The organism is Kribbella sp. NPDC050459 (assembly GCF_040655315.1).
In the GTDB taxonomy this organism is placed as follows: domain Bacteria; phylum Actinomycetota; class Actinomycetes; order Propionibacteriales; family Kribbellaceae; genus Kribbella.
This window is the reverse complement of sequence record NZ_JBFAJQ010000002.1, coordinates 168420-392198: the sequence shown is the minus strand read 5'-3', so window position 1 is coordinate 392198 and position 223779 is coordinate 168420. Positions and strand designations below refer to the sequence as shown.

General features: G+C 69.4%; 216 protein-coding genes and 1 tRNA gene (2 of these 217 running past the window's edge). 116 read left to right on the top strand and 101 right to left on the bottom strand.

What is annotated here, in order from left to right; translation table 11 throughout:
* Positions 1-868, top strand: partial view of a DUF4185 domain-containing protein gene (locus AB0I12_RS07730; protein WP_359926095.1) — the 3' portion only. The gene continues 1166 nt to the left of window position 1, outside the view; only the last 868 of its 2034 coding nucleotides appear in the window; the start codon falls outside the window, past its left edge; the stop codon is at positions 866-868.
* On the opposite strand, the gene AB0I12_RS07725 is transcribed toward AB0I12_RS07730, so the two are convergent.
* Positions 865-1530, bottom strand: coding sequence for a maleylpyruvate isomerase family mycothiol-dependent enzyme (locus AB0I12_RS07725; protein ID WP_359926092.1), 666 nt, complete (start codon positions 1528-1530; stop codon positions 865-867). The two genes, AB0I12_RS07730 and AB0I12_RS07725, sit on opposite strands and share 4 nt — an antisense overlap.
* 62 nt (positions 1531-1592) lie before the next feature.
* Here AB0I12_RS07725 and AB0I12_RS07720 point away from each other — a divergent pair, with 62 nt between their 5' ends.
* From AB0I12_RS07720 to AB0I12_RS07695, 6 genes are all read left to right on the top strand, one after another.
* A complete protein-coding gene (locus AB0I12_RS07720; RefSeq protein WP_359926090.1) occupies positions 1593-2180 on the top strand; it encodes an ABATE domain-containing protein in 588 nt (195 codons plus the stop codon).
* A gap of 10 nt (positions 2181-2190) precedes the next feature.
* Positions 2191-2874 carry a VOC family protein gene (locus AB0I12_RS07715; RefSeq protein ID WP_359926087.1) on the top strand — a complete coding sequence of 228 codons (684 nt, stop codon included), beginning with the start codon at positions 2191-2193 and terminating at the stop codon, positions 2872-2874.
* The gene (gene dapE, locus AB0I12_RS07710; RefSeq protein WP_359926085.1) at positions 2871-3935 is read left to right on the top strand and encodes a succinyl-diaminopimelate desuccinylase; all 1065 of its coding nucleotides are present in this window, start codon (positions 2871-2873) and stop codon (positions 3933-3935) included. Before AB0I12_RS07715 ends, dapE begins: the two co-directional genes overlap by 4 nt.
* 37 nt (positions 3936-3972) lie before the next feature.
* Positions 3973-4830 carry a TIGR00730 family Rossman fold protein gene (locus tag AB0I12_RS07705; RefSeq protein ID WP_355700324.1) on the top strand — a complete coding sequence of 286 codons (858 nt, stop codon included), beginning with the start codon at positions 3973-3975 and terminating at the stop codon, positions 4828-4830.
* Positions 4831-4884: 54 nt separating this feature from the next.
* Positions 4885-6249, top strand: coding sequence for a DivIVA domain-containing protein (locus AB0I12_RS07700; RefSeq protein ID WP_359927735.1), 1365 nt, complete (start codon positions 4885-4887; stop codon positions 6247-6249).
* Between the two features lie 146 nt (positions 6250-6395).
* Complete coding sequence (locus AB0I12_RS07695; RefSeq protein WP_359926081.1) at positions 6396-6956, top strand: DNA-3-methyladenine glycosylase I; 561 nt, start codon at positions 6396-6398, stop codon at positions 6954-6956.
* 225 nt (positions 6957-7181) lie between these two features.
* On the opposite strand, the gene AB0I12_RS07690 is transcribed toward AB0I12_RS07695, so the two are convergent.
* The 3 genes from AB0I12_RS07690 to AB0I12_RS07680 are packed head-to-tail and all read right to left on the bottom strand — an operon-like array spanning position 7182 to position 11000.
* The gene (locus AB0I12_RS07690) at positions 7182-9299 is read right to left on the bottom strand and encodes an alpha/beta hydrolase-fold protein (protein ID WP_359926078.1); all 2118 of its coding nucleotides are present in this window, start codon (positions 9297-9299) and stop codon (positions 7182-7184) included.
* A 47-nt stretch (positions 9300-9346) separates the two neighbouring features.
* On the bottom strand, positions 9347-10138 hold the full coding sequence (locus AB0I12_RS07685) for an enoyl-CoA hydratase-related protein (RefSeq protein WP_359926076.1): 792 nt from the start codon (positions 10136-10138) through the stop codon (positions 9347-9349).
* Positions 10139-10181: 43 nt separating this feature from the next.
* Entirely contained in the window at positions 10182-11000 is an 819-nt protein-coding gene (locus tag AB0I12_RS07680; protein ID WP_359926073.1) for a PaaX family transcriptional regulator C-terminal domain-containing protein, read from the bottom strand.
* 177 nt (positions 11001-11177) lie between these two features.
* Between AB0I12_RS07680 and AB0I12_RS07675 the strand changes: the two genes are divergently transcribed.
* Positions 11178-11345, top strand: a complete 168-nt coding sequence (locus AB0I12_RS07675; RefSeq protein WP_355476735.1) for a DUF3117 domain-containing protein — start codon at positions 11178-11180, stop codon at positions 11343-11345.
* 130 nt (positions 11346-11475) lie between these two features.
* Positions 11476-12996 (top strand): leucyl aminopeptidase family protein, encoded by a 1521-nt coding sequence (locus AB0I12_RS07670; protein WP_359926069.1) that lies wholly within the window; start codon positions 11476-11478, stop codon positions 12994-12996.
* A gap of 16 nt (positions 12997-13012) precedes the next feature.
* Here the strand turns inward: AB0I12_RS07670 and AB0I12_RS07665 are convergent, their stop codons facing one another.
* Positions 13013-13993: an alpha/beta hydrolase gene (locus AB0I12_RS07665; protein ID WP_359926066.1), complete on the bottom strand. Its 981-nt coding sequence runs from the start codon at positions 13991-13993 to the stop codon at positions 13013-13015.
* Between the two features lie 73 nt (positions 13994-14066).
* On the opposite strand from AB0I12_RS07665, the gene AB0I12_RS07660 reads away from it, so the two are divergent.
* Positions 14067-14630 carry a TetR/AcrR family transcriptional regulator gene (locus tag AB0I12_RS07660; RefSeq protein ID WP_359926063.1) on the top strand — a complete coding sequence of 188 codons (564 nt, stop codon included), beginning with the start codon at positions 14067-14069 and terminating at the stop codon, positions 14628-14630.
* A 5-nt stretch (positions 14631-14635) separates the two neighbouring features.
* Positions 14636-15496 carry a helix-turn-helix transcriptional regulator gene (locus tag AB0I12_RS07655; protein WP_359926061.1) on the top strand — a complete coding sequence of 287 codons (861 nt, stop codon included), beginning with the start codon at positions 14636-14638 and terminating at the stop codon, positions 15494-15496.
* Here the strand turns inward: AB0I12_RS07655 and AB0I12_RS07650 are convergent.
* The 3 genes from AB0I12_RS07650 to AB0I12_RS07640 form a co-directional block, all read right to left on the bottom strand.
* Positions 15468-16706: a hypothetical protein gene (locus AB0I12_RS07650; RefSeq protein WP_359926058.1), complete on the bottom strand. Its 1239-nt coding sequence runs from the start codon at positions 16704-16706 to the stop codon at positions 15468-15470. The genes AB0I12_RS07655 and AB0I12_RS07650 overlap by 29 nt on opposite strands.
* A gap of 69 nt (positions 16707-16775) precedes the next feature.
* Positions 16776-17933, bottom strand: coding sequence for a glycogen synthase (gene glgA / locus AB0I12_RS07645; protein WP_359926055.1), 1158 nt, complete (start codon positions 17931-17933; stop codon positions 16776-16778).
* 184 nt (positions 17934-18117) lie between these two features.
* Positions 18118-18660, bottom strand: coding sequence for a GNAT family N-acetyltransferase (locus AB0I12_RS07640; protein ID WP_359926052.1), 543 nt, complete (start codon positions 18658-18660; stop codon positions 18118-18120).
* 64 nt (positions 18661-18724) lie between these two features.
* Between AB0I12_RS07640 and glgC the strand changes: the two genes are divergently transcribed.
* The 8 genes from glgC (at position 18725) to AB0I12_RS07600 (ending at position 26819) form a co-directional block, all read left to right on the top strand.
* A complete protein-coding gene (gene glgC, locus AB0I12_RS07635; RefSeq protein WP_359926049.1) occupies positions 18725-20002 on the top strand; it encodes a glucose-1-phosphate adenylyltransferase in 1278 nt (425 codons plus the stop codon).
* Positions 19999-21231 (top strand): kynureninase, encoded by a 1233-nt coding sequence (gene kynU, locus AB0I12_RS07630; RefSeq protein ID WP_359926046.1) that lies wholly within the window; start codon positions 19999-20001, stop codon positions 21229-21231. Before glgC ends, kynU begins: the two co-directional genes overlap by 4 nt.
* Positions 21228-22529: an NAD(P)/FAD-dependent oxidoreductase gene (locus AB0I12_RS07625; RefSeq protein ID WP_359926044.1), complete on the top strand. Its 1302-nt coding sequence runs from the start codon at positions 21228-21230 to the stop codon at positions 22527-22529. Before kynU ends, AB0I12_RS07625 begins: the two co-directional genes overlap by 4 nt.
* A 147-nt stretch (positions 22530-22676) precedes the next feature.
* Entirely contained in the window at positions 22677-24179 is a 1503-nt protein-coding gene (locus tag AB0I12_RS07620; RefSeq protein ID WP_359926042.1) for a 2-hydroxymuconic semialdehyde dehydrogenase, read from the top strand.
* On the top strand, positions 24176-24589 hold the full coding sequence (locus AB0I12_RS07615; protein ID WP_359926039.1) for a RidA family protein: 414 nt from the start codon (positions 24176-24178) through the stop codon (positions 24587-24589). The genes AB0I12_RS07620 and AB0I12_RS07615 overlap by 4 nt, the downstream gene beginning before the upstream one ends.
* Positions 24590-24592: 3 nt before the next feature.
* The gene (locus AB0I12_RS07610; RefSeq protein WP_359926037.1) at positions 24593-25108 is read left to right on the top strand and encodes a 3-hydroxyanthranilate 3,4-dioxygenase; all 516 of its coding nucleotides are present in this window, start codon (positions 24593-24595) and stop codon (positions 25106-25108) included.
* Positions 25105-26100 (top strand): amidohydrolase family protein, encoded by a 996-nt coding sequence (locus AB0I12_RS07605; RefSeq protein ID WP_359926034.1) that lies wholly within the window; start codon positions 25105-25107, stop codon positions 26098-26100. Before AB0I12_RS07610 ends, AB0I12_RS07605 begins: the two co-directional genes overlap by 4 nt.
* Positions 26097-26819, top strand: a complete 723-nt coding sequence (locus AB0I12_RS07600; RefSeq protein WP_359926032.1) for an alpha/beta hydrolase — start codon at positions 26097-26099, stop codon at positions 26817-26819. Before AB0I12_RS07605 ends, AB0I12_RS07600 begins: the two co-directional genes overlap by 4 nt.
* Positions 26820-26822: 3 nt before the next feature.
* On the opposite strand, the gene AB0I12_RS07595 is transcribed toward AB0I12_RS07600, so the two are convergent.
* Together AB0I12_RS07595 and AB0I12_RS07590 are read right to left on the bottom strand one after the other, a co-directional pair.
* Positions 26823-27512, bottom strand: coding sequence for an O-methyltransferase (locus AB0I12_RS07595; protein WP_359926030.1), 690 nt, complete (start codon positions 27510-27512; stop codon positions 26823-26825).
* A gap of 148 nt (positions 27513-27660) precedes the next feature.
* Positions 27661-28443, bottom strand: a complete 783-nt coding sequence (locus AB0I12_RS07590) for a DeoR/GlpR family DNA-binding transcription regulator (RefSeq protein ID WP_355700302.1) — start codon at positions 28441-28443, stop codon at positions 27661-27663.
* Between the two features lie 119 nt (positions 28444-28562).
* On the opposite strand from AB0I12_RS07590, the gene AB0I12_RS07585 reads away from it, so the two are divergent.
* The gene (locus tag AB0I12_RS07585) at positions 28563-29426 is read left to right on the top strand and encodes an SIS domain-containing protein (RefSeq protein WP_359926027.1); all 864 of its coding nucleotides are present in this window, start codon (positions 28563-28565) and stop codon (positions 29424-29426) included.
* On the opposite strand, the gene AB0I12_RS07580 is transcribed toward AB0I12_RS07585, so the two are convergent.
* Both AB0I12_RS07580 and AB0I12_RS07575 read right to left on the bottom strand, forming a co-directional pair.
* Complete coding sequence (locus AB0I12_RS07580) at positions 29413-30000, bottom strand: GNAT family N-acetyltransferase (protein WP_359926024.1); 588 nt, start codon at positions 29998-30000, stop codon at positions 29413-29415. The genes AB0I12_RS07585 and AB0I12_RS07580 overlap by 14 nt on opposite strands.
* On the bottom strand, positions 29993-31162 hold the full coding sequence (locus AB0I12_RS07575) for an MFS transporter (RefSeq protein ID WP_359926021.1): 1170 nt from the start codon (positions 31160-31162) through the stop codon (positions 29993-29995). The genes AB0I12_RS07580 and AB0I12_RS07575 overlap by 8 nt, the downstream gene beginning before the upstream one ends.
* Positions 31163-31236: 74 nt before the next feature.
* On the opposite strand from AB0I12_RS07575, the gene AB0I12_RS07570 reads away from it, so the two are divergent.
* From AB0I12_RS07570 to AB0I12_RS07550, 5 genes are all read left to right on the top strand, one after another.
* Complete coding sequence (locus tag AB0I12_RS07570) at positions 31237-31767, top strand: CGNR zinc finger domain-containing protein (RefSeq protein WP_359926018.1); 531 nt, start codon at positions 31237-31239, stop codon at positions 31765-31767.
* A 112-nt stretch (positions 31768-31879) separates the two neighbouring features.
* Positions 31880-33241, top strand: a complete 1362-nt coding sequence (locus AB0I12_RS07565; protein WP_359926016.1) for an extracellular solute-binding protein — start codon at positions 31880-31882, stop codon at positions 33239-33241.
* A 34-nt stretch (positions 33242-33275) separates the two neighbouring features.
* The gene (locus AB0I12_RS07560; protein WP_359926013.1) at positions 33276-34118 is read left to right on the top strand and encodes a sugar ABC transporter permease; all 843 of its coding nucleotides are present in this window, start codon (positions 33276-33278) and stop codon (positions 34116-34118) included.
* On the top strand, positions 34115-34987 hold the full coding sequence (locus tag AB0I12_RS07555) for a carbohydrate ABC transporter permease (protein ID WP_355700295.1): 873 nt from the start codon (positions 34115-34117) through the stop codon (positions 34985-34987). The genes AB0I12_RS07560 and AB0I12_RS07555 overlap by 4 nt, the downstream gene beginning before the upstream one ends.
* Positions 34984-35853 (top strand): NAD(P)-dependent oxidoreductase, encoded by an 870-nt coding sequence (locus tag AB0I12_RS07550; RefSeq protein ID WP_359926010.1) that lies wholly within the window; start codon positions 34984-34986, stop codon positions 35851-35853. Before AB0I12_RS07555 ends, AB0I12_RS07550 begins: the two co-directional genes overlap by 4 nt.
* Here the strand turns inward: AB0I12_RS07550 and AB0I12_RS07545 are convergent.
* Positions 35826-36821, bottom strand: a complete 996-nt coding sequence (locus AB0I12_RS07545; protein ID WP_359926007.1) for a LacI family DNA-binding transcriptional regulator — start codon at positions 36819-36821, stop codon at positions 35826-35828. The genes AB0I12_RS07550 and AB0I12_RS07545 overlap by 28 nt on opposite strands.
* Positions 36822-36923: 102 nt before the next feature.
* Between AB0I12_RS07545 and AB0I12_RS07540 the strand changes: the two genes are divergently transcribed.
* The 7 genes from AB0I12_RS07540 (at position 36924) to AB0I12_RS07510 (ending at position 44443) form a co-directional block, all read left to right on the top strand.
* On the top strand, positions 36924-39683 hold the full coding sequence (locus AB0I12_RS07540; protein ID WP_359926004.1) for a sugar-binding protein: 2760 nt from the start codon (positions 36924-36926) through the stop codon (positions 39681-39683).
* A gap of 63 nt (positions 39684-39746) precedes the next feature.
* A complete protein-coding gene (locus AB0I12_RS07535; protein WP_359926001.1) occupies positions 39747-39968 on the top strand; it encodes a biotin/lipoyl-binding carrier protein in 222 nt (73 codons plus the stop codon).
* A gap of 159 nt (positions 39969-40127) precedes the next feature.
* On the top strand, positions 40128-40817 hold the full coding sequence (gene sigE, locus AB0I12_RS07530) for an RNA polymerase sigma factor SigE (protein WP_359925998.1): 690 nt from the start codon (positions 40128-40130) through the stop codon (positions 40815-40817).
* Positions 40814-41419 carry a zf-HC2 domain-containing protein gene (locus AB0I12_RS07525; protein WP_359925995.1) on the top strand — a complete coding sequence of 202 codons (606 nt, stop codon included), beginning with the start codon at positions 40814-40816 and terminating at the stop codon, positions 41417-41419. Before sigE ends, AB0I12_RS07525 begins: the two co-directional genes overlap by 4 nt.
* 3 nt (positions 41420-41422) lie before the next feature.
* Complete coding sequence (locus AB0I12_RS07520; RefSeq protein ID WP_359925993.1) at positions 41423-42475, top strand: transcriptional regulator; 1053 nt, start codon at positions 41423-41425, stop codon at positions 42473-42475.
* A 73-nt stretch (positions 42476-42548) separates the two neighbouring features.
* Positions 42549-44036: a trypsin-like peptidase domain-containing protein gene (locus AB0I12_RS07515; RefSeq protein ID WP_359925990.1), complete on the top strand. Its 1488-nt coding sequence runs from the start codon at positions 42549-42551 to the stop codon at positions 44034-44036.
* Between the two features lie 68 nt (positions 44037-44104).
* On the top strand, positions 44105-44443 hold the full coding sequence (locus tag AB0I12_RS07510) for a sec-independent translocase (RefSeq protein WP_359925987.1): 339 nt from the start codon (positions 44105-44107) through the stop codon (positions 44441-44443).
* Between the two features lies 1 nt (position 44444).
* On the opposite strand, the gene AB0I12_RS07505 is transcribed toward AB0I12_RS07510, so the two are convergent.
* On the bottom strand, positions 44445-44855 hold the full coding sequence (locus tag AB0I12_RS07505; RefSeq protein ID WP_359925984.1) for a hypothetical protein: 411 nt from the start codon (positions 44853-44855) through the stop codon (positions 44445-44447).
* A 90-nt stretch (positions 44856-44945) separates the two neighbouring features.
* Here AB0I12_RS07505 and AB0I12_RS07500 point away from each other — a divergent pair, with 90 nt between their 5' ends.
* Positions 44946-45524: a helix-turn-helix domain-containing protein gene (locus AB0I12_RS07500; protein WP_359925982.1), complete on the top strand. Its 579-nt coding sequence runs from the start codon at positions 44946-44948 to the stop codon at positions 45522-45524.
* Here AB0I12_RS07500 and AB0I12_RS07495 read toward each other — a convergent pair.
* From AB0I12_RS07495 to AB0I12_RS07470, 6 genes are read right to left on the bottom strand one after another with little or no spacing between them, the layout of a single operon-like run.
* Complete coding sequence (locus AB0I12_RS07495; RefSeq protein ID WP_359925979.1) at positions 45507-46052, bottom strand: GNAT family N-acetyltransferase; 546 nt, start codon at positions 46050-46052, stop codon at positions 45507-45509. The genes AB0I12_RS07500 and AB0I12_RS07495 overlap by 18 nt on opposite strands.
* A 26-nt stretch (positions 46053-46078) precedes the next feature.
* Positions 46079-47224 carry an Mrp/NBP35 family ATP-binding protein gene (locus AB0I12_RS07490; protein ID WP_359925977.1) on the bottom strand — a complete coding sequence of 382 codons (1146 nt, stop codon included), beginning with the start codon at positions 47222-47224 and terminating at the stop codon, positions 46079-46081.
* Positions 47225-47282: 58 nt separating this feature from the next.
* A complete protein-coding gene (locus AB0I12_RS07485) occupies positions 47283-47846 on the bottom strand; it encodes a hypothetical protein (protein ID WP_355700280.1) in 564 nt (187 codons plus the stop codon).
* 4 nt (positions 47847-47850) lie between these two features.
* A complete protein-coding gene (htpX, locus tag AB0I12_RS07480) occupies positions 47851-48744 on the bottom strand; it encodes a zinc metalloprotease HtpX (protein ID WP_359925973.1) in 894 nt (297 codons plus the stop codon).
* A 46-nt stretch (positions 48745-48790) separates the two neighbouring features.
* Positions 48791-49318, bottom strand: coding sequence for a DUF1003 domain-containing protein (locus AB0I12_RS07475; protein WP_359925970.1), 528 nt, complete (start codon positions 49316-49318; stop codon positions 48791-48793).
* Positions 49308-50597 (bottom strand): CBS domain-containing protein, encoded by a 1290-nt coding sequence (locus AB0I12_RS07470; protein WP_359925967.1) that lies wholly within the window; start codon positions 50595-50597, stop codon positions 49308-49310. Before AB0I12_RS07470 ends, AB0I12_RS07475 begins: the two co-directional genes overlap by 11 nt.
* Positions 50598-50686: 89 nt before the next feature.
* Between AB0I12_RS07470 and AB0I12_RS07465 the strand changes: the two genes are divergently transcribed.
* Both AB0I12_RS07465 and AB0I12_RS07460 read left to right on the top strand, forming a co-directional pair.
* Entirely contained in the window at positions 50687-51655 is a 969-nt protein-coding gene (locus AB0I12_RS07465) for a helix-turn-helix domain-containing protein (protein WP_359925964.1), read from the top strand.
* A gap of 105 nt (positions 51656-51760) precedes the next feature.
* Positions 51761-55420 carry a S8 family serine peptidase gene (locus AB0I12_RS07460; protein ID WP_359925961.1) on the top strand — a complete coding sequence of 1220 codons (3660 nt, stop codon included), beginning with the start codon at positions 51761-51763 and terminating at the stop codon, positions 55418-55420.
* Here the strand turns inward: AB0I12_RS07460 and AB0I12_RS07455 are convergent.
* The 3 genes from AB0I12_RS07455 to AB0I12_RS07445 are packed head-to-tail and all read right to left on the bottom strand — an operon-like array spanning position 55417 to position 57700.
* A complete protein-coding gene (locus AB0I12_RS07455) occupies positions 55417-55932 on the bottom strand; it encodes a hypothetical protein (RefSeq protein WP_359925958.1) in 516 nt (171 codons plus the stop codon). The genes AB0I12_RS07460 and AB0I12_RS07455 overlap by 4 nt on opposite strands.
* 18 nt (positions 55933-55950) lie before the next feature.
* The gene (locus AB0I12_RS07450; RefSeq protein WP_359925955.1) at positions 55951-56751 is read right to left on the bottom strand and encodes a LuxR C-terminal-related transcriptional regulator; all 801 of its coding nucleotides are present in this window, start codon (positions 56749-56751) and stop codon (positions 55951-55953) included.
* Positions 56744-57700, bottom strand: a complete 957-nt coding sequence (locus tag AB0I12_RS07445) for a LuxR C-terminal-related transcriptional regulator (protein WP_359925952.1) — start codon at positions 57698-57700, stop codon at positions 56744-56746. The genes AB0I12_RS07450 and AB0I12_RS07445 overlap by 8 nt, the downstream gene beginning before the upstream one ends.
* 89 nt (positions 57701-57789) lie before the next feature.
* Here AB0I12_RS07445 and AB0I12_RS07440 point away from each other — a divergent pair, with 89 nt between their 5' ends.
* Together AB0I12_RS07440 and AB0I12_RS07435 are read left to right on the top strand one after the other, a co-directional pair.
* The gene (locus tag AB0I12_RS07440) at positions 57790-61635 is read left to right on the top strand and encodes a S8 family serine peptidase (RefSeq protein WP_359925949.1); all 3846 of its coding nucleotides are present in this window, start codon (positions 57790-57792) and stop codon (positions 61633-61635) included.
* Between the two features lie 103 nt (positions 61636-61738).
* On the top strand, positions 61739-62701 hold the full coding sequence (locus tag AB0I12_RS07435) for a CoA ester lyase (RefSeq protein ID WP_359925947.1): 963 nt from the start codon (positions 61739-61741) through the stop codon (positions 62699-62701).
* On the opposite strand, the gene AB0I12_RS07430 is transcribed toward AB0I12_RS07435, so the two are convergent.
* Complete coding sequence (locus AB0I12_RS07430; protein ID WP_359925944.1) at positions 62698-63297, bottom strand: LuxR C-terminal-related transcriptional regulator; 600 nt, start codon at positions 63295-63297, stop codon at positions 62698-62700. The genes AB0I12_RS07435 and AB0I12_RS07430 overlap by 4 nt on opposite strands.
* Positions 63298-63338: 41 nt before the next feature.
* Positions 63339-63989: a peptidylprolyl isomerase gene (locus AB0I12_RS07425; protein WP_359925941.1), complete on the bottom strand. Its 651-nt coding sequence runs from the start codon at positions 63987-63989 to the stop codon at positions 63339-63341.
* 132 nt (positions 63990-64121) lie between these two features.
* Here AB0I12_RS07425 and AB0I12_RS07420 point away from each other — a divergent pair, with 132 nt between their 5' ends.
* On the top strand, positions 64122-65555 hold the full coding sequence (locus AB0I12_RS07420) for a serine/threonine-protein kinase (protein ID WP_359925939.1): 1434 nt from the start codon (positions 64122-64124) through the stop codon (positions 65553-65555).
* Positions 65556-65662: 107 nt separating this feature from the next.
* Positions 65663-66853 (top strand): acyl-CoA dehydrogenase family protein, encoded by a 1191-nt coding sequence (locus AB0I12_RS07415; RefSeq protein ID WP_359925936.1) that lies wholly within the window; start codon positions 65663-65665, stop codon positions 66851-66853.
* Positions 66854-66923: 70 nt separating this feature from the next.
* Here the strand turns inward: AB0I12_RS07415 and AB0I12_RS07410 are convergent, their stop codons facing one another.
* Both AB0I12_RS07410 and AB0I12_RS07405 read right to left on the bottom strand, forming a co-directional pair.
* Positions 66924-67961 (bottom strand): winged helix-turn-helix domain-containing protein, encoded by a 1038-nt coding sequence (locus tag AB0I12_RS07410; protein ID WP_359925933.1) that lies wholly within the window; start codon positions 67959-67961, stop codon positions 66924-66926.
* 168 nt (positions 67962-68129) lie between these two features.
* Positions 68130-69236 carry a magnesium and cobalt transport protein CorA gene (locus tag AB0I12_RS07405; RefSeq protein ID WP_359925930.1) on the bottom strand — a complete coding sequence of 369 codons (1107 nt, stop codon included), beginning with the start codon at positions 69234-69236 and terminating at the stop codon, positions 68130-68132.
* Positions 69237-69313: 77 nt separating this feature from the next.
* Between AB0I12_RS07405 and AB0I12_RS07400 the strand changes: the two genes are divergently transcribed.
* Complete coding sequence (locus AB0I12_RS07400; RefSeq protein ID WP_359925927.1) at positions 69314-69862, top strand: general stress protein; 549 nt, start codon at positions 69314-69316, stop codon at positions 69860-69862.
* A 95-nt stretch (positions 69863-69957) separates the two neighbouring features.
* Complete coding sequence (locus tag AB0I12_RS07395; RefSeq protein ID WP_359925924.1) at positions 69958-70461, top strand: MaoC family dehydratase; 504 nt, start codon at positions 69958-69960, stop codon at positions 70459-70461.
* A 72-nt stretch (positions 70462-70533) separates the two neighbouring features.
* On the opposite strand, the gene AB0I12_RS07390 is transcribed toward AB0I12_RS07395, so the two are convergent.
* Genes AB0I12_RS07390 through AB0I12_RS07375 form a run of 4 tightly spaced genes read right to left on the bottom strand, consistent with a single transcriptional unit; the run spans position 70534 to position 74906 of the window.
* Positions 70534-71844, bottom strand: coding sequence for an alpha-L-fucosidase (locus AB0I12_RS07390; protein ID WP_359925921.1), 1311 nt, complete (start codon positions 71842-71844; stop codon positions 70534-70536).
* Between the two features lie 17 nt (positions 71845-71861).
* Entirely contained in the window at positions 71862-72707 is an 846-nt protein-coding gene (locus AB0I12_RS07385; protein ID WP_359925919.1) for a carbohydrate ABC transporter permease, read from the bottom strand.
* The gene (locus AB0I12_RS07380; RefSeq protein ID WP_359925917.1) at positions 72700-73632 is read right to left on the bottom strand and encodes a sugar ABC transporter permease; all 933 of its coding nucleotides are present in this window, start codon (positions 73630-73632) and stop codon (positions 72700-72702) included. Before AB0I12_RS07380 ends, AB0I12_RS07385 begins: the two co-directional genes overlap by 8 nt.
* Positions 73632-74906 carry a sugar ABC transporter substrate-binding protein gene (locus AB0I12_RS07375; RefSeq protein WP_359925914.1) on the bottom strand — a complete coding sequence of 425 codons (1275 nt, stop codon included), beginning with the start codon at positions 74904-74906 and terminating at the stop codon, positions 73632-73634. Before AB0I12_RS07375 ends, AB0I12_RS07380 begins: the two co-directional genes overlap by 1 nt.
* 180 nt (positions 74907-75086) lie before the next feature.
* On the opposite strand from AB0I12_RS07375, the gene AB0I12_RS07370 reads away from it, so the two are divergent.
* Positions 75087-75848 (top strand): FadR/GntR family transcriptional regulator, encoded by a 762-nt coding sequence (locus AB0I12_RS07370; protein WP_359925911.1) that lies wholly within the window; start codon positions 75087-75089, stop codon positions 75846-75848.
* Here the strand turns inward: AB0I12_RS07370 and AB0I12_RS07365 are convergent.
* The 6 genes from AB0I12_RS07365 to AB0I12_RS07340 are packed head-to-tail and all read right to left on the bottom strand — an operon-like array spanning position 75754 to position 83271.
* The gene (locus AB0I12_RS07365) at positions 75754-77553 is read right to left on the bottom strand and encodes a xylan 1,4-beta-xylosidase (protein ID WP_359925908.1); all 1800 of its coding nucleotides are present in this window, start codon (positions 77551-77553) and stop codon (positions 75754-75756) included. The genes AB0I12_RS07370 and AB0I12_RS07365 overlap by 95 nt on opposite strands.
* Complete coding sequence (locus AB0I12_RS07360; protein WP_359925905.1) at positions 77554-79131, bottom strand: glucoamylase family protein; 1578 nt, start codon at positions 79129-79131, stop codon at positions 77554-77556. It lies immediately after the preceding gene.
* 10 nt (positions 79132-79141) lie between these two features.
* Positions 79142-79954 carry a carbohydrate ABC transporter permease gene (locus AB0I12_RS07355; protein ID WP_359925902.1) on the bottom strand — a complete coding sequence of 271 codons (813 nt, stop codon included), beginning with the start codon at positions 79952-79954 and terminating at the stop codon, positions 79142-79144.
* Positions 79954-80901, bottom strand: coding sequence for a sugar ABC transporter permease (locus tag AB0I12_RS07350; RefSeq protein WP_359925899.1), 948 nt, complete (start codon positions 80899-80901; stop codon positions 79954-79956). The genes AB0I12_RS07355 and AB0I12_RS07350 overlap by 1 nt, the downstream gene beginning before the upstream one ends.
* A complete protein-coding gene (locus AB0I12_RS07345) occupies positions 80901-82196 on the bottom strand; it encodes a sugar ABC transporter substrate-binding protein (RefSeq protein ID WP_359925897.1) in 1296 nt (431 codons plus the stop codon). Before AB0I12_RS07345 ends, AB0I12_RS07350 begins: the two co-directional genes overlap by 1 nt.
* A 10-nt stretch (positions 82197-82206) precedes the next feature.
* Entirely contained in the window at positions 82207-83271 is a 1065-nt protein-coding gene (locus AB0I12_RS07340; protein WP_359925895.1) for a LacI family DNA-binding transcriptional regulator, read from the bottom strand.
* A gap of 107 nt (positions 83272-83378) precedes the next feature.
* Here AB0I12_RS07340 and AB0I12_RS07335 point away from each other — a divergent pair, with 107 nt between their 5' ends.
* Positions 83379-83954 carry a histidine phosphatase family protein gene (locus AB0I12_RS07335; protein ID WP_359925892.1) on the top strand — a complete coding sequence of 192 codons (576 nt, stop codon included), beginning with the start codon at positions 83379-83381 and terminating at the stop codon, positions 83952-83954.
* Positions 83955-83979: 25 nt separating this feature from the next.
* On the opposite strand, the gene AB0I12_RS07330 is transcribed toward AB0I12_RS07335, so the two are convergent.
* On the bottom strand, positions 83980-84960 hold the full coding sequence (locus tag AB0I12_RS07330) for a hypothetical protein (protein WP_359925889.1): 981 nt from the start codon (positions 84958-84960) through the stop codon (positions 83980-83982).
* Positions 84961-85038: 78 nt separating this feature from the next.
* Positions 85039-85632 carry a TetR/AcrR family transcriptional regulator gene (locus AB0I12_RS07325; protein WP_359925887.1) on the bottom strand — a complete coding sequence of 198 codons (594 nt, stop codon included), beginning with the start codon at positions 85630-85632 and terminating at the stop codon, positions 85039-85041.
* A gap of 90 nt (positions 85633-85722) precedes the next feature.
* Between AB0I12_RS07325 and AB0I12_RS07320 the strand changes: the two genes are divergently transcribed.
* Complete coding sequence (locus AB0I12_RS07320; protein WP_359925884.1) at positions 85723-86139, top strand: DUF4267 domain-containing protein; 417 nt, start codon at positions 85723-85725, stop codon at positions 86137-86139.
* On the opposite strand, the gene AB0I12_RS07315 is transcribed toward AB0I12_RS07320, so the two are convergent.
* Together AB0I12_RS07315 and AB0I12_RS07310 are read right to left on the bottom strand one after the other, a co-directional pair.
* Positions 86121-86864 carry a GNAT family N-acetyltransferase gene (locus AB0I12_RS07315; protein ID WP_359925881.1) on the bottom strand — a complete coding sequence of 248 codons (744 nt, stop codon included), beginning with the start codon at positions 86862-86864 and terminating at the stop codon, positions 86121-86123. The genes AB0I12_RS07320 and AB0I12_RS07315 overlap by 19 nt on opposite strands.
* An 85-nt stretch (positions 86865-86949) precedes the next feature.
* Positions 86950-87348 carry an NUDIX domain-containing protein gene (locus tag AB0I12_RS07310; RefSeq protein WP_359925879.1) on the bottom strand — a complete coding sequence of 133 codons (399 nt, stop codon included), beginning with the start codon at positions 87346-87348 and terminating at the stop codon, positions 86950-86952.
* A gap of 104 nt (positions 87349-87452) precedes the next feature.
* On the opposite strand from AB0I12_RS07310, the gene AB0I12_RS07305 reads away from it, so the two are divergent.
* The 7 genes from AB0I12_RS07305 to AB0I12_RS07275 all read left to right on the top strand — a co-directional run bounded on the left by AB0I12_RS07305 (position 87453) and on the right by AB0I12_RS07275 (position 93585).
* Positions 87453-88334, top strand: a complete 882-nt coding sequence (locus tag AB0I12_RS07305) for a PHP domain-containing protein (protein ID WP_359925876.1) — start codon at positions 87453-87455, stop codon at positions 88332-88334.
* A 14-nt stretch (positions 88335-88348) separates the two neighbouring features.
* The gene (locus AB0I12_RS07300) at positions 88349-88948 is read left to right on the top strand and encodes a MarC family protein (RefSeq protein WP_359925873.1); all 600 of its coding nucleotides are present in this window, start codon (positions 88349-88351) and stop codon (positions 88946-88948) included.
* A gap of 22 nt (positions 88949-88970) precedes the next feature.
* The gene (locus AB0I12_RS07295) at positions 88971-89840 is read left to right on the top strand and encodes a PD-(D/E)XK nuclease family protein (RefSeq protein ID WP_359925870.1); all 870 of its coding nucleotides are present in this window, start codon (positions 88971-88973) and stop codon (positions 89838-89840) included.
* Positions 89841-89930: 90 nt separating this feature from the next.
* Positions 89931-90770, top strand: coding sequence for an alpha/beta hydrolase (locus AB0I12_RS07290; RefSeq protein ID WP_359925867.1), 840 nt, complete (start codon positions 89931-89933; stop codon positions 90768-90770).
* A gap of 245 nt (positions 90771-91015) precedes the next feature.
* Positions 91016-91813 carry an ABC-2 family transporter protein gene (locus AB0I12_RS07285; protein WP_359925865.1) on the top strand — a complete coding sequence of 266 codons (798 nt, stop codon included), beginning with the start codon at positions 91016-91018 and terminating at the stop codon, positions 91811-91813.
* Entirely contained in the window at positions 91806-92621 is an 816-nt protein-coding gene (locus tag AB0I12_RS07280; protein ID WP_359925862.1) for an ABC-2 family transporter protein, read from the top strand. Before AB0I12_RS07285 ends, AB0I12_RS07280 begins: the two co-directional genes overlap by 8 nt.
* A 1-nt stretch (position 92622) precedes the next feature.
* Positions 92623-93585: an ATP-binding cassette domain-containing protein gene (locus AB0I12_RS07275; protein ID WP_359925860.1), complete on the top strand. Its 963-nt coding sequence runs from the start codon at positions 92623-92625 to the stop codon at positions 93583-93585.
* Here AB0I12_RS07275 and AB0I12_RS07270 read toward each other — a convergent pair.
* The 4 genes from AB0I12_RS07270 to AB0I12_RS07255 all read right to left on the bottom strand — a co-directional run bounded on the left by AB0I12_RS07270 (position 93575) and on the right by AB0I12_RS07255 (position 96042).
* Positions 93575-94432 (bottom strand): hypothetical protein, encoded by an 858-nt coding sequence (locus AB0I12_RS07270; protein ID WP_359925858.1) that lies wholly within the window; start codon positions 94430-94432, stop codon positions 93575-93577. The two genes, AB0I12_RS07275 and AB0I12_RS07270, sit on opposite strands and share 11 nt — an antisense overlap.
* Before the next feature lie 159 nt (positions 94433-94591).
* A complete protein-coding gene (locus AB0I12_RS07265; RefSeq protein WP_359925856.1) occupies positions 94592-94906 on the bottom strand; it encodes a hypothetical protein in 315 nt (104 codons plus the stop codon).
* A 9-nt stretch (positions 94907-94915) separates the two neighbouring features.
* Positions 94916-95227, bottom strand: coding sequence for a hypothetical protein (locus AB0I12_RS07260; RefSeq protein ID WP_359925853.1), 312 nt, complete (start codon positions 95225-95227; stop codon positions 94916-94918).
* Entirely contained in the window at positions 95224-96042 is an 819-nt protein-coding gene (locus AB0I12_RS07255; protein ID WP_359925851.1) for a hypothetical protein, read from the bottom strand. The genes AB0I12_RS07260 and AB0I12_RS07255 overlap by 4 nt, the downstream gene beginning before the upstream one ends.
* 191 nt (positions 96043-96233) lie before the next feature.
* Between AB0I12_RS07255 and AB0I12_RS07250 the strand changes: the two genes are divergently transcribed.
* Entirely contained in the window at positions 96234-96761 is a 528-nt protein-coding gene (locus AB0I12_RS07250; protein WP_359925848.1) for an RNA polymerase sigma factor, read from the top strand.
* A complete protein-coding gene (locus AB0I12_RS07245; protein WP_359925845.1) occupies positions 96758-97801 on the top strand; it encodes a hypothetical protein in 1044 nt (347 codons plus the stop codon). The genes AB0I12_RS07250 and AB0I12_RS07245 overlap by 4 nt, the downstream gene beginning before the upstream one ends.
* Here the strand turns inward: AB0I12_RS07245 and AB0I12_RS07240 are convergent.
* Both AB0I12_RS07240 and AB0I12_RS07235 read right to left on the bottom strand, forming a co-directional pair.
* Positions 97794-98675 carry an alpha/beta hydrolase gene (locus AB0I12_RS07240; protein WP_359925842.1) on the bottom strand — a complete coding sequence of 294 codons (882 nt, stop codon included), beginning with the start codon at positions 98673-98675 and terminating at the stop codon, positions 97794-97796. The two genes, AB0I12_RS07245 and AB0I12_RS07240, sit on opposite strands and share 8 nt — an antisense overlap.
* A gap of 19 nt (positions 98676-98694) precedes the next feature.
* On the bottom strand, positions 98695-100230 hold the full coding sequence (locus AB0I12_RS07235) for an MFS transporter (protein ID WP_359925839.1): 1536 nt from the start codon (positions 100228-100230) through the stop codon (positions 98695-98697).
* Positions 100231-100317: 87 nt separating this feature from the next.
* On the opposite strand from AB0I12_RS07235, the gene AB0I12_RS07230 reads away from it, so the two are divergent.
* Positions 100318-101070 carry an AAA family ATPase gene (locus AB0I12_RS07230; protein ID WP_359925837.1) on the top strand — a complete coding sequence of 251 codons (753 nt, stop codon included), beginning with the start codon at positions 100318-100320 and terminating at the stop codon, positions 101068-101070.
* On the opposite strand, the gene AB0I12_RS07225 is transcribed toward AB0I12_RS07230, so the two are convergent.
* Both AB0I12_RS07225 and AB0I12_RS07220 read right to left on the bottom strand, forming a co-directional pair.
* The gene (locus AB0I12_RS07225) at positions 101064-101999 is read right to left on the bottom strand and encodes a DUF4349 domain-containing protein (RefSeq protein ID WP_359925834.1); all 936 of its coding nucleotides are present in this window, start codon (positions 101997-101999) and stop codon (positions 101064-101066) included. The genes AB0I12_RS07230 and AB0I12_RS07225 overlap by 7 nt on opposite strands.
* Positions 102000-102085: 86 nt before the next feature.
* Positions 102086-104254, bottom strand: coding sequence for a DEAD/DEAH box helicase (locus tag AB0I12_RS07220; RefSeq protein ID WP_359925831.1), 2169 nt, complete (start codon positions 104252-104254; stop codon positions 102086-102088).
* Between the two features lie 319 nt (positions 104255-104573).
* Here AB0I12_RS07220 and AB0I12_RS07215 point away from each other — a divergent pair, with 319 nt between their 5' ends.
* The gene (locus tag AB0I12_RS07215; protein ID WP_167207264.1) at positions 104574-105254 is read left to right on the top strand and encodes a ferritin-like fold-containing protein; all 681 of its coding nucleotides are present in this window, start codon (positions 104574-104576) and stop codon (positions 105252-105254) included.
* 145 nt (positions 105255-105399) lie between these two features.
* Here AB0I12_RS07215 and AB0I12_RS07210 read toward each other — a convergent pair whose 3' ends face one another.
* From AB0I12_RS07210 to ligD (AB0I12_RS07190), 5 genes are all read right to left on the bottom strand, one after another.
* Positions 105400-105675, bottom strand: a complete 276-nt coding sequence (locus AB0I12_RS07210; RefSeq protein ID WP_359925828.1) for a GlsB/YeaQ/YmgE family stress response membrane protein — start codon at positions 105673-105675, stop codon at positions 105400-105402.
* 146 nt (positions 105676-105821) lie between these two features.
* Positions 105822-106049: a DUF3107 domain-containing protein gene (locus AB0I12_RS07205; RefSeq protein ID WP_359925825.1), complete on the bottom strand. Its 228-nt coding sequence runs from the start codon at positions 106047-106049 to the stop codon at positions 105822-105824.
* Between the two features lie 102 nt (positions 106050-106151).
* Positions 106152-106781: a TetR/AcrR family transcriptional regulator gene (locus AB0I12_RS07200; RefSeq protein ID WP_359925822.1), complete on the bottom strand. Its 630-nt coding sequence runs from the start codon at positions 106779-106781 to the stop codon at positions 106152-106154.
* A 161-nt stretch (positions 106782-106942) separates the two neighbouring features.
* A complete protein-coding gene (locus AB0I12_RS07195; protein WP_359925819.1) occupies positions 106943-107149 on the bottom strand; it encodes a hypothetical protein in 207 nt (68 codons plus the stop codon).
* A gap of 20 nt (positions 107150-107169) precedes the next feature.
* Positions 107170-108096, bottom strand: coding sequence for a non-homologous end-joining DNA ligase (gene ligD / locus AB0I12_RS07190; RefSeq protein WP_359925816.1), 927 nt, complete (start codon positions 108094-108096; stop codon positions 107170-107172).
* Between the two features lie 42 nt (positions 108097-108138).
* Between ligD (AB0I12_RS07190) and AB0I12_RS07185 the strand changes: the two genes are divergently transcribed.
* The 3 genes from AB0I12_RS07185 (at position 108139) to moeZ (ending at position 113179) form a co-directional block, all read left to right on the top strand.
* The gene (locus tag AB0I12_RS07185; RefSeq protein WP_359925813.1) at positions 108139-109053 is read left to right on the top strand and encodes an alpha/beta fold hydrolase; all 915 of its coding nucleotides are present in this window, start codon (positions 108139-108141) and stop codon (positions 109051-109053) included.
* Positions 109054-109116: 63 nt separating this feature from the next.
* Positions 109117-111867, top strand: coding sequence for a Calx-beta domain-containing protein (locus AB0I12_RS07180; protein ID WP_359925810.1), 2751 nt, complete (start codon positions 109117-109119; stop codon positions 111865-111867).
* A gap of 121 nt (positions 111868-111988) precedes the next feature.
* Positions 111989-113179 carry an adenylyltransferase/sulfurtransferase MoeZ gene (gene moeZ, locus AB0I12_RS07175; protein WP_359925808.1) on the top strand — a complete coding sequence of 397 codons (1191 nt, stop codon included), beginning with the start codon at positions 111989-111991 and terminating at the stop codon, positions 113177-113179.
* An 8-nt stretch (positions 113180-113187) separates the two neighbouring features.
* Here the strand turns inward: moeZ and AB0I12_RS07170 are convergent, their stop codons facing one another.
* Both AB0I12_RS07170 and AB0I12_RS07165 read right to left on the bottom strand, forming a co-directional pair.
* Positions 113188-113976, bottom strand: coding sequence for a maleylpyruvate isomerase family mycothiol-dependent enzyme (locus tag AB0I12_RS07170; RefSeq protein ID WP_359925805.1), 789 nt, complete (start codon positions 113974-113976; stop codon positions 113188-113190).
* The gene (locus tag AB0I12_RS07165) at positions 113973-114614 is read right to left on the bottom strand and encodes a TetR/AcrR family transcriptional regulator (RefSeq protein ID WP_359925802.1); all 642 of its coding nucleotides are present in this window, start codon (positions 114612-114614) and stop codon (positions 113973-113975) included. Before AB0I12_RS07165 ends, AB0I12_RS07170 begins: the two co-directional genes overlap by 4 nt.
* A gap of 76 nt (positions 114615-114690) precedes the next feature.
* On the opposite strand from AB0I12_RS07165, the gene AB0I12_RS07160 reads away from it, so the two are divergent.
* From AB0I12_RS07160 to AB0I12_RS07150, 3 genes are all read left to right on the top strand, one after another.
* Positions 114691-114957, top strand: a complete 267-nt coding sequence (locus tag AB0I12_RS07160; protein WP_130439916.1) for a DUF2277 domain-containing protein — start codon at positions 114691-114693, stop codon at positions 114955-114957.
* 69 nt (positions 114958-115026) lie between these two features.
* Entirely contained in the window at positions 115027-115866 is an 840-nt protein-coding gene (locus AB0I12_RS07155) for a TIGR03560 family F420-dependent LLM class oxidoreductase (protein ID WP_359925799.1), read from the top strand.
* A 9-nt stretch (positions 115867-115875) separates the two neighbouring features.
* Positions 115876-116172, top strand: coding sequence for an MGMT family protein (locus AB0I12_RS07150; RefSeq protein ID WP_355700220.1), 297 nt, complete (start codon positions 115876-115878; stop codon positions 116170-116172).
* A 5-nt stretch (positions 116173-116177) separates the two neighbouring features.
* Here the strand turns inward: AB0I12_RS07150 and AB0I12_RS07145 are convergent, their stop codons facing one another.
* Complete coding sequence (locus AB0I12_RS07145) at positions 116178-117080, bottom strand: hypothetical protein (protein WP_359925796.1); 903 nt, start codon at positions 117078-117080, stop codon at positions 116178-116180.
* A gap of 160 nt (positions 117081-117240) precedes the next feature.
* Between AB0I12_RS07145 and AB0I12_RS07140 the strand changes: the two genes are divergently transcribed.
* Positions 117241-120459, top strand: coding sequence for an ATP-dependent DNA helicase (locus AB0I12_RS07140; protein WP_359925793.1), 3219 nt, complete (start codon positions 117241-117243; stop codon positions 120457-120459).
* Entirely contained in the window at positions 120459-123689 is a 3231-nt protein-coding gene (locus tag AB0I12_RS07135) for an ATP-dependent DNA helicase (RefSeq protein WP_359925791.1), read from the top strand. Before AB0I12_RS07140 ends, AB0I12_RS07135 begins: the two co-directional genes overlap by 1 nt.
* A gap of 213 nt (positions 123690-123902) precedes the next feature.
* Here AB0I12_RS07135 and AB0I12_RS07130 read toward each other — a convergent pair whose 3' ends face one another.
* The 4 genes from AB0I12_RS07130 to AB0I12_RS07115 are packed head-to-tail and all read right to left on the bottom strand — an operon-like array spanning position 123903 to position 127416.
* Entirely contained in the window at positions 123903-124559 is a 657-nt protein-coding gene (locus tag AB0I12_RS07130) for a Uma2 family endonuclease (protein WP_359925788.1), read from the bottom strand.
* A gap of 10 nt (positions 124560-124569) precedes the next feature.
* Positions 124570-125073 carry a Uma2 family endonuclease gene (locus AB0I12_RS07125; protein WP_359925785.1) on the bottom strand — a complete coding sequence of 168 codons (504 nt, stop codon included), beginning with the start codon at positions 125071-125073 and terminating at the stop codon, positions 124570-124572.
* Between the two features lie 58 nt (positions 125074-125131).
* Positions 125132-126829 (bottom strand): IucA/IucC family siderophore biosynthesis protein, encoded by a 1698-nt coding sequence (locus tag AB0I12_RS07120; protein ID WP_359925782.1) that lies wholly within the window; start codon positions 126827-126829, stop codon positions 125132-125134.
* Positions 126829-127416: a GNAT family N-acetyltransferase gene (locus tag AB0I12_RS07115; protein ID WP_359925779.1), complete on the bottom strand. Its 588-nt coding sequence runs from the start codon at positions 127414-127416 to the stop codon at positions 126829-126831. The genes AB0I12_RS07120 and AB0I12_RS07115 overlap by 1 nt, the downstream gene beginning before the upstream one ends.
* A 138-nt stretch (positions 127417-127554) precedes the next feature.
* Here AB0I12_RS07115 and AB0I12_RS07110 point away from each other — a divergent pair, with 138 nt between their 5' ends.
* Complete coding sequence (locus AB0I12_RS07110) at positions 127555-128229, top strand: GPP34 family phosphoprotein (protein WP_359925776.1); 675 nt, start codon at positions 127555-127557, stop codon at positions 128227-128229.
* Here the strand turns inward: AB0I12_RS07110 and AB0I12_RS07105 are convergent.
* The 3 genes from AB0I12_RS07105 to AB0I12_RS07095 are packed head-to-tail and all read right to left on the bottom strand — an operon-like array spanning position 128212 to position 131718.
* Positions 128212-129777, bottom strand: a complete 1566-nt coding sequence (locus AB0I12_RS07105) for an AMP-binding protein (protein ID WP_359925773.1) — start codon at positions 129775-129777, stop codon at positions 128212-128214. The genes AB0I12_RS07110 and AB0I12_RS07105 overlap by 18 nt on opposite strands.
* 10 nt (positions 129778-129787) lie before the next feature.
* Positions 129788-130912 (bottom strand): DUF5938 domain-containing protein, encoded by a 1125-nt coding sequence (locus tag AB0I12_RS07100; RefSeq protein WP_359925770.1) that lies wholly within the window; start codon positions 130910-130912, stop codon positions 129788-129790.
* Positions 130912-131718 carry an SDR family oxidoreductase gene (locus AB0I12_RS07095; RefSeq protein WP_359925768.1) on the bottom strand — a complete coding sequence of 269 codons (807 nt, stop codon included), beginning with the start codon at positions 131716-131718 and terminating at the stop codon, positions 130912-130914. The genes AB0I12_RS07100 and AB0I12_RS07095 overlap by 1 nt, the downstream gene beginning before the upstream one ends.
* Positions 131719-131877: 159 nt before the next feature.
* On the opposite strand from AB0I12_RS07095, the gene AB0I12_RS07090 reads away from it, so the two are divergent.
* The gene (locus AB0I12_RS07090) at positions 131878-132513 is read left to right on the top strand and encodes a TetR/AcrR family transcriptional regulator (protein ID WP_359925765.1); all 636 of its coding nucleotides are present in this window, start codon (positions 131878-131880) and stop codon (positions 132511-132513) included.
* Between the two features lie 9 nt (positions 132514-132522).
* Here AB0I12_RS07090 and AB0I12_RS07085 read toward each other — a convergent pair whose 3' ends face one another.
* Positions 132523-132927 carry a hypothetical protein gene (locus AB0I12_RS07085; RefSeq protein WP_359925764.1) on the bottom strand — a complete coding sequence of 135 codons (405 nt, stop codon included), beginning with the start codon at positions 132925-132927 and terminating at the stop codon, positions 132523-132525.
* Positions 132928-133076: 149 nt separating this feature from the next.
* A complete protein-coding gene (gene deoD, locus AB0I12_RS07080; RefSeq protein ID WP_359925762.1) occupies positions 133077-133790 on the bottom strand; it encodes a purine-nucleoside phosphorylase in 714 nt (237 codons plus the stop codon).
* A gap of 39 nt (positions 133791-133829) precedes the next feature.
* On the opposite strand from deoD, the gene nudC reads away from it, so the two are divergent.
* Entirely contained in the window at positions 133830-134753 is a 924-nt protein-coding gene (nudC, locus tag AB0I12_RS07075; RefSeq protein ID WP_359925759.1) for an NAD(+) diphosphatase, read from the top strand.
* On the opposite strand, the gene AB0I12_RS07070 is transcribed toward nudC, so the two are convergent.
* Together AB0I12_RS07070 and AB0I12_RS07065 are read right to left on the bottom strand one after the other, a co-directional pair.
* Complete coding sequence (locus AB0I12_RS07070) at positions 134754-137123, bottom strand: hypothetical protein (protein ID WP_359925756.1); 2370 nt, start codon at positions 137121-137123, stop codon at positions 134754-134756.
* A gap of 90 nt (positions 137124-137213) precedes the next feature.
* Positions 137214-137453, bottom strand: a complete 240-nt coding sequence (locus AB0I12_RS07065) for a mycoredoxin (protein WP_355700203.1) — start codon at positions 137451-137453, stop codon at positions 137214-137216.
* A 100-nt stretch (positions 137454-137553) separates the two neighbouring features.
* Here AB0I12_RS07065 and AB0I12_RS07060 point away from each other — a divergent pair, with 100 nt between their 5' ends.
* A complete protein-coding gene (locus AB0I12_RS07060; RefSeq protein ID WP_359925753.1) occupies positions 137554-139671 on the top strand; it encodes an ATP-dependent DNA helicase UvrD2 in 2118 nt (705 codons plus the stop codon).
* On the opposite strand, the gene AB0I12_RS07055 is transcribed toward AB0I12_RS07060, so the two are convergent.
* Complete coding sequence (locus tag AB0I12_RS07055) at positions 139672-140628, bottom strand: YihY/virulence factor BrkB family protein (RefSeq protein WP_359925750.1); 957 nt, start codon at positions 140626-140628, stop codon at positions 139672-139674. It abuts the gene before it with no gap.
* 388 nt (positions 140629-141016) lie between these two features.
* On the opposite strand from AB0I12_RS07055, the gene AB0I12_RS07050 reads away from it, so the two are divergent.
* The 3 genes from AB0I12_RS07050 (at position 141017) to AB0I12_RS07040 (ending at position 141900) form a co-directional block, all read left to right on the top strand.
* Positions 141017-141214, top strand: a complete 198-nt coding sequence (locus AB0I12_RS07050; protein WP_359925748.1) for a hypothetical protein — start codon at positions 141017-141019, stop codon at positions 141212-141214.
* A 148-nt stretch (positions 141215-141362) separates the two neighbouring features.
* Positions 141363-141650 carry a WhiB family transcriptional regulator gene (locus AB0I12_RS07045; protein WP_131285495.1) on the top strand — a complete coding sequence of 96 codons (288 nt, stop codon included), beginning with the start codon at positions 141363-141365 and terminating at the stop codon, positions 141648-141650.
* A gap of 31 nt (positions 141651-141681) precedes the next feature.
* Complete coding sequence (locus tag AB0I12_RS07040) at positions 141682-141900, top strand: hypothetical protein (protein WP_359925745.1); 219 nt, start codon at positions 141682-141684, stop codon at positions 141898-141900.
* Between the two features lie 66 nt (positions 141901-141966).
* Here the strand turns inward: AB0I12_RS07040 and AB0I12_RS07035 are convergent, their stop codons facing one another.
* Positions 141967-142494 carry an NUDIX hydrolase gene (locus AB0I12_RS07035; RefSeq protein ID WP_359925742.1) on the bottom strand — a complete coding sequence of 176 codons (528 nt, stop codon included), beginning with the start codon at positions 142492-142494 and terminating at the stop codon, positions 141967-141969.
* A 34-nt stretch (positions 142495-142528) separates the two neighbouring features.
* Between AB0I12_RS07035 and AB0I12_RS07030 the strand changes: the two genes are divergently transcribed.
* Positions 142529-143503: an alpha/beta hydrolase gene (locus tag AB0I12_RS07030; protein ID WP_359925739.1), complete on the top strand. Its 975-nt coding sequence runs from the start codon at positions 142529-142531 to the stop codon at positions 143501-143503.
* 1 nt (position 143504) lies between these two features.
* Here AB0I12_RS07030 and AB0I12_RS07025 read toward each other — a convergent pair whose 3' ends face one another.
* The gene (locus tag AB0I12_RS07025) at positions 143505-144296 is read right to left on the bottom strand and encodes a DUF899 domain-containing protein (protein WP_359925737.1); all 792 of its coding nucleotides are present in this window, start codon (positions 144294-144296) and stop codon (positions 143505-143507) included.
* 133 nt (positions 144297-144429) lie between these two features.
* Between AB0I12_RS07025 and AB0I12_RS07020 the strand changes: the two genes are divergently transcribed.
* Positions 144430-145896 carry an MFS transporter gene (locus AB0I12_RS07020; protein WP_359925734.1) on the top strand — a complete coding sequence of 489 codons (1467 nt, stop codon included), beginning with the start codon at positions 144430-144432 and terminating at the stop codon, positions 145894-145896.
* Here the strand turns inward: AB0I12_RS07020 and AB0I12_RS07015 are convergent.
* Both AB0I12_RS07015 and AB0I12_RS07010 read right to left on the bottom strand, forming a co-directional pair.
* On the bottom strand, positions 145883-147196 hold the full coding sequence (locus tag AB0I12_RS07015) for an AarF/ABC1/UbiB kinase family protein (protein WP_359925732.1): 1314 nt from the start codon (positions 147194-147196) through the stop codon (positions 145883-145885). The genes AB0I12_RS07020 and AB0I12_RS07015 overlap by 14 nt on opposite strands.
* Positions 147197-147322: 126 nt before the next feature.
* Positions 147323-147481, bottom strand: coding sequence for a DUF5679 domain-containing protein (locus AB0I12_RS07010; protein WP_012922897.1), 159 nt, complete (start codon positions 147479-147481; stop codon positions 147323-147325).
* Positions 147482-148005: 524 nt separating this feature from the next.
* Here AB0I12_RS07010 and AB0I12_RS07005 point away from each other — a divergent pair.
* Together AB0I12_RS07005 and AB0I12_RS07000 are read left to right on the top strand one after the other, a co-directional pair.
* Complete coding sequence (locus AB0I12_RS07005) at positions 148006-148542, top strand: YgjP-like metallopeptidase domain-containing protein (protein ID WP_359925727.1); 537 nt, start codon at positions 148006-148008, stop codon at positions 148540-148542.
* Positions 148543-148910: 368 nt separating this feature from the next.
* Complete coding sequence (locus AB0I12_RS07000; RefSeq protein WP_359925724.1) at positions 148911-151112, top strand: MMPL family transporter; 2202 nt, start codon at positions 148911-148913, stop codon at positions 151110-151112.
* An 83-nt stretch (positions 151113-151195) separates the two neighbouring features.
* Here AB0I12_RS07000 and AB0I12_RS06995 read toward each other — a convergent pair whose 3' ends face one another.
* Positions 151196-151720 carry a CGNR zinc finger domain-containing protein gene (locus AB0I12_RS06995; protein WP_359925721.1) on the bottom strand — a complete coding sequence of 175 codons (525 nt, stop codon included), beginning with the start codon at positions 151718-151720 and terminating at the stop codon, positions 151196-151198.
* Between the two features lie 131 nt (positions 151721-151851).
* On the opposite strand from AB0I12_RS06995, the gene AB0I12_RS06990 reads away from it, so the two are divergent.
* Both AB0I12_RS06990 and AB0I12_RS06985 read left to right on the top strand, forming a co-directional pair.
* Positions 151852-153054: an MFS transporter gene (locus AB0I12_RS06990; protein WP_359925718.1), complete on the top strand. Its 1203-nt coding sequence runs from the start codon at positions 151852-151854 to the stop codon at positions 153052-153054.
* Entirely contained in the window at positions 153026-153289 is a 264-nt protein-coding gene (locus AB0I12_RS06985; RefSeq protein ID WP_359925716.1) for a hypothetical protein, read from the top strand. The genes AB0I12_RS06990 and AB0I12_RS06985 overlap by 29 nt, the downstream gene beginning before the upstream one ends.
* Positions 153290-153294: 5 nt before the next feature.
* Here the strand turns inward: AB0I12_RS06985 and AB0I12_RS06980 are convergent, their stop codons facing one another.
* On the bottom strand, positions 153295-155553 hold the full coding sequence (locus tag AB0I12_RS06980; protein ID WP_359925714.1) for an FdhF/YdeP family oxidoreductase: 2259 nt from the start codon (positions 155551-155553) through the stop codon (positions 153295-153297).
* Positions 155554-155699: 146 nt separating this feature from the next.
* On the opposite strand from AB0I12_RS06980, the gene AB0I12_RS06975 reads away from it, so the two are divergent.
* The 14 genes from AB0I12_RS06975 (at position 155700) to AB0I12_RS06910 (ending at position 170327) form a co-directional block, all read left to right on the top strand.
* Complete coding sequence (locus AB0I12_RS06975) at positions 155700-156428, top strand: 3-hydroxybutyrate dehydrogenase (protein ID WP_359925711.1); 729 nt, start codon at positions 155700-155702, stop codon at positions 156426-156428.
* A gap of 18 nt (positions 156429-156446) precedes the next feature.
* A complete protein-coding gene (locus tag AB0I12_RS06970; protein ID WP_359925708.1) occupies positions 156447-157754 on the top strand; it encodes an MFS transporter in 1308 nt (435 codons plus the stop codon).
* A gap of 4 nt (positions 157755-157758) precedes the next feature.
* The gene (locus AB0I12_RS06965) at positions 157759-159525 is read left to right on the top strand and encodes a helix-turn-helix domain-containing protein (RefSeq protein ID WP_359925706.1); all 1767 of its coding nucleotides are present in this window, start codon (positions 157759-157761) and stop codon (positions 159523-159525) included.
* Positions 159526-159696: 171 nt separating this feature from the next.
* Complete coding sequence (locus AB0I12_RS06960; protein ID WP_359925703.1) at positions 159697-160458, top strand: AAA family ATPase; 762 nt, start codon at positions 159697-159699, stop codon at positions 160456-160458.
* A 49-nt stretch (positions 160459-160507) separates the two neighbouring features.
* A complete protein-coding gene (locus tag AB0I12_RS06955; RefSeq protein ID WP_359925700.1) occupies positions 160508-160852 on the top strand; it encodes a prepilin-type N-terminal cleavage/methylation domain-containing protein in 345 nt (114 codons plus the stop codon).
* Positions 160853-160941: 89 nt separating this feature from the next.
* The gene (locus AB0I12_RS06950; protein ID WP_359925697.1) at positions 160942-162036 is read left to right on the top strand and encodes a type IV pilus twitching motility protein PilT; all 1095 of its coding nucleotides are present in this window, start codon (positions 160942-160944) and stop codon (positions 162034-162036) included.
* Entirely contained in the window at positions 162033-163670 is a 1638-nt protein-coding gene (locus tag AB0I12_RS06945; RefSeq protein ID WP_359925695.1) for a GspE/PulE family protein, read from the top strand. The genes AB0I12_RS06950 and AB0I12_RS06945 overlap by 4 nt, the downstream gene beginning before the upstream one ends.
* A gap of 3 nt (positions 163671-163673) precedes the next feature.
* Positions 163674-164879 carry a type II secretion system F family protein gene (locus AB0I12_RS06940; protein WP_359925693.1) on the top strand — a complete coding sequence of 402 codons (1206 nt, stop codon included), beginning with the start codon at positions 163674-163676 and terminating at the stop codon, positions 164877-164879.
* Positions 164876-165334, top strand: a complete 459-nt coding sequence (locus tag AB0I12_RS06935) for a type II secretion system protein (protein WP_359925690.1) — start codon at positions 164876-164878, stop codon at positions 165332-165334. Before AB0I12_RS06940 ends, AB0I12_RS06935 begins: the two co-directional genes overlap by 4 nt.
* Positions 165310-165951 (top strand): prepilin-type N-terminal cleavage/methylation domain-containing protein, encoded by a 642-nt coding sequence (locus tag AB0I12_RS06930; protein WP_359925687.1) that lies wholly within the window; start codon positions 165310-165312, stop codon positions 165949-165951. The genes AB0I12_RS06935 and AB0I12_RS06930 overlap by 25 nt, the downstream gene beginning before the upstream one ends.
* Positions 165948-168017 (top strand): hypothetical protein, encoded by a 2070-nt coding sequence (locus AB0I12_RS06925; RefSeq protein ID WP_359925684.1) that lies wholly within the window; start codon positions 165948-165950, stop codon positions 168015-168017. Before AB0I12_RS06930 ends, AB0I12_RS06925 begins: the two co-directional genes overlap by 4 nt.
* Positions 167999-168793 (top strand): prepilin peptidase, encoded by a 795-nt coding sequence (locus tag AB0I12_RS06920; protein WP_359925682.1) that lies wholly within the window; start codon positions 167999-168001, stop codon positions 168791-168793. The genes AB0I12_RS06925 and AB0I12_RS06920 overlap by 19 nt, the downstream gene beginning before the upstream one ends.
* 67 nt (positions 168794-168860) lie before the next feature.
* Positions 168861-169535, top strand: coding sequence for a response regulator transcription factor (locus AB0I12_RS06915; protein WP_359925679.1), 675 nt, complete (start codon positions 168861-168863; stop codon positions 169533-169535).
* A gap of 129 nt (positions 169536-169664) precedes the next feature.
* A complete protein-coding gene (locus AB0I12_RS06910) occupies positions 169665-170327 on the top strand; it encodes a response regulator transcription factor (RefSeq protein ID WP_359925676.1) in 663 nt (220 codons plus the stop codon).
* On the opposite strand, the gene AB0I12_RS06905 is transcribed toward AB0I12_RS06910, so the two are convergent.
* Positions 170324-171238: an NADP-dependent oxidoreductase gene (locus AB0I12_RS06905; RefSeq protein WP_359925673.1), complete on the bottom strand. Its 915-nt coding sequence runs from the start codon at positions 171236-171238 to the stop codon at positions 170324-170326. The two genes, AB0I12_RS06910 and AB0I12_RS06905, sit on opposite strands and share 4 nt — an antisense overlap.
* Positions 171239-171339: 101 nt before the next feature.
* Between AB0I12_RS06905 and AB0I12_RS06900 the strand changes: the two genes are divergently transcribed.
* The 3 genes from AB0I12_RS06900 to AB0I12_RS06890 all read left to right on the top strand — a co-directional run bounded on the left by AB0I12_RS06900 (position 171340) and on the right by AB0I12_RS06890 (position 174035).
* Positions 171340-171747 carry a helix-turn-helix domain-containing protein gene (locus AB0I12_RS06900; RefSeq protein ID WP_359925670.1) on the top strand — a complete coding sequence of 136 codons (408 nt, stop codon included), beginning with the start codon at positions 171340-171342 and terminating at the stop codon, positions 171745-171747.
* Positions 171744-172385, top strand: a complete 642-nt coding sequence (locus AB0I12_RS06895; RefSeq protein WP_359925668.1) for a DUF2064 domain-containing protein — start codon at positions 171744-171746, stop codon at positions 172383-172385. Before AB0I12_RS06900 ends, AB0I12_RS06895 begins: the two co-directional genes overlap by 4 nt.
* Before the next feature lie 1164 nt (positions 172386-173549).
* Positions 173550-174035, top strand: coding sequence for a hypothetical protein (locus tag AB0I12_RS06890; RefSeq protein WP_359925665.1), 486 nt, complete (start codon positions 173550-173552; stop codon positions 174033-174035).
* 298 nt (positions 174036-174333) lie between these two features.
* On the opposite strand, the gene AB0I12_RS06885 is transcribed toward AB0I12_RS06890, so the two are convergent.
* Both AB0I12_RS06885 and AB0I12_RS06880 read right to left on the bottom strand, forming a co-directional pair.
* Positions 174334-174876, bottom strand: coding sequence for an NUDIX domain-containing protein (locus tag AB0I12_RS06885; RefSeq protein ID WP_359925662.1), 543 nt, complete (start codon positions 174874-174876; stop codon positions 174334-174336).
* 61 nt (positions 174877-174937) lie between these two features.
* Positions 174938-176239 (bottom strand): zinc-dependent metalloprotease, encoded by a 1302-nt coding sequence (locus AB0I12_RS06880; RefSeq protein ID WP_359925660.1) that lies wholly within the window; start codon positions 176237-176239, stop codon positions 174938-174940.
* Positions 176240-176541: 302 nt separating this feature from the next.
* Between AB0I12_RS06880 and AB0I12_RS06875 the strand changes: the two genes are divergently transcribed.
* From AB0I12_RS06875 to AB0I12_RS06855, 5 genes are read left to right on the top strand one after another with little or no spacing between them, the layout of a single operon-like run.
* On the top strand, positions 176542-176967 hold the full coding sequence (locus tag AB0I12_RS06875; protein WP_359925657.1) for a molybdenum cofactor biosynthesis protein MoaE: 426 nt from the start codon (positions 176542-176544) through the stop codon (positions 176965-176967).
* A 30-nt stretch (positions 176968-176997) separates the two neighbouring features.
* Positions 176998-177270 carry a hypothetical protein gene (locus tag AB0I12_RS06870; RefSeq protein WP_359925655.1) on the top strand — a complete coding sequence of 91 codons (273 nt, stop codon included), beginning with the start codon at positions 176998-177000 and terminating at the stop codon, positions 177268-177270.
* Positions 177267-178304, top strand: coding sequence for a PDZ domain-containing protein (locus AB0I12_RS06865; protein WP_359925653.1), 1038 nt, complete (start codon positions 177267-177269; stop codon positions 178302-178304). Before AB0I12_RS06870 ends, AB0I12_RS06865 begins: the two co-directional genes overlap by 4 nt.
* Positions 178305-178347: 43 nt before the next feature.
* Entirely contained in the window at positions 178348-178962 is a 615-nt protein-coding gene (locus AB0I12_RS06860) for a PPA1309 family protein (RefSeq protein WP_359925651.1), read from the top strand.
* A complete protein-coding gene (locus tag AB0I12_RS06855) occupies positions 178959-181946 on the top strand; it encodes a UPF0182 family protein (RefSeq protein ID WP_359925648.1) in 2988 nt (995 codons plus the stop codon). Before AB0I12_RS06860 ends, AB0I12_RS06855 begins: the two co-directional genes overlap by 4 nt.
* An 84-nt stretch (positions 181947-182030) precedes the next feature.
* Here the strand turns inward: AB0I12_RS06855 and AB0I12_RS06850 are convergent, their stop codons facing one another.
* Positions 182031-182564, bottom strand: coding sequence for a hypothetical protein (locus AB0I12_RS06850; RefSeq protein ID WP_359925646.1), 534 nt, complete (start codon positions 182562-182564; stop codon positions 182031-182033).
* 170 nt (positions 182565-182734) lie between these two features.
* Complete coding sequence (locus AB0I12_RS06845; protein WP_359925643.1) at positions 182735-183700, bottom strand: GNAT family N-acetyltransferase; 966 nt, start codon at positions 183698-183700, stop codon at positions 182735-182737.
* Between the two features lie 115 nt (positions 183701-183815).
* Here AB0I12_RS06845 and AB0I12_RS06840 point away from each other — a divergent pair.
* Positions 183816-183889 (top strand) — tRNA-Met (locus AB0I12_RS06840).
* 134 nt (positions 183890-184023) lie between these two features.
* Here the strand turns inward: AB0I12_RS06840 and AB0I12_RS06835 are convergent.
* The 3 genes from AB0I12_RS06835 to AB0I12_RS06825 all read right to left on the bottom strand — a co-directional run bounded on the left by AB0I12_RS06835 (position 184024) and on the right by AB0I12_RS06825 (position 185318).
* Positions 184024-184416 carry a hypothetical protein gene (locus AB0I12_RS06835; RefSeq protein ID WP_359925640.1) on the bottom strand — a complete coding sequence of 131 codons (393 nt, stop codon included), beginning with the start codon at positions 184414-184416 and terminating at the stop codon, positions 184024-184026.
* Positions 184417-184667: 251 nt separating this feature from the next.
* On the bottom strand, positions 184668-185069 hold the full coding sequence (locus AB0I12_RS06830; RefSeq protein ID WP_359925638.1) for an SHOCT domain-containing protein: 402 nt from the start codon (positions 185067-185069) through the stop codon (positions 184668-184670).
* Between the two features lie 117 nt (positions 185070-185186).
* Positions 185187-185318: a hypothetical protein gene (locus tag AB0I12_RS06825; RefSeq protein ID WP_359925636.1), complete on the bottom strand. Its 132-nt coding sequence runs from the start codon at positions 185316-185318 to the stop codon at positions 185187-185189.
* A gap of 270 nt (positions 185319-185588) precedes the next feature.
* On the opposite strand from AB0I12_RS06825, the gene AB0I12_RS06820 reads away from it, so the two are divergent.
* The 4 genes from AB0I12_RS06820 to AB0I12_RS06805 are packed head-to-tail and all read left to right on the top strand — an operon-like array spanning position 185589 to position 189138.
* Positions 185589-186254, top strand: a complete 666-nt coding sequence (locus AB0I12_RS06820; RefSeq protein ID WP_359925634.1) for a hypothetical protein — start codon at positions 185589-185591, stop codon at positions 186252-186254.
* A gap of 57 nt (positions 186255-186311) precedes the next feature.
* Complete coding sequence (locus AB0I12_RS06815) at positions 186312-186983, top strand: response regulator transcription factor (protein ID WP_359925632.1); 672 nt, start codon at positions 186312-186314, stop codon at positions 186981-186983.
* A complete protein-coding gene (locus tag AB0I12_RS06810; protein WP_359925630.1) occupies positions 186980-188338 on the top strand; it encodes a HAMP domain-containing sensor histidine kinase in 1359 nt (452 codons plus the stop codon). Before AB0I12_RS06815 ends, AB0I12_RS06810 begins: the two co-directional genes overlap by 4 nt.
* Before the next feature lie 17 nt (positions 188339-188355).
* Positions 188356-189138, top strand: a complete 783-nt coding sequence (locus AB0I12_RS06805) for an alpha/beta hydrolase (RefSeq protein ID WP_359925627.1) — start codon at positions 188356-188358, stop codon at positions 189136-189138.
* 1 nt (position 189139) lies between these two features.
* Here the strand turns inward: AB0I12_RS06805 and AB0I12_RS06800 are convergent, their stop codons facing one another.
* The 5 genes from AB0I12_RS06800 to AB0I12_RS06780 all read right to left on the bottom strand — a co-directional run bounded on the left by AB0I12_RS06800 (position 189140) and on the right by AB0I12_RS06780 (position 192665).
* Positions 189140-189463 (bottom strand): putative quinol monooxygenase, encoded by a 324-nt coding sequence (locus AB0I12_RS06800; RefSeq protein ID WP_359925624.1) that lies wholly within the window; start codon positions 189461-189463, stop codon positions 189140-189142.
* Between the two features lie 49 nt (positions 189464-189512).
* Positions 189513-190469, bottom strand: coding sequence for a proline racemase family protein (locus AB0I12_RS06795; protein ID WP_359925622.1), 957 nt, complete (start codon positions 190467-190469; stop codon positions 189513-189515).
* Positions 190470-190546: 77 nt separating this feature from the next.
* A complete protein-coding gene (locus AB0I12_RS06790) occupies positions 190547-190744 on the bottom strand; it encodes a hypothetical protein (protein ID WP_355698571.1) in 198 nt (65 codons plus the stop codon).
* Positions 190745-190980: 236 nt separating this feature from the next.
* The gene (locus AB0I12_RS06785) at positions 190981-191754 is read right to left on the bottom strand and encodes an ABC transporter permease (protein ID WP_359925619.1); all 774 of its coding nucleotides are present in this window, start codon (positions 191752-191754) and stop codon (positions 190981-190983) included.
* 11 nt (positions 191755-191765) lie between these two features.
* On the bottom strand, positions 191766-192665 hold the full coding sequence (locus tag AB0I12_RS06780) for an ATP-binding cassette domain-containing protein (protein ID WP_359925616.1): 900 nt from the start codon (positions 192663-192665) through the stop codon (positions 191766-191768).
* Positions 192666-192747: 82 nt separating this feature from the next.
* Between AB0I12_RS06780 and AB0I12_RS06775 the strand changes: the two genes are divergently transcribed.
* Positions 192748-193485 (top strand): TetR/AcrR family transcriptional regulator, encoded by a 738-nt coding sequence (locus tag AB0I12_RS06775; RefSeq protein ID WP_355698577.1) that lies wholly within the window; start codon positions 192748-192750, stop codon positions 193483-193485.
* Here AB0I12_RS06775 and AB0I12_RS06770 read toward each other — a convergent pair.
* The 4 genes from AB0I12_RS06770 to AB0I12_RS06755 all read right to left on the bottom strand — a co-directional run bounded on the left by AB0I12_RS06770 (position 193466) and on the right by AB0I12_RS06755 (position 197528).
* Complete coding sequence (locus AB0I12_RS06770; RefSeq protein WP_359925613.1) at positions 193466-194101, bottom strand: nucleoside/nucleotide kinase family protein; 636 nt, start codon at positions 194099-194101, stop codon at positions 193466-193468. The genes AB0I12_RS06775 and AB0I12_RS06770 overlap by 20 nt on opposite strands.
* 110 nt (positions 194102-194211) lie before the next feature.
* Positions 194212-195177 (bottom strand): non-homologous end-joining DNA ligase, encoded by a 966-nt coding sequence (gene ligD, locus AB0I12_RS06765; RefSeq protein ID WP_359925610.1) that lies wholly within the window; start codon positions 195175-195177, stop codon positions 194212-194214.
* A gap of 34 nt (positions 195178-195211) precedes the next feature.
* Positions 195212-196321 carry a branched-chain amino acid aminotransferase gene (locus AB0I12_RS06760; RefSeq protein WP_359925608.1) on the bottom strand — a complete coding sequence of 370 codons (1110 nt, stop codon included), beginning with the start codon at positions 196319-196321 and terminating at the stop codon, positions 195212-195214.
* Positions 196322-196370: 49 nt separating this feature from the next.
* On the bottom strand, positions 196371-197528 hold the full coding sequence (locus AB0I12_RS06755; RefSeq protein ID WP_359925605.1) for a helix-turn-helix transcriptional regulator: 1158 nt from the start codon (positions 197526-197528) through the stop codon (positions 196371-196373).
* Between the two features lie 166 nt (positions 197529-197694).
* Between AB0I12_RS06755 and AB0I12_RS06750 the strand changes: the two genes are divergently transcribed.
* Together AB0I12_RS06750 and AB0I12_RS06745 are read left to right on the top strand one after the other, a co-directional pair.
* Positions 197695-198039: a hypothetical protein gene (locus tag AB0I12_RS06750; protein ID WP_359925602.1), complete on the top strand. Its 345-nt coding sequence runs from the start codon at positions 197695-197697 to the stop codon at positions 198037-198039.
* Between the two features lie 74 nt (positions 198040-198113).
* Positions 198114-198869 carry a hypothetical protein gene (locus tag AB0I12_RS06745; protein ID WP_359925599.1) on the top strand — a complete coding sequence of 252 codons (756 nt, stop codon included), beginning with the start codon at positions 198114-198116 and terminating at the stop codon, positions 198867-198869.
* A 10-nt stretch (positions 198870-198879) separates the two neighbouring features.
* On the opposite strand, the gene AB0I12_RS06740 is transcribed toward AB0I12_RS06745, so the two are convergent.
* A complete protein-coding gene (locus AB0I12_RS06740; protein ID WP_359925596.1) occupies positions 198880-201870 on the bottom strand; it encodes a S8 family serine peptidase in 2991 nt (996 codons plus the stop codon).
* A 143-nt stretch (positions 201871-202013) separates the two neighbouring features.
* The gene (locus tag AB0I12_RS06735) at positions 202014-202790 is read right to left on the bottom strand and encodes a class I SAM-dependent methyltransferase (protein WP_359925593.1); all 777 of its coding nucleotides are present in this window, start codon (positions 202788-202790) and stop codon (positions 202014-202016) included.
* A gap of 91 nt (positions 202791-202881) precedes the next feature.
* Here AB0I12_RS06735 and AB0I12_RS06730 point away from each other — a divergent pair, with 91 nt between their 5' ends.
* The 3 genes from AB0I12_RS06730 to AB0I12_RS06720 all read left to right on the top strand — a co-directional run bounded on the left by AB0I12_RS06730 (position 202882) and on the right by AB0I12_RS06720 (position 207855).
* Positions 202882-204630, top strand: coding sequence for a glycoside hydrolase family 18 protein (locus tag AB0I12_RS06730; RefSeq protein WP_359925591.1), 1749 nt, complete (start codon positions 202882-202884; stop codon positions 204628-204630).
* 103 nt (positions 204631-204733) lie between these two features.
* Positions 204734-206395 (top strand): FAD-dependent oxidoreductase, encoded by a 1662-nt coding sequence (locus AB0I12_RS06725; RefSeq protein WP_359925588.1) that lies wholly within the window; start codon positions 204734-204736, stop codon positions 206393-206395.
* Complete coding sequence (locus AB0I12_RS06720; RefSeq protein WP_359925585.1) at positions 206395-207855, top strand: ATP-binding protein; 1461 nt, start codon at positions 206395-206397, stop codon at positions 207853-207855. Before AB0I12_RS06725 ends, AB0I12_RS06720 begins: the two co-directional genes overlap by 1 nt.
* A gap of 43 nt (positions 207856-207898) precedes the next feature.
* On the opposite strand, the gene AB0I12_RS06715 is transcribed toward AB0I12_RS06720, so the two are convergent.
* Positions 207899-208789, bottom strand: coding sequence for an alpha/beta fold hydrolase (locus AB0I12_RS06715; protein WP_359925583.1), 891 nt, complete (start codon positions 208787-208789; stop codon positions 207899-207901).
* A gap of 55 nt (positions 208790-208844) precedes the next feature.
* Here AB0I12_RS06715 and AB0I12_RS06710 point away from each other — a divergent pair, with 55 nt between their 5' ends.
* A complete protein-coding gene (locus AB0I12_RS06710; protein WP_359925581.1) occupies positions 208845-209378 on the top strand; it encodes a helix-turn-helix domain-containing protein in 534 nt (177 codons plus the stop codon).
* 123 nt (positions 209379-209501) lie between these two features.
* Here the strand turns inward: AB0I12_RS06710 and AB0I12_RS06705 are convergent, their stop codons facing one another.
* Positions 209502-210485: a sugar kinase gene (locus AB0I12_RS06705; RefSeq protein ID WP_359925578.1), complete on the bottom strand. Its 984-nt coding sequence runs from the start codon at positions 210483-210485 to the stop codon at positions 209502-209504.
* Positions 210486-210667: 182 nt separating this feature from the next.
* Complete coding sequence (locus tag AB0I12_RS06700; protein ID WP_359925576.1) at positions 210668-211288, bottom strand: bifunctional 4-hydroxy-2-oxoglutarate aldolase/2-dehydro-3-deoxy-phosphogluconate aldolase; 621 nt, start codon at positions 211286-211288, stop codon at positions 210668-210670.
* Between the two features lie 127 nt (positions 211289-211415).
* Between AB0I12_RS06700 and AB0I12_RS06695 the strand changes: the two genes are divergently transcribed.
* Positions 211416-213209 (top strand): sialidase family protein, encoded by a 1794-nt coding sequence (locus AB0I12_RS06695; RefSeq protein WP_359925573.1) that lies wholly within the window; start codon positions 211416-211418, stop codon positions 213207-213209.
* A 2-nt stretch (positions 213210-213211) separates the two neighbouring features.
* Here the strand turns inward: AB0I12_RS06695 and AB0I12_RS06690 are convergent, their stop codons facing one another.
* The 4 genes from AB0I12_RS06690 to AB0I12_RS06675 are packed head-to-tail and all read right to left on the bottom strand — an operon-like array spanning position 213212 to position 216616.
* Positions 213212-214018: a hypothetical protein gene (locus AB0I12_RS06690; RefSeq protein ID WP_359925571.1), complete on the bottom strand. Its 807-nt coding sequence runs from the start codon at positions 214016-214018 to the stop codon at positions 213212-213214.
* Complete coding sequence (gene dgoD, locus AB0I12_RS06685; protein ID WP_359925568.1) at positions 214012-215157, bottom strand: galactonate dehydratase; 1146 nt, start codon at positions 215155-215157, stop codon at positions 214012-214014. The genes AB0I12_RS06690 and dgoD overlap by 7 nt, the downstream gene beginning before the upstream one ends.
* Complete coding sequence (locus tag AB0I12_RS06680; RefSeq protein ID WP_359925566.1) at positions 215154-215897, bottom strand: FadR/GntR family transcriptional regulator; 744 nt, start codon at positions 215895-215897, stop codon at positions 215154-215156. Before AB0I12_RS06680 ends, dgoD begins: the two co-directional genes overlap by 4 nt.
* Positions 215894-216616, bottom strand: a complete 723-nt coding sequence (locus tag AB0I12_RS06675; protein ID WP_359925564.1) for an SDR family NAD(P)-dependent oxidoreductase — start codon at positions 216614-216616, stop codon at positions 215894-215896. The genes AB0I12_RS06680 and AB0I12_RS06675 overlap by 4 nt, the downstream gene beginning before the upstream one ends.
* Positions 216617-216835: 219 nt before the next feature.
* On the opposite strand from AB0I12_RS06675, the gene AB0I12_RS06670 reads away from it, so the two are divergent.
* The 5 genes in view from AB0I12_RS06670 to AB0I12_RS06650 are tightly spaced (at most 33 nt apart) and all read left to right on the top strand, a layout consistent with a single transcriptional unit that may run on beyond the window.
* Positions 216836-218119: a substrate-binding domain-containing protein gene (locus tag AB0I12_RS06670; RefSeq protein ID WP_359925562.1), complete on the top strand. Its 1284-nt coding sequence runs from the start codon at positions 216836-216838 to the stop codon at positions 218117-218119.
* Complete coding sequence (locus AB0I12_RS06665; RefSeq protein ID WP_359925559.1) at positions 218116-219045, top strand: sugar ABC transporter permease; 930 nt, start codon at positions 218116-218118, stop codon at positions 219043-219045. The genes AB0I12_RS06670 and AB0I12_RS06665 overlap by 4 nt, the downstream gene beginning before the upstream one ends.
* Positions 219042-219857, top strand: coding sequence for a carbohydrate ABC transporter permease (locus AB0I12_RS06660; RefSeq protein WP_359925556.1), 816 nt, complete (start codon positions 219042-219044; stop codon positions 219855-219857). The genes AB0I12_RS06665 and AB0I12_RS06660 overlap by 4 nt, the downstream gene beginning before the upstream one ends.
* The gene (locus AB0I12_RS06655; protein WP_359925554.1) at positions 219854-221836 is read left to right on the top strand and encodes an alpha-galactosidase; all 1983 of its coding nucleotides are present in this window, start codon (positions 219854-219856) and stop codon (positions 221834-221836) included. The genes AB0I12_RS06660 and AB0I12_RS06655 overlap by 4 nt, the downstream gene beginning before the upstream one ends.
* 33 nt (positions 221837-221869) lie before the next feature.
* Positions 221870-223779, top strand: the 5' portion of a protein-coding gene (locus tag AB0I12_RS06650; RefSeq protein WP_359925552.1) for an NPCBM/NEW2 domain-containing protein. 154 nt of this gene lie beyond the right edge of the window; only the first 1910 of its 2064 coding nucleotides appear in the window; the start codon lies at positions 221870-221872; the stop codon falls past the right edge of the window.

Genomic DNA, 223779 nt, shown 5'->3' with positions numbered 1-223779 from the left:
GAACCTCGCGACGACCGGCGCTGTGGCGATCTCCAAGTCGACGCAGTCGGGCAGTCTCGCGCTGATGAACGACGGCGCTCGTACCGGGAGCGAGTCGGACTTCGACGACGAGGTCAAGGGCGCGTCGTGGTGGGGCTACGAATGGCCCGCGAAGTACAAGGTGAACACCGTCGAGTTCACCTCCGGCGCGGTCTCGGCGGAGGGCGGCTACTTCACCGGCCGGCCGCGGGTGCAGGTGCGCCACAACGGGCAGTGGATCGAGGTCGGGTCGCAGACCGTGTCCCCGGCGTACCCGGGTGACGCGTCGGCCGGCGCGAACACGACGTACACGATCACGTTCCCCGTGCAGGAGACGGACGGGGTCCGGGTGATCGGTCTGCCCGGCGGAACGCGGTCGTACTCGACTGTTTCCGAGCTGGCGGTCCGTTACGTCTCGCAGCTCGCCGACGGCGGATTCGAGGGCACCGGCGGCGGCAAGCCGGCCTGGCTCTTCGAAGGCACCGCGGCCAACGGCGTCGACCGCGGCCTCGGCTTCGCACACTCAGGAGCCAACAACGGCTGGATCCGGTGCACGTGTACAGGCTGGAGCGCGCTCTACCAGACCGTCCCTGTGGTCCCGGGCGCGACGTACACCTTCGGCGCCTGGGTCAACGCGTCGGCGAACCTCCCCGCCGATCAGGGCCGCTTCGGCATCCGCGCCGGGACACAGGACCTGGCCAGCAAGACCTTCGGCGCCGGCACCGGTTACGTGCACCACGAGGTCACCGTGAAGGTTCCGCCCGACGTCCACGAGTTGACCGTCTACGCAGGTTTCAACGCGCCGAACAAGGACACCTGGATCCAGGTGGACGACTTCACGGTCAGCTAAGGCCAGGGGAGGAGCTCCGGTGCCGGGCCTGTGATCGGGCCCGGTGCCGGCCGGCCGGCGTACCAGGCGGTGAGGTCGGTGAGTGCGCCTTCGAGGGTGACGGTCTCGCCGGCGCCGTTGTCCCAGGTGACGGTGGGGGACTTCAGGACCAGGTGGACGTCGTCCGGGGTGCGCGGGCGGAGGAAGTCGAGCAGGTGCAGACAGAAGTCCTCGGACCACGCGGTCGGCGTGATGCCGAGGTTCAGGTCCGCGGTGTGGATCGTGAGTTCCCGCCAGGTGGCCTGCAGGCCGGCCGAGAGATTGCTGTTGCGGTGCAGGATCGGGAGCGGCCAGTCGGTCGGGCCGACCTTGTCCCACGCGTCGAGCAACGCGGTCACGGCCTGGTTCAGGTGCGCTTCGAGCTCCGCCGCGGAGCGGTCCGCGCCGGCCTCGATCGCGGCGTCGCGCGCGGGGCGGCCGCCGTCGTACACCTCGACGAGCCGGCCCTGGAGCGCCTCCTCGACCTGCCGCGTCATCGCCTCGGAGAAGTTCGCGATGTGCGTGATCACGTGCCCGCGGGACCAGCCGGGCAGCACCGAGTCGCCGCGCGCGGCGGCGTCGTCGAGATCTGCCGTCAGCGCGAGCAGTTGCTGGGCGGTCGCACGTACTTCGTTCAGGGCCACAGCCGCGACCCTAAGCGATGGATTCACATGGCAGCAAGCGACTTTCCCATTAGAATCCCCGGATGAACAACCTGGCCTTCGCCCTGGCCGCCACGATCAAGCACGACGGGCACGGCGGAATCGATGACCTGTTGTCCACTCCGGAAGAGGCGGCCGTCTGGCTGGCTGACCACGCGGAGCTCGTCGCTGAGGTGCTCGGGCGGCGGGTCGGGCCGGCGGCCGTGGAGGCCTGGCCGGAGCTGGTGGGGATCAGGCGGGCGGTGCGGGCGCTGTTCGCCCGAGCGGTGGCGCCGGGAGCGCCGAGCAAGGCCGACGCGGACCGTTTGATGGATGCCGACGCGGCGGTCCGGATGGTGAACCGCGCGGCAGACCGGTTGGGGAGCCAGCGGCTCGAGTGGCCCGCGGACGGCGAACCCGTCGTACGGCGGGTCGCGCGCACCGAGGATCCCGTCGCGCTGGTGACCGGCGCCGTCGGGCGGTCGGCGATCGACTTCCTGGCGGGTCCGGACCGGGCCCGGCTGCGGGCGTGCCCGGCGGCGCGGTGCGTGAAGTACTTCCTGCAGGACGATCCGCGGCAGACCTGGTGCTCGCCCGCCTGCGGAAACCGGGAACGCGTCAATCGCCACTACCGCAGGCGCACCGCCGGATAGCCTGGTCGTCATGACCATCGCGCGTTTCAAGGACCTCTGCGTCGACGTGTCGTCGCCGAGCGAGATGGCCGCGTTCTGGGGCCGGGTGATCGGCCTCGCGACCCCCGCCGACAACCCGAACGTCCTGGTCGGCGACGCCCCCGAGAAGACCGTCTGGATGTGCACGGTCCCGGAGAAGAAGACCGTCAAGAACCGGGTCCACCTGGACGTCGTCACCGGCGCGGTCGCGGACCTGGAGCGGACGGGTGCGGAGGTGCTGACCCCGGCGAGCGAGCAGCAGCGGTGGACGGTGCTGACCGATCCGGAGGGCGGTGAGTTCTGCGGGTTCGTGCGCGAGACCGTCCCGGCGTACCGGCTGATGGAGCTCATCGTCGACTCGGCCGACCCGCAGGCACAGGCCCGGTGGTGGGCGGGCGTGGTCGGCGGCGAGTTCTCGACCCGCCCGGGCCGGCCGTACTACTGGATCGAGAACGTGCCCGGGATGCCGTTCAAGTACTGGGTCTTCGTGCCGGTCCCGGAGCCGAAGACAGTGAAGAACCGCGTGCACTGGGACGTCACCGCCCCCGCCCTGCAGCCGGTCCTCGACGCGGGTGCGACACTGCTGCGGCCCAAGGACGACGAGATCGGCTGGCACGTCTGCGCCGACCCCGAGGGCAACGAATTCTGCGTGTTCCTGCCCCCGGAGGCCTCATGAAGCTGGATCTGTCCGCGTCCGCGTCCGACCTGACCGAGGCGCTGGTCAACATCTCCTCGGTCAGCGGCACCGAGGAGAAGCTCGCGGACAAGGTCGAGAAGGCGCTCTCGGCGTACCCGCACCTGAAGGTGTTCCGGCACGGCAACACCGTCGTCGCCCGCACCGACATCGGCCGCGCCGAGCGCGTCGTCCTGGCCGGCCACCTCGACACGGTGCCGCTCAACGACAACCTGCCCGCGCGCCGCGCCGACGGCCTGATCCACGGCCTCGGCGCCTGCGACATGAAGGGCGGTGTCGCGGTCGCGCTCCGGCTCGCCGCGACCGTCGACGCGCCGAACCGCGACGTCACCTACGTGTTCTACGACTGCGAGGAGATCGAGGCCGAGCGGAACGGCCTGCTCAAGCTGACCCGCTCCAACCCCGAGCTGCTCGAGGGCGTGTTCGCGGTCGTGATGGAGCCGTCCAACGCGGTCGTCGAGGCCGGCTGCCAGGGCACCATGCGGATCGAGGTCAGCACCCTCGGCGAGCGCGCGCACTCGGCCCGCTCGTGGATGGGGTCGAACGCGATCCATGCCGCGGGCGAGGTGCTCGCCCGGCTCTCGGCGTACGAGCCGCGGCGGGTGCCGATCGACGGCCTGGAGTACCGCGAGGGGCTGAGCGCGGTCGCGATCGCGGGCGGCGTCGCGGGCAACGTCGTACCGGACCTGTGCACGGTCACGATCAACTACCGGTTCGCGCCGAACCGGTCCGAGGCGGAGGCCGAGGAACACCTGCGCGAGGTGTTCGAGGGGTACGACGTGGTCGTCACGGACTCCGCGCCGGGCGGACTCCCGGGGCTCGAGCGGCCCGCGGCGGCGGCGTTCCTGCAGGTGGTGGGCGGCGAGCCGCAGCCGAAGTTCGGGTGGACGGACGTGGCGCGGTTCACGCTGCTCGGCGTACCGGCGGTGAACTACGGCCCCGGCGACCCGCTGTACGCGCACAAGCAGGACGAGTTCGTGCCCGAGGCGGAGATCGAGCTGTGTGAACAGCGGCTGAGGAGTTGGTTGACAGACCGCGCGTAGCCGGGCCGGGCTACCGCCCAGGCAATAACCTGGAAGCATGTCAGAACCATCGATCCACCCCGACCGTCCGGTCGGCCAGCAGCAGCGCGGGCCGATCGTGATGCGGCGCAAGCAGGTGCAGCACTCCACCTCCGAGCAGCGGCTGCTGGACAGCCGCGGCCCGTCGGACTGGGTGCACACCGATCCCTGGCGGGTGCTGCGGATCCAGTCGGAGTTCATCGAGGGGTTCGGCATGCTCGCCGAGCTCGGCGCCGCGATCAGCGTGTTCGGCTCGGCGCGCACCAAGGTCGAGGACCCGATGTACGCCGCCGCCGAGGAGTTCGGGCGGAAACTGGTCGGTGCCGGGTACGCCGTGATCACCGGCGGCGGGCCGGGCGTGATGGAGGCCGCGAACAAGGGCGCCTCCGAGGCCGGCGGCGTGTCCGTCGGGCTCGGCATCGAGCTGCCGTTCGAGAACGGCCTCAACGAGTGGGTCGACATCGGTATGAACTTCCGGTACTTCTTCACCCGGAAGACGATGTTCGTGAAGTACGCCCAGGGGTTCGTGGTGATGCCGGGCGGGTTCGGCACGCTCGACGAGATGTTCGAGGCGCTCACGCTGGCGCAGACCCGGAAGGTCACGTCGTTCCCGGTCGTGCTGTTCGGCACGTCGTACTGGGGCGGCCTGGTCGACTGGCTGCGCACCACGATGCTCGAGGACGGCAAGATCTCGGCCGCCGACCTGGACATGTTCATCGTCACCGACGACGTCGACGAGGCGATCAGCTACATCGTCAAGGCCGGCGAACTGGCCGACGAGGCCGCCGAGGAGGCCGCCGAAGCCGCTGCCCGCGAGGTGGACGCCGCCAACGATCCGGCCCGCCGAGCCCACCGCCTGGGCTCCGACGGGAGCTGAAATCCTGGGTGTTTTCGCGGTTGACTCGCCCGGCATGGCACGATCGGTCCCGTGATGTGGTTCTTCGGGCTGATCGTGGTGCTGTTGATCGGGGCTGTCGCGGTAGTCGCCTCGGGTCGTTGGGGTGCCATGAACACGGCGTACGACGACCGGCCCGACATGACCGTGCCTGCCCGGCAGGCACTCACGTCCACCGACATCGAGTCGGCCCGCTTCGCGGTCGGCGTCCGCGGCTACCGGATGGACGAGGTCGACACCCTGCTCGAACGCGTCGCCAAGGAGGTCGCCGAGCGCGACCGCCGCATCGCCGACCTCGAACGCGCCGTGGCCCCCATCGTCGAGGCCCCCGACGGCCACGGCTTCACGTCCCGCCCCTACGACCCCGCCGAATTCGAAGACACCGGCACCCAGCCCCCCATCCTCGTCGGCGGCGACTTCCCGGCCGACGACCCCGCGGACGCCCCTGGCAGCACCAGCGGCACGGCAGGCGCGGATGGACCGGGTGGAACGGCGCACGAGGCGGGCAGCGCTGACGACGCGGATGAAGCCAGCGGTCCGGCAGGCGCGGCTGGATCGGGCGGGTCGGCGCACACGCCGGGTGGCGCGGATGAAGCCAGTGGTACGCCGTCGTCGGCGGCAGGCGCGGCTGACGGCGCGGACGGACCTGGCGGTACGGCGCAGGCGGCGGGTGGCGCTGCCGGCCCAGGCGGTGCGGCGCACGCGGCGGGTGGCGAGGACGAAGCCGGCGGTACGGCGGGCGCGGGCGGCAGTGAGGATGGACCGGCCGGGTCGGCGTACGCCGCGGCCGGAGACGACGGCCCGAGTGGAACCGGCGGTACGCCGTACGCGGCGGGCACAGCTGGTCCCGGCGGGTCGGCGTATGCGGAGGCAGGGGACGCCGACGAGCCGGAGACGAGCGAGCTGCCGCGGGCGAGCCGTGCGGCTGCCGATGAGTACGAGCGCCTGCAGGCCGAGGCCCGCGCCGTACTGGAGGCCCAGTCCCAGCCCGTCAGCCCCCGCCGCACCCCAGCCCCGCAACAGCCGGCTGGGGAGTCGGCTTCGTTGACGCCCGCGCAACGGTACGACCAGCTGGTGCAGAACCAGCGGCCGGCACCCAGCCAGTCCGCACCCGCCGAGCCGGAGCCCGACAGCCAGACCGCAACGCACTGGACGTCACAGCCCCGGCAGCAGGAGCAGGCCCGCGACACCCAGGCGACGGAGCAGGCGCCGGACCAACAGAGCCCGCAGCAGCAGGAGCAGGGCGGCGAGACTCAGGCGACCGAGCAGGCGAAGCAGCAGACCCCGCAGCAGCAGGGTGGGGTGGAGGCGGCTAACGGTGCGGCTGGGGATGAGGAAGGGTGGCGGTTCTGGCCGCCGGCCGATCAGGCCGGCGAAGGTGCTTATCACCGGCCTAGCTGATCGGCAGGACGGCTAGCTGTCACGCAGCCGTTTGTAGTTCTGTCGGTGGGGTCGGGTTGACTGGGGGCATGGTCTTCACACATCGGGAGCGCACGGTGCGACACCTGGGGCGCGTTGGCGTCGGTCGGGGTTTGTGGGGTGCGGGTATGACGGTGGTCGGGCCGGACGGGCTGGCGCGGTGTGGGTGGGCGACTTCCGCGCCGGAGTACGTCGAGTATCACGACACCGAGTGGGGCAAGCAGATCCGCGACGACCTCGGGCTGTTCGAGCGGATGACGCTCGAGGGGTTCCAGTCGGGCCTGTCGTGGATCACGATCCTGCGCAAGCGGGAGAACTTCCGGGCCGCGTTCGCGCGGTTCGATCCGGAGACGATCGCGAAGTACGACGATGCGGACTTCGAGCGGCTGATGGCCGACCCCGGGATCGTCCGCAACCGGCTGAAGATCAACGCGACGATCTCGAACGCCCGCGCGCTGCTCGACCTGGCCGACGGCGAGTTCACCGAGCTGCTCTGGTCGTTCCGTCCGGCGAAGCACAAGGCGCCGAAGACGCTCGCCGACGTGCCGGCCACGACGCCGGAGTCCGTGGCCATGTCGAAGGCGCTGAAGAAGAAGGGTTTCGTGTTCGTCGGACCCACCACGGCGTACGCGTTGATGCAGGCCACCGGCATCGTCAACGACCACTTGACGACCTGTATAGCCCGGTAAATCTCGTGCACGTGCATCTGCAAAAGGCAGCTGCATAAGGCTCTTTGGGGAAATCAAAAGACAAACGGCTGAATGAGTTGTGCTCCGGCCACTGAACGTGATGAAGTGTCGGCGGGCTCCCCGGCTGTCAGGTGGTTGTCCGGCCGTGACTCGCCCTGCCGGAACGTGGTCGTGGGGCCCACCAAACGTTCAGAAGGGGGTCCGGGCTGTGGCCCGGACCCCCTTCTACGGAAGCTTGTTCGTGCCGTCCGCGGTGAAGGCGGTCCGGAACACGTCGGTTCCGGTCAGCCCGGTCAACTGGGTGCCGGCGGACGTCGTGGTGAGGTAGAGATTCGCTTCGGCGTAAGCGTCTGCCGCATCGTCGTCCGCCGTGCCGAACTGTCGCGTCCAGGTCCGCGTCCGGTCGGGCGCGTACTTCGCCAGCACACCGTCGAACTTGCCCAGTGGTGCGACCAACGATCCGTCGGTGAACCCGCCGACGTGGACAGCGCCGCCCGGATCGACAGCGATCGCGGCCGCCTTGTCGTTCCCGGTGGTTCCGAACTGGTCCCGCCACGTCATTACGCCGTCCGCGTCGGCACGAGCAACCAGGATGTCCTTGTCGCCGTTCAGCGTTCCCGCGAAATCGCCCGCGGTGTAGCCCGCCAGATATACGCCGCCCACCGGATCGGCCGCCATACCCCACACCTCGTCGGACGCCGCCGTGCCGAACTGCTTCGTCCACACCGCATCGCCCCCGGCCGAGTAGCGCGCCAGGAACCCGTCGATCCCGCCGGCCGACGTGCCGAGCTCGCCGGCTGTCATGCCCGCCAGGTAGACCGCGCCGCCCGACACCGCGACCGCCATCCCCTTGTCCTCGCCCGCGCTGCCGGTCTGCCGCAACCACACCTGCTTCCCGTCGGCGTCGAGCCGCGCGACGAACACGTCCTTGTCGCCCTGGTTCGCGCCGCCGAGCGCGCCCTTCGTGTAGCCGCCGACGTACACCGTGGTCCCGTCGACCGCCAGCGAGTAGCTCCGATCCGCCACGCCCGGTACGCCGAACTGCGTCAGCCACCGCCGGTTCCCGTCGGCGTCGTACTGCGCCACGAAGGCGTCGTCCGTGGCGTTCCCCGGATGCGCACCGTCCAGGTCGCCATTCGTGTACCCGGTCACCACGACGCGTCCGTCCGCGTCCACCGAGACGCCGTACGCGCGCTCCGTCCCGCCGGTGCCCAGCGATCGCGTCCACTCCCGCGACCCGTCGGGGCGGAACTTGACCAGCGCCACGTCCGTCCCGCCGGCGTACGGCTGCCCGTCCAGCGCGCCCGCCGCCGCGACCGCCTGATAAACGTTGCCTGCGGCATCTGTCGCGATCCCGCCGGCGCGGTCCTCGCCCGGCGTACCGGTGATCGCCGCCTGCATCGGCGTTGCCGGCGGCTTCCCGAGGTACTGGAAGACGTACTTCGCGCCTTCGGCGAACGTCGGGCCCCACACGTCCCAGTCGTGGCCGCCGTCGACGACGCGGAACTCCGATGTCAGGGTCGGCACCCGGGACGCCTGGTTGAACACGACATGTGCCTCGAAGTCGAGGTCATGGGTCGCGTCGACCGCTCGGGGGTTCTTGTACTCGTCGTCGCCGACCGCGATGAACAGGTGCGAGCGCAGCCCGGTGGCGGCGAACGACTTCAGCGCGGCCGGCCAGTTCAGCTTCAGGTACGTCGCCTCCACGAACGGGTCCTTGCCCTTGCCGAAGGCACCGAATTCACGGGTGCTCGAATCGCCCGGCGGCAGCGGGAAGTACACCGCCGGGCTGAGCGCGATCGCGGCGCCGAACAGGTCCGGGTGCGCGAGCGCGTACCGCAGCGCGCCGGCGCCGCCCATCGAGTACCCGGCGATCGCCCGGCCGCTGCGATCCGCGACCGTGCGGTACGTCGCGTCGACGTGCGGCACGAGGTCCTCGAGGAACGCGGTCTCGACCGGCCGTCCCGGATCGGTTCCGGTGTAGGCCGAGTCGACGTACCAGCTCGCCCGGCTGCTCCACGGCGCGTCCGGCATGATCGCGATCGTCGGCGGGATCTCACCGCCGCCGATCAGCTCGTCCAGCCGGCTCTTCACCTGCGTCCAGGCGCTCATCGAGTCGCCGCGCCCGTGCAGCAGGTAGATCACCGGGTAGCGCTGCGCCGACGCGTCGTACCCCGCCGGCAGGTAGACGTTGTAGTTGATGTTCTCGCCGAGCGTCGCCGACCGCACGGCGGCCGGCGCGATGGTGCCCGGGGGGACGGCCGGCGTCGCGGGGGACCCGGGCACGACAAAGCTTCCGACCAGCGTGGCGGCGGTCAGAACAGGCAGCAGCAGTTTCCTCACAGGTCAGGTTGTAATCGCTTACGTAAACGATTACAAGACCTGGCCGCTCAGCGGCCGCGGAAGGTGGGCTTCTGCTTGGCGACGAAGGCGTCGACGGCGTTGCGGTGGTCCTCGGTGCCGCCGGTGAGCTGCATCTTGGTCGCCTCGAACGCGATCGACTCGGCGAGTGTGTGGCTGGCCGAGTAGCCGATGGACTGCCGGACGGCCCCGTATGCGACGGTCGGGCCGGCCGCGAGTTTCCCGGCCAGTTCGGCGACCGCGCCCTCCAGGCCGTCGGCCGGGACGACCGAACTCGCCAGGCCGAGGTCGAGGGCCTCGGCGGCCGGGATGGTGCGCGGGAAGTACAGGAGCTCGAGCGCCTTCGCCTGGCCGATCAGGCGCGGGAGGGTCCAGGAGATGCCGGTGTCGCAGGACAGCGCGATCCCCGCGAACGCGACGTTGAAGCCCGCGGTGTCGGCCACGATCCGGAAGTCGCACGCGAACGCCATCGACGCGCCGGCCCCGGCCGCGACGCCGTTCACCGCCGCGATCACCGGCTTCGGCATCTCGGCGAGCGCCAGGGCGATCGGCGCGTAGTGGTCCGGCACGGTGCTCCACAGCGCGGCCTGGTCGTTGGCCTGCAGCAGCCCGATGTGCTCCTTCAGGTCCTGCCCGACGCAGAACGCCCGTCCGGTTCCGGTCAGGACGACGACCCGTACGGCAGGGTCGTCGGCGGCGGCCTGGATCGTGTCGCGGAGCAGGACCTTGGTCGGCGTGTCGAGCGCGTTCATCGCCTCCGGCCGGTTGAGGGTGACGGTCGCGACACCTTCGGCGACGGCGTACGTGACGAGATCACTCATCGTGGTCAGCTCCTTGACTGTCAGTGAGATTCAGGCGGGATTTTCAGTGCTGGGTCAGGCAGTTGTCGACGAAACGCCCGGCCGCGGGGCTCAGTCGTTCGGCGTGGAAATCGAAGAACGCGGCGGCCTTCGTCCCGGCCCAGCCGGCCGGCAGCAGCTCGTCCGGAAGCCCCGGATCGCGGAACAGGAACTTGCGCCACTCGTGCACCAGCTCGGACCGGACCGCGAACGCCTGCTCGTCGCCCGTCTCGGCGCCGGCGGCGTCCACCACGGCCTTCGCCTCGATCAGCCAGGCCTCGTACGACGCGCCGAGCTCGTCGAGTTTCCAGACCCGCCGGGCGAACGCCGGAGCGCCGCTGTCGACCGGGGCGCGGAACCGGTCCGCGGCGATGCCCTCCGCCGCGAGGATCTGGTCGACCTCGGCGTCGTTGCGCAGCCCGACCCAGGCGCCGTCGGACAGCGGAGCCCAACCCAGGAAGGAAAGTTGGCCAACCAGCTGGTCGCGGCGGCGGGCGTTCGGGACCTCGCGCAGGATGCCCAGGTGCCAGTGCCGGTCCCAGTCGCCCGGGCCCTCGGAACCGGCCGCCACCGGTGTGCCGTCGGGCGCGGTGCGGTAGATCCGGACGGCCGCGTCGTCGAGGCGGCGACGCGCCCGGGCGGTCAGCGCGTATCCGGGCTGGCCGTCGATCCGGACCGGCTCCAGCCAGCCCTGCCGGACCATCCGGGAGACAGCTGTCCGGACCGCGGGCGGATGGACGCCGAGCGGCGCCAGCAGCCGGACGAGAGCGGCGACCGGAGCCTGCGCACCTCGCGCGCGCAGGTGATCGCCGTACAGGTCGAAGAGGGCTGAACGGGCGTGCACAAGACTCGAGTCTGCCGTATGGTGCACGCCTCTGGCCCGGGATCGGGAATAATGGGGCCTGACACACACAGATACACACTGCGATACGCGCCGACGGCGCATCACCGCAACGGCGCCGGCGACGGAACGTCTGCGCGGTGTCGTCGCTCAACACCGACACTGGGAAGGGGTGCGCGCATGGCGGCGATGAAGCCGCGGACGGGCGATGGTCCGCTCGAGGTCACCAAGGAGGGCCGCGGGATCGTGATGCGGGTTCCGCTCGAGGGCGGCGGCCGGCTCGTCGTCGAGCTCAACGCCGAAGAGGCGACCGAGCTCGGGAACGCACTGAAGGCCGTCGTCGGCTGATCACATCCTCCGGGGGTGACCTTCGCCCCTGCCTTTCACCGGCCCCGGTGGGTGCCGCTCTTTTCGGCACCGGCCGGGGTCGTTACGGTTTGCTTTGCCCTGTCTGATCAAACAGTGAGGTTCGACCCAAGTGGCTCGCCGCAGCAGCACGTCTGTTTTTCCCAGTCTTCCGGTCGTTGCCTGGCAGCCCGGTCTGCCGGTGCACGGGTCGTCGACGTGGGTGATCGTCGTCGGTGCCGAGGACGGTCTTCCGGCGGCCGCGAAGGAAGCGGGGAAGCGACTCGGCGTCGACCTCGACCGGTTGTACGAGGCGCAGTGCGGCACCGGGTTCAGTCCGTCCGCGGGCGCCACGGCGGCGTACCCGCTGCTGACCGGTGACGTCGCCGAGATCCTGCTCGTCGGGGCCGGCGACCTGAGCGCCAAGGACCTGCGACACGCCGGGGCGGCGGTCGCGCGGTTCGGTCGCGGCAAGGACGAACTCACCACTGTCGTTGCCGAAGGCATCGACGATGCGAGGCTGCAGGCGTTCGCCGAGGGCGTGGTGCTCGGCTCGTTCTCGTACACGCAGAAGACGGTCGACCCGGGCAAGCCCGCGGTCGGCACGGTGACGCTGACCGACGGGTCGGCCGCGGTGCGGCAGCCGGCGATCGACCGCGGTGTGGTGATCGGGCGCACCGGCTGGCTGGCCCGGCAACTCGCGATCACCCCGTCGAACGAGAAGGACCCGGCCTGGCTGGCGGCGCGCGCGACCGAGGTCGCCGCCGCGACCGGCCTCGAGGTGACGGTCTGGGACGAGAAGAAGCTCGCCGCGGACGGCTTCGGCGGCATCCTCGCGGTCGGCCAGGGCTCGACCCGGCCGCCGCGGTTCGTCCGGCTCGACTACACGCCCGCGGGCGCGACCAAGAAGACGCCGTACGTCGTACTGGTCGGCAAGGGCATCACCTACGACACCGGCGGCCTGTCGCTGAAACCGCGCGAGGGCATGGTGTCGATGAAGCGCGACATGACCGGCGGCGGCTCGGTGATCGCCACGATGTCCGCGCTGCGCGACCTCGGCGCGAACGTCCGGGTCACCGGCCTGGTCTGCGCCGCGGAGAACATGCCGTCCGGTTCGGCGTACCGTCCGGACGACGTGATCCGGCACTTCGGCGGCCGCACCACCGAGGTGAAGAACACCGACGCCGAGGGCCGCTTGGTGCTCGCCGACGGGCTCGCGTACGCCGTGCAGGAGCTGAAGCCCGACGTGCTCGTCGACATCGCCACGCTGACCGGTGCGATCAAGGTGTCGCTCGGCGCGATGCTGTACGGCGGGATGTTCGCGACCGACGACGCGCTGGCGGACAACCTCGCGGATGCCGGCCGGGTGTCCGGTGAGGAGCTGTGGCGGATGCCGCTGCCGGCCGAGTACGAGGAGCTGATCTCGACGCCGATCGCCGACTCGGTGAACAGCTCGAAGGGCCCCGGCTCGATCACGGCGGCACTGTTCCTGAAGGCGTTCGCCGGCGACGTCCCGTGGGCCCACCTCGACCTGTCGTCGATCGCCGAGTCCCCGGCCGACCGCTTCGAGTACTCCGTCGGCGCGACCGGCGCCGGCGCCCGCCTGCTCAGCACCTGGCTGTCCTCCGACACGCCGACCTCCGGCATCGGCTGATCGGGGCTCGTGGCAACTACCTGAAGCGGTCGCGGAGGAAATCGACGATGCGGTCGCGGGCCGGGCGGGCCTGCGGTACCAGGCCGGGCATGCTGATGAACGCGTGTCCGGCCTTGGGGTACTCGCTGACGGCGACTGTGGTGCCCGCCTCCCGCAGCCGCTCGGCGTACACGCGCCCGTGGTCCGCGACCGGGTCGAGCACCGGGATCACCAACAGCGTCGGCGGCAGCCCGCCGAGGTGGTCGGCGTACAGCGGTGACACCGGGCGCGGATCCGTCCCCTCCGGTACGGCGAGGCGGCGGAAGAATGTGAGCGACTCGCGGGTGAGCGTCGGCGTGTCCGGGTACTGCCGCACCGAGTCGTAGTCGAGCGCGGTCGAGGTCACGTCGACGCAGGCATTGACCAGCACCTGCGCCCGCAAGGACAGTCCCGCGTCGCGGGCCCTCAGTGCGGAGAGTGCGGCCACCATCGAGCCTGCGCTCTCGCCGGCCACAGCGACCCGGGTCGGGTCGATGCCCCACTCGGACGCGTGCTGGAACACGTGCCGCAGGACGTCCCAGCCGTCGTCGACCATCGCCGCGAGCGGAGTCTGGTGGTCCATCAGCCGGTGCTCGACGGAGATGACGACCGCGGACGCCCGCGCGGCGACGTGGCTGTTGATCCAGTCGCACTGCACCGCGGTGCCCACGTAGCCGCCCCCGTGCACATGCAGGACCAGCGGCAGTGTGCCCGAGTTCTTCGGGCGGTGCACCCGAACCCGGATCGTGCGGTCGGCGAGCCGGACCTGCTGCCAGCTGATGGTCACGCCGCTGTGCGGGATGCCGGTGAGCAGGCGGGCGAAGCGGGAGTTGACGATCCGGTTCGCGACTTCGCCGAAGGCGGCGAGATCGGCCGGCGTCATCGACCGGTAGTCGGGCTCCTTGCGCACGGAGTAGACCAGGCGGACGCCCAGAGGGGCCCGCTGTGCGGGCGGGGCCAGGGTGGCGGATCTGTTCATCGAGCACCGTCCTTGCGGTTTCGCTACGACTGGTATCGATACCGAAGGTAGCATAACTCGGTAAGGTGGGCTCATGGCTCCCAGCACACGGCCGCCCGGCCGGCCCCGGTCGAGTGTCGACGCGGAGGTGTTCGCCGCAACGCTGGCGACGATCCACGAGCTCGGCTACACCCGGGCCACGGTCGACCGGATCGCGGCGGCGACCGGGATCGCGAAGACGACGATCTACCGGCGGTGGCCGTCCAAGGGCGCGCTCGTGACCGCGTGCCTGGTCGACACCTTCGGCCCGCTGCCCCCGGCCGGCCGCGACCGTGCGCAGGACCTGGCCGCGGCGATCCGCTTCGGGGCGCGCCGGATCGCCGAGCCCGGGGTCGCGGCCGCGTTCTCCGGCGTTTTCACGGACGCGATCGGTGATCCGGAGCTGCGCGAGATCCTGTCCACGCAACTGCAGGACCCGTACCGGAAGGTGCTCATCGAGTCGCTCGGGTTGTCCGAGCAACGCGTCCTGTTCTTCATCGACGTCGTCATCGGCACGCTGCTGCACCGCATGGGCATGACCGGTGAACCGATGGTCGAGTCGGATGTCGAGGCCCTGATCGTGATGCTCCAACGCGAACTGGAGGGTTGGTTACCGTAGATCGCATGGACGGTACGAACGCCTTGGGCGACTACCTCCGGGCCCGGCGTGAGCAGGTGCGGCCCGAGGACGTCGGCATCCGGAGTATCGGCGTGCGCCGCGTCCCCGGGCTGCGGCGCGAGGAGGTCGCACTGCTCGCGGGCATCAGCTCCGACTACTACCTCCGCCTGGAGCAAGGCAGGGACCGCAACCCGTCGGTGCAGGTGCTCGAGGCGCTCGCCGGCGTACTGCGGCTGGATGCCGACGCCACGGCGTACCTGCTCGGGCTTGCGCAGGAGCGCTCCGTCCCGAGACAGCAGCCGCGGGGCGAGCAGGCTCCGGAGAGCATCGTCGAGCTGATCACCGGGTGGCCGAACAATCCGGCGTACGTGCAGAACAAGTACACCGACGTCCTCGCGGTCAACGCGCTCTGTGCGGCGCTCTCACCGAACTACGCCGTCGGCGTCAACCTGCTGACCGCCGTCCTGCTCGACCCCCGCGAGCAGGACCTGCGCCGGGACTGGGACGAGCTCACCGAGGAAGGCGTCGCCGTGCTGCGCTCCGAGCTCGGCCCGAACGTCGACGACGCGCGGCTGAAGGACCTGGTGGGCGACCTGTCGGTCCGTAGCGAACGGTTCCGGCAGTTGTGGGCGCGCCACGAGGTGCGGCCCCGGCGCGGCCGGCTGAGCAAGCTCACTCATCCGGAGGTCGGGGACCTCGACCTCCGGTCGGACAAGCTGACGATCGGCGGCACCGACAACGTGACGCTGGTCGTCTTCCATGCCGTGCCGGGATCGCGCGACGAGGAGTCGCTCGCCCTGCTCGGCAGCCTGGTCGCCCCTCAGGACGCACCCCGCGTCAGGCCCAGCGAGCATAGGCCCGAATGATCTCCGGGAACGCCGCGAACGCCGTTCCCACATGGTCGACGGCGCCCATCGAATGCACCGTCACGCTCGCTCCACGGGAGCGCAGGGACGCAGCGCACGAGTCGGCGTTGGAGGCGACCACGTCGGTGTCCTTCGTTCCGTTGTAGAGGTGCACCGGGACGCGCGGCGTCCAGTCCTGGCAGATCCGGTCGGCCTGCCGGAGTGCCTGCAGGAACCGGCCGGCGGGGTACTGCAGCCGCTCGGCGAACTCCGGCGTGAACAGCTTCTCGGGCGAGTCCGGCAGGCCGGCGACGATCTCCTCGAAGGTGTGTGAGCCGTCGAACAGTCCCTCGACGGTCGCCGCGTACGGCGCCTGGAACGCCTCGCGCGGATCGTCGTACAACCCGACGGTCCGGTTCCACGCGGTCACGAAGTAGCCGAGGTAGAACGTGGCGGTCGGCGGGATCACCCGCCCGTCGAAGGCGGCCGGGAACTCCTGCCCGAGCAGGTCGTACGGTCCCGCGACTGCGCGGATCGCGCCCAGCCGGAACGGCCCGGCCTCGCCGCGGCTCAACGCGCGCCCGAACGCCAGCGAGGCGCGACCGCCCTGCGAGAACCCGGTGACGAGCACGTCCCGCTTCAGCGCCACCCCGTGCCGGGCCGCGAACGTCCGCGCGGCCGTCAGCAGATCCACCGACGCGGAGGTCTCGGTCTTCGTGTCGATGTACGGATGCAGGCCCGGCCCCGCGCCCAGCCCGAGGTAGTCGGGCGCCACGCCCACCAGCCCCTGACCCGCGAACAGCGCCGTGACCAGGCGATCCGTCGACGTGTCGTCGACCGAGGCGGCGTCCTTCTTGGTGGCGCTGGTGCCGTGCAGGTACTCCACCACGGTCAGCGCGCCGCGGCGGCCGTCCGGGAGTACGACGATGCCGCTCGCCGTTGTCGGACGGCCGTGAGTGTCGACCGTCCGGTAGATCAGCCGGTGCGCCGTGACGCCGTACGACGAGCGCGGCGCATTGGGGAAGTCGGCTGCCGCCGCGTCGAGCTGGGCCGCTGTCAGGTGGGCGATCGGCGTTGCCGAGACGACTGCGCCGCGCAGACCCAGGACCGTTGCGGCGGCGGGGTTGAAGGCTGCCGGTTGGTTTGTTGCCGCGAAGGCGGCCGCCGGGTAGGCGAGCAGGGCGGCAGTGGCGAGAGTGGCGGCGACCGTCTTGGTCAGGCGAGAAGTCATACCTCAACCCAACCGCCGCTGGCCCCCGCGGAGAATGGTGCGAACTCCCGGACGCAGGTGGGGTTTTGCCTACCCGAGCAGGCTGGTGTACAGCTCGACGGTGCGTTGCGCGACGGCGTCCCACCCGAACTGCGAGACCGCGCGTTCGCGCCCTGCCTTGCCCATCGCCGACGCCTTGGCCGGGTCGTCGACGAGCGCGTTGATCCCGTCCGCCAGACCGCGCTCGAAGGTGTCCGTGTCGTGCTCGTCGTACGGCACCAGGATGCCGGTCACGCCGTCGTCGACGACCTCGGGGATGCCGCCGACCGCGCTCGCGACGACCGCGGTCTCGCAGGCCGTCGCCTCCAGGTTGACGATGCCGAGCGGCTCGTAGATCGACGGGCAGCAGAACGCCAGCGCGTGCGTCAGCACCTGCCGGACCTCTTCGCGCGGCAGCATCTCGGAGACCACGAACACGCCGTCCCGGGCCAGCCGCAGGTCGTCGATCAGCGCGTCGGTCTCGGCCTTCAGCTCGGCCGTGTCGGCCGCGCCCGCGAGCAGTACGAGCTGCACCGAGGGGTCCAGCCGCAGCCCGGCCCGGAGCAGGTGCGGCACGCCCTTCTGCCGGGTGATCCGGCCGACGAACGTCACGTACGGACGGCTCAGGTCGACGCCGAGCCGCTCGAGCACGTGCGTCGACGGATCCGGCCGGTAGAAGTCCGCGTCGATGCCGTTGGAGATCACGTGCACGCGCGCCGGGTCGATCGACGGGTAGCAGTCGAGGACGTCGGTCCGCATCCCGCGGCTGACCGCGACCACGGCGTCGGCGGCCTCGTACGCGGTCCGCTCGGCCCAGCTCGACAGCCGGTAGCCGCCGCCCAGCTGCTCGGCCTTCCACGGCCGGCGCGGCTCCAGCGAGTGCGCGGTCACCACGTGCGGTACGTCGTACAGCAGCTTGGCCCAGTGCCCCGCCATGTTCGCGTACCAGGTGTGCGAGTGCACGAGCTGCGAGCCGCCGACCGCCGCGGTCATCGTCAGGTCGGTGGACAGGATCCGCAGCGCGGCGTTCGCGTTCGGGATCCGCGGGTCGTCCTCGGAGTGTGCGGTCGCGCCCTGCCGGGGCTCGCCCATGCAGTGCACGTCGACGTCGATCAGCCGGCGCAGCTCGCGGACCAGGAAGTCCACATGCACCCCCGCCCCGCCGTACACGTCCGGAGGAAACTCACGCGTCAGAATGGCGACCTTCATAAGCTCCGACCATAGGGCATATCGCCCGATCCCGCGCCTACTGCGCGGCACTCGGCACGGCACCTCGCCGCACGGGAGCAAAGGCCACGATGCTCCGCATCGAGACCTTCGCTCCCGCGCGCCGATGCACCGCACCGAGCACCTGCTCGCGACGGCGCGGGATCGGGCGACATGCCCTCGGTCATCAAACGACGTGTGTCGGCACCCAGAAGCGCAGCTTTCCGTGTCGTTCGTCTTCCAGTTCGCCGCCGGCTGCCTCGATCACCTTGCGCGACGCGGTGTTGTCCAGGTCGCACGTCACCAGGGCGGGGTCGATGCCGAGCCCGGCGGCGATCGGCAGCGACTGGACGAGCATCTGGGTCGCGTACCCGTTGCGGCGGGCCGACGGGCGGACGAAGTACCCGATGTGCCCGCCGACCTCGGTCAGCGCCGGCGTCAGCTCGTGCCGGATCGAGAGCCGGCCGAGGAACTCGACGCCGTCGACGAACCACAGCACGGTCTGGTGCACGAACCCGGCCGGCAGCACCGTCGCCGGCTCGGCCTCGCTCCTGATCGCCTCGACCAGCCGGTGGAACTCGCCCGGGTCGGCGGCCTGCTCCCGGGTCCACTCGGTGTCGTCGGCGAGTGACCGGGTGCCCATCCAGCGCTCATGATCCGGACCGAGCTCGTCCCAGGCCGCGAGAAACGAACGGTGAACGGCGACGGACGGAACGATGAGGATCGGCATCCTCACAGTGTCGCGACACGAGCAACCGCTTATGCAAGAGGGCTCCCGGCGTTAAGGTGCGGACATGGCAAAGGCGCCCAGAGTTCTCGGAATCGTGTTGGCCGGTGGCGAGGGGAAGCGGTTGATGCCGCTGACGGCGGACCGGGCCAAACCGGCCGTGCCGTTCGGCGGCAGTTATCGCCTGATCGACTTCGTACTGTCGAATTTGGTCAACGCCGGTTATCGAAATCTCTGTGTGCTGACGCAGTACAAATCGCATTCGCTCGACCGGCACGTCACGCTGACCTGGCGGATGTCGACGTTCCTCGGCAACTACGTGACGTGCGTCCCGGCGCAGCAGCGGCTCGGCCCGCAGTGGTACCAGGGCAGCGCGGACGCGATCTACCAGTCGATGAACCTGATCAACGACGCGGACCCGGAGTACATCGTGGTCTTCGGCGCCGACCACGTGTACCGGATGGACGCCTCGCAGATGGTCGCCGCGCACATCGAGCGCGGCAACGGGGTCACCGTGGCCGGCATCCGGGTGCCGCGCGTCGAGGCGACCGAGTTCGGCGTCATCAAGACCGGCGCCGACGGCCAGGTGATCGAGGAGTTCCTGGAGAAGCCGGCCGACCCGCCGGGGCTGCCGGACTCCCCGGACGAGACGTTCGCGTCGATGGGCAACTACGTGTTCACCCGGGACGTGCTGGTCGAGGCGCTGCGCAAGGACGCCGCGAACCCGGCGTCGCGGCACGACATGGGCGGTGACATCGTCCCGATGCTCGTTGCCGAGGGCAAGGCGGGCGTCTACGACTTCAAGGACAACGACGTACCGGGCGCCCTGGACCGGGACCGCTCGTACTGGCGGGACGTGGGGTCGCTGGACTCCTACCACGAGGCGCACATGGACCTGGTGTCGATCCAGCCGGTGTTCAACCTGTACAACCACGACTGGCCGATCTTCACCTCGCACCCGCAGCTGCCGGGCGCGAAGTTCACCGACGACGCGACGGTCGGCGAGTCGATCGTCTGCCAGGGCTCGATCGTGTCCGGCGCGCACGTGGACCACTCGGTGCTCGGGTCGAACGTGATCGTCAGCGCCGGCGCCGACATCCAGCGCTCGGTGATCATGGACAACTGCCGGATCGGCAAGAACGTCGTGCTGAAGAACGTGATCCTGGACAAGAACGTCGTCGTCCCGGACGGCACCGAGATCGGCGTCGACCAGGACTACGACCGCGAACGCGGCTTCACCGTCTCCAAGGGCGGCGTCACGGTGCTCGGCAAGGGACAGGTGATCGAGCCGCCGAAGGCCGCGATGTCCGACCAGGCCGGCGCCGACGAGGTCACCGAGGCGTGAGCACGCAAGCCGACGCGCTGCAGCTCGATGCCGCGGATCCCGGGCACCGGGAGCTGTTCGACGTACCGCCGGCGCAGGGCGGCGACCACCCCGAGGTGGCGTACTTCGCCGGCAACTCGCTGGGGCTCCGGCCGAAGGCGACCCGGGCCGAGCTGCTCCAGGACCTGGACTCGTGGGCCGCACTCGGCGTCGAAGGCCATCTCGACGCCGAGCGGCCCTGGCTGCCGTACCACGAGCTGCTCACCGGTCCCGCGGCGCGGCTGGTCGGCGCGTTGCCGAGCGAGACGGTCGTGATGAACACGCTCACCGTCAACCTGCACCTGTTGATGGTGTCGTTCTACCGGCCGACGCGGTCGCGGCACCGGATCGTGATCGAGGACTCGGCGTTTCCTTCGGACAGCTACGCCGTCCGGTCGCAGGTCCGCTTCCACGGGTACGACCCGGAGGACGCGGTCGTCCGGTTGCGCCCGCGGCCGGGGGAGAACAGCCTGCGGACGGCGGACGTCGTCGAGCAGCTCGGTGGCGACGTGGCGCTCGTCCTCCTCGGCGGCGTGAACTACCTGACCGGCGAGCTGATGGACATCCCGACGATCACCAAGGCCGGTCACGCGGCCGGCGCGGTCGTCGGATGGGACCTCGCGCACGCGGCCGGCAACGTCCCGCTGGCGTTGCACGACTGGAACGTGGATTTCGCGGCGTGGTGTTCGTACAAGTACCTGAACTCCGGTCCGGGCGCGATCGCCGGTGCGTTCGTGCACGAACGGCATCTCGGCGGGGACCTGCCGCGGTTCGAGGGCTGGTGGAGCACGGAGGCGAAGACGCGGTTCGAGATGACGCCCGAGTCGCGGCCGCCGGCGAGCGCGGACGCGTGGCAGGTGTCCAACCCGCCGATCTTCTCGATGAGCCCGGTGCGGACCTCGCTGGAGATCTTCGACCGGATCGGCATCGACGTCCTGCGGGAGCGGAGCGTGCGGCTGACGGCGTACCTGTCGGAGCTGCTCGCGGGCTTCGACGTCATCACGCCGAGCGACCCGGCGCGGCGCGGGGCGCAGCTGTCGTTGCGGGTCCGCGGCGGGGCGGGGGAGCTGTCGCGACGGTTGCGCTTCGAGTACGGCGTGATCGCGGACTCCCGGGAGCCTGACGTATTGCGGCTCGCGCCGGTGCCGCTGTACTCGACGTACCACGACTGCTGGCGGGCCGCATCGGCGTTGGCCGGGGTGATGGCATGAAGGTCGCGATCGTCGGCGCCGGCCTGACCGGCTCGCTGCTCGCGTGTTTCCTCGCCCGGCGCGGGTTGTCCGTGACGCTGTACGAGCGCCGCCCGGATCCGCGGGTCGCCCAGGTCGAGCGGGGCCGATCGATCAACCTGGCCATCTCCGAACGCGGACTGCACGCGCTGCGGCGGATCGGCCTGGTCGACGAGGTGATGGCGGACGCGCTGCCGATGAAGGGCCGGATGATCCATCCGGTCGCGGGGCCGCTGGACTTCCAGGCGTACTCGGCGTCGGGGGACCGGGCGATCAACTCGATCAGCCGCGGCGCGCTGAACAACGCCTTGCTGTCGGCCGCGGCGGCCGCCGACGGCGTGACGGTCGAGTTCGAGCACCGGCTGGTGGAGCTCGATTCGGCCGCCGGGCAACTGGTGTTCGCGACCCCGTCCGGGAAGGTCTCGGCGACGGCCGACGTGGTGCTCGGCGCCGACGGCGCGGGGTCCGCGGTCCGTGAGCAACTGCTTGCCGAGGGCATCGTCGCGGAGGACGTGGACTTCCTCGACTACGGGTACAAGGAGCTGTCGATCCCGGCCGACGACGGCGAGTTCGCGCTGGATCCGGGCGCGCTGCACATCTGGCCGCGCGGTACGTCGATGATGATCGCGCTGCCCAACCCGGACCGCTCGTTCACCTGCACGCTGTTCTGGCCGGCCGGGTCGTTCGACGCGCTGACCACGGCGGACGCGATCTCGGCGCACTTCCGCGAGCACTATCCCGATCTGTTGCCGCTGGCCCCTGATCTGGTCGACGACTACCTGAACAACCCGGTCGGCGTGCTCGGGACCGTGCACACGCTGCCGTGGCAGGCGCACGGACGGACGGCGCTGCTCGGCGACGCGGCGCACGCGATCGTCCCGTTCTACGGCCAGGGCGCGAACTGCGCGTTCGAGGACGTGGTCGAGCTGGACCGCTGTCTCGACGACACCGGCGGCTCGTGGGCGCGGGCCCTGCCGCTGTTCGAGACGCGCCGGCGGGAGAACACCGAGGCGATCGCGGAGATGGCGCTGGCCAACTTCGTCGAGATGCGCGACAAGGTCGCCTCCCCGGTCTTCCGGCTGCAGAAACAGGTGGAGCACGCGCTCGAACGCCTGCTCCCGGGCCGGTACGTCTCCCGCTACGAGCTGGTCTCCTTCTCCACCACGCCGTACGCCGAGGTCCAACGCCGCGTCCGCCGCCAGCAGCAGGTGCTGGGCGCGGCGGCGGTCGCCGTTGCCGGAGCCCTCCTCACCCTCGCCCGCCGAAGGCTCCGCCGATGACCGCGCGAACCCCCGCGCCGCGCCCGCCGCTCCGCGCGCGAGGGGATAACCCCGCGCGTTGGGGGTTCTTCGCTGGTATGCCGACGAAGAACCCCTCACACCAGCGGATAACCCCGCGACTGTCACCGCCCGGGGAGGTGGGATCGGATGAGCTTGTGGTCGCCTGAGTTGCTGACGGGGCAGCCCGCGGCGGTTGGGTTGTTGCGACACTTTGTCGGTGGATCGTTCGTGGAGAGTTCCTCGCGGTTCGCCAAGGTTTCGCCGGTGACGGGGGAGCAGATCTTTGATGTCTGTGAGGCCGATGAGGCGACTGTCGATGCGGCTGTGGGGGCGGCTCGTGCTGCGCTGAAAGGCCCGTGGGGGCGGATGAGCGAGCAGGAGCGCGCCGTCGTACTACGGCGGGTCGCGGACGGGCTCGAGCGGCGCTTCGAGGACCTGGTGGCGGCCGAGGTCGGCGACACCGGGAAGTCGATCAGCCAGGCGCGCACGCTGGACATCCCGCGCGGCGCGGCGAACTTCCGCGCGTTCGCCGACTTCGCGACGACGCTGCCGACCGAGTCGTACGCGACCACGCTGCCCGACGGGCGACGGGCGCTGAACTACGCCGTCCGTAAACCGGTCGGTGTGGTCGCCATCGTCGTCCCGTGGAACCTGCCGCTGCTGCTGCTCACCTGGAAGGTCGCCCCAGCTCTCGCCTGCGGGAACGCTGTCGTGGTGAAGCCGTCCGAGGAGACGCCCGCGTCGGCGACCGTGCTCGCGGAGGTGATGGCGGAGGCCGGCGTACCGGACGGTGTCTTCAACCTGGTGCACGGCTTCGGCCCGTCGTCGGCGGGGGAGTACCTGACCCGGCACCCGGGCGTGGACGCGATCACGTTCACCGGCGAGTCGGCGACCGGGACGGCGATCGCGAAGGTCGCGGCGGACCGGGTCAAGGCGGTGTCGTTCGAACTCGGCGGCAAGAACGCCGGCCTGGTCTTCGCCGACGCCTCGCTCGACGACGCCGTCGAAGGCTCGGTCCGCTCGACCTTCACCAACGGTGGCCAGGTCTGCCTTTGCACCGAACGCCTCTATGTGCAGCGACCGGTGTTCGACGAGTTCTGTACGCGCCTGGCCGCGCGCGCCGCCGAGCTCACGTACGGCTGGCCCGCCGACGAGGCCACCACGAACATGCCGCTGATCTCGAAACAACACCGCGACAAGGTCCTGTCGTACTACGACCTCGCTCGGGCCGAAGGCGCCGAGGTGGTGACCGGCGGCGGCGTACCCACCTTCGGGGACGCCCGCGACGGCGGCTGCTACATCCAGCCGACCGTGGTCACCGGTCTGCCCGAAGACGCTCGGACGAATCGCGAAGAGATCTTCGGCCCGATCTGTCATGTCGCCCCGTTCGACACCGAAGAGGAAGCCTTCGCCCTGGCCAACGACAGCGACTACGGCCTCGCGGCGACGGTCTGGACCCGGGACGTGGGCCGGGCCCACCGTGCCGGCGCCGCTCTCGACGTCGGTCTGTGCTGGGTGAACACCTGGTTCCTCCGCGACCTGCGCACGCCGTTCGGTGGCGTGAAGCTGTCGGGCGTCGGGCGTGAGGGCGGGCGGCATTCGGTGGACTTCTACACCGAAACGACGAACGTCTGCGTGGAGCTGTCATGACCGTCGTGCCCGGGAAGGCCACGCCGCGCGGCCGGTTCCCGCATGTGAAGGTCAGCGGCGGCTTCGCCTTCGTGTCGGGTACGTCGAGCCGGCGGCCGGACAACTCGATCGCCGGGGCCTCGGTGGACTCGATGGGCACGGTGTCACTGGACATCCGCGAGCAGACGCGGGCGGTGCTGGAGAACATCCGTGACATCCTGGCGGCGGTGGGCGCGGGACTCGAGGATCTCGTCAGCGTCACGACGTACCTGGTGTCGATGAACGACTTCGGGGGGTACAACGAGGTGTACGCCGAATTCTTCGACGAGTCCGGGCCGGCCCGGACGACCGTCGCAGTGCATCAGCTGCCGCATCCCCAGCTGCTGATCGAAATCCAGGCCGTAGCGGCGATCCCGCACGAGGAGGAGTGAGTGATGGTCAACCTGGAGTCGACGAACTTCCCGCAGTGGATCGAGGAGAACAAGCACCTGCTGAAGCCGCCGGTCGGCAACAAGCAGATGTTCCCGACCGGGGACGACTTCATCACGATGGTGGTCGGCGGCCCGAACCAGCGCACCGACTTCCACGTCGACCCGTACGAGGAGTTCTTCTACCAGATCTCCGGCGAGCTCAAGGTCAACGTGATGACCGACGACGGCCCGGCGACCGTCGCGGTCAACGCCGGCGAGATGTGGGTGCTGCCACGGAACATGCCGCACTCGCCGCAGCGCGGCCCGAACTCGATCGGCCTGGTGATCGAGCGCGTCCGGGAGCCAGGCGTGCTGGAGAAGTTCCGCTGGTACTGCGCGAGCTGCGACGGGATCGTCCACGAGGTCGAGCTCCAGGTCAGTGACATCGTCGCCGACCTGCCGCCGGTCTTCAAAGCGTTCTACGACAGCGAGGAAGCCCGCACCTGCCCGAACTGCGGCACGGTGCACCCGGGTAAATGACCGTCGACGTCCACACCCACCTGGTACCCCACGGCTGGCCGGACCTCGCGGCGGCGTGCGGTGGGGACGGGTGGCCGTGGCTGCGGATCGACTCCGAGCGGGCCGCGATGATCATGGTCGGCTCGACGGAGTTCCGCCCGATCGGACCGCAGGCCTGGGATCCGGCCGTCCGGCGCGCCGATATGGATGCCGACGGCATCGATCTTCAGGTGGTGTCGCCGACCCCGGTGTTCTTCGGGTACGAGCGTCCCGCGGCGCAGGCCGTGAAGCTGGCCGAGATCTTCAACGACCTCACTCTGCAGACGCTGGCCGGCGACGACCGGTTCGTGCCGTTCTGCCAGGTGCCGCTGCAGGATCCGGACCTGGCGTGCGCCGAGCTGGACCGGTGCCGCGCGGCCGGCCATGTGGGGGTGGAGATCGGCAACCACGTCGGCGACAAAGACCTGGACGACGCCGGGATCGTTGCCTTCCTCAACCATTGCGCCGCGACCGGTACGCCGGTGCTGGTGCACCCGTGGGACATGCCGGGCGGCCCGCGGCTGGATCGCTGGATGGCGCGCTGGCTGACCGGGATGCCCGCCGAGACCCATCTGTCGGTGCTGGCGATGATCCTCGGCGGCGCGTTCGACCGGTTGCCGCCGTCGCTGCGGATCTGTTTCGCCCACGGCGGCGGGAGTTTCGCGTTCTGGCTGGGGCGGCTGGAGAACGCCTGGCACCGGCGCGGCGACATCGTCCGTGGTTGCTCCGAGCATCCACCGTCGGCGTACCTGGACCGGATCCTGGTCGACACGGTCGTGTTCGAATCAGCGCCTTTGCGGCTCCTTGTCGATACCTTGGGGGAAGACCGCGTTCTGGTCGGCAGTGACTATCCCTATCCACTGGGTGAGCGGCCGGTCGGGGAGGTGGTACGGAAGGCCGGCTTCCTGACCGCGGAGCAGCAGCACAAGTTGCTGACGTCGAACGCCCTGCGTTATCTCGGGAGGTCTGAATGAGTGAGGACCGATCGGTACTGTCGCGCAAGGCGCCGGAACCGGACCAGGAACTGCGGTACGGCGCCCACGCGGACCAGGTGATCGACTACTGGCCCGCGAAGGAGTACCGGCCGCTGATCGTCTTCCTGCACGGCGGCTTCTGGCGGCCGGAGTACGACCGGGTGCATGCCCGCTCACTGGGCGCGGCACTGTCCGACCTCGGCTGGCCGGTCCTCTCCGTCGAGTACCGCCGCGAGCCCGGCAACCCGGACACCACCACCGCTGACATCCGTACGGCGCTGGACGCGCTACCCGACCTCGTGGACGTCCACGCGGGCTACGTGCTGATGGGGCACTCCGCAGGCGGCCAGCTGGCGCTGTGGGCCGCCTCCACCCTCAACCCGGTCCGGCTACGCGCTGTCCTCGCCCTCGCCCCGGTGGCTGACCTGTTGATGGCCGACCAGCGCATGATCGGCGACAGCGCCGTCCAGGCCTTCATCGGCGGCGGCGTCCGCAACGACCTGGACCCGGTCCACCTCCCGGCCTCCATCGCCCCCGTCACTCTCATCCACGGCGCGAACGACACCGTCGTCCCCATCGCCGTCACCGAGTCCTACTTCTCCGCCCACCCCACAGCCCACCTCCACCGCGTCCCCCACTGCGGCCACTACGAACTGATAGACCCCCAGTCCGACCCCTGGCACGACGTAACCACCGAACTAACCCGCCTGACGAGCTAGCGGCTACTTCAGGCGCTTGGCGGCGGTGAGGAGGCCGTCGGAGGTGGGGAGGAGGGCGGAGACCAGGTTGTCGTCGTCGCGGACGGCGCGGATCAGGTCTCGGAGGGCCATCGTGTCGGGGTCGCGGTGGGCGGGGTCGGCGACGCGGCCGCCGGTGAGGATGCCGGCGAAGGCGACGATGCCGCCGGGGCGGAGCAGCCGGAGCGCCTCGTGCAGGTACGCCGTGTTCTCGCGCCGGTCCGCGTCGCAGAAGACCAGGTCGTAGTGACCGTCGGTGAGCCGGGTGACGACGTCCAGCCCGGCGCCGGCGATCAGGCGGAACCGGTTCGACGCGACGCCCGCGTCCAGGAACGTCTTGCGCGCCAGCCGCTGGTTCTCCGCGTCGATGTCGACCGTGGTGAGGGTGCCGTCGGGCCGCATCCCGCGCAGCAGCGCGAGCCCGGAGACGCCGGTCCCGGTGCCGATCTCGACGACCGCCTTCGCGCCCACGCCGGCGGCGAGCAGGCTCAGCGCGGCGGCCGCACCCGGGCCGATCGGGGCGACACCGCTGTCCGCGGCGCTCGCCCGCGCACCGGTGACGACCTCGTCCTCACCAGTGTAGTCCTCGGCGTACGCCCAGGACGTCGGGTCGATGCCGGTGGCGATGGCGTCCTCCCAGTGGTCAGCGAAGTGATGTGCGGCTGCGGTACCCATGCTGAACCGAAGCCTAGCGGTTGGAGGTCCGCTTTCCGTGACGCACGCGCGGACGCTGCGCAGTCTTGCTCATAACAACCTTGCCCTGATCAGATATGATCGTCTCAACGAGACGCGACTCACCTGGTGAGGGAGGTGTGGAGTGAGATCAGGCGCGGATGACGTCGATACCGGCTTCCTTGAAGACGGCGAGCTGGGTCTCGTCGGCCTGGGCGTCGGTGACGAGGGTGTCGATCTCGCTCAGCTCGCAGATCCGGGCGAAGGCGCGCTGCCCGAGCTTGGAGGAGTCGGCGACCACGACCACCTTCGCGGCCCGGCTGACGATCAGCTGGTTGATGTTCGCCTCGCCCTCGTGGTGGGCGGTGGCGCCGGTCTCGTCGATCCCGTCGACGCCGATGAAGGCGATGTCCAGGGACAGGTCCGACAGGATCCGGTGCGACAGCGGACCGATCATCTCGTAGGACTGCGGCCGCGCCACGCCGCCGGTCAGCACCATCTTCACGTGCGGCCGGACGATCAGCTCGTTGGCGATGTTCAGGGCGTTCGTGACGAGCGTGAAGGCCGGCTCGCCGTGCTCCGCGGACAGCTCCGGCCGGGTGGCCAGCGTCCGCGCCACCTCGGAGATCGTGGTGCCGCCGTTCATGCCGATCACCATGCCGCGCCGGACCAGCGTGGCCGCGGCCTGCGCGATCCGCTGCTTCTCGGACGCGAAACGCGCAGTCTTGTAGCGCAGCGGCAGGTCGTACGACACCGCGTTGGCGACCGCGCCGCCGCGGGTCCGGGTGAGGAGCTGCTGCTTGCCGAGATGGTCCAGGTCACGCCTGATCGTGGCCGCGGACACGTGCAGCTGCTCGGCGAGCTCGTCGACGTCGATGGCGCCCTTCTCGGCGAGCGACTCGAGCAAGGTGTTGAGGCGTTCATAACGCTTCACCCGGGGCTCCTCCTTCACACAATCGGTCAGCCGGATGGCGGCTGGTTGGCACCATTCGATCACGTTCGAGCAGTTTCGACCATGACAAGTGCGGAGACGACATGACCCAGACGCCTTTTGTGAGCACTGAGATCGCCAGTCAACCAGACCTCTGGCGACAGGTCTCGGACGGTTTCGCGCAGTACGGCGGTGCGCTTCCGAAGGCCGGCCAGCGCGTCGCGGCCGTCGGGTGCGGCACGTCCTGGTTCATGGCGATGGCCTACGCCGCGCTCCGCGAGGACCTCGGCCAGGGTGAGACCGACGCGTTCGCCGGCTCGGAGTTCCCGGCCGGCCGGTCGTACGACGCGATCGTGGTGATCAGCCGCTCCGGGACGACGACCGAGGTGCTCGACCTGATCCGGGCCACCGACCTGCCGACCGTGGCGATCACCGCGACCGCGGGCTCGCCGATCTTCGACCTGGCCGACCGGACCATCCTGCTGGACTTCGCCGACGAGCAGTCCGTCGTACAGACCCGGTTCGCGACCACGACGCTGGCGCTGCTGCGCGCGTCGCTCGGTGAGGACCTGTCGAAGGCCGCTGCGGACGCTCAGACCGCACTGACCGTCGATGTCGACGACCTGGCCAAGCTCGAGCAGGTCACGTACGTCGGCACGCGCTGGACCGTCGGCCTGGCGCACGAGGCCGCGCTCAAGCAGCGTGAGGCCGCGTCGGCGTGGACCGAGGCCTACCCGGCGATGGACTACCGGCACGGTCCGATCGCCATCGCCCAGCCCGGCCGCGGTGTCTGGATCTTCGGCGAGGCGCCGGCTGGTCTGCTGGACGACGTCGCCGCTACCGGCGCGACGGTCGTGCACCACCGCGACCTGGACCCGATGGCGTCCCTCGTCGTCGCTCAGCGCGTCGCCGTCGCCAAGTCCCTGGCTCTCGGTCTCAACCCGGACCAGCCGCGCAGCCTGTCCCGCTCGGTCATCCTCGGCTGACCGCAGCGGTCATGGGCGCGTCGAGCGTCCATCCCAAGGCGCTGTAGAGCGCCCGTCCGTCCTCCGTTGCCACCAGTACGCCGGCCGTCGCGCCGGCGTACTGCGCAGCGCTCGCCAAGGCGGTCATGACGCTGCGGCCAAGTCCACGCCGGCGATGCTCCGGTGACGTCTCGATCTGGTCGAACATGGCAGCGTCCCGGGCGAGCGCCGCCTTTCCGCGCGCGGCGACCGAGCCGTCAGCAGCCGTCACGGTCACATCGAGGATGGCGCCTCGCTGCGTGTGCGTCAGCTCGTACGACGGCGGGACCACGGCCCGCGTGGCGCTCAACTGTGTCGTCATGAGGTACTCCCGCGGCTGCACCTCCCAGCGAGCATCCAGGGCGACCTCGCCGCGGATCTTGAGCCAGGTGTCAGGACTGCGCAGCCCGTCGACCAACCCAGCGTCGTACGCGTGCAACACGTAGCGGACCGCGTGGCCAGGGAGGCCTACGTCGACGCGAGAGCCACTTGGCAGCGGCACTGGCGCCGGGGTGTTGCGGGAGATGGTCCAGCCATGGACCCAGGCGTCAAGCATGCGCAGGAACCTTCGCGTTGAGGACGGACAGACGACCGATGCCTGCGGCGACCAGGAGCCCGCCGCCTACGACCAGCAGGGTTGCCCTGGCACCGAGGCTCGGTACGAGCAGGCCGGCGGTCGCCTGGCCCAGTGCAGAGGCGCCGACGCGCAGACTGGCCGCCGTGGTGCTGACCCGGCCCTGCAGGGACTCCGGGCTGTACCGCTGCCGCGCGGCGAACATCGCGGGCAACGTGGGACCTTCGAGGAGCCCGGCAAGAAGCGCGAGCACGAGCAGTACGGCGAGCGACGGCGCGAGCGGCCACGTGATGAGAGCCAGGCCGTAAGCGCTGACGGACAGCATCACGACGTACTCCGGTGGCCAGCGCGACTGCAGCCGGCCGAGGAGGAGGGCTGTGGTGACGCTGCCGAGCTCGACCGCTGTCCACAGGTAGCCGGCCGCAGACTCCGGCCGGCCGAGCTCCACCATGTGCAGGGGCAGTGCGATCAGCAGCATTCCGGTGAAGCCCATGAGCAGGGTCGTCGTGATCGTCGAGGCACGCAGGCGCGGGGTGTGTGCGAGGTGGCGGAGACCGCCGACGACAGACACCAGGAACGGCTCGCCACCGGCCCCGCTCGGTGGCAGCGCGGGCAGCCGGCCGATCGCGACGATGCTGAGTCCGGCGGTGACGACGATCACCACGACGGCCGCGTCGACCGAGACCGCGGCGGTAATCGTGGCAGCGGTGGCCGGTCCCGCGATCGCGGCAGCGCTGAAGCTCACCGACTCGAACGAGTTGGCGCGGGCCAGGCGATCCGGACGGAACAGGCTGGGCAGCATGCTCGTGAATCCGCCGCTCACCATTGGCAGCGTGGCGCCGGCGACCGCTGCGAGGGCCGGCGCGATCCAGTGCGGGCTGTTCCCGACGACCAGCAACAGCGCGATCATGACGGCGCCCAGCGTTGCCTGGTTGGCTGCGAGTGCGCTCCGGCGGTGCGGCGTCCGGTCGAGCCAGGCGCCGAGCAGCGGGCCGGTGACGATCGCCGGGAGGGCGTACGCCGCGCCGGTGAGGCCGGCGAGTGCGGGACTGCCGGTGCGGTCCAGCACGAGGAGGACGAGCGTGAAGGCGACCATCTCGTCGGCGAGCCGGGCGAGGGTCGCGGCCAGGTAGTAGCTGAACACGCCGCGGCCCTCCTGTTACGTGAAGATCAGTGTTACGCGTTACGCTAGCAAATACGTTACGACGAGGAGAAGCCGTGGACATTCCGGCCCCCGACCGCTTGGTGCGGCTCGCGGTCGACCTGGTGAACACCCGCACGCTCTCGCCGGAGCGCCTGACGTCGCCGGCCGCGGTGCGCGAGTTCCTCCTCGACCACGGCGAGTCCGACCCGATCACGCTCGACGACGCGGATCTGGTGGCGGTCCGGGCTGTCCGGGAGCGGATCCGGCCGGTGTTCCACGCCGAGCCCGCGACGGCGGCCCGGGTGCTCAACGAGCTGCTCGAGGAGTACGCCGTACGCCCGTATCTGTCCGACCATGACGGATCGCCGTGGCACCTGCACGTGGCCAAACCCGGGGCCACGTGGGCGGAGTGGCTGGCCGCGACGACCGCTCTCGGGCTGGCGAGCTTCGTCGCCGGGCACGGTTTCAAGGCGCTCGCGGTCTGCGCGGCGGCCGACTGTGAGCAGGTCTTCGCCAATGCGGCGGAGAAGCGGCCGCGCCGGTTCTGCACGCCGCGGTGCTCGAGCCGCACGCGCGTGGCGTCGTACCGGGCCCGCCAGGGCTGACTTCCAGGCTGAGCGAAACCAGTTTCGCCTGAGGTCTGGTATTTGCGAAAGCGCTTGCGCTACTCTGCGGAACGGTCGGCTTGCCGATCGCCATCCCCGCAGAGGAGTTCCGATGAACAGGTTTGCCATCCGTTGTGCTGCAGGGCTTTCCGTGCCGTTCCTGCTCGTGGCCTGCTCCAGCGCGCCGTCGTCCGGCGGCGGTTCCAGTTCCCCGGGGCAGGTGACGCTCACGGTCGGTGACCGCCCGAGCAGTTCCGATCCCGCCAACCGGGCGTCCTTCGACAAGAAGGTCGCCGACTTCCAGCAGGCCAACCCGGACATCAAGCTGAACCCGGTGGAGACCATCTGGGACGCGACCACGTTCCAGGCGCAGGCGGCCGGCGGGCAGCTGCCGGACGTGCTCAACGTGCCGTTCACCGAGCCGCAGGGCCTGATCGCCCGCAAGCAGGTCGCCGACCTGACCAAGGTGCTCAAGGACGACGGCCTGCTGGACGAGCTGAATCCGAACGTGCTCAAGATCGGCCAGGACCAGTCCGGCAACGTGTACGCCGTGCCGACCGCCGCCTACTCGGTCGGTCTGGTCTACAACCGCGAGCTGTTCACGAAGGCCGGGCTGGACCCGGACAAGCCGCCGGCCACCTGGGACGAGCTGCGGGCGGACGCCAAGCAGATCGCACAGAAGACCGGGCAGGCCGGCTACGCGCAGATGACCACGAACAACACCGGCGGCTGGATGTTCACCACCCAGACGTACGCGTTCGGCGGCTCGATCGAGAACGAGGACGGCAGCAAGGCGACGTTCGACGACGCGCCGTCCAAGGCCGCGCTGCAGTTGCTGCACGAGATGAAGTGGACCGACAAGTCGATGGGCCAGGCCGTGCTCTACGACATCGACGGCATCTCCAAGGCGTTCGCGGCCGGCAAGATCGGCATGTTCATGTCGGCGCCGGACGCCTACCGCACGCTGGTCCAGACGAACGGCCTGAAGGCGTCGGCGTTCGGCATCGGCCCGATGCCGCAGCAGGGCGGCGGCCACGGCACGCTCAGCGGCGGCAGCGTCCAGATCGTCAGCCCGAACGCGACGGACGCCGAGAAGGCGGCGGCGATCAAGTGGATCAAGTTCGCCTACCTGAACAAGTACGTGAACCAGGACGCGGCCGTGACGAGCGCCAAGAACGGCGTGGCGGCGAAGCTGCCGGTCGGCACTCCGGGTCTTCCGGTGGTCAACGCGGACCAGTGGTCGACGTACCAGTCCTGGATCAAGCCGTACGTCAACGTGCCGCTGGAGAACTTCGCGCCGTACACGAAGGTGGCGGCCGATCAGAAGATCATCCCTGAGCCGCCGGTGAAGGCTCAGGAGGTGTACGCCGCGCTCGATCCGGTCGTGCAGACCGTCCTGGGGAACGCGAAGGCCGACATCCCGGCCCTGCTGACCAAGGCGGCCGGCACGGTGAACGCCAAGCTCGGGCGCTGAGTTGCTCCGCCGCCTGCGCAACGGGGTGCCGGCAGTGCTGTTCGCGCTGCCGGTGCTCCTGGTCTTCCTGGTGTTCTCCTGGGGCCCGATCGTCAAGGGCCTGGTGATGAGCGTCCAGCAGACCAATCTCGTCGATCCGGTGAAGTGGGTCGGGCTGGAGAACTTCCGGTACGTGCTGACCGACCCCGCGGTCGGGCAGGCGTCCCTCAACACGCTCTGGTTCACCCTGCTGGCGTTGCTGTTCGGCTTCCCGGTCCCGGTGCTGCTGGCGATGTTCTTGTCCGAGCTGCGCGGCCGGTCCTGGCTCTACACGACGCTGGCCTACCTGCCGGTGATCACGCCGCCGGTGGTCGCCATCCTGCTCTGGCGGTTCTTCTACGACCCGTCGCCCAACGGGATGTTCAACTCGATCCTCGGCGCTGTCGGACTCGGACCGTTCCTCTGGCTGGACAGCCCGGGCTCGGCGATGCCGTCGATCGTGCTGGAAGCGACCTGGGCCGGTGCCGGCAACGCGGTGATCATCTACCTGGCAGCACTGACCTCTGTGCGCACGGACCTGTACGAGGCGGCCGAGCTGGACGGTGCCGGAGTGGTACGCCGGGTGTGGCACGTCATGTTGCCGCACTTGCGCAGCGTCCTGTTGCTGATGCTGCTCCTGCAGGTGCTCGGAACGATGCAACTGTTCACCGAGCCACTGCTCTTCACCGGCGGTGGACCACAGGGGTCGACGATGACGATTCTGCTGCTCATCTACAACTACGCCTTCGTCAACGGCGACTACGGTGCAGCCACTGCGCTGAGCGTCCTCCTGGCGCTGGCTCTCGCCGTCCTGTCGGCGGTCTTCCAGCTGGCCACGCGTGGCTGGAGTACCGCATGAGTGTGCTGTCGGACTCGGACCGCAAGCTGACCCGGATCCGCGTGCCGTTCGTCATCGGCCAGGTGGTCGTCCTGCTCGGACTGCTGGTGGCCGGGCTCGGACCGCTGCTGTGGTTGCTGAAGGCAGCGATCTCGCCGACGCAGGACAGCATCCGGTCGCCGCTCGCGTGGTTCCCGTCCGGTCAAGTGCAGTGGGGGAACCTCGCCACCGCCTGGCAACAGGGCCACATCGGGTACTACCTCGGCAACACCGCCATGATCGCGGCGGGTACGGCGCTGGCGTCGCTGATCGTCTGTACGACGGCCGGCTACGTGCTAAGCGTGCTGCGGCCGCGCTGGGGCGCACTGCTCTCGGCAGCGATCCTGGCCACGCTCTTCGTACCCCACATCGTCTCGCTCGTACCGCTGTACCTGACCGTGCTGAAAGTACCTGTGGTGCACACCAACCTGACCAACACGTTCTGGGCGGTCTGGCTGCCGCCCGCGGCCAGTGCGTTCAACGTCCTGATCGTGAAGCGGTTCTTCGACGGCATCCCCCGGGAGTACTTCGAAGCCGCCCGGATCGACGGCGCCGGTTCGGTGCGCGTGTTCACCTCGCTGGTGCTCCCACTGTCCCGGCCGATCCTCGGTGTGGTCGTGCTGCTCAGCATCATCTCTTCCTGGAAGGACTACCTGTGGCCCCTGCTGGTGCTGACCAATCCGGATCTGCAGCCGGTCTCGGTGGCGTTGCCGAAGATCGCCAAGGTGACGGAGCTCAACATCCAGTTGGCAGGCCTGTTCCTGGCGCTGCTGATCCCCGTCCTGCTGTTCCTGGTCTTCCAGCGAGCATTTCTGCGTGGCGTGGGCCTGTCTGGGGGGATCAAGGCGTGAAACGCGTTCTCGTCACCGGGGCGGACGGCTCGATCGGCCGCGCCGCGGTGGACGGCCTGCACGCCGCCGGGTACGACGTCACCGGTCTGTCGCTGCGCTACGACCACAGCAGTACGGCGGACCGCGCACTGGTCGGCGACGCGCGGTCGGCGAGTGACGTAGCCGCGGCGCTCGACGGTGTGGACGCCGTACTGCATCTGGCCGCGATCCCGCATCCCAGCCTGGGTACGCCGGAGGAGGTGTTCGAGAACAACGTCGCCGCGACCTTCAACGTCCTGGCGCAGGCGGGGCAGGCCGGTGTCGGCCGGGTGGTGATCGCGAGCAGCATCAACGCGTTCGGCGTACCGATGAACGTGAACGACGTGGAGCCGGCGTACTACCCGCTCGACGAGGAGGTGGAGGCCGACATCGCCGACGCGTACTCGCTGTCCAAGAGCGTCGACGAGCAGAGCGCCCGGATGGCGTGGCGACGCTGGGGGACCAACGTGATCGCGTTGCGCTTCCCGCTCGTGAAGAGCCGCGAGGAGCTGTTCAGGTTTCGCACGATGGTCGAGCGCGATCCGTCCGGAATGGCCCGGGAGGGCTGGGCGTACCTGGACCTGCGGGACGGCATCCGGGCGGTCGTCGCCGCGCTGGAGTCAGCGGCCGCCGGCGCCCAGGTGGTCGGCCTGGCGGCGGACGACATCCTCATCGACCGGCCGACCGGCGAGCTGCTGCGCGAGTACGCCCCGAACGTGCCGCTGCGACGGCCGGTGCGGGGACGTGCGGGCCTGGTCGACACCACGCGAGCCCGGGAGCTGCTCGGGTTCGTGCCGCAGTACTCGATCCACGACGAGGATCAGGTGGTCTTCGCGGTCACGACCTGAGGGGTGACGTAGCGGACGCCGGGCTGCGGGTCCGGGTCGAGCAGATGGGCCGCCACCTGCCGGCCGATCTCCTCGAGGCCGACGTCGATCGTGGTGAGGTGCCGGGAGACCCGCTGGTCGTGCATCAGCTGCTCCCAGTTGTCGACGCCGATCAGTGCGACGTCGCCCGGCACGTCCCGGCCGGACGCCCGGACCGCACGCTCGGCGCCCCGGCCGATCGCGTCGCTGCCGCAGAAGATCGCGTCCACCTCCGGCGCCTCGGCCAGCAGCTCGGCGACGGCCTCCTCGCCCCAGTCCTCGCGCCAGCGCCCGAAGCGCACCGGGCTCGCCCACTGCAGTCCGGCCTCCGCCAGGACCTCCGCGGCGCCGGCCGCGCGGCGCTGGGCGGCGTTGTCGTGCGGCTCCGCGGTGATGTGGGCGATCCGCCGGCGGCCCTTCGACAACAGGTGCCGGACGGCGAGCCGGCCGATCTCCTCGTCGTCGGCGGTGATCGTGACGTCGTCCGGGTCCTCGGTGAAGGTGAACGCGTAGATCACCGGGACGTCGAAGCGGCTGGTCAGCGACGGGCTCGGGAACGACGTGCCGGTGCCGATCACGATCACGCCGTCGATCCGGCGGGCCCGCAGTTGCAGGATCGACTCGGTGACGTCGCGGTCGCCGATCCGCGCGTCGTACAGCAGGATGGCCTGCTCCTTGGCGCCGAGCTCGGTCGCGGCGGTGGCCAGCACCACGCGGGTGAACGGGTTCGAGGCGCGATGGGTGAGCACGCCGATCGTCTGGCTGCGGCCGCGGGCGAACGAGCGGGCCAGGGCGTTGTGCCGGAAGCCGAGCCGGTCCGCGGTCGTGCGGACGTGCTCCCGGGTGGCTTCCGAGATCCGGTCGGTGCCGTTCAGCGCCTTGGAGGCCGTCGACAGCGACACCCCGGCCGCGGCGGCGACGTCGGACAGCGTGATCACCTGATCGGCCATGTGCTCATCGTAGTCAGCTTCGAGCCGTTGACACGGGCTCGCCGGGGCATCAGGGTGTGATTTGCGAAACCGCTTTCGCTTCCTCTGGGAGGAGAAAACTCCATGACCCGTCGCCGCTCCGGCGCAGTCAGTCTTCTCACGGCCGGCTTGCTCCTCGCCGCCGTACTGCAGTCACCCGCCCGCGCGGCCACGACGGCCGCGCCGACTCTGACGATCACGCCGACCACGGTGGGCAACACGTTCACCGTCGGGCAGCAGGTACAGCTGGGCTTCAGTACCGACGCCACCACCGTCAGCTGGACTGTCCGCGACGCGGGTGGCACCGAAGTGGCCAAGGGCTCCGCGCCGGCCGCCACGCTCAACGGACAGCTCACCCTGCCGATCAGTACGCCCGGCTGGTACCAGACCGACCTGACAGCTGTCGGGGCCGACGGTACGACGACGCTCGGCGGCACCGACTTCGCCGTACTGACGCCGCACGACTTCTCGACGTCCACCGACACGCGGATCGGTGTCGCCGGCGCGCTGGCGTTCGGAGGTGCGGCCAACCCAGGGCTGGAAGCCGTCCCATTGATGGCCAAGGGCGGGATCTCCACCGACCGCGACGAGGCTTTCTGGTCGGCCGCGGAGACCACCAAGGGAGTCATCCAGTTCCCGCAGCGGTACAAGGACTACAAGGCCGCGCTGGACGCCAACAACATCGACTTCCTGAACATCCTCGACTACGGGAACACGCTGTACTACCCGGACGAGGCGCCCGCCACGGACGAGCAGCGCGAAGCCTTCACCCGGTACGCCGTCGCGGCCGTCGACCAGTGGGGGACCGAGCACACGACGTACGAGCTGTGGAACGAGTGGAACCTGCGGGACCCGAACGGCGCTGCCAAGGGCAGCCCGGAGAACTACGTCGCACTGCTGAAGATGGTGAGTCCCGCGGTGCGGGCGAAGCACCCGGACGTGAAGCTGACCGGTCCGTCGCTGGCGGTCATCAACGACTGGCAGGGCTGGTTCACCAAGTTCGCCGACCTCGGCGGGCTGGACTACGTGGACGCGGTGACCATCCACCCGTACGTGCAGCCTCTCGACCCCGAGGCCTCGGTCACCTACGTCAACACCATCCGCAACATCATGGCGGCGCACGACTCGACCAAGCCGATCTACATCAGCGAACAGGGCTGGGCGACGGGCACGAACCCCAGCGCGGTCTCCGAGCCGGCCCAGGCGCGTGACCTGGTGCGCGGCAACCTGCTGGCGTACGGCAACGGTGTGGCGCGCTACAGCTCCTACAACTTCATGGACTCGGGCACCGACCCGTCCAACGTCGAGCACCGGTTCGGCCTGGTGCGCAACCGGCTCGACGCGCGCGGTGCGCTGGTACCCAAGCCGTCGTACGTCGCGACCGCCGTGCTCGCCCGTCAGATCGACGAGCTCCCGTTGATCGGCCAGACCCGTTTCGGCTCCAACGGGTACGACGTGGCGTTCAACGCGGGCGGTGGACAGAGCGTCCACGCAGTCTGGTCCACCACGCCAGGGGTGGTCGCTGCCACGGCACCCGCCGGCTCGACCGTCCAGGTGACCAATCTGTACGGCGTCGAGACGACACTGACAGCGGATGCGGGTGGGCACGTCTGGGTGACCGCCGGCCCGGACCCGGTCTACCTGAAGGGTGCGATCACCGGACCGATGCTGCCGTCCGGCCGCTTCGCGATGTCGGTCGGCCCGGAGATCGCCGGTGACCCGGCCGCCGGCACACTGACGTTCACCAACCCGGACTCGGTCACCCACGCGTTCACGGTCTCCGCGGGCGGCGCCGAAACCAGCGGCTCGGTCGCGCCGGGCGCCACGGCCACTGCACCGGTGACCTACCCGGCACAGGAGTCCACGGGGCCGCGGACGTACTCGGCCACGGTGACGGTCGACGGCCGTGCGGTCGCGGTCATCTCCGCCGCGGGCACGGCCACCCCGCCGCTGTCCGTCACGGGCTCACACGTGCTCAACGGCAGCGGGCAGGGCCTGCTCCGCTTCCGTGTCACCAACGCTTCGTCACACGACCTGCCGATCGCTGGTCTGGACTGGGTGTCCGGTACGGCGTCCGGAACGCTGCTGGCCGACACCACGGTGGCCGCTCACGCCACTGTGCAGGCCGACGTCCCGCTCCCGGACGTGTCGACCTGGTCTGCGAACCTCAGGCGCACCGGTCTGGCCGACATCAAGGCCTCCGGCAAGCTCGTACCGGTCGCTGCGCCGACGGTCGCGAAACGCCATACGGTCACGCTCGACGGGGCCATCGACCCAGCGGTGGCCAGGCAGCCCGCCATCGCGCTGGAAGGCACGGGCACGCCACCGGTGACGGGATGGGGCGGGCCGAGCGACCTGTCCGGGTCGTTGTGGCTCACGCACGACGACCAGAACCTGTACCTGTCCGCCAAGGTCACCGACGACGTGTTCTCCCAGCCGAACCGCGCCGGCAACATCTGGGGCGGAGACGGGATCCAGCTCGGTATGACAGCGGGTGCGCCCGGTGAGGCCACAAGCACCCAGGAGATCGGTGTGGCGCTCACTGACGCCGGTCCGGTGGACACCTGGCGCTGGACGCCGACCTCCCGGACCGGTACGCCGCCCGGGGTCCAGGCCAAGGTCGTGCGGGACGAGGCCGCGCACACCACGACGTACGAGATCGCCGTGCCGTGGAGCACGCTCGGGTTCGCCGCCGAGGACCGGCTGCTGTCGGCCACCGTGGTCCTCAACGAGAACGACGGCACCGGGCGGCGCGGCTGGCTGACCTGGGGCAAGGGCGTCGCCGAGACCAAGAACCCGGCGCTGTTCAACGCCGTCCGGCTGGACCCGGCTGCCGCCCCGTGACCGGCGCCCTGGCCCGGTCCGCCTAGGATCGGGCCAGGGATTCCGGACCGCGAGGAGTGCGAGTTGAGTCACACCGTGCTGGCCGAGCTGGTGGCCAACGTGCTGAAGGTCACCGCCAAGGCCGGGGACACGGTGGGCCCGGACGACACACTGGTCATCCTGGAGTCGATGAAGATGGAGATCCCGGTGCTGGCCGAGGTGGCCGGCACGATCTCCGAACTGAAGGTCGCCGAGGGCGAGGTCGTCCGCGACGGCGACCCGATCGCTGTGATCGAGGAGACATAGTTCAACCGAAATGACCTCTCAAGCGTCTTGGGTAGTGAGGGCACCGGCCGGGAACTTCCGGCCGGGGCGCCGCGTTGAGCCGACGTACAGCGAACCCACGGAACTCAGGGTCGAACCCGGGTTCTCCCGACGTGCGCAGAGGACGGTGACCGCGGCACCATGGCCTTCACGCTCATTGCCGAGAGGACCCAGGGAGGCGTCGCGGTGAAGCCGTTCGACACGTCGACCGTGCGGTCGGTCCCCGCACCCCAGCAGGTGCCGGAGGTACCGGATGCGCTGCCGTCGTGGGACGAGATCGTCCGCACCCACTCGGCGCGCGTCTACCGCCTGGCGTACCGGCTGACCGGGAACAAGCACGACGCCGAGGACCTGACCCAGGAAGTGTTCGTCCGGGTCTTCCGCTCGCTGTCGTCGTACACGCCGGGCACGTTCGAGGGCTGGCTCTACCGCATCACCACGAACCTGTTCCTGGACGGCGCCCGCCGCAAGCAGCGGATCCGGTTCGACGGCCTGCCCGAGGACGCCCACGACCGGCTGCCGGCCAAGGGCGAGGGCCCGGCCGAGAAGCTGGACTCCGACCTGTTCGACCACGACGTCCAGGACGCGCTCGACGCGCTGCCCGAGGACTTCCGCGCCGCCGTCGTACTGTGCGACATCGAGGGCATGACGTACGACGAGATCGCGGACGTCCTGGACGTGAAGCTCGGCACCGTCCGCAGCCGCATCCACCGCGGCCGGTCGATGCTGCGCAAACACCTCGAGCACCGCGCCCCGCGCTCCGGCCAGACCCGGGTCGGTGGCCCGCCCGTCGACGGCGGCCTGTTCGGCGACGGGGGTGACCTCGCATGACGCACCCGCTGGACAAGCTGAGCGCCGTGGTCGACGGCCAGCTCGACCACGACTCGCGTGACAGGGTCCTGAGCCACCTGGTCGGCTGCGACACCTGCCGTGCCGAGGTGGACGCTCAGCGCCGGGTCAAGGCACGGATGGCCGCGCTGGAGTCGCCGGATCCGTCCACCGACCTGATGCAGCGCCTGATGGGTGTCTCGTCGTTCTCGACCGAGCCGCGCGAAGAGGTCCGCCCGGTGATGACGCCGGTCAGCCTGTTCCCGCAGCGGTCCGCGTTCCCGGCCGGGCGCAGCACCGGCGGCACCCGGCCCGGAACCGCCCGCGGCACCCGGTCCCGCCGCCGCGCCGGCGTCCTCGGTGCGGCCGGCTCGGCCGCCGCGGTCGCCTCCCTGCTCGGTACGGCGTTCGTCGTCGGCGACCCGGCCCGCTCGGAGCAGCCCCCGACGCTGCAGCCCCCGGTTGCGAGCTTCTCGTCCGACCACGCGAGCACCAGCAGCGGTGCGCCGTTCGCGGACCCGGTCGCGCTGCTGAACTCCTACAACGGCGCGGGGTACGCCGGGCTGAATTCGACGCTGCGGCCGGTGGCCCTGACAGGACGCTGACCGGTGAGCCTGTCCCGGCTCGCTGTGCTGGTCAGCACCGCCCTGATCGGCTTCGGCCTGCCCACCTCCGCGGCCGCCGTGCCGGCGCTGACCAAGGCGGACTCGCCGACGGCGGTCAGCTGGCTGCAGCGCGCGGCCGCCGCACCGAACCACGTCTCGTACCACGGCACGCAGATCATCACGTCCTGGGGACCGCAGGGCTCGAGCTCCGCGATGCTGGACGTCGTGCACGCCGCGTCGCAGGGCTCCGAGATCAGCGTGCTCGGCTCGTCCGCTCCGGGCGCCAAGGCGTTCGTGCAGCGCGCCACCACCACGGACGCGGCGGTCGACGGCGGACCGCTGGCGTTGCTGCAAGCGACGTACCAGCTGGTCGACAAGTGCTGCACAGACTTGATCGGTCGCAGCGCCGTGCTCGTCGAGGCGCTGCGGAGTGACCAGACGCTGGCGGCGAAGTTCTGGATCGACAAGGCCTCCGGGCTGCTCCTGCAGCGTCAGCTGTTCAGTGCGGACGGCAAGACGATGGTGCGAGCCACTGTCTTCACCGAGCTGGAGATCGAGAGCTCGGAGTTCCTCGGCCACCTGCCGCCGACGGTGCCCAGCGGCGTCGAGGCGGTCGGCATGGGCAAGGTCGGCCACCTGCGCTCCGAGGGCTGGGTCTGCGCGCCGGAGCTGCCTGCCGCCCTCAAGCTCTACGACGTCCACCGGGACACCACCAACGGCTCCCTGCAGTTCTCGTACTCGGACGGCCTGTTCAACGTCTCGCTGTTCGAGCAGCGCGGCGCACTGGACCCGGCCGCCGTGGAGGGCTTCGGCGCCACCGACAGCCCGGGTGTCTACGTGCGCTACGGCATGCCGTCGTACGTCGTCTGGTCTTCCGGGGGCATCGTCTACACGCTGATCGGCGACCTGCCGCCCGACCAGCTCGGACAGGTCGTCCGATCGTTCCCGCACGAGCGGCCGGTCAAGGTGAGCGCGATCCAGCGGCTGGGCACCGGGCTGGCCAAAATCGCGACCTGGCTGACTCCGATGGGTGCACTTTCGCCGAAGCTGGGATAATCGAAGATGGAACCTCCTCCGGTTACCGCCGGGGGGCTCCACCGACGACCACGACGATGTGAGGCGGGGCACCGTGACCAGCGACGACGCCGAGCCGACAGTTCCGAACCCGGCGACCGCGGATCCCACCGCGGAGCTGCCCGCCGCGCCTGCCGCGAACGGGCCCGCCGAGGCCGCGCCGAGCGCGAACGGGAACGGGCCGTCGGCTGGTCCGCCGGTGACCGCACTGGCCCCGCCGGCGCCCGGCGCGGGCGCGATGCCGCTGCGCACGCCAGGGTCGGACGCGGCCTACCGGCAGACCAACGGTGGCCGCTCCACCACGCAGCGCAGCTTCGGGCGTCCTGAGCCGCAGCAGAGCTTCCGTCCGGTCTACCCGGGACAGGCCTGGCCGACCGAGCAGCCGCAGTACCGGCCGGCGTACGTGCCGCCGCCACCCGCCGACTGGCACCAGCAGCAGGCCCGTTCGTACGCGTCGGAGCCGCAGAAGGTGAACCGGGTCGTCACGATCGCTGCCCTGGTCGCTCTCGTCATCGGTGTCCTCGCCGGAGCCGGTGCCGCGACGGCCGTGGTCGCTCTGAGCGGCAACGGCACCCCGATCGCGCAGCAGCCCGATCCGCCCGTCGGCACCGGGGCCGACCCCAAGATCCGCACCGGCTCGGTGTCCGCGGTCGCCTCGACCCTGCTGCCGAGCGTCGTGCAGCTGAAGGTCCAGGGCTCGGACAACTCCGACGCCACCGGGTCCGGGTTCGTGATCGACAACGTCGGCCACATCTTGACCAACAACCACGTCGTCGCGGCCGCGGCCACCGGCGGCTCGATCCAGGTCGTCACGAACGACAACAAGACCGCGACCGCGCGGCTCGTCGGCCGCTCCCCGGCGTACGACCTGGCGGTCGTCCAGGTGGCCGGCCTGACCGCGCCGTCGGTGAAGTTCGGCCGGTCGGACCAGGCGGTCGTCGGGCAGGACGTGGTGGCGATCGGCTCGCCGCTCGGGCTGGCCGGCACCGTCACGTCCGGCATCATCTCGGCGAAGAACCGCCCGGTGACCACCGGCGACGACACCGGACAGGCCTCGTCGTACATCAGTGCGCTGCAGACCGACGCCGCGATCAACCCGGGCAACTCCGGCGGCCCGCTGGTCGACATGAACGCGCGGGTGATCGGGGTGAACTCCGCGATCGCCACCGTGCGCGGCTCCGAGGAGGGGCAGAGCGGGAGCATCGGGCTCGGGTTCGCGATCCCGATCGACCAGGCCCGGCGGACGGCCCAGCAGCTGATCGCGACCGGCAAGGCGTCGTACCCGGTGATCGGGGCCAGCGTCGACATGACGTTCGAGGGCGGCGGCCGGGTCAGCGCGGTCAGCCCGAGTTCGCCGGCCGCGCGGGCCGGTCTGCGGGTCGGTGACGTGATCACCGCGGTCAACAACGACCCGGTGGACAGCGCCGAGGTGCTGATCGTCGCGATTCGTACCCACCAGCCGGGAGAGGCCGTGCGGCTCGCGTACGAACGCGGCGGACGGTCCCGGACGGTTACGCTCACTCTCGCCCAGCAGATCGGCTGAAGTCCCGTGACCGGAGTCGGGTTACCCTTGTCGGCGTCCGAAGCGATGTACAGAAGTGAGGTGCGGGCATGTTCGGCATCGGGCCACTCGAACTGGTCGTGATCGCGATCGTCGCCGTGCTCGTCTTCGGACCGGATCGGCTGCCGGAGTTCGCGCGGACGGCGGGACGGCTGCTGCGGCAGGTCCGTCAGATGGTCACCAACGCGCAGAACGACCTGCGCAGCGAGCTCGGCCCGGAGTACGCCGACCTCGAACTGCAGGACCTGAACCCGAAGAACTTCGTCCGCAAGCACCTCCTCGACCCGATCGAGGACGAGGTGAAGTCCGTGAGCACCGACTTCACCGACACCACGCCGCCGCGCCTCCCGGCCGGGGCCAAGCCGCCGTTCGACCCCGAGTCGACCTGACCTACCTGCGCCGGAGCAACACAACGGCTCCGGCGAGCACGGGCAGGAGTGCCAGGACTCCCCACAGTGGTGGGAACGGGTGTACGCCGTACTCGGTGACGAACAGCAGGGTCAGCCCGGCGCCGAGCGTGAGCAGGACCGCGAGCACGGCGACCCCGATCACGACCGGTCGCGGCCTGCGCGCGACGGCGACCACCGCCAGCCAGATCAGCGCGTTGACGACGGCTACGGCGTACACCACGCCGTAGACCGTCCCGGACGTGATCGTCTTGCCGTACGGCGCATAGACGGACGCGGCGTGGTCGAACAGGCTGCGACCGCCTGACTGATCCACGATCGCGACGACGGCGAGCACCAGCGAGAGCCCGACGGCGAGCAGCGCTGTGCGACTTTCTGAAAGTGACTGTCTCATGCAAGTGACTGTACGAACGGCGGTTCGTGGCGGTCAAGAGTTTTAGACAGTGACTTGCTGAAGCGTGAGACTGTCTCTTAGGGTCGAGGTATGACCGGTCTACGGGCGCGCTGGCGCGAGAAGGCGCGGCGGACGATCCAGGAGCGTGCGCTCGACCTGTTCGACGAGCGCGGCTTCGGCGCCGTGACGATCGAGGAGATCGCCGCCGCGGCCGAGGTGTCGCCGTCGTCGGTCTACCGCTACTTCGGCACCAAGGAGGGCCTGCTCGTCGCCGACGAGTTCGACACGATGAGCGAGGAGGCACTGGCCGAGCTGTTCGACCCCAGGGACCCGGTGGGCACGATGACCCGGATCGTCCGCGACTACGAGGCGGTCCCGGCCGACGGCGAGCCGGCCCCGTGGCGGCGGATCCGCTACTTCTTCAAGGAGCCGTCGGTGCGGACGGCGTTCTGCGCGTCGCTGGACCGCGCGAGCCAGCGCATCGCCCCGCTGATGGCCGGCGGCCGCTTCACCGAGACCCAGGCCCGGGTCGCCGCCAACGCCCTTGTTTTCGGGTACTTCTCGGCGTTGGAGCAGTGGTATCTCGACGGCGGCGTGCGCTCCGTCGCGGAGTACGTCGAGGAAGGTCTGGCGCCGTTGCGCCCGATCTGGTCAGTCGGTGATCAGTAGGTCGTAGGTGACCTTGTCGTCGACGCGGGTGGCGATCTGGAACGCGGCCCGCTCGGTGCCGACGTGCCGGAATCCGGCCTTCTCGGCGGTACGCCGGGCCGCCGCGTTCGTGGCCGCCGTACGGATGAACAGCCGCCGGCCGCCGAAGCCGCCGTCGTTCGCGGGGGCGAAGTACCACCGGGCGACGGCCTGGACCGCCTCGCTCATCACGCCGCGACCCTGCGCCTCGGGGTGCATCCAGAACCCCACCTCGGCGTCGCGGACCTCGCCGCGGGTGTGGATGCCGAACAGCGTGAGGTTGCCGAGCCCCTGATCGGTGCCCGCGTCTGCCACGCACCAGTTGAACCGCGTCCCGGCGGACGCCTGCTCGGCCATGTCCTTCAGCCAGAAGCGCGCGTCCTCGACAGTGAAGGGCTGCGGGATGAACGGCAGGAACAGCGCGGTCGCGGCGTTGGTGCGGGCAGTGGCGACCCGTTCGAGCTCGTCGTCACGCCACCTGCGCAACCGCAGCCGTGCCGTCTCCAGCACCGGGTGGAACACAGTGCCGGTTGCTGTCAGCGGCCGGCGGGGGACAGGCCCAGCTGGCGCCCGAGGAGACCGCGCGGCTTGCCGCCGAGCGTCTGCGCGATCTTGTCGAGCATCTGCGCGGCAGGGGTGTCCGGGTCCGCGGCCGTGAGCGGCTGACCGAGGTCGCCGCCGGAGCGGAGCCGCTCGTCCAGCGGGATCTCGCCGAGCAGCGGGATCTGGTAGCCGAGACGCGCGGACAGCGTCTCCGCGACCCGCGTACCGCCGCCGGTGCCGAAGATCTCGATGCGGTGCTCCGGGCCGCAGTGCGGGCACGGCAGGTACGACATGTTCTCGACCACGCCGGCCACCCGCTGGTGCACCATCTGCGCCATCGTGCCGGCCCGCTCGGCCACCTCCGCGGCGGCCTCCTGCGGGGTCGTCACGACGATCACCTCGGCGCTGGTGAGCCGCTGGCCGACCGAGATCGCGATGTCGCCGGTGCCCGGCGGCAGGTCGAGGAGCAGGACGTCGAGGTCGCCCCAGTACACGTCCGCGAGCATCTGCACCAGCGCGCGGTCCAGGATCGGGCCGCGCCAGGCGACCACCTGGTCGCGCTTCGGCTTCAGCATGCCGATCGAGATCACCTTCACGCCGTGCGCGGGCACCGGCATGATCATGTCGTCGACAGCGGTCGGCCGCTCGTCCGCGACGCCGAACATGGCCGGCACCGAGTGGCCGTAGATGTCCGCGTCGAGCACACCGACCGACAGGCCCTGCCGTGCCATCGCGACCGCCAGGTTCACCGTCACCGACGACTTGCCCACGCCGCCCTTGCCGGACGCGATCGCGAACACCTTGGTCAGCGAGTCGGGCCGGGAGAACGGGATCTCCTTCTCGGCCACGCCGCCGCGCAACTGGGTCTGCAGGGCCGCACGCTGCTCGGCCGACATCACGCCGAGGTCGATCTCGACGCCGGTGACGCCGTCGAGTTTGCGCACCGCGGCGGTCACGTCGCGGCGCAGCGTGTCCTTCATCGGACAGCCGGCGACGGTCAGCAGGATGCGGACCGCGACCACGCCGTCCTCACGCACGACGACGGACTCGACCATGCCCAGATCCGTGATCGGTTTCTTGATCTCCGGGTCCAGCACACCACCGAGCGCCGTGGTCACCTGATCAGCAGTGGGAGCCATGCCCCAAGGCTACGTGCTCGCCCCACTCCACCCGACCGCGGTCCGTGTGATGCTCACTTCACAGCCCTGGTGCCCCGTAGATCGGGAACCAGCGGGAAAGGTCCTGCTCGAAGTTGAGGTCCGCGCCGACCACCGACTTGATCTGGAGTTCCTGGGCGTTGTCGCGGCGGTCGGCGCCGACGGGGACGAACGGGTACCAGGAGCCGCGTTTGTAGAGGTAGACGAGGCCCAGCGACTGGCTGCCGTTGGTGAACGCGACGAGCGTGCACAACAGAGCGTTGCCGAAGCCCGCGTCGACGAGGGAGCTGTTGACCGCGTGCAGGTCGGTGACCAGCGTCTCCAGGTCGTCGGGAGCCGTCTGCCGGACCAGCCAGGTGAAGCCGTACGAGTCCGTCGTACTGGAGAACTTGGCGTTGTCCAGCGCGAGCAGCTTGTCGACCTCCTCGCGCAGCGCGGTGAACCCGCCGCCCTCGGCCGCCTTGAAGCAGACCGACCCGCTGCCCGTCGGACGGTAGCCGGCCGCGGTCTCCAGGGTGATCGCGGCCGACGGAAGTGAGAACAGCTGGTCGAGATTCGGCGGCACAGCCTTGCTGCGCCCGAGCAAGATGTCGAGAAGGCCCATAGGTCTAAGCTTGCTCGCCCAGCTCGCGGGAGAGGGCGCCGAGGCGGTCGAGGCGTGTCTCGAGCGGCGGGTGCGTCGAGAACAGCGACGAGACGCTCTTGCCGGACAGCGCCGGCGCGAAGAAGAACGCGTTGAACGCCTGCGCCTGGCGCAGGTCGCGGGACGGGATCCGGGCGATGTCCCCGCTGATCTTCGTCAGCGCCGATGCCAGCGTCGACGGTCTGCCGGTGAGCATCGCCCCGGCCCGGTCCGCGGCCAGTTCGCGGTACCGCGACAGCGCCCGGGTGAGCAGGAACGAGATCGCGTAGACGACGACCGACACCGCGATGATGGTCAGGACGACGAGGGCCGCGTTCTGGTCCCGGTTCCGCCCGAGGCCGCCGTACAGGCCGAAGCGGGTGATGAGGCCGGCCAGGACGCCGAGGAACGACGCGATCGTCATCACCGCGACGTCACGGTGCGCGACGTGCGAGAGCTCGTGCGACAGCACGCCCTCGAGCTCGTCGTCGTCCAGCCGGCGCATGATGCCGGTGGTCACGCAGACCACCGCGTTCTTCGGGTTGCGGCCGGTGGCGAACGCGTTCGGCAGGTCGACGTCGGCGATCGCGACCCGCGGTTTCGGCATGTCGGCGAGCGCGCACAGCCGGTCGATCGCACCGTGCAGCTGCGGCGCCTCCTCGGGCGTCACGATCCGGCCGTGCATCGCGTACAGCGCGACCCGGTCGGAGAACCAGTACTGCGCGAACAGCGCGCCGCCCGCGATCACCACCGCCAGCACCGCGCTCTTGGTCAGCGCGATCAGCAGCCCCACGAAGCCGACGTACAGCAGTCCGAGCAGGAAGGCCGTGATCAGCATCCGGCTGGACAGCCCACGATCAGGAGCGAATCGAGTCTTCATCCCCATGTCCTTCTTCTTCTCACCTGATAGTGAGCGTAGCTCGGGGTCAAACCCGGTCGTCCTCGCGAGTGTCCAGGTCGGCGAGCAGCGAGCGCAGCTCGGAGCGCAGGAAGTCCCGGGTGGCGACCTCGCCGACCGCCATCCGCAGCGACGCCATCTCGCGGGCCAGGAACTCCATGTCCGCCCGGGTCCGGGCGTCCACGTCCCGGTCCCGCTCGTACTGCACCCGGTCGCGGGCCTCCTGCCGGTTCTGCGCGAGCAGGATCAGCGGGGCGGCGTACGACGCCTGCAGGCTGAGCGCCAGCGTGAGGAAGATGAACGGGTACTCGTCGAAGCGCAGGCTCGCCGGGGCGAAGATGTTCCAGCCGACCCAGAACAGGATGGTCGCGGTCATGTAGACCAGGAACTGCCCGGTGCCGAGGAACCGCGCGATCCGCTCGGACAGCCGCCCGAACGCGTCGGCGTCGTACGCCGGGCGCGGGACGAAGGTGCGCCGCCAGTCCCGGGGCACGTCGAGCCGGGTGCTCCCGCGGAACATCCGGCGCTCGTCCATGCTGCGGTCGTCACGGGGCATCGTGGTCCACCTCCTGCGGCTCGGGCCGGTCGGGCTCGTCGGGATGGTCGTGCTCACGCCAGTCCTCGGGCAGCAGGTGGTCGAGGACGTCGTCGACCGTGACCGCGCCGATCAGCCGGCCCTCGTCGTCGAGCACCGGCGCGGCGACCAGGTTGTACGTCGCGAGGTACTTGCTGACCGTGTTCAGGCTGTCGTCGGGCCGCAGCCCGTCCAGGTCGGTGTCCAGGACGGCCGACACCAGCTCCGACGGCGGCTCGCGCAGCAGCCGTTGGATGTGGCCGATCCCGATGAACCGTCCGGTCGGTGTCTCGAGCGGCGGTCGGCAGACGTAGATCATCGCGGCGAGCGCGGGGCTCAGCTCCGCGTTGCGGACCCGGGCGAGCGCATCGGCGACAGTGGCGTCCACGGGCAGGATGACCGGCTCCGACGTCATCAGACCGCCGGCGGTGTGCTCCTCGTAGGTCAGCAGCCGCCGGACGTCCTCGGCCTCGTCCGGCTCCATCAGCGTCAGCAGGCGCTCGGCCGTCTCGGTCGGCAGCTCGGCGATCAGGTCGGCCGCGTCGTCCGGCGACATCTCCTCCAGCACGTCGGCCGCCCGTTCGGTGTCCAGGCCGTCGAGGATCTCGACCTGGATGTCCTCGGGCAGCTCCTCGAGTACGTCGGCCAGCCGCTCGTCGTCCAGCGCGACCGCGATCTCCTTGCGCCGCTTGGGGGACAGGTCGTGCAGTACGCCGGCCAGGTCCGCGGGCCGCATCGACTCGAAGGCGGCCAGGATGTGCGTCGCGCCCTGCCCCTCCTCGATGCGCGTGAACCCGCTGACGTCGCCCCAGTCGAGCACATGGGTCTGCCCGCGGCGCCGGAACCGTTTGGAACCCTCCCGGACCGCCACCTTGGTCAGCATCCAGTCCCGGGCCCGCCGCTGCTCCATGGCCATGTCGAACACCACCGCGGTGGCGCCGGTGTCGGCGATGGTGACGGTCCGGTCGAGCAGCTCGCCGAGCACGAGCACCTCGGTCGCGCGCTGCTCGAAGCGGCGCATGTTGAGCAGTCCGGTGGTGATCACGTGGCCGACGTCGACCGAGGTGACCCGGGTCATCGGCAGGAAGATCCGGCGCCGGGTGAACACCTCGACGACCAGGCCCAGCACACGCGGCGGCTGGTCGCCCTGACGCATCATGGCCACCATGTCCCGGACCTTGCCGACCTGGTCCCCGTTGGGGTCGTACACCGGCAGCCCCGCCAGCCGAGCGACGTAGACCCGCGACGGTGATCCGCTCATGTCCGAAGGCTAACCCGCAGAGGCCGGGTCCCGGCTGAGGACGCTTCGTAGACTTTGTTTCTCGGGCAAACAATCGAAGTGGGGGCGGCATGCTGGGATCCACCGGGCTCGGCTCCGATGACGAGGCGACGTACCTGGATCTGATCCGGCGGGGGGCGGCGTCCTTGGTGGACCTGGCCGCACGTATCGGGCGGCCGCTGCAGGAGGTCCAGCGCGCCGTCGACGTACTGCTCAGCGAGGGTTTCGTGCACCGGACGCCGCCGCCGGCCGAGCTGATCGTGCCGGTGCCTCCGGAGCTCGCCGTGGAGCAGCTCATCCTGCGGCAGGAGGAGGAGTTCGACCGGATCCGCAAGGCGGCGTACCGGCTGGCGGCCGAGGCGACCAGGCAGAGCGGCGCGCGGCGGACCGAGGAGCTGATCGAGATCGTCAGCGGGGAGACGGCGGTCGGCCTGGCGTTCGACCGGGTGCAGCGGACCGCACGGAACGAGATGCGCGAGCTGGTCGCGCCGCCGTACGTCGCCTCGGCGGAGGTGAACAGTACGCAGCTGGCGCGGCAGGGCGCCGGTGTGACCTACCGGGTGGTCTACGACAGCTCGGCGTTGGGCGACGCGGTGCTGGCGGCCAGTGCGGTCAGCCACGTGCGGGCGGGGGAGCAGGCCCGGATCGCGGACGAGCTGCCGACCAAGCTGGCGATCGCGGACCGGGAGCTGGCATTGCTGCCGCTGGACTGGGCAACACCGGCTCAGGACGCGGCGCTGCTGGTGCATCCGTGCAGCCTCCTGGACGCGTTGGTCGCGCTGTTCGAGACCGTGTGGAATCGGGCCAGTCCGTTGTCGGTGACGGAGTCGGACAAGCTGGAGGCCGAGGAGGCGATGTCGGCCGAGGACCGGCATCTGCTGTCGCTGCTAGTCGCCGGCCTGACCGACGACGCGGCCGGTGCGCGCCTCGGCATCAGTCGCCGCACTGTTGCCCGACGGGTTCAGCAGCTGATGGAGCAGACCCACTCCCGCTCCCGGTTGCAGCTGGGCTGGCATGCACGCGATCGCGGGTGGCTCTAGGGCCCTGGCCGGATTGGTCGTGACCGCTTTGCGCCATGCAGATCCGTAGCAGCAGGACTGGGGCGCCGCATGTAATGCGGAGAATCCCCTGAGCTTGGAGTTTCTGTGTCCCTCCCAACGTCCTTCCGCCGTGGGTTGACCGCCCTCGGCGCGGCCGTGCTGGCGCTGACCGCCGTCACGACGCCGCAGGCCGGCGCAGCCCAACCGGCAGCTCAGCCGGCAGCGCAGCCTGCAACCGGTTCGCAACCGGGCAGTACGCCGCCGCGCACCGTCACGCTGATCACCGGTGACAAGGTCAGTGTGACCACCGTCGCCGGCCGTCCGACCGCGACCGTGCGCAAGCCGAACGGCGGCCCGGCCGGTGCGCACATCATGGCCGTCGGCAACGACCTGTACGTCTACCCGGACGCCGCCCTGCCGTATCTCGCGTCCGGTGTCCTCGACGAGCGCCTCTTCAACGTCACCGAGCTCCTCGCCGACGGGTACGACGACGCGCACAGCGACGGCACGCCGCTGATCGTGTCCTACGCCCCGGGACGCAAGCAGGTCCCGCCGGCAGGTGCGCGCCAGACCCGCGCGCTGACCAGCATCAAGGGCGCCGCCATCACCGCCGACCACGACCAGGCGGCGTCGTTCTGGTCGTCGTTCACCGGCGGGAGCGCGACGGCGCGGACCGGTTTCGCGAAGGTCTGGCTGGACGGCAAGTCCAGGGCGAGCCTGTCCGACACGACCGCGCAGATCGGTGCGCCGGAGGTTTGGCAGGGCGGCAACACCGGGCAGGGCGTGGACGTCGCCGTCCTCGACACCGGTATCGACGCCGCGCATCCGGACTTCGGCGGGCGGATCGTCGCCTCGCAGAGCTTCGTGCCCGGCAAGGACGTCACCGACCGGAACGGTCACGGGACCCATGTCGCCTCGACGATCGCCGGAACGGGTGCGGCGTCCGGCGGCAAGGAGCAGGGCGTTGCGCCCGGCGCCGGGCTGCACATCGGCAAGGTCCTGGACGACGACGGCGGCGGCCAGGACTCCTGGATCCTCGCCGGCATGGAGTGGGCCGCGCGCGACCAGCATGCCAAGGTGATCAGCATGAGCCTCGGCTCCGGGCCGACCGACGGCACCGACCCGATGAGCCAGGCGGTCAACACGTTGAGCGCCGAGACCGGTGCCTTGTTCGTGATTGCCGCGGGCAACTCGGGACCGGACCCGTTCAGCGTCTCGGCACCGGGTGCCGCGGACGCGGCTCTGACCGTTGGTGCGGTCGACGGCTCCGACCGGCTGGCACCGTTCTCCAGCCGCGGTCCGCGCCTCGGCGACAGCGGCCTCAAGCCGGACCTGACCGCGCCGGGCGTCGACGTACTCGCTGCGCGATCGCAGTACTCGCCGGAAGGTGAGGGTTCGTACGTCGCGATGAGCGGCACGTCGATGGCCACGCCGCACGTTGCCGGCGCGGCTGCGTTGCTGGCGCAGGCACACCCTGACTGGACCGCGCAGCAGTTGAAGGACGCGCTGGTCAGTACGACCAAGACCACGGTGCAGTACAGCCCCTTCGCTGCAGGCACGGGCCGGCTGGACGTGGCCGCGGCTGTGCGCAGCACGTTGTTCGCGTCCGGCTCTGCCTTCGCCGCGGTGAAGTGGCCGTACCCGGCGAGCGGACTGGTGCAGCGAGACGTCACCTACACCAACAACGGCGCGGAGCCCGTCACGCTGAACCTGTCTCTCAAGAACCAGGGCATCCCCGCCGGTCTGTTCACGCTGACGACTCCGCAGATCACTGTCCCGGCCCACGGCACGGCGACTGCCGGAGTGGTGAGTCACCTCGACATCGCGGCCGATGACGCCGGTTACAGCTCAATGCTCACCGCAACGGATGCGGGCGGAGCAGTACGCACCCACACCTCGATCGGCGTCAGCAAGCAGAGCCAGCGCGTCAAGTTGTCGCTCCGCGCGCAGGACCCGCACGGCGCGCCGCTGTCCGGCGTCGTCGTACTGAAGGACATCAAGCGGGACGTGGTACCCCAGGTGTTCATGGTGGGCGGAAGCCTCGACGTCGACGTCCGCCCGAGCACGTACGCCGGATGGATGTACGCCGACGTCCGCGGCCTGGACGGGCCGCACTCGCTCGGCCGTGCCGTCATCAGCCAGCCTGAGGTCGACGTCGCCCAGGACACGACGGTCACGTTCGACGCGGCCGGCCTGCGCAAGGTCGAGGCGGTCGCCCCGTTGCCTACTGACAACACGTACGTCCGGCTGGATCAGTACCGCAGCTACGGCGACCTGCATCGCTTTGTCGACACGTATCAGCTGGAGTGGTGGATCTACGACTCCTTATGGGCCACGCCGAGCCGCAAGGTGACCCAGGGGTCCTACACGTTCGCTACGCGCTGGCGCCAGGTGCAGCCTGCTCTGACAGTCGGCTCCTTCAGCAGCATGGTCCAGAGCTGGTCGCCGAAGCTGCCTGAGGGCGTCGGCAACTACCCGGTCGTGTACGTCGGCTCCGACCCGTCGAAGCACAACGTCCGCGGCAAGATCGTCGTTGCCCAACGCAACGATGCCGTACCGCCGACGGCGCAGGCAGCGGCTGCCGCGAAGGGTGGTGCGAAGCTCCTGCTGATCCTGAACGACGGATACGGCCCGCTGGACGCGTGGGCCGATCTGCCGCAGGAGGAAGCGCCGGCACTCCCGGTCGCTTCGCTCGACACCGACCAGGGCCGGCAGTTGCTGGCACACCAACCCAAGCTGCTGAAGCTCGTGTCACACCCGTACCCGGAGTACCTCTACGACCTCGTCCAGCACCATGACGGGGCGGTACCGAAGGACCCCGGCTACCGGCCGACCGCACGTGATCTGGCGCGGATCGACGAGTCCTTCCGGGACACCAAGCCGGGCGAGGCACTCGACATCCGGTTCGACCTGTCCGCCGACCTGACGTGGGCAGTAGGCGCGGCGTCGACACCAGTGCCTGCGCAAGGTGATCACACTGCCTGGGTCACGGCGTCGCCGCAGGTGAAGTGGCTCAGCATGGCCGCGGTACCGGACCTGTCCCAGCAGGGCTCGTCGTTGTCCTACCGCGCCGGCAGCACGACGAAGGAGACCTGGTTCAGCGGCATCCAGCGCCCACGGCTGCTCAGCGACAGTGCCTTGTCGACGCCGCCGTCACGGGTCGGCGACCTCATGAGCGTCTTCACCCTGCCCGGCTACGCCGACTCAGGTCCGCACCAGGGCATCGTGTACGACGTGGGCGCACCGGTCACGTCGGCGTTCTACCAGGGCGACACGCTGCTCGGTGAGGGCGCTGACATATTGACGGTCGAGGTCGCTCCGGAGCCGCTGCCGTACCGGCTTGTCGTGGACACCAAGCGCGACCTGCCGAACCGGCCGTACTCGCCGACCACGCACACCGAGTGGGGCTTCACGTCCGACCAGGCCGACTACGCGAACCTGGAGACGCTCCCGCTGCTCCAGCTCGACTACTCGATCGCAACAGACCTGTCCGGCCGGGCGAAGCGGCACGCGGACCTGGCGGTGACCGCCTCGCACCTGCCCGGTGCTGTGGACATCGGCAAGGTCAGTGCGGCGACGCTGGAGGTGTCGTACGACGACGGCGCCACCTGGCGAGCCGTCCGGCTGCAGCGGTCCGGGTCGGGCTGGAGCGGGCGGCTGGATGCACCTGCGTCGGCCGAGTACGTGAGCGTGCGGGCGACCGCGCGCGACACGGCGGGCAACAGCGTGAGCCAGACCGTGCAGCGCGCCTTCGGGATCCGCTAACTCAGTTTGGGACGGCGCCGCACCGGACGGTGCAACGTCGCCGGTGGCTTGCCGCGGGTCGTGGCTCTTGTCGGCACCGGAGCCTCGGCCCGCGGCGTCGCGTCGTACCGTCCCGCCGACTCGCTGATCTCACCGGTCGGCTCCAGGACGAGGATGTCCGCCTCCGTGCGCCACCGGTCGAGCTGGGTGTCGAGCTCGGACGCGTTGAGCCTCTCAGTGCGTAGCACCTGGGCGGCAGTCGTCCACTCGTCGCTGCCGGGCTCCAGCCGCCGTACGGTCGCCTTCCAGCTCGCGAGGCGGTTGGTGGCGGGCTTGGCCGGTACGACGACCTCCACGGAGTCCGCCGCTGCCAGCCCGGGCAGCGGCTGCTCGGCGCCGTCGGCCGTGTCGGCGAGGACGACGTACTGGCCGTCGACGGTGGCGAACCAGGCCGGCACCGGCCGCTGTCCGTCCCAGCCCAGCCAGACGAGCCCGGCCTTCTTCATGACGCCGGCGATCTCCTCGATGCTCACAGGCCCCAGCGTGTCACATCACTGCCGCTGCATCGCAGCCTGAGCACCGGCCTGGAAGCGGGTCCGTGCCCCGAGCTCCTGCATCAACGCGGCGATCTTGCGCTGCGCCGTGCGCTCACTGACACCCAACTGCCGGGCAATTGCCTGGTCGGTCAGACCCGCGAGGAGCAGCTCGACAAGGGCTCCGTCTGCCTTCACCGGGAGAGCCTGCTCCCACAGTGCCTCGAACAACTCGACGTACGCGTCGAACAGGCCACAGGCCTGCACCAGTACGGCTGACTCGTCGCTCAGCAGGACCAGCGCCAGCCTGTCGTCCGCCAGGTACAGGTGCATCGGTAGCGCCGGAAGCATCCGCGCCGTCTCGTTGCTATGCGCATCCAGCACGCCGTGCTCGTACACGGTCCTGCACTCGGCCCGCGGCACCAAGGGATCGCCGTACGGCGTTCTGACCAGCCGACGGAGCTCCGTCCGGGCTGCTGCCTGCACCTGGTCGATCCGCTGCCGGACAGCCGCAGCACCGGTCACCAGCTCGACCAGGGTCGCCGTCGGGGTGCCAGTGTGACTGCGGTACGCCGCTGACAGGTCGTCGATGTGAGAGCGTGCGTCGCGCAGCAGGCGCTCCTGCTCCAGCAGCAGCACTTCCAACGCGATGTCCGGCGCGACTGCCACGTAGCGATCGCCCACGCGACTCACCAGCCCCTTGTCGATCAGGTTGGTCAGTACGGCGTTCTGCTCGCTCTCGGACGGTCCGGACGCGACGAGCGCGCTGTAGGTCGCCTCCTCGGCGGGGGAGAGGCCGAGAGCCGTCAGGTCACCCACGGTGCCCCAGCCAACCTCGCCGTACGGCCTGATAGCCCGCCTCGAAGCGGGTGTCCGCGTCGAGGCGGTGCCGCATGCCGTCGATGTGCTTGCGGACAGTGCGCTCGCTCCAGCCCAGGTGCGCCGCCATCTCGTTGTCCGTGAAGCCGGACATGAGCAGCGCGAGCAGGTCGCGTTCGGTTGCCGTCGGACGATCGGCGGCGGGCGGCTGGCCGTCGTACGTCGCCAGCGGGACGGCCTTGCGCCAGTACAGCTCGAACAGCGCGGCCAGGCCGTCGACCATGACGGGGTCGTGGACCAGCAACGCGGTCTCGTGATGCGTCGCGTGCACGTCGAACGGGACGAACGCCATCGGCGCGTCGGTGACGATCAGCTTCATCGGTACGTCGCCCACCCGCGCCTGTTCGCCGTCCGCGATGCCCTGGATCAGCGCGGCCAGCCGCCCCGGCCGGTCCACCGAGCCGCGGCGGTCGTAGATCACGCGGAACGCCACTCCCCGCCTCAGCTGATCGATCTCCAGCTGGTTCACCTGGTTCGGGTCGTCCCGGTACGGCGGTGCGTCCCAGCCGCACACCTCGTGCCGCGCCCCGAGCAGCAGCCTGCTCATCGACTGCGCGATCGCCTGGTCGCCGTGCAGGACTTCGACCAGGTCCGCCGGCTCGCGTCGCGACGTACTGCCGTGGAACCGCACGGTCAGCTCGACCATCGTCCGGCGGGCTGCTGCCAGCTCCCGCTCGCGCCGCCGGGCCAGCACGTCCAGGGCGGTGTCGGGCGGCAGTACGACGTACCGCGGCGGTTCCGTGCCCGCCAGCGTGACCAGGTCGAGCTCGACCAGCTTGGCAAGTGCGGCGGAGCGGTCGGCGAGCTCTGTGGCGCGCACGGGAGGCCGGGACACGAGTTCCTCGTAGAGGTCCTGTTCCTCGCGGTTCAGACCGAGCGACTCGAGCACCGACCGATCATCTCCGGTTTCCGCCATTGGCGGGAACTGCCCGGCCAGACCGCTTCCGGACATGGCGCGCCCTTGACAACCTCGACGCCATGACGAAATGGCGCGCTCCCGTCGCAGTGCTGTCCGCCCTGGCGCTACTGCTCGGATCCACGTCCGCTGTCGCTGCTGACACCCCGGCCGTCCCGCCGGGCAAGGAGCAGGCGGCGCTGCCGACCGGGACCGAGCAGGTCACGCTGATCACCGGCGATCAGGTCACCTACCGGTTCACGGCGGACGGTACGCCGGTGGACGCCGACGTGACTGCGGCGCCACGGGCGAACGGCCGCCCGGTCGTGTTCACCCAGCTCCGCCAGGGCGACCAGTACTACGTCTACCCGTCCGACGCGTCCGAGCTGATCAGGGCGGGCCGCCTCGACAGGCGGCTGTTCGACGTGGCCTACCTGACCAAGTACGGCTACACGGACAGCAAGACGAAGACGCTGCCCCTCATTGTTGAGCGCACTGCGGCGAAGTCAGCGCTGCCAGGGACGCGCAGTGTGCGACCGCTGGCCAGCATCCGGTCAGAAGCGGTCAGCCTCGGCAAGCCCCAGGCACGCGGGTTCTGGGCTGCAGCGCCTGCTCTCAAGAGCATCTGGCTCGACGGCAAAGTCCAGGCGAGCCTCGATGTCAGCGTGCCGCAGATCGGTGCCCCCGCAGCCTGGCAGGCCGGCTACACCGGCAAGGGCGTCAAGGTCGCCGTACTCGACACCGGGGTCGACGAGACGCACCCCGACCTGGCCGGGAAGGTCTCGGAAGCAGTGAGCTTCGTACCCGGTCTGGACGCCACCGACAAGCACGGTCACGGCACCCACGTCGCCGACACGATCGTCGGCTCCGGCGCAGCGTCCGGCGGTAGGTACAAGGGCGTCGCACCCGATGCCACCCTGCTGGTCGGGAAGGTGCTCGACAATAACGGCGGCGGATCCGAGTCCGACATCATCGCCGGCATGCAGTGGGCGGCTACACAAGGCGCCGACGTGATCAGCATGAGCCTCGGCGGCTGCTGCACCGACGGCACGGACCCGATGAGTCAGGCCGTGAACGACCTCACCGCGCAGTACCACACGCTGTTCGTGATCGCGGCCGGCAACGACTTCGCACCCGGGACGGTCGGGGCGCCGGGGGTCGCGGACGCGGCGCTGACCGTCGCGGCTGTCGACAAGCAGGACCAGCGCGCCTCGTTCTCCAGCCAGGGACCGCGGCGGGTCGACTACGGGCTCAAGCCGGACATCTCCGCACCGGGCGTCTCGATCGTGGCAGCACGCGCGGCCGGTACGTCGCTCGGTCCGCTGGTCGGCGACAAGTACACGAGCCTCAGCGGCACGTCCATGGCCACACCGCACGTTGCCGGCGCGGCGGCACTGCTGGCGCAGGAGCACCCGGACTGGACCGGCGAGCAGTTGAAGGGCCACCTGATCAGCAGCAGCAAGCAGATAGACGGTACGGCGTACCAAGTCGGCTCGGGGCGGGTCGACGTCGCTCGCGCTGTCAGCCAAGGCGTCTACAGCTCCGGCAACCTGGACTTCGGCATCCTTCCGGGGCCGTACGACGTGCCTGCCACCAAGACCATCACCTACGTCAACACCACCGACGAGCCCGTCACCCTGCATCTGAGCGCCACGATCAAGGCTACGGAAGGCACCGCGCCGCCGGACGCGCTACAGGTCCCCGCCGACGTCACGGTCCCCGCCAATGGTTCCGCGCCGGTGACAGCGACATTCGACCCGAGCGGACCGGGCACCTGGTACCAGGGCTCGATCGTCGCCACCTCCGGCCAGATCGAGCTCCGCAACGCCGTCGCGGCGTACACGCACGCGGCGCGGCACAAGCTGACCGGGTCGATCAAGCTCCCGGCCGGGGCGACCGACGTGCAGTACAACACCTGGTACTTCCTGCGGACCGATGACCAGAACGACCTCGACATCACCAACAACGTCGGGTACGCCGGGGGAGCGCAGAACATCAGCGGCAGCCTCGACGAGGGCACGTACAGCATCCAGACGTCCATCAACTGGCGCGACGCTGCCGGGCAACCGCAAGTCTCCTTGCTGACCAGTCCGCAGGTCGACGTCCGTTCCGACCAGAACGTCGTTCTCGACGCCAGTGCCGCGACCAAGGTGAGTACACGGACCCCGCAGGCCTCTGTGCCGGTCGAGTCGCAGGTGGGTTGGGTGCAGGCGTCCGCGACCGGCATGTGGACGCTGCGGGTCGGTGCGGCGTCGGTCTACGAGCAGGAATGGGGTCTGTGGGCCACCCCAACGCAGCAAGTCACGGTCGGCACCTTCCTGTGGCGAGACGACCGGCTCCTTACGACACCGCCCGTAGCGATGTACGCCGGTGGCAGGACGCTCGACGCGAAGTACCTGGGCCTCGAGGCAGACGACCCACGCTTCGACGGCACGAAGGTGCTCCCGTTCGTCGTCGGTACGCCGACTCGCGGTGCGGTCGTACTGCTCGACGTATCGGACCTGTGCCCGGCCGCCGAGTGGACGTGCCAGTCCGGCGTGCTGACCCGGGCCCTGGCTGTGCAGAAGGCCGGCGCGGCCGGTGTGCTCCTGTACGGCGCACGTGGTCGTGCTGTCGTCGTCGACGATGTCGCCGTACCGATTCCGGTGCTGACGATCCCGGCCGAGCAGGGGCAGGCGCTGCGAGCGCACCCGCCGCGGGCGGTGACAGTACGAGCCAAGGCAGTGATGCCGTACGTCTACGCGATGTCGTACCCGGTGGAAGGACGCGTGCCCGTGCTGCAGAAGACGGTCCGCACAAGCGACGTGTTCCGTTTCGACACCAGCTACCACGCTGACGCGCCCAGTACGGTCTCGCTCGGCTGGAACGCTGCGAAGAAGTACAACCGCAACCTCGGCAGCCTGAAGCTCACGATGCGCGCGCCCAACACGCTGACGGAGTACGTCGGACCGATCCAGAGCGACGTCCGGCGCAGCCGGGGCGCCAGTCTCTCGTACGACGCACCGGCCGACATGGAGGCGTTCCACGCGACCGGTTGGACGCAGAGCCGGGCCGACGTACTCACCCGAGCAGGGCATCGCACCGACACGTTCGGCGCGCAGCCGCTGGTGCACTCGGCCCTGCGGAACGTGACACCGGAGATCAACGACTACACGTGGATCCTCTGCCAGGCCTGTCGCAGCGGCAACATCTTCATGCCCTGGCACCTCCAGAGCAGCGACGGCCTGACGCAAGGATCGCAGACCTACTACTCGACCGACATCCTGCGCGGCGAGCCGCAGACCCAGCTGAAGCTGTGGGGGCCGGACGGCAACGAGATCCCGGTAGAGCAGGGCTACTGGCTGTTCTTCATCGCGTTCATCGCGGTGCCGTACTTCGTCCTGCCCGACGAACCAGGTCGCTACCGGATGACCGAGACCTACCCTGCGCCGTACAAGCTGCAGCGTTGGGCACGGACTGTCGACTCGGAGTGGACGTTCACCACGGCCGAGCCCACCGACGGCTTCCCGTACCGGCCGCCGAAGGGGTACGGCGTGCACTGCGGCACGTGGGACACGATCACCCGCCTCGGACAGGACAAGGGCAGCTGTGCCGCCAACAGCCAGCTGTACCTGGGCTACGACCTCGGACTGCGGCTGGACAACACCCTGCCCGCGGGGCGGGACAACAAGATCACCATCAGCGGCTACCACCACTCGTACCTCGACAGCGACCCGGAGCTGACCAGCCTGAAGCTGTCGGTCAGCTACGACGACGGCAGGACCTGGCAGTCGGTCAGGACGTCCAAGTCGGGTCGGAGCGAGTACACGGCCGTGCTCAACCACCCGAAGCACGCGAGCGCCGTCAGCCTGCGGACGGAAGGAGTCGACGCGGCAGGCAACACGATCAAGCAGACGATCACCCGCGCGTACGGTCTCACCGCACGGTGAATCGGGACACACTCGGAAGGGAAGTGAGCCGGGTCACCGGGACAGCGGCGGCCGACGCCGTACGCTGCCGGTGACCGGTGGGTAACCGAGTGGAGGTCGAGCGATGACGGAGCAGGTCTTACGGAGCAGGCGGTCCTGCCTGGCCACGCCGGGGTCGAACCCGCGGTTCCTGACCAAGGCCAAGGGGCTGGACGCCGACCAGGTGTTCCTGGACCTCGAGGACTCGGTCGCCCCGCTCGCCAAGCCGGACGCCCGCAAGAACATCGTCGCCGCGCTGAACGAGGGCGGTTGGGGCACCAAGCTGCGCGTCGTCCGGGTGAACGACTGGACCACCGAGTGGACCTACGCCGACGTGATCGAGGTGGTCGGCGGCGCCGGCGCGAACCTGGACTGCATCATGCTGCCGAAGGTGCAGACCGCCGAGCAGGTGGTCGCGCTCGACCTGCTGCTCACCCAGCTGGAGAAGGTGCACGGCTACGAGCCGGGCCGGATCGGCATCGAGGCGCAGATCGAGAACGCGCTCGGCCTCACCAACGTGAACGCGATCGCGACCGCGTCGCCGCGGGTCGAGACGATCATCTTCGGCCCGGCGGACTTCATGGCGTCGATCAACATGAAGTCGCTGGTGGTCGGCGAGCAGCCGCCCGGGTACGACGTCGGCGACGCGTACCACTACATCCTGATGCAGATCCTGATGGCCGCCCGCGCGCACGGCAAGCAGGCGATCGACGGGCCGTATCTGCAGATCAAGGACGTCGACGGCTTCCGCCGGGTGGCCGGCCGGTCGGCCGCCCTCGGCTTCGACGGCAAGTGGGTCCTGCACCCCGACCAGATCGCCGCCGCGAACGAGGTCTACTCGCCGCGCCAGGACGACTACGACCACGCCGAGAACATCCTCGACGCCTACGACCACTACACCTCGGCCGCCGGCGGCGCCCGCGGCGCGGTGATGCTCGGCGACGAGATGATCGACGAGGCCAGCCGCAAGATGGCCCTCGTCATCTCCGCGAAGGGCCGTGCCGCCGGTCTCACCCGAACCGACATCTGGCACCCGCCGGCCGACTAGACCTGCGCCATGATCGCCAGCAATTGACCGTCGGGGTCGGGGAAGAACGCCATCCATTCCTCGACCCCGTTGTCGTGCTTGTGGATCAGGTGCGGGGCGTTCTCGAACACCACTCCGCGGTCGCGGAGTTCGTCGTACGCCGCGTTGATGTCGTCGACCCGGAAGTACAGGGTCGACGCCTCGCCCTCGCCGACGCTGAGGAACAGCCGCGTTCCGCCGCAGTCGAAGAACGCCAGGTCGCCGAAGGTGTACAGGTGCGGGAGTCGCAGTACGTCGCGGTAGAACTCGACCGCCTTGCCGATGTCGCTGCACGGGCGGGCGATCTGCCCGATCTCGCCAAGCTGCACCATGTCCGGGCCTCCCTGTCTTCGCAACGCGCTGTCGAAGGGCACTCCGCGCCAAGTTCGCAGCTCGGCCCGGCGAGCCAGGCCGAGCTTCTGCAGTGCGTTCGCGACGTGGAACTTGACCGCGTCCACGCTGATCCCGCGGCGCTGCGCGATCTGCCGGTTCGACAGGCCGTGGCGCACCATGTCGACCACCCGCCACTCGGCGGGGGTCAGCACGTCCGGGTGTCTCGGCCGACCGCGGTTGCCCACAACGACAAGCTAGCGCCGCGGACGCGGAATTACCCTCCCCCTCAGCGGGCCCAGACCTTGTAGATCCGGATCGGCTTGGCCGGCGGGCCGTCCTGGTCGGGGTCGGCGATCCCGGCGGCCACCATCCGGTCGAACGTGGACATGCCGGCGATCACGTGCCCGAGCACCGTGTAGTTGGGCGCGATGTGCGCGAAGGAGTGCACGACGAAGAACTCCGAGCCGTTCGTGCCCGGTCCCTGGTTGCCATAGGCAACGGTGCCGCGCTCGTACGTCTCCTGGCCGGTCACCTCGTCGGGGAACTTGTACCCCGGCCCGCCTTCCTCCTGGCGGTAGATGTCACCGCACTGCAGGACCCCCAGCCGGGCGGAGTTCGTCAGCCGGAAGCACTGGGTCGCGTCGTAGAACCGGCTCTTCACCAGGTGCACGAAGTTGTGGACGCCGCACGGCGCGTTGGCGCGGTCCATCCGGACCACGAACGGTCCGTAGTTCGTCACGAAGTACACGTCGACCGTGCCCTTCGCACGGGCGACCGGGGACGGCACCCGGACCGGCTTGGCGGCCGGGTTCTCCGGGGTCGGGGTGAACTCGCATTTCGCCACCGGACGCGCGCTGGGCGCGGCGGCGGCAGTTGTGGTCGTCAGCGTCGTCGCGACCAGCACGGCCGCGATCAGGGCGGGAATCGATCGCTTCATGCGACACACCGTAATACCTCGATCGCGCTCCGCAGAGCTTTCTGGGGGCTTTCTGAAGCTTTCCGGCCCGGACTCGTACATTGCGGCACTTCCCGCCTAAGGTGATCCGGTCCGCTGCGGAAGGTGTATGTGTTGAACGGCAAGGTACTGGCAGGTCGGTACCGGTTGCTGACCCTGCTGGGCAGGGGCGGTGCGGGTGAGGTGTGGCAGGCGGAGGACACGGTCCTCGCCCGCCAGGTGGCGGTGAAACTGCTGCGCAGCCTCGACGGCGACCCGATGGACGCGGTCGAGCGGTTCCGGGCCGAGGCTCAATCAGCCGCTCGATTGACGCATCCGAACGTGGTCGCGACGTACGACGTCGGCACGGAGGGCGACCACGTCTTCCTGGTGATGGAGCTCGTCCAGGGCCCCGACCTCGCCAAGCTGATGCGGACGTCGGGACTCCCGACCGCCGGCCTGGTCGCGAACATCGCCACGCAGGGCGCCCGCGCGCTGGACGCGGCGCACGCCGCCGGGATCGTGCACCGCGACGTGAAGCCCGCCAACCTGCTGCTGGCCCCCGACGGCACGCTCAAGATGACCGACTTCGGCATCGCCAAGCGGGCCGGCAACGAGACGACCGCGCTGGGCGTCCTGCTCGGTACGGCGTCGTACGTGTCGCCGGAGCAGATCCGCGGCGAGCAGGCCACCCCGGCGAGCGACTGGTACGCGTTCGGCTGCGTGCTGCACGAGCTGCTGACCGGTCGGCCGCCGTTCACCGGCCCGACCGCGGACGCGGTCATGCGGCAGCATCTCGACGCACCGCCGCCGCAGATCACCCGCACCGACGTGCCCGCCGAGCTGGCCGGCCTCGTGACGCACCTGCTCGCCAAGAACCCGGCCGACCGCCCGTCATCGGAAGCTGACGTGGCCGCACTCCTCAGCAACGCCGCCAACACACAGGTGCTCGCCTTCACGCCGGGGGCTCCGGCTGAGGAGCCGCTCGACATCGGGCACTGGGAAGACGAGCCCACCACGCACCGTGCACCCAAGCGCGCCTTCCCGCTGGCCAAGGTAGGTATCGGGGCCGCAGTGGTGCTCGCAGCCATCAGCGGTCTCCTCTTGCTGCGTGAGGGCGTCACCAACGACACCCCGACGGCACAGGCCGTCGGTACGCCGTCCGCGCCGGTGCAGAAGGCCACGGCCGCTCCGACGACCACGCCCAAGCCCACGGCGACGACGCCCACTCCCACCAAGACGAAGCCGACGAAGAAGCCGACGCCCAAGCAGACGCAGAATCCGCAGGCGATCCTGATCCAGCGGCTGCGCACGCTGGCCGCGCAGGTGCGTGCGACCCAGCAGAACAGCCGCAGCAAGGCGCCGCGCGAGGCAGCGCACGATCTGGACCAGGCTGCCCAGGCGCTCGACCAGGGCGACACCGGGTCCGCCGCGCAGCACTTCTACACCGCGCGGCGCACGCTGTACGAGGCCCAGCGACGCCACCGCTGGCAGGCGACACCGGAGATCGCTGCGCTGTTCTCGACCATCGAGCAGTCGCTGCCCCGCCCCGACCGCGGCGGCGAGTGAGGCACACGACCTCTCCCAGGTGGCCGGTATCACAGCGGGTTTCCCTCTCGTGCCTTGATGCTGGTAACCGCGATACTCGCGGGTAAGCCGGCCGAAGGAGACGCACGATGAGCAGGTTGCAGCAGACCGACGGGCTGACCGACGTCCAGGAGGAGATCCTGAAGACGGTCCGGGCCTTCGTCGAGGCCGAGATCCTCCCGGTCGCCACCGAGCTCGAGCACCGCGACGAGTACCCGACCGAGATCGTCGAGGGCCTCAAGGAGCTCGGCCTGTTCGGGCTGATGATCCCCGAGGAGTACGGCGGCCTCGGCGAGTCCCTACTGACGTACGCGCTGTGCGTCGAGGAGATCGCCCGCGGCTGGATGAGCGTGTCCGGCATCATCAACACGCACTTCATCGTCGCGTACATGTTGCTCCAGCACGGGACCGACGAGCAGAAGCAGAAGTACCTGCCGCGGATGGCCACCGGCGAGGTCCGCGGCGCGTTCTCGATGTCCGAGCCGGGCTGCGGCTCGGACGTGTCCGCGATCAAGACCAAGGCCACCCGCGCGGGCGACGGCTACGTGATCAACGGGCAGAAGATGTGGCTGACCAACGGCGGCTCGTCGAACCTGGTCGCGGTGCTGGTGAAGACCGACGAGGGCGCGGACTCGGTCTACAAGAACATGACCACGTTCCTGGTCGAGAAGGAGCCCGGCTTCGGCGAGGTCGACAAGGGCCTGACGGTGCCCGGCAAGATCGAGAAGATGGGCTACAAGGGCGTCGACACCACCGAGCTGGTGTTCGACGGGTACGCGATCGACGGCGCCCAGATCCTCGGCGGCGTACCCGGCAAGGGCTTCTACCAGATGATGGACGGCGTCGAGGTCGGCCGGGTGAACGTGGCCGCGCGCGGCTGCGGTGTGGCCCGGCGGGCGTTCGAGCTCGGGATCGCGTACGCGCAGCAGCGCGAGACGTTCGGCAAGAAGATCGCCGACCACCAGGCGGTGCTGTTCCGGCTCGCCGACATGGCCGTCAAGGTGGAGGCCGCGCACGAGCTGATGGTGAAGGCCGCGCGCAAGAAGGACAGCGGCTCCCGCAACGACTTCGAGGCCGGCGTCGCGAAGTACCTGGCCAGCGAGTACTGCGCGCAGGTCGTCGAGGACTCGTTCCGCATCCACGGCGGCTACGGCTTCTCCAAGGAGTACGAGATCGAACGCCTCTACCGCGAAGCCCCGATGCTGCTGATCGGCGAGGGCACCGCCGACATCCAGCGGATGATCATCGGCCGCCGTCTGCTGGAGGACTACAAGCTCTGACCCGGCGCGCTGGGTCGACAGGCGGGGCGGTGCCGGTCGGCCCAGCGCGCGATGGGGCAGGGTTCGGGGGCTAGGCGGGGGTGCGGGACCGCGGGCGCGGCCGGCCGGAGCCGTAGCCGGAGAGCAGCCAGATGCCCAGCTGGGTGATCTCGTGGCGGACGGACGCGCCGTCGCGGCGGGTGGTGATCAGGCCGGCCTCCCGCAGGACCGTCGCCTGGTGGCTGGCGGCCGCAGGGGAGATGCGGCAGCGCTTGGCCAGCTCGGTCGTCGTACAGCCGCTCACGGCCGCCTCCAGCGCGGCGGCCCGGGTCGAGCCCAGCAACGCGGCCAGCGGGTCACTCGACGGCAGCTGCTCCATCGACGTCTGCCGCAGGATCCCGGGCGCATGCTGAATGGGGTAGACCAGGATCGGTTTGAGATCCGGGTCCCGCAGCTTGGTCGGTACCTGCCAGCAGAACGCCGAAGGCTGCAACTCGATTCCCCTGCCATCGAGATACAGATCTCGGTCGTTCATGTCCAGCACCTGCAGCACCGGTGGTACCCACCTGACCCGCGGATGCAAGGACGACAACAATCGGTCCACACCGTGCCGGGCCAGCGCCTCCCCGCGATGGGCGTGGTCGGCGGACACGTGCGTCCCGATCGACTTCCAGTACGGCTTGATCGCCGCGTCGTGGTACGTCCGGATGGCCCGGCCGAGCTTCTGCAGCGACGCCCGGCCGCCCTGCGCCAGCTCACGCGTCCAGGGCGACGGGGCCCGGTACTGCGCGAGCAGGTCGAGCTGGCTGCGGAGCTGCTGCTGCGGCGTCGCCAGCGTCTGCTCCAGCGCGGCGTCGAAGTCCGGTGCGGGCTCCGCCGGGGTCAGGAAGTCGGGGGAGTACCCCTTCGACGGGGTCAGCTCCAGCAGCAGCCGCATCTGGTCCGGAGCGACCGTGGCCCGGACGTGCCGCCGCCAGTCCTCGAAGATCAGCCGGCCCTCCGAGTGCTGCAGCATGTGCAGGCTCAGCAGCACCTCCCACAGCGGCGCCGGCGTGGTCGCGACCGTGACCCGGGTCAGGTCGCGTGGCGTGAAGTGAATCCGGAGCACCGCGATCCCCTCCCGTCCCAACGTCAAATGGTCGCGGAAAGTAATCAATTCCTGACCGAATGCGATTCGGGAATTGAATCAAGGCAGCAGATCCCGGGACAACAGTTTGAACATTCCAATCCGGGAGGACTTTCGGCCATGGCAAAAGGTTGCCAACTCACCCGACCGGGGCCGGAGTGAACTCCGGGGTCAGAGCCAGTGGTTCCGCTTGAACAACCGGTAAAGCACGAAACACGCGCCCAGCATCACGCCGAGCACCACGAAGTACGCGTACTTGAGCCGCAACTCCGGCAGGTAGTCGAAGTTCATCCCGTAGATCCCGGCGATCATCGTCGGCACCGCCAGGATCGCCACCCACGCCGAGATCCGCCGCATGTCCTCGTTCTCGGCGACCTGGACCTGGGCGAGCCCCGCCTGCAGGATCGAGCTGAGCAGCTCGTCGAACGAGATCACCTGCTCCTTCACGCGCTGCAGATGGTCGTCGACGTCGCGGAAGTAGTTCCGGGTCTCCTCGGCGATCAGCGGGTGCCGCAGGGTGGCGAGCGCGCGCATCGGGCCGGTCAGCGGCGCCACCGCCCGTTTGAGCTCCAGCACCTCACGCTTCAGCTGGTACACCCGGTCGATGCTGCGCCAGCCTCGCGGTGTGAACATCGACGTCTCGATCAGGTCGATATCGGCCTGGACGGCGTCCGCGACCTCCAGGTACCGGTCCACGACGTGGTCCGCGATGGCGTGCAGGACGGCGCCGGGGCCGGTGGCCAGCCGGTGCGGTTCCTGCTCCAGTTCCTGACGCAGCCCGGTCAGCTCGCTGTGCTCACCGTGGCGGACCGTGACCACGAAGCCTGGTCCGCAGAACACCATGACCTCACCGGTCGCGACCACCTCGCTGGTCGCGGTCAGGTCGCCGTGCGGGACGTACGTGACCGTTTTGAACACCGCGAACAGCGTCTCGCCGTACCGCTCCAGCTTGGGGCGCTGATGCGCCTCGGACGCGTCCTCCAGGGCCAGCGGGTGCAGGCCGAACTCCGCGCCGATGATGGCGAGCTGATGGGCGGTCGGCTGGAACAGGCCGATCCACACGAAACCCTGTCCGCGCTGTGCCCGGTCCAGGGCCTCGGTGTAGGAATTGACCCGCCGGTCGCGGACACCGTCGCGGTACAGTCCCCAGTCGACCAGCGCACCCTCGAGCTTGCCGGTCATCACGTCGTCCGGGGGACGCCCGGCGCCGCCGCCACGCCGGGCGAAGACTCGTCCGACACGGCGTGTCGCGCCCATGTCCCATCGTCGCCCGGTCATCACCGGCGAGGCTATCAAGACGTGGTAACCAGCCGTCGGCAATGATGGGGGGTGCAAGCACGTGGAGAGGAACGACGATGACCACGCAGGGCATGCCCTCGATGGACCCCAGGCCGACCGGCCTCACGATCGGGACGTACGACACCTACCGGGAGGCACAGCGAGCCGTCGACTACCTCTCGGACGAGAAGTTCCCGGTCGAGCACACGACCATCGTCGGCAACAACCTCCGTCAGGTCGAGAAGATCACCGGCCGCCTCACCTGGGGCCGGGCGCTGACCGCGGGCCTGGCCAGCGGCGCCTGGTTCGGTCTGTTCGTCGGTCTGCTGCTGGGGTTGTTCACGACCGGCAACTGGCTCGCGGCACTGCTCACCGGCGTGGTGCTGGGCGCCTTCTTCGGGTTGGTGTTCGGCGGCCTGAGCTACGCGCAGTCGGCCGGCCGCCGCGACTTCACCTCGCGGACCGCGGTGGTGGCGACGACGTACGACGTGCTGTGCGACTTCAAGTTCGCCGAGGAGGCCCGCAACCACCTGGCCAAGCTGGCGCTGAAGGGCGAGGTGCACCCGCTGCTGCCGAACCACGCGGACCAGCCGGTCCAGGAGACGACGCAGCGGCCCACCGACTGAGGTGACCTAAATCTCCCGCCGGTGAGAGCCAGACCACGGTCCGGATGCGCCCGGACCGGCAGCATGGGGATTCCAGCAGCCGAGGAGGAACCGCGATGCAGTTCGGGCGCAGTTACGAGGAGTTCGAGGTCGGTGCGGTCTACAAGCACTGGCCGGGCAAGACGGTGACCGAATACGACGACCACCTGTTCTGCCTGCTCACGATGAACCACCATCCGCTGCATCTGGACACGCACTACGCGGAAGAGACCACGCAGTTCGGCAAGAACGTTGTGGTCGGCAACTACATCTACTCGATCCTGCTCGGGATGTCGGTCCCCGACGTCAGCGGCAAGGCGATCGCGAACCTGGAGATCGAGTCCCTGCGCCACGTCGCGCCGACCTTCCACGGCGACACGATCTACGGCGAGACCGTCGTGCTGGACAAGTGGGAGTCCAAGTCCAAGGACGACCGCGGCGTCGTCTACGTCGAGACCAAGGGCTACAAGCAGGACGGCACCGTGGTCTGCCTGTTCCGCCGCAAGGTCATGGTCCCGAAGAACAACTACCTCGACGCCCGCGGCGGCGAGCAGCCGGGCCGCCCGGTCCCCGCCGAATAGCCAGGACATGACGAGCGGCCCGTCCGGCGAGGGGAAACCGGACGGACCGCGCGTCGACCGCGGACCGATCGTCTAGAGGAACAGCTCGATCACGGGGACGAGCACGTTCGGCTTCTGGATGGGGAGCTTCAGCGTCAGGGTCTCGGTCGAGACCCCGCCCATCGTGGTGTTCTGGGCCTGCTGGTGCGGGTCGTTGACGATCCGCTTGATCTCGGACGCGTCGTTCAGCAGTTGCGCGTACTTGACCTTGCCGGCCAGACCGTTCAGGTGGATGTGCCCCATCGGCCACGAGAACAGGTGCAGGTAGAGCCGGTCGCCCTTCTGCGTGAAGCGGCAGTCGACGGGAGCGGAGTACTCCGTCGCCGGCCGCGCGCCGCGGATCGACCGCTCGTGCAGCCGCATCCACTCACCGATCGAGGCCAGCGTCGCCAGCGCCCGCGGGTCGAACTCGCCGCGACCGGTCGGCCCGACGTTCAGCAGCAGGTTGCCGTCCTTGGAGACCGAGTCGACGAGCATCTTCACCAGCGTCTCCGGCGACTTCCAGTCCAGGTTGTCCCGGTCGTAGCCCCAGCTGCCGTTCAGCGTCTGGCAGGCCTCCCACACCACCGGTACGCCGTCGCGCTGCATCGGCCCGTCCGGCTGGTACTGCTCGGGCGTCACGAAGTCGCCCGGGATGTCCAGCCGGTCGTTGATCAGGATGTCCGGCTGCAACTCCCGGACCATCGCCATCAGTTCCTCGGAGCGCCAGTCGTCGCGGCCCTTGCCGTGGCCATCGCGTCCGTCCGGGTACGTGCGGCCCGGGTAGGAGAAGTCGAACCACATGATGTCGATCGGCCCGTAGTTGGTCAGCAGCTCACGGGTCTGGGCGTGCAGGTAATCGGCGTACACCTGGACGTCCCGCCCGGCCGCCTTCGCGATCGCCTCCTCGTCGTCGCGCTGCGGGTGCACGAGGTCGATCGGGAACTCGGGGTGGTGCCAGTCGATCAGCGAGTGGTAGAAGCCGACCCCGAGGCCCTCGGCCCGGCACGCCTCGACGAACCGCTTGACCAGGTCGTTGTCCTCGGCGTCCTTGCCCCAGGCGGTGTGCGCGACCGTGTAGTCCGACACCTCGGAGTCCCACAGACAGAAGCCTTCGTGGTGCTTGGTCGTGAGGACGGCGTACCGCATACCGGCCTCGCGGGCGGCCCGGGCCCACTTGGTGGGGTCGTACAGGTCCGGCTCGAAGTGGTCGAAGTACGGCTGGTAGTCCTCGTCGGTCAGCCGCTCGTAGTTCTTCACCCACTCGTGCCGGGCCGGCAGCGAGTACAGGCCCCAGTGGACGAACAGGCCGAACCGCCAGTCGCGGAACTTCTCCACCGAAGCCGCGGGAGGCGTGTCAGTCATCTTTGTCTCCTTAGTGATCAACGACCGCCGAGGCCGGTCACGAGCAGGCCGCGGACGAGGTGCTTCTGCAACAGGACGACGAGCAGGACGGTCGGGATCATCGCCATCACCGACGCGGCCATCATCAGGTTCCACTGGGTGCCCTGCTGGCCGATGAACTGGGCCAGGCCGAGCGGGACGGTGCCCTTGTCGGCGACGCTGTTGACGATGATCAGCGGCCACAGGAAGCTGCCCCAGAAGCTGATGAACGTGAAGACGGTCAGGACGGCGATGGCCGGCCGCGCGAGCGGCAGCATGATCCGCAGGAACGAGCCGAACGGCCCGCACCCGTCCACCCGGGCCGCCTCCTCCAGCTCGGCCGGGACGGTCAGGAAGAACTGCCGCAGCAGGAAGGTGCCGAACGCGGTGAACGCCCACGGCAGGATCAGCGCCCAGTAGCTGTCCACCCAGCCGAGCGACTGCATCAGCCAGTACATCGGCACGATCAGGACCTCCTGCGGCACCATCAAGGTCCCGAGGAACAGCACGAACAGTTGCTCCCGGCCCTTGAACTTCAGCCGCGCGAAGGCGTACGCCGACATGCTCGAGGCGATCACCACGACGAGCGTGCCGGCGATCGCGACGAACAGGCTGTTCAGGAAGTACCGGCCGAACGGCGCGAACTCGAACGCGTCGGCGTAGTTCTGCCAGCGGATCTCGGACCCGAACAGGTGCGGCGTCGGTGTGAACACCTCGTCCGCGGGCTTCAGTGACGTCGAGACGGCGTACACCAGGGGGCCGAGGAAGACGATCGCGACGATGATCAGCAAGACATGTGAGACACCGCTGCGCACGCGGCGGGCGGCGACAGAAGTCTCAGACATCGTAGTTCACCCACTTCCGCTGGCCGACGAACTGGATCGCGGTGATGCCCATGATGATCACGAACAGCACCCAGCCGGCCGCCGACGCCAGACCCATGGTGAGGAACTGCCAGCCCTGGTTGTAGACGTACATGACGATCGTCTGGGTGGACACGCCCGGCCCGCCCTGGGTCAGGATGAACGGCTGCGCGAACACCTGGAACGAGGTGATCAGCGTCATCGTGGTGGCGAAGAAGATCGACGGCGTGATCATCGGCCAGGTCACGTACCGGAACCGCTGCAGCGGCCCGGCGCCGTCGATCTGCGCCGACTCCAGCTGTGACTGCGGCACCTGGTCGAGGGCGGCCGAGAAGACCAGGAAGTTGTACCCGAACCCCTGCCAGATCGACATCGCCACGATCGCCGGCATCGCCCAGCTCGACGAGCCGAGGAAGTTCGGCGCGTCGATGCCGAACCAGCTGTTCAGGCCGGCGTCGAGCAGGCCGCCGGGCTGGAACAGCAGCCGCCAGACCATCACGTTGGCGACCATCGGCGTCATCACCGGGATGAAGAACAGCACCCGGAACGCCTGCCGGCCCTTGATCTTCGGCCCGAGCCAGGTCGCCAGCCCGAGTGAGAGGACCACGTTCAGCGGCACGTACAGCACCACGAACAGCGCCGTGTTGAACACCACCCGGCGGAACACCGGGTCGCCGAACAGGTGCGTGTAGTTCCCGAACCCGAGGAACTCGCGCTCGCCGAACACCGGCCAGTCGAACAGGCTGATCGCCAGCGCCATCGCGGTCGGGAACAACGTGAACAGGGCCAGTCCGGCCAGGCTCGGGGCCAGGAAGACCGACGCGTACCGCCCGTCCCGCCGCAACGCCGGCCGCCGCCCCGACCGAACAGTCTCGGTCGGGGCCACGGTGTCGTTGAGGGTTACCATCAGGAACCAGCGCCCGCCTGGTCCTGGATCGTCTTCAGCGCCTGGTCCGGCGGGATCTCACCGTTCAGCGCCTGGGTGCCGAACCGGGTGAGTAGGTCGTTGACCTGGACCCAGTTCTTCGAGGTGACCAGCGGGACCGAGTTCTCCGACGCGTACTCGATGACCTCCTTGGCCTCCGGGATCTTCGCGGCGGTGAACCAGGCCGGGTGCGCCGCGGTCCGGGCCGGGTAGGCACGGCCGGCGGCGGCCAGCGTGGTCAGTGGCTTGTCGCTGGTCATCGACATGATCGCCTGGAACGCGGCGTCCGGCGTCTTGCAGGACCGGGAGATGCCGAAGCCGGAGCCCGCGGTGTAGGTCTTGGAACCGTCCGCACCGGCCGGGATCGGCGCGATCCCGAGGTTGAACTTGACCTTGCCGAGGGTGTCGATCAGCGACCACGGACCGTTCAGCTGCATCGCCGACTTGCCGGAGACGAACTGCGTGGTCTCGAAGTCGGAGTTGCCGGACGGCACCTGCGGCGCGATCTTGTCGGTCCGGACGAAGTTCGCCCAGGTCGTGAACCCGTCGGCGAACTTCGCGTCGGTGAGGTTCAGCTTGCCGTCCGCCAGCGGCTCGGCGCCGCTGATCGTGCGGACCCAGGAAGCTGTCCCGAGGTCGGACGGCGTCGTCACCAGGCCGGTCCGTCCAGCACTCGTCAGCTTCTTCGCGGCCGCCTTGAACTCGTCGATCGTCCAGCCCGGCTTCGGGTCCGGTACGCCGGCCGCCTTGAACAGGTCCTTGTTGTAGAAGATCACCATCGGGCCGGAGTCGTACGGGATCGCGATCTGCTTCCCGTCCACCTTCAGGCCGTCCATGATCGGCTTGTCGAAGTCCTCGGGCTTCAGGTTGTACTTCTTGATCAGGTCGTCGAGCGGCAGCATCGCGTTCGCGTACGACGCCAGGCGCAGCGACTGCATGCCGATGATGCAGGGGGCCTTGCCGCTGGCCAGCAGGGTGCCGATCTTCGACCAGTAGTTGTTCCAGTCGGTGCCCTGCAGCTTGACGGTGATGCCGGAGCGGTCGGTGTGCGCCTGGTCGGCGACCTTCTGCCAGGCGGCCTGGTCCTCGGTCCCGCCGACCCAGAACTGCCAGGTCAGGTCGGCCTTGTCGGCCGACCCGGACCCGCTGCCGCCGCTGCCGTCGTTGCCGCCGCCACAGGCGGCAACGGCCGTCAGCGCCAGCACCGCACAGGTTGCGGTGATCCAGCGGCGCGCCCGAGTTGGTGTTCCTCTCATCCTGACCTCCAAGGAGAGCTGTAAGTCATCCGATCAATATGTCGAGATCTTGACGAGAGTCAACAGTTGGGCGTCTTATTTCAGGAAGAAAATCAACTCGCCACGCTCTAGCGCAGCACCCAGACCTCCGATGTATGGTCCAAAGACATCGGAGGTTTCAGGGTGAAGGGAGGGGTGCGCATGGCGGTGACCGACGCGGCGATCGACCGGATCAAGCAGATGATCGTGGCCGGTGAGCTGCAACCCGGCGACCGGCTGCCGCGCGAGGCCGACCTGGCCTCCCGGCTCGGGCTGTCCCGCAACTCGCTGCGCGAGGCGGTCAAGGCACTGGCTCTGATCCGGGTGCTCGAGGTCCGGCAGGGCGACGGCACCTACGTGACCAGCCTCGACCCGCCGCTGCTGATGGAGACGCTCGGCTTCGTCCTGGACCTGCACCAGGACGCCTCGGTGCTGGAGTTCTTCGAGGTACGGCGGATCCTGGAGCCGGCCGCCGCGGCGCGGGCCGCGCTCCGGATGCCCGACGACGAGATCGCCGGGATGCGCGCACTGCTGGACGACCTCGGCGACAACCCGTCGGCCGACGACCAGCTCGCCTGTGACGTCGAGTTCCACCGGCTGCTCGCGATCGGCAGCGGGAACCGGACGCTGGCCTCGATCATCGAGAGCCTGCGGCAGCCGACCTACCGGGCCCGGATCTGGCGCGGCCTCACCCAGACCGGCGCGGTGAACCGCTCGGTCGCCGAGCACCGCTCGATCCTGGACGCGATCGCCGCCCGCGAGCCCGAGGTCGCCCAGGCCTGGGCGACCGTGCACATCGCGGGCGTCGAACGCTGGCTCAACGAGGCGGTCAAACTCGAGGTGGACGGAGCTCCAGCAGCACAGCGGCCGGCATCGGCAGCGTCACCTCGAGCGCTGAACCATTCCACTCGAGTGGGGTACTGACCAGCTGTGTGCGGTCGGCCAACTCGGCCAGTTCGTCGTCGGTCGGCCAGTCCGGCAGGCCCACGGCGGCTGCCGCCAGGTCTGCTGTCCCGATCGCGAGAGTCGTCGCGGTTGCTTCCCAGGACGAGTCCACACCCGGCAGTTGGACGCGGATGTTCCGCGTCAGCTCGGCTGCGCCGTCCGCCTTCGACTGATCCAGGGTGAGGCTCCACAGCAGTACGGCGATCCGGTCGCGGTCTCTCGAGGCCCACGCTTCCACCAGGCTGCCGGCGCCGTCACCGTCGTACGTGACGGGCAGTTCGACCGGGCCGAGGCGACTGAGCATCGTCATCGCGTGGTAGCGCGGTTTCGCCAGCCCGCCGACGGTCTGCAGGCCGAAACCGCCGTGCAGGAACCGGGGCGGCCGGCCGAGTTCCTCGAAGTGATCGGACGCGACCCAGTACGAGAGCGCGTCGATCCGGCCGGCCGCGGACCGCATACCGCGGAGCAGGAACACCCCGGAGAACACCGAGTCGTTGATCGGGTTGAAGTGCCTCGGCGTGACACCCCACTCGGTCCACAGGATCCGCGCATCGCCGTACCCGTGCCGCTCCAGCGACGCCCGCACGTCGAGCGGCGGGGACCCGTAGGTGTGCGTGGACACGAAGTCGACCGGCGTGCCGTACCGCTTGGTGTGGTCGAGCAGGTCGTCGACCCATCCGGCCGCGGCGGACGACGGCCCGCCGACCGCGAGGCGCGGGTCGACCGACTTCACGGCCGCCGCGGACACGTCGTACAGCTGGAGCCACTCGGCCTTGGTGCCGGACCAGAAGACCTCCAGGTTCGCCTCGTTCCACACCTCGAAGTCCCAGGTCAGCACCTCGTCGAGGCCGTACCGGTCGACCAGGTGCTGCACGAGCGCGCGGACCAGGTCGTGCCAGCGCTGGTACGACGCGGGCGGCGAGATGATCGCCGCGTACTCGAAGACCGTCTTGGCGGGATCGCTCGCCAGCTCCCGGGGCATGAACCCGAGCTCGACCACCGGCCGCAGCCCGATCGCGAGCAGCTTGTCGTAGATCGCGTCCACCACGGAGAAGTCGTACGACGGGCCGTCGACGACGTGGGTGTCGTCGTGGAAGATCGCGTGCGCGCGCACCGTCCGGACCCCGAGCTCGTCGTGCATCCGGCGCAGCGCGTCCTCGAGCTCGCGGCCGATCTCGTGCCCGCCGGTGAGGTCCTTGCAGAGCAGCTGGCTGAGCCGCTCGCTGCCGACCATCGGCTCCCACGGCCGCTCCAGCTCGATGCCCTCGGCAACCACATCGACAGTTACCGTGACGTTCGGAGCTACGGTGCCGGCGACCAGCGGCACGGCGCCGACGGTGGAGCTCGGCCGTCCGTGGGCCGTCACCTCGGGCACGCTCGCCACGGCGTAGCGGTACGGCGTGCCCGGGGTGCACGTGGTGTCGACGTACGGCGGCGACGGAACCGATAGCACATCGCCGCTGTGGTGATCGACCGGCTCCAGCGGGCCGTGCGCGCCGGCGCCGCGGAGGATCAGGTAGCCGGCCGCGCCGTCCACCGGCGACCAGTCGATCGTCACCTGGCCGACGCCGCCGGCCGCTGTGACCTCCTTCGGCGGATCGAGGTCGGGGAAGGTGAACTCACGCTCCTCGTCGCTGCGCAGCGCGATCCGCTCGTCCCAGTCGGCCTTGGCGTTCTCCTGCATTCAGGCGACTCCGGATCCGAACTGTTCCATCCCGATCAACGGCCGGATCCGCTGCTCGACCGTCCGGCTCGCGAAGCTCCGCCGGATCAGGTCGTTGCCGAACACGTTGCCGATGGCACCCATCACCATGGCCTGGTCGAGCGACAGGTAGCGCCGCGCGATCAGTCCCGACTTCACCGCGACCGAGTCGTAGAACCCGCCCCCGCCGTACGCGTGCAGGGTGTTCTCGATCTTGCTCAGGTTGTCGATCGCCTGCCGCGGCGCGTACGCCATCGCGAGGAACGCCGCGTGCGGCGTGACCACACCGTCGCCGTACGCCGGCTTCGGATTGGTGCCTTCGCGGCAGCCGTCGAACCCGCCGTCGTAGTTGGTGCCCTCGAGGTCGGACGGGTAGCCGGACGGGTCCATCCCGATCGCCTCGACACCGTAGACGGAGTACCCGCCCTTCGGGTTCGACGCGGGGGAGAAGCCCCAATAGCCGTAGCGAGCGTCGTCCAGGCCGTGCTCGATGTGCGCGCGGACGGTCAGCGGGTGGTTGAGGCCCCAGCTGCGCGGCGCCCACGTCGCCTCGGGCACGAACAGGTCGGGCATCAGCGACTCGAACATGTCGCCGCCCCAGGACGGGACCAGCCGCATCCCGCGGTACTCGTAGGTCCCTTCGAAGACGTCGAGACCGAGGTACGTCCGGTGCACGCCCTTCGGCTTCTGCTCCACCCAGGACCAGTCACAGCTGTCCGGGAAGGTGCGGTACGTCGCGAAGTACTGCGTGTGCGGGACCTGGTTGAGGGCGAACCCGACGTATCCGGCGATCCGCGCCTCGGTGTTGCAGGTGTCGTAGTGGAACTTGCGGTAGTACACGTCCGGGCCGACGCCGGCGTGGTTGCCCTGGTCGGTCTCCTCGTCCGGCGGCGGGGTCTCGAAGAAGCCGCCGCGCATCAGACCGCCCGGGCGGGCCGCGGGGTTGTAGTAGAACGCGAAGTTCATCTTGTTCAGCAGGGAATCCGCGAGCGCCTGGGCACGCGGCTCGGCGTTGCGGACCACCATCAGCGCGCAGGCGAACCAGGCGTTGTCGACGCTCGACACGAACGGCGTGATCGGCCTGGTGCCGTCCGGGTCGGTGTGCAGCACCTCGCCGGTCGCCTCGTCGTACCAGTTGAAGAACATGCCGCTCGGCTCGTGGTGGACGACGTTCTTCATCGTCGTCAGCGTCTGCGTGATGCGGCGCAGCGACTCCTGCGGCGAGATGATGCCGAAGTGCTTGGCGACGACCGTGCTCCACAGGTAGCCGCCGATGTTGGTGGGGGAGGTGTACTTGCTGCGCACCGGGTTCGTCACGGACTCACCGATGTTGTCGGCCGGCAGCCCGGTGCGCTCGTCCGTCATGGCGACCAGGCTGCGCCAGGTGTCGCGGGCCCACCGTCCGGCCAGAGCGCGATCGCCCGGGCTCGGTACCCACCCGCCTTTCAGCAGTTGGGCGGGTGCGGGCGTCCCGCCGTACGCGGATGATCCGGCGGCTCCGGCGACGGCGAGCGCTCCGGTGGAGGCGAGCAAGGTGCGGCGACTGATGAAGGCGGTCATCTGAAGTCTCCTATTTCAGTCCGGTGATGGCGATGCCCTTGGTCACGTGCCGCTGGAACGCCAGGAAGATGACGAGCACGGGGACGACGACCACGACCGCGCCGGCCATCAGCAGGCCGAAGTTCTGCGCGTTCTGCCCGGTCGAGTACAGGGCGAGGGCGACGGGAAGCGTGTACTTGTCCTCGGTCTGGGCGACCACCAGCGGCCAGAGGAAGTTGTTCCAGGATCCGAGGAAGGTGAGGATGCCGAGCGTCGCCAGCGCGGGCCGGGTCAGCGGCAGCATGATCCGGGCGAAGATGCCCAGCTCGCCGGTGCCGTCGACCCGGCCGGCGTCGATCAGGTCGTCGGGCAGCCCCTGGAAGAACTGCCGCATCAGGAACACGCCGAACGGCGAGACCAGGAACGGCAGGATCAGGCCGGGGTAGGAGTTCGCGAGCCCGGCGTTGGTGACGAGGACGAACAGCGGGACGAACGTGACCATGCCGGGGATCATCAGCGTGGCCATCACCACCACGAACAGCGCGTTGCGGCCCTTGAACCGCAGCTTGGCCAGCGCGTAGCCGATCATCGAGCAGAAGGTCAGGTTGCCGGCCGTGACGGCCAGCGCGACCACCGTGGAGTTCAGGAAGTAGCGCGGGAAGTTCGCCTTGCTGAACAGGTCCGCGTAGTTCTGGTTCGTCGGCCGGTCCGGCCACCAGGTCGGCGGCACCCGGAGCAGCTCGCCCTGGGTCTTGAAGCTGCCGAGCACCATCCACAGGAACGGCGCCGCGACCGCGACCAGCCCCAGGACCCCGATCAGGTAGATCCACCAGGTACGGCGCATCACTTCTCCCTCAGCAGCCGGAACTGGATGAACGTGACGACCGCGATGACGACGAACAGGATGTACGCCATCGCCGTCGCCAGCCCGTAGTTCCCGAACCCGAACTGGTTGTAGGTGTACATCGACACCGACAGCGTGCTGTTCAACGGCCCGCCGTCGGTCATCACCAGCGGCTCCTCGAAGAACTGCAGGTAGCCGATGACGGTGGTGACCGTGGTGAACAGCACCGTCGGTCGTAGCAGCGGCAGGATCAGGTACCGGAAGCGCTGCCACGACCCGGCGCCGTCCAGCTGGCCGGCCTCCTCGACCGTCTGCGGTATGCCCTGCAGACCGGCCAGGAAGATCAGCATCGCGGTCCCGAAGTTGCGCCAGACCGCCATCGCGATCAGCGACGGCATCGCCCAGGTCTTCGAGGCCAACCAGTTGGGTCCGTCGATCCCGAACCAGCCGAGCACGCTGTTGACCAGCCCGGAGTCGGGGGCCAGGACGAACCGCCAGATCACCGCGATCGCCACGATCGAGGTCACCACCGGCAGGTAGTACCCGACCCGGAAGACGCTGCGGAACCGCTGCACGCCGCGATCCAGCAGCACCGCCGCCGCCAGCGCGACGACCAGCGTCAGCGGTACGCCGACGACCACGAAGTACGCGGTGTTGAACGCCGCCTTGCGGAACGTCTCGTCCGACAGAGCCTTGGCGTAGTTGCCGAACCCGACGCCGTCCACCGCGAACGGTGTCCGCAGGTCCCGCTGCCTGATGTCGGTGAACGACATCCCCAACGACCCGAGCACCGGGCCAGCGGTGAACGCCAGGAACAACAGCACGAAGGGCAGGACGAGAACCCACGCGGCCACGGTCTGCCGGTCCCAGGCCCCGCGCCGCCGCCGGCCCAAGACTCCGGCAGGCGCGGCGGCGGCAACCCCGCCCGTGGTCTCCCGGGAGCTCATCAGCTGCCGCCGGTACCGATCTGGGAGGCCTTGGCCTGGATGGCCTTGGCGGTGTCGGCAGGAGACTGACCGGCCTTGACCATCTTCTCCACCTCGGCGTCGAACGCGGTCGCGACCTGCTCCCAGTTCGGGACGCTCGGCGGTGCCTTCGCGGTCTCCAGCTGCTTCCCGAAGACCGGGAGCAGCGGGTCACCGGCAATGCTCGGGTCCTGCCAGGCGCTCTTCACCGCGGGCAGGTCGGACGACATCTTGTACCACGCCGCCTGCGTCTTCGGGTCGGACAGGAACTTGACCAGCTTCCAGGCACTGTCCTTGTTCTTCGACGACTTGAACACCACGAAGTCCGACCCGCCGACGAACGACGTCGACGTCTTGTTGGCAGGCAGTTCGAACACCCCGATGTTCGGCTTCATCGCGGCGCCGCCGAGCTTGGCGACCGACCCGGCCATCCACGGTCCGGAGATGAAGATCGGCGCCTTGCCGGTGACGAAGTACGCCTCGGTGTTGTCCGGCGGGATGTCGGTGCCGGCGAGCTTGCCGGTGAAGAAGCTCTGGTAGTACGTCAGAGCTTCCTGCAGCTGCGGCGTGTCGAAGGTGAACTCCTTCTGGTCGTCGCCAGTGATGCTCGCACCCGCGGACCATGCGAACGGCATCACCGTCTGCCAGGAGCCGGTCCCGCCGGGCGTCAGGTTGATCCCGTACTTCGCGCCGGCCTTGTCCTGCATCGCCTTGGCCATCGCCTTCAGCCCGTCCCAGTCCGTCGGGGGCGTGCTGAACCCGGCCTTCGCGGCGAGATCCTTGCGGTAGTAGACCGAACGCGTCTCGACGTACCACGGCACGCCGTACTGCGTCCCGCCGACCTTCGTGGTGTCGAGCGCGCCGGGGAAGAAGACGGAGCTGTCGATGCCCTGCGGTGTCGGGTCGAGCGCGCCGAGGTCGGCGAACTCACCCATCCAGGTGGTGCCGACCATGGCGGCGTCGGGCAGCGTGTTCGCGGTGATCGCGGTGGTGAACTTGTTGTGCGCGGCGTCCCACGGGATCGGGGTGACGGTCACGTTGACGCCGGGGTTGGCCTGCTTGAACTGCTCCATCAGCTTCGGCAGGTTCTCGCCCTCGGTGCCCATCGCCCAGACGGTCAGATTCCCGGTGGCGGGCCCGTCGCTGATCGTGGCAGCCGGTTGGGATCCGCCGCTCGGCGTGTCCTCCGACCGCCCACAACCGGCCAGCGCGAGCGCTGTGGCGGTGAGCGCAGCGCTGCCGATCACCAGCCGGCGGCGGATGCTGTGGGTGAACATGTGTGTCTCCTCACTGGATTACTTCTGCAGCCGTCTCATTCGTCGCCCACCCCACCGCCCCGGTCAGGCGCTTGGTGCCGCAGCTGTCCCGCAGCACCAGTTGTGTTGCCAGTACGTCGTTGCGGGCCCGGGTCCGGACGCCGGTCACCCGCTCGTGCAACCGCTCCGCGGCAACCCGGCCCAGCTCGGCCATCGGCTGCCGCACCGTGGTCAGCCCCGGCGACACGTACCGCGCCGCCATCACGTCGTCCCACCCGGTCACCACGATGTCGCCGGGCACATGCACCCCGTGCGCGGCGAATGTCACCAGCGCAGCCAGGGCAAGCTCGTCGTTGGCACACACCAGCCCGTCCGGCCGGGTGGTTGCCTGCAGCATCTTCTCGGCGACGGTCCGGCCGGCTTCCTCCGTGAGTGGAACCCGCAACGGCTTCGGTACCGGCAGCCCGCGGAGTTGGTGCGCCTTCGCGAAGCCGGCGTACCGCTCGGACACGTCGTACGAGCTGGCGGGATCACCGACGAACTGCAGCTGCTCCCGGCCGTGCTCGAGCAGCCGGGTCGTCAGTTGCTCCGCGCTGGCGGCGCTCTCGCTCCGCACCGAGTCGCAGCCGGTGACGGGTGGATGCGCGATCAGCACCACCGGTACGCCGGCCTTGCGCAGGCCCTGCACCGTCGGCAGCTCGAGAGCGTTGCCGTGGACAACTATCCCGTCGACGCGCCCGGCGAGGTCCATCACACTGCGTCGCGGGTCCGGGTTGCCGTGTGTGACGGTGATGACGACGCTCTGGCCGTGCTCGCCGGCCCAGCGCTCGTACCCCATCAGGAGGTCGCCGTAGAACGGGCCGGCCAGATCCGGCAGCACCAGCCCGTGCGCCTCGTGCCGCTGGACGGCGAGGCTCCGCGCCGCCCGCAGCGGTACGTAGTTCAGCTCCTGCGCCGCCTGGTCGACCCGCGCCCGCGCCTTGGCCGAAACCGGGCCGGTCCCTTGCAGGACACGGGAAACCGTCGCGATCGACAGCTTCGCGCGGGCCGCGACGTCATAGATCGTCGCCGGCCGGCCGGTGGGACCGGAAGGCATCGGGGTTCGCTCCTCAGGGGGGCAGTGGAAGCGCTTACAGTTTCGATACCCTGCCGTGGATCGTTCAAACGGTCAAGACCTCGGGGCCGGTTTGAGAGGATGCGGGGGTGACCTCAGACGAGCGGAAGGACCGGGTCTTCCTGGTCCGGCACGGAGAGACCGAGTGGAGCAAGTCGGGCCGGCACACGTCGGTCACCGACCTGCCGCTGACGGCTGACGGTGAGCGCGTCGCCGCGAGTCTGCGCGACCGGCTGGCGGCGGAGTCCTTCGACCTGGTGCTGACGTCACCGCGGCAGCGCGCCCGGCGTACGGCGGAGCTTGCGGGCTTCCCCGGCGCGGAGGTCGACGACGACCTGGTCGAGTGGAACTACGGGGACTACGAGGGGATCACCACCGCGGAGATCCGCGAGACCGTCCCCGGCTGGACCGTCTGGGACGATCCGGTGCCGAACGGCGAGACCCCCGCCGAGGTCGCCGCGCGCCTCGACCGCGTCAACGCCCGCCTGGCCGCGGTGCCCGGTGACGTGCTGGTCTTCGGCCACTCCCACGCCCTCCGCGGCCTCACCGCCCGCTGGCTGGAACTCGACGTCACCGAGGGCCGCCACTTCGTCCTGAACACCGCCACCGTCTCGACCCTCGGCTGGGAGCGAGGTTCACCGGCGATCCTGCACTGGAACGCCTGACGGTCTTTCCGGAACATTTCCCGCACTATCCGGCAGAAATGTTCCGGAAAGCCTCAACGGGACATGTCGGCGAACACGGCCGGGCGTCGAGGAGCGAGTTCGTCCGGCGAAGCACCTGAAGCACCTGTACGGCGGCGTCGCACGCGCGGTTCGTGACGTCGAACCACCCGTACCGCAGCGTTGCTTCGGTCCGCAGCGTGGCGCGATTGTCCCGCTCGAGGTCACGCCACCGCTGCTGCGGGACCAGATGGAGGCGTCCGTCGAGCTCTACGTTCAGACCCGATCCGGGGTAGTGCACGTCGGTGAACTCACCGTCGACGGAGCGCTGCCGCTGCCCGCGCGGCAGCCCGTGGCGACGCTCGACGTCCCGCGCATAGCGGATCTCCAGCAACGAATGCGATCCGGCGACCACGTCGGCGATGATCGGCCGGAGGCTGCGGAGGTGCCGCAGGCGTGGGCGGTCGACGAGCGAGCCCAGGATGTCCTCCGCGCCGACCCGCCCGCTCTGGCAGGCCTCGGCGATCACCGCGGCCGCGGTGTCCAGGGAGGGAGAGATGCCGACGATGTCGAGGACCGCATCGGCGGGCCTGCGTCGTGGTGGGGCGACCGCGGCGAGGCGAGCCGCCCAGTGCTCGTCGCGATGAATGACGAGACCTGTACGCGCCCGAACCCTTCTGCGCTCCGGGATGGTCACGAAGACGCGGCGCTCCGGATCAGGCTTGATCAGGCCGAGTTGCTCCGCCGCGGTGTAATGGCTCCACGCCGCCTCGGGGCCGGCGTACAAGAGCGCGGCGAGCAGGCGTTCGGCGTACCCGATCGGGCCGGTGTGTGTCTCATACACACCGGGATGAACGGTTCGCCAGCGCCTGTTGCGCAGCGGCCGGCGGATCTGCGACTCGGACCATCCGGCCGCGAGCAGTTGGGCGCGCGACACGATCTTGCCCTGCTCGTGGATCAACGCGTCGATCCCCTTCGCGTGCAATGACCGCGTCCACCACCAGTCCACCCACCCTAGGGTGACCGATTTCGCCGGCACCCGTGGTACGGCCTGTGGACAACCGAATCGGGCGTTGGTTTCCGGAGCTTATTCGCCGCCTGGTGACGAATTCTTTCCGGAGAAGCGGGTGATCAGGAGGTCCACGCGCGCCCGGGTGTGGGTGGGGCGTAACCGGGACACGTGGGCGAGCGTGGCCTGGCCGTGCAGGGCGCTCCAGAAGACCTCGGTGAGGGTCTCGGGGTCGTCGCCGGCGAAGGGCGCGACCGCGTCCTGGATCTCGCCGAAGGCGGCCTTCAGCAGTGCCGGGCTGTCGGTGCTGGCGAACGTGAGGCCGGTGGGGCGGACGAAGATCGCCTCGTAGACGGCGGGATGGTCGGAGGCGTACTCGAGGTAGGCCGTGGCCAGTGCGCGCAGTCCCGCCGTGGGGTCCGGCGTGCTCGTGCGGGCGTCGCGCAGCACGGTCATCAGTTCCTCGACGCCCTGCAGGGCGACCGCGTCGGCGATCGCGTCCATGTTCTTGAAGTGGCCGTAGAGGACCGGCTGGCTGTAGTCGACGGCCTCGGCCAGGCGGCGGGTGGTGACCGCGCCCCAGCCGACGGACTCGGCGAGCTCGCGGGCGGTGCGCAGGATCAGGTCGTGGCGTTCCGCGCGGGCCCGCTCGCGGCGTGACTGGGTCGGCATACCCGAATGCTAGCACCGCTAGACAATCTAGCGGCGACAGGTCTAGCATTGCTAGAAAGATTAGCGATGCTAGATCAGAGGAGTTCCACCATGCGCCGCTTCACCACCGTCCTGACCGTTCTGCTCGGGATCTTCCCGCTGACCTTCGGTTCACGGTTCCTGTTCGACGGGGCCGGCGCCGCGGCCGGGTTCGGCATCGACCCGTGGCCGACCGGCACGGCCGCCGGGTACTTCCCGGTGAAGGGCATCCGCGACATCGCCCTCGGGCTCGTGCTGCTCACCCTGTTCGTCGTGCTGCGGCAGCGCCGGACCACCGGCGTGATCATGGCGGTCCTCGTGATCATCCCGATCACGGACATGATCGTCGTCTTCAGCCACGGCGGCCCGGCCGCGACGGCCCTGGGCGTGCACGGCCTCACGGCCGCCGTCATGCTCGTCGACGCGCTGCTCCTGCTCCGCGAACGCGTCGTCACCACGGAGAAGGACCTTCAGCCGGTCCACTCGTAGAACTCGATGGAGCAGTGCTCGCGGAACCCGAGCGCCTCGTACACGGGCCGCCCGGCCGACGACGATCCCAGGACGGCGTACTCCGCGTCCACGTCACGCAGGGCGCCGTACGTGATCGCCGCCCCGATCCCACGCCGCCGGGCCTGCGGCACCGTCATCACGAAGTAGAGCCCGGCCACGCCCGCGCCGAGGAACACCGTCGCGGTCGCGACCGGCGTACCGTCCGACCACCCGATGTAGTGCCGCCACGGGTCGTCGTACCCGAGTTTGCGGTAGACCGACGCGACCCACCGGGCCTCCCGCTCGCCCTCGCCGAAGCCCTGTCCGAGCGTTGCTTCCCACACCGCCAGCGCCTCGTCGTCGCCGACCCGGGTCAACGACAACCCGGGAACGGCGCGGGGCTCGACCAGCTCCGGGATCCGCACCGCCATCCCCGGCTCCGCACCGGCGGGAACGAACCCCGCCGCGACCAGATCCGCGGCCGCGATCCGCATCGACGGGCCGACGTGCCAGGTCCCCGGGACGCCGTGGTTCGTCAACTCCGCCACGGATTCGGCGATCACCCCCGCGTCGGAGGCCCGCACCACCGCGTTGTGGTAATCGATGGGCGACCCGCCGATCGTCCACTCCGCCCGCTCGTCCACCCGCTGCGAACCACCGCCCGCGGCGCCCATCGCCATCAGCAATTCGGCCGCGTTCTCCTCGATCGCCCGCACCACGTCCATCTGCCCAGTCTGTACGGTCGCGCGACAAGCGCCGGTGTCTGGGGACAGGTTATTGCTTGTTCCCAGACCCCAACGGATGTCGTCACTACCCCGGCAGGGCGTTCCACTGCTCGAGCGTGGAGATCAGGAGCGTGGCGGTGGGGAGCGCGGCGATCTCGGAGCGGGTCACGAAGCGTGCGTCCGACGCGTCGTCACCCGGCGTGAGCTCGCCGCCGACGGCTGTCGCCTCGTAGTCGCGGATCACGTAGAGCTGTCCCCGCGGGCCGGGGCGCTCGACCTCGCCGACCAGGGTGCCGACCTCGACGGTCAGGCCCGTCTCCTCGGCGACCTCCCGCGCGACCGCCGCCGGATCGTCCTCGCCCGGCTCGACCCGTCCGCCCGGGATCGACCACAGGCCGCGCCCCGGCTCGTTGGCACGACGTACCACGAGCAGCCGGTGCTGCTCGTCGTACACCAGGGCACCCACACAGTCGACGCGCTCCATGCCCCCGAAGAATAGAGCGTCTGTGCACAAGTGCCAGGTCTCGTCGGTGAACGCGGATAGCATCAGCGGTGACAGCCACCCGGCGAAGGGACCCAGGACCGCTCGTGCTCATCGACCTGCACACCCACTCGAACCGTTCGGACGGCACCGATCCGGTGGACGTCCTGATGAGGCATGCGCAGCAGGCCGGGCTCGATGTGATCGCGCTCACCGACCACGACACCGCCGACGGGTGGGTGGACGGCCGCCGGGCCGCCGAGGAGCTCGGCATCGGCTTCGTCCCGGGGCTGGAGATCTCCTGCAAGCTCAACGGGATCAGCGTCCACCTGCTCGGCTACCTGCTCGACCCGGCCTACGCCCCGCTCGCGAAAGACCTGCAGGTGGTCCGCGAGGGCCGCACCGACCGGATCCCGACGATCGTGGCCCGGTTGAACAGCATCGGCGTGCCGCTCACCGTCGAGGAGGTGCTGGCCCAGGCGACAGGGACGCCGTCGGTCGGCCGCCCGCACGTCGCCGACGCCCTGGTCGCGAACGGCACGGTCGCGAACCGCAGCGAGGCGTTCGACCGCTTCCTCGCCGACGGCCGCGCCGGCCACGTGCCGCACTACGCACTCGAGCCGGGCCACGCGATCGACCTGGTCCGCCAGGCCGGCGGGGTGCCGGTCATCGCGCACCCGTGGGGCCGGTCGAGCTACAAGGTGATGACCGAGGAGAACCTGGCCGCTCTGGTCGCCGACCACGGCCTGGCCGGCATCGAGGTCGACCACCAGGACCACTCGCCGGAGTCGCGGGAGGCGCTGCGCGCCATCGCCCGCAACCTCGGCATCGTGTACACCGGCTCCAGCGACCACCACGGCGCCGGGAAGATCGACCACGACCTGGGTGTGAACTCGACCGAGCCCGAGCAGTTCGAGCGCCTGCTGGAGATCGCCAAGAGCAACGCCGCCGCCTCCGACGCGCAGGTCCCCGAGGCCTACCTTCCGTGAACAGTGTCATCAACTTGGGGTTGCTCAGTGAGGTGGTGGTCACGCTGTTCGTGATCATGGACCCGCCGGGCACCGTGCCGGTCTTCATCTCGCTCACCGCCGGCCAGTCCCGCGCGGTGCGGAAGAAGGCGGCCTGGCAGGCGGTGCTGGTCGCGTTCGGCGTGATCGTCGTGTTCGCGGCGTTCGGCCAGCAGATCCTGCACCACCTCGGCATCACGCTGCCCGCCTTGCAGTGCGCGGGCGGTCTGCTGCTCCTGCTGATCGCGCTGCAGTTGCTGACCGACACCGCCGAGGACCCGGTGCAGACGAAGAACGTGAACATCGCGTTCGTCCCGCTCGGTACACCGCTGCTCGCCGGGCCGGGCGCGATCGTCGCCACGATGGTGTTCGTGCAGCGGGCGAACGGGTCGCTGCCGGACGTGGTCGCGATCTCGGTCGGCATCATCGCGATCCACCTGGTGATGTGGCTGACGCTGCGGTTCTCCGGCGTCATCATGCGGATCCTGGGGGAGAACGGCGTCCTGCTCGTCACCCGGATCGCCGGTCTGCTGCTGAGCGCGATCGCCGTCCAGCTGGTCGCGGACGCGGTCACCGACTTCATCAAGGCCGGCTGAGATGAACGACATGCTTCCCGGGATGCCGACGCGGTTGTTCGTGGCGACGCCGACGAAGCTGCTGACGTTCGCGGACTGCAAGCGGAAGTACCGCTACACCTACCTCGAGACGCCCCGGCCGCCGAAGGGGCCGCCGTGGGCGCACAACACGGTCGGCGCGATCGTGCACGAGGTGCTCGCCGACTTCTTCGGGCGCTGGCCCGCGTCCCGCCGGACGCCGGACGAGGTCGTCGCGAAGATGCGGTCGAGCTGGCGCAGCGAAGGGTTCCGCGACGAGCAGCAGTCGCTGGACTGGCGGGACCGGTCGACCGAGATGGTGCTCGGCTACCTGCGCGACTCCGATCCGTACTACGAACCGCGCGGCGTCGAGCGGACGGTCGCCTTCACCACCGCACGGGCCTCACTGCGCGGGCGGGTCGACCGGATCGACGAGCGCCCGGCTCGCGACGGGAGCGGCGGGACCGAGCTGGCGATCGTCGACTACAAGACCGGACGCCGGCCGCTGACCCCGGTCGACGCCCGGTCGTCGCTGGCGATGGCGCTGTACGTGCTCGGTGCGCGGCGCGTGCTGCACAAGCCGTGCACGCGGGTCGAGCTCCACCACCTCCCGACGAACACGGTCGCCGCCGCCGATCACGACGACGCGTCGCTCGCCCGGCACCAGCAGCGCGCCGAGGCGATGGCCGACGACGCGGCCGCCGCCGAGGCCCGCTGGGCCGAGGGCCTGACGCCGGCGGAGGCCGACGCCGTGTTCCCGCCGGAGCCGTCGCCGCTATGCGGCTGGTGCGACTTCGCCAAGATCTGCCCGCAGGGCCGCCGCGAGTCCCCGCCCCGCGACCCGTGGGCCGGCCTGGACGAACCGTCGCCGATCCCGCTCGAGGATGTTGGCTGAGCCGTGCCAGCGGCGTGTGCGTGGGATGCCAGCGGAGCGGAGCACTCTGAGGGTGAACGCCATACCGAATGAGAAACGGGGGCTCGCCTGATGGGTGCGAAGACTGTGAACAAGCTGGCGGTGCCGGGGGCAACGCTGCACTACGAGGTCACCGGATCGGGACCGGTGCTGTTGCTGATCGCGGGCGGCGGGACCGACGCCGGCGTGTTCTCCGGGATGGTCGGCCAGCTCGCCGCCGAGTACACGGTGGTGACCTACGACCCGCGCGGCAACTCCCGCAGCCGGTCCGACGGTGACGCGACGGACGAGTCCGTCGAGCAGTCGGCCGCCGACGCGCTGGCCCTGCTCGACGCGGTCGCCGGCCACGAGCCGGCGTACGTCTTCGGCACCAGTTCGGGCGCGATCACCGGCCTCGAGCTGATCACCCGGCACCCCGACCGGGTCCGGATGCTGGTCGCGCACGAGCCGCCGTGCACCGAGGTGCTGCCGGACGCGGACGATGCGCGCGCGTTCTTCGAGGACGTGTTCGAGACGTACCGCGAGGACGGGCTGACCGCGGCCGACGTGGTGTTCATGATGGGCACCGGCATGGACGACGACGCGATGCCGCCGATGGAGGACCTGCTGCCGGAGTACCGCGAGCTCGCGGAACGGATGCAGGCGAATGCGGCCACCTTCTACGAGCACAAACTGCTGCCGTTCACCCGGTACGTGCCGGATCTGGACGCGTTGCGGCGGGTCGCCGATCGCGTGGTCCCGGCCGCCGGGCTGGAGTCGTTCGCGCACCTTCCCGGGCGGCCGATCGAGGTCGTCGCGGAACACCTCGGCTGGCCGGTGGTGATGTTCCCGGGCGGGCACGGCGGCTACGCGAGCCACCCGGCGCCGTTCGCCACCCACCTCGCCCATCTGCTGAAGACCGACACCCTGTAGGTTCCTGTTCTTCCCCCGGGCACCGGTCCGGGCGTGGGTCTGAGGGGTCCCGCGCCCGGACCGGTTATTTTGTTGACGCCTCGGCGCGCACCGGCGTACCGTCCCTCTTCTGCCCTTGACAATTCGGCGTGGTCCAACCATGCCGTCACAGTGGTGTCCGAACCCCCGGGTCCTGATGGATCCGGGGCAGTTCCGCGTGCCGCTGTGCTTCTCGGACACCGCTAGGAGTGCGAGAGGAGGTAGTAGTGGGTGTCTACTGGGCGATCGCCGTCCGGTCCTTCCGGCGGTTCTCGACGTACCGGATCGCCAGCGTGTCCGGCATCTTCACCAACACGATCTTCGGGTTCATCCTGTGCGGCGTCTATCTGACCCTGTGGCGCGAACGCCCCGGGCTCGGCGGGTACGACGTCCCTGACGCGCTCACGTTCGTGTGGTTGCAGCAGGGGTTGCTGATGCCGATCGGGATCTTCGGCGCGACCACCACGAACGAACTGGGGGAGCGGGTCCGCAGCGGCGAGATCGCCGTCGACCTGTACCGGCCGACGCAGCTGTTGCTGTGGTGGATGTCCGTCGATCTCGGGCGGGCGATGTTCCAGCTGCTGGTCCGCGGCGGCGCACCGTTGCTGGTCGGCGCGCTGGTGTTCGACCTCAAGTTCCCGACGAGCGTGAGCCTGTGGCCGGTGATCGCGCTCGGGCTGGTGCTCGGGATCCTGGTCAGTTTCTCGATCCGGTACCTGGTCGCGTTGTCCGGGTTCTGGATCACGGACTCGCGCGGGATGGAGCACCTCGCGCTGGTGCTGTCGCTGTTCTTCGCCGGGACCATCCTGCCGCTGGTCGCGTTCCCCGGCTGGATCGGTACGGTCGCGCGTGCGACGCCGTGGGCCGCGACCATGCAGGTGCCGATCGACATCTGGCTCGGCCGGAACCCCGCTGGGACCGGGGCGGCGCTGGTGTTCCAGGTGGGCTGGCTCCTGGTGCTGCTGCTGATCGGGCAGTTCGCCACCACGCTCGCAACCCGGAAGGTGGTGATCCAGGGTGGTTGAGCGTGTCCTCCGCGCGCCCGCGCAGTACTGGATGCTGATCGTGTTGTGGATCCGGTCCGCGCTGGCGTACCCGGCGTCGTTCGTGCTGATGCTGGTGAGCTCGATGCTGGTCACGGTGACGGACTTCATCGCGGTGCTGTTCATGTTCAGTCACATCAGGTCGTTCGGCGGGTTCTCGCTGCCGGAGATGGCGTTGCTCTACGCAACGGCCTCGATGGCGCTCGGGGTGGCCGATCTGGTCACCGGATCGATCGAGCGGGTCGGCGAGCGGATCCGGACCGGCTCGTTCGACGCGTACCTGATCCGGCCGGTGCCCGCGTTCCTGCAGACCGCGGCGGACGGGTTCGCGCTGCGCCGGCTCGGCCGCCCGCTGCAGGCCGCGACCGTGCTGGTGCTCGCGCTGATCCACCTCGAGGTCGACTGGACAGTTGCCCGCGGCCTCATGCTGGGCGTCTCGCTGGTCGCCGGGTCGGTGATCTTCGGGGCCCTGTTCGTGCTCGGCGGCGCGTTCCAGTTCGTCTCGGTCGACTCCGCCGAGTTGGCCAACTCGGTCACGTACGGCGGGCAGGCGCTGACGCAGTTCCCGTTGACGATCTTCGGCAAGGAGATCGTGCGGGCCGTGACGTTCGTCGTACCGCTTGCCTTCGTCAACTACTACCCGGTGCTGTTCGTGCTGGGTAAGCCGGCCCCGCTGGGCCTGCCGTCCTGGATCGGGCTGCTGTCGCCGCTGGTCGCGGTGCTGATGGTCGCGCTGGCATCGCTGGCGTGGCGGGCCGGTCTTCGTCGCTATCGCAGTACTGGGAGCTGAAGTGGCTGTCATCGAGTTGGACAACGTGTCGCGGGCGTTCACGGTCACCTCGCGGTCCGGGATGCGCCGGACCAAACGGGAGGTCCGGGCGGTGGATGGGATGACCTTCACCGTCGAGCCGGGCGAGGTGGTGGGCTACATCGGGCCGAACGGGGCTGGGAAGTCCACCACGATCAAGATGCTGACCGGGATCCTGGTGCCGTCCGGCGGATCGATCCGGGTGGCCGGCGTCGACCCGTCGCGGCACCGGCTGAAACTCGCCCGGCGCATCGGCGTCGTCTTCGGCCAGCGCACCACCCTGTGGTGGGACCTGCCGTTGAAGGATTCGTTCGCCGTCCTGCAGAAGATGTACGACGTCCCGCTCGCCCGGCACCGGGAGAACCTGGCGACGTTCGTCGAACTGCTCGACCTCGGCGACCTGCTCGACGTCCCCGTCCGCCAGCTGTCGCTCGGGCAGCGGATGCGCGGCGACATCGCGGCCGCCCTGCTGCACGACCCCGAGATCGTCTACCTGGACGAGCCGACGATCGGGCTGGATGTGATCAGCAAGGCGCGGCTGCGCGAGTTCCTGGCGCAGGTCAACGCGGAGCGCCGGACGACGATCGTCCTCACCACCCACGACCTCGACGACATCGAGGCGCTCTGCACCCGGGTGATGGTCATCGACCACGGCCGCCAGATCTTCGACGGCACCCTCGACCGCCTCAAGTCCAGCCAGTCCGCGCCCCGCACCCTGGTCGTCGACCTCGCCACCTCGCTGCCACCGATCGAGGTCACCGGAGCGACCGTGGTCAAGGTCGACGGCCCGCGCCAGCACATCACCTTCCCGACCAGCACGAGCGCGGCGCCCCTACTGGCCGAGATCGCCGCCAACTACCCGCTGATGGACCTCTCGGTCTCCGAACCCACCATCGAATCCGTCATCACCCAGCTCTACACCCGCAACCCGGTGACTAGCGGGTGAGACCGTTCGGCCTGTGGGCGGTCCTGGGCTGGGATGCCCGCTCGGTGGTCGTCGCGGCGGCTTGCTCGGTCGGCGCCGGCGCGAGTCGCAGCTGTTCGTTCATCACCCGGTGAAAACCGTCCTGGCCGCGAACCATCCCGTCCAGGTCGATGGCCTGCGGCAACACCGGCGCCGCGTCGAACACCCGGGCATGAGCCGCGACCAGGAACGTCCGCATGATCGCGTCGCTGCCCCGCTTGAACTCGGGCCCCTGCACGAGGAAGTACGCCGCGTCGGTGAAAATCCTGCGTTGCTCGGGGTCGCGCGGATCCGCCGTACCCGCGGCCCGTGCCTCCTCCAGCTCGGCCAGCGCGTCGAACGACGCACGCCGCAGGACCTCGCAGTCCGCCTGGTCTGCGGTCTCCGTGACCACCTGGTCCGGGGACCCCAGATACGGACCGCCGGTCGCCGGATCCCGCGGCGCAGCCAGGAAGACCAGCCGGTTCCCGTTCACCGTCTCGCCGCCGCGCAACGTCACGACGTTCTGCATCCTGTGGTCGCGACCCATCCGCTCCAGAGCAACCGCCTCCAACTCGGACAGCAACTTCCACGCCGGCGTCCCCGGCTCCCGATTCCCCGCCGACGGCGACAGGCGGTACCGCATGTGCCCCTCACCGATCGTGGCCCGGACGTCGTCCGCACTCGCGTGAGGCCGCGTCCACTGCCCCTGCAGAGCAACCTGGTACCGCCACTCGGCCACATGCCGATACGCCGCCTCGAACCCCGCAACCCGCTCAGCCCGTGAGCCCGCCGACGCCAGCCGCTCCTGCAACACCCCCAGAGCCGCAGCAGCCTCAGCAGCCTGCACCTCCGCAAACCCACCCAACTGATCCCAAGCAGCCGGATTGTTCACCGTCTTCACCAAGTCAGGCGTAGGAAAACTCCGCCCAGTGATCCGCACACCCATACCCCGAAACCTACAAGCCCCAGGGTCCCCCGACCGCTGCCGTCAACCCTGCAACGATCCTCACCGAAGATCCGCGACCACACTCGCAAACACCTGCTCAGGCTCCAAGGCCCGCGCATCCGCCCGCCACTCCGCGAGGTGATCCGCCATCACCTCCGGATCCAACGCCGGAAGCCCACCCTCGATCAACCGCCGTGCCCCAGCCACGCCCACCGCCTCGTACGCCAACTCCTGCTCCATGAAGAAGTCGTCCCGCACCCCGTCGCTCCGATGAAACCGCCCGGTATCCGGCACGAAGCAGTACACATCCTCACCCAACACCGCCGCGACCCAGAGTCGCCGCTCGCCCTGGCTGACCAGAAACAACCGCGTCACCTCGACCGCCTACTCGTTGAGGCCGGCTGCCATGGCCAGTACGTCGGCGGGCGCCAGCGGATTCGGGTCGGAACGCCACTTGGCGAGTGCGGTCGGGTGCTCGTCGTCGTCGAGAGTGCCGACGCCCTGCGCGATCAACCGCCTGGCCTCGGCGGGCCCGATCTCTTGGTAGGTGAAGTCGCGAACCATGTAGAAATCGTTGCGCAGGGCATTGTTGTTGTGGAACATGCCGGTGTTCGCCACGTATGCGTACATCACCTCGTGCGCCAACGCCGCGACCCACACCAGACGATCGTCTTCCTTGACCAAGTAGAGCCTCATCGCGCGATCCCATCAGTCGTCTGGCCGAGCGTGGTGGAGCGTGGCGTCCGTGACTCGCCTTGTCGTGCCCTGCTTCGATTCGCCGCAGAGGGCTGCCGGAAGTCACTGTAGTTGTTCACTGCGACCCGTGTTCCGCCCAATGTGGTCAGTCTGTCGATGCCGGACGGCGGCTTCAGCGTCTTCGATGCCTCGACGCAGTTCAGCCTCGCCTCTGCACGCTCCTGCGCGGTGGCAGCCGGGCTTCGCTCGACCTCGTACCAGGGCGTTGTCAGCTCCTTGACCTTGACGGACGCCACCGAGTGGAACTGGACCTCGATCCGCGGCCCCGCTGCGGTCGCCATACCGGCGTGAAGGCCCTTGTATCTCGACCCTTCGGTGTACGAGTGCATCGCCGATCCGACTCGCCAGCCATGGTCGTTGAGGGCGTCGACAGCGCGGCATGCGGCCGCCACGAGCTCATCGGGGCTTTCGGTCAGCACCGTGTACCGCAGCAGGTCGTTGATCGGCCGGGACTGGCCTGCGATTTCCCAGTCGACGATCTTGCGAGCAAGGGACTCCGGTGACTTCACCCGTCGGTCGAGCTGATACGGGCTGGTCCCGAGGGGCAGCGAGTCAAGAAACTGGTTGGTCACCGTCGGTTCGACCGCGGCTGCCTGCTCGAGCAGCTGCAGGCTCCGCCGCGTCGCGGGGCCGCCGTGGAGGCGACTGATCTCGGCTACGGAGAGCGGAGTGTGACTCCAGCTGAGTGGGTAGGTGGTCTCGAAGGCCCGGTGAAGGGCGGCGGGATCGAGTGGGTGGCCCGGAGGGCATGGCATCTGATCCCCCTGGTCGATGGACTGGTCCTTCGACCGTACGGACTCCGGAAGGGGCCGTGGGGTGGGTTTCAGGGATCTGTGGATAACTCGGGTGGGTTACGGAATGGCGTGAAGTGGTGACGTTGGGGTGGTGGGGTCGTTGAGATTCGGGTAGGAGCCAACCGGGTGGGCTGATCGGGGGTAGAGAAGGTATGCCGACGATGACGGGTGAGCCGGTGGTGGGCGTGCAAGAGCCGCCGGGGGACGGGCCTGGGTTTGTGGCGTGGGTGCGGCCGCATCTGGTGGCTATGGCCCGGCTGGCGGGGCGGCTTGCGGTGGGGGCGGACCGGGACGACATCGTGCAGGAGGCGCTCGCGCGGGCCTGGGCCAAGCGGGGGCAGTACGACGCCAGTCGCGGTACGCCGTCCGCCTGGCTGCTCGCGATCACGGCGGATCAGGCCCGGAAAGCGGTACGCCGGATGCGCACCGGAGCCTCGCTGACCGTGATCGAGGACGCGGGGCCGGTGGCTTCACGGCCGGATCTCGATGCGCGGATGGACGTCGACCACGCGATCATGTCGCTGTCGGAGCGGCAGCGGCTCGCGGTCGACTGCTATTACTTCGCCGACCTGTCCGTAGCCGAGACCGCGGCCGTCATGGGCTGCTCCGAAGGCACCGTGAAGTCCACGCTGTCCGACGCGCGCAACCGGCTCCGCACCCTACTGGAGGTGACCGAATGAACCAGACCGATGAAGTCGACGACCTGCTGACCCGGGCCGGCGCTCGCTGGCGGGCTGACCAGGAGGCGCCGCCGGAGCCCGATCTCGAGTACATGCTGGGCGGCGGCCGGAAGAACCGGCGCTGGGTGCCCGCGCTCGCGGCGGCCAGTGTCGCGGTCGTGGCGGCCGGCGTCCTCTCCGTACTGCCGGACCCGAAGACCCCGGCACCTCCCGCCACGTCGGCAACCGGCACCCCGCAAGCGTTTGCTCAGGGCAACGACAAGTGGCTGGTGAAGCCGGGTGACAAGGTGCGGGTGAGCGGCGAGATCATCGCCGTACCGGGCAAGGCTCCGGTCTTCTGTGCGCCGCTGGCGAAGACCGCAATCGGCTATCTGCCGGGGAAGGAGCCGGCGCCGAGCTGCCCGGCCGACTTCGCGGTCGAGCTCAACGGCCTGCAGGTCGACCGGATCCCGGGCGTGACCACGATCAAGGGCGTCCGGACCGGCCAGGCGTCCGTCACCGGTATCTGGCGCGACGGCTCGATCGACGTCCAGCAGCAGGCCGAGCCGATCCGCACAGCCGACGCCGGTTTGCCGAAGTTGCCGTGCGCGGCCCCGCCCGGCGGGTGGCCGTCGAAGCCGAGCAACATCTGGTCGACCGCGGTGAAGACGTTCCTCGCCGCGCATGCCGCCCAGGCCTACGGCCCGGTCACCTACTACCCGAACGGCACGTCCCGGAACGCCCCCGTGGTGATGATGGTCGGTGTCGCGCACGGTGATCTCGCTGCGTTCCGTACGGCGTTCGAAAAGGTGTACAGCGGCAACCTGTGCGTCGCCCCGGTCCTGATGAGCAACGCCGACAGCGACCGGGTCCGGGAGACGCTGAACGGCATCCTCAGCAAGCAGAACCTCGGCGTGTCCATGAGCGGAGGCGCCGACGGGATGACCGGCGGAGCCGCGCCGGTTCAGCTGCTCGTCTACACCGAGCAGGTGAAAGCCGCTCTGACCCCGGTCGGCCTCGACCTGCTCGACGTCCAGCCGGCGGTCCGGCCGGTCAGGTAGTGGTAGCGGTCAGGTCCGGGTAGTCGTGGAAGAAGTCCACCAGGAGGCGGGCGGTCGCGGCCGGCTGGTCGATGGCCGGTGAGTGGCCGGCGCCGGGGATGACCTCAGCCTGCACACCGAGGCGCTCGGCCATCGCCTCCTGGACCCGGATCGGCCAGCCGTCGTCGGTCTCGCCGTGCAGCACCTGCGTGCGGACGCCGGACTTGGCGAGCTGATCGGTCTTGTCCTCGGCGTCCGTCAGCCGCCGGGTGATCTCCGCCAGGCTGGTCGGTACGTTGCCGGTGAACCGCTTCCGCAGGAACGCGACGATGTCGTCGGCCGGTACGACGTACCCAGGGGCCTTGCGGTCGTGCTCGAGCTTGAAGTCGTACACCTGCTCGATCGGCAGGTTCGCCAGCCCGAACGCGAGCATCTGCAGGCTCTGCAGCGTTGCCTCGTCGGTGAACGCGGCCGGTCCCGAGCAGAGCAGGCTGAGCGTCGAGAACACCGACGGATCGGTCAGCACGGCCTCACGCGCGACCAGCCCGCCGAACGAGTGCCCGACCAGCTGGCTGTACCCGCCGAGCGCCTTGCTCATCGCCACCACGTCCGCGCCCAGCTCGGCCAGCGAGTACGCCGACGCGTCAGCCGGACCCGGGGTCTCGTACTGACCACGCTGGTCGACGGCCACCGCCCGCCACCCGTACCGGCACAGGTGGTCGACGAGCGGTGTGAAGTCCTCTTTGCTGCCGGTCCAGCCCGGCACCAGCAGGACCGTGCCGAGCGGCGTACCGATGTCGGGTACGGCGGTCAGCGTGGCGAACGAGCCACGGTCGGTCTCGAGTGTCTCGGGGCGCACCCCGTCGGGCAGCGTCAGCGTACGCGGCGTACTCACAAGTAAAGAGACTAACCGCTCACCTGGTCCGAACCAGCTTGGCCGTGGTCGCTGCAAGGATCAGAACCATCACGACACTCATCACAGCCGCCAGCTGTACGCCGTTGGTGTACGCGTCCCGCGCCGTCGTGAGCAACTGCTGGGCGAGCGGTGCGGGCAGATGCTCAGCCTCGACCACCGCACTGCCCAGAGTGTCGCGTACGGAGTCCGGTGCACCGGCCGTCCCCGACACCCCGGCGCGGTAGACCGCTGTGACGATGCTGCCGGCGATGGCGATGGCGATGCCGAGCGCGATCCCGAGCTCAGTGCCGGTCTCGCCCATCCCGGACGCCACACCGGCTCGCTCCGGCGGTGCGCTGCTGATGACGACGTCGTACGTGAGCGCCAGCACCAGCTGGATGCCCAGACCGGCGAGACTCAGCCCGATGACGACCGGCCAGCGCCCGGTCGCGGCAGCCATCAGTGCGAGCCCGGGCGCCGCGACGAGGAAGCCGACGGTCATGGCGGTGCCGGGCCGGAGTAGGCGGATCACGTACGGCCCAGCGAGCGTGCCTGCGATGCCCGCGACCGTCGTGGGCAGCATCCAGAGACCGGCCTCGAACGGGCTCATCCCGAGCACGAGTTGGAAGTACTGCACGGCGAGGAACTGCATCGCGGCCAGCACGTACAGCCCGAAGGTCTGCGCACCGAGCGAGGCGCTGAACGCGGACCGACGGAACAAGTGCAGATCGAGGAGCGGCTCGGACAGCCCGAGCTGGCGGCGGACGAACCACCAGCCGAGTCCCACACCGACCACCGCGACAGCCAGAGTGCCCGGGTGCAGGCCGCCCTTCGCGGTCTCCTTGACGGCGTAGACCACCGAGAGGATCGCCGCGACGGAGAGAACCACGCTGAGCAGGTCGATCCGGCCGGCGTGCTCGTTGCGGTACTCGGGGAGCAGCAGCCGTCCGACAGCGAGCAGGAGCAGCAGCGGTGGTATGCCGATCAGGAACACCGAGCCCCACCAGAAACGGTCGAGGAGCACGCCGCCGATCAGCGGACCGGCCATGCCGCCGATCATGAAGTTCGTCATCCAGATCGCGATCGCCAGCCGGCGCTGGCCGGGATCGCGGAACATGTTGCTGAGCAGCGACAACGTCGACGGCATCAGGGTCGCCCCGGCCAGGCCGAGCAGGGCCCGCGCGGTGATCAGCAGCTCCGCGCTGGTCGCGAACGCCGCCAGCAGCGAGGCGACGAGGAAGCCCGCCGCACCGATCATCAGCAGGCGGCGGCGCCCGATCCGGTCGCCGACCGTCCCCATCGTCACGAGCAGCCCGGCCACCACGAAGCCGTACACGTCGACGATCCACAGCAGCTGCGACGAGCTGGGGGCGAGGTCGGCACTCAGCGCCGGAGCCGCGAGGTGCAGCGCGGTCCCGTCGAGGCCGATCAGGACGGTCGGCAGCGCCAGGACGGCCAGTCCCAGCCACTCCCGCCGCCCGGCCCGGGCCGGTACCGCCGGCTGGTCGTCGCAGTCGGGGGTCGGGGGATCGGGGCAGATGCTCGTTCCGGTCATGTCCAGCATGCTCGGAGCTCAAGTGGCCTTGAAGTCAACAGCTCGGTCGGTGTGGGCCGGCGGTCCGCCGTACGGCACAATGGCCGGGTGCCTCGCACTCTCGCGGTCGCCAATCAGAAGGGCGGCGTGGCCAAGACGACCACGGTCGCCACCCTCGGCGCAGCCCTGGCCGAGCTCGGCCAACGGGTGCTGCTGGTCGATCTCGACCCCCAGGCCTGCCTGACGTTCTCGGTCGGTATCGATCCCGAGGACCTGGACCAGTCGATCCACCACGTGCTGCTCGGCGGCGTGCGCGCCCGCGACGTACTGATCGAGTCCGACGACGCCCCGGACCTGCTGCCCGCCACGATCGCGCTCGCCACCGCGGACGTCCAGCTGGCCCGGGAGAGCGGTCCGGAGCAGGTCCTGCGGACCGCGCTGCGCCCGCTGCGTACGTCGTACGACTGGATCATCGTCGACTGCCCGCCGACCCTCGGGCTGCTCACCGTGAACGGCCTGTCCGCGGCGTCCGACGTGCTGATCCCCTTGCAGTGCGAGACGTTGGCGCATCGTGGCGTTGGGCAACTACTCGACACCGTGAACGACGTCCAGCGGCTGACGAACCCGGGCCTGCGGGTGCTCGGTGTGCTGCCGACGCTGTACGACGGCCGTACGAGGCATGCACAGACGGTCCTCGAGACGATCGCGGACACGTACTCGCTGGACGTGCTGCAGCCGGCGATCCCCAAGTCGATCCGGTTCGCGGAGGCGCCGGCGATCGGCGACACCGTGCTCAGCACGGCGCCGGCCTCGCCCGGCGCGAAGGCCTACCGGGCGTTGGCCGGCGCACTGCTTCACTGACCGCTGTTCGGCGCCGGCGGGGGCAGCGGGGCCGGGGCCGGCTGGCGGCGCAGCTTGTTCCGGAAGAGCCACAGCGGTACGAGGACGATCGCGAGCAGCACCAGGAACGGCAGCAGCGCGCCGACGGCGGTCGCGATCGCGGAGAAGACCGCGGTGAACGCGTGCCAGCCGCCCTTCAGGCCCGCCACGAAACCTTTGTCCGGCTCCTCGACGGTCTGCACCGGCGGTTTGCCCTTCTCGGTCAGCGTCAGCGTTAGCGTCGCGAGGTCGGTCTGCAGGGCCAGGTTCTTCTGCTTGGCCAGCAGCGACTCCAGGTCCGACTCGCGGCGGGTCAGCTCACTCTCGACCGAGACGATCTCGCCGATCGTGTTCGCCTTCGTCATCAGCGCGCGGGTCCGGTCCAGGCTGGCGCGCTGCGACTCGATCCGGCTGGCGACGTCGACGACCTGCTCGGTGACGTCGGTCGACTCCTGGTGGATCTGCAGGCGCTTCCCGAGGTCGGACAGCCGCTGGATCGCGGTCTCGAACGACTTGGTCGGCACCTTCAGGACCAGGTTCGACCGGTTGATGCGGCCGTCGGGGTCGCTCATGGTGTCCTCGGCGGCCACCTGACCGCCGAGGCCGCTGATCGTGGCGACCGCCTTCTGCCGCAGGGCGGAGACATCTTCACCCTCGACGGCCAGCGAGCCGCTCTTGATGATCGCCCGCGTGATCGTCGGCTCGTCCTTGCCGCCGCCTCCGGACGAGTCCGACTTGCCGGCGGCCGGCGCCTGCGGTTTCGCGTTGCCCGCCGCCTCGCCGGAGCTCTGCCTCGGCGCGGCCGCGGAGTCGCCGGCCGAGTTGCTGTCGTTGCCACTGGCACTACAACCGGCCAGCACCACGACCCCCACGACAGCCATCACGGCCGTCACCGCCCTGATCCGCCTCATCACCCAGCCCCTCTCTCGTGATTACCGTCCTAGGACGGCCCACGCGGGGCTGGGTGTTGCAGCGTCAGATCACCATTCGGAAACGGTCACTCCGGCGCACTGAAGATCGGCGTGGTCGCCGCCTTCCGCGCCCGCTTCACCGGCTTCTCGTCCGCAGCCGGCTCCTCCGCCGCGCTCGCAGCGGCCTTCCGGGTCCGCGTGCGCTTCACAGGCTTCTCGCCGGCGCCCGCCGGCTGCTCGGCCTTCGCCTCGGCCGCCGGTGCCTGTGCGGTCTTGCGGGTGCGAGTGCGCTTGACAGGCTTGTCCTCCGCAGCCGCAGCCACCTCGGCAGCGGCCTGCGGCGCGTCAGCCGTCTTACGCGTCCGCGCCCGCTTCACCGGCTTCGCGTCCGCCGCCGCTTCCGCAGCAGCCGGCTCAGCCGCAGCCGCCTTCCGGGTCCGCGTGCGCTTCACCGGCTGCTCGTCCGCGACCACCTCGGCCTGTGCCTCGGCAGCCTCGGGCGCCTGCGCGGTCTTGCGGGTGCGCGTGCGTTTGGCGGGCTGCTCGTTCGCGACCACTTCGGCCTGTGCCTCGGCTGCCGGCTCCGGTGCCTGCGCGGTCTTGCGGGTGCGCGTGCGCTTGGCGGGCTTGTCGTCCGCGACCACCTCGGCCTGTGCCTCGGCAGCCGCCTCGGGCGCCTGCGCGGTCTTGCGGGTGCGCGTGCGTTTGGCGGGCTGCTCGTTCGCGACGACCTCGGCCTGTGCCTCGGCAGCCGCCTCGGGCGCCTGCGCCGCCTTCCGGGTGCGCGTGCGCTTGGCCGGCTTCGCGTCGGCTGCCGACTCGTCCGCCTTCGCCTCGGCGACCTCGACCTCGGCTACGGCCGACTCGGCCGTGGGGGCCTCTGCGGTCTTCCGGGTGCGGGTGCGCTTGCGCGCCTTCCGGGCGGGCGCCTCCTCGGCGACCGTCTCGGTCGACACCGGTACGTCGGTCTTCGTGGTGACGTCGGCGCGCTCCTCGAGCGGCTGGCCGGCCCGCGTGCGCTTCCGGGTCCGGTTCCGCTTGCGACCCGGCCGCTCGCCGTCGGAACGGCCTTCGTCGCGACGACCGCGCGGCCGGTCCTCCCGCGCCTCGCGAACCTCCTGCGGCGCGCGCGCCGGACGGATCCGGCCCTTCGCCTCCGACGGGATCCCGAGGTCGTGGTACAGCTCCGGCGACGTGGAGTAGATCTCCTGCGGCTCGTCGTACGGCAGGTCGAGCGCCTTGTTGATCACCTTCCACCGGGTCACGTCCGGCCAGTCCACGAAGGTCACGGCGATGCCGCTGGCCCCCGCGCGCCCGGTCCGCCCGATCCGGTGGATGTAGGTCTTCTCGTCCTCCGGGCAGGTGTTGTTGATCACGTGCGTGACGCCCTCGACGTCGATGCCGCGGGCGGCGACGTCGGTGCAGACCAGGACGTCGATCTTGTCGCCGCGGAACCGGGTCAGCGCCCGCTCGCGGGCCTGCTGGTTGAGGTCACCGTGGATCGCGGCCGCCTTGAACCCGCGGTCCTGCAGGTCGTCGGTCAGCCGGGACGCCTCGCGCTTGGTCCGGCAGAAGATCATCACCCGGCCGCGGTCCTCGGCCTGCAGGATCCGCGCCACCACCTCGGGCTTGTCCAGATCGTGCGCCCGGTAGACGAACTGTGCCGTGGTCGGCACCATCTGGGTGTCCTCGTGCGACTCGGCCCGGATGTTCAGCGGGTGCCGCATGTGGGTGCGGGCGAGGCCGATCACGGCCGACGGCATGGTTGCCGAGAACAACATGGTCTGGCGCAGCTCGGGCGTCTTGCGCAGGATCCGCTCGACGTCGGGCAGGAAGCCGAGGTCGAGCATCTCGTCGGCCTCGTCCAGCACCAGGACCTTGATGTGGCTGAGGTCGAGAACCCCGCGGTTGGCCAGGTCCAGCAGGCGTCCCGGCGTACCGACGACCACGTCGACGCCGCTCTTCAGGGCGTCCAGCTGCGGCTCGTACGCGACGCCGCCGTAGATGGTCAGGATCCGCACGGTGCGCACGGTGGAGGCAGTCACCAGGTCCTTGGCGACCTGGATGGTCAGTTCCCGGGTCGGGGTGACGACCAGCGCCTGCGGTTTGCCCGGGGCGGCGAGTTCCTCGTAGTCGGCCTCGCCGGGGGAGATGGTGCGCTGCAGCAACGGGATGCCGAAGCCGAGCGTCTTGCCGGTGCCGGTACGGGCCTGCCCGATCAGATCGGTGCCCATCAGCGCGACGGGGAGCGTCATTTCCTGGATCGGGAACGGCTCTTTGATGTTGACACGGTCGAGCGCGTCGCAGATCTCGGGCAGAACCCCGAGCTCTCGGAAGGTGGTCAGGCTGATCGCCTCTCACATGCTTGTGCGGACAGATGCTTCACGTGGCCGGGCGCCTGGGGCCTGGAAGCCCCGATCGTGAGGCGCGGGGACACTGTGCAAGCACCTCGCACCAGCTTGCCCATCTGGGCGCGTCACCGGCGAATCGCCCACCAGTGTAACCGCAGCGGCTGTCAACGCCGCTTCGTGTGGCATGCGCCACTCCCGTGCGCGGCCCGATAGGGTGCCGGGCATGGAGCAGACGGCCTTTGACGACCCCGCCTACCGGGCCGCGGCGGTGGACCTGCTGGGAGTGCTCGCGTACGGCGAGCTGACCGCGTTCGAGCGGATGGCCGAGGACGCCAAACTGGCCCCGACCCTGGACGACAAGGCGGAGCTGGCGGCGCTGGCGACCACCGAGTTCGGGCATTTCCAGCGGCTCCGGGACCGGCTCGTCCAGCTCGGCGTGGACCCGATGGACGCGATGCGGCCGTTCGTCACGCCGCTGGACGCGTTCCACGACCACACCGCGCCGTCCGACTGGCTCGAGGGCCTGGTCAAGGCGTACGTCGGGGACGGGTTGGCCAACGACTTCTACCGGGAGATCGCGTCGTTCGTGGACGCGGAGACGCGGGCGCTGGTGCTGGAGGTGTTCGCCGACTCCGGTCAGGCCGAGTTCGTGGTGGACCGGGTCCGGGCCGCGATCGACGAGGACCCGAAGCTCGGCGGGCGGCTGGCGCTGTGGGGCCGCCGCCTGGTGGGCGAGGCGCTCAGTCAGGCGCAGCGCATCGCCGCCGACCGGGATTCGCTGGCCGCCCTGCTGGCCGGCAGCGTGGACCGTCCGGGCCTGGACCTGGCCGCGATCGGCCGGATGTTCACTCGGCTCACCGAGGCCCACACCGCCCGCATGACCGCCCTGGGCCTGCAGGCCTGAGTCCCAATTTGCCTGGTTGACCCACCAAATTCCGGGTTCTGCACCCTGAATCAGGGGGCCGAACCCGGCACTTGGCTGGTTTACCAGGCAAATGGCAACGGCCGCCTTCCCCCGCGGGGGTGGCGGCCGTTTGGTTGTGCCTGCGTCAGGCGGCTTTGGTCCTGCTGTTCCTTGCGGAGATGATCGCGACCACGATCGCGGCGCAGATGATCTGGATCAGGTACTGGGTCCAGTCCGGGCCGGGGGTGTCCTTGACACCGAGGAGCTTCGCGATCAGACCGCCGATGAAGGCGCCGATGCCGCCGCCCAGGATGGTCCAGCCGAGGCTGATGTTCTGCTTGCCGGGGAGCACCAGCCGGGCCAGCGGCCCGAAGATGATGCCCGCGATGAGACTGACGATGATCATCCAGACCCAGTACACGGTGTCCTCCTAGTGAGGGATGGTGAACCTGCGCCGGTCCGGTGCCCCGTGACAAACCAGACCACCTGAGCGCAGGTCTCACCGTCATCGTGCCCTCTCGGTGGCTTTCCGCAACCGGGACACGCGCGACTGTGTCCGGAACGCGATCAGATCGCGCCGAACCCGACCTTGCGGGTCGACACCTCGCCGATCTCGACGTACGCGAGCCGGTCGGCCGGGATCAGCACCCGGCGGCCCTTCTCGTCGGTCAGCTCGAGCAGACCGGACTTGCCGGTGAGCGCCGCGGCGACCAGTGCCTGGACCTCTTCCGGAGTCTGCTCGCTCTCCAGAACCAATTCCCGATTGGCGTGCTGCACGCCGATCTTGACCTCCACGAAACCCTCCGGGCACGTTCGACCGGCGACTCTCGCCGATGACACTTCGAGCCTATCCGGTCGTTCTGCCGGGCCCGCACCCGTCCGCCGAGAGCAGAACCGTCAGCCGTCGGTGCGCGGGAAGCCCCGGATACCCCGCCACGCGAGGGAGGCGACCAGGTCGGCGGCCTGCTGCTGCGGGAACGACGGGTCGCCGGCGCCGAGCCAGTAGCGGGCGCTGACCTGGGCCATGCCGACCAGGCTGACGGCCAGCACCATCGACTGCTCACGGCTGAGGCCGGCGTCGGCGCTGATCACCTCGGAGACCGCCTCGGCGCACGCGTGCGTGACCCGGTCGACGCGCTCGCGGACGGCCGGCTCGTTGGTCAGGTCCGACTCGAACACCAGCCGGAAGGCGCCCTGCGCGTTCGCCACGTAGTCGTAGAACGCGTGCATGGTCGCCGCGACCCGGAGCTTGTTGTCCTCGGTCGACTTCAGCGCGTCCTGCACCGACGCCACGATCGCGTCGCAGGAGCTGTCCAGCAGCGCCAGGTACAGCTCCAGCTTCCCGGGGAAGTGCTGGTACAGGACCGGCTTGGACACGCCCGCGCGGTCGGCGATGTCGTCCATCGCGGCGGCGTGGTACCCGTTCGCGACGAAGACCTCCTGGGCCGCCTCGAGCAGTTGGGCGCGGCGAGCCAGCCGGGGCAGGCGGCTGCCACGCTTGGGTGCGGTCTCCGGTGTCGTCGACACGGTCGGCTCCTTCGGTGGTGCTCTCCGGCGGCCGGCTTCGTCCGGCACCGGGTCGTTCCACGAATCCTACCCAGCAGTCCTTCCCGTCAGTAGCTTCCCCGCCGACCAACCCGCCACGGACCGTTCCATCGTGGTACTGCGGTCCGCGGCAGGTACGGCGGTCAGCGGTAGTCGTCCTCGTCGGCGTCGCCCACCTCGCGGCGCTGCTCCTCCACGTCCGCCGGGTCCGCCTCGCTCGGGAGTCCGGACTCCTCGGACCGGTCGTCCACCACGGTCGAGGCCAGGCGCTGCTCGAGCACGTCCGCCTCGGAGGCCTCGGTCGGCAGGTTGTCGTCGCCCGGGCCCTCGTAATCGGGTCCACTGGTCATCTGGCTCGCGCTCCTCTCATCTAGGCCGGTAGCGGCTTGGGGTCGTCGTACAGCCCTTCGAGTACGTCGCCGTACTCCTCGATCCGGGCGAGTACGTCGTGCGGCAGGAACCGGAGATCCTCGGGGGAGGTCGCGGACGCCACCTCGTCCCAATCGATCGGCGTCGACACCCGCGGCTCGTCGGAGCCGCGCAGCGAGTACGGCGCCAGCGTGGTCTTGGCGCTGGCGTTCTGACTCCAGTCGATGAACACCTTGTTGGGCCGTAGCGCCTTGGTCATGTTGGCGGTGACGTTCTCCGGCAGCGCCTCCGCCAGCTGCTCGGCGAGCTGCTTGGCGAACGCACTGGTCTGCTTGGACGGCGCGGGCTCGATCGGTACGTACAGGTGCATGCCCTTGTTCCCGGACGTCTTCGGCCAGCCTTCCAGACCGAAGTGGCCGAGCAGTTCCCGCAGCCCCAGCGCCACGTCGCAGCACTCGACGATCGTCGCTCCCGGCCCGGGGTCGAGGTCGAACACGATCAGGTCCGCCCGCGGGTCCTTGCCCTGGTCGGACAGCCCGATCCGCCACTGCGGCACGTGCAGCTCCAGTGCGGCCAGGTTGGCCAGCCACACCACGGTCTGTACGTCGTCGCACACCACGAAGCTCATCTCGTCGCGTCCGGTGGAGCTGCCGGGTGTCGGCAGCGTCTCGGTCCGCACCCAGGCCGGCGTACCGCGGGGAGCGTTCTTCTCGAAGAAGTACGCCGCCTCGGTGCCGTCCGGCCAGCGTTTGCGGGTCAGCGGCCGGTCGGACAGGTGGGGGAGGAGCAGCGTCGCCACTTGGTGGTAGTAGTCGATCACCTCGGCCTTGGTGAACCCGGTCCGTGGATACAGGACCTTGCCGAGGTTGGTGAGCTTCATCGTCTGCCCGTCCACCTCGGTCGTCAGCTGCTGCTGCGCACCCGCCATACGTCCCAGTCTCCATCAGCGGAGCGGCCTAACATGGGTGCTGTGGATAGTTACGGACCAGTAACCGCAGACGGGTCGCCGCTGGCGGTCCGGGACTGGCCGGTGCGGCGGGTCCCGGTCTCCGGCATGGATGTGGCGGTCAGGGACCTGCCCGGTGCGGCGACGGATCTGCCGCCGGCCCTGTTCGTGCACGGCCTCGGCGGGTCGTCACTGAACTGGACAGCCCTCGGGCTGCTCCTGAACGACTCGGTCCGCGGCATTGCGCCCGATCTCCCCGGTCACGGGCGTACGCCGCTGTCCGGCGTGACCGGGATCTCCGAGCAGGCCGACCTGCTCGTCCAGCTCCTGGAGCGGGAGTACGCGGGCCCGGCGCATGTCTTCGGGAACTCGATGGGCGGGGCCGCCTCGGTGGCTCTGGCGGCGCAGCGGCCGGACCTGGTCGCCTCGCTGACGCTCGTGTCGCCGGCCCTGCCACATCCGCGGGTGTCGGCCAGTGCCCTGTGGTTCACAGCGCTGGCAACTCCCCGGCTCGGTCCGGCCGTGCTGGAGCGGACGAGGCGGATGCCGTTCGACCGGCGCTTCCAGGCGTCGCTCGCGATGGTGTTCGGTGATCCACGAGGGCTGGACCCAGAGGTGCGGGCGGCGTACGAGGAGGAGCTGCACCGTCGCGACACCGACCCTTGGGCCCAGCAGGCCACAGTGGACGGCGCACGCAGCATCCTGCGGTCCTCGCTGGCCCCACCGCGGCGGTCGCTCTGGGCGGATGCCGCGACTGTGCAGTGCCCGGTGCTGCTGATTTACGGCGGCAAGGACCGTCTGGTCGACGCGCGGATCCGGACCAAGGCCCAGCGCACGTTCCCGGACGCGCGCACGCTGTACCTGCCGCGGTCCGGGCATGTCGCGCAGATGGAACATCCGGACCAGGTGGCGCGGGCGTTCCGTCAGTTGATCGGCTGATCGAGTCGAATCCGACGCCCGGCTGAGACACGACTGAGCGGCGGGTCAGGTCAACTTGGCCGCGTGAATGGCAGAACCGCCCGAAATCTGTCGTTGGGAATCGCCGTACTGCTCGGTGTGGGGCCGCTGACCGCGACCGCCGCACCGCCTGTAGTTGCTCAAAGCAACCACTGGGACGTGCGGCCGCTCGCCAACGGATTCCAGCTGACCCTTCGTCTCGACGAGCCCGCGCCGATGCGTGCGTCCCTTCCGCTGCTGGAGGTCGACGGCAAACCGCTCGGTGTCGCCAAGCAGTCTCCGGACCGCAGAACGCTGACCCTGGTCAGCACGGACCCGGCCGTACTGAAGGCGCGCGACGTACGCCTGGTCTGGTCCGGGGACCTGGGGAAGGAGTCCGGCAAGAGCCGGGCTGTCAACCCGGCCGGACCGACCGATGCCGACTGGCTGAAGGCGCGCCGCGGCCCGCTGCTGCCGTCGGACCCCGGTGCACTCGGCAAGTACAAGGTCGACACCGCGGAGTACGACCTGGGTGACGAGGCCGTCTACCTGCCGGGCCTCAAGCACCGGGCGGAGCTGCGCGGAAAGGTGTACTCACCACGTGGTGCGGTTGGACCGCGGCCGCTGGTGGTCTTCCTGCACGGCCGGCACGAGGTCTGTTACGGCGAGCCGACCCACCCGTCCGACGACGAGAAGCCGTGGCCGTGCCCGCCGGGGATGAAGCCCATCCCCAGCTTCCGGGGGTACGACGGCCCGGCGACCGCGCTGGCCAGCAACGGGTACCAGGTGGTGTCGATCAGCGCCAACGCGATCAACGGCTGGGACAGCGACGCGTACGACGCGGGCGCGCAGGCGCGGGCCGAGCTGATCCTGGACCACCTCGCACTGTGGCGGAGGTGGTCGACGATCGGCGGCGGCCCGATGGGCACCCGCTTCGTCGGCAAGATCGACCTCCAGAACGTTGGCCTGATGGGGCACTCGCGGGGCGGCGAGGGCGTGGCGCGGGCAGCCGTGCTGAACGCTGACCGCGGCGGGCAGTACGGGATCCGCGCGGTACTGCCGCTGGCTCCCACGGACTTCGCGCGCGCCACGGTGCCCGGCGTCGCGATGAGCGTCGTACTGCCGTACTGCGACGGCGACGTGTCCGACCTGCAGGGCCAGAAGTTCTACGACGACACCCGGTACTCGGTCGGCGGCGACACCGCACCGCGCTCCACCGTGACGGTGCTGGGCGCCAACCACAACTTCTTCAACACCGAGTGGACCCCTGGCCAGTCGGTCGCTCCGTCGAACGACGACTGGTTCGGTGACGAGAAGGCGTCGCCGTGCGGAGCCAAGTACGCCGGCCGGTTGACCGCGAAGCAGCAGCAGGCCGTCGGCACGGCGTACGTCGCGGGGTTCTTCCGTCTGCAGTTGGGGCGCGAGATGCAGTTCCTGCCGCAGTTCGACGGCTCTGACTCGCGGGCGGCGTCTGCCGGGAAGGCCGTCGTGCGAGTGGTGTCGCAGGCGCCGCTGAGGTCGCGGCTGGACCTGAACCACTTCGACAAGCCCCTGCAGGCGGGAGCGGTCAGCGGCAAGCTGTCGGCGACTGTCTGCGCTGGTGTGACTGCCGTGAACGTGCGGGCGAGTACGCCGACGTGCATGGACACCGAGGACTGGGGCAACGCGCCGCACTGGGACACAGCGTGGTTCGCCGCGAACACACCGACCACCGCGGTCACCAAGCTGAAGTGGACAAGCACGAACGGCGTGCTGCGCGTCGACGTACCGGCTGGGCACCGCGACGTACGGCGGTTTGCGGCCCTGACGTTCCGTGCCGCGCCCGACCCGTCCGGTGCCTCCAAGACCGACCTGAGCGTCCGTGTGGTCGACGGGCACGGACGGGCGGCCGTGGTACCGGTGTCCGCGGTCAGTGACGCGCTGGTGCGGATGCCGGGCAACAACGAGGTCGGCCTGCCGAAGAACCTGCTGCGGACTGTCCGCATCCCCGTGCTGTCGCTGAAGGGCGTGGACCTGCGCGACGTACGAGCTGTGGAGCTGCGGACGGACAGGGTCGCCGGCGGGTCGGCGTACGTGAGCGACCTGGGCTTCTCGTCGCCCGGACTCGGCTTCTCGGCGCCGGCAGTGCTGCTGCCGAAGCTGTCTGCCTCCAGCGTCACGGTGAAGGAGAGGGACAAGGGCACGCACACGGTGGACTTCTGGGTCCGCCTGTCGCGGCCGAGCATCCGGCCGGTCAGCGTGTACGTCGAGACCAACGGCGAGCTCGGCGAATCGGTCGGGGACGTGGCGCAGCACTTGGTGTTCAGGCCCGGCCAGGTGCGCCAAAAGGTGACTGTGCCGATCAAAGCGAACACCCGAGACAGCTACGACCTGCCGTTCAATCTGGTGCTGTCGGCGCCGCACGACGCGCTGCTGGACGAGTCCTTCGGTCACGGTCTGGTCATCGACGACGACCCGACGCCGACACTGACCTTGACCAACCTGAAGACGCCCGAGAAGGCCGGCGTGGTGAGCTTCGGAGTGAAGCTGTCCGCGCCGAGCGACAAGTACGTCAGCTTCTCCGGCGTCCTGAAGGACGGCACGGCGGTCATCCGCAAGGACTACACCGGCGTCAACGACGACGGCACCGGTCCCGTGGACCGGACGATCGACGCGTACATCGAGCCCGGCAAGACCACCGGCGACCTCCAGGTCAAGATCCTCGACGACAAGGTCAGGGAACCGGCCGAGACGTTCACCGCGGTCATCGACCAGGTCGACGGCGCCGTCCTCCGCGTTCCGGCGACCCTGACCGCCACGATCACCGACAACGACTGAGACGCGCGTACCGGGATGTGGACCCGGACGGGGGTGCTTGGGAGAGTGCGGGAACATGGAGGTGGGAGAGATGGTTGAAAACCGGAGATCCCGTCCGACGTCTTCCTGAGGAGCCGACAACGTGTCACTGCCACCGCTGGTCGAACCGGCCGACGAGCTGACGATTGACGAGGTGCGGCGGTATTCGCGGCACCTGATCATCCCCGAGGTCGGGATGGCCGGGCAGAAGCGGCTGAAGAACGCCAAGGTGCTGGTGATCGGCGCCGGCGGTCTCGGCAGCCCGGCGCTGCTGTACCTGGCTGCCGCCGGTGTCGGCACGCTCGGCATCGTCGAGTTCGACACCGTCGACGAGTCCAACCTGCAGCGTCAGGTCATCCACGGCCAGTCCGACGTGGGCAAGTCCAAGGCGCAGTCCGCCAAGGAGTCCATCCTCGAGGTCAACCCGTACACGAACGTCGTCCTGCACGAGACCCGGCTGGACAACGACAACGTGTTCGAGATCTTCGAGCCGTACGACCTGATCGTCGACGGCACCGACAACTTCGCCACCCGGTACCTGGTGAACGACGCCGCGGTGCTGCTGCACAAGCCGTACGTGTGGGGTTCGATCTTCCGCTTCGACGGACAGGTCAGCGTGTTCTGGGCCGACAACGGCCCGTGCTACCGCTGCCTGTACCCGGAGCCCCCGCCGCCCGGCATGGTCCCGTCCTGCGCCGAGGGCGGCGTGCTCGGCGTGCTCTGCGCGTCGGTCGGCGCCGCGCAGGTCACCGAGGCGATCAAGCTGCTCACCGGGATCGGCGACCCGTCGCTCGGCCGGCTGAACATCTACGAGGCGCTCGACCTGAACTGGCGCACCCTGAAGGTCCGCAAGGACCCGAACTGCGCGATCTGCGGCGAGAACCCGACCGTCACCGAGCTGATCGACTACGAGAGCTTCTGCGGTGCGATCACCGAGGAGGCGGCCGACGCGGCCGCCGGCTCGACGATCTCGGTCAAGCAGCTCAGCGAGTGGATCAAGCTCAAGGACAACGGCGAGAAGGACTTCGTCCTGATCGACGTCCGGGAGCCGAACGAGTACGAGATCAACAAGATCCCGGGCTCGGTGCTGATCCCGAAGGCGGACTTCCAGACCGGCGTCGCGCTGGAGAAGCTGCCGCAGGACAAGCAGCTGGTCTTCCACTGCAAGTCCGGCGTCCGCTCCGCGGAGGTGCTCGCGATCGCCAAGGGCGCGGGCTTCTCCGACGCCGTCCACGTCGGCGGCGGGGTCGTGGCCTGGGTCGACCAGATCGACCCGAGCCAGCCGTCGTACTAGACGTCGTACTAGAAGGGCATTCGGCAGGACGCGACCGCCTCGGCGGCTACGGGATCACCCGTGACCGCCGGGGCGTCGTCGCGTCCGGACACGGTCCGCATGTACCCGACCGCGTCCACCGTGGCACGCCCCACCGGCTCACCTCTCCCGAGCCGGTAGGTCCCGCCGCCCTGCCCGGTCAGCTCGACCTCGACGGCCGGCCGGTGCTCCCACCACGGTCCGTCCATCAGGTCGTACATCACCTGCGCGACCAGCTCCCCGGCGTACGGCCCGGCGTCGAACGGGCGGCCAAGCGCCTGGCAGACGTCGTCGCGGTGCATCCACAGGTCGCGTGCCAGCAGGATGTCCTGGATGTACCCGAGGCTGAACTTCACGACGTGGAACCCGTCGATCGTCATCGACACCCGGCGGATCAGCTCGGGGTTCTTGGAGATCTTCCGGGTCGCCTTCGCCCACACCTGGTCGAACTCGGTGCGCAGCCCGGCGGGCGGCGTACCGCGGTGCTCGTCGGCCTGCACCATCATGTGCGCGTCGATCCGCAGCACGTCGGGATAGACCCGCTTCGCCTTCCGGTACCGGCGCGGGAACGAGAACGCCTTGTTCACGTCCTCGGCCTGGCCGATCAGGTGACCGGCGATGTCGGCGACGTCCCACTCGTCGCAGACCGTACGGCGCTGCCACTCGTCCCCCTCGATCGACGCAAGCAGCTCGTGCCACGCCCGGAGCTCGGCGTCCCGGTGGACCCGGCACCGCGCGCGGTCGGCCCGCCCGATCTGTTCCGCGAGTACTGCGGTCATTTGCTCCCCCTGATTGGTGCGTAGCGTTGATGGAACATCTCGAGCACGGTCGGCAGCATCCGGATGAACCGCCCGTCCTCGAACGAGGCGTCCGGCTCGTTCGCCATCTGCTGGGACAGCAGCCCGGCGGTGAGTGACGTGAACAGCGCGACGCCTTCGTCGCCGGCGGCGTCCGGGTGCAGGTAGCCCGCGTCGGCCGTCGCCTGCAGGTGGTCACGGAGATCCCGCAGCGTCTCCTGCGCCGGCGCGTACGCCTCCGCGCTCGGCTCGAAGCCGGGCACCGTCCGCCAGAACATGAGCTGGGTGTAGACGGGGTTCTCCAGGCACCACCGGCTGAACGCGGTCGCTGCGATCAGGTTGAGCTCCAGCGGATCCCCGGTCGCGGCCGTCGTGAGCGCCGCCCGGTACGCGTCCCGCTGCAGCTCGCTGCCGCGCTGGAAGAGCGCGTCGTAGATCGCCATCTTCGACGGGAAGTACTGGTACAGCGACGGCGGCTGCATGCCGAGCCGCCGGGCCACCGCGGACAGGCTGAGCGCCGCGACGCCCTCGGACGCCATCAGTTCGATCGCGACGTCGAGGATCTCCTCGATCGTCTGCTGACGACGGCGGGTCCGACGGTCCGGCGCGGTAGTGCTCATGCCATGAGGAAAACCTAATGCCATTAGGGTTGTCAATACCCCGTAGTTGTCCCCGGCGGCACGTACTGTCGGGAGCATGTGCAGAAACATCACCGTGCTCCGGGGACTGGAGCCGTCGGCGACCTCCGAAGAGATCTACGCGGCCGCGCTGCAATATGTGCGCAAGGTGACGGGCGTCGGCTCGCTGAGCGCGACCACCCGCGGCCCGATCGAGCGCGCGGCCACCGAGGTCGCCCGCATCACCGAGCAGCTCCTCGAGGAGATGCCGGCCCGCCGCACCCCGCCGCAGACCGTCCCGCCGCTGCGTCGCCCCGAGGTCCGTGCCCGCCTCGGCCTCGACTGAGCGCGAACGGGGGTAATGTCGCCTCCGGGAAACGGTTACCTCTGAGTGGTTGCCTTAGGGAGGCGCGGGATGCGGTTCGCGATCAAGACCAGGCCGGAGCACACCACCTGGCAGCAGATGCGGGACGTGTGGGTCGCGGCGGACCAGTTCGAGATCTTCGAGTCCGCCTGGCACTGGGACCATTTCTACCCGCTGACCGGTGACATGCAGGGGCCGAACCTGGAGGCCTGGACGACGCTGGCCGCGCTCGCGCAGGCGACGTCGCGGATCCGGCTCGGCTGCCAGGTGACCGGGATGATCTACCGGCACCCGGCCGTGCTCGCGAACATGGCCGCGACCACCGACATCATCAGCAACGGACGGCTCGAGCTCGGCATCGGCGCGGGCTGGAACGAGATGGAGACCGCGGCGTACGGCATCGACCTGTACCCGCTGAAGGAGCGCTTCGACCGGTTCGACGAGGGCACCCAGGCGATCATCGCGCTGCTCACCGAAGAGGTCGCGAACTTCGACGGCAAGTACGTCAAGCTCACCGACGCGTACTGCAACCCGAAGGCCGTGCAGACGCCGCACCCGCCGATCACCATCGGCGGCAAGGGCCCGAACCGCACGCTCCGCGCGGTCGCCAAGTGGGCCCAGCAGTGGAACGTCATCGTCCCGAACCCGCAGGAGTGGAAGGCGCTCAAGGACGTCCTGGTGCAGCGCTGCGAGGAGGCCGGCCGCGACGTCGGCGAAATCACCTGCTCGGTGAACGTCCGGATCGACCCCGACAGCCCGCTCGACAAGGCGGTCGCCGAGGCCGCGGCGTACGGCGAGGCCGGTGTCGACCTGGTCGTCATGAACCTTCCGCTGGACGCGCCGCCGTCGGTTCTGGAGCCGCTCGCGAAGGCGCTCGCCCCGCTCGCCTAGATTGGGCGCGTGGACAGGGAGGAGTACGTCGAGGCCGTGCTGCAGGCCGTGGAGTCGATCCCGGAGGGCAGCGTCGCGACGTACGGCGACATCGCGGAGTACGTGGGGCAGGGCGGCCCGCGGCAGGTCGGCGCGATCATGCGCGAGTACGGCGCGAGCGTGCCGTGGTGGCGGGTGATCCGCGCGTCCGGCGTACCGGCCGATGAGGTCGGCGACGAGCAGCTCCACCGGCTGCGCTCCGACGGCGTGCGGATCACCAACGGCCGGGTGAACCTGCGCCAGGCCCGTTGGGATCCGCACGACTAGAGCGTCTACTCGCCGTACAGCGACGAACCCTCCTGCGACGTGCGCAGGCAGTAGATCGGGTCGTTGAACGTGCCGGGCACCTTGCCCAGGGCCTGGATGACCGTGGCGGTTCCGTTGGCGTGCCCGACCGCATACAGGTACGCCGACCCGCTGTCCCGGTCGACCGCGGCGAGCAGCGTGCTCTGCGTGCCGCACTTCTCCGCGACGATCGCCTCGAAGCCCTGCCAGGTCGACGTCCGCACGGCCTTCACCACCGGCGTCATCGGCGACGTGACCGGGATCCGGATCGTGTACAGCGCGCCGCCTCGCGTGGTCGCGAGGAGTGTGTCGTACGTCGCGGTCTGGCTGATCAGCGTCATGGTCTTGACCGCGGAGAACCCGGCGGACGAACCGAGCCCGTGGAAGCCGGTGCTGTCCTTCTTCCAGCGGAACAGCACGCCGTCGTTGCGCAGCCCGTACAGGTACTCGCGGGTCGGGTCCGCGCCCTTCGGATAGCCGGACCGGGCGAGCTGGGTGTAGTCGCCCATCCCGTCCTGGATGTTCGCCTGACCCCACCACGGTCCGTCCGGCGGCCGGGCGATCAGCGTGCTGTAGAGCCAGGTGCCGTAGATCGCGTAGCCGCGGTCGACGATGCCGTCGTGGCTGTCGTAGGAGAACTCCCAGGTCGCACTGGCCTTCGTCTCGCCCGGGTCGGCGATCTGCGGGCCCACCCGGCGTTCGCTCGCGGCCGGCGGGCTCGCGGCGGACAGAACCTGGTCGACGTAGTTGCCTCCTGCGGTGATCGAGCCGAGGTCGAGTGAGCAGATCGACGCGATCTTCGGGTTCGCCGCCGAGGCGGTGGTGGTCGTCGGTCCTGCGAGGAGAACAGCCGTCCCCAGGAGGGCGGCGGTGTGCCGCAGCGTCCTCATTCGGTGCTCCTTGTCGTCGTGTTGCCGTCGAGGAACTCGATGCACGGGAACTGCGGAAAGTTATCGGCCGGCTACGCGGTTCTGTCCGCTTTCCGGCTATCCGGTCGGCGGCCGGGGAGCCTCGTCGCGGACTGTCGGTGCCGTCTGTTGAGATGTGTCGGTGGTCAGCAGACAGGGATCCCGGTACCGGTTGGTCCGGGAGGAGCGCCGGAGCGCGGAAGCGCCTGTTCTCGACGCCGACCAGCAAGCCGTCGTGCAGCACCCGGGCGGCCCGCTGCTGGTGCTCGCGGGGCCTGGCACCGGCAAGACCACGACGTTGGTGGAGGCCGTCGTCGACCGGGTCCGCAACCGCGGCCTGAGTCCCGACGAGGTGCTCGTGCTGACGTTCGGCCGGAAGGCCGCGACCGAGCTCCGCGATCGCATCACCGGGCGGCTCGGGCGGACGACGCGGGTGATGCCGTCGATGACGTTCCATTCCTTCTGCTACGCGTTGCTGCGCCGGTTCACGCCGGCCGACGCGTTCGACGTACCGCTGCGGTTGCCGTCCGGCCCGGAGCAGGCGCTGCGGTTGAGCGAGGCGTTGTCGGGCAGCCGTGACGTCGGCGCGGTGCACTGGCCGGGCAGTCTGCATCCGGCGTTGAAGACGCGCGGGTTCACCGACGAGGTGCAGGCCGTGATCGGCAAGGCGCGCCAGTTGGGGCTCGACCCGGAGGACCTGTCCGCGATCGGGCGGTCGGCCGAGCGGGCCGAGTGGGTCGCGGTCGGCGACTTCTTCCAGGAGTACCTGCAGATCCTCGACGCCGAGCAGGTGCTGGACTACTCCGAGCTGATCCATCGCGCGGTGATCCTCGCGCAGCAGCCGCAGGTGCAGGCGAAGCTGCGGGCGGAGTTCAAAGCGGTGTTCGTGGACGAGTACCAGGACACCGATCCCGGTCAGACGAAGCTGTTGCAGGCGATCGCGGGTGATGGTCGCGACCTGGTCGTCGTGGGCGACCCGGACCAGTCGATCTACACGTTCCGCGGCGCGGACGTGCGTGGGCTGCTGCGGTTCACCGACGAGTTCCGCACCCGCGACGGCGCGGAGGCCGCGCAGATCGCGCTGGGGACGACGCGGCGCTTCGGCACCACGTTGCAGCGCGTGTCGCGCAACGTCGTCAACCGGCTCGGTGTGCCGGGATCGCTGGACCGTGACACGTTCGAGCGCTTCCGCAACCCCGACGCGTCCGCGTGTGTGTACGGCCCGGGCAAGGTCGAGGCGAACCTGTACTCGACCAGCGGCGCCGAGCTGGAGCACATCGCCGATCTGCTCCGCCGGGCGCACGTCCAGGACGGCATCGGGTGGAACGAGATGGCCGTGCTCGTGCGCTCCGGCAGCAGGTCGATCCCGCCGTTGCGGCGGGCGTTGTCCGCGGCCGGCATCCCGGTGGACGTCGCGGGCGACGAGCTGCCGTTCTCGCGCGAGCCCGCCGTCCGGCCGATGCTGCTGGCGCTGCGGGCGGTGGCCGACCCGGAGACCCTGACCGTCGATGTTGTCCGGGCGTTGGCGCTGTCGCCGTTGGGTGCGATGGACGCGGGGCAGCTGCGGCGGCTGGCGCGGGTGCTGCGCCGGCGGGACCGCGACGCGGCGGGCGGGCAGCGGTTGCCGCGGTCGTCGGACGAGCTGTTGCGCGAGGCGATGCTGAACCCGCTGCTGCTTGACCAGGAGGCATCACCGGCCGAGGCGCGGTTCGCGGCGCTCGGCGAGCGGTTGCTCAAGGCAAGGAACATCGTGACCGCGGGTGCGGCGCCGGACGAGGTGATGTGGTCGCTGTGGTCGGAGTCGCCGTGGCTGCGACGGCTGCGCGGCCAGGCCTCGTCGGGCGGCGAGCTCGCGCGCACCGCGAACCGGGACCTCGACTCGCTGTGCGCGCTGTTCGACGCGGCCGGCCGGGCCGAGGAGCAGGTCGGGTTCAAGGGCGTGTCGGCGTTCCTGTCCGAGCTGGAGTCGCTGGACATCGCGGCGGACAACCGGTTCGACGGGACGTACCGTGAGGCCGGCGTCCAGCTGATGACGGCGCACCGGTCGAAGGGGCTGCAATGGCGGCTCGTCGTGGTCGCCTCCGTCCAGGAAGGGCAGTGGCCGGACCTGCGGCGCCGCGGCTCGTTGCTGGAACCGGACCGGTTGGGGCCCGACGGGTTGATCGACCCGTTGTCGGCGGGCGCGTTGCTCGCCGAGGAGAGACGGTTGTTCTACGTCGCGATCACCCGGGCCCGCGAGCGGTTGATCGTGACCGCCGTACAGGCACCTGAGGCCGACGGCGACCAGCCCTCCCGATTCATTGCCGAGCTCGACATTCCTTGGAAGCTGGTCGCGGGGCGCCCGCGGCGGCCGTTGTCGTTGCCGGGGCTGGTGGCGGATCTGCGTTGCGTGCTGGCGGATCCGGCGTCGTCGCCGGCGTTGAAGCGGGCGGCGGCGGACCGGCTGGCGTTGCTGGCCTCGGCTGTCGACGACCGGGATCAGGCCTTGGTGCCGACGGCCGATCCGTCGCGCTGGTGGGGCGTGCGGGAGCGCACCGAGTCGGCGCGGCCGATCGCGGATCCCGCCGAGCCGGTTCCGCTGTCGGGAAGTGCGCTGACGACGATCGTGGACTGTCCGCTGCGCTGGTTCCTGACCCGGCGGGCCGGTGGGGAGACACCGAGTACGTCGGCGCTCGGTTTCGGCTCGGTGCTGCACGCGCTGGCCGACGCGGTAGCGACGGGAACGCTGCCGCCGTCGGTCGACGAGCTGAACGGCTGGCTCGACAAGGTCTGGACCCAGCTCGAGTTCGAGTCCGCCTGGATCTCGGACCGGGAGCGCGGTGAGGCGGAGCAGGCGTTGCGGCGGTTCGTCGCGTGGCACCAAGGCCGTCCGGACCGGACGCTGGTCGGGACCGAAGTGGAATTCGACGTCCTGCTGCCCGACGCGGAGCACCCGGCGGTGCGGGTGAAGGGCCGGATGGACCGTGTCGAGAAGGACCCCGAAGGCATGGTCCGGGTGGTCGACCTGAAGACCGGGCGGAACATCCCGACCAAGCCGGCGCTCGAGCGGCATGTGCAGCTGGCCATCTACCAGCGGGCGATCAACGCGCGGCAGCTGAAGAAGCTCGGCGAGGACGCGGTCGCCGGCGGCGCCGAGCTCGTGCAGCTGCGGCACGACGACAACGGCGGCTTCCCGAAGGTCCAGCACCAGGGCCCGCTGGAGACCGACGAGGACGGCCGGACCTGGCTCGACGAGGCCGTCGACGACGCCGAGACGATGATCCGCTCGGAGGATTTCGTGGCCAAACGCAACGACGGCTGCAGCCGCTGCGAGGCGCGCGCCCTCTGCCCCATCCAGCCCGAAGGCCGGGAGATCGTCTGATGCAGACACTTCGCACGACGGCTGACCTGTGCGATCTGCTGGGGATTCCGTTCTCCGATCAGCAGCTGGCGGCGATCACCGCGCCCTTGGCGCCGGGGGTGATCGTCGCGGGTGCCGGGTCGGGGAAGACGACCGCGATGGCGGCGCGGGTGGTGTGGCTGATCTGCACGGGGCAGGTGAAGCCGGAGGAAGTGCTCGGGCTGACGTTCACCAAGAAGGCGGCCAACGAGCTCGACGTCCGGATCCGTGAGGACCTGACGAAGGCCGGTGTCCTCGGATCGACGCTGCCGAGAGACCAGCACCCGATCCTCGCGGCGCACCTGCGCAGCAACATCCCCAACTGGGAGCCGGAGGAGCCGGGCGAGCCCGTCGTCTCGACGTACCACGCGTTCGCCGGCACGTTGATCGCGGAGCACGGGCTCCGGCTCGGCCTCGAGCCGGACTCGCGGGTGCTCGCCGACGCCACCAGGTTCCAGCTGGCCGGCCGGGTCGTACGGCGGTCCGCCGGGCCGATCCGGTTCGCGTCGCACCACGTGCCGACGCTCGTCAACAGCCTGCTCGCGCTGGACGGCGAGCTCGCCGACCACCTGCTCCGCCCGGACGACATCCGCGACCATGACGACGCCGTACGACAGGAGGTCGCCGCGGCGCGCAAGCAGACCGTGGAGGTCCGCAAGCTCGCCGAGACTGCCCTGAAGCGCGGGGAGATCCTGCAGCTCGTCGAGGAGTACCAGGCGTACAAGGGGGAGCGCGGCGTCGTCGACTTCGCCGACCAGATGGCGCTCGGCGCGCGGCTCGCGGAGGAGTGTCCCGAGGTCGCCGCGGTCGAGCGCGCGCGGTACAAGGTCGTCCTGCTCGACGAGTACCAGGACACGTCGGTGTCGCAGCGCCGGATGCTCACGGCGCTGTTCGCAGGGCCGGACGCCGGGCACGGCCGGGGCCATCCGGTCACCGCGGTCGGCGACCCGTGCCAGGCGATCTACGGCTGGCGCGGCGCCTCCGTGGCGAACCTGGACGAATTCCCCGAGCATTTCCCGCAGGCGGACGGCTCACCGGCGCAGCGGTACGTTCTGAGCGTGAACCGGCGCTGCGGCAGCCGGATCCTCGCCGCCGCGAACCAGCACGCCGCCGAGCTGTACGAACAGCACCCCGGCGTCATCCCGCTCGAGGCGCCGCCGGACGCTCCCGAAGGCGCGATCACCGTCGGGCTGTTCGAGACGCGCTCGCAGGAGATCGAGTGGGTCGCCGACGCGATCGTCGCCGCGCACCGCACCCGGAACCGCCGCTGGAAGGACATCGGCATCCTGATGCGGACCAACGTCGACCTCAGCGCCGTCCACGAGGCCCTGATTGCGCGCAAGGTCCCGGTCGAGGTCGTCGGCCTCGGCGGTCTGCTCGCGCTTCCCGAGGTCGTCGACGTCGTCGCGACGCTGCAGGCCGTCAACGACCTGACGGCGAACGCGGCGATGCTCCGCATCCTCACGGGCCCGCGGTACCGGATCGGTCACCGCGACCTCGCGCTGCTCGCCAACCGCGCCCGCGGACTCGCGGACGCGGGGGAGCGGCCGGCCGCCGACGACCTGGTCGCTGCGCTCGACGCGGCCGTGGCCGGAATGGACTCGACCGAGGTCATCGCGCTCGCCGAGGCGGTCGACGACCCGGGACCGCTGCCGTACGCGGCGGAGGCCCTGACCCGCTTCAAGGAGCTGTCGGTCGAGCTCCGCGAGTTGCGCGCCCACGCGGGTGAACCGCTGCTCGACCTGGTCCGACGGGTGATCAGCACGATCGGCCTTGACGTCGAGCTGACTGCGACACCCGACCACGTCGACGCCGGACGCCGTGATCACCTGGCCGCGTTCCTCGATGCCGTGGGCAACTTCGTGTCGACCGAGTCGGACGGCTCGCTCGACGGTCTGCTGGCGTACCTGGCGGCCGAGGAGGAGTACGCGGCCGGTCTCGACCTCGCCGTACCGAGCGAGGCGGACTCGGTGAAGCTGCTCACCACGCATCGCTCGAAGGGCCTGGAGTGGCCGGTCGTGTTCGTGCCGACCCTGGTGTCGAAGGTGTTCCCCTCGGACCGCGGCCGGGACAAGTGGACGACGAACGCGAAGGTCCTGCCGTGGCCGCTGCGCGGCGACGCCGACACCCTCCCGGACATCCACGACCTGACGAACGCCGGGCTGAAGGCGTTCGCCGACGAGTGCAAGGACGTGAACGCGCTCGAAGAGCGGCGGCTCGGGTATGTCGCGTTCACCCGCGCGAAGGAGCTGCTGGTGGCGACCGGTCACTGGTGGGGTCCGACGCAGAAACGCCCGCGCGGCCCGTCGGCGTACCTCGACACCCTGAAGAAGCACGCCGGGGAGCGGGTGATCGCCTGGGCGGACCAGCCCGAGCTCACCGCGGAGAACCCGGAGCTCGCCGAGCAGACGCAGGCGCCCTGGCCGACGGCGTACGACCTGGAGTCGTACCAGCGGCGGCTCGACGCGGCGGCGCTCGTGCAGCAGGCGCGCGCTGAAGGACCGTCCGCCGCGGCGGAGGAGTCGCTGCTGCTCGACGAGCAGGCGACGGTCGCGCGCTGGGACTCCGAGCTCGAGCGATTGTTGTCCGAGGCAAGGGAAAGCCGGAGCCGGAAGGCGTACGACGTGACGCTGCCGGCCGCGCTGTCCGCGACCCAGGTGATGCGGCTGGCGAAGGACCCGGACGGCCTGGCCGCCGACCTGGCCCGGCCGATGCCGCGCAAACCGAACCGGGCCGCGCGCTTCGGCACGCGGTTCCACGCCTGGGTGGAGAGCTACTTCGGGCAGCAGCTACTGCTCGACCCCGACGACCTCCCCGGCGCCGCGGACGAGGACATCGTCGACGACACCGACCTCACCGACCTGATGGACGCCTTCCGCGACGGCCCGTTCGGCGACACCACGCCGTACGAGATCGAGGCCCCGTTCGCCCTGGCCCTCGACGGCCGGGTGATCCGCGGCCGCATCGACGCCGTCTACCAGGTCGTCCGCACTGACGGCTCCCGCGGCTACGACGTCATCGACTGGAAAACCACCCGCGGCGAAACCGCCGACCCCCTGCAGTTGGCCATCTACCGAGTCGCCTGGTCCGAACTCATGAACATCCCCCTCGACCACGTCACCGCAGCCTTCTACTACGTCCGCACCGGCGACATCATCCGCCCCGAAAACCTCCCCACCAAACCCCAACTCACCCAACTCCTCGACGGCTGATCACCTGGTAAGGGGTGAGGGATGAGGGTCTCAGTGGACGATGTCGGCGGGGACGATGCGGACCGGGAACGGCAGCTCCCTCGTCCGGTGCAGCGTCGAGATCAGCAAGCGTGAATTCACCAGGTTCGACAGGGCACATGCCCCGAGCCTGCACCGGACAGGCCCAGGTACGGGAGGGCAGACAAGCATCTGCCCCGGGTTGCCCCGCTGGTGCTAGATGACGAGGTCGGCGGGGACGATACGAACCGGGAACGGCAGCTCGGCCTCGAACGCGTCCTTGCCGGTGACAACTGCCCGCTCGACATAGGCGTCGCCTTCGAGTTCGAGCACGGTCAGTTCTTCTTCGGCCGGGTCGAAGATCCAGTACGACGTCACGCCGGCCTGCTCGTACAGGCGTCGCTTGAGGACCCGGTCCGCCAGGCTGGTTGACTGGGACAGTACCTCGACCGCCAGTAGCAGCGGCTGCTCGATCGTCTTGCGTCCGACATCTTTCCGGTGGCAGACGAGCACGTCGGGCTGTACCGATCTCGTCGGCGTCGGCCGGTAGTCCGTCGGTGCAACCAGCACTTTCAGGTCGCCTGGGCAGCGATGCCGAAGAACATAGGTGAGTTCGACGACCGCTGTCTGATGGACCGTCAACGGCGCGGGCGTCACCAGCAGCATCCCGTCGACCACCTCGTAGCGGTTCCCGTCGTCGGGAAGCGTTTCGAGATCGGCCAGCGTGAAGTGTCCCGGCTCAAGTGTTTCCACGTACCCCATGGTGGTGCCTCCTTCTCGATCACACAACCAGCATGGCGGCAGTTGACAGGTGGTTGATGCCATTTCTCTGATCTGCCCCTGGATGCCCTTGGATGCCCCGGTTTTTGGCACGGATCGTGGGTCATCTGATGAGGGCGGACGGGCAGAGGGTGATCGGGAACGGGGTTGTGGTGTGAAAGGTTTCCTCGGACTGGATGACCGCCTGGCAGGTGTAGCCGGTGGGGGTCAGGTCGAGGATGGTTAGTTCTTGGGTGGTGGGGTCGAGGAGCCAGTACGACGGGATGCGGTGTTGCTCGTAGATGGTGCGTTTGAGGACTACGTCGGTGGTGCGGGTGGTGGGGGAGAGGACCTCGACGGCCAGGACGGGTGGGGCTGTGAGGAGGTGGGGGCCGGCGTCGGTGCGGTGGCAGATCAGGAGGTCAGGGCGGAGAGTCGTGTTGAGGTTGGGGCGGTAGTCGAGGGAGTTGACCGCGACCAGCAGACCGGGTGGGCAGGCGTGCTTCAGTAGCACCAGGAGTGCGACGACGGCGGCGTGATGGGCCGGGGGCTGTGGGCCGGTGATCAGCAGGCGGCCGTCCAGCACCTCGTATCGCCGGGCGTCGTGCGGAGCGGAGACTGTGGTCACCCCATGAGCTTGCCCGATCTCGCCGTACCGCCGCGGGAGTTATCCACAAGCACCCTGGTCAGTCAGTTACTACCGTGACCAGCGGGTTGTCCAAGGTCCCGGCGAACTGCAAGGACCCGGCGACGTCAGTCAGGTCGACCATCTGCTGGTTGTTGCGCAGCTGCAGCCGGTTCAAGCAGGACAGCGCGAACAACGGCGCGAAGATGTCGTACTTCGCGAACGCGTCGGCGAGCTCCGGCGTCGCCGCCTGGTAGTCACGGATCGACGACGCCACCACCGACCAGAACTCGGCCGGCGTCAGCAGGCCTTCGCGGTCGAGCAGCGGTGACAGGAACCGGAAGATGCAGTCGAACACGTCGGTGAAGATCGACAGCAGCTTCTCGTCGTCCGGTACGTCGGCCCGCACCCGCTCCGCCTCGGCCGGTACCGGTGTCGACGGACTCAGGACGGCGATCTCCTCGGCGATGTCCTTCATGATCACCCGGATCGGAATCGCGTCCCGCAGCACCAGGATCAGGTTCTCGCCGTGCGGCATGAACACGAGCTCGTACGCGTAGAAGCTGTGCAGCAACGGGATCAGATACGCGTCGAGGTACGCGCGCAACCAGTCCGCCGGCGCCAGCCCGGACGCCCGGACCAGGGCCGCGGCCAGCGATGCTCCGTGCCGGTCGACGTGCAGCAGCGACGCCATCGTCGCGAGCCGTTCGCCGGGCTCCAGCGACGGCACCGGGCTCTCCCGCCACAGCGCCGACAGCATCTTCCGGTACGGCGAGGTCTTGTCCGTCGCGTTCTCGTAGTACCGGTTGTGGTACCCGACCGCGGCGATCTCCCGCAGGACGGTGAACCCGTGCCGCTTGAAGACAAGGTCGTTCGAGACGACCGAATGCACCCAGTCGTTGATCGCCGGCGTCGCGGCCATGTACGACGGCGACAACCCGCGCATGAACCCCATGTTGAGCACCGACAAGGCCGTCTTCACATAGCACCGCGACGGCGCGGAACGGTTGAAGAACGTCCGGATCGACTGCTGCGGCTGATAAACATCGTCCGTCGAGCCGAGGTGGACGATGTGCCGCAAAGCAATGTCGGCGGCGAAGGTGATCGAGGTCTTGTTGTCCCACTGCCACGGATGCACCGGCAGGTACACGTACTCCGCCGGATCGGCGACCTCGGCGAACCGCGCCAGCGTCTCCTCGCCCAACTCGGACCGCATGAACGCGTCGAAGGCCAACGAGGAACTGCAGGAAACGGTGGTCCGGTCCCGCCGGGCCGCGATCCAGGTCAGCTGTACGCCCGCGCCGGTCTCGGGTGCGTACGCCAGGTAGTCCGTGAGGCCGAACCCGAGCCGTCCGTTGTTCGCCACGAAGCACGGATGCCCCTCGGTCATCGCGGCCTCGATCGTCTGGAAGTCCGCGGTGACCAGGTCCGTCGCCGTCAGATCGGGCTTCGACAGCTTGTATGCCGCCGAGGCCAGCGTGCTGCTGATCTCCTCCAGGTACACCGGCAGCATGTCGCGTCCGATCCCGAGCTGCTCGTGGAACTCCATGACGAACTCCAGCGCGTCGACCGTCAAACCGTCGTCACGTACCACGGCCGAGATGTCCCAGTGATTCAAGGGATAGCGCCGTGCCGTGAACCGGTACCGGCCGACCGCATACTCATTGCCGTCGGCAACAGGCTCGAGAATGCGCTCGTGGGTGAATTCCGACAACGCTTTCCGGACCAGCGCCTGGTTGACGGCCTCCCAGTGGTTCATCAGCCCGCCTCGTTCATCCGGTGCGCGTCGGCGTACTGGTCGCGGGTGCAGAAGCTCAGCCACGCCTGCTTGCCGGGCAGTGTCACGACGCTGTGCTTGCGGAACCCCATCCGCGCGTTCAGCGCCTGGATCTTCACGTTCCGTACGTCGGGCTCGACCACCACCCGGTCGACGAGCGGATCGCTGAACAGGCTGTCCATGATCGTCTCGAACACCGCCCCGGTGAACCCAGGGATCGGCGTCGCCGGGGGCCCGACCAGGACGTGCATGCCGATGTCGCCGGGCGCCGCGTCGTACACCTGGCCGACAGCGTCGTACGCCGGGGCGTAGCGCTCCATCAGGAACGCCGGCCGTCCGTCGTGCTCGCCGATGAACGCGTCGTGGTGCGGGCTCTCGGCGATCCTGAGGTACTCCGCGTGCACATCGGCGACCGACGCGGTCAGGAGTCCCCAGTACCGCGCGTACGGCTGGGTGACCCAGCTGTGCAGCGTGGTCACGTCCTCGGTGAGGTCGAACTGCCGGAGGCCGAGGGTGCCGAGGCCGGCGACGAAGCGCCGGTACGTCGGCTCGGGCAGTGCTCTGGTCATGGCGGAGCTGCTTTCAGGCTGGGCGGGCATGTTAGCTAAGGCTTACCTTAGTAGACCCTACCTGAGCCTCTGGACGGACCCCCGCGGTAGTCCGCGCGGTGGATGCGCCGGGCGGCCGGTGGTGCCTACGGTGGAGGCATGTTGATCGCGGAGGATCTGCTGCTGCTCCTGTACGACGACGAGACCGGCAAGCCGCTCACCGGGTCGCCCGGCCTGGACTACGCGCTGGCCGGTGCGGTGCTGATCGAGCTCACGCTGAGCCAGAAGCTCGACATCACCGTCGACGGCAAGGCCGGTCGCCTGCACGTGCTCGACGGTGCTCCGACCGGTGATCCGATCTTGGACGAGCGCCTGGCGTACGTCGTCAAGAGGCCCGGGAAGAAGCCGAAGGACCAGATCGGTGCGCTCTCGAAGCGCCTGCGCAACCAACTGCTGGCCCGGCTCGCCGAGCGGGGCGTGCTGGAGCAGGACCAGGGCAGGGTGCTCGGTGTGTTTCCGGTGACGCGCTGGCCCGCCAAGGACGCGCGGCAGGAGCAGGACGTGCGCGCGAAGCTCGAGAGCGTGCTGAAGGTCGGTACGACGCCGGACGAGCGAACGGCCGCGCTGATAGCTCTCCTCAGCGCGCTGAACGTCGTACCGAAGGTCGTCACGGACGCGGTGGACAAGAAGGCGCTGAAGAAGCGCGCGAAAGAGATCGCCGACTCGGACTGGGCGGCCGCCGCGGTCAAGAAGGCTGTGACCGAGATGCAGGCCGCCGTCACAACAGCCATCGTGATCGCGTCGTCGGCCGGTGCGTCAGCCGGTAGCAGCTAAGCGGGCCTTGATGTCCGGCTTGACCACCTTGCCGACCTTGGAGCGCGGCAGGTCGGGCCAGACGAGCACTTCCTTCGGCGCCTTCACGCTGCCGATGCGCGCCTTCGCGAACGCGATCAGCTCGGCGGCGTCCACCGAAGCGCCCGGCTGGAGCTGGACGACGGCCACGACCCGCTCGCCCCACTTCTCGTCGGGCTGACCGATCACCGCGCAGTCCTGGACGGCGGCGTGCGCCATCAGCGCCTGCTCCACCTCGGTGGAGTACACGTTGAAGCCGCCGGTGATGATCATGTCCTTGGCCCGGTCAACGATGTAGAGGTAGTTCTCCGCGTCCAGGTAGCCGATGTCGCCGGTGTGGTGCCAGCCGTACGCCGAAGCTGCTGCGGTCGCCTCGGCGTTGCGGTAGTACCCCTTCATCACCAGCGACCCGCGCACCACGATCTCGCCGCGCTCGCCGTGCGGGAGCAGTTCGCCGTCGGCTCCCATGATCGCCACGGTAACCAGCGGGGACGGCCGTCCCGCGGATGACAGCCGTCCCCGGGCGACGTTGCCGGCGGCATCGAAGTGCGCTGCCGGCGGCAACATCGAGATCATCATCGGCGCCTCGGTCTGCCCGAACAGCTGCGCCATCACCGGACCGATCCGCTGCAGTGCCTCCTCGAGCCGGGCGACCGACATCGGCGCCGCGCCGTACCAGAAGCACCGCAACGACGACAGGTCCGTGGAGTCGAGCTCCGGCGCCGCCAGCACCATGTAGATCAGCGTCGGCGGCAAGAACGTGTGCGTCACCCCGTGCCGCGGTATCAGCTCCAGGAACGCGTGTACGTCGGGAGCTCGCATGATCACGATCTCGCCGCCGCACGCGAGCACCGGGAAGCACAGCACGCCGGCCGCGTGCGTCAGTGGTGCCAGTGCCAGGTAGACCGGTCGCTCGCCGAACGGGTAGCCCATCAGCGTCAGCGCGGTCATCGTCTCCAGGTTGGCGTTGCCGAGCATCACCCCCTTCGGCCGGCCCGTCGTACCGCCGGTCCCGACGATCATCGCCAGGTCGTCCGGATCGGTCAGATCAGGTGCCGGCTGGGACGCGCCCCCGCAGAACGCGTCCCAGTCGACGGTCCTCCGGCCGGCGGGGTGGGGGGTGAGGCCGGAGGAGGGCTCCCCGTCGAGACACACGAACGTGTGCACCTTCGGCAAAGAGTCCCGAATGCGGTCCACCAGCGGCGCGAACGCCGACTGGTAGATCAGTACTTCACAGTCGAACTGGTCGAGCAGTTCCCGGTTCTCGGCCGCCTCGTTGCGTGGATTGATCGGGCACCAGACGGCACCCGCCCGGCTGATCCCGAACACGCAGCTGAACGCCACCGGGTCGTTCGCGGACAGGATCGCGACCTTGCCGCCGGGCCGTACGCCGGTCGCCGCCAGGGCACCCGCGATCCGGTACGACAGCTGCTGAACCTCGGCGTACGTCAGCGACTCGCCGTCCGTCGTCAGGCAGGCGGCGTCCGGCGCGAGCGATGCGCCCTTGTCCAGGTAGTCGACCAGCCGCACAGCAACTCCTCTAGTGCTGCACCGTCAGCTGCGGCTCGGACACCAGCCCGAAGCTCCGCAGTACGCCGAGCAGCTCGCGGTGACCGAAGGCCTGACAGCCACTGGCGAAACCGACCCGCTTCGGCGGCCTCTGCAGCAGCGAGTACGCCGCGTACGCCTGGAGCAGACCGGTCTGCTGGTAGTTGCTGTTGCCGTGGATGACACAGTGCGCCCGGCCGAGCGGCCCGGACGCGTGCACCGAGTCCAGCGTCTTGTTGACGCGCGGGTTCTCCCGCGGCGGCATCTCATTCATCACCTGGCGAGCGGTCTCCGTCAGTGCGGCGTTCCGCTCGTCCGGCGCCATGTCCTTGGTGGCTTCCAGTGCCGCGGCGACGATCTGCGGGACCCCGTTCATCAGCGCCGCGTTGAACACACCGCCCTGCGCCTTGCAGTTCGCCACCCGTGGATCGCGCTTGAACCACACCGGATGCGACATGCCGCCCCACGGCAGCGACAGGGCGAGCTCGTGCTGGCCGGGAACCACCAGGGGCACCAGACCCTGCTCCGGGAACTCGACGTACTGGTTGCCCTCCAAGTAGTGCGCCTTCGACGTCGCAGCGTTCACCAGGATCGTGCGGGTCGAAGCGATGGTCGGGCTGCCGCCCCAGAACACCGCGATGTCCAGGGAGTCCAGCCCGGGCTGCTCGAGACAGAGCTGCGCGGCGATCTCGCTGGTCGTGTACATCTGCGCGATGCCCGGAGCCAGCACCAGACCGGCCTCGGCGAACCGCGGACCGTACGTCTCGTCGCACGTGATCAGCCAGTCCTGCTCGCCGGTCGTGTCGGTGTAGTGCGCACCCGCAGCGAGTGCGGCTTCCACCGCCACCGGACCGAGCTCGCTGAACGGACCTACCGTGTTGAGGACGACGGACGCACCGGTGAACAGCTCGGTGAGCGCAGCAACGTCATGGTCGACCGCGGCGATCTCGTAGTCGGCTGTCTCGATACCGGGAACATGCGAGTCCATCGAGGCCTTGAGCTTCGTCTCGTCACGGCCGGCGGCCACGAAGGGCACGTGATACTGCCGCAGGTACTCGCAGACGAGCCGCCCGGTGTAGCCGGACGCGCCGTACACGACAACGGGTTTCGTGGTCATCACATCCCCATTCCGCCGTCGACCGGCAGGCCGATACCGGTGATGAAGCGGGACTCCTCGGACGCGAGGAAGACGACCGCGTCGGCCATGTCCGAGACCTCGCCGAGCCGGCCGGCCGGGGTCAGCCCGACCACCGCGGCGACCGCGGCCTCGGGCGACTCGAACAGTCCGAGCTGCGCGACGTCGTTCGCCAGGCCGGCGCCCATCGCGGTCGGGACCAGGCCCGGGTAGATGCAGTTGACGCGGACGCCGTACCCGAGCTTGCCGGACTCCATCGCGGCGACCCGGGTCAGCCGGTCGACGGCGGACTTGGTCGCGGAGTAGACCGCGATGCCGGGGAAGGCGATGGTGGCGGCGACCGATGCGACGTTGATGATCGCGCCGCCCTGACCGGCCAGGCCGTCCGGGCGCATCGTCCGCAGGCCCCACTTGATGCCGAGCGTGGTGCCGAGCACGTTGACCTCGAGCATCTTGCGGATCTGGTCGGCGGTCACCTCGGTGAGCAGGCTGGTGATCTCGATGCCTGCGTTGTTCACCAGGATGTCGAGGCCGCCGAGGATGTCGTTGGCGGCGACCACCGCGTTCTCCCAGTCGCCGTCGTCGGTGATGTCGTGGGCGACGAACCCGAAGCCCCCGCCGTACTGCTGGTCGAGCGCGTCGGCGACCGCTTCGCCGGCGTCCTTCTGGATATCGCTGATCACGACCTTGGCGCCGGCCGCGGCGAGGGCTTTCGCCATCCCCTCGCCGAGTCCCTGCGCGCCGCCGGTGACCAGGGCCTTGCGGCCGGAGAGATCGAGTGAACCCATCTGAAGCTCCTTCTGCTCGCACGGGCTGTTTCACACTCTGACCAGTCCTTTGACACTCGTCAAGACTTTGTTTGACACTTGTCAAGAAATCTCCCCGCCGCGGGACGCGCCTGGCCCGGGGCGGGGTACTCTGACGCATCGGCCCCGATTCGAGAGTGGGTGAGTGCTGTGGCGTCCGCGGCTGAGGAGCGGCCTGCCCGCGTCTCCGGGATCGACAAGATCGAGCGCCGCCGGATCGCGCTGGCCGAGTCCGCGCTGAAGACCCTCGGCGAGCTCGGGTACGCGCGCACCAGCCTGCGGGAGATCGCGAACAACTCCGAGTTCACGCACGGCGTCGTGCACTACTACTTCCGCGACAAGATCGATCTGATCAGCTACTGCGTGCGCTACTACAAGACCAAGTGCTCCCGGCGGTACGACGAGGTGGTCGAGACCGCGACGTCGGGGGAGGACCTCGTCACCGGGTTCCTGGGCAAGATGACCCAGACGCTGGTCGAGGAGACCCCGATGCACAAGCTCTGGTACGACCTGCGGGCGCAGAGCATGTTCGAGGAGCAGCTCCGGCCGGACGTCGAGGCGATCGACCAGCTGCTGGAACAGATGATCTGGCGGATCCTGAGTCGGTACGCCGATCTCACCGGCACGGCAGCGGCCGTGGACGCGCCGACGGCGTACGCCTTGATCGACGGCCTGTTCGAGCAGGCCGTCGTCGGCTACGCCGCCAACCCGGAGAAGGTCCCGGACCTGCTGACCGGCCGGCTGCTGCAGGTCCTGCCCAAGCTGGTCGCGGCGTAGCCCGACGGGTTACTCGGCTCCGCAGTTCGCCTTGCAGAGCTTGTCGGTGAGGGTGAGGATCGCGCCCGGCGCCTCGGACTCGGCCTCGGTGGAGAACTCGACGTTCCAGTTGCCGGCCGTCGTCGCGGCGGTCGTCTTGCCCTGCTGCTGCTTCAGCCAGTCGACGACCTGAGCGCGCGGGTTCACGTGCGCCAGCTCGAGAGCCTGCGGTGCGAATTCGGCCAGCTTCGTCGTCGCCTCCGCGGGCGACCCGGACGCTTGCAGCGACACCACGGGCGGACGCCGGTGGTTGCCGATGAGAACCTGCACCGAGGTGTTGCCCTGGCTGCACGTCTCGTACGCCTCGTCGGTGCTGCACGTGTAGCCCTTCGCGCCCAGCGCAGCCACGACCTGGGCGGCCGTCAGGTCCGGCAACGTCTCCTCAGGTCCTGAGGGCGTGTTGCTGGTCGCTGTCGTGCCTGAAGCGCTCGGGCTGCCGGCCTGCTCCGGCTTGTCGCCGGAGCACGCCGACGTCCCGATCAGGAGCGCGGCGCAGAGCAGTGCGGCCGCGCCGTACCGCGGGTTCAGACCGGCACCTCGATCGCCGCGTCGAGCGCGATCGTGATCATCTCGGAGAACGTCGTCTGGCGCTCCTCCGCGGACGTCACCTCGTGCGTGATCAGGTGGTCCGACACCGTCATGATGCCGAGCGCGCGGCGGCCGAACTTCGCGGCCAGCGTGTACAGCGCCGCGGCCTCCATCTCGATGCCGAGCACGCCGTACTCCGCGGTCCGCGAGACCAGGTCCGGACGGTCGTTGTAGAACAGGTCGCCGGAGAACACCTGGCCGACGTGCACGTTCAGCCCGGCCGCCTCGGCCGCGTCCACCGCCGCGCGGAGCAGTTGGTAGTCGGCCGTCGGGGCGTAGTCGATGCCGTGGAAGCGCAGCCGGTTCATCTGCGAGTCGGTGCTCGCGGACATCGCCACGATCACGTCGCGGACCCGGACCGCCTCGGTGAGCGCGCCGCAGGTGCCGACCCGGATCAGCGTCTGGACGTCGTACTCATCGAACAGCTCGTTGGCGTAGATCGAGGCGGACGCCTGGCCCATGCCGGAGCCCTGCACGGAGATGCGCTCACCCTTGTAGGTGCCGGTGAACCCGAACATGTTGCGGATCTCGGTGTAGCAGATCACGTCGGACAGGTAGGTCTCCGCGATCCACTTGGCCCGCAGCGGGTCCCCCGGGAACAGCACCCGCGGTGCGATCTGCCCCTTCTCGGCGGCGATGTGAATACTCATGCCGGGATGCTCTCATGCGGGCGGGATATGTTGAGGTACGTGGCCTACTCCATCGCACCTGGTTCGCTAGCCCTGTCCCGGCCCGTGCTCGACCGCGCCGGCGACCGTCGCCGTGACGACGACTGGCTGGAGAAGGCGTGGGCCTCGCCGGAGACGCAGGTGGTCGTGGTCGCCGGCGACCAGATCCAGGTGGTCGACGACCGCTCCACGCTGCGCTTCGTGCCGCCGTCCGAGGCGCCCGAGGGCACCCGCATCTTCCTCGGGATCGACCGCGAGTCCGGCGCCGGGATGACCGCCGAGGGCCGCGCGGTCTTCGGCGTCCTGGCCGAGGGTGAGGCCGACGAGTCGTACGGCGGTCTGCGCGAGCTGGGCGCCGTCCTGGACGACCGCGAGGCGGGAATCGCCGTCCACTTGATCGGCCTGTCCAACTGGCACGGCGTCCACACGCACTGTGCGAACTGCGGTGAACACACCGAGGTGGTGGAGGCCGGCCACGTCCGGCACTGCCCGGTCTGCGGCCGCAGCCACTTCCCGCGCAGCGACCCGGCGATCATCGTGCTCGTCACCGACGACCAGGACCGCGCGCTGCTCGGCCGCAACGAGGCCTGGCCCGCCGGCCGGTACTCGACGCTGGCCGGTTTCGTGGAGCCCGGCGAGTCCCTGGAGGCCACCGTCCGCCGGGAGGTGCTCGAGGAGACCGGCGTGATCGTCGGGCCGGAGATCGAGTACGCCGGCAGCCAGCCGTGGCCGCTGCCCGCCAGCCTGATGCTCGGGTTCTACGCCAAGGCGACCGGTTTCGACATCGAGGTGGACGGCGACGAGATCGCCGAGGCGAAGTGGTTCACCCGGGAGGACCTCCGCGCGCTGGTCGAAGCCGGCACGATGGCCCTCCCGGGAGCGATCTCGATCTCCCGCCGCCTGATCGAAGGCTGGTACGGCGACAGCCTCACCGGGAGCTGGTGATCACCGGCCCACGTCGGAGCGGGCGGCAGCGGTCACGATGAGCGTGCCTTCCCAGCGCTCGATGGAACCGTTGGCCTGGAGCTCTCGCACCTTCTGACCCACCGCGCTGACGTAGGCGCTGTGGCTCGGCCAGTCGGCCTCGGCGTCCGGCAGCACGTCGGTCAGCGTGCAGCCGTACGTCAGGAAGCGGTTCTGGACGTGGCTGTCGATGTTGCCGGTCCAGACCGTCGGCCGGACGTCGGACTGCGGACAGGGGTCGACCGGTGGCGTGTACGAGGCCAGGTTGGTCGGGTTGATGTAGCCGTCCGGCCGCAGCAGCGTGTAGTAGGTGCCGTCCGGCGTCTGGGTGAGCCGGTTGAGGCCCCGGTTGCGCAGGACGGTCGTGTCGCCGCTCAGGATGTCCAGCACGAACAGCCGGCCGCCGGTCACGCCATACAGGTAGCCGTCGCGCCAGGACAGCGCACCGTCCTGTGAGCCGGTGAATCCGCTGAACACAGGCAGCAGGCGCTTCACGTCACCGGTCGACGGATCGATGACGAACACGATCCCGTCGGCCAGACCCCAGATGTTTCCGTCCGGTCCGGTGACGAGCTCGTTGATGCTGGCCGCTCCTGACACCGGGACGATGTCGGTGAGCACCTGTCCCGTCGACGGGTTCACCTTCACCAAGTGCGCCTCGGTGGCCCGCGGCTCGGTGCCCTGACCGCCCTCGATGCTGGAGCCGACCCAGACGTCAGCGCCTGCCGGTACGACGGAGGAGATCGTCTGGTCGGTCACCAGGTTGCGGTAGACCGTGTGGCTGCCGGTCGGTACGTCGTACACGGTCAGCGCGCCGCCGTACTCGCCGTACGCCGGGGTGGTGCCGACGTACACGCGGTTGCCCGCCGGGACCACCGCGACCGGCCTGTTCTGGTGGTCGCTGTCGACCAGGCTGAACAGTTCCTTCGGGTTGGTCGGGCTGTCCGGCTGCCTCGGGTCCCAGAGCGAGAGCCGGCCGTACGGGTAGATGCCGACGTACATCTTGCCGTTGCCGTCCCAGGCCCAGCCCTCCACTTGGCCCTGCCGCGTGGTGACCGTCGACTTGCCGGTCGCCGGGTCGTACACGGCGGTGGAGCCGTTCAGGTAGACGTTGACGAACACCTTGCCCGTGCTGGGGTCGGCCAGCTCGTGCATCAGCGGCGACGGTACGTACTGGAACGGCGAGCTCCATTGCACGAGCGTCCCGTCCGCCGGGTTGTAGCGGAACGTGCCGCCGGAGTAGTTACCGGCCAGGCCGTACAGCACCGGTACGCCGTTCTCGGTCACCCAGCCGTAGCCGATGGACGCGCCACGGGTCAGTGTGCGCGGCGGCGAGACCGGACCGACCGTGTTGGTATTCAAGTCGTAGTGCGTGAGCGACAGGGTGTTGTTGGTGAAGTAGACGCCACCCGGCCCGGCGGCGGAGACACCGCGGGCGGCGATCGGGTAGTCCATCACGAGCTGACCGGTGGTGGCGTCGGTGTACTTGACCTGCTCACCGGTGACCGCGTCCACCACGACCAGCCGGCTGCTGGCGTTCGCGAACACCTTGCCGCCGGCGTAGTCCAGGTCGATGAAGTCCTTCGCGGTCGTGCCCGGGGGAGTGATGTCCTCGACCACTTTGGTGTCCGGGTCGATGCGGAGCAGCCGGGCGTTCGGGGTGGAGACGCCGACGAACAACTTGTTGTGGTCGGGGTCGTAGACCGTGGACCGGGCGTACTGCTGCACCGGGTCGAGCGAGCCGTAGTCCGTGACCTGTCCCGTCGTCGTGTCGTACTTGAACGCGTGGGCGTTCGGGTACGTCCCGGCGTACACGTTGCCGGCCGGGTCGGACGTCAGGCCGTAGATCTGGGACTGACCGGGGATGGGCTGACCCAGGTCGGTCACCTCGCCGGTGGCGGGGCTGTAGCGGTACAGGTGCGCGTTGGCGTACGTACCGAGGTAGACGTCGCCGTTGGGCGTCACGACGATCGCCCAGCCGCCCGCCGCGCCCTGCAACGGCACGGTCCGGATCAGCTCGCGGGTGTGCAGGTCGACCACGTTCAAACGAGCGTTTTCACCTGCTGGTACGGCGTACACGACGTCGCGCCCGTCAGGGGTGCGGCCGATCGCGCCTTCCATGATCGTCAGCGAACTGACCGGTGAGCCGAGGTCCTTGACGACATCGGCACTGGGCGCGAACGGCTTCGTCGGCGTGCCGAGCGGCCAGTTCTCCGACGGGAACGGGTGCGGCAGGTCCGGGGGCGCGTCGCCCGGCGGGGCTGCCGCCGCGTGCAGGCCGCTCGTGGCGAGCAGGCCGAGCACGGCGGCGAGCGTGATCAGGGCATGGCGGAATGAACGGCGCGAGAACATGGGCGGACTCCCTGCGACGGCGTTCATCGCAAGGTATAACGGCCATGACCGTAAAGTCCATAACTCAGGCGATATGACCTGAGTCGGGTGTCAGGCGACGAGCTTGTCCGCGACCTGGGCGAGCGACGGGTTGGTCATCGCGGTGCCGTCCGGGAAGACCACCGTCGGGACCGTCTGGTTCCCGTTGTTGATCTTCTCGACGATCTCGGCCGCGCCCGGCACCTGCTCGATGTCGATCTCGGTGAACTCGATGCCGGCTCGCTTGAGCTGGCCCTTGAGCCGGTGGCAGTAGCCGCACCAAGGCGTGGAGTACATCGTGAATGCCGACATCGGCGGACTCCTTGTGGAGTGGGAGGGGATTATGTCGGGCGCGCCGTCTAGGGTTGCCCTCGACGTATCCGAACCATGTTGCAGGTGGTGCTGTTCCCGCATGACCCAGCCCGTGAGCGACTTCACACGACCCGGCTCCGCCGATGACCTCCTCGAGGCCCTCGATCCGGAGCAGCGGGCGGTCGCGACCTCGTTGCACGGGGCTGTCGCGGTGCTGGCCGGCGCGGGCACCGGGAAGACCCGGGCCATCACCCACCGGATCGCGTACGGCGTGCGCACCGGCACCTTCGACCCGGTCCGGGTGCTCGCGGTGACGTTCACCCAGCGGGCCGCCGGGGAGATGCGCGGCCGGCTCGCGCAGCTCGGCGTCCAGGGCGTGCAGGCCCGCACGTTCCACTCCGCCGCGCTCCGCCAGGCCCGCTTCTTCTGGCCGAAGGTGTATGGCGGGGAGCTGCCGCCGATCGCGGACCGCAAGTTCCCGCTGCTGACCGAGGCCGCGTCCCGCTGCCGGGTCCGGGTGGACACGCCCGCGCTGCGCGACCTGGCCGGTGAGGTGGAGTGGGCCAAGGTGAGCAACGTCCGCCCGGACGACTACGCCCGGCTGGCGCCCCGGTCGGCGCGGGCGCTGGCGGCCTTCGACCCGCCGACGATCGCCCGCATCTTCGCGGCGTACGAGGACGTCAAGCTGGAGCGCGGCCGGATCGACCTGGAGGACGTGCTGCTCTGTACGGTCGCGCTGCTGGCCGAGGACGAGCGGGTCGCGGCCGAGATCCGGCGGCAGTACCGCACGTTCGTCGTGGACGAGTACCAGGACGTCTCGCCGCTGCAGCAGAGTCTGCTCGACCTCTGGCTGGGCGGCCGTGAGGATGTCTGCGTGGTCGGGGACCCGGCGCAGACCATCTACTCGTGGGCCGGCGCCGACCCGGAGAACCTGGTGCGCTTCGCGGCCCGGCACCCGTCGGCGACCGTGATCAAGCTGGTCCGCGACTACCGCTCGACACCGCAGATCGTCGACGTGGCGAACAAGATCCTGGATGCGGCCGGACCGACCGGGCTGCCCGGTCGGGTCACGCTGCGGTCGCAGAAGGAGGCCGGCCCGGTTCCGGTCTACCGGGAGTACTCCGACGAGGTCGCGGAGGCGGACGCCGTGGCGCGCGCCGTCGTCCGGCTGCGGGACGAGGGTGTGCCGCTGCGGGACATCGCCGTCCTGTTCCGGACCAACGCCCAGTCGGAGAACTTCGAGCAGGCGCTGGCCGAGCGGAAGATCCCGACCGTGCTGAAGGGCGCGGAGCGGTTCTTCGAGCGCGCGGAGATCCGCCAGGCCGCTGTCCTGCTGCGGGGGCAGGTCAAGGCCGGCGAAGGCTCGGACGACCTGGTCACCACCGTGACCGGAGTGCTGGCCGGGGCGGGATGGACGCAGGAGCCGCCGACCGGGACCGGCGCCGTGCGGGACCGGTGGGAATCGCTGAGCGCGCTGGTGACGATGACGAGCGACTTCGCGGCCGAGCATCCCGAGGCCCGGCTGCCAGAGCTGATGGCCGAGCTGGACCGGCGGGCGACGATCCAGCACGCGCCGCTGGCAGAGGGCGTCACGCTGGCGACGCTGCACGCGGCGAAGGGTCTGGAGTGGGACTGCGTCTTCATCGTCGGAGCCCATGAGGGCACGCTGCCGATCAGCTACGCCCAGACGCCGGCCCAGGTAGAGGAGGAGCGGCGGCTGTTCTACGTCGGGGTGACCCGGGCCAAGCAGCAGCTGTTCATCAGCTGGTCCACCTCCCGCTCGCCGGGCGGCCGCGGCACCCGGGGGCCGACGCGCTTCCTGGACCCGATCGGCGTCCGTACGGCGCGGACCGAGTGGACCCCGTCGGCGTCCGTCGGCTACGAGCGCCCATCGGGCGAGTCCCGCTCGGGCCGCCCGATCCCGAAGTGCCGGGTCTGCGGGCGCGGCCTGCTGGACCCGGGCGCCCGCAAGCTCGGCCGCTGCGAGGACTGCCCGTCCACGATCGACCAGAAGCTGTACGACGCGCTGGTCGAGTGGCGCACCGAGCAGGCGGAGACCGAGAAGATGCCCGCGTTCGTGATCCTCACCGACGCGACCCTGACCGCGATCGCCGAGACCCGGCCGGGCGACGCCCAGGCCCTCCGCCAGATCCCCGGCATCGGCCACACCAAGCTGTCCAAGTACGGCGAGAAGATCCTCAACCTCTGCACCCGGTAGTCAGTCCTTGGCCGGGACCGAGTCCGCCTTCACGGCCCCGCGCGCACCGAGGGGTCGCGGTTCGCCGGTGGTGCTGTCGCGGATCGTCTGCTGCTCCGACTCTGCGTTGATCTCCGCACCGAGCAAGATGGCGTACGCGGTGAGCCAGAGCCACATCAGCAGGACGACCACCGCCGCCAGACTGCCGTAGGTCTTCGCGTAGCTCCCGAACGTTTCGACGTACACCGAGAAACCGATCGAGGCGAGCAGCCAGATGACGGTGGCGACGCCGGCGCCGACCGAGACCCAGCGGACCTGCGGCGCTTCCCGGTTCGGGGCGATCCGGTAGATGACTGCCAGCGCGATGCTGATCAGGGCCAGGGCGAGCACCAGCCGGAGCGCCACGAGCGCGTAGCGCACCGGGGCCGGTACGTCGTTCCCGATCGCGGCCCCGACCGAGAACAGCGCGGCGGCGAGCAGGACGAAGACGATCGCACCCAGCGTCAGGCCGAGGGCCAGCGCCTTCCGGCGGACGAATCCCCGCGACTCGTCCTCGTCGTACGCGAGGTTGACGGCGGTGATCAGGTAGCCGATGCCGCTCGACGCGCTCCACAGCGCGAGGAGGACGGCGATCGCGACACCGATGCCGAGGCTGCGCTGCGGGGCGGAGGTGAGCGAGTCGATCTGCTGCAGGAGCAGATCGCGGCCCGAGGCCGGCATCGCTTTCGCCAGGTCCTCGGCCTGGTTCCGGATCTGCGCCGGATCCGCGACCAGCCCGTAGGCGAGGACGGCCGCGATGATCGCCGGGAACACGGACAGGAACCCGAAGAAGGCGACACCGGCGGCCAGCAACGGCACCTGGTCGGCCTTGGCCTCGGCCCACGCCCGCCGCAGGATCTGCCACCACCCGCGGGCCGGGATCTCGCGTGGCCTGCCTGCCTCGCCGCCCGGAACTCCCACTGCTCTCTCGTTCGTCATCGCCGGCCTCCTCACCCCCAGGTCGCGTCCCTGCGGTACCCCGCCCGGCGGGGCTAAATGTGCTTGCCGGGAAGGCGATCGCGGCGCATGCTGGAGGACGTGCCGCATTCTGCTCCTGGCAGACGTGGCAGTTAGGTGACAGAGGCAACGATCTCGGAGCGTGCGGACGGCGCCCCGGAGCGTGCCGGAAGCAGGGTTCGGCAGCCAGATCCGGCCGCCGGAGCGGCAACTTCCGGCCAACTTCGCGAACTGGCGATAAATAGTTTGCAGGCTCCGGCGCGGACGGCGTACTGTTCTTTCTGCGGTCGAAGCCTGGCCGAAAACTTCAAACCACCATAGCGATCGAGCTAACCGCCCGCTTCGCCACAACGAGAGGAGGTGCCCTGGAATGAACATCAACACGGTCAAGAAGCCGTTCAGCGACGCTGCCGCGCTGCCGTGCGCCCCGATTCAGGGTGCCTCGCCGCGCCTGCACGTCGCGACCGTTGTGCTCATGGCTTCCGGCGCTGCCCAGTTCAAGGGCGGAGCTGTCGGCGATGTGAAGCACGGCGGTTCGGGTTCTCGAGCATGGAGTCCACCGGTCTGACAAGCGTCAGAGCCGGCACCTCCAAGGCCGCGGAACCCGATAGGGTCCCGCGGCCCTTTTGTTTGTCAACACAGTTTTGGTGGCTGCCAACCGGTAGCCGTCACGGACGACAAGAGATCAGCACCAAAGTCACTGGGAGGTGACCGGAATGAGCGTTAGCTTCCTCGATGTCTTCACCGAGGTCGCAACGTCGCAGGACCTGCCCTGTCGGTCCTACGCGCCAGAACTCTTCTTCGCCGAATCGCCGGCGGACGTCGAGTACGCAAAGTCGCTGTGCACCACCTGCCCGCTGAAGGCCGAGTGCCTGGCCGGAGCGCTCGAGCGTTCCGAGCCGTGGGGAGTGTGGGGCGGCGAGCTGTTCGTCCAGGGAGTGGTGGTTCCGCGCAAGCGGCCCCGTGGGCGTCCCCGCAAGAGTGACACCGTAACCGCAGCCTGACGACCTCAACCCATCCGAATCGAGTCCGAACGTGACCACTCAGACTTTTACCAGGAGCACCGAAATGCATTTACTTCATGAAGATCTCGCCCGTGCTCATTGTCGTACTTTGCTGAACGACGCCGAGCAGAACCGGCGCTTCCGCCTCGCTCACCAGATCGAGAAGGCGCAGAAGCAGGCCGAGCGGGCCGGCCGGCGAGCCGAGAGGGCCAGCGCACGCGCGCGCCTCGCACTCGCCCGCCTGGTCTGATCCACCACAAGCACAGCCTGACCAGCTGAATCACTGAGGGGCGGCACCCACCGGGGGTGCCGCCCCTCAGCCACGTTCGGACAGCAGCAGCTGCTGGAGCCCGACCAGCGTGATGCCGCTGACGATCTCGTGCCGGGCGATCATCGCCGGGACGTCGGCCAGCGGGATCCACTCGATCCGGTCGGACTCGTTCAGCTCGGTCGGCGGTCCGGCGTACCGCACACCCGTCGTCCGGAAGACGAAGTGCCGGGAGTCGGTGATCCCGGCGGCGGGCTCGGAGCGGATCAGCTCGGTCAGCCCGTCCGCCCGCCAGCCGGTCTCCTCCTCGAGCTCCCGCGCCGCGGCGGCCTCCGGAGTCTCACCAGGCTCGATGATCCCCATCGGGATCTCCCACGCCCAGGTATCGGTCAGGAACCGGTGCCGCCACATCAGCAGCACACAGCCGTCCCGGGTGACGACCGCGGCGGCGATGTCCTTCAACCGGACCGCGTGGTAGTCGAACCGGCGCCCGTCGGGCTGCTCCACGTCCAGCCGCCGCACACTCAGCCACGGATTGGACCAAGCCTCTTCCTCACCGTGGATCACCCAGCGCATGCTGAGGAGCATAGGCGGGGGGAGGTGCCGGGCGATGGAGCTGGCTGACATCGACGGCAGGAGGCTGGCTTACCACCGGGCCGGGGAGGGGCCGGCGCTGGTGCTGCTGCACGGCGGGTGGAGCGACGGCCGCGCCTGGCGGCCGCAGCTGGCCGGGCTCGCCGACCGGTACGACGTGATCGCTTGGGACGCGCCCGGCTGTGGCGGCTCCGACGACCCGCCCGGTGAGATGACGATGTCCGACTACGCCGACGCATTGGTGGCGCTGCTCGCCGCGCTTGGTGTCGACAGTGCCCATCTGGGCGGCCTGTCCTGGGGCGCCGGCCTGGCTCTGGCCGTCTGGGAACGCGACCCGCAGCTCGTCCGCTCGCTGGTCCTGGCGGGGGCGTACGCCGGCTGGAAGGGTTCTTTGCCGCCGGCCGAGGTCGAGGCCCGGATCTGCCGGGTCCGAGCGGAGGCCGACCGGCCGCCGGGAGAGTGGCTGGACGGGTACCTGCCCACTCTCTTCGACGGGCCAGTGCCGCCCGGGACGCTGGAGCTGGTCCGGACGATGATGCTCGAGAGTCGCCGGGCGGGGATGCTGCCGATGCTGAGCGCCTTCGCCGAGGCAGATCTGAACATGGTCCTGCCGACGATCTCCGTCCCCACCCTGCTGCTGTGGGGCGAGTACGACCGGCGCGCGCCGGTCGGCACGGTCGCGGCGGCGCTGCGTTCGGCGATCCCCGCCGCGGAGCTCGTAGTGCTGCCCGGAGTCGGTCACGAGATCAACCTCGAGGCACCCGAGGCGTTCAACGCCGAGGTGCGGCGATTCCTGGGGACCGATGGTGCAACACTATGGCCCGTGAGCAGAGCTACCTGTGCGTTGTGTGGTCAGCAGGCGGAGTCGGAGGACGCGCCGCTGACCTGGGTGACCTCGATCGAGGACGGCCGCAAGCTGCTGTACTGCGACCGGTGCGCCCGGGAGAACGTCCGCAACATCGAGGGCAAGCTGGACCCGGTCTACTGGTGAGTCACCCCTCGTACTGATCGGGGACGCGCATCGCGGGACCGCCGACGTGCAGCCCGAGCGGTTCGGCCCGGCCGGCGGGCTCCTCCCACGCCTCCTGGCGGCCGAGGACCGTGAGGTCCAGGTACCGGTAGCAGTTGTGGAAGTCCTCGATGCCGCGCCCGAAGGTCGAGTAGGTGTGGAAGACCTCGTCGTCGACCCGCAGGAACGTGCTGATCCCCGGCATCTCCTCGCCGTTCATGTCCGGCGTCCACGGCCCGTCCGTCCAGGGCGTGCCCTTCTCCGCGGCCAGCTCCTCCTGCGTGCGGAAGTGCAGCAGCACCGGCGCGACCCGGTCGTCCAGGGTTGCGTGGAAGTCGTAGTTGAAGTCGCTCCCGTGCGACGAGTACCACGGGAACGTCCAGCCCAGCCGGGCCTTGAACGCCGCGAGCTTCTCGTACGGCGCTCGGGAGACCGCGACCAGCGACGTATTGCGGACGTGCAGCTGGCGCAGGTTGCCGATCTCGTCGGCTGCCGACGAGCAGCTCGGGCATCCCTCGTCCCAGTCCGGACCGAACATGAAGTGATGCATCACCAGCTGCTGGCGCCCCGCGAACAGGTCGAGCAGGCTGACCGGCCCGTCCGGACCCTCGAACACGTACGCCTTGGTGATCCGGACCATCGGCAGCCGCCGTCGCTCGGCGTTCAGCCGGTCCCGCGCGCGGGTCATCTCCTTCTCCCGCGCCAGCAGCTCCCGGCGCGCCACGAGCCAGTCCTCGGGCGACACGACCTCCGGCAGATTCCCGATCCGGTTCATGGTCCAGCTCCCATCGTCGGCAGGAGCCGACCAGGCTAGGGCACGGCTGGGACAAATTCCGGGCGATGTGTCGATCCACGGCCGATCCGCTCGACGCAGGGGGTGAAGACACCCTCTCGGAAGGACCGGATCGATGACCCTCGAGGTAGACGCCGTGGTGACCAGCAGGCGGCAATGGATCGCGCTGGGTGTGCTGTGCCTGGCCACGCTCCTGGTGTCGCTCGACCTGTTCGTGATGCTGCTTGCCGTTCCGGCCGTCACCGAGGCGCTCGGCGCCACCAGCAGCCAGCAGCTGTGGATCCTGGACGTGTACGGCTTCATGGTCGCCGGCCTGATGATCACCATGGGCACCCTGGGCGACCGGATCGGGCGCCGCCGGCTGCTGCTGATCGCCGCTGCCGTGTTCGGCGTCGCCTCGATCGTGGCGGCGTACTCCGTCAGCCCCGGCATGCTGATCGGCGCCCGCGCGGTGCTGGGGATCGCCGGCGCCGCGATCGCGCCGTGCACCTTGTCGCTGATCTCGACGATCTTCCCGGACGAGCGGCAGCGGGCTACCGCGCTCGGCGTCTGGGGCGGGTGCTTCACCGTCGGCGCGATCGTCGGTCCGATCGTCGGCGGCGTCCTGCTCAACCACTTCTGGTGGGGCTCGGCGTTCCTGATCGGCGTCCCCGCGATGGTGGCGCTGCTCGCGGCCGGGCCGTTCATCCTCCCGGAGTACCGCAACGAGCGGGCCGGGCGGATCGACGGGCCGAGCGTCGTCCTGTCGCTGGCCGCGATCCTGCCCGCGATCCACGGCCTGAAGCACCTCGCCGCGCACGGCGCCGGCGTGGAGTCGGTCGTGGCACTGGTGGCCGGTGCGACGTTCGGCTGGATCTTCGTACGGCGGCAGCTGCGCCTGGCGGACCCGCTCGTCGACGTACGGCTGTTCACCCGCCGGACCTTCAGCGTGACGCTCGGCAGCATGACGGCGTACTCGATGCTGTCCGGCGGCGTGATGGTGTTCGTCGCGCAGTACTTCCAGCTGGTCAAGGGGATGACTCCGCTGCAGGCCGGTCTCGCGCTGGTGCCGGGCATGATCACGTCCACGATCGGCTTCCAGCTCGCCCCGCGGCTGGCGCAGCGGATCCGCCCAGGTGTCCTGATCCCGGTCGGCGTCGCGTTCACCGTGGTCGGCATGGTCGTCGTCAGCCTGACCACGTCGACCACCGTGCTGGTGATCGCCTTCGCGTTCGAGTGCTTCGGGCCGGGCGCGCTGGTCATCCTGGGGACGAACCTGGTGATCGGGTCCGTCCCGCCGGAGAAGGCCGGCTCGGCGGGCGCGCTGACCCAGACCGGCAACGAGTTCGGCTACGCCCTCGGGATCGCTGTCCTCGGCAGCCTCGTCACCGCGGTGTACCGCGGCCGGACGGACGGTCGTGGCGGCAACTCCTTGGGCGAAGCAGTCAGCCAGGGGGCCGCGGCCGACGTACTCGACCAGGCCCGCGACGCCTTCACCTCAGGCCTCCACCTGGCAGCCGCACTGACCGCCGTGGCCCTGACCGCGATGGCGATCCTGCTCGCGGTCACCCTGCGGGAGCTGCCGGCCCTCAGTCGTCGGTGAAGCCCGGCAGCAGCTCCTCCAGGACGGCGCGGAACGGAGCCTCGGCCTCGAGCTGTGACAGGACGGCGATCCCGCCGATCCACACCCGGTGGATCAGCAGGTACGACGGCGGCAGGTTGAGGCGCAGGGCCAGCCCCGCGTTGGGCGACCGGAAGTCACCGGTCCGGTTCGCCTGCGCGCGCATCCAGGCCCGGCTGAACTGGAACGTCTCCGAGCGGGCCGGCTCCGCGAACGGCGCCAGGTAGTCCATCAGCTGCTCGGGATCGATGTCCATCCGCGGCTTGATGAAGCCCTCGGCCTTGAGCCCGTCCCGGACCGCGACGCCGTCGCCGTTCAGCGAGATCCGCAGCAGCCGCCCGATTGCCGGCGGCAGGCCGTCCGGAAGCCGCGCGCAGAGGCCGAAGTCGACCACGCCGAGCCGGCCGTCGGCCATCACCCGGAAGTTGCCCGGATGTGGGTCGGAGTGCAGCAGACCGGCGTACTTCGGTCCGCTGAACATGAACCGGACGTACTTCAGCCCGATCGCGTCCCGCTCCTGTTTGGTGCCCTCGGTGATGTACGACGACAGCGGGCGGCCCTCGATCCACTCCGACACGATCACCGTGGGCGAGTGCTTGACCACCCGCGGCACGACGAATTCCGGGTGGTCCTTGAACGCGTCGGCGTACTGCTGCTGGGCCTGCGCCTCGCGGTCGTAGTCGAGCTCCTCGCCGATCCGCTCCTGCAGCTCGGCGACCAGCGGCTTCACGTCCAGGCCCGGAATCATCGTGCCGATCGTCCGGCCGAACCGGCCGAGCTGGCGCAGGTCGGAGCGCAGGGCCTCGGCAGCGCCCGGGTACTGCAGCTTGACCGCGACCTCGCGGCCGTCCTTCAGCCGCCCGCGGTGCACCTGGCCGATCGACGCGGCCGCCGCCGGCCGGTCGTCGAACTCCTCAAAGCGGTCCCGCCAGCGCTTGCCGAGCTCCCGCGACAGGATCGTGTGCACGGTCGAGGCCGGCATCGGCGGGGCGGAGTCCTGCAGCTTGGTCAGGGTCGCCCGGTACGGCGCCGCGAACTCCTCCGGCATCGCCGACTCCATCAGGCTGAGCATCTGCCCGAACTTCATCGCGCCGCCCTTGAGCTCACCCAGGACGGCGAAGAGCTGGTCCGCGGTACGGCGCTGGAACTCGGCGAGCACGGCCTCCGCGGGCGCACCGCCGATGCGCTTGCCCAGGCCGACCGTGGCCCGCCCGGCGGCGCCGAGCGGCAGGCTGGCAAGTTTCGCGGTCCGGCTCAGCGCCTTGCGAGGAAGGTCCGACACGCTCCCATTCTGTCCGGTCACCCAAGCCCAGCTCCGGCGGGGGCCGTGTGTCGCGGGCCCGGGGACGACGAAAGGCGGTGTCCGGCACGCGCAACGTGCCGGACACCGCCTCTACGACTTGGTGCGTCAGGCCTTGCCGAGGATCCGGTTCAGGTTCGTACCGCACTCGGGGCACTTGGCCTTCGCCATGCGCGTGCCCTTGTCGTTGACCTTGACCTCGCCGTCGGCGGTGCGCTTGGCCTTGCACTTGACGCAGTAGAACTCGCCGCTCCAGGTCTCTGCCATGAGGGCCCTCTCCTTGCTCTGAATTTCAGCCCGGGGTCTCGCCCCGGGCAGTCGTTGGATGCTAACGGCAGACCGTTCCTGCCGTAGGCCGTTCGGCCCAGTCGGGAATCACCCTACGGCAGCTTTTCGCCGGTTCAAGCGCACCTCCCGCTCAGCGCGCCGCGTAATCCCGCCTGGGAAAGCCCTTACCGAAAGTTTCGCCCACACGGAACAGGCTCCCGGTGGTCCGCCTCCGCGACCACTCGGCTTCCCCTCCGAGCGGCCCCGGAAGCGGTCCGGGAGCCTGTTCCCGACGACGCTAGGAGACGCCGGCGGCGGTGGCAAGCCCGCGTTGTCCACCCCTGTGGATAACTCTGTGCGCAACCTGTGGGACGCGCCGCCGGGTGCTGTGGACGGGCGGGGGAACGCGATGTGAACAACCGGGGTCGGCAGGATCAAGATCTGGCGTCTGACCTGCGAAAACGCCCATGCACAGGATGTGGACCGAAGAAAGTTGTCGGAATCTGGGGGTACATTTTTGAGCCATGGCCGACTCTCCACCGCGCCCGATCCCGCCTTACGTGGACATCCGTCGCAGCAAGCGCCGCAAGCGCACGGTCAGCGCGTACCGCGACGGTGAGCGGGTGGTCGTGCTGATGCCTGACCGGCTGTCCGCCGCGGAGGAGGCGCGCTGGGTAGAGACCATGCTGGCGCGCCTGGAGAAGCAGCGCAGCCGATCCCGCGTGTCGGACGAAAAATTGTTGGCCAGAGCACACGAACTCGCGTGTCGTCACCTCCCCGAAGTGCCCGAACCTGCGTCGGTGAGGTGGGTTTCGAACCAAAACAGACGGTGGGGATCGTGCACTCCGGCGGACCGGTCGATCCGGCTGTCGACCCGGTTGCAGGCGATGCCGGGCTGGGTCGTCGACTACGTCCTGGTCCACGAGCTCGCCCACCTGATCGAGCCGACCCACAACGCCACCTTCTGGTCCCTGGTCCACCGCTACCCCAAGGCCGAGCGCGCCGAGGGGTACCTGGAGGGCGTCTCCGCCGCCTCCTCCCTCGACCTCGACGACTTCTGACCACCCAGCCCCGCCACCGCCCCACCACCCAGCCCCGCCGCGCCGGCCCGGCCCCCGCCTGGCTTGGCGACTTTTTGCACCCAGTCCGTACGACGGGGCGCGCCACGTGCGGACGTGGTGCACAAGGTCGAGCGGACGGGTGGCGGCGGTGGGGCTTTGGGTGGGTGGGGCGGCTCGTCCGGACATCCGATCACCGGGTGCGTAGGGCGTACGGGAAAGGGTGGGGTGGGGTTTACCCCAGGGGGACCTCGGGGGTTTCCTGCATGGCCGCCGGGTGCCCCGGGCAGCGAGGCTTTTGCCCGTAGCCAGCGCGACGCCAGGGAGCGCTGGGTGGGGCGCCTGAGGGGGCGCAGAGGGGCAGGGTAGGTATGGCCAGGGGACAGATCACGGTACGGGCGGCGCGCTGGAGCGCCACCCATCCGTGGCGGGCGATCGCGATGTGGGTTGTCGTCGTGATCGCCTGTTTCGCGCTCGGCTCGGTGACCGGCACCAAGGAGTCGAAGAACGAGGGGGACATCGGTGAGGTGACCCGGGCGGACGACATCGTCAAGTCCGGCAACTTCGACGACCCGGACGTCGAGAGCGTGCTGATCACGGCTCCGTCCGGACAGCTCGACAGGACCGCGGCGAACCAGGCCGCCGGCGTGGTGATCCAGCAGATGCGCGCCCTCGGTGGGGTCGCGGAGGTCGCTCGCCCGATGCCGTCGCCGAAGAACGACGCGGTCATCGTCCGGGTGACGCTGAAGGACGCGCCGGAGGGGTCCGACGACGACGCGCGGGTGCAGCCGCTGCTCGACACGACCGCCAAGGTCCAGCAGCAGTACCCGGATCTCCGGATCGAGGAGGTCGGCGGGCTGTCGATCGGCAAGGCGCTCAACGAGACGCTCGGCAAGGACTTCAAGCGGGCGGAGATGTTCAGCCTGCCGGTGACGCTGGCGATCCTGCTGGTCGCGTTCGGCGCCCTGATCGCCGCGTCGGTGCCGGTGCTGCTCGCACTGTCCTCGGTCGCCGCCGCGATCGGCTTATCGGCCGCGGCGTCCCAGCTGGTGCCCGCGGTCGACGCGGTCAACAGCGTGATCCTGCTGATCGGTATGGCGGTCGGCGTCGACTATTCGCTCTTCTACCTGCGCCGCGAACGTGAGGAACGTGCCAAGGGCCGCGGCCACATCGACGCGGTCGAGATCGCTGCCGCGACGTCGGGCCACGCGGTCGTCGTCTCGGGGACGGCGGTGATCATCTCGATGGCCGGGCTGTTCCTGGCCCGCGACGCGGTGTTCTCGTCCTTCGCGGTCGGCTCGATCCTGGTCGTCGCGGTGGCCGTCGTCGGTTCGCTGACCGTGCTGCCGGCCGTGCTGGCGAAGCTCGGCCGCTGGGTGGACCGCCCGCGGATCCCGTTCGTGTGGCGGCTGACCGCGAGCAAGGGACAGCCGCGGTTCTGGCCGACGGTGCTCAAGCCGGCCCTGAAGCACCCGATCGCCACACTGCTGGTCTCCGTCACCGCGCTGCTCGCGGTCGCGTCGCCGGCACTGGGGATGACGCTGAAGTTCCCGGGCACCGAGGACCTGCCGCGGACGACGTCGGTGATGAAGGCGTACGACCGGCTGACCGCGGCCTTCCCCAGCACGGGCACCAGCCACGAGGTCGCCGTACGGGCGCCTGCGAACCAGCAGCCTGCCGTCAAGGCCGCGCTGGCCGAGCTGATGGAGAAGACCAAGGGCGACAAGCTGTTCGCGTCGGACGGTCTCGAGGAGCCGCGGTTCTCCAAGGACGGCACAGTCGCCACGCTCGAGGTCGCCACGCCGTACGAGGGCGGCAGCGACCAGGCCAGGGACTCGCTGACCAAGCTGCGTAAGGAACTGATGCCGGAAACGGTCGGCAAGGTGCCCGGCGTCGAGTACGCGGTCGGCGGGTTCGTGGCCGCGGACGTCGACTACGCCGCCCACACGCGGGACAAGCTGCCACTGGTGATCGGGTTCGTGCTGCTGCTGACGATGATCGTGATGATGGTGACGTTCCGGTCGGTGGTGGTCGCGATCACGGCGATCGGGCTCAACCTGCTGAGCGCGGCCGCGGCGTACGGCGTCGTCACCGCGGTCTTCCAGAACACCTGGGCCGAGGGCCTGCTGCACTTCCGGTCGAACGGGGCCGTGGTCAGCTGGCTGCCGCTGTTCCTCTTCGTGGTGCTGTTCGGTCTGTCGATGGACTACCACGTGTTCGTGGTCAGCCGGATCCGCGAGGCGGTGCTCCGCGGCGTACCCACCAAGCAGGCGGTCGCCGAGGGCATCACCGGCTCGGCCGGCGTCGTGACCAGCGCGGCGGCCGTCATGATCGGCGTCTTCGCGGTCTTCGCCACGCTGAGCACCCTGGACATGAAGCAGCTGGGCGTAGGCCTCGCCGTCGCGATCCTGATCGACGCCACGATCATCCGCGCCGTCGTCCTCCCCAGCATCATGACCCTCCTCGGCGACGCCAACTGGTGGGGCCCCAAGTGGCTCCGCCCCAAGCAGCCGAAGCACGCCCCCCAAACCCCACCCGCCGCCCCCGACCGCGAACTCACCCCGGTCGGCTGAGACAACACCCCCGACGCCCCACCCGAAACCTCTCGGGTGGGGCGCTCGCGATGCCGGAGGCTGTTGCCCCGTGCTGGGTTGGGTCAGCCGGCGGCCTGGCGGGCTCGGTGGGTGGCGGCTTTGACGCGGCTTTGGCATTGGGGGGAGTGGAAGCGGCGTTGGCCGTTCTTCGAGACGTCGACGAAGACTCGGTCGCACTGAGGGGCCGCGCAGACGCCTAGGCGGCCGGCCAGGTCGCTGCCGACGGCGAGGGCGAGGCCGGCTGCGCAGCCGGCGGCCCAGCCGTTCGCGAGTTGTTCGTCGGGGCCGTGGAAGTGCAGGCTCCACGGGCGGTCCTTGCCGCGGTCGAGCTGCGGGCGGGCGTTGGTGTCGAGCAGCAACGCGTTGATCTCGTCGGCCGCCGCGTCCAGATCGCCCGCGTTGGCGGCCTCGAAGACGATCCGCATCCGTCCGGCCAGATGCGCCAGCCGCCGCGCGTCGTCGGCCGGCACGGATTTCGGCGGATGGCCGATCGCGGTGAGCGCCTCGGCGACGGCAGTGGTGATCGCGTCGTCGGCGGGAGCGTCGTACGGAAGGCCGCCGGAGTACCCGGGCGTCAGCCTGTTCACGTACTCCACCGCCGCGGCCAGCACACTCCGGGCATGACTATCAAAAGACACTTGACCAGTCACGCGATACCTCCGTAGTCTCAGGCTTGCGTGACCGATCATAGCCATTTAGACAGTCATGGGGGTTCGAGGTGAGCACAGTCGTCGCGGCGCGTGGACTGTCCCGCGCGGTGTGGATCCTGGTCGTCGCCCGGGCCGTGAACCGGATCGGAGCGTTCACGCTGCCGTTCCTGGGGGTGGTGCTGTCGGTCGAGTTCAAGGCGTCGCTCAGCCAGACCGGCCTGATCCTGGCGGTCTTCGGAGCCGCGACGATCCCGTCCCGACTGCTCGGCGGTCAGCTGGCCGACCGGCTCGGCCGGCGCAGCACGATCGTCCTCGGGCTGACGGGTTGTGCCGTCGGCCAGCTGTGGATCGCGCTCAGCCACACACTGTGGTCCGCCGTCCTTGCGACGATCCTGCTCGGCCTCGCGTTCGAGATCTACGAGCCGCCGAGCCAGGCGATGATCGCCGACGTCACTGAGCCCGAGGACCGCCCAGCCGCGTATGGGCTGTACAGCGCGGCGCTGGCCGCGGCGGGCGTCCTCGCCGGCCTCCTCGCCGCCGCGATCAGCCACTGGGATCTTCGCTGGCTCTTCGTCGCCGACGCGATCACGTGTCTGTCCTGCGCCGCGCTCGTGGCCGTCGCACTCCCCGCGGATGTACGCCGGGCGCGGCGCGACGATCTGCCCGACAAGGCTGCGCCCGCGTGGCGCGACCGGCGGCTGTTGCTGCTGCTCGCGGGCGGCACGGTCTTCGCGACGATCTACATGCAGCTGATCATCGGCGTACCGCTGACCCTGCTCGACCAAGGCCTCCCCGAGTCGGGTACCGGCATCATTCTCGCGGTCTCGGCCGTCACGTTGATCGCGGCCCAGCGGCTGCTCCGCGTGCAGCACCTGGACGACTTCCGCGCGATCGCGATCGGATACGCGCTCGTCGGCGTCGGCCTGGTGGTCGTCGCGCTGGCGCACAACCTCGCGGTCTTCCTGCTCGCCGCGGTCCTGTGGAGCCTCGGCGAACTGTTCCTCCTCACCCGCTACCTCACCCAGGCGTCCGGCCTCGCACCGGAGAAGGCCCGCGGCCGGTATCTCGCGATCTTCGGCCTGAGCTGGGGGATCGCGACCACGATCGCGCCGATCACCGTCACCCAACTCCTCGAAACCGCCGGACCCGAAGGTCTGTGGTTGACCAGCGCCGCGGTGGCCTGCGCACTCGCGATACTTCAACCATGGGTCAGGCGACGGCTCGATCCGGATCGGAGGAATGATGACCGACGCATCGCAACCGACAGGTGACCTGGACGTGGAGGCCGTCATCCAGGAGCTTACGGAGATCGGCAAGGCCGGGAAGTACCTCGACGACGGCCCCGGTGAGGCCCGTGCCCGCGAGCTCGGCGGCCGGCTGGACACCCACGGCGGGGTCCAGGGGATGCGTGCAGCGCTCGCCCAGGTCGCATCCCGGCTGCCGGATCCTGGCGCCGCCCGTGAACTCGAGTACGCCTGGGACGGTGTCGGCTCCTGGTTGGGCTGACGCCCTCAGCTCGACGGCTCCAGCCTGACTGTCAGGCCTTTGGCGACTGGGGTGTTGCTGTCCTTCGCGAGGTCGTCGGCGGACATCAGCACGTTGGTCTCGGGGTAGTACGCCGCGACGCAGCCACGCGCCGTCGGGTACGCGACCAGCCGGAAACGCGCCGCCCGCCGCTCGACGCCGCGGAACTCGCTCACGATGTCGACGTACTGGCCGTCCCGCAGGCCGAGCCCGGCCAGGTCGTCCGGGTTCACGAAGACGACCTCGCGTGTCCCGTGGACGCCGCGGTACCGGTCCTCGAGGCCGTAGATCGTGGTGTTGAACTGGTCGTGGCTGCGCAGCGTCTGCAGCAGCAACCGGCCGGGCTCGGTCGGCAGCCAGGTCAGGTCGTTCGCGGTGAACTGTGCCCGCGCGTCGGACGTCCGGAACTCGCGCTTGTCCCGCGCGGCGTGCGCGAGCAGGAAGCCGCCCTCGTTCGCGCGGAGCCGATTCTCGAAGTCCTCGTACCCGTCGGCCACCCGCCCGATCCGCTGCCGGATCAGGCTGTAGTCGTCGGCGAAGTCGGCCCACGGGATCTGTCCCACGTCGGGTACGACGTGTTGCGCCAGCGCGCACACGATGCCGATCTCGGACTTCAGCTCCGGCGCCGGCGGAACCAGGTTGCCGGTGGACAGGTGTACTGCGCCCTGTGAGTCCTCGACCGTCACCGATTGCGGGCCGGCCGGCGTGTGGTCGTGGTCCGTGCGGCCGAGGGTGGGCAGGATCAGCGCCTCGCGGCCGGTGACCGTGTGCGACCGGTTGAGCTTGGTCGAGACGTGGACGGTGAGGTCGCACTCGCGCAGCCCGCGGTGCACGACCTCGGTGTCCGGGGTCGCCATGGCGAAGTTGCCGCCCATCGCGAAGAACACGCGGACGTCGCCGTCCCGCAGGCGTTTCACGGTCGCGGCCGCGTCGACGCCGTGCTCCCGCGGCGAGGTGAACGCGAACTCGTGGTCGAGCCGGTCCAGGTAGGCGTCCGGCATCTTCTCCCAGATGCCCATGCTGCGGTCGCCCTGGACGTTCGAGTGGCCGCGCACCGGGCACGGGCCCGCGCCGGGCTTGCCGATATTGCCCTGGAGGAGCAGCACGTTGACGATCTCGCTGATCGTCGCGACCGCCTCGCGGTGCTGTGTCAGGCCCATCGCCCAGCAGATCACCGTCGCCTTCGAGCGGATGAACCGCTGGGCCAGCTCCTCGATCTCGGCCCGGCGCAGCCCGGTCGCGAGTTCGACCGCGTCCCAGTCGAGCTCGGCGTTGTGCTTCGCGTACAGCTCGAAGCCGCTGGTGTGCGACTCGACGAACGCCTTGTCCAGCACCGTACCCGGGGCGGCAGCCTCGGCCTCGAGCAGCAGGTGCCCGAGGGCCAGGAACAGGGCCTGGTCGCCACCGATCCGGATCTGCAGGTGCTGGTCGGCGAGCTCGGTCCCCTTGCCGACCCAGCCGCGCGGGCGCTGCGGGTTCATGAAGTTCATCAGCCCCGGCTCGGGCAGCGGGTTCACCGAGACGATCGAACCGCCGTTGCGCTTGGCGATCTCCAGGTGGCTGAGCATCCGGGGCGCGTTGGTTCCCGGGTTCTGGCCGACGATCACGATCAGCTCGGACTCCTCGAGCATCTCGAGCGTGACCGCGCCCTTGCCGCTCCCGATCACCTTGGACAGCGCCGTGCCGGACGACTCGTGGCACATGTTGGAGCAGTCGGGCAGGTTGTTCGTACCGTAGGCGCGGACGAACAGCTGGTACAGGAAGGCGGCCTCGTTGCTGGTCCGGCCGGAGGTGTAGAAGACGGCGTCGTTCGGATCGACGAGGGCCTTCAGGTGCCGGGCGACGACCTGGAACGCCTCGTCCCAGCCGACCGGCTCGTAGTGCGTGGCGCCGGCCCGCAGCAGCATCGGTTCGGTGATCCGGCCGAGCTTGCCGAGGTCGAACTCGGAGATCCGCTGCAGGTCGTCGACCGAGTTCTCCGCGAAGAACGCCCGCGGGACCCGCTTGCGGGTCGCCTCCCAGGCCACCGCCTTGGCGCCGCTCTCGCAGAACTCGGCCGCGTGTTTGCGCTTGTGGTCGGGGTCCGGCCAGGCGCAGGACGGGCAGTCGAACCCGCCGTCCTGGTTCATCTTCACGAAGACCTTGCCGGTCCGCGCCGGGCCCATCTCGCGAAGGCCGAACTTGAACGACGACACGACCGCGGGGACGCCGGCGGCCTTCTTCTTCGGCTGCTCGATATCGACCATGTTTCAACAATAGGTCCAGCTATCGTGCCGCGCTGCTTTGATAGCCGGGGTTGTGGATAAGTGGAGGCCCAACCCATCGCCGGGTCTGCGGATATGTGCTCCCATCCCATACCCGGCGGGACCTGGGATTCCTACAGTCATCGCCCATGGAGACCCGTCGAGCACTCGTCACCGGAGCCGCGTCCGGTATCGGCGCCGCGTGCGCCCAACGCCTGGCAGCGGACGGCGTGCACGTCGTGGCCGTCGACCTCGACCAGGCCGGTCTCGACGCGCTGGAGGGCGTCGAGACGCTGGTGGCCGACCTGGCCGAGCTGGACCGGCTGGCGGAGCTGCCGACGGACGTGGACATCCTGGTGAACAACGCCGGGGTCCAGCAGGTCGCACCGGTCGAGCAGTTCCCGCCGGAGCGGTTCAGCTACCTCCTCCGGCTCATGCTGGAGGCCCCGTTCCGGCTGATCCGGCAGACGCTCCCACACATGTACGGCGCCGGCTGGGGCCGGGTGGTGAACATCAGCTCGGTCCACGGACTCCGGGCCAGCCCGTTCAAAGCGGCGTACGTCGCTGCGAAGCACGGGCTGGAAGGACTCAGCAAGGTCGTCGCACTGGAAGGTGCGCCGCACGGAGTGACCAGCAACTGTGTGAACCCGGCCTACGTCCGGACTCCGCTGGTCACCGCACAGTTGGCGGACCAGGCCGCGACCCACGGCCTGTCCGAGTCGGAGGTGCTGGACAAGGTCCTGCTCGAGCCGGTCGCGGTGAAGCGGCTGATCGAACCGGCCGAAGTGGCGGAGCTGGTGGCCGTGCTGTGCGGTCCCGCGTCCGCCTCCATCACGGGGAGCTCGTTCGTACTCGACGGCGGCTGGACCGCCCACTAACAACTCAGGAGCCCGCCCATGACGGCAACACAACCGACCCAGACCCGGACGTCGATCGTCCGGGTGGTCGGCGCGAGTCTCGTCGGTACGACGGTGGAGTGGTACGACTTCTTCTTGTACGGGGTCGCTGCCTCGGTGGTGTTCGGCGACCTGTTCTTCCCGAAGGGGGAGGAGCTCACCGGGACGTTGCTGAGCTTCGCGACGTTCGCGGTCGGCTTCTTCGCCCGGCCGATCGGCGGTGTGGTGTTCGGGCACTTCGGTGACCGGCTGGGCCGCAAGCAGCTGCTGGTGCTGTCGCTGCTGATGATGGGGATCGCGACCTTCGCCATCGGTCTGCTGCCGACGTACGCACAGGTCGGTGCGCTCGCCCCGATCCTGCTCACGGTGCTGCGGCTCATCCAGGGCTTCGCGCTGGGTGGTGAGTGGGGCGGCGCCGTACTGATCGTGTCGGAGCATGGTGATCCGGCACGGCGCGGTTTCTGGGCGTCCTGGCCGCAGGCCGGTGCTCCGGCGGGCCAGTTGATCGCGAACGGCGTACTGGCCGGGCTGGCCGCGTTCCAGTCCGAGGCTGCCTTCGACTCGTGGGGCTGGCGCATTCCGTTCCTGCTGTCCGCCGTACTGGTCCTGGTGGGGCTGTGGGTGCGGCTGCGGATCGAGGAGTCGCCGGTGTTCCGGCAGGCGCAGGCCCGCGCGAAGGAGCAGCCGGCGGAGAAGCTGCCGTTCTTCGAGGTGATCACGAAGTACCCGCGCGAGGTGCTGACCGCGATGGGTGCCCGGATGGCGGAGAACGTCAGCTACTACATCTTCACGATCGTGATCGCGACGTACGCGAAGGAACACCTCGGTCTGGGCAAGTCGTTCGCACTGAACGCCGTACTGATCGCCGCGGCCGTGCACTTCTTCGCCATTCCGCTGTGGGGCTCGCTGTCGGACCGGATCGGCCGGCGGCCTGTGTACCTGATCGGTGCGGTCGGGGTGGGGATCTGGGCGTTCGTCTTCATCGCCCTGGTGGACACGAAGAACTTCGCCCTGGCGACGCTGGCGGTGACGGTCGGTCTGGTGCTGCACGGTGCGATGTACGGACCGCAGGCCGCGTTCTTCACCGAGCTGTTCGGGACACGGGTGCGGTACTCCGGTGTCTCGGTCGGCTACCAGCTCGCATCGATCATCGCGGGCGGCCTGGCGCCGTTCATCGCGGTTGCGCTGCTCAAGGCGTACGACTCCGGCTACGCGATCGCCGTGTACGTCGCAGCATGTGCGGTGATCTCGATCGTCGCGGTGACGTCGTACTCCGAAACGCGGCGCCGGGACCTCACTACCCTGTAGGACCATGGAGGAGCTTCTGCGGCTGCTGGCCGAGGATGCGCCCGGGAGCGAGCTGGCCCGGGCGGCGGGCGAGGACGCGGTGGCACGCGACCTCGCCCTGCGCATCCGGGCGGGCATGGACGCCAGCAAGAAGCGCGAGGCCGAGCTCTCGACCCTGGTCGACGTGGCCCGCGAGCTTGCCTCGGCCCGGGACCCCGGTGACGTCCTCGGCACCATCGTGCATCGGACCCGCAGCCTGCTCGGCGTGGACGTGGCCTACCTGACGCTGTACGACCCGTCCCGCGGCGACACCTACATGCGTGCGACCGACGGGTCCGTGTCGGCGGAGTTCCAGCAGGTCCGCCTCCCGCTCGGTGCAGGTCTCGGCGGTCTGGTCGCGGAGACCTACAAGCCGTACTGGACCGCCGACTACCCGTCCGACGAGCGGTTCCGGCACACGACGGCGATCGACCACGCCGTTGGTGACGAAGGGCTGGTGGCGATCTGCGGAACACCGCTGATCGTCGACGGAGCGTTCGTGGGCGTGCTGTTCGCCTCCAACCGCACGCGGCGCCCGTTCAGCCACGACGAGGTGTCGCTGCTCGGCTCGCTGGCAGCGCTGGCCGCGGTGACGATCGTCCAGGTGCGCGCAGCCGCCGAGACCGAGGCCGCGCTGGAACAGCTGTCCGCGGCCCACGCGGGCGTCGAGCACGCGGCCGCGGCCCACGACCGCTTCGCCGAGATCGTGCTGTCCGGCGGCGACGTGGACGCCATCGCCGCAGCACTGTCCGAACTGCTCGACATGTGGGTCGTACTGGTCGATGCCGGCGGCAACGAGCTCGCCGTCGCCGGCAGCGTTCCCAGTACGCCGGTGCCGTGGCGGGAGTCCGAGTCCGGTCGCTTGACCCGCATCGGTGACTGCTGGGTCGTGGCAGCAACCGCTAAGGGTGAACGGCTTGGCGCGCTGGTCATCGGCGGTGCGGACGACCTGTCGGGTGCGGACCAGCGCATCGTCGAGCGGGCTGCCGTTGTCACCGCACTGGTCCTGCTCTTCCGCCGACAGGCCGCTGAGCAATCCCAACGCGCCCAGGCGGATCTGCTGGCCGACGTACTGAGCGGAAGCGCCGACCCGCGCGCTCTGACCGACCGGCTCCGTCTACTGGCGCCGAACCACCGGCACGACCGCCTGGTCGTCGCAGTCTGCCGCGGCGATCACTCCGCCGTACGTGCTCGGCTGTCCGCGCCACTGGAAGACAGACTGGTCCTGGCCGGCCCGTACGGCGGGGACTTGGTGCTGCTGTTCGCTCGGACCAGCGCAGCAGCTGTCGCACGCGACTTGACCGAGGTCGCCAAGCGCACCGGCGTGACCGTCGCTGTCACAGGCCCTGCGACCTGGGGAGAGCCCTTGGTCGAAGCACACCGGCAAGCGTCTCGTCTGGTCACGACAATGCTCCGCCTCGGCCGCACCAGTGAGTCCGCTACGCCCGACGACCTTGGCGTGGCAGGCCTTGTAGGCGCGTCCGAGGTCGACCTGCGCACCCACGTGCACCACGTCCTCGGCAAGGTCCTCGAGTACGACGACCAGCGAGGCACCGACCTGATCGGCACCCTCCAGGCATACTTCGCCGCCGGCCAGAGCCCGACCCGCGCCGCCACCTCACTCCACATCCACCCCAACACAGTCCAACAACGCCTCGACCGCGTCACCGCCCTCCTCGGCGACGGCTGGCAGTCCCCGGACCACACCCTCGACATCCAGGTAGCCCTCCGCCTCCACACCGCCCTCGGTTGAGGCTGTCGGGCGTTCGGCCGACGCCGGGTCGGCCGATCGGAGGGCCGTGTCCTCCGAACGTTCCGGCCTGTCATCCGTTCACCCGCTGTGACGGAAACTCCCGCGCCGCCACTCTTTAGCCGAAGTCAACGCGCATCGCGGTGACACAGAGTGGCGGCGGGGGGTGTCAGGATGTCGGACGGGCGGATCATCACGGTCTTCGCGGCCAAGGACGGCAGCGGCAAGACGACAGTCGCCACGAACCTGGCCGTCGCCCTGTGCGCCCCCGGCGAACGGCGCGTCTGCCTCGTCGACCTGGACCTGCAGTTCGGTGACGTCGCCTGCCTTCTCGGGCTGCGTCCCGGGCGCAGCCTCTGCGACGCGCTGCCGTCGGCCGGGTCGCTCACCACGGAACAAGTCGTCGACCTGATGACGACGTACCGCCCGGGGCTGGACTGCCTGCTGGCTCCGGCCGGTCCCGGGAACGCGATGAAGATCCCGCACACCCTTGTCGCCGAGCTCCTGGACGTGGCGCGCGACGTGTACGACTTCGTGATCGTCGACACGCCGGCGCAGTTCAACGCGTCGGTACTGGCCGCGCTCGACGCGGCTGATCACCACGTACTGGTCGCCACCTCGGAGCGGCCGTCGCTGAAGAACCTGCGGCTGATCCTCGACGTCCTCGACCTGCTGTACGACGCCGGCTCCCGGTCGATCGTCATCAACCGATCGGACCGCCGGGCGGATCTGACCGCGGCCGACACGGACCAGCTGGTCAGGACCCCGATCGCGACCCAGTTGCCGAACTGGACCGATGTGCCCGCCTCGATCAACCGGGGCGAACCCATCACCGTCGGCTACCCGGACCATCCCGTCAGCCAGGCCGTCCGCCGGCTGGCCGACACCCTCGTCGCGAGCGACGGGAGGTGCAGCCGGGATCCGCCCTCCGCGTAGCACCACCTCACAACCACTCGAATCCTTTGAACAGAAAGCGAAACACATCATGCTCAACAAGATCCGCGAAGCCCGCAAGAACGAGTCCGGCTTCACCCTCATCGAACTCCTGATGGTCATCGTCATCCTGGGCGTCCTGTCCGGCATCGTCGTCTTCGCCGTGTCCGGCATCCAGGACCGCGGCGCGCTGTCGGCCTGCAAGTCCGAGGTCAAGACGATCGCTGTCGCCGAGGAGGCCAACTACGCCCAGAAGGGTACGTACGCCGACCTTGCGGGCCTGGTCACCAACGGGTTCCTGCGCTCTGGCACCCCGAAGTATGTCGCGTCCGCGAACGCGAGCGACGGCTCGCTGACTCTGGTCGCCTCGCCGCCTTCAGGCTGCTCGGCCGCCTGATCGCCTGACTCCGGTGGGGAGGGGTTTCCCCAAGGCCTCTCCCCACCGGGTATTTGACCGACGCACGACCAACCACCTGGAGAAGCACCATGATCAGTCTTGCTCGTGGCAGCCGGGTCGACCTGCTGCTCGAAGAGCTCTGGAACGCCGGCGGCACCGACCTGCTGCTGACCGCGGGCATGCCACCTCAGATCCGCGTCCACGGACGCCTGCACTCCGTCAACGGCCTGGACCCGCTGACCCGCGACGACACCGACAGCCTGCTCGAAGAGGTGCTCAGCGCCGAGCAGGCCGCGGACTGGAACACCAAGCACGAACACGACTTCTCGTTCTCCTGGCGCGACGAGGCCCGGATTCGCGGCAACGCGTTCACCCAGCGCGGTGACACGGCGGTGGCGCTCCGGATGATCCCGCGCGAGATCCCGACGATGGACGAGCTCGGCCTGCCGCCGGTCCTGTACGACTTCGCCCGCAAGCACCAGGGCCTGGTGCTGGTGACCGGCCCGACCGGCTCCGGCAAGTCGACGACGCTGGCGGCGATGATCGGCAAGATCAACGCCGATCGCGCCTGCCACATCATCACGGTCGAGGATCCGATCGAGTACGTCCACGACCACAAGCTCTCCGCCGTCAACCAGCGTGAGGTCGGCAGCGACACCGCCAGCTTCCCAGACGCTCTGCGTTCGGCACTGCGCGAGGACCCCGACGTCCTGCTGGTGGGTGAGATGCGTGACCTGGAGTCGATCCGGTTCGCCCTCACCATCGCCGAGACAGGGCACCTGGTCTTCGCGACCCTGCACACCAACGACACCGCACAGTCGCTGGCTCGCATCATCGACGTGTTCCCGGCGGAGCAGCAGGCCCAGGTCCGGGTCCAGCTCGCCGCGGCGCTCACGGGCGTGGTGTACCAGCGGCTGATTCCGCGCATCGGCGGCGGACTGGTCGCGGCGTACGAGGTGATGGTCGCCGACGCCGCCGTCCGCAACCTGATCAAGGAAGGCAAGACGCACCAGCTGCGCAACTCGGTCGTCACCGGTCAGCGCGACGGCATGCTCACGCTCGAACAGTCGCTGTCGACGCTCGTGCAGAACGGTGTCGTCACGTACGACGACGCGGCCGCGCGCAGCCTTTACCCGAAGGACATCGAGGCGCGGCCGCGGCTGCGGGCGGGGGTGCCGGCATGAAGCTTCGCAAGGCCGACCGGCCCGAACCCCGGCACGCCGTACCGAGCCCGCGCCCGGAGATCATCCCGGCCGCCACCGAGCAGGACCTGCATATCGAGCGCACCCGCGCCCGTCACCTCGCCGAGCAGCACAACCTCGGCCTCGCCGACCTGCGGACCACCAGCCCTGATCCGGCCGCGGCCGCACTCCTCGACGAACGAACGGCTCGCAACTTGGTCGCCGTACCGCTGGAGGTCCGCGAGGACGTCGTCGCGGTGGCTGTCGCCGACCCGTCGGTCCTCGACGAGCTGCAGGCTGCACTCGGCCGCCGGGTCGTTCTCGAGCTCGCCGCACCGACCGACGTGCTGCACGCCATCGGTACGGCGTACCGCGCGTTGACCGGCATCGACGACCGCGTCAAGGTGTTCGAGGCCCGCGACGCGGTCCGCAAGGACATCCGCGACGAGGCGCCCGGCGCGAACGACGACGCTCCCGTCGTCCAGGTCGTGCAGCTCGTCATCACGCAGGCGTTGCGGGACCGGGCGTCCGACGTACACATCGAGCCGCACGGCGACCGTGTCCGCGTCCGGTACCGGATCGACGGCGCGTTGCACGACGTACTCGAACTGCCCGGGTCGATCGGCCCGGCCGTGGTGAGCCGGATCAAGATCCTCGCCGACCTCAACATCGTCGAGCGTCGTCGCCCGCAGGACGGTCAGATCAGCATGGACGTCGAGGGACGCCCGGTCGACATCCGCGTCTCCACGACCGCGGTGGTCGGCGGCGAGAAGGTCGTCCTGCGGTTGCTCGACAAGAGCCGTCCGTTGTTCCGGCTGGAGCAGCTCGGCATGCCGGACCACATGGCCGCGACGTACTCGGGTCTGCTGCATGCGCCGTACGGCATGGTCATCTGCGCGGGGCCGACCGGCAGCGGCAAGACCACCACGCTCTACGGGTCGCTCGGCGAGATCAACAGTCCCGAGCGCAACATCATGACGATCGAGGACCCGGTCGAGTACACCTTCGACTCGATCAACCAGATCCAGATCAACGAGGCAGCCGGTATCACGTTCGCCGGCGGTCTGCGGTCGATCCTGCGGCAGGACCCGGACGTGATCCTGGTCGGCGAGGTCCGCGACATCGAGACCGCGCGGATCGCCGTACAGTCCGCGCTGACCGGCCACTTCGTGCTCTCGTCGCTGCACGCGACCGACGCGGCGACAGCGCTGCACCGCCTGCTGGACATGGGAATCGAGACGTTCCTGATCGCGTCCTCGGTCACCGCTGTGGTCTCCCAGCGCCTCGTCCGCCGGGTGTGCACGAACTGCCGCGAGTACTACGTACCGAAGGCCGAGGAGCTCGCGTTCCTCGCGGCCGCCGGCGGCCGAACGCCCGACGACGGGTTCGTCCGCGGCGCGGGCTGCAACTTCTGCGCGCACACCGGGTTCCTGGAGCGGACCGGCGTCTACGAGCTGATGCCGGTGTCGGACGCGATCCGCGAGCTGGTCGTCGACCGCGCCGCGCACGACGAGATCCGCAAGGTGGCCCGCTACGAAGGCATGCGGACGCTGACCGAGGAGGGCATCCGGCTCGCCGAGGCGGGCGTCACCACCATCGGCGAGGTCATGCGGTCCATCTACATGGTCGGGAGCTGACCGATGACCAAGTACGCGTACGTCGCGACCGCGCCGGACGGCCAGGTCGCGAAGGGCACGACCAAGGCGGAGAGCCGCGAGGACGCCGAGCTGGCGCTGTACGAGCTCGAGCTGCGCGACATCCGGGTCACCGAGAAGCGCAGCGTCCTGCAGCTCGAGATCACGCCGCGCCGCGTGAAGCGCGAGGAGGTGATGCACCTGTCACGGCAGCTGGGCGCCTTCATCAAGGCCGGCCTGCCGCTGATCGACGCGGTGCACTCGCTCGGCGAGGAGGCCGACAACGCGTCGGTCCGGCGGATGATGGCCGAGGTCGAGCACGGTCTGCGCGGCGGCGAGAAGCTCTCGGACTGCTTCGACCGGCACCCGAAGATCTTCCCGGAGTTCTATCGCGGCATCCTCCGCTCGGCCGAGCTGAGCGGGCAGCTGGACACGGTGCTGCAGCAGCTCGCGACGTACCTCGAGCGCGACCTCGAGGCCCGGCGCAAGGTCAAGCAAGCGATGATCTATCCGTCGATCGTGGCGGTGATGTCGATGGTCACGGTGATCGTGCTCGCGGCGTTCGTGCTGCCGCGGTTCAAGGACTTCTTCGCCAGCCTGCACGCGACGCTGCCGCTGCCGACCCGGATGCTGCTCGCGGTCACGGACTTCCTGACCGCGTGGTGGTGGGCGCTCGGCGGCGGAGTCGCCGTACTGGCGCTGCTCATCTTCGGTGTCGTGCAGACGCACGGCGGTCGCTACCTGCGCGACAAGGTGTTTCTCGCGCTGCCGGTGCTCGGCGGCACGATCCAGTTCGCCTTGGTCGAGCGCTTCTGCCGCATCCTCGCATCGATGGTCGGTGCGGGCGTGCAGCTGCCGGAAGCGCTCCGCGTCGCCACCGGTTCGTTGCCGAACCTGGTGTTCCGGCGCTCGCTGGGCGTGGCGGGCGAGGCCCTGCTGGAGGGAGAGGGTCTCGCTCGTCCACTGGCCGCGACCAAACTGTTCCCCAAGACCGCGGCGCAGATGATGCTGGTCGGTGAGGACACCGGCACACTGGACACGCAGCTCGAGGTCACGGCCGAGTACTACGAGGGCGAGCTGGACTACAAGCTGAAGAAGCTGATCGGTCTGTTCGAGCCGCTGGTCATCGTGCTCATGGGCCTGATCGTCGGCTTCGTCGCAGTCGCCCTGGTGTCCGCGATGTACGGCATCTTCCGCCAGGTCCAGTCATGAGCGAGGCGCGTGGGGAGCAGGGCGAATCACTGCTCGAGCTGCTGATCGCGGTCGCCATCATGGGCATCGCCGTGGTCGCGATCATGGCCGGGTTGGTCACCAGCGTCCTGATCTCCGACGTACACCGCAAACAGGCGACCGCCGGCACAGCGGTCCGCGACTACGCCGAGGCGATCCAGACCTCGGTTGCTGACGAGCACTACGTGCCGTGTGCGAGCGCCACGTCGTACAAGCCCGACGCTCTGGTGCCGGCCTTCAGCGCGCCGTCCGGGTTCACGCCGAGCGTTGTCGCCGGGACGGTCCGGTACTGGAACGGCAGCTCATGGCAGTCGAGCTGCTCGTCCGACCTCGGCCTGCAGCAGTTGACGATCCAGGTCGCCAGCAGCGACGGCCGCGCGACCGAGCGAGTGGACGTCGTACTGCGGAAGCCGTGCGGATTGGACACGACATGCTGACCCGCCGCCGTACCGACGAGGGGTTCACCCTGGTCGAGTTGCTCGTCGCCGTCGCGATCCTCGCCGTCATCACGGTGCCGCTGGCGAACGTCGTCATCGGCGCCTTTCGCAACACCACAGACACGTCCGACCGGCTGGAGTTGTCGCACGACGCGCAGATCAGTTCGTCGTACTTCGCGCGCGACGTTGCTGAGGTGGGACTGCGGGACTGGGCGGCCGTAAGTGCGAGCTCGGTGCCGTTCAAGCAGTCCGTGCAACTCGGTGCGGCGTACAACGAAGGTGGCTACACCTGCGGGTCCTCGACTGCCGTGGTCCGGTTCCTCTCGGACGTGTGGGACGCCTCCAAGACAGATGCGTCCACCAACGTCGTGGCCTACTACCTGAAGCCGGTCGGCGTCGTCAGTGAGCTGCACCGGGTCAAGTGCATCGGCCCTGCCACCACGGGCACCGACATCGTGGTTGCGCACAACGTGAAGCCGGGGAGCGTGGCCGTGACGTGTTCGAGCGCCTGCGAGGCGGCCGACGTACCCGACCAGATCTCCATGGCGTTCCAGGTCACGCGGGCGTCCGTCGGCGACTACCCGATCACTCTCACCGGTCAGCGGAGGCAGCAATGAAAGACCGCATCGCCCGCGCGCGTGCTCGCGGGGACGAGGGCGCGGCGCTCGTCCTGGCGCTGATCGTGATCACCGTGATCGCACTCAGCCTGTCCGCGCTGCTCACGTTGTCGGACACCAGTGTGCGGACGACGGTCGGCCTGCGCGACCAGGTCGCGGACACCTACAACGCCGACGGTGCGATGCAGGCCGCGATCAACAACCTGCGCAACAGCAGCTACAACCACAACACCGGCCAGTACTGCTTCGGCTCCAGCGACACGCTCCAACTGCCCAACTTCCACGGTAGCGACTCCGCCGCGGTCACCTGTGAGGCCGACCCGAAGAAGGTCCTGATCCAGTGCCCGTCGCTGTCGAACTGCAACCGGCCCGGCAACGCCATCCTGACGCTGGGCAAGGTCGCCGGCGAGGACGGTCTGAACATCACCCAGCCGAGCACCGGGTCCGCGTTCCGCGTGCACGGCAACGTGTTCTCGAACTCCAACATCAATGTGGTCAAAGGCATCCTGAACACGAATGCCAACGTCTGGGCACGTGGCTCCTGCACGGGAACGATCCAGAGCATCGGTACGGCGTGCACCATCGGCAGCGCCGCCAATGGGCTCGGCGACGACCCGAACTACGCCTCCGATGCGAGTGCACCGCCGCCGCACCGCGACCTGCCGGCCTGCACCACCCGCGGCACGGTCGTCACGTTCGAGCCGGGCACGTACGACGACGCCGTCGGGCTGAGCGCCATGATGAAGAGCAGCAGCGCGTGCAAGGACAGCACCTGGTGGTTCAAGCCGGGCACCTACTACTTCGACTTCCGCAACAGCGGCACCAACTCCAACCCCTTGCTCCCGTCCGGCTCGAACATCTGGACGATCGACAACGGGACCCTGATCGGCGGTACGCCGACCAACGCCGCCGGCACCATCATCGCCAAGCCGCCGGTGATGCCCGCCATCCCGGGCGCGTGCGACAACCCGATCAACGACGCGGGCGCCGTCGGTGTCCAGTTCGTCTTCGGCGGCGACAGCCAACTCGTGGTCAACAAGGGGCACGCGGAGATCTGCGGTTCGTACCACACCGACAGGGCGCCGATCGCGATCTACGGCCAGACCACCGGCGCGGACACCCCGACGGCGTGGACCGGCACCAACGCGCTGAGCATGACGACGGTCGACGACCCTGGCGCGTTCACGAACAACCCCGGCTGGATCGGTCTGGCCGACGGCAAGAGCGCGACGTGGGTCAAGACGAGTGCGAGCAACGAGACCGGGACGGTGAAGGTGTCGGGCTACACGCCACCGACCGCGATCCCGACAGGCTCGGTGCTCACCGCCGCCAAGTTGATCGTCGTCCACGGGAACACGGCAGGATCGACACAGGACATTCTCTCGGTTCGACTCGAGCCGACGAACGGTACGCCGTTCAGCGTCACGGTCCCGTCGTACGGCGACACCGCCATGCACACCGAGTCGATCGACGTACTCCAAAGCGGCCTCGGCACGCTCGCGCAGCTCGTCACCAGCGGCAATCTCTCCGGAACCAAGCTCACCTATTCGGCGGGCGTGAAGCACAAGGGCACCGAGATGCTCGACACGCTGAGGCTCGAGCTGACCGTCGTCACCCCGACCCTGCGCGGCGGCTCCGGCTGCATCACGAACACGCCGTACACCGGGGTCGGCAACGCGTCGACCTGCGCGGTCGTCAGCGCCCAGTCCAACGACAGCCTGTTCTATGTCCAGGGCACGACGTACACGCCGAAGGCCGTCCTGGACATCACGCTCAACAACGCCGAGGAGCAGGTCTTCCGCTTCGGGGTCGTCTCGCGGTCGTTGTGGGTCAAGGTCACCGGCAGCTTCACGTTCGGCGGGCCGGTCATCGAGGTGCCGGACGATTCGCCAGGCTTCGTGTTCAGCCTCTACCTGTCGACGTACATCTGCTCCGGACCAGGACCGTGCTCGACGGGTGGCACGCCGGCGTTGCGGTCGAAGGTCGCCCTGGTCGACTCCAATCCGATGACACCGAGCCCCGGACACCGGCAAGTGACCGTGCTCAGTTGGTCGAGGCCAGGATGATCGCGCTGTTCGCCGGGCTGCTCGGGCTGGCAGTCGGGTCGTTTCTGAACGTGGTGGTGTACCGCGTGCCGCGAGGCGAGTCGGTGGTGAATCCGCCGTCGCACTGTCCGCGGTGTGACAGTCTCGTGCGTGCCAGGCACAACGTGCCCGTGGTCGGGTGGGTCCTGTTGCGGGGGAGATGCGCGGACTGCCGGTTGCCGATCAGCGTGCGATATCCGCTGGTGGAGCTCGCGACCGGGCTCCTGTTCGCCGCGATCGCCTTGCGGTTCGACACGGTCGCGGTACTTCCGGCGTACCTCTGGTTCGCCGGTACGGGGGTAGCGCTCGCGTTGATCGACCTCGACGTACGGCGGTTGCCCAACGCGATCGTGGTGCCGTCGTACCCGGTCCTGCTGGCACTACTGGCCGGCGCTGCCGCGTGGGAGCACCACTGGTGGGCGCTCGCGCGGGCTGTGATCGGCGGGGCGGTGTTGTTCGGGTTCTACCTGCTCGTGGTCGTCGCGTATCCGGCCGGGATGGGCTGGGGTGACGTCAAGCTCTCCGGCCTCGTCGGCGGCGTACTGGCGTTCCTCTCCTGGCAGACATTCGTGATCGGCGCGTTCGCGGCGTTCCTGCTCGGGGCGGTCGTCGGCGTCGCTGTGATGCTGGCCGGCCGCGGCGGGCGCAAGACCGCACTGCCGTTCGGTCCGTTCATGATCGGCGGCGTGCTCCTCGCGGTGTTTGCGGCTGCCCCGGTGGCGAGCTGGTACGGGACCCTGCTGAGTCCCTCGTACTAGGGACCAAAGTCCCTAGTCGCTCCGTATTTCCGTTACCTAGGGTGACGACAACACGGGGAGGAACACAATGAGTCATCAAATCAAGAGCGTCGTCGTCGACGGCCACACCCTCACGCGCTTCGGGCTCATCGGCCTGGCGAGCGCCCAACCGGACATCGTCGTCGTCGGCGAGACCGGCCTCGGCGCGGAGGCGGCCGCGATCGTTGCGACCACCGCGGCCGACGTCGTCGTCCTCGAGACCGCACTGCCGGACGTCGACGGGCTGCGGGCGGCCCGCGAGCTCCGCGACCGCAATCCCGGTCTCGGGATCGTGCTGCTGACGTCGAACGGCGAGGACGACGTGCTGTTCCGGGCCCTGGAGATGGGTGTGTCGGCGTTCGTCGCCAAGACCGCGCCCGCGGCCGAGGTGCTCGCGGCGATCCGCCACGCGGCCGTCGCCGCCGGCTCGTTCAGCGCCAGCGGCCTGGGCCAGGCGCTCGCGCGACGTCAGGCCGCCGGCGCCAAGGCGATGCTGAGCCCGCGCGAGAACGAGGTCCTGGCCCTGCTCGGCGCGGGCCTGTCCGTCGCCGCGATCGGAACCAGCATGTACGTCAGCCATTCGACGGCGAAGACGTACGTCGCGAGGCTCTACCAGAAGCTCGGCGCGTCGAACCGGGCCCAGGCGATCATGGCCGGTCTGCGCCTCGGTCTGATCGAGCAGGAGCGTCCCGCAGCGGCCCTTGCGCACTCCGGAAGTTGGTAACCAAGCGTTCAACCAAGTGGGTGGAAAACACCTGCTTGATTCGCGTAACGGGCTGTGGCCTCCGGGCGATTTCAGTTACAGCAGGTGAAATTCGTCACTCTGTGCTGAGGGGTCTCACGGGGGCACATCATGAACGGTTCGATCACCGTCGTCGTCATCGACGGCCACACACTGACCAGGTACGGGCTGATCCGGCTGGTCAGTGCCGACGCCGACATCAGCATCGTCGGTGAGTGTGGCCTCGCGTCCGAGGCGGGGGCGCTGGTCGCCTCCGCCCGCCCGGACGTCGTCGTACTGGACGTGATGCTGCCGGACGCCGACGGCCTGCGCGTCGCGCGCGAGCTGCGCGATCGCCACCCCGCACTGGGGATCGTGGTGCTGACTTCGCAGGATGAGGATGACGTACTCTTCCGGGCCCTGGAGAACGGGGCTTCCGCCTTCGTCGCCAAGACCGCTCCGAACACCGAACTGCTCGGAGCGATCCGGCATGCCGCCGTCGCCGCGTCCTCGTTCACCGCGACCGGCCTCGCGCCCGCGCTGGCCCGCCGCGGCCGCGTGGTCGCGAAGGGCTGCGCGCTGTCGCTCAGCGGGCGTGAGCAGGAGGTTCTGCGCCTGCTCGCCGACGGGCTGTCGGTCCCGGCGATCGCAGGCGCGATGTTCGTCAGCCTTTCCACCGCGAAGACGTACGTCGCCCGCCTCTACGAAAAGCTCGGCGCGACGAACCGGGCCAACGCGATCATGACGGCGCTTCGCCTCGGCCTGATCACCGCCGAACTGCCGGCCATCGCCTAGGGAACGATGACGAGGCGGCCGCGCACGCCGCCTTTGGCCAGCCTTTTGTACGCCGTCGCGGCATCCTCGAGCGGATACGTGTCGGCAACGCGGGTCGAGATCACACCTGACTCCGCGAGGTGAACGAGTTGTTCGAGATCGTCGCGGCTCGACTGGACGAAGAGCTGCTCGACCGTGATGCCGCGGAGCTGCGGCGGCCGCGGACCGCCTTGTGGATGGACGTGCCGACCGCGGTTGCGGACTGCTTCTTGGGCGGCGATTCCGAGGACCGCGGCGTCGACCAGTCCGTCCACGCCGGCCGGGACGATTCGGCGTACCTCGGTCGGTAGGTCCTTCGAGCGGGCGATGAAGTGGTCCGCGCCGAGGCGTCGTACCAAGTCCTCGTCCTGGTCGCCGGCGGTGGCGATCACGGTCAAGCCGAAGTGCTTGGCGAGCTCGACCGCGTAGCCACCGACGCCGCCTGCTGCGCCGGTGATCAAGATTGTCTGGCCGCCTTCGAAGGCGCGCAGGGCTTGGAGTGCTGTCGAGGCGTTGAGGGCGAATGTCGACGCGGGGATCAGCTCCATGCCCGCGGGAGCCTTTGCGACGGCGTCGGTGTCCAGGACGACGTACTCCGCGTGCGTCTTCAGCGGTCGGCCGAGCAGGTCGGCCAGCCCGATCACCGCCGTACCTGGCGGGAGGTCGCCGGCGTCCACTGTTCCCGCCACGTCCCAGCCGAGGCCGAACTGGTCGCGGGCGGCGGTTAAGCCGGACTGGACCAGGAGGCCCGCGCTGACGGCCACGTCGACCGGGTTGACCGCGGCCGCGGCTACCTTGATCCGCACCTGACCTTCGGCTGGTTCAGGTATGGGGGTCTCGATCAGCTGGATGGCGTCGGGGCCGGCGAGCTTCCGGGCGACCAGTGCGCGCATGATGTCTCTCTTTCGATGTGGGCTTGGGCATCACCCTGGGAGAGTTACTCTCTGACGGGAAGTACGCACTTCGGAGTGCGTATCGCACGACGAGGAGAGCCATGCCGACCCGTACTGCAGCTCAGCTCCGGGAGGAGGCCGCTCGCGAGTACGACGCGTTCCTGGCGACCTGCCCGGCTCGGCAACTGCTCGACCGGATCAGCGACAAGTGGGTGACGCTGGTGCTGACCGCTCTCGCGGACGGGCCGCAGCGCTACTCCGACCTGTCGCGCCGTATCGCCGGGGTCAGCCAGAAGATGCTGACCCAGACTCTCCGCTCGCTGGAACGCGACGGCCTTCTTACCCGCTCGGTCACTCCGTCCGTTCCGGTACGCGTCGACTACGAGCTCACGCCGCTGGGTGGCACGCTGATGCCACTTATCGCGGCCATCAAGTCCTGGGCCGAGACGCACATGCCTGAGGTTCAGACTGCCCGCTCCCTCTACGACGCGACGAGCGCTCCGGCATGAGTGCGACCGACGGCTCCGATGTGGGCGATGCCGTTGATCGGCGGGTGGTCGTTGTCGTCGTGCCTGCGGTCGGGACGTGGGCGCCGCCGGGACGAGATCCGGAGAAGTGGCGGCTGGCCTTGGCGGAGGACACGTACGAGGTGCTCGCCGCCCTCGACCGGGTCGATGTGGCGGTCGCCGTCGCCGGCGACGACGCCGCGGTGGCTGAGATGAGCGCGCTGACCTGGCCCGGCACACCGGCGTACGCCGTCGATCCTGACCGGCCCGTCTTGCATGCGGTCGAGGTGGTCGGGCCGGCTGCGGCGGTGGTTGCCGTCTCGTACGACGTACCCGATCTTCCCGGGCTGTTGATCGGCAAGCTCTTCCGGGCGCTGAGCCACGCCGACATCGCGGTCACGCCGGCCGAGGACGGTTCGCTCGTCGCCATCGGGGTCGGGTCTCCGGTCGCTTCTTGGATCACCGACCTCGCGCCGACCTTCGACACCCCGCTGGCGCTGCTCGAAGCCCGTAAACCACGTCGGCATGCGGTCGCGATCGGCCCGGGCTGGCACCGTCTGCGATCGAACGCTGACATAGCGCGACTGGATCCAGGGCTGGAAGGCTGGGACGCCACAAGATCCCAACTTCGTCACGCCTGACCCGTCACCTTCCCCGAACCCGCTCGTTCACCATGCAACGGGGAGCAACACCGATCGCCGATGCCGTTCAGGGGCGGCACCCGACGACAACAACCCGACCGCACCGGGGGATGCGGTCCGGGCAAGAGAACGATGGGGAACGCACGGGGGAACGGGGATCGCAGCACCACGGGGGAACCGCACGACCGTAAACGCAGTGCCGTCTGGGGGACGGCACCGCAACGAGCACGGGGGCGCAGTACGACGGGCAGGCCTAGGAGACGTCGTACGGCGAGGGCAGTTGTAAGCCCTGCACGAGCAGGTGGCTCGGGTACGGAGCAGGATCGCAGGGCAATGGGGGAAACGGGGGATGCTGGGGGAGCTGTGCTCGCACCTGCGGGCACAGCGCGATCCAGTGCACGGGGAATGCGGCGGCGGCTGAAACGCAGCACCCACGGGGGATTCGCAGCACGGGCATCGCGACGGAGGGGACCAGTTGGGGAAGCTGTGCCCGCACCCCGCAGGCACACGGGGCACACGGGACGGCTGAACGCAGTATCCGAAGGGAAGCACGGGGGCCGTACGACGGGCATGCCTTAGCGATGTCGTACGGCGAGGACAGCTGAAAGCCCTGCACGAGCAGGTGGCTCGGGCACGGAGCGGAATCGCAGGGCAATGGGGGACACGGGGGGGATTGCTGGGAGAGCTGTGCTCGAACCCTCGGGCACAGCGCGATCCAGTGCATGGGGGTGTGCGGGCGACGGTGGGACGCATTAGCAGCGGGGGGAGTAGGACGGGCAGGCCCGGGAGTTGTCGTACGGCGAGGACAGTTGTAAGCATGCACGAGCGGGTGGTTCTGCCACGGAGCGGGATCGCAGGGCGATTGGGGGGCACACACGGGGGATTGCTGGGGAGCTGTGCTCGCACCCTGCGGGCACAGCGCGATCGGGTGCACGGGGATGTGCAGGTGAGGGTGGGACGCAGTAGCAGCGGGGGCACGGGGGTGCAGTACGACGGGCAGGCCTGCGAGTTGTCGTACGGCGGGAACAGCTGGAAGCGCTGGACGAGCGGGTGGTTCTGCTACGCAGCGGGATCGCAGGGCGACGGGGGACGCGGGGGTGCTCCTATGGGTTCGTCAAGGAAATCTGGCTGCGTTCGCGGGGTGTTGGCGGGCAGCATGGCGGGATGCCGGATCTGCTGTGGGACGACGTCAGGACCTTCTTCGACCCTGACCTGATGGGTGCTCTGCCGGACGTGTCCGTGGCGGGAACCTCGGTCGAGGACTGGCAGGCGGTGTTCGATCTGACCCGGTCGAGCGGATGGGCGTGGGAGTACTCGGTAGGCGGCGTCGCTGGGCCACTGCCGTCAGCGGCGGAGGTGCTGATGCGTCCGGCCGATGCGGACACTGTCGATCTGCGGGTCTGGCCGGTCCCGGATGTGCTGGCGATATTCCGTCCGATGTCGGCCGAAGAGATCGACTTCGATGTCGACGTTCGCGAGCTGCAGGGCCAGGAAAGAGTGGACATCCTGTGCGGGTTCTTCGCCGCTGTGGGCCGCAGGCTTGGCAAGCCGGTGGTCATGACGGCCGAGGGCGACAACGGGCATCCGGTGCTCGGGTTCGATCCCGCAGCCAATCGCGTGGTGTTGATGGCGGACCCGAGGCTCAGCTGACTGTTTCGCCTGCGGCGGTCTACCGATGCCTCCGGCCCGGTGACAGCACCCCCCGGATCATGCGAGCTACAGGGGGAAGAGTCATGTCGGACCGGAGGCCGGGAGCCGCGTTGCAGGGCCACGAAGGAGGGAACGGGGGGATCGCCGGGACAGCTGTGCTCGGACCTGCGGGCGCAGGGCGATAGTGATCGGGGGAGTGCGGCTGAGATCCGCGAGACCGAGCATCGCTTGCACTCCTCGCCTCACCAGCTGACGAAGCCGCACATCTTGTGGTCCCAGGAGCTCAGCGGCGGCGTGGTCAGTGCTGAGCGAGGTGATGTTGTGCGCGGGAGGCCAGTTCCTGGACGGAGCAGTCCGTGTCCGGCGGGAGGGCGTCGAGGGGAAACCAGGCGAGGTCGTGGGATTCCTCGCTGACGACGTATTCCGTGGATGTCGCGGTGACCAGGAACTGGACGTCGAGGTGGTAGGCGCCCGCGCAGCCGCCTGCTTCCAGTAGGTGGCGGGAGAGTTGGAGGGGTTCGCTGCTGACGGTGAGGGATGACAGGCCGGATTCCTCAGTTGCTTCGCGGAGGGCGGCGCCGGTCAGGGTGGTGTCGCCGGGTTCGCAGTGGCCGCCTAGTTGGAGCCAGCGGCCGACTGTTTTGTGCAGGGTCAGCAGGGTATTTCGGCCGGCAGCATCGACAACTAGCGCGCTCGCCGTCACGTGCTCCGGGCGGCAGCTGCGCCACATTCCGTCCGGGTGGGTCGAGAGGTGGTGCAGGTAGTGCGCCCGCAGCTCTTCCTGCTCGGCGTCGGGCGCGTGCCAACTCTTCAAGACCTCGACTGCGTCGGCATGAAGCATTCCGCAAGTCTCCACACCCCCGCCTGGACACACTCAGGCGGGGGTGTGGAGAACGCCGCAGCTACTTGGCGGGGTTGTCGCCGTCGTCCTCGGTCGGCGGCTCGGGAGTCTCCGCGTCGAGGAAGTCGCTGATGTCGATGTCGGAGAGTTCGCCTGCGTGCTGCGCGAAGCCGATGGGGTCGTCCAGGTCGCCGGTGCTCGGCATCAGGTCCGGGTGGGACCAGAGGTTGTCACGGCCTTCGACGCCGCGGGCGTCGCGGACGGCGGCCCAGAGGTTCGCGGCGTCGCGGAGGCGGCGGGGGCGCAGCTGCAGACCGACGAGGGTCGCGAACGTCTGCTCGGCCGGACCCCCGGCGGCGCGGCGGCGCCGAACCGTCTCGGCGAGCTGGACCGCGGCGGGCATCCGATCCTTGGTGGCCTCGCGTACGACGTCGTCGACCCAGCCTTCGACCAGGGCCAGCGTGGTCTCGAGCCGGACGAGGGCTGCCTTCTGCTGCTCCGAGTCCTCGGGCTCGAACAGGCCGCCGGCGAGCGCCTCCTGCATGGCCTCCGGATTCTGTGGGTCGATGTCGGCCATCGCACGCTCGATCTTGCCGGTGTCGACCTCGATCCCGGCCGCGTAGTCGGCGACCGCGGCGAGCAGGTGCTGACGGAGCCACGGCACCCCGGCGTACAGCCGCTGGTGGGCGACCTCACGCAACGCGAGGTACAGCCGGACGTCCTCGTCGGTCAGTCCGAGCCCCTCGGCGAACTTGGCGATGTTGTCGGGCAGCAGGATCGCCTGGCCGGTCGGGCCCAGCGGCAGCCCGATGTCGGACGAGCTGACGACCTCGCCGGCGAGCTCCCCGAGTCCCTGGCCGACCTGCGCTCCGAAGACGGAACCGCCGAGCTGCCGCAGCATCCCGGCCATCGGGCCGGCGAACTGCTGCGCCTCGGCGGGCAGCGCGTTGCCCATCGCACCGGCGACATGTTCCGCGACCGGGTCGACGATCGTCTGCCAAACCGGGAGCGTGTTCTCGACCCACTCCGCGCGGCTCCAGGCCGCGGAGGTGGCGGACACCTCGGGCAGCGTGGTGGCGTCGTCGAGCCAGTGCTCGGCGAGCCGGACCGCGTCCGCGACCCGATCGCCGTCGGTCGACGTCATCGACCGGTCGCCGGCGGTGGAGACGGTCTTGCGGGCGATGTCCTTGGCGAGATCCCAGTTCACCGGCTTGCCGTCGGTGGAACCGCTGAGCAACTGCTGGACCTGGGCGAAGATCGCGTTCAGGTCCGGGGTGCCGCCCGCGCCGGCCGCACCGGAGAACTGCTGGAACATGGCCTCGAACGGCGTTCCCTTGAACGGGTTGTCCGGTTCGTCGCTCATCGGAGGGCCTTCCTGTGCGGGTGGGGCGTACTACTCCAACGTACTGGTTCCGTCGACCAGTTCCTCGTCCGGCGAACGCATCGCCGCCTCTGTTCGCCGCAGGCAGAGCGCGAACCCGGGGCGGCCGGCGGATGGCGGGTAGGTGAGGAAGGCAACAGTCTCTCCCGGTGCACGCCGGACCACGCACCGCAGTCTCCGAACGCCCCCGAACGGGAGGTGGTGTCCGGGAATCGGCGGGCGGGAGGGAGAATTGCGGCGCGGGATGGAATGGTGTGTGGGGACACGGCGGGAATGAGGAACGGATGAGCGACGCGATCAGGCTGCTGGACATCCGCGAGAGTGCGCTGTCCAGCGACGAGGTGCTGGCCGCGGTCGCGGATCCGACGGCGGGCGGAACTGCGCTTTTCATCGGCACAGTGCGCAACCACGACCAGGACAAGCCGGTCGACCGCCTGAGCTACGAGGCCCACCCGGACGCGCTGGAGCACCTGCGGAAGGTCGCGCAGCGTGTTTGCGACGATCCAGCGGTGACCGCGCTGGCCGCCGTACACCGCACCGGGGACCTGGTGATCGGGGACGCCGCGGTGATCGTGGCGGTGGCCGCGGCGCACCGCGATGTGGCGTTCGCCGCGTGCCGGCGACTCATCGACGACCTCAAGGCCGAGGTCCCGATTTGGAAACACCAGAGCTTCAGCGACGGTGGCAGCGAGTGGGTCGGCGCTCACTGACCCGTACGCTGGGCGCATGAAGGTGGCCGGATGAAGGTTTTGGCGTGGCTGGCGTTTCCGCTGACCGCCACGCTGCTGGCGATGTGCTGGGCCGCCTGGCGCGGCTGGCGCAGCCGTGAGCCGCGCCGGTCCGGCGGCGCCTTCGCCTCGGTCGAGGACTTCCGTCGCTTCAACGCCGCGCTCGCCGCGCCCGGCCCGCGGGCCACTCCGGAACGTCGTCGCGGCCTCGGTCGTCGTATCCATCAGCCGGTCTCTTCCGAGGTCCGTGGCTCCGGCTCCAAGATCGCAGGGCAGGGTTCGTGACACGTCGTACCGCCACATTGGTCACCTCGATCGTCGTGCTCGTCGTCTCGCTGGGGCTGGTCACCGCCTTCCCGGTGCCGTTCGTCTCGTTCAGCCCCGGTCCGGTCAAGGACACGCTGGGGGCGTCGAAGAACAAGCCGGTCATCGAGATCACCGGTCACGAGACGTTCCCGACGTCGGGGCAGCTCGATCTGACCACGGTGTCCGTGACCTCTCCGGACCGTCAGTTGACCCTGCCGCAGGCGATGCGGAACTGGCTCGACCCGCACCACGACCTGTTCCCGCGCGACATCATCTATCCGCCGGACCAGAGCGCCGACGAGGTCGAGCAGCAGAACACCGCCGAGATGACCGGCTCGCAGGACAGCGCGGTCGCCGCGGCACTGCAGGCGGCGAACGTCCCGTTCCACACGAAGGTGTCGACGGTCGCGGAGAAGTCGCCGGCCGAAGGAAAGCTGAAGCCGGGCGACATCGTGCTGGCCGTCGACGGTCAGCCGGTGACGCAGGTCCCGCAGGTCGGCGAGTTCGTCCGCAAGCACAAGGTGGGCGAGAACGTCACCTTCCTGATCCGCCGCGGCACCGCCGAGCAGACCGTCCAGCTGAAGACGGCCGCGACCCCGGGCGATGAGACCCGGCCGATGGTCGGCATCACGATCGGTGTCGACTCGCAGGTGAAGGTGACGGTCAACCTCGGGCAGGACATCGGCGGTCCGAGCGCGGGCACCGCGTTCGCGCTGGCCATCTACGACAAGCTGACCCCGGGCGCGCTGCTGAACGGCAAGCACGTCGCCGGAACCGGCACGATCGACGCGCTCGGCCAGGTCGGCGCGATCGGCGGTATCCAGCAGAAGATCGCCGGCGCCCGCAACGACGGCGCGACGGTGTTCCTGGTCCCGGCGCCGAACTGCGCGGCCGCGCTGCACGCGGACGTGAAGGGCATCCAGCTGGTGAAGATCAGCACGCTGAACGACGCGATCAGCGCCCTGAAAGCGGTCGCCGACGGGAAGGGCGAGGTCCCGTCGTGCAGCCAATGAGTCGTTTGTACGAACCGGCGAACCGAAGGGGAGAGCTGCCGGCATGGATTCCGTAGGCATGCTGCCGTCCGACGCGCTGAGCCGCGCGGTGATCGAGATCGAGAAGCACGTGAGCAGCGCGGGCTGGGACCAGCCCGCGCAGTTGTTCGCGCTGGTCCCGACCGCGGAACTGCTCCGCGCGGAGCCGCAGCTCGCCGCCGAGCTCGGTGCCGAGGACGCGTCCCAGCCGCTGACGCCGGTCGCGCAGGGCGAGCTCCCCGGCGGGGTGGAGGACGAGCATCTCGCCGACACCCTCGGCCGGATCGAGTGGCCGGACGGTGTCGCCGGCTGTGCGTTGGCGATCGAGCGGATCGTGCTGCCGGCGGCGGCCGAGTCCGGGCTGTCCAGTGTCGAGTCGGACGCCGAACTGGCCCGGCTGGCCGGGAGCGATCCGCGCCGGCACGAGGTCCGGATGGTCGCCGCGGTGCTGCGTGAGGGCGACCGGTTCGGCGCCGTCCGGCTGCGCGCCCACGACGAGGACAGCGCGGTGCTCACCGGCGTCGACTTGGTCCCCACGCTGTGCGAAGTACTGTCTTTGACATTCGAACCTTCGGTCGGCAGCCGGTCGGGTGAAGGTCCTGGGGTCGACGGCATGAGCGACGACGAGGAGAAACCATGAGCGACGGCGTCTACGACATGCCGGAGGAGCCCGCCGCCCGGAGACCACGGCGCAGCGGCGGGCGCCCCCGTGCCCTGCTGCCGACGATCGCCACACTGATCGTCCTGCTGATCCTCTTCAGCGTGTTCACCGATGTCTGGACCCAGCGGCTCTGGTATCGGTCGGTGGACCTCGGCTCGGTCTTCAGCACCGTGCTGGGCACCCGGGTGCTGCTGTTCGTGGTCGTCGGTCTGCTGATGGCCGCGGCCGTCGTCGCGAACATCATCGTCGCGTTCCGCACCCGCCCGCGGGTGGCGCTTGCGCCGTCGCCGAGTCCGGGGTTCGAACGGTACGGCGACCTGCTGCAGCAGCACGGGAAGGTCGCGGTCGGAGTGATCGCGACCCTGATGCTGATCTTCGGCGGCTCGGCAGCATCGGGGGAGTGGAAGGTCTTCCTGGCCTGGCGCAACCGGACCCCCTTCGGCGTCACCGACAAGCACTTCAACAAGGACATCGCGTTCTTCGTCTTCGACTACCCGTGGCTGCGCGTGCTGCTCGGCTTCGGCTACTCGATCGTCCTGCTCTCGCTGGTCGCCGCGATCATCACCCATTACCTCTACGGCGGATTCCGCCCGTCCGCCAAGGGCCAGAAGGCGTCGGGCGCGGCGCAGGTGCAGTTCTCCGTGTTGCTCGGGCTGCTCGTCCTGCTGAAAGCCTTCAGCTACTGGCTGGACCGGTACGGTCTGACGACCTCTGACGCCAAGCTCTTCACCGGTGTCTCCTACACCGGCGACAACGCCATCCTGCCCAGCAAGGAGATCCTGGCCGTCATCGCGGTCCTGTGCGCAGGACTGTTCTTCGCCAATGTGGTCCGCCGGACCTGGCTGCTTCCCGGCGTCGGCACGGTGGTGCTGATCCTGTCGGCGATCCTGCTCGGCGCCCTCTGGCCGGCTGCGCTCCAGCAGCTGCGGGTGCGACCGAGCGAGCCGGTGAAGGAAGCGCCGTACATCACGAAGAACATCGAGGCCACGCGTCAGGCGTACGGGCTCGAGGGCGCGGACGTCACCGAGTACCGGGCGGAGACGACGGCCAAGCCGGAGGAGTTGGCGGCCGATGCCGAGGTGCTGCCCGGTATCCGGCTGATCGACCCGACCGTGATCGGTCCGACCTTCGAGCAGCTCCAGCAGGTCCGCGGGTTCTACTCGTTCCCGACCGATCTGGACGTCGACCGGTACAAGGTCAAGGGCAAGGTCAACGACACCGTCATCGCGGTCCGCGAGGTCCAGGTCGACCGGCTGCCGGGCGGTCAGCGCAACTGGAACAACGACCACACCGTCTATACGCACGGCTACGGAGTCGTCGCCGCGAACGGTAACCAGTCGCAGGGCGGCATCCCGGTGTGGACCGAGAAGGACCTGCCGCCGACCGGCGACCTCGGGAAGTACGAGCCGCGGATCTACTTCGGCGAGCAGTCCCCGGACTACTCGATCGTCGGCGCTCCGGAAGGCGGTCAGCCGGTCGAGCTCGACACACCGGAGGGCAAGTCCGGCGGCGACCCGACCCTGAACACCTACGAGGGCAAGGGCGGCGTCCCGATCGGTTCGTTCGCCAACCGGTTGCTCTACGCAACGAAGTTCCGGGACGCGAACATCCTGCTGTCCAGCCGGGTGAACCCCGAGTCGAAGATCCTCTACGACCGCAGCCCGCGCGAGCGGGTGGAGAAGGCGGCGCCGTGGCTGACGCCGGACGGTGACCCCTACCCGGCGATCGTCGACGGCCAGGTGGTCTGGATCGTCGACGGCTACACCACGTCGGACAACTACCCGTACTCCCAGAAGGTCGACCTGGACGTCAGCACCCGGGACACCACGACCGGCCGCGGGACGATCGCGCAGCAGCCGAGCGAGAAGATCAACTACATCCGCAACTCGGTCAAGGCGGTCGTCAACGCCTACGACGGCTCGGTCGAGCTGTATGCCTGGAACGAAAGCGACCCGGTGCTGAAGACCTGGATGAAGGCGTTCCCCGGCACGGTGAAGCCGCGCTCGGACATCTCGCCCGACCTGATGTCGCACCTGCGCTACCCGGAGGACATGTTCAAGGTCCAGCGCGACCTGCTCGCGAAGTACCACGTCGAGGACGCCGGCACGTGGTACCAGAACAGCGACCTGTGGCGCGTCCCGGACGACCCGACCGCGGTCTCGTCCGGCAGTGACTCGGCGACGCATATCAGCCAGCCTCCCTTCTACCTCTCGTTGCGGATGCCCGGTCAGACCGAGCCGAAGTTCTCACTGACGTCGGTGTACGTACCGAACGGTGAACGGGAGAACCTCACAGCATTCGTTGCCGTCGATGCCGAGGCGACCTCACCGGACTACGGCAAGTTCCGGGTGCTGCGATTGCCGGGGAACCTGCAGATACCTGGTCCGGGGCAGGTCTACAACAAGTTCCAGACCGACGAAGGCATCAGACAGGCGTTGCTGCCGATCAACCAGCCGAACAGCGGCGCAAGAGCGCAGTACGGCAACTTGCTGACGCTGCCGCTCGGCGGTGGTCTGCTCTACGTCCAGCCGGTGTACTCGGTGCGGACCAGCGGAGCGGGTACCTACCCCGTCCTGCGGTACGTGCTGGTGTCGTTCGGTGACGGCGTGGCCTACGGCGGAACGCTGCAAGAAGCCCTCAACAAGGTCTTCAAGACCAACGTCGACACCGGTGAGCTGCCACCAGGAACCGAGAAACCGCCTACGCAACAGCCGAACCAGACGGTCAAGCAGGCCATCGCCGACGCACAGGCTGCCTGGACACGAGCGCAGGCAGCCCTGACGAAGGGCGACCTCGCCGGCTACCAGACCAACCTGAACCAGATGAAGGCGGCGCTCGACAGGGCTGCCGCTGCCGCGGCGGGAACGCCCACGCCGACGCCGTCGGCCACGCCGTCCGGCAGTCCGTCGAGTCCACCCGCATCTCCGACGCCAACCAGCCCACCGAGCTCACCGACAGGCTGAGCGCACGGGCTTCCAGGGGCGGCGACACCGACAGCAGTCGGGGTCGCCGCCCCTTCGTCTGCCCCGGCTTGGTTGCCTACGGCATCACGTCGTCGGCTCCGGGTGGAACCCGGCGGCAGTGTCGACCAGATCCTCGTCGGTGAAACGCTCGTGATCGATCGTCACTTCGGCCGCGACGCCGGGCTCGATGAAGTAGAACACCTCGTCGCCGGCGAAGAGACCGTCGTACCCACCGACCTTGACCGGGACGAGCTGCCAGTCGCCCGGTTCCTTCTCCTCGTACTCGACGAGGAAGTCCTTGACGGCCTCGAGGTCGGTCAGCCGCTCGCCGCGGAGGGTCTTCACGGTCAGGTCGACCTTGAACGCGCCCTCCGGATCCGGCCCGGTCTCCCAGACCCGGCTGTGGAACGACACGTCCTCCCACTCGTACTCGAAGTCGCTCGGTGTGCCGAGGCCGTCGGGGAGGTTCTCGATCACGAAGCCGTCCAAGGTGCCAGCCCTTTGCTCGGTCGATGGATGAGTTGCTGAGTGCGTCGACGAAGGCGCGAACCCGGTGGCCGAGGCGGGGGCGGTCGTCGAGAGCGCGAGCGCGGCCAGGACGACCGCGCTCCCGGTCACGATACGACGGGCGGACGGCACGGCTCGGGAACGAAGCGATGAACGCGACATGGCTGCCTCCTGGAATCGGCGGCGCCTCGCCTGCTGCGAGACGCCGTTCGTGACCAAGAAGATGCAGCGATCGCACCGCCTCCGGACCGGCGAATCCGGATCTGTGGACAAACCCGGCGTCAGTACCCGATCAGGCGATGCAGCCGGTGGAACGTCTGCCGGAACCCGAGCCGCGGCCACGTCCGCGACGACAACAGGTTCGTCACCCGCCAGTCCGTGACGACCGACGTGTACCCGGTCTCCGCCGACCACTGCAGTACGGCCTCGCCGAGCGCGCGCCCAGCCCCGAGCCCGCGCGCCGCGGGCAGGACGGCCGCGAATCCGAGGAAGCCGGCGTTGTCGGGCTTCGCCAGACCGCTGTGCGAACTCGACTTGTCCAGCGAACATCCGACCGACGAGCCGATGACCTCACCGTTGTACGAGGCAACGAAGGTCGCGTAGTCCTGGTCGTCGATCGATTCCTCCCAGTCCGCCACCGCCTCCTCCAGCGTCGGCATCTCGCCGGACGAGAACACCGGCGACAGGCCCTGATGACGCGGCAGGGCGAGGTCGAGCTCCGCGAGTACCGGGATGTCCGCGCGGACGGCACGCCGTACGGTGAGATCCGGCGGCGGGGTGAGTGGAGACTCGGGGACTGGGCGCACAGCGTGCGCATGCTGCGAACCGAACGCCAGCCGGAACCACGCGTCGATCAGCTCGGCATCGTCGGGCACCAGGACGTAGTGCGCGGTGCGGCCGTCGTCGACCCACTGAGCAGCGGCGGCGCCGTACAGGTCGCGGATGTGTTCCGGCTCACGGACGGCCTGACCGGCGGCCTCCACCCAGATGTTCGGGCCCCAGACCGGCGAAGGCTTCGGTGCGGCGAGCAGGTAGCCGGTCAGTTCGCCGTGCTCGACCATGACGGCACCTGACGCGCCCTCGCTCTCCCATGCGGCGGTCACTTCGACGAGCGCGAGCTGTTCGTCCTCGTAGTCGGCGGGAAGCAGCGGGTGACGCTTGCGATGCTCCTGATGCCGCTCGGCGAGCAAGCCCGCCGCCGCCGGCAGATCAGCCTCCTCGAACGGGCGGATGACGTGTTGGGACATACTCGGACGGTACGCCGGGACGTGTCCGACAGACACGGGTTTTCGCCGGTCCGGAGCCGCGCCGGGGGCCGATTTGGTTGCTCGGCCCAGATCCTCTAAACTAAAGACACAACGACGCGGGGTGGAGCAGCTCGGTAGCTCGCTGGGCTCATAACCCAGAGGTCGCAGGTTCAAATCCTGCCCCCGCTACGGAAGAAGGCCCGGACCATCAGGTCCGGGCCTTCGCTTTGTCATGTGGGGTCTGACCTGCGGGTTTTCTCTGTCAGCGGCCTTCCTAGGATGCGACGGCCGATACGTCCGGCGGCTCGTCGCCTGGCGCTCGATCAGCTCGCCCATCGCGTGTCGGGATGCGGCGGCCGGCCTTCCGGTCCGACCATCAGGTAGTCGTGATTCGGGTAGCTCGCGCCGAACGCCTCTCGCTCCTCGTTCATTCGGTCGAGGTAGCTGCGCAGGTGGCGGACTGTGAAGCTGTCGATCGAGATATCGCGCTGGCTCGATTCGGACTTTCCGTCAGATGCCTCGGCCCGTCCGCGCACCACGACCCGTGTGTCCTCGATGGTCAGTGTCCCGTTGTCGAGATCGACCATCTTCCGCTCGACGCCGGCCAGCTCGGATCGGCGCGTTCCCGTAGTTGCTGCGAGCACCCACATTCCGTTGTAGCGGTCTTCGAAGGCGACCCGTAGAAACGCGCCGAGTTGAGGCGGGGTCCAGATCATGTGCTGCTTCCTCCCTGCGCGCCTGCCACGTTCGGCCAGGGGAGTACTCGGCTGGAATCCGGCCGCGCTTGTATCGGCGTACTGCTTCGCGTGCCGCCTCGAGCTTTGTGGCACAGGCAGCCGCAATGTCGCGAGGCAGAGGTCCGGCACCGTCGCGCTCGCGGCGGTGTGCGAGCGAACCCTGCACCCGCCACCAGCACCAACCAGCCCCTGACCTGCGGAGACGCGGTCAGGGGCTGGTTCCGTTGTGGTCAGGCGAGGGCCTTGGCCTTGAGGGACTCGTACTCCTCTTGCGTGATCGTGCCGGAGTCGAGCAGTTCCTTGGCGCTGGCAATCTCGTCGGTCGGGCTCTTGGACTTGGACGTGCTGGCAACCTCCTGGATGTACTTCTCCTGCTCGGCCTGCATCCGTGCAGCCGCCGTCCGCTGCCGCTCGTTCATGCTCCGGCCCCGAGCAATGAGGTAGATCAGTGCCCCCAGCCACGGCACGAGGATCAGCAGGATCGCCCAGCCGGCCTTGGCCCAACCGCTGAGCGAGCGGTCGCCGAACAGGTCCCACAGGCACCGGAACCACACCATCAGTGCGGCGATCCAGATGAAGAACCAGAAGCTCCACAGGAGAACTTCCCCGAAGTCATTCGTTATCGCATCCACGGCCATTTCCTCCCAGTGATGAGCGCTCGCGCCGCCCGGCTCACCCAGTTCGGGCCTCACCTGCGCATCCGACAGGCGCTACGATTCGCATTGCAGCAGGTCCGGAGCGTCAGTTCCTCACCCGCTGCGGGTGAGGTCCTCACCCAGGGCGCGGGACAACTCGGGGGTCAGGTCTTGTACGGCGTACGTCCATTGGAAGAGGCCCGCTTCGAGGTACGAGATCCAGGCCATGCCCACCCGGGACGACACCGAGTGCGATCGGGGCGTCCGCTCGGATTCTCGCGGCGGTTCAAGACGCCGCCGGAGTACTTCCCTTCTGCTCGGTGGCTGCCGTAGAGCCATGGTGGACCCGGATGATCTCTGGCCGCCGGCCGGGCTTGATGCGACTGGATCGCCCCCTCATCGTTGGTGACGTTTCTAAGGGAGCTCTAAAGCTCGCTGAAAGTACGGCTGAGGGCGGGGCGGTTGTGTGTCGTCCATGGCGCCGGGACTGTCCGGCGCGGGACGAAAGGGATCACGATGATGAAACGTGCACACCTGCTCGTGGCGACGGTGACGGTTGCGGCGCTGGCCACGACCGGTATGGCGCCGGCGGCGATGGCGGACCCGAAAGCCGGCGCGGCGAAGTCGGGTGCCGCGGTCAAGTCGGACGGCAAAGGCAAGCCGGCCAAGAACACCGACCTCGCCAAGATCGCGGCGCAGCTCGGGGTGACGAGAGCTCGGCTCGAAGCCGCGCTCACCGCGGCCAAGATGTCGCTGGGTGGCTCGACCAAGGTCACGCTGGATGCATTCGCCGCGGCGGTCGCGGCGAACCTTGGGTTGCCGGTCGCGCGGGTCAAGGCCGCCATCGCGCCGTTGTTCCTCAACCCCGGGCGACCGCGTCCCGGAGACAAGAAGGACGGCGAGCACAAGAAGGACGGCAAGGACAAGAAGGACGGCAAGGACAAGAAGGACGATCCGCGCACCTCGCCGTTCGCGAGTGATGCCGCGGCCGCCCGGTTGGCGGCAGCACTCGGCATCAGTCGAGCGAAGGCGAAGACCACCCTGGTTGCTCTGGTATCGGCGCCCGGCGGGATCGTTCCCACCTCCAAGTCCTTCCGCGACATGGCCGCCTCGCTCGGGGTCAGCGCCAAGCAGTTGAACTCCGCGTTGGGGGATCTGAAGAAGTCGCTGGACAACGGCTGACAGTCGGCGTCGCTCAGCTCATGAAATCTTCATGATTGACGGCGAGGATGGACGACCATGCGGATACTTGTCGTGGACGACGACCCGGCCGTGCGGCGGTCGTTGGAGCATGCGTTGGGCCGGGACGGTTACGACGTCGCGTCGGTCGCCGATGGGACGTCCGCCCTCGCCGAGCACGGCGTGTTCCGCCCGGACGCAGTGGTACTCGATGTCCTGATGCCCGAGCCGAACGGGCTCGAGGTCTGCCGGACGCTGCGTTCGGGCGGGTACGACACACCGATCCTGATGCTCACGGCCCGGGACCTGGTCACCGACCGGGTCGCCGGGCTCGACGCGGGGGCGGACGACTACTTGGCCAAGCCGTTCGCTCTGGAAGAGCTGCGGGCCCGGCTTCGAGCACTGCTGCGGCGCAGCGGCGCCAGAGCCGAGGTTCTGCACTTCACCGACGTCGACCTGGACCTGAGCGGCCGCCAGGCCACCCGCGCGGGCCGGCGCCTGGAGCTGACCAAGACTGAGCTGTCCCTGCTCGAGCTGTTCCTGCGCAATCCCCGCCGGGTGCTGAGCCGGACCCAGATCTTCGAGTCCGTGTGGGGCTACGACTTCGGGCCGGAGTCGAATGCGCTCTGGGTCTACATCAGCTACCTGCGAAGCAAACTCGAGGCAGACGGCGGCAGCCGATTGATCCAGACGGTGCGTGGCCTGGGATATGTCCTGCGCGAGGAACCGTGAATCTGCGTACCCGGCTGGCCATCGCCGGAGGGTCCATCGTCGTAGCAGCACTGGTACTCGTCTCGGTGGTTTTGTACCCAGCCGTGGAACACGGCCTCCGCGGCCAGATCGACAGTTCGCTAGTCACGGCGGCCGGCCAGGCGCCGGACGTCGCGAAAGCCATCAAGGAGAAGTTCCGGGGTACGTCGAACGAGGGGGCCTTTCCGGCAGTACCGCTAGGAATCGGGAGCACCCAGCTGCAGATCGTGCCGGACCCGGTCACGGCCGGGCCGTCGGCCCAGTTCGTCGACCTCACAGACCGCGACGTCGCCGTCGCCAACGGAACCGCCGCTGCCTACTTCCGCAACGCGGTCTACAACGACGTCGCCTACCGCATCTACACGACCAGATTCCCAGGCGCATCCGGCGCGCTGGTGCGCACAGCGATACCGCAATCGGATCCTGCCCCCACCCTGCGACGACTCGCCTGGCTGCTCGCCGCGTCCACCCTGGCCGCCGGACTCCTCGCCGCCGTCGCCGCACGTCTCGCTGCCCGTCGCGTCCTCCGGCCTGTCCGGCGGCTGACCGAGACCGTCGAACTGATTCGCACGACCGGCGACCTGGCGATCCCGATCCCGGCCGACGGTCAGGACGAGATCGGGCGGCTCGGCTCCGCGTTCGCCGGGATGACCGCCGCGCTGGACGAGTCGGTCGGTGCCCAGCGCCGCCTGGTGGCCGACGCCTCACACGAACTGCGTACACCACTGACGAGCCTGACCGTGAACCTCGAACTGCTGGCCGAAGACCTGTCCGACGCGCAGGGCCCGCAACTCGCCGCTGAAGCGCTCGACCAGGCGAGCGAACTCAGAACGCTGATCAACGACCTGGTCGATCTGGCGCGCTACGGCCAGCCCGCCTTCCATACCGAAGATGTCCGCCTGGACCTGGTCGCCGAGCGCGTTGCGGCCCGCGCGACGCGGCGGGCGACGCAGATCGAGTTCGAGCTGACCTGCGCGCCCACCCTTGTCCATGGAGACCCTGACGCCTTGGAACGCGCCGTCGCGAACCTGGTGGACAACGCCGTGAAGTGGAGCCCGTCCGGTGGCCAGGTACGGATCAGCGTCAAGGAGGGCACTCTCGACGTCGCGGATGCCGGTCCGGGCATCCCCGACAGCGACCTCGAGTTCGTCTTCGACCGCTTCTATCGGTCACCAACAGCCCGCGCGCATCCCGGATCCGGGCTGGGCCTGGCCATCGTCCGGCAGGTCGCCGAGGCTCACGGCGGTACAGCTGAAGTCGTACCGCGCAGCACCGGCGCCCTGCTCCGCCTGAGACTGCCGGTCAGTAGTAGGACCTGCCAGCCAGACCTACCCTGAGGTCAGGGGTGGTAGCCATGAGGGAAGCCTGGGAGATTCTGACCGTAGGCCCCGACGATGCGGACCGAGCGGTCCTGCTCCTGCCGGGCGGAGCCAACGCTGCCCGCTCGTTCGACCTGGTGATGGCTGATCAGGCGCTGTCCGGGGTTCGCCTGGTGGCGACCACCATGCCGGGTATGGCGGGGGCCCCGCTGACCGGCGACGTGTCCGTCCCGGCACTGGCCCGTACGGCGGGAATGCTGGCCAAGGAACACCGGTGCGACGTCCTGGTGGGCTTCTCGCACGGCGCCACCGTTGCTCTGGAGATGCTGCTGTCCGGTCACTTCCACTGCCCGGTCGTCCTGCTCGGCATCAGCTTGACGACCGAGGACGAGGCCGGGTTCTTCCGCGCCGTCGTCCGGGCATCGCAGAGGGTGGGGAGCTGGCCGATGGCCGTCCTGCTCCGGCTGCTGCCGCTGGTGGCGAGGTTTGCCAAGATCCCTGAGCCGCACAAGCGGGATCTCATCGAGGATCTCAAGCAGAACAGGGCCGGCGATTCGGTCCGGGTGAGCGGCCCGTACCTCGACTACATCGCCGCCGACCGTGACTACGCCGCCCAGTTGGCCACGTCGGGCAGTGCGGTGTGGGTCGTCCACGCGGAGAAGGGCGATGGTGGGCTCACCGACGCCGAGCGCGCCACCCTCGATGCGGCGGCCAATGTGACACTGGTGACCATCCCTGGCGCGGTGTTCCTGCTGCCGGACGAGGCGCCGGAACAGACGGCGGCAGTGATCGCCACCGCCCTCTCGACGGCGACGTGACTTATTTGACGGCGAGTTCGCCGAGCTCTGACCAGTCGTCCTGGGGGAGTTTGAAGTTGACGATGCGGGGCGTCTCCACCAGGTGCGGCGGGAGGTGCTCCTGGGCCGCCTTGAAGTGGTCCGAGGTGACGTGGTGGGTGGCGGCCTCGTCGTCGGCGAAGGCCTCGACCAGGACGTACTCGTTCGCGTCGTCGACGGAGCGGGACCAGTCGAACCACAGGCAGCCGGGCTCGGCGCGGGTCGCCGCCGTGAAGTCGGCGGTGATCGACGGCCAGTCGGCGGCGTGCTCGGGCTTCACGCGGAACTTCGCGGTGATGAAGATCATGAGGACCAACTTATCGGCCGCGGCCGCCGGCGACGGTCGCAATCTGAGATCAGCGGAGGGTGAATCCTGTGCCCAGCGGGTCGCGCGGGTCCAGGCTGAACGTCGCCGTGCCGGTCCGGTAGGCCGCCCCAGCCACCTCGGTGACGACGCCGTCCGGCGTCTGCGCGACAACGCGGCCGAGGAACGTCGTCCCGACGATCGAGTCGTGGCGAAGCGCCTGCCCCGGTCGGAGACGACCCTCGTCGTGCAGCAGGGCCAGGCGTGCCGACGTACCGGAGCCGCAGGGGGAGCGGTCCGCCTCGCCGTCGGCGAAGACGGCCAGGTTGCGCTGGTGCGGGCCGTCCTCGAGGTCGCCGAGATCGTCGTACAGGATCGTGCCGTACAGACCGCTGAGGCGCGGATCCGTCGGGTGTACGGCGACCGGGTCGAGCGCCCACTTGATCTCGCGGCCGATCGCGATCAGGTCGGCGTACGACGACGGCGTGACGGACAGGCCGACCGACGACGCGGGGACCGACGCGTAGAACGCGCCGCCGTAGCTGATGTCCGCCAGTACCTCCCCGCGTGAGGTCGAGACCGGCACGTCACGCCGCAGGACGTATGACGGAACGTTGCGGAAGGCAACGCCGGAGTCGCTGACGTGGGCGGTCACCCGTCCGGACGGTACGTCGATGACGACATCACCCGGCTGGACCAGGCCGGTATCGACGGCCCAGGTCGCCAGCGCGATCGTCCCGTGCCCGCAGGCCGTCGAGTAGCCGTCCTTGTGCCAGAACACCACTCCGAAGTCGGCGCCGTCGTCGTCACCCGGAACGACGAACCCGCCGTACATGTCGGCATGGCCGCGCGGCTCGTTCACCAGCAGCTGCCGGACGGCGTCGATCGCCTCCGACGACTGCGCCGTGACCCGGCGGTCGGCGACGGAGTCGCCCGGGATCTCGACCGACGTCACGATCCGGAACGGCTCACCGGCCGTGTGATAGTCCACAACGCTGACCTCGTCCACGCACCAACCCTAAACATGACGAAACCGCTGCTTCCCCAGGCGTTGGGGTAGCAGCGGTTCGAGCGACCTGACAGGGGTCAGGCGGCTTGCGGTACTCGGTTGCGGGCGGCCCAGACGGCGCGGCGCAGCTTGGCCTTGTCGGGGTAGCCGGCCTCGCAGCCGATCACGTACACGTCGTGGCTGCGCATGTTGACCATGCCTGCCACGTACCAGACCGGGCTGCCCTCGGCCAGCATGGTGACGATCATGGTCCGGATGTCGGTGGTGATGTTCATTCTGACCCTCTCCTTTGGTCGCTCTCACTGATACGTCGAACCAAAGGCGCCGGATTCGACACCGGCAGAAAAGTAAAACGAAGCGCCCCGGTCGATGACCGGGGCGCTTGTCCGTGTGGGTCCCGGGGGGAGTGGGACCACCACACGTTGGGGGGGACCTCGACGGTAACCCCACCAAGGGGTCACGCCTGGTCGTTCCATGCCATATCCGTCGCCGAACGGCAGCAGACCTGCGTTCAGCGGTTGGTGTGCCGCCGATACAGCGAAGTGGCCAGCACGACGGAGAACAGGAGTAGACCACAACACCAGGCAAGTGCGATCCATCCGTTGTTCGCCATCGGCGTCCCGATCAGCAGGCTCCGGACGGTCTCGATCACCGGCGTGATCGGCTGGTGCTCGCTCACCGGCCGCAACCACGACGGCATCGACTCCGGCCGGACGAACGCGCTGCTCAGGTACGGCAGGAACAGCATGAAGAAGCTGAGCGTGCTGGCCGACTCGACGGACTTGGCGATCACGCCGAGCGCCGCCGCCAACCAGGACAGTGCGACGACGTAGAGCAACAGCAGCCCGATCGCGGCCAGCCAGTCCAGCACGCCGCCGACGGGGCGGAATCCCATCGCCAGCGAGGCCAGGACGACGATCGCGGTCGAGGTGGCGTTGCGCGCGACGCTCGCGACGACATGACCGGTCAGCACGGCGAAGCTGTGGATGGGCAGCGATCGCAGCCGGTCGATCATCCCGTTGTGCATGTCGTCGGCGACCACCATCGCGGTCGACGCGGCGCCGTACCCGGTGGTGAGCAGCAGGATCCCCGGGACGACGTAGTTCACGTACTCCGTGCCGGTGTTGATCGCGCCGCCGAACACATAGACGAACAGCGCCATCATCAGCAACGGCAGCAGCAGCGACACGAACAACGTGTCGACGTTGCGCCGTGCCAGCCGCACGCAGCGGTCGATCATGGTCACCGCGTCCGAGCAGGCGGCGACGACTCCTTGGTGTGACATCGGCAAACCCCTCAGGCGGTCAGTGCGAGAAACACGTCGTCGAGCGTGGGCCGGTGGGACGACACCCGCTCCGGCTCCAGCCCGTTGTCGCGCAGTACGTCGAGCACGTGGTGCAGATGCGCCGCAGTACCGTCGGACGGGATGTTCAGCATCAGCTGGTCGGCCACTCCGTCCAGTACGCCAGCGGCTTTCACGACCTGCACCTCGTCGGCGAACCACAGCGAGATCCGCTCGCCGCCGATCTGCGTCTTCAACGCGTCCGCAGTACCGCTGGCGACGATGCGGCCGTGGTCGAGCAGCACGATCCGGTCGGCGAGCCGGTCGGCCTCCTCCAGGTACTGCGTGGTGAGCAGGATCGTCGTGCCGTCGCGGACCAGCTCCACGATCGCGTCCCACATCGCCGAGCGGCTGGCCGGATCGAGTCCGGTCGTCGGCTCGTCCAGGAAGATCACCCGCGGCCGCGGGATCAGACTCATCGCCAGGTCGAGCTTGCGCCGCATGCCGCCGGAGTACGTCTTCACCCGCCGGTCCATCGCGTCCGTCAGGCCGAACTGGTCGAGCAGCTCGGCCGTCCGCCGCTGCGCGGTTCGCCGGCCGAGGTGCATCAGCCGGCCGACCATCACCAGATTCTCCCGGCCGGTCTGGTTCTCGTCGACCGCGGCGTACTGCCCGGTCAGGCTGATCACGCCGCGCACGCGGGCCGGCTCGCGCAGTACGTCGTACCCCGCGATCGTCGCCGTCCCCGAATCCGGGCGGGTCAGCGTGGTCAGGATCCGCACCGTGGTGGTCTTGCCGGCGCCGTTCGGGCCCAGCAGGGCGAGCACCGACCCCTCCGCGACGCTCAGATCCACCCCGGTCAGCACGTCGGTCGCGCCGTACGACTTCCGCAGGCCGGTCGCCTCGACGATCATGGTCCCCTCCTTACTGCGTATTAGGTACGCTAAATAGCGTAGCAGGTACGCAGTATCGGTTGGCAAGCCCTAAACTGACCTGGTGGACAACGACGAGTTGCCGGCCGACGTCGCGCTGATGTGGCGGCTCCGGGAGACGCCGCGGCGCGGGCCGAAGCCTTCGCTGACGCTCGACGACATCGTCACGGCGGCGATCGCGCTCGCGGACGCCGAAGGTCTGGCGGCGGTCTCGATGGCGCGGGTCGCGGAGCGGCTCGGCAATTCGACGATGGCGCTGTACCGGCACGTGAAGAGCAAGGACGACCTGCTCGTGATGATGTCCGACGCCGCCCTCGAGCGTCCGGAACCGATGCCCGAGGGGATCGACTGGCGGACCGGGCTGACGTTCTGGGCAGACGGCGTGCTGTCCGCGATCCGCCGGCACTCCTGGTACGCGAAGGTGCCGATCTCCGGCCCGCCGGCCGGTCCGAACAACCTCGCCTGGTTCGACTCCGCGCTCGGCGTGCTGAAGGACACCGGTCTGCCGGAGGAGGCCAAGGTCGGCGTGGTGATGGGTCTCATCACCTACGTGCAGGGAGAGATCCGGATGGCCTTCGACCTGGCGGCCGGCTACGCGGAGAACCCGGACGCCTTCCAGCGGTTCGGCTCGACGCTGCGGCGGGTCGCGGATCCGCGCGTGTACCCGGCGGTGGCGCGCACCGTCGAGGCCGGGGTGTTCGACGAGGTCGGGAGCTTCGAGGAGGACAACGAAGCCGACTTCGACTTCGGGTTGCAGCTCTACCTGGACGGCGTCGCGGCGTTCATCGACCGGGTCGGATGATCGCGTCGGCCGCCGGTGCGGTCGCGGCGATCAGGTGGGCGTTGCGTTCGTCCGAGCCGTACGTCCGCTCGTGCGCTTCCTCGGCTGATCGGCCGAAGGCGCGGTGCCTGGCCTCCAGTCGCGCGTGGCGGAGCTCCTCGGGCACCTCGACGTACCAGCACTCGTCGAGCAGGCGGCGTACGGTCGACCAGGGCGGCTCGTCGAGCAGCAGGTAGTTGCCCTCGGTCAGGACCAGCGTGACCGAGGGCGCGATCCCGATGCTCGCGGCGATCGAGTCCTCGATGCCGCGGTCGAAACGCGGCGCCCAGATCTGCTCGTCCGGTGACTCCTTCACCCGCTTGAGGATCGCCGCGAAGCCGAAACCGTCGAAGGTGTGCGGCGCGCCTTTCACGTCGGCGAGTCCGAGATCATCGAGCACCGATTGCGCGAGGTGGTAGCCGTCCATCGGGACGAGCGCGACCCGGTGACCGTCGGCCGTCAGCTTCGCGGCCAGCTGCTCGGCGTACGTCGACTTGCCCGCCGCCGGCGCCCCGGTGATCCCCAGCAGCTGCCGCCGCCCCCGCGTCGCCAACGCGACGGCACGGTCATACGCAGCGGCTGCATCCAAGGTCTGCACCCGAAGGATCCTAGGCGAGGTCCACCTTGTGCATGGGAACCGCACGGCGAGGCCTTCGGCACGCGGATCTGGTGCACAAAGTCGGCCTCGTAGGTGGCGGTTCGACGCTCTCAGTCCTCCGGTGGCGCTTCGGCGCCTTCGCGCTCGTCGCGCTCGGCCCACTCCATCAGCGTTGCCAGCGAGTAGATGTCCTGGTCGATCGTGGCGTGCAGGTCGCCGAGCTCGGCGTACCGCTGCGGGACCGTCCGGATCGTGAAGTCCTTCGGGTTCACGTCGTCGATCTCGTCCCAGCGGATCGGGGTCGAGACCGTGCCGTCGGGGTTGCCGCGGACCGAGTACGCCGAGGCGATCGTGTGGTCGCGGGCGTTCTGGTTGTAGTCGACGAACAGCTTCTTCGGGTCGCGGTCCTTGCGCCACCACGTGGTCGTCACGTCGTCCGGCGCCCGCCGCTCCACCTCCCGCGCGAACGCGAGCGCGGCCCGCCGTACGTCGGAGAAGCCGTAGGCCGGCTCGACGCGGACGTAGATGTGGATGCCGCTGCCGCCGGACGTCTTCGGGTAGCCGACCGCGCCGAGCTCGTCGAGTACTTCGTGCACGGTGTGCGCGACCCGGCGGACCCGGTCGAACGGGCAGTCGGGCATCGGGTCGAGGTCGATGCGCCACTCGTCCGGCTTCTCGGTGTCGGCGCGCCGCGAGTTCCACGGGTGGAACTCGACCGTCGACATCTGCACCGCCCAGGCGACGTGGGCGATCTCGGTCACGCACAGCTCGTCGGCGGTCCGGTTGTACCGCGGGAACGTGACCCGGACCGTCTCCATCCACGGCGGCGCACCGTGCGGCAGCCGCTTCTGGTGCACCTTCTCGCCCGACACCCCCTCCGGGAACCGGTGCAGCATGCACGGCCGCTCCCGCAGCGCGTTGACGATCCCGTCCCCGACCGACAGGTAGTACTTCACCAGGTCGAGCTTGGTCTCGCCGTGCGCCGGAAAGTACACCCGGTCCGGGTTGGACACCCGCACCGTCCGTTCCCCGACCTCCAGCTCGATCGCCGGAGACTTCCCCTTGGACTCGGCCATGACGCCAACCTTAGAGGTCCGGGGACAATCGGCATCAGGTCAGACGGGTGAGCCAGTTGCGGGTGTCGGGGATCCGGCCGTACTGAACGTCGAGCAGCGTGCTGCGGATCTTGGTGGTGACCGGCCCGACGCCGTGGTTCACCGAGTGGTCGCCGATGGTCAGGTCGCCGTCGGGCCAGGCGACGCGGCCGATCGGGGTGATGACCGCGGCGGTGCCGGAGGCGAAGACCTCGGTGATCTCGCCGCTGCGGACGCCGTCGCGCCACTCGTCGGCGGCGATCCGGCGCTCCTCGACCGGGTGGCCGAGATCGGCGGCGAGCTCGAGGACCGAGGCGCGGGTGACGCCTTCGAGGATCGAGCCGGACAGCTCCGGGGTGGCGATGTGGCCGTCGGCATACACGAAGAACATGTTCATGCTGCCCATCTCTTCGAGCCACTTGTGCTCGACCGCCTCGACGAACGCGACCTGATCGCAGCCGTTCGCCATCGCTTCGGCCTGTCCGGCCAGGCTGGCGGCGTAGTTGCCGCCGCACTTGGCCGCTCCGGTCCCGCCCGGCGTGGCGCGGACGGTCGAGGTCGTCAGCCAGATGGAGACCGGCTTGGGGCCGGTGTCGAAGTACGGGCCGGCGGGGGAGGCGATGACGCCGAACAGCACCTCGTGCGCGGGCCGGACGCTGAGGACGGCCTCGGTGGCGATCATGTACGGCCGGAGATACAGACTGGTCTCGCCGTCGTCGGCGGACGGCACCCAGGCCTCGTCGACGGTCACCAGCGCGCGCAGGGCCGCGATGAACTCGTCCTCCGGCACCCGCGGCAGCGCCAGCCGCTCCGCGCTCGCGGTGAACCGCCTGGCGTTTCGGTCCGGGCGGAACGCCCACACCGAGCCGTCCGCGTGCCGGTACGCCTTGAGGCCCTCGAAGATCTCCTGCGAGTAGTGGAAGACGGCAGCCGCCGGGCTGAGCGACAGCGGTGCGTACGCCGTGACCTTCGCGTCGTGCCAGCCGCGGTCCAGCGACCAGTTGGCTACGACCATGTGGTCGGTGAACGACTGTCCGAACGCCGGGTTGGCCAGGACGGCCGCCCGAGCCTCCGCACTGGCCGGATCGGGGCGCAGCTCGACCGCGAAGTCCCACGCGTCTGTCATTACCGTTGTCCGCTGTTCACCTGTCACTCGCCGCACGCTACTCCCGCTGTCACCTCCGGCTCGAACCAATGCCCACACTTCGGCCACTCCGGTGCACCGGCCGCGCCAGCAGCCGTCGTAGCTCGGCCGCACCGGGCTCTGCCTGTACGACGCGCAGCACCCGGTCGGCGGCGTCGTACACCAAGGTGTCGTGCCACTCGTCGGGCAGCTCGACCAGGACGCGGAGCGCCGTGGCCAGGCCTGCGGCGACCTCGCCGGCGACGACAAGGCACTCGGCCAGGCTCAGGTCGAGACGTGCGCGCTCACCGATCCAGCTCTCCGGACAGAGCTCTCTGGCGCGCTCGAGCAGGACGCAGCCCGCAACGCCATACCCCAGCGCGGTGCAGACGCGTCCTTCGGCCCAATGCAACTCGTACGGCTGTGCTTGTGGCGTTGCGCGCAGGACCTCGTCGCCGGCGCCGATGAGCTCCTGGAGCGCTTGCTGGGCCTCGTGAGTCCGGCCGAGCTCGGCGAGCACCAGGGCTCGCGCTGTCAGTGGCGCGCAGCCGGCCGCGCCCGGTGCTTGTCGATCAAGCGCGACCGACTCGTCCGCGAGTTGAAGCAACTCCGTCAACGGACGCCGCTCGGCCAGGCCGATGATCGTCTCCCTGGCGCGCGCCACTGCCGGTAGCGGGCCGTCGCCGAGGCTGTCCGCAGTCGCACGGGCAGCCCACCACCACCGCCTCGCGGTGCTTCGCTCGTCCAGCCTGGTCAGGGTCTCGGCGATCAGCATTCCCAGCTCGGCTGCCTCCGCCTGGGCGGTGCCGTGCAGTTGCCGCACCAGGTCAGGGAGCAGCGAAGCCGGTGGCACGCTGCGGTGATCGCCGGGCATCGGGCCGCCGGCGCCGAGCGTCGCGGCCAGTCCGCGCCAGGCAGTCTCCAACGGGTCGGCCTCCGGCCGGAGCTGAGCCGCGCGGGCAGGCCTTCGCTCGAAGGTGGCGGACAGCCGGCCGCCGGTGCCGAGCTCCTGGTCGCAGAGTCGCGCCAGGTCCGCAGAGCCCGGCCGCTGCCCGCGCTCCACCTGTGACAGGTAGCTGTGGTCGTAGCCGACACGTGCTGCCAGTTGGCGCAGGCTCAGCCCGGCCGCCTGCCTGCACTGCCGCAGCAGCGGACCGAACGATGTCTCGATCGATGTCTCGGTGGATGTCTCGGTGGATGTCTCGGTCACAGGATCACCCCGTTCGCGCTTCGAGCTCATGTGGTGCGTGCCGGACAAGTTACAAGCCCTCGCCGACAAAAACCGTGGAAAACAAGGGCATGTGGGCTGTGGGCTGTTCCCACAGCCCACAGCCCACACCTGTTGTGTGCACTGCGTTCTGGGCGAACCTGGGCAGGTGAACACGCTGCAGCGACAGGCTCGCCTCTTCCGTCTGGTCCGCCCCGCCGCCCCTGGCCCCCGGATGGTCGCGGAAGGCGCGGAGTGGTCCGATGGTGCGGTCGCGCTCAGGTGGCTCGGCCGCTGGTCGAGCACCTCGACCTGGGACGGCATCGAGTCCCTGCTGGCGGTTCACGCCGACGACGGCGATACCTGTCTGCACTGGCTCGACCCGCCGCCGGTCCGTCCCGTCGCACCGCCTCCCGAGACGCCGGAGCGGGCGGTCTGGCTGCCTGCGCCGGCTCCTGACGGTCGCTGTTCGCGGTGCGGCCGTCCGTGGCCCTGTCTGGACTGCGGCCCGTGAGACATCGTGTCCGCACTTACTTGACGCGGTTTAGTGTGAGGTGGTTTGGGTTGGGTCGTTGAGGGGTGATGCGGGTGGCGGACGGTGCGGTGGTGGATCCGCTGGACGAACTGGACGCTCAGGTCGCTCGGTTGCGGCTGGTGGCCGACGAGTTGCGGGAGGCTCGTGGGAAGCCGGTGCTGGACGGGAACCAGGTCGAGCTGATCGAGGACGGGCCGACGCTGCTCCGGGCCTACGAGGAGATGCAGTGCAGCTGCCGGGTCCAGGTCCGGGCGCTGGACCGCCCGCCGTACTCGGCGCCGCCCGCGGCGCAGCAGAAGCTCGAGCTGGACCGGCTGGCCGACGGCCTGGTGTACCGGGCGATCTACGGGTTCGAGGTGTTCGAGTTCGACGAGGTGATGGCGCTGCTGCCGGAGCTGCGGGCCGCCGGTGAGGTCAGCCGGGTGCTGCCGCAGATGCCGATGAAGATGGTGCTCGGCGATGACAACATGGCACTGGTGGCGCTGACGAAGCGGGCGCCCGCGGAGTCGCACCTGCTGATCAGGTCGTCGGGTCTGCTCGACGGTCTGATCGCGATGTTCGAGATGTTGTGGGGCCTGGCCGTCCCGATGCCGGAGCTGGAGGCCAATGGTGATCTCACGGAGCTGCGGGCCCCGGACCGGGACATCCTGATGCTGCTGGCCGGTGGAGCCACCGACGACATGATCAGCCGGCGGTTGCGGATCAGCCCCCGGACGACCCAGCGCCGGGTCCGCGCGCTGATGGATGCTCTCGGCGCGCAGACCCGGTTCCAGGCGGGCGTTCAGGCCGCCCGCCGGCGCTGGATCTGAAACAGCTGGATCAGTTGATCGTCACTACTGTCCCGGCCCGGTTCGGGAACTCGACGAAGCCGGTGGAGCGCCTGTCGGTCGGCAAGCCGGACCACGAGGCCGTCACCTGGAACGGCTTGAACGCGGCCGGTGCCACCGGAGGTGTCACCTTGAGCGAGCTGCCGGACGAGGCGGTCACGACGTTCGTCTGCATGGTGTACTCCGTCGTGCTCGCGCCCGGCGGGTTGGACAGGGTGATCGCGAGCACGCCCCACACGCCCGGCGTCGGTGCAGGCACGCTGGCGGACGCCTGGTTCGAACCGTCACCGACGAACGACAGGAACTGCATCTGACCGTTCACGACCTTGTAAAGCACCAGCCAGATGCTGCCGGCCGGGTCCACGGTCTTGATGTTCCACTGCACCGCCTTGGTCTGTGAGGTCGCAGTCACCGGGTAGTCGGGCAGATCAGCGTCCGCGGCACCGGCCGGTACCGCACCGGGCACCAGCGGAGCCGACACGACGCCGTACGAGCGGATCGGTACGCCGGCCTTGCCGACGGTGGCGGTGAACGACGCGGAGCCGGACGCGCCCGAGCCGGACACTGCGGTCGGGGCGAGGACGGACGTCGGTACGACGACGATCGGGCTGCGGACCGTCTTGCCAGCGCCCTGCCAGGTCAGCCAGCCGTTGGTCGAGGTGCCGGAGTCGCCGGTGTCCAGGGTGAGCTTGACCGTGAACGTCTTGGTCTCGCCGGCCTTGGTGAAGTTCAGGATCGACGGCGTTACCACGGCCTTCATTCCCGGCACGGAGGCGGTCGCGTGGTACAGGCCCGGGGTCAGAGCGGTCACCCGGCGGGTGATGGTCTGCGTACCCAGCAGTTGGCCGACCGCGATGGACGGAGCGTTGTAGTTGCTCGGGTTGATGGCAGGTACGCCGGTGCCGGTCTTCACACCAGTGCCTTCCAAGTAGCCGAGCCAGTCCGTGTCACCCGAGTCGTAGACAAGGCCCGGGTCCAGCATCTTCGACGGCTGCACCTCACCGGCGCCGGCGTCGAACGGGTTGGTGTTGACAGCGCCGGTCGAGGTCAGCACGTTCCCAGCGGTCGTCATCAGCGCGGACTTGACCGCCATGGGCGACCAGTCCGGGTGCTTCGACAGGTAGAGCGCTGCCAGACCCGCGACGTGCGGTGCGGCCATCGACGTACCCGAGAGGAACGCGTAGCTCTGTCCGCCGTTGGTAGGCGGCGCTACCGCAGCCAGCACGTTCACGCCCGGTGCGGCCAGGTCAGGCTTCAACAGGTTGCCGTTGCTCTGCAGAGAAGGACCACGCGACGAGAAGTCGGCCATCTGCGGGTACGGCGTCGTCGTGCTGGTCTGGTTGCCAGGGACGAGCTCAGCGGTGGCACCGGCCTGCGTGGCGTACGACTTCACCGACAGCGCCCCAGGGGTGTTGAGGTGCACAGTCGGTACGACGTGGGAGTCGCCGACGACATCCTGGTCGAACAGGTTGAGCAGCACCATTCCTACGCCACCGGCGCGCTGCACCTCGGCGGACTTGTCCACCCGGGCACTGATACCGCGGTCACAGGCGACGATCTTGCCGGCGGTCTTGGCCGGGTCGAGGGTGTTCGCCAGACAGATCAGTGCGTCCGCGTCGCTCACACCGTCCTTCTTGACCGCAACTCCGTTGACGAACGGCTTGCTGCCGGTCGGCGCCGAGACGGTCGTGCTGACGCCGGAGTACTTCTGGCCGTTGCCCAGCACGACAGTCCCGTTCCACGGGGCGACGGTGGTGGCTCCGACCGTGGTCACCCACGGAGACGTGTTGTCCAGGGTCGACGCGTCCGGACCGGAGTTGCCGCCGGCCGCGGAGACGAAGACGCCGGCCGATGCGGCGGACAGGAACGCCAGCTGGATCGGGTCGGTGGCAGGGGACTCGAAGGTCGAGCCGACCGAGTAGTTGATGACGTCCACGCCGTCCGCGACCGCCTGGTCGATGGCGGCAACGATGTCGGACGTGAAACCGCCCGTGTCCTGTGCGGTCTTGCCGGACCAGAGTGCCTTGTAGACGGCGATCTTGGCGGCAGGGGCGACGCCGGTGACGGTGCCGAGGTCACGGCCGCCCAGCTGGACGTCCACGTCGGCGCGGCCGGCCGCGGTGGTCGCGGTGTGCGTCCCGTGGCCCTCACCGTCGCGCGGCGACACGTAGTCGGCGCGGCGCTCCGGCGGAACCAGGCTGAGCCAGCCCTCACCGAAATACTTCGCGCTGATCAGCTTGGTGTTGCACAGGTCGGCGGTGAAGTCGTCGCCGGTCTCGCAGCTGCCGGTGAAGGTGCCGCCGTCGGCCTTCTCCATCACGGTCGTCGAGCCGGACAGGTACGGGCGGTACGGGTCGGTGCTCGTCGGCGCCTCGGTGCCGAGCTTGGGGCCGGACAAAGACGCGCTCTCCGGCCAGATGCCGGTGTCGACCACGCCGACGACGACACCCTGGCCCGCGGTCGCCTTACCGCCGAGCTTGTTCCAGACGCCGGTCTGGCCGGACAGTTTGAGGAAGTCGGTCGGGTTGCGGTCGTCCAGGGCGACGTGTAGCTGGTCGGGGACGACGGACACCACACCGGCGGTCTTGGTGAGCTGGTTGACCTGCTTCGAGGTCAGCGAGGCGGCGAAGCCGTTCAGCGTGGTCGAGTAGTTCTGGTCCACCTTCGCGCCGACCGCGGCCGCGACCTGCGCGTGCTTGCCGGTCAGGTAGGCGCGGTACGCCTTTCCGCTGGTGCTGTTGACCTCGACCTTGCGACCTGCCGCCGGCTTGGTGGCCTTCAGCCCGGTCACGCCGCCTTGGTACGTCGCCAGCGGCTTGTCGGCCAGCGTCACGACGTACCGCCCGGGCGCGAAGGTGAAACGGCTGCCGGCCGGCGCGTCCGTTCCGGGCGTCGCGGAGCCTGGTGGAGCCACCAAGGCGGTGGTGATCAGCGCGGCGCCTGCCAGCAGAGCGGCGCGCCGACGCAGGTTGGGATGGTTCACGTGATGCCTCCACGGCATGTAGTCCTGGCCGTGGCTGTAGCCCCGGCCGCCCGCCCCCGAGCTCGGACGCCGAAGAGCCTGCCAATCGACCGCCCCGACCACACGGTTTTGGCTTCAACTAGCCGCTGGCGAAAACCTGCCAGTCAGCGCACCGCGGTTGCCAGCAGGTACTGCGCCTTCAGCCGCACCTCACCGGTCGACGTCGTCCAGTTCTCGTCGAGCATGTGCAGGACGCGGTTGCGTACTTCGTCCAGCCGACCGGCCTTCTCCAGAACGGGGAGGGTCTCGATGCCGAGGGGATGGGTTGCGATCCGGGTCTCCCAGTACTCGGCGGGGGACGCGGTCACCACGTCGAGCTCGAGTGTCCTGCTGGAGACGGTGAAGCCGTGGGGAGCGAGCAGGTCGGACAGGGCGTTCGGGTCGTGCCAGTTGAACGGCGTGCCCATGTCGACGCTGCCGGTGACCTCGCGGAGGGCGGCGATGACGACGCCGACGAGCTTGCTCAGGACGCCGGGTTGCCAACTGGTCAGCAGGATCCGGCCCGTCGGCCTCGCGACCCGGGCGAGCTCGGCCAGCGCGGCGGCCGGGTCCGGCGCGAAGATGACCGCGAAGTTGGACAGGATCGCGTCGGCCGAGGAATCCGGGAGCGGGACCGAGGCGGCCGTGCCGTCGACGACGGTCAGATCGCGGTCGAGCGCGGTCTCGGCGATCACCTCACGGAGGCGGGTGGCCGGTTCGACCGCGGTCACGCGGGCGCCGAGGTCGGCCGCGAGCAGCGCCACGTTGCCAGTGCCCGCGCCGACGTCGACCACGTGCTCGCCGGGCTGGATCCGTGCTGCCGTGACCAGCTCCCGGGCCGCGGGCAACAGGTCCGCGGCGGTCGGTTCGTAGCTGCCTTTGCCCCAGTCGAAGTCGCTCACCCCGTCACCCTAGGCCGGTTCCCGACACCGTCGGGTATCCGCCTTCGCGACGCATTGACCCGCGATTATGGAACGTCTCTACTAAATGGCTATGCGATGGCTTGCCGTGGTTCTGGGAGTCCTGCTGGCCGGCATCACGATCCCGGCGCAGGCCGCCAACATCCTGTCCAACCCGGGCTTCGAGTCCGGTTCCCTGAGCGGCTGGAACTGCTCGGGTGGTTCAGTCGTGAGTACTCCGGTCCGCAGCGGCGGCTATGCGCTGAACGGTGCCGTCACCAGCTCGGACTACGCGCAGTGCAGCCAGACCGTGGCGGTGCAGCCCAACACGGCGTACACGCTGTCGGCCTGGGTGCAGGGCTCTTACGTGTACCTGGGCGTGACGGGCGGCTCGTCCACTTGGACGCCGTCCGCCGCCAGCTTCACCCAGCTGAGCGTGTCGTTCACGACAGGCGCGAGTCAGACGTCCGCGCAGATCTACATGCACGGCTGGTACGGCCAGCCGGCGTACCAGGCCGACGACTTCGCCCTGGACGGTCCGGGCGGTACGCCGGGTGCGCCGAGCGCCCCTGGTACGCCGACAGTCACCAACTCGACCACCTCGTCCATCTCGCTGAGCTGGCCCGCTGCCACGGGCACGGTCACCGGCTACCGCGTCTACGAAGGCGCGTCAGTCGTGCAGACCGTCACAGGAACCACAGCCACCGTCAGTGCACTCCAGACATGCAGCAGTCACTCGTACGCGGTGACGGCGTACAACAGCGCTGGCGAGTCGGCCAAGTCGGCAGCTGTGACCGGCAGGACGGCCGGCTGTACGAGCACCGGTCTGGCGAAGCACGCGCTCATCGGCTACCTGCATGCGAGCTTCGCCAACGGGTCCGGGTACGTGCGGATGGCTGATGTGCCGGAGGAGTGGGACATCATCAATCTCGCGTTCGGCGAGCCGACGTCGGTGACCTCTGGTGACATCAGGTTCACCAGGTGTCCGGCCGGCGAGTGCCCGAACGTGGAGAGCGACGCCGACTTCGCGGCAGCCATCAAGGCCAAGCAGGCCGCCGGGAAGAAGGTCCTGATCTCCATCGGCGGTGCGAACGGGCAGGTGCAGCTGACCACCGCCGCGGCCCGCGACGCGTTCGTCAGCTCGGTCAGCGCGATCATCGACCGCTGGGGCCTGGACGGGCTCGACATCGACTTCGAAGGGCACTCGCTCTATCTGAACGCCGGTGACACCGACTTCCGCAGCCCGACCACTCCGGTGATCGTGAACCTGATCTCGGCGCTGAAGACAGTGAAGGCGAAGTACGGCGCGGGCTTCGTGCTGACGATGGCGCCGGAGACGTTCTTCGTCCAGGTCGGCTACCAGTTCTACGGCGGCTCCAGCGGCGGCGACAACCGGACCGGGTCGTACCTGCCCGTCATCCACGCGCTGCGGGACTCGCTGACGGTGCTGCACGTCCAGGACTACAACTCCGGTCCCGTGATGGGGCTGGACAACCAGTACCACACCATGGGCGGCGCGGACTTCCACATCGCGATGACCGACATGGTCAAGGCGGGATTCCCGGTGGCGAACACCGGCCAGACGTTCCCCGGGCTGCGCGACGACCAGATCGGTTTCGGGCTCCCGGCAGCGGTCAGCGCGGGCAACGGCTACACCGCCCCGGCAGCCGTGCACACGGCGCTCGACTGCTTGGTGAAGGGCCAGAACTGCGGCGGCTACAGCCTCCGCGGCGGTCCTTCGCCAGGGTTCCGCGGGCTGATGACGTGGTCGATCAACTGGGACCACTACTACAACTGGGAGTTCCGGAACAGCCACGCGCCGTACCTCGACGCTCTCCCGTAGGCCGCCCCTCGCGCCCGGTTCGCGAATCAGCCCCTCGCGAACCGGGCACGGGCCTGTGGATTACCGGTCCCGGTTTGTACGTTTTCGCTGGTATGAAGGAGGCATGACAGCGTCAACGACCCGCTCGGTGATCCTCACCGTGGACGACGATCCCGGCGTTTCCCGGTCGATCGCCCGTGACCTCCGCCGTCGGTACGGCGAGGAGAACCGCATCGTCCGGGCGGAGAACCCGGCGCAGGCGCTCGACGCGCTGAAGGAGCTGAAGCTCCGGGGTGAGCCCGTCGCGCTGCTGCTGGCCGACTACCGGATGCCCCAGATGTCCGGTATCGAGTTCCTCGAGGCCGCGATGGACCTGTTCCCACTCGCCCGGCGCGTGCTGCTGACGGCGTACGCCGACACCGACGCCGCGATCCAGGCGATCAACGTGGTCGACCTCGACCACTACCTGCTGAAGCCGTGGAACCCGCCGGAGGAGAAGCTCTACCCGGTGGTCGACGCGATGCTCGACCTGTGGCGGTCGACCCCGGAGCCGTCCGGCGACGAGACCCGGGTGATCGGGCACCGCTGGTCGGCGCCGTCGTTCGCGGCCCGCGACTTCCTCGCCCGGAACGCCGTGCCCTACCGCTGGCTGAACGTCGACGACGACGAGGCCAAGCGGCTGCTCGACGCCGCCGACGTCGACGGGACGACGTTGCCGGTCGTGATCACGCCCGACGCCACGGTCATGGTCGCTCCGTCGGAGGCCGAGCTGGCCCAGAAGGTCGGTCTGTCGACAGCTCCGGCGAAGGACTTCTACGACCTCGTCGTGGTCGGCGGCGGCCCCGCCGGGCTCGGTGCGGCGGTGTACGGCGCCAGCGAGGGCCTGCGGACCGTGCTGGTCGAGCAGTTGGCGACCGGTGGTCAGGCCGGCCAGTCGAGCCGCATCGAGAACTACCTCGGATTCCCGGACGGGGTGTCCGGTGCGCAGCTGACCGACCGGGCCCGGCGGCAGGCGGTCCGCTTCGGCGCCGAGCTGCTGACGACCCGGCAGGTCGTGGGGCTCGAGACGCTCGGCAACGCGCGCCGGCTGCGGTTCGCCGACGGGAGCGAGATCTCGGCGCACTCGGTGATCCTGGCGACCGGTGTCTCGTACCGGACGCTGCAGGCCCCCGGCGTCGACGACCTGTGCGGCCGCGGCATCTACTACGGCTCGGCGACCACCGAGGGTCCGGCCTGCGCCGGCGCCGAGGTGTACATCATCGGCGGGGCGAACTCCGCGGGTCAGGCCGCGGTCTATTTCTCCAGGCATGCCAAGCGTGTGCATATGCTGGTACGAGGACCATCGCTCACCGCGACGATGTCGTCGTACCTGATCGACCAGATCGATCAGATCGACAACATCGAGGTGCACACCTGCACGCAGGTCGTTTCCTGTCTGGGCTCGGAGCACCTGGAACACCTCACCTTGCTGAACAGCGAGACCGGGGAGAAGCGCGAGGTGGACACGGAATGGATGTTCGTGTTCATCGGCGCGGCGCCGCGGACGGACTGGCTGCCCGGTGACCTGCTCCGCGACGACCGAGGATTCGTGCTCACCGGACCGGACCTGCCCGGCAGACCGCCGGGCTGGCCGCTGGAGCGGGAGCCGTACCACCTGGAGACGAGCATGCCCGGCGTGTTCGCCGCGGGTGACGTGCGGGCCGAGTCGGTGAAGCGCGTCGCCTCGGCCGTCGGTGACGGGGCGATGGCCGTGACACTGGTGCACCGATACCTGGAGATGCTCTGATGACCGACCAAGCGGTGAAGCGGCTGACGCCCGACGAACTGCGCACGCTGTTCCTCTTCGAGAGCCTCACCGAGGAGCAGCTCCAGTGGCTGTCCGACGCCGGGCACGTCGAGGACGTGCACGACGGGACCGTCTTCAACGAGGGCGACGAGGCGACCTGCTGCTACGTCCTGCTCTCGGGTGAGCTTCGCCTGTGCAAGCGGTCGCACGGCGAGCTGGTGGAGATCAACCGGACCCGGCAGCGTGGTGTGTACGCCGGCGCCTTCAACGCGTTCTTCGGTGCCGCCGACCACAAGTCGTACACCGCGACGATGCTGGTGACCGAGCCGTCGGAGTTCTTCGTCATCAGCGCCGAGAGCATGGCGACGATGATGAACACCTGGTTCCCGATGGCGGTGCACCTGATCGAGGGCTTCGTGATGGGCATGCGGCGGACCAACGAGACGCTCGGTGAGCGGGAGCGGCTGCTCGCCCTCGGCTCGCTGTCGGCCGGTCTGACCCACGAGCTGAACAACCCGGCCGCCGCGGCGGTCCGGGCCGCGGCGACGCTGCGGCAGCGCGTGTCCGGGATGCGGTCGAAGCTCGCGATGCTTGCCGACGGCACCCTCGACGCGACCAAGCTGCACCAGATCGTCGCGCTCCAGGACGACGCGGTCGAGCGGCTGGACAAGACCAAGGACAAGGACATCCCGCCACTGGAGCTGTCCGACCGCGAGGACACGCTGACGGACTGGCTCGACGACCACGACGTCCAGGCGAGCTGGGACGTGGCGCCGGTGCTGGCGTCCGCGGGCCTGGACGTGCCGTGGATGGAGAACGTGCTCGAGGTGGTCGGGCCGAAGTACCTCGAGGGCGCGGTCCGCTGGTTGATGTACACGATCGACACCGAGTCGCTGATGAACGAGATCGACGACTCCGTCACCCGGATCTCGACGCTGGTCGGCGCCGCCAAGCAGTACTCGCAGATCGACCGCGCGCCGTACCAGACCGTCGATCTGCGCGAGCTGCTGAAGTCGACGCTGGTGATGATGTCGGGCAAGCTGCAGGGCTACGAGGTGGTCAAGGACTTCGACCCCGAGTTGCCCGCGATCCCGGCGTACGCCGCGGAGCTCAACCAGGTGTGGACCAACATCATCGACAACGCGGTGAGCGCGATGGGCGGATCCGGGACGCTGACGCTGCGCACCCGTCGCGACGGCGCCTATGCGGTCGTCGAGATCGGCGACACCGGACCGGGGATCCCGGAGGAGATCCGGCGCCGCATCTTCGAGCCGTTCTTCACCACGAAGCCGATCGGCGAAGGCACCGGCCTGGGCCTCGACATCTCCTGGCGGATCGTCGTCAAGAAGCACCACGGCGACCTGCGCGTCGAGTCCGAGCCCGGCCGCACGGTCTTCAAGATCGTCCTCCCGCTGGAGCCCGAGCGAGAACTCGAATCGGACCCGGCACTGCTGTCCTGAGCAGCGCACCGCTCCCCACCGCCGCGGTGGGGAGCGGTGTTGTCTACGGCAACCAATCGAGGATCGCCGAGAGCGCGGCCTGGTCCACGTGGCCGGCGTTCTGGTAGTCGGCCATCGTCGACGGGCCGGCGCCGGCGAAGAACAGGTGGTTGTCGGCGTCGATCACCATGACGGTGGCGTCGGTCAGGCCCTCGCGCCACGCCGGGAGGTCGTCGGCGACGGTGACCTGGTAGTCGCGTCCGCCCTGGAGGACGAGGATCGGCCGGTCCAGCTTCGCAGCGGTGGCGACCGGGTCGTACGTCCGCTGCTCCAGCCAGAACGAGGCCGGCGCACCGAACGGGAGCTCCGTCGACGGAGTGTCGAGGGAGAGTTCGGGGCTGTCGACGACGGCGGCCTGGCGATGGAAGATTCCGACGGTTTCCGCCGGGACCGCGAGATAGCGCAGCACGCGGACGGCCGCATGGTGCATCGGCTGCGTGTCGCCGGCCATGATCACCACGCCGGCGACGAGTGGCTCCTCGGCGGCGATCTTCGGGGCGATCTTCCCGCCCATGCTGTGCCCGACGAGGAAGACCCGGTCGACGTGTTCGGCGAGCGCACGGACGGCGGCGATGCCGTGCGGGACGTACTCCGCCGTCATCGTGTAGCCGGGCTCGGCCATCGCCTCGGGCCGGTTCGCGGTCAGCTTGTCGAAGCGCAGTACGGCGACATTCTGCGTGGCGAGGCCCCACGCGAGGTCCTTCAACGGCTTGTTCGGCCCGCTGGTCTCGTCGCGGTCGTACGGTCCGCCGCCGGTCAGCAGGACGACGCCGGCGCGCGGCGAGCGGAGCGGAAGGGTGACGGTGCCCGGGACGGTGCGCCCCGCTGCGTCGAGGGTGATGTCGTGCTCGGTGAACGTCGCCGGGTCGGCGTACGGGGGAGGAGTCCAGGTCATCGGCGTACCTTTCTCAATCTTTGCGAAAGGTAGCATGGCGTGAGATTGTTGCGCCATGGGGCCGTTGGAGCTGTTGGGGCATCCGGTGCGGTTGCGGATCGTGCATGCGTTGCGGGGCGGGCGCGAGCTGACGACGGCAGAGCTCGGTGAGCGGATCGCGGACGTGTCGAAGGCGACGCTCTACCGGCATGTCGAGCTGCTCGCCGAGGGCGGGATCCTCGAGGTTGCGGAGGAGCGGCGCGTGCGGGGCGCCGTCGAGCGGCGGTTCCGGCTGCGGCGCGAGCGGGCGTCGATCACACCGGAGCAGCTGGAGCAGTTGACGGCCGAGGATCACCGGCGCGGGTTCGCGGCGGCGATGGCGGCGCTCGTCGCGGAGTTCAACGCCTACGTCGATCGTGAGGGAGCCGATCCGGTCGCGGACCTCGTCGGGTACCGCCAGCACGGGATCTGGCTGACCGAGGCCGAACTCCACCAGCTCATCGAGGGCATGCGCGCGGCGATCCTCCCGGCCCTGTCCAACGAGGCCGCACCCGGCAGATCCCGCTACCTCCTCAGCCCGATCCTCTTCCCGGTAGAAGACGACACCTGACCCCGCGGCCGCGAACCGGAGACAAGCAATGGTGGGTGGGGACCTGTTATTACCTGTCTCAGCCCACCAGTTCTGGTCTCCGCCCAGCCGATCCCTGGTCGTCGAGGATGCGGGTGGTACGGGTCAGCGGAGGGCGGTGCCCTGGGTGTGGGTCAGGAGAGTCAGGTCTTCGCGGGTGGGGAGGGATTCCCAGTCGCCGTACGCCGTGACGCAGAAGGCGCCGCAGGTGGTGGCGCGGGTGAGGCGCTCCTCGGGGGAGAGGTTGTCGAGGGTCGCCGACAGGTAGCCGGAGACGAAGGCGTCGCCGGCGCCGATGCTGTCGACGACGGTCACCGGAAGTGCGGGTGCGTGGATGGTTTGCATCTCGAACGGCGGTACGACGGTGGTGGGCTCGGACAGTGTGCCGGTCGGGGTGGGCTTGGTGTGGGACCAGGCGCCCTTGCCGCCGGCGGTGACGACGACGGTGTCGACGGACTGGAGTAGTGCGGCGACAGGGTCGGTGGCGTCGGTGAGGAGGTCGAGTTCGTCGTCGGAGGCGAAGACGGTGTGGATGTGGGGGAGGAGTTCGCGCAGAGCGGTGGCCGCTGATGAGCGGGACCACAGGCGGGCTCGGTAGTTCACGTCCAGGGAGACCTGGATGCCTGCCGCGGATGCGGTGCGCGCGGCCGCGAGGGTCGCGGCGCGGGCTGTGTCTGAGAGGGCAGGGGTGATGCCCGTGATGTGGAGGAGGGTCGGGGACAGGGCGGTGATCGCCTCGGTGGTCTCTTCAGGGGTCAGCGTGGAGGCGGCCGAGCCGCGGCGGTGGTAGCTGACGCGGGTGATGTCGTGCGACGGCTGGTCGAATGCGATGAAGCCGGTGGACGCCTCGTCGGAGAACCGGATCCGGGTGCCGACGTTCTCGGCGCGGAGGGTGCGCTGGATCAGCCGCCCCGGTTCGTCGTTGCCCACGGCGCTCAGCCAGGTGACGTCGTGCCCGAGGCGCGCGACGCCGATCGCCACGTTGCTCTCGGAGCCGGCGATCGACAGGTGCGCGACGCCGCCGAGTCGCATCGGGTGCGCGGTTCGTACCGAGACCATCGTCTCGCCGATGGTCAGCAAGTTCGTCATTCCACTACTCCGTTCACTACGCCGCGACATCCCCGAAGGCTGGTCCGCTTCCGCACCCGTCACATTTGCCTGGTCCACCCATCAAATGCCGGGTTGTACACCGGTATTCAGGGTGCAGAACCCAGCATCTCCCTGGTCAACCAGGCAAATTGGCTGGTCTGCCAGGCAAATGGGTCGGAGGGTCAGATGTTGAGTTCGGTACGGAATCTGGCGCCGCGGATCGCCAGCTCTGACAGTGAGCCGCCGGTGCCGGCGTCGCCGAGCAGGGGGGATCCGACGCCGACCGCGAGTGCCCCCGCGGCCAGGTACTTCGGGGCGGACTGCGCGTCCACGCCGCCGACGGCGATCAGGGGAGCATCGGGAAGGGGAGCCCGGAGCTCGGAGAAGTAGCCGGGGCCGTACACCTTGGCCGGGAAGATCTTGACTGCGGTGGCGCCGAGGTCCAGCGCGGCGACGACCTCGGTGGGGGTCAGGGCGCCGCACAGCAGCGGCAGGCCGAGCTCGACCGAGCGGCGCGCGCCGCGGGTGATCGCCGGCGTGACGGTGAAGTCGGCCCGCGCGGCGGCGACCTCGTCGGCCTGCGCCGCGGTGACGACGGTGCCGGCGCCGATCAGGATGTCCGGGTCGTACTGCGACCGTGCCCGGGCGATCGCCTCGACCCCGCCCGGCGTGGTGAGCGAGACCTCGAGCGCGGTGACGCCGGCCTCGACGAGGGTCTGGACGCAGGCGAGCGCGGTCTCCGCCCCGTCGGCGCGGACGATCGCGAGCAGTTTCCGGCTCCGGAGTTCTCCCAGCAGGTCCATATTCTCCAACCTATGTGATCAGCGTGGACATAGGACGTCCCATGAGCTCTGGCGTGGACGCCGAATGTGTGGCTAAATTTCGAAGTGAACAACCGCCCCGTTGTTTACTTTCAGGAGGCATCCGCTCATGCCTAGGTTCAAAGCCCTCGTGACGGCGCTCGCGCTGGCCGCGCTCATCGTCCCGGCACCGCCCGCCGCCCAAGCCGCCGTGACCCAGACCGTGCTGTTCGACAAAGGGGACGCCGGCTACGGCTGCTACCGCATCCCCGCGATCGTGAAGACCAAGGCCGGCACGCTGCTCGCGTTCGCCGAGGCCCGCCGCGCGTGGTGCGCGGACTCCCAGGAGATCGACCTGGTGATGCGCCGGTCCGAGGACGACGGCCGCACCTGGTCGGCGACCCAAACTGTTCTCTCCGGTACCGACACCGACCCGAACGCGGTCGCCACGCGGGGAAACCCGGATCCGATCGTCGACTACGAGACCGGCCGGATCGTGCTGCTGAGCACGATGGACCCCGGTACGACGAGCCGCCCGCGCACGCCGTACGTCCAGTTCAGCGACGACGACGGGAAGACCTGGAGTACCGCGCGGAACATCGGCGACCAGATCGACGACCCGGCCTGGGGCTGGTACGCGACCGGCCCCGTGCACGGCATCCAGCTGACGCGAGGCACCCACGCCGGCCGCCTCGTCGCCGGCACCAACTACGACAACGGCGCCGGGCAGAACGCGGGCCAGCTCGTGTACAGCGACGACCACGGCGTGACCTGGCACAAAGGCGCGACCGATCTGCGGTCGGACGCCACGCCGCAGGAGATCAGCGTCGTCGAGAAGGTCGACGGCGGTGTGTACGCCGGTGCGCGCAACAACGCCGGTACGTCGGGAGCGAGCCGGATGGGCGCGGTGAGCAACGACGGCGGTCAAACGTTTTCCGCGCCGTTCACCACGATCGCCGGCCTGACGACACCGGTCGTCCAAGGTTCGCTGCAGCGCCTCAGGGCGGTCGACCGAGGCGACAAGTACAACCGCATCCTGTTCGCCGCACCGGCCGACCCGGACCGGCGCCGGTACATGACGATCCGGTCCAGTTTCGACGAGGGCAAGACCTGGCAGACCGTTGCCGAGGGCACCAGGATCACCAGCGACTGGTCCGGCTACTCCGATCTGGCGGTCCTCGACACCGGCGAGATCGGCCTGCTCTACGAGGGCGGCTCGGTCGACGCCCGTGACCAGATCCGCTTCGCACGCTTCACCGAGAACGACATCGGCCACCCCGACGCGCCCCTCGGCCCGACCACCCCGGACGTCTCGGGTTACGGCAACGCCAGCTACCTGCGCGGTGGAACGACGGCGGTGACCGGCAAGTTCGGCCAGGCGCGAGATCTGGACGGTGTCGACGACGCGATCCAGTTGCCGTTCGCCGAGTCCCTGGCCACGAACGCGGGTGATTTCACGGCGATGGCGTGGATCAAGTACGGCGCGAGCACGGCCAATCAGGCGATCTTCTGGGCTTACGGGATCAACGAGTTCTCCCAGTTCTGGCTCCGCGCCGAACCCGCGGACAGTCGTATCCGCGGCCTGATCACCACCGGTGGCGCCACGGCCGCCGTACAGACGACGAAGGCCTACAACGACAACGCCTGGCATCACGTCGCTCTGCAGCGCAAGGCCGGCACGCTCTCGATCTGGGTCGACGGCACCCAGGCCGCGAGCGTCACGGCGCCGACCGGCTCGGTCAGCCCCGGCCGTCCGTTCAAGATGTACGTCGGGCAGCGCCTCGACGGAGCACACCACTTCGACGGCTCGATGGACGAGATCCGCATCTACAAGCGTGCCCTGACCGCGACCGAGCTGAACAGCATTCGCACCGCCAACAGCACCTCGGTGCCCGGCGCCGTCCTCGATCTGCCGCTGGGGTGACATCACACTGGCCTGGCGGACACGGTCAGCCGCCAGGTCAGTTCACCACTCGCGGGGACGACCGCGGCGTCGTCCGGACCGGCGGTCGCCAGGTCGAACACACGGCCCAGCATCGGCTCGACGCCGAGACTCCGGTACGGCGCGTCGTCCGGGAAGCCGCCCTGGTTGCGCCACAGCGCGGTGGAGACTGGTTGCCCCGGGCAACTCAAGGTCAGGCTGAGCTCGGCGCCGCGATCCTGGACCGAGACCGCCGGGCAGTCCAGCAGGACGGCGCCGACGGCGGTGCCGTCCGTGGTGCCGTACGTGTCGAGGTCGAGAGGAGTCGGCCAGACGGCCGTCACCCACGGCGCATCCGCCGGCCATGCCCAGGGAAGGAGAGGGGCGGACTCGGGGTACAGCCTGCATTCGGTCCCGGGCACCGGGGAGATGACGGCACCTTCGGCACAGTCGAGCAATGCGTGAGCAGCCCAGATGAACCGGTAACCCGGAGCCGCCTCGAGGTGGTAGTCGACGGCGACCGTGTCGGTGCCGGAGGTGATGGTGCGGGTCAGGATCGCGCCGTCGTACACCACCGACCCGTCCCACGGCTGGTTCCACAGGCCGCCGTGATCAGGTTCGCCGCGAACGGTCGGGAAGCATTCGTCGAGCCCGCCGGCGTCGATGAAGGTGGCCAGACCGGCTCGGGAGCCGGTGATCAGACCCGGACCCGCCCACAGCCATTCGCGTCCCGCGAGGTGCAGGGAGGTCCACCTGCCGCCGTCCTGGGCGTCGACCGTGACCAGGCGGCCGGCGCCCTGCTCGGTCACCATTCGGCGAACGATCCGTCGTCGTGGGTCCACACCGGGTTGCGCCATGTGTGACCGATCCGGTCCGCGGCGCGGACGGCGTCCTCGTCGACCGTGATTCCCAAGCCGGGCAGGGGATTCCACTCCGCGTGGCCGTTGACCCAGGTGAACGGCGCCGGATCCACGACGTACGACGTGAGGTCGCTCGACACGTTGTAGTGGATGCCCCGGCTCTGCTCCTGGATCAGGAAGTTCGGGGTCGCGAACGAGACCTGCAGGGACGCCGCCAGCGAGATCGGGCCGAGCGGGCAATGCGGCGCCAGCAGGGCCCCGTGCGCATCCGCTAGGACGGCGATGCGGCGCAGCTCGGAGATCCCGCCCGCGTGCGAGACGTCGGGTTGCACGACGGCGACGCCGGCGTTCAGCGGCGCCATGAAGTCCGCCCGGTGGTACAACCGTTCTCCCAGGGCGACCGGCACCGTCGACGTCGTGACGACCTCGGCCAGATGCGCCATCTGCTCCGGAAGCACCGGCTCCTCGACGAACATCGGCTGCAGGTCCTCGACCGCGTGCAGGATCCGCCGCGCCGCGGCCACGCCGACCCGTCCGTGCAGATCGATCGCGACGTCCCGGGAGTCACCGAGAACCGAGCGAGCGGCGGCCAGCCGGGTGACGATGTCGTTGACCTCGGCAACGGACGGGGACGCCTGGATCTGCCCGCTGGCGTTCATCTTGACCGCCGTCATTCCGGCCGCCACCTGCTCGGCGACCGACTCGGCGATGGCGGACGGTTCGTCACCGCCGACCCATGCGTAGACGCGGACCCGGTCCCGGACCCGCCCACCGAGGAGCGCCGCGACCGGCGCGCCGTACACCTTGCCGGCGATGTCCCAGAGTGCGTGGTCCAGTCCGGCCACGGCACTGCTCAGCACCGGGCCGCCGCGGTAGAAGCCGCCCTTGGTCAGCACCTGCCAATGCCGCTCGATCTGCAGCGGGTCCTTGCCGATCAGGTACTCGGCCAGGACGTCGATCGCGGCGCGGACGACCTCGGCGCGTCCTTCGACGACCGGTTCGCCCCATCCGACGATGCCGTCGCTGGTCTCGATCCGGCAGAACAGCCAGCGCGGCGGGACGAGGAACGTCTCGATGCGTTCGATCTTCACCGGCGCCGCCGGGCACGGGTCGAGCCGCGGACCTCGGTGAGGTCCTCGGCCGCCTTCGCGAGCAGTTCCCGCATCGCGAGCTCGGCGCCTTCGGGGTCGTGGGCGCGGACCGCGTCCACCACCCGCCGGTGGCTGGGCACCGGGTCGTCCGAAGGCTTCACCTTGTGCACCAGCCGGTCGCGGTCGGCGAGCCCGGTCTCCATGATCACTTCCATCTTGGTCAGCAGTTCGTTGCCGGTCGCGGCGAGCAGCGCCCGGTGGAAGGCGAGGTCCGCGGTCACGGCGGCGAGGTCGTCGGTCGCCGACTCCATCGCCGCCAGTGCCTCGTCGAGCGCGGTGAGGTGGGTATCGTCCGAGCGCAGCGCGGCCAGCCGGGCGGCGGCCGGCTCGACGATGCCGCGCACCTCGTGCAGTTCCTCGAGCAGCTCGGGCCGGGCGTCCGCGTCGCTGAAGTGCCAGCGGATCATGTCGGCATCGAGCAGGTTCCAGTCCGAGCGTGGCCGGACGAATGTCCCGCGCTTCTGCCGTGCGTCCACCAGGCCCTTGGCAGTCAGCACCTTCAAGGCCTCACGGACCGCGGTGAGGCTGACGCCGAGGTCGGACTGCAGTTCGGTGACGTTGATGGTCGCTCCCTCCGGGATCTGCCCGGACAGGATGCGCTGCGCCATCACTTCCACGATCTGCCCGTGCAGTCCCCGCGGTACCCCACGCTGAATCCCCGTCACCCTGCTCTCCCTCACGCCGAATCCTTCACGGCGGACCATCCGCCGTCGACCACCAGGCTGGTCGCGGTGACGAACGACGCCTCGTGTGACAGCAGGAACGCCACCGCCTGGGCCACCTCGTCCGGCTGCCCGAGCCGCTTGAGTGCCGTCGCCTGGGCGCTTCGCTCGCGCGCTTCGGTGTCGACCCGGTCCCACATCGCGGTGACGACCGGGCCCGGAAGCACGCTGTTCACGCGGATCGACCGGCCGTACTCGACGGCGAGCTGCCGTCCGAGCGCGACCAGCGCGCCCTTGGTCGCGGCGTACGCCGGATGCCCGGGCAGGCCGGCCAGCGCGTGCACCGACGACACCAGTACGACGGAGCCCGCGCCCGCGACAAGGTCCTCGTACAGGGCCTGGAAGCCGAGGAACGCGGCGGTCAGGTTGACGTCGAGCTGCCGCTGCCAGGACGGCGGCGGCAGTTCGTGGGCCGGCTTCACGTCGACGACGACCGCGTTGCTGACGAATCCGTCGATCGGGCCGAGCTCGTCGCGCCCGCGGGACCGGACCTCCGCCCAGGTGTCCGGCGACGACACGTCGCCGATCACGCTGATCGCCTTGCCAGGCACGTCCTTGCAGGGGTGTACGTCGACCTGCACCACCTGCGCGCCCTCGGTCAGCGCCCGTTCGGCGCAGGCCGCGCCGATCCCCGACGCGGCCCCGGTCACCACGATCACCCGCCCAGCCAGCCGCACCAGCGCCTCCTTCGATCCGCTCCTACCCAAGCACGGAGGCAGGCCGCTTCCAACGATGAACGAGGCATCAGTTGATCGTGACGCCCGTGTCGCGTCAAGCGATTTGCTCGTAATTTACGAATTAATATTGACACCTGCGACGCGCCGCCGCAAGATCGTCCGCAACACACCACTCACCCGACTGGCATCGCCGGCCGGGCAGATCTCAGGAGTTAGGGCATGACGGGTCTGGCAGCGGATCGACGCACATTCCTCAAGGGGCTCGGGCTGCTCGGGGCGGCCACCCTGGTCCCCGGGTGCGCGACGTCGTCGAAGAGTCCGGGCAGCGGCAGCGCCGCCACCGGTGAGGTCGCACTGCAGTCGAACCTCTCGAGTGAGCAGGCCAAGGCCGCGATGGAGAAACTCGTTGCCGCGTACAACAAGACCGGCGGCTCGCAGGTCAAGCTCAACACGGTCGCCGCGGAGATCTTCCGGACCCAGCTGCCGACGTACCTGACCTCGGCGAACCCGCCGGACGTCTACACCTGGTACGCCGGGTCGGTCGCGGACTCGTACGCGAAGAAGGACCTGCTGCTCGACGTCTCGAGCGTGTGGGACTCGATGGGCAACTACTCCAAGGCGATGCAGACGCTGTCCACGAGCAGCGCCGGGCAGAAGATCTTCGTGCCGACCAGCTACTACTGGTGGGGCATGTTCTACCGCAAGTCGAACTTCGCCAAGTGGGGCGTGACGCCGCCGAAGACCTGGGACGAGTTCGTCGCGGTGTGCAAGACCATCCAGAGCAAGGGCGTGCCGCCGATCGGTATCGGGCTCGGCGACACCCCGTGGGTCGCGTCGGCGTGGTTCGACTACCTGAACATCCGGATCAACGGCGCGCCGTTCCACCGGCAGCTGCTGGCCGGCGAGGGGAACTTCACCGACCCGAAGGTGAAGGCGGTCTTCACCAAGTGGCGTGAGGTGCTGCCGTACTTCGACCCGAAGGGCAAGTCGTTCCCGTTCCAGGAGGCGACCTCGGCGCTGCTCGCGGGCAAGACCGGGATGTTCCTGATCGGGACGTTCTTCGCGGACTCGGCGCCGAAGGACGCGCTCGACGACATCGACTTCTTCCAGTTCCCGATCATCGATCCGGCCGTGCCGGTGGCCGAGGAGGCGCCGACCGACGGGTACTTCGCGTCCAAGAAGGTGAAGGACGCCGACGGCACGAAGAAGTTCATGACCTGGCTGGCGACGGCCGAGGCGCAGGAGATCTACGTCCAGAACTCCTCCGGCACGGTCATCCCGGCGAACCCGGACGGGAAGGCCGCCGACACCCCGCTGGTGAAGAAGGGCAAGGCGATGATCGAAGGCGCCGCCGAGATCACCCAGTTCTTCAACCGCGACTCGAGTGACGCGCTGCAGCCGACCGCCGACGCCGCCCTCACCAAGTTCCTCGACAAGCCGGATCAGATCGACCAGATCCTGAAGGACTGGCAGGCCGCGGCAGCGAAGGTTTTCAAGGCGTGACTGTCACCGCTGTGGAAGCACGGAGCCGGGCCGGCAGCGGCTCGGCCTCCGGAAAACGTCGTACGCGGCGGGTGTCGCCGCTCATCCTCGCGTTCGTGCTGGTGCCGTTCGCGATCGAAGCGGTGTGGGTGTTCTGGCCCGCGCTGCAGGGGTTCTGGCTGGCCCTGACCAGTTGGGACGGGTTGTCGGCGCCGCGGTTCGTCGGGTTCGGAAACTTCTCCGACATGGTTTCCGATCCGATTTTCCGGACCGCGCTCAAGAACACGGCGATCTGGCTGGTGCTGTTCGGCGGGCTGAGCGTCGCGGGCGGCTTCGGGATGGCGTTGCTCCTGCAGCGCGAGCGCCGCGGCGTCGGGATCTACCGGGCGGCCCTGTTCACCCCGGTGGTCTTCAGCCTGGTCGTGACCGCGCTGATCTGGCGGGTGTTCTACCAGCCGGACGGTCTCGTCGACACGGTTTTCCGGACCGTCGGCCTGGGCAACTTCGTCCGCCCGTGGCTGGCCGACCCGGACACCGCGTTGTACGCCGTCATCGTGCCGGCCCTGTGGCGCCAGATCGGGTACGTGATGGTGCTGTACCTGGCCGGCCTGAAGGCCGTCGACCCGGCGCTGTACGAGGCCGCGAAGGTCGACGGCGCGTCCGCCTGGCAGCGCACGCGCTACGTCACGATCCCGCAGCTCAAGGGCGTGAACTCGGTCGTGCTGTCGGTGATCGTGATCGACTCGCTGCGATCCTTCGACATCGTCTGGTCGATGACGAAGGGCGGTCCGTACCACTCGTCCGAACTGCTCAGCACCTACATGTACTCGACCGCGTTCCAGTCCACCCAGCTCGGGTACGCCTCCGCGCTCGCGGTCGTGATCTTCCTGCTCGCCCTCGCCGTCATCCTCGGCTACCTGATCCGCGCCTTCCGGGAGGAAACGTGATACGGCGTACCAGCTACCACGTCGCGATGGGGCTGATCTCGTTCCTGTGGGTCGCGCCGATCCTGTGGGTGGTGGTGATCTCGTTCCGTTCGTTCGACGACGTCGCGGCGAGCGGGCTCGGCTCGCTGCCGCACTCGTTCACGTTCTCGACCTACAAGTCGGCGTGGGAGGACGCGGACGAGTTCCGCGCGCTGATCAACAGCCTGCTGGTGACGATCCCGGCCGTGCTGCTGAGTCTCGGGCTCGCCTCGGTGGCGGCGTACGGGCTCGCGCGCTACAGCATTCCGTTCCGGCGGACGATCCTGTTGCTGATGTTGATGGGCAACCTGCTGCCGCCGCAGATCCTGCTGATCCCGATCTCGCGCTTCGTCGAGCTGATCGGGTACTACGACACGCTCATCGCACTGATCGCGGTGCACGTCGGGTTCGGGCTGGGCTTCTACACGTTCGTCCTGCACGGGTTCATGCGCGACCTGCCGCGCGAGATCCAGGAAGCGGCGACCATCGACGGAGCCGGGCCGGGGAAGATCTACTCGGCGGTGATCCTGCCGCTGACCCGGCCGGCGCTGGCGGCGCTCGGTGCGCTGTCGTTCACGTGGATCTTCAACGACTTGTTGTGGTCGATCACCGTGATCCGCTCCGGCGACAAGATGCCGGTCACGCCGGCGCTGCTCGGCCTCCAAGGGCTGTTCGTTTCGTCGTGGAATGTGATCGCGGCGGGCACAGTGATCGCCGCGGTGCCAACGGTCGCGGTCTTCCTCCGCTTCCAGAAGCACTTCGTCGGCGGCCTGGCGATCGGGGCCGTCAAGTGAGGACCTGGACGCTACGCGGTACGACGACGTCGTATGTCGTCGGTGTGCCGGAGCACGGTCAGTGGGCGCAGTTGGTCGCCTGGGGACCTGGTCCGGCGCCGGTCGAGGTGGTCGGGACCGAGCACTTCGTACCGCGGGCCGATGTGGAGCCGCTGGAGTACGGCGTCCGCGGAGTTCGCTACACGTCTCCGGTCGAGCTTGTGGTGAGCGGCCCGGACGGCTCCGACGAGCTGCGCCCGCTCTTCACCGGAGACGGAGGCGAGGCCGGGGACGAGCTGGTGCTGGAGTTCACGGACGAGGTCAGGGGTGTGGGAGTTGTCCTGCACTACCGGATGGTCGGCGACGTGGTGGAGCGGTGGGTCTCCGTGCGCAACGCCGGGACCGAAGAGCTCACGCTGCATCGGCACGACTCCGCCGGGTTCGTGGTGCCGGTGGGGAACACGGTCAAGTACTTGTGGGGCGAGTGGAACAGCGAGTTCCAGCAGGCGTCCGTGACCCTGCCGCGCGGACGGTTCACGATCGGGAGCGCGCAGGGGATCACAGGGCATTCGTACTCGCCGTTCCTCGCGACGGACGGGGACGTGGCGTACGGCGTCCAGCTGGCGTGGTCCGGGTCCTGGGAGATGTCCGCCGACGTCGACACCACCGGCCTTCTCCGCATTCAGGCCGGCCGGAGTGCTTCGAGCCTTGGAACGCGGCTGGGTCCGGGCGAGACCTGGGAGTCGCCGAAGGCTGTCGGGGCTTGTAGCGCCGAGGGTCCTGACGGCTTGGCTCGAACGTTCCACGAGTACGCCCGGGCCGGGTCGCGAAAACGTGTTCCGAAGGTCCTGTACAACTCGTGGTTCGCGACCGAGTTCGACCTCCGTGCCGAGCATCAGCTCGAGCTGGCGCGGCGGGCGGCGGGGATCGGCGTCGAAACGTTCGTGGTGGACGACGGGTGGTTCGTCGGGCGGTCCGACGACACCGGCGGGCTGGGCGACTGGGAGGTCGACGCGGCCAAGTTCCCTCGCGGGCTGGACGGTTTCATCGCCGACCTGCACGGGCTGGGGCTCGATTTCGGTCTGTGGATCGAGCCTGAGTCGGTCAGCCCGACGTCGCAGCTGGCGCAGGAGCATCCCGAGTGGATCCTCCGGACGCCCGGCCGCGAGCCGGTGCCGGTCCGCAACCAGTTGCTGCTCGATCTCAGCCGGGACGAGGTCGCCGAGTTCATCTGGAGCACGTTGGATCGGCTGCTGTCGTCGTACGACATCTCGTATCTGAAATGGGATGCGAATCGGCCGCGGCTCGACACCGGGGATGTGCGGCGCGACGTCGACGGACTGGCGGTGAGGAATCTCTACGCCATTCTGGATCGGCTGCGGACCCGGCACCCCGATGTATCCGTCGAAGGCTGCGCAGGCGGCGGCGCGAGGGTGGACCTGGGCATGGCGGCGCGCGTCGACACGCTCTGGCCGTCCGACAACACGGCGCCGCTGGATCGGCTGAAGATCCAGGAGGGTTTCCGCACCGGGTTCGCGCCGCACCTGATGAGCTCGTGGGTGACCGACGCGGAAGGTACACACGACGGCCGGCAGCGATCGCTCGACTTCCGGTTCCACGTGGCGATGGCCGGGGTGCTCGGGATCGGCGCGGACCTGTCGCGCTGGAACGACGAGCAGCTGAAGACGGCGGCGCGACACATCGAGCAGTACAAGGGCTTCCGGGAATTGATTGCCGACAGCAAGGTCTACGGCCTGGATGCCGGTGTGCAGTACGTCGGACCGCGGAAGTCCGTGGTGTTCCTGTGGGAGACCGGTGACAGCAACGTGCGCGGCACACTGCCGACCCGGCCGCGGCGGGTGCCGCTGGCCGGGCTGGATCCGGCCAAGAACTACCGGGTGGGCGAGCACGCCTACCCGGGCAGCTACCTGCTGCAGGTCGGGGTCGTCGTCGACGGCTCCGCCGATTCGCACTGCCTGGTCGTCGAGTCGATCGACTGACCATCCGCTCAAACGGCAGCAAAGGAAACGAAGATGCTCAGACGACTCCTGGGTGGGGTGACCGCGGCGGCGTTGCTGGCCGGCGCGCTCGCGGCCACGACCGGAGCTGTGGCGGCTCAGGCCACAGCTCCGGTCCTCAGCCCGACGCCCTACATGGGCTGGAACACGTACTACGGTCTCGGCGGCGACTTCACCGAGGACACGATCAAGGCGGTCGCGGACTCACTGGTGAGCCGCGGACTGGCGAAGGCCGGGTACGACATCGTGTGGCTGGACGGCGGCTGGCAGGCCGACCAGTCCCGCAGTGAAGCCGGCGACCTGGTGCCGAACCCGGCCAAGTTCCCGAACGGCCTGAAGCCGCTGGTCGACTACATCCACAGCAAGGGCCTGAAGGCCGGCATCTACACCGACGCCGGCCCGTACATCCCGGGCAAGTGCGGTCTCGGCAGCGGCGGGTACTACCAGCGCGACGCGGATCAGTTCGCCGCCTGGGGTTTCGACGCGGTCAAGGTCGACTACCTGTGTGGTATCGCGGCGAACCTGGACCCCAAGACGGTCTACACCGAGTTCGCCCAGGCGCTGCGGAACAACGCCAGCCACCGGCCGATGATCTTCAACCTGTGCAACCCGGTGACGTCACCGGACTGGGGCAACTACCCGGAGTCCCAGCAGTCGATCAGCTCCTGGTCGTACGCGCCGGCGATCGCGCAGTCGTGGCGGACCTACACCGACGTCGGGTTCCAGGGCGACATCAAGTTCAAGGACGTCCTGCGGAACTACGACGCGAACGCCCGGCACCCGGAGGTCGTGAAGCCGGGCGCGTTCAGCGACCCGGACTACCTGGCACCCGAGCTCGGGATGAGCGACGAGGAGTTTCGCACGCAGCTCACGCTGTGGGCGGTGGCTGCCGCGCCGCTGGTGGTCGGGAGCGACGTGCGCAAGCTGAGCGCGACGACGATCGGGATGCTGACCGACCCGGACGTGGTCGCGATCAATCAGGACAAGGCCGCTGTGCAGGCAGTGCGGGTCGGCGCGGCCGGTACGACGGAGACCTGGGTGAAGCGGCTCGCCGACGGCAGCCGGGCCGTGGTCCTGCTGAACCGGGGCGACAGCGCGAAGACCATCACCACCTCCGCGTCGGCGGTCGGTCTCAGCGGTGACCGATTCACGCTGAAGAACGCATGGACCGACAAGGTGACCGAGAGCGGCGGCGTGATCAGCGCGGCGGTCCCGGCGCACGGTACGGCGCTGTTCCGCGTCTCGGCGGCCCGTGGCGTCCCCGGGGTCCCGCACGTGACGGCGGGGATCCCGCAGGTGACCAAGGTCGGCACGGACCCGCAGCCCGAGGGTGCCGCGCCGGTGGTCGCCGGTGGTGACGAACTGACCGTGCAGGTTGCTGTCCGCAACGACGGACTCATGCCGGTGTTCACCCCGGCCGTGACAGTTGCCGGCGGCACCGGGTGGACAGTGAAGCCGTTGTCGAAGGCACCTGCTCTGATCGAGGGTGGCGAGCAGGCGACGTTCGGGTTCACCGTGACGCTGCCCGCCGGGGCCGCGCCCGGTACCGCGAGCCTGACCGCGACCACGACGTACCAGGCGATCGGGTACGGCGTGCAGCAGCAGACGACCGTGCTGTCCCCGGTGGTTGTCGCGCCCGCACCGCCCAGTGGGACCGTGCCGTTGTCGCACCATCAGTGGATCACCGCGACCAGCGGCTGGATGTCGCCGACGATCGACGAAAGCGTGGGTGGCGGCAACCCGATCAAGCTCACCGGAACGACGTACGCGACCGGCATCGGTGTGGCGTCCCCGTCGCTGATCCGGTACTACCTGGGTAAGTCGTGCGCGCGGTTCACCGGCACCGTCGGCATCGACGACGTGGTGAGCAACGTCGGACCGGACGGCGGTACGTCGACGTTCCAGGTCGTCGGTGACGGCAAGGT

Excerpts from the sequence above, each read along its gene's own strand:
- AB0I12_RS07720 (WP_359926090.1), top strand. The coding sequence starts at position 1,593 with ATGAACAACCTGGCCTTCGCCCTGGCCGCCACGATCAAGCACGACGGG.
- AB0I12_RS07715 (WP_359926087.1), top strand. The coding sequence starts at position 2,191 with ATGACCATCGCGCGTTTCAAGGACCTCTGCGTCGACGTGTCGTCGCCG.
- dapE (WP_359926085.1), top strand. The coding sequence starts at position 2,871 with ATGAAGCTGGATCTGTCCGCGTCCGCGTCCGACCTGACCGAGGCGCTG.
- AB0I12_RS07705 (WP_355700324.1), top strand. The coding sequence starts at position 3,973 with ATGTCAGAACCATCGATCCACCCCGACCGTCCGGTCGGCCAGCAGCAG.
- AB0I12_RS07700 (WP_359927735.1), top strand. The coding sequence starts at position 4,885 with ATGTGGTTCTTCGGGCTGATCGTGGTGCTGTTGATCGGGGCTGTCGCG.
- AB0I12_RS07695 (WP_359926081.1), top strand. The coding sequence starts at position 6,396 with ATGACGGTGGTCGGGCCGGACGGGCTGGCGCGGTGTGGGTGGGCGACT.
- AB0I12_RS07685 (WP_359926076.1), bottom strand. The coding sequence starts at position 10,138 with ATGAGTGATCTCGTCACGTACGCCGTCGCCGAAGGTGTCGCGACCGTC.
- AB0I12_RS07675 (WP_355476735.1), top strand. The coding sequence starts at position 11,178 with ATGGCGGCGATGAAGCCGCGGACGGGCGATGGTCCGCTCGAGGTCACC.
- AB0I12_RS07665 (WP_359926066.1), bottom strand. The coding sequence starts at position 13,993 with ATGAACAGATCCGCCACCCTGGCCCCGCCCGCACAGCGGGCCCCTCTG.
- AB0I12_RS07660 (WP_359926063.1), top strand. The coding sequence starts at position 14,067 with ATGGCTCCCAGCACACGGCCGCCCGGCCGGCCCCGGTCGAGTGTCGAC.
- AB0I12_RS07655 (WP_359926061.1), top strand. The coding sequence starts at position 14,636 with ATGGACGGTACGAACGCCTTGGGCGACTACCTCCGGGCCCGGCGTGAG.
- AB0I12_RS07650 (WP_359926058.1), bottom strand. The coding sequence starts at position 16,706 with ATGACTTCTCGCCTGACCAAGACGGTCGCCGCCACTCTCGCCACTGCC.
- glgA (WP_359926055.1), bottom strand. The coding sequence starts at position 17,933 with ATGAAGGTCGCCATTCTGACGCGTGAGTTTCCTCCGGACGTGTACGGC.
- AB0I12_RS07640 (WP_359926052.1), bottom strand. The coding sequence starts at position 18,660 with ATGCCGATCCTCATCGTTCCGTCCGTCGCCGTTCACCGTTCGTTTCTC.
- glgC (WP_359926049.1), top strand. The coding sequence starts at position 18,725 with ATGGCAAAGGCGCCCAGAGTTCTCGGAATCGTGTTGGCCGGTGGCGAG.
- AB0I12_RS07625 (WP_359926044.1), top strand. The coding sequence starts at position 21,228 with ATGAAGGTCGCGATCGTCGGCGCCGGCCTGACCGGCTCGCTGCTCGCG.
- AB0I12_RS07620 (WP_359926042.1), top strand. The coding sequence starts at position 22,677 with ATGAGCTTGTGGTCGCCTGAGTTGCTGACGGGGCAGCCCGCGGCGGTT.
- AB0I12_RS07615 (WP_359926039.1), top strand. The coding sequence starts at position 24,176 with ATGACCGTCGTGCCCGGGAAGGCCACGCCGCGCGGCCGGTTCCCGCAT.
- AB0I12_RS07610 (WP_359926037.1), top strand. The coding sequence starts at position 24,593 with ATGGTCAACCTGGAGTCGACGAACTTCCCGCAGTGGATCGAGGAGAAC.
- AB0I12_RS07605 (WP_359926034.1), top strand. The coding sequence starts at position 25,105 with ATGACCGTCGACGTCCACACCCACCTGGTACCCCACGGCTGGCCGGAC.
- AB0I12_RS07600 (WP_359926032.1), top strand. The coding sequence starts at position 26,097 with ATGAGTGAGGACCGATCGGTACTGTCGCGCAAGGCGCCGGAACCGGAC.
- AB0I12_RS07595 (WP_359926030.1), bottom strand. The coding sequence starts at position 27,512 with ATGGGTACCGCAGCCGCACATCACTTCGCTGACCACTGGGAGGACGCC.
- AB0I12_RS07580 (WP_359926024.1), bottom strand. The coding sequence starts at position 30,000 with ATGCTTGACGCCTGGGTCCATGGCTGGACCATCTCCCGCAACACCCCG.
- AB0I12_RS07565 (WP_359926016.1), top strand. The coding sequence starts at position 31,880 with ATGAACAGGTTTGCCATCCGTTGTGCTGCAGGGCTTTCCGTGCCGTTC.
- AB0I12_RS07555 (WP_355700295.1), top strand. The coding sequence starts at position 34,115 with ATGAGTGTGCTGTCGGACTCGGACCGCAAGCTGACCCGGATCCGCGTG.
- AB0I12_RS07545 (WP_359926007.1), bottom strand. The coding sequence starts at position 36,821 with ATGGCCGATCAGGTGATCACGCTGTCCGACGTCGCCGCCGCGGCCGGG.
- AB0I12_RS07540 (WP_359926004.1), top strand. The coding sequence starts at position 36,924 with ATGACCCGTCGCCGCTCCGGCGCAGTCAGTCTTCTCACGGCCGGCTTG.
- sigE (WP_359925998.1), top strand. The coding sequence starts at position 40,128 with ATGGCCTTCACGCTCATTGCCGAGAGGACCCAGGGAGGCGTCGCGGTG.
- AB0I12_RS07525 (WP_359925995.1), top strand. The coding sequence starts at position 40,814 with ATGACGCACCCGCTGGACAAGCTGAGCGCCGTGGTCGACGGCCAGCTC.
- AB0I12_RS07510 (WP_359925987.1), top strand. The coding sequence starts at position 44,105 with ATGTTCGGCATCGGGCCACTCGAACTGGTCGTGATCGCGATCGTCGCC.
- AB0I12_RS07505 (WP_359925984.1), bottom strand. The coding sequence starts at position 44,855 with ATGAGACAGTCACTTTCAGAAAGTCGCACAGCGCTGCTCGCCGTCGGG.
- AB0I12_RS07500 (WP_359925982.1), top strand. The coding sequence starts at position 44,946 with ATGACCGGTCTACGGGCGCGCTGGCGCGAGAAGGCGCGGCGGACGATC.
- AB0I12_RS07490 (WP_359925977.1), bottom strand. The coding sequence starts at position 47,224 with ATGGCTCCCACTGCTGATCAGGTGACCACGGCGCTCGGTGGTGTGCTG.
- AB0I12_RS07485 (WP_355700280.1), bottom strand. The coding sequence starts at position 47,846 with ATGGGCCTTCTCGACATCTTGCTCGGGCGCAGCAAGGCTGTGCCGCCG.
- htpX (WP_359925973.1), bottom strand. The coding sequence starts at position 48,744 with ATGAAGACTCGATTCGCTCCTGATCGTGGGCTGTCCAGCCGGATGCTG.
- AB0I12_RS07475 (WP_359925970.1), bottom strand. The coding sequence starts at position 49,318 with ATGCCCCGTGACGACCGCAGCATGGACGAGCGCCGGATGTTCCGCGGG.
- AB0I12_RS07470 (WP_359925967.1), bottom strand. The coding sequence starts at position 50,597 with ATGAGCGGATCACCGTCGCGGGTCTACGTCGCTCGGCTGGCGGGGCTG.
- AB0I12_RS07465 (WP_359925964.1), top strand. The coding sequence starts at position 50,687 with ATGCTGGGATCCACCGGGCTCGGCTCCGATGACGAGGCGACGTACCTG.
- AB0I12_RS07440 (WP_359925949.1), top strand. The coding sequence starts at position 57,790 with ATGACGAAATGGCGCGCTCCCGTCGCAGTGCTGTCCGCCCTGGCGCTA.
- AB0I12_RS07435 (WP_359925947.1), top strand. The coding sequence starts at position 61,739 with ATGACGGAGCAGGTCTTACGGAGCAGGCGGTCCTGCCTGGCCACGCCG.
- AB0I12_RS07425 (WP_359925941.1), bottom strand. The coding sequence starts at position 63,989 with ATGAAGCGATCGATTCCCGCCCTGATCGCGGCCGTGCTGGTCGCGACG.
- AB0I12_RS07415 (WP_359925936.1), top strand. The coding sequence starts at position 65,663 with ATGAGCAGGTTGCAGCAGACCGACGGGCTGACCGACGTCCAGGAGGAG.
- AB0I12_RS07405 (WP_359925930.1), bottom strand. The coding sequence starts at position 69,236 with ATGACCGGGCGACGATGGGACATGGGCGCGACACGCCGTGTCGGACGA.
- AB0I12_RS07400 (WP_359925927.1), top strand. The coding sequence starts at position 69,314 with ATGACCACGCAGGGCATGCCCTCGATGGACCCCAGGCCGACCGGCCTC.
- AB0I12_RS07395 (WP_359925924.1), top strand. The coding sequence starts at position 69,958 with ATGCAGTTCGGGCGCAGTTACGAGGAGTTCGAGGTCGGTGCGGTCTAC.
- AB0I12_RS07390 (WP_359925921.1), bottom strand. The coding sequence starts at position 71,844 with ATGACTGACACGCCTCCCGCGGCTTCGGTGGAGAAGTTCCGCGACTGG.
- AB0I12_RS07385 (WP_359925919.1), bottom strand. The coding sequence starts at position 72,707 with ATGTCTGAGACTTCTGTCGCCGCCCGCCGCGTGCGCAGCGGTGTCTCA.
- AB0I12_RS07380 (WP_359925917.1), bottom strand. The coding sequence starts at position 73,632 with ATGGTAACCCTCAACGACACCGTGGCCCCGACCGAGACTGTTCGGTCG.
- AB0I12_RS07375 (WP_359925914.1), bottom strand. The coding sequence starts at position 74,906 with ATGAGAGGAACACCAACTCGGGCGCGCCGCTGGATCACCGCAACCTGT.
- AB0I12_RS07370 (WP_359925911.1), top strand. The coding sequence starts at position 75,087 with ATGGCGGTGACCGACGCGGCGATCGACCGGATCAAGCAGATGATCGTG.
- AB0I12_RS07365 (WP_359925908.1), bottom strand. The coding sequence starts at position 77,553 with ATGCAGGAGAACGCCAAGGCCGACTGGGACGAGCGGATCGCGCTGCGC.
- AB0I12_RS07360 (WP_359925905.1), bottom strand. The coding sequence starts at position 79,131 with ATGACCGCCTTCATCAGTCGCCGCACCTTGCTCGCCTCCACCGGAGCG.
- AB0I12_RS07355 (WP_359925902.1), bottom strand. The coding sequence starts at position 79,954 with ATGCGCCGTACCTGGTGGATCTACCTGATCGGGGTCCTGGGGCTGGTC.
- AB0I12_RS07350 (WP_359925899.1), bottom strand. The coding sequence starts at position 80,901 with ATGAGCTCCCGGGAGACCACGGGCGGGGTTGCCGCCGCCGCGCCTGCC.
- AB0I12_RS07345 (WP_359925897.1), bottom strand. The coding sequence starts at position 82,196 with ATGTTCACCCACAGCATCCGCCGCCGGCTGGTGATCGGCAGCGCTGCG.
- AB0I12_RS07340 (WP_359925895.1), bottom strand. The coding sequence starts at position 83,271 with ATGCCTTCCGGTCCCACCGGCCGGCCGGCGACGATCTATGACGTCGCG.
- AB0I12_RS07325 (WP_359925887.1), bottom strand. The coding sequence starts at position 85,632 with ATGCCGACCCAGTCACGCCGCGAGCGGGCCCGCGCGGAACGCCACGAC.
- AB0I12_RS07320 (WP_359925884.1), top strand. The coding sequence starts at position 85,723 with ATGCGCCGCTTCACCACCGTCCTGACCGTTCTGCTCGGGATCTTCCCG.
- AB0I12_RS07315 (WP_359925881.1), bottom strand. The coding sequence starts at position 86,864 with ATGGACGTGGTGCGGGCGATCGAGGAGAACGCGGCCGAATTGCTGATG.
- AB0I12_RS07310 (WP_359925879.1), bottom strand. The coding sequence starts at position 87,348 with ATGGAGCGCGTCGACTGTGTGGGTGCCCTGGTGTACGACGAGCAGCAC.
- AB0I12_RS07295 (WP_359925870.1), top strand. The coding sequence starts at position 88,971 with ATGCCGACGCGGTTGTTCGTGGCGACGCCGACGAAGCTGCTGACGTTC.
- AB0I12_RS07290 (WP_359925867.1), top strand. The coding sequence starts at position 89,931 with ATGGGTGCGAAGACTGTGAACAAGCTGGCGGTGCCGGGGGCAACGCTG.
- AB0I12_RS07260 (WP_359925853.1), bottom strand. The coding sequence starts at position 95,227 with ATGAGGCTCTACTTGGTCAAGGAAGACGATCGTCTGGTGTGGGTCGCG.
- AB0I12_RS07255 (WP_359925851.1), bottom strand. The coding sequence starts at position 96,042 with ATGCCATGCCCTCCGGGCCACCCACTCGATCCCGCCGCCCTTCACCGG.
- AB0I12_RS07250 (WP_359925848.1), top strand. The coding sequence starts at position 96,234 with ATGCCGACGATGACGGGTGAGCCGGTGGTGGGCGTGCAAGAGCCGCCG.
- AB0I12_RS07245 (WP_359925845.1), top strand. The coding sequence starts at position 96,758 with ATGAACCAGACCGATGAAGTCGACGACCTGCTGACCCGGGCCGGCGCT.
- AB0I12_RS07235 (WP_359925839.1), bottom strand. The coding sequence starts at position 100,230 with ATGACCGGAACGAGCATCTGCCCCGATCCCCCGACCCCCGACTGCGAC.
- AB0I12_RS07225 (WP_359925834.1), bottom strand. The coding sequence starts at position 101,999 with ATGAGGCGGATCAGGGCGGTGACGGCCGTGATGGCTGTCGTGGGGGTC.
- AB0I12_RS07220 (WP_359925831.1), bottom strand. The coding sequence starts at position 104,254 with ATGACGCTCCCCGTCGCGCTGATGGGCACCGATCTGATCGGGCAGGCC.
- AB0I12_RS07215 (WP_167207264.1), top strand. The coding sequence starts at position 104,574 with ATGGAGCAGACGGCCTTTGACGACCCCGCCTACCGGGCCGCGGCGGTG.
- AB0I12_RS07195 (WP_359925819.1), bottom strand. The coding sequence starts at position 107,149 with ATGACCAGTGGACCCGATTACGAGGGCCCGGGCGACGACAACCTGCCG.
- ligD (WP_359925816.1), bottom strand. The coding sequence starts at position 108,096 with ATGGCGGGTGCGCAGCAGCAGCTGACGACCGAGGTGGACGGGCAGACG.
- AB0I12_RS07170 (WP_359925805.1), bottom strand. The coding sequence starts at position 113,976 with ATGACCGCAGTACTCGCGGAACAGATCGGGCGGGCCGACCGCGCGCGG.
- AB0I12_RS07165 (WP_359925802.1), bottom strand. The coding sequence starts at position 114,614 with ATGAGCACTACCGCGCCGGACCGTCGGACCCGCCGTCGTCAGCAGACG.
- AB0I12_RS07160 (WP_130439916.1), top strand. The coding sequence starts at position 114,691 with ATGTGCAGAAACATCACCGTGCTCCGGGGACTGGAGCCGTCGGCGACC.
- AB0I12_RS07155 (WP_359925799.1), top strand. The coding sequence starts at position 115,027 with ATGCGGTTCGCGATCAAGACCAGGCCGGAGCACACCACCTGGCAGCAG.
- AB0I12_RS07145 (WP_359925796.1), bottom strand. The coding sequence starts at position 117,080 with ATGAGGACGCTGCGGCACACCGCCGCCCTCCTGGGGACGGCTGTTCTC.
- AB0I12_RS07135 (WP_359925791.1), top strand. The coding sequence starts at position 120,459 with ATGCAGACACTTCGCACGACGGCTGACCTGTGCGATCTGCTGGGGATT.
- AB0I12_RS07120 (WP_359925782.1), bottom strand. The coding sequence starts at position 126,829 with ATGAACCACTGGGAGGCCGTCAACCAGGCGCTGGTCCGGAAAGCGTTG.
- AB0I12_RS07115 (WP_359925779.1), bottom strand. The coding sequence starts at position 127,416 with ATGACCAGAGCACTGCCCGAGCCGACGTACCGGCGCTTCGTCGCCGGC.
- AB0I12_RS07110 (WP_359925776.1), top strand. The coding sequence starts at position 127,555 with ATGTTGATCGCGGAGGATCTGCTGCTGCTCCTGTACGACGACGAGACC.
- AB0I12_RS07100 (WP_359925770.1), bottom strand. The coding sequence starts at position 130,912 with ATGACCACGAAACCCGTTGTCGTGTACGGCGCGTCCGGCTACACCGGG.
- AB0I12_RS07095 (WP_359925768.1), bottom strand. The coding sequence starts at position 131,718 with ATGGGTTCACTCGATCTCTCCGGCCGCAAGGCCCTGGTCACCGGCGGC.
- deoD (WP_359925762.1), bottom strand. The coding sequence starts at position 133,790 with ATGAGTATTCACATCGCCGCCGAGAAGGGGCAGATCGCACCGCGGGTG.
- AB0I12_RS07070 (WP_359925756.1), bottom strand. The coding sequence starts at position 137,123 with ATGTTCTCGCGCCGTTCATTCCGCCATGCCCTGATCACGCTCGCCGCC.
- AB0I12_RS07065 (WP_355700203.1), bottom strand. The coding sequence starts at position 137,453 with ATGTCGGCATTCACGATGTACTCCACGCCTTGGTGCGGCTACTGCCAC.
- AB0I12_RS07060 (WP_359925753.1), top strand. The coding sequence starts at position 137,554 with ATGACCCAGCCCGTGAGCGACTTCACACGACCCGGCTCCGCCGATGAC.
- AB0I12_RS07055 (WP_359925750.1), bottom strand. The coding sequence starts at position 140,628 with ATGACGAACGAGAGAGCAGTGGGAGTTCCGGGCGGCGAGGCAGGCAGG.
- AB0I12_RS07050 (WP_359925748.1), top strand. The coding sequence starts at position 141,017 with ATGAACATCAACACGGTCAAGAAGCCGTTCAGCGACGCTGCCGCGCTG.
- AB0I12_RS07045 (WP_131285495.1), top strand. The coding sequence starts at position 141,363 with ATGAGCGTTAGCTTCCTCGATGTCTTCACCGAGGTCGCAACGTCGCAG.
- AB0I12_RS07035 (WP_359925742.1), bottom strand. The coding sequence starts at position 142,494 with ATGCGCTGGGTGATCCACGGTGAGGAAGAGGCTTGGTCCAATCCGTGG.
- AB0I12_RS07030 (WP_359925739.1), top strand. The coding sequence starts at position 142,529 with ATGGAGCTGGCTGACATCGACGGCAGGAGGCTGGCTTACCACCGGGCC.
- AB0I12_RS07025 (WP_359925737.1), bottom strand. The coding sequence starts at position 144,296 with ATGAACCGGATCGGGAATCTGCCGGAGGTCGTGTCGCCCGAGGACTGG.
- AB0I12_RS07020 (WP_359925734.1), top strand. The coding sequence starts at position 144,430 with ATGACCCTCGAGGTAGACGCCGTGGTGACCAGCAGGCGGCAATGGATC.
- AB0I12_RS07010 (WP_012922897.1), bottom strand. The coding sequence starts at position 147,481 with ATGGCAGAGACCTGGAGCGGCGAGTTCTACTGCGTCAAGTGCAAGGCC.
- AB0I12_RS07005 (WP_359925727.1), top strand. The coding sequence starts at position 148,006 with ATGGCCGACTCTCCACCGCGCCCGATCCCGCCTTACGTGGACATCCGT.
- AB0I12_RS07000 (WP_359925724.1), top strand. The coding sequence starts at position 148,911 with ATGGCCAGGGGACAGATCACGGTACGGGCGGCGCGCTGGAGCGCCACC.
- AB0I12_RS06985 (WP_359925716.1), top strand. The coding sequence starts at position 153,026 with ATGACCGACGCATCGCAACCGACAGGTGACCTGGACGTGGAGGCCGTC.
- AB0I12_RS06980 (WP_359925714.1), bottom strand. The coding sequence starts at position 155,553 with ATGGTCGATATCGAGCAGCCGAAGAAGAAGGCCGCCGGCGTCCCCGCG.
- AB0I12_RS06975 (WP_359925711.1), top strand. The coding sequence starts at position 155,700 with ATGGAGACCCGTCGAGCACTCGTCACCGGAGCCGCGTCCGGTATCGGC.
- AB0I12_RS06970 (WP_359925708.1), top strand. The coding sequence starts at position 156,447 with ATGACGGCAACACAACCGACCCAGACCCGGACGTCGATCGTCCGGGTG.
- AB0I12_RS06965 (WP_359925706.1), top strand. The coding sequence starts at position 157,759 with ATGGAGGAGCTTCTGCGGCTGCTGGCCGAGGATGCGCCCGGGAGCGAG.
- AB0I12_RS06960 (WP_359925703.1), top strand. The coding sequence starts at position 159,697 with ATGTCGGACGGGCGGATCATCACGGTCTTCGCGGCCAAGGACGGCAGC.
- AB0I12_RS06955 (WP_359925700.1), top strand. The coding sequence starts at position 160,508 with ATGCTCAACAAGATCCGCGAAGCCCGCAAGAACGAGTCCGGCTTCACC.
- AB0I12_RS06950 (WP_359925697.1), top strand. The coding sequence starts at position 160,942 with ATGATCAGTCTTGCTCGTGGCAGCCGGGTCGACCTGCTGCTCGAAGAG.
- AB0I12_RS06945 (WP_359925695.1), top strand. The coding sequence starts at position 162,033 with ATGAAGCTTCGCAAGGCCGACCGGCCCGAACCCCGGCACGCCGTACCG.
- AB0I12_RS06940 (WP_359925693.1), top strand. The coding sequence starts at position 163,674 with ATGACCAAGTACGCGTACGTCGCGACCGCGCCGGACGGCCAGGTCGCG.
- AB0I12_RS06935 (WP_359925690.1), top strand. The coding sequence starts at position 164,876 with ATGAGCGAGGCGCGTGGGGAGCAGGGCGAATCACTGCTCGAGCTGCTG.
- AB0I12_RS06925 (WP_359925684.1), top strand. The coding sequence starts at position 165,948 with ATGAAAGACCGCATCGCCCGCGCGCGTGCTCGCGGGGACGAGGGCGCG.
- AB0I12_RS06915 (WP_359925679.1), top strand. The coding sequence starts at position 168,861 with ATGAGTCATCAAATCAAGAGCGTCGTCGTCGACGGCCACACCCTCACG.
- AB0I12_RS06910 (WP_359925676.1), top strand. The coding sequence starts at position 169,665 with ATGAACGGTTCGATCACCGTCGTCGTCATCGACGGCCACACACTGACC.
- AB0I12_RS06905 (WP_359925673.1), bottom strand. The coding sequence starts at position 171,238 with ATGCGCGCACTGGTCGCCCGGAAGCTCGCCGGCCCCGACGCCATCCAG.
- AB0I12_RS06900 (WP_359925670.1), top strand. The coding sequence starts at position 171,340 with ATGCCGACCCGTACTGCAGCTCAGCTCCGGGAGGAGGCCGCTCGCGAG.
- AB0I12_RS06895 (WP_359925668.1), top strand. The coding sequence starts at position 171,744 with ATGAGTGCGACCGACGGCTCCGATGTGGGCGATGCCGTTGATCGGCGG.
- AB0I12_RS06890 (WP_359925665.1), top strand. The coding sequence starts at position 173,550 with ATGCCGGATCTGCTGTGGGACGACGTCAGGACCTTCTTCGACCCTGAC.
- AB0I12_RS06885 (WP_359925662.1), bottom strand. The coding sequence starts at position 174,876 with ATGCTTCATGCCGACGCAGTCGAGGTCTTGAAGAGTTGGCACGCGCCC.
- AB0I12_RS06880 (WP_359925660.1), bottom strand. The coding sequence starts at position 176,239 with ATGAGCGACGAACCGGACAACCCGTTCAAGGGAACGCCGTTCGAGGCC.
- AB0I12_RS06875 (WP_359925657.1), top strand. The coding sequence starts at position 176,542 with ATGAGCGACGCGATCAGGCTGCTGGACATCCGCGAGAGTGCGCTGTCC.
- AB0I12_RS06870 (WP_359925655.1), top strand. The coding sequence starts at position 176,998 with ATGAAGGTTTTGGCGTGGCTGGCGTTTCCGCTGACCGCCACGCTGCTG.
- AB0I12_RS06860 (WP_359925651.1), top strand. The coding sequence starts at position 178,348 with ATGGATTCCGTAGGCATGCTGCCGTCCGACGCGCTGAGCCGCGCGGTG.
- AB0I12_RS06855 (WP_359925648.1), top strand. The coding sequence starts at position 178,959 with ATGAGCGACGGCGTCTACGACATGCCGGAGGAGCCCGCCGCCCGGAGA.
- AB0I12_RS06845 (WP_359925643.1), bottom strand. The coding sequence starts at position 183,700 with ATGTCCCAACACGTCATCCGCCCGTTCGAGGAGGCTGATCTGCCGGCG.
- AB0I12_RS06835 (WP_359925640.1), bottom strand. The coding sequence starts at position 184,416 with ATGATCTGGACCCCGCCTCAACTCGGCGCGTTTCTACGGGTCGCCTTC.
- AB0I12_RS06820 (WP_359925634.1), top strand. The coding sequence starts at position 185,589 with ATGATGAAACGTGCACACCTGCTCGTGGCGACGGTGACGGTTGCGGCG.
- AB0I12_RS06815 (WP_359925632.1), top strand. The coding sequence starts at position 186,312 with ATGCGGATACTTGTCGTGGACGACGACCCGGCCGTGCGGCGGTCGTTG.
- AB0I12_RS06805 (WP_359925627.1), top strand. The coding sequence starts at position 188,356 with ATGAGGGAAGCCTGGGAGATTCTGACCGTAGGCCCCGACGATGCGGAC.
- AB0I12_RS06800 (WP_359925624.1), bottom strand. The coding sequence starts at position 189,463 with ATGATCTTCATCACCGCGAAGTTCCGCGTGAAGCCCGAGCACGCCGCC.
- AB0I12_RS06790 (WP_355698571.1), bottom strand. The coding sequence starts at position 190,744 with ATGAACATCACCACCGACATCCGGACCATGATCGTCACCATGCTGGCC.
- AB0I12_RS06785 (WP_359925619.1), bottom strand. The coding sequence starts at position 191,754 with ATGTCACACCAAGGAGTCGTCGCCGCCTGCTCGGACGCGGTGACCATG.
- AB0I12_RS06780 (WP_359925616.1), bottom strand. The coding sequence starts at position 192,665 with ATGATCGTCGAGGCGACCGGCCTGCGGAAGTCGTACGGCGCGACCGAC.
- ligD (WP_359925610.1), bottom strand. The coding sequence starts at position 195,177 with ATGGCCGAGTCCAAGGGGAAGTCTCCGGCGATCGAGCTGGAGGTCGGG.
- AB0I12_RS06760 (WP_359925608.1), bottom strand. The coding sequence starts at position 196,321 with ATGACAGACGCGTGGGACTTCGCGGTCGAGCTGCGCCCCGATCCGGCC.
- AB0I12_RS06730 (WP_359925591.1), top strand. The coding sequence starts at position 202,882 with ATGCGATGGCTTGCCGTGGTTCTGGGAGTCCTGCTGGCCGGCATCACG.
- AB0I12_RS06725 (WP_359925588.1), top strand. The coding sequence starts at position 204,734 with ATGACAGCGTCAACGACCCGCTCGGTGATCCTCACCGTGGACGACGAT.
- AB0I12_RS06720 (WP_359925585.1), top strand. The coding sequence starts at position 206,395 with ATGACCGACCAAGCGGTGAAGCGGCTGACGCCCGACGAACTGCGCACG.
- AB0I12_RS06715 (WP_359925583.1), bottom strand. The coding sequence starts at position 208,789 with ATGACCTGGACTCCTCCCCCGTACGCCGACCCGGCGACGTTCACCGAG.
- AB0I12_RS06710 (WP_359925581.1), top strand. The coding sequence starts at position 208,845 with ATGGGGCCGTTGGAGCTGTTGGGGCATCCGGTGCGGTTGCGGATCGTG.
- AB0I12_RS06705 (WP_359925578.1), bottom strand. The coding sequence starts at position 210,485 with ATGACGAACTTGCTGACCATCGGCGAGACGATGGTCTCGGTACGAACC.
- AB0I12_RS06700 (WP_359925576.1), bottom strand. The coding sequence starts at position 211,288 with ATGGACCTGCTGGGAGAACTCCGGAGCCGGAAACTGCTCGCGATCGTC.
- AB0I12_RS06695 (WP_359925573.1), top strand. The coding sequence starts at position 211,416 with ATGCCTAGGTTCAAAGCCCTCGTGACGGCGCTCGCGCTGGCCGCGCTC.
- AB0I12_RS06690 (WP_359925571.1), bottom strand. The coding sequence starts at position 214,018 with ATGGTGACCGAGCAGGGCGCCGGCCGCCTGGTCACGGTCGACGCCCAG.
- AB0I12_RS06670 (WP_359925562.1), top strand. The coding sequence starts at position 216,836 with ATGACGGGTCTGGCAGCGGATCGACGCACATTCCTCAAGGGGCTCGGG.